Annotated in this window: 264 protein-coding genes, 1 other RNA gene, 5 pseudogenes and 3 riboswitches (1 of these 273 only partly in view); of the genes and pseudogenes, 222 read left to right on the top strand and 48 right to left on the bottom strand. The window is 43.3% G+C overall.

Annotation, left to right across the window (positions count from 1 at the left end; genetic code table 11):
- A protein-coding gene (bfmBAB, locus tag NST56_RS13370) for a 3-methyl-2-oxobutanoate dehydrogenase subunit beta (protein ID WP_286058341.1) crosses the window boundary here: on the top strand, positions 1–735 show its 3' portion. Its footprint begins 249 nt before the window's first position; the window shows 735 of its 984 coding nt (coding positions 250–984); the start codon falls outside the window, past its left edge; it ends in the stop codon at positions 733–735.
- A 21-nt stretch (positions 736–756) separates the two neighbouring features.
- Positions 757–2,022, top strand: coding sequence for a dihydrolipoamide acetyltransferase family protein (locus NST56_RS13365; RefSeq protein WP_339177073.1), 1,266 nt, complete (start codon positions 757–759; stop codon positions 2,020–2,022).
- 61 nt (positions 2,023–2,083) lie between these two features.
- Here NST56_RS13365 and NST56_RS13360 read toward each other — a convergent pair whose 3' ends face one another.
- From NST56_RS13360 to NST56_RS13350, 3 genes are all read right to left on the bottom strand, one after another.
- Positions 2,084–2,920 (bottom strand): MerR family transcriptional regulator, encoded by an 837-nt coding sequence (locus NST56_RS13360; RefSeq protein WP_029441362.1) that lies wholly within the window; start codon positions 2,918–2,920, stop codon positions 2,084–2,086.
- Between the two features lie 69 nt (positions 2,921–2,989).
- Entirely contained in the window at positions 2,990–4,159 is a 1,170-nt protein-coding gene (gene bmr, locus NST56_RS13355) for a multidrug efflux MFS transporter Bmr (RefSeq protein WP_268445936.1), read from the bottom strand.
- Between the two features lie 122 nt (positions 4,160–4,281).
- A complete protein-coding gene (locus NST56_RS13350; protein ID WP_168748191.1) occupies positions 4,282–5,175 on the bottom strand; it encodes a YegS/Rv2252/BmrU family lipid kinase in 894 nt (297 codons plus the stop codon).
- Positions 5,176–5,336: 161 nt separating this feature from the next.
- Here NST56_RS13350 and brxB point away from each other — a divergent pair, with 161 nt between their 5' ends.
- The 6 genes from brxB to NST56_RS13320 all read left to right on the top strand — a co-directional run bounded on the left by brxB (position 5,337) and on the right by NST56_RS13320 (position 9,885).
- On the top strand, positions 5,337–5,774 hold the full coding sequence (gene brxB / locus NST56_RS13345; protein WP_024121978.1) for a bacilliredoxin BrxB: 438 nt from the start codon (positions 5,337–5,339) through the stop codon (positions 5,772–5,774).
- 266 nt (positions 5,775–6,040) lie between these two features.
- Positions 6,041–6,808 carry an arginine ABC transporter substrate-binding protein ArtP gene (gene artP / locus NST56_RS13340; RefSeq protein WP_010334857.1) on the top strand — a complete coding sequence of 256 codons (768 nt, stop codon included), beginning with the start codon at positions 6,041–6,043 and terminating at the stop codon, positions 6,806–6,808.
- Between the two features lie 80 nt (positions 6,809–6,888).
- Positions 6,889–7,548 (top strand): arginine ABC transporter permease ArtQ, encoded by a 660-nt coding sequence (gene artQ, locus NST56_RS13335; RefSeq protein ID WP_010334856.1) that lies wholly within the window; start codon positions 6,889–6,891, stop codon positions 7,546–7,548.
- Positions 7,541–8,263, top strand: coding sequence for an arginine ABC transporter ATP-binding protein ArtR (gene artR, locus NST56_RS13330; protein ID WP_339177070.1), 723 nt, complete (start codon positions 7,541–7,543; stop codon positions 8,261–8,263). The genes artQ and artR overlap by 8 nt, the downstream gene beginning before the upstream one ends.
- Positions 8,264–8,334: 71 nt before the next feature.
- A complete protein-coding gene (locus NST56_RS13325) occupies positions 8,335–9,303 on the top strand; it encodes an aromatic acid exporter family protein (protein WP_010334854.1) in 969 nt (322 codons plus the stop codon).
- A gap of 51 nt (positions 9,304–9,354) precedes the next feature.
- Positions 9,355–9,885: a L,D-transpeptidase gene (locus NST56_RS13320; RefSeq protein ID WP_339177068.1), complete on the top strand. Its 531-nt coding sequence runs from the start codon at positions 9,355–9,357 to the stop codon at positions 9,883–9,885.
- A gap of 19 nt (positions 9,886–9,904) precedes the next feature.
- On the opposite strand, the gene prli42 is transcribed toward NST56_RS13320, so the two are convergent.
- Positions 9,905–9,997 carry a stressosome-associated protein Prli42 gene (gene prli42, locus NST56_RS13315; RefSeq protein ID WP_003226489.1) on the bottom strand — a complete coding sequence of 31 codons (93 nt, stop codon included), beginning with the start codon at positions 9,995–9,997 and terminating at the stop codon, positions 9,905–9,907.
- 89 nt (positions 9,998–10,086) lie between these two features.
- Here prli42 and mce point away from each other — a divergent pair, with 89 nt between their 5' ends.
- The 3 genes from mce to NST56_RS13300 are packed head-to-tail and all read left to right on the top strand — an operon-like array spanning position 10,087 to position 13,158.
- The gene (gene mce, locus NST56_RS13310; RefSeq protein ID WP_339177066.1) at positions 10,087–10,509 is read left to right on the top strand and encodes a methylmalonyl-CoA epimerase; all 423 of its coding nucleotides are present in this window, start codon (positions 10,087–10,089) and stop codon (positions 10,507–10,509) included.
- A complete protein-coding gene (locus NST56_RS13305; RefSeq protein ID WP_339182227.1) occupies positions 10,502–12,025 on the top strand; it encodes an acyl-CoA carboxylase subunit beta in 1,524 nt (507 codons plus the stop codon). Before mce ends, NST56_RS13305 begins: the two co-directional genes overlap by 8 nt.
- A 17-nt stretch (positions 12,026–12,042) precedes the next feature.
- Positions 12,043–13,158: a tripeptidase T gene (locus NST56_RS13300; RefSeq protein WP_339177065.1), complete on the top strand. Its 1,116-nt coding sequence runs from the start codon at positions 12,043–12,045 to the stop codon at positions 13,156–13,158.
- A gap of 49 nt (positions 13,159–13,207) precedes the next feature.
- Here NST56_RS13300 and NST56_RS13295 read toward each other — a convergent pair whose 3' ends face one another.
- The 3 genes from NST56_RS13295 to mifM form a co-directional block, all read right to left on the bottom strand.
- On the bottom strand, positions 13,208–13,936 hold the full coding sequence (locus NST56_RS13295; RefSeq protein ID WP_339177063.1) for a DUF2071 domain-containing protein: 729 nt from the start codon (positions 13,934–13,936) through the stop codon (positions 13,208–13,210).
- A 127-nt stretch (positions 13,937–14,063) separates the two neighbouring features.
- Positions 14,064–14,891 (bottom strand): membrane protein insertase YidC, encoded by an 828-nt coding sequence (locus tag NST56_RS13290; protein ID WP_268449525.1) that lies wholly within the window; start codon positions 14,889–14,891, stop codon positions 14,064–14,066.
- Between the two features lie 29 nt (positions 14,892–14,920).
- The gene (gene mifM, locus NST56_RS13285) at positions 14,921–15,208 is read right to left on the bottom strand and encodes a membrane protein insertion/folding monitor MifM (protein WP_081638334.1); all 288 of its coding nucleotides are present in this window, start codon (positions 15,206–15,208) and stop codon (positions 14,921–14,923) included.
- 72 nt (positions 15,209–15,280) lie between these two features.
- On the opposite strand from mifM, the gene NST56_RS13280 reads away from it, so the two are divergent.
- The 3 genes and pseudogenes from NST56_RS13280 (at position 15,281) to NST56_RS13270 (ending at position 18,788) form a co-directional block, all read left to right on the top strand.
- On the top strand, positions 15,281–16,525 hold the full coding sequence (locus NST56_RS13280; protein ID WP_339177061.1) for a DNA polymerase IV: 1,245 nt from the start codon (positions 15,281–15,283) through the stop codon (positions 16,523–16,525).
- 109 nt (positions 16,526–16,634) lie between these two features.
- Complete coding sequence (gndA, locus tag NST56_RS13275) at positions 16,635–18,044, top strand: NADP-dependent phosphogluconate dehydrogenase (protein WP_010334845.1); 1,410 nt, start codon at positions 16,635–16,637, stop codon at positions 18,042–18,044.
- A gap of 70 nt (positions 18,045–18,114) precedes the next feature.
- Positions 18,115–18,788, top strand: a pseudogene (locus NST56_RS13270) (DUF3885 domain-containing protein).
- A 32-nt stretch (positions 18,789–18,820) separates the two neighbouring features.
- Here NST56_RS13270 and zwf read toward each other — a convergent pair.
- Positions 18,821–20,290 (bottom strand): glucose-6-phosphate dehydrogenase, encoded by a 1,470-nt coding sequence (gene zwf / locus NST56_RS13265; RefSeq protein WP_010334843.1) that lies wholly within the window; start codon positions 20,288–20,290, stop codon positions 18,821–18,823.
- A 223-nt stretch (positions 20,291–20,513) separates the two neighbouring features.
- On the opposite strand from zwf, the gene rnz reads away from it, so the two are divergent.
- Complete coding sequence (gene rnz / locus NST56_RS13260) at positions 20,514–21,437, top strand: ribonuclease Z (RefSeq protein WP_339177058.1); 924 nt, start codon at positions 20,514–20,516, stop codon at positions 21,435–21,437.
- Positions 21,438–21,511: 74 nt separating this feature from the next.
- Positions 21,512–21,661: a 50S ribosomal protein L33 gene (gene rpmG, locus NST56_RS13255; protein ID WP_003226511.1), complete on the top strand. Its 150-nt coding sequence runs from the start codon at positions 21,512–21,514 to the stop codon at positions 21,659–21,661.
- Positions 21,662–21,695: 34 nt separating this feature from the next.
- On the opposite strand, the gene NST56_RS13250 is transcribed toward rpmG, so the two are convergent.
- Positions 21,696–22,466: an alpha/beta hydrolase gene (locus tag NST56_RS13250; protein ID WP_168748181.1), complete on the bottom strand. Its 771-nt coding sequence runs from the start codon at positions 22,464–22,466 to the stop codon at positions 21,696–21,698.
- A 119-nt stretch (positions 22,467–22,585) separates the two neighbouring features.
- Positions 22,586–23,602, bottom strand: a complete 1,017-nt coding sequence (gene namA, locus NST56_RS13245; protein ID WP_339177055.1) for an NADPH dehydrogenase NamA — start codon at positions 23,600–23,602, stop codon at positions 22,586–22,588.
- Between the two features lie 170 nt (positions 23,603–23,772).
- Here namA and NST56_RS13240 point away from each other — a divergent pair, with 170 nt between their 5' ends.
- The gene (locus NST56_RS13240; RefSeq protein ID WP_339182224.1) at positions 23,773–25,404 is read left to right on the top strand and encodes a M20/M25/M40 family metallo-hydrolase; all 1,632 of its coding nucleotides are present in this window, start codon (positions 23,773–23,775) and stop codon (positions 25,402–25,404) included.
- Between the two features lie 46 nt (positions 25,405–25,450).
- Here NST56_RS13240 and proC read toward each other — a convergent pair whose 3' ends face one another.
- Complete coding sequence (gene proC / locus NST56_RS13235) at positions 25,451–26,287, bottom strand: pyrroline-5-carboxylate reductase (RefSeq protein WP_339177053.1); 837 nt, start codon at positions 26,285–26,287, stop codon at positions 25,451–25,453.
- A 400-nt stretch (positions 26,288–26,687) separates the two neighbouring features.
- Between proC and NST56_RS13230 the strand changes: the two genes are divergently transcribed.
- From NST56_RS13230 to NST56_RS13210, 5 genes are all read left to right on the top strand, one after another.
- Positions 26,688–27,647: an MBL fold metallo-hydrolase gene (locus NST56_RS13230; protein ID WP_339177051.1), complete on the top strand. Its 960-nt coding sequence runs from the start codon at positions 26,688–26,690 to the stop codon at positions 27,645–27,647.
- Between the two features lie 5 nt (positions 27,648–27,652).
- Positions 27,653–28,432, top strand: a complete 780-nt coding sequence (locus NST56_RS13225; RefSeq protein ID WP_339177049.1) for an SDR family oxidoreductase — start codon at positions 27,653–27,655, stop codon at positions 28,430–28,432.
- 92 nt (positions 28,433–28,524) lie between these two features.
- Entirely contained in the window at positions 28,525–29,877 is a 1,353-nt protein-coding gene (dsdA, locus tag NST56_RS13220; RefSeq protein WP_339177048.1) for a D-serine ammonia-lyase, read from the top strand.
- An 83-nt stretch (positions 29,878–29,960) separates the two neighbouring features.
- Positions 29,961–30,920, top strand: coding sequence for a type I pantothenate kinase (gene coaA, locus NST56_RS13215; protein ID WP_339177047.1), 960 nt, complete (start codon positions 29,961–29,963; stop codon positions 30,918–30,920).
- Between the two features lie 5 nt (positions 30,921–30,925).
- Complete coding sequence (locus NST56_RS13210) at positions 30,926–31,312, top strand: VOC family protein (protein WP_151175208.1); 387 nt, start codon at positions 30,926–30,928, stop codon at positions 31,310–31,312.
- Here the strand turns inward: NST56_RS13210 and NST56_RS13205 are convergent.
- The 3 genes and pseudogenes from NST56_RS13205 to NST56_RS13195 all read right to left on the bottom strand — a co-directional run bounded on the left by NST56_RS13205 (position 31,309) and on the right by NST56_RS13195 (position 33,475).
- Positions 31,309–31,470, bottom strand: coding sequence for a hypothetical protein (locus NST56_RS13205; RefSeq protein WP_326202928.1), 162 nt, complete (start codon positions 31,468–31,470; stop codon positions 31,309–31,311). The genes NST56_RS13210 and NST56_RS13205 overlap by 4 nt on opposite strands.
- Positions 31,471–31,523: 53 nt before the next feature.
- Positions 31,524–32,753, bottom strand: coding sequence for an MFS transporter (locus tag NST56_RS13200; protein ID WP_326330220.1), 1,230 nt, complete (start codon positions 32,751–32,753; stop codon positions 31,524–31,526).
- Between the two features lie 515 nt (positions 32,754–33,268).
- Positions 33,269–33,475, bottom strand: a pseudogene (locus NST56_RS13195) (YqzH family protein).
- A 167-nt stretch (positions 33,476–33,642) separates the two neighbouring features.
- Between NST56_RS13195 and NST56_RS13190 the strand changes: the two are divergent.
- The 7 genes and pseudogenes from NST56_RS13190 (at position 33,643) to NST56_RS13160 (ending at position 37,823) form a co-directional block, all read left to right on the top strand.
- Positions 33,643–34,881: a DNA polymerase IV gene (locus tag NST56_RS13190; RefSeq protein ID WP_339177043.1), complete on the top strand. Its 1,239-nt coding sequence runs from the start codon at positions 33,643–33,645 to the stop codon at positions 34,879–34,881.
- Positions 34,878–35,216, top strand: a complete 339-nt coding sequence (locus NST56_RS13185) for a YolD-like family protein (RefSeq protein ID WP_029441355.1) — start codon at positions 34,878–34,880, stop codon at positions 35,214–35,216. The genes NST56_RS13190 and NST56_RS13185 overlap by 4 nt, the downstream gene beginning before the upstream one ends.
- 187 nt (positions 35,217–35,403) lie before the next feature.
- On the top strand, positions 35,404–35,874 hold the full coding sequence (locus tag NST56_RS13180) for a GNAT family N-acetyltransferase (RefSeq protein ID WP_010334826.1): 471 nt from the start codon (positions 35,404–35,406) through the stop codon (positions 35,872–35,874).
- 12 nt (positions 35,875–35,886) lie between these two features.
- A pseudogene (locus NST56_RS13175) lies at positions 35,887–36,241 on the top strand (antibiotic biosynthesis monooxygenase).
- Entirely contained in the window at positions 36,219–37,250 is a 1,032-nt protein-coding gene (locus NST56_RS13170) for a bifunctional GNAT family N-acetyltransferase/GrpB family protein (protein ID WP_339177040.1), read from the top strand. Before NST56_RS13175 ends, NST56_RS13170 begins: the two are co-directional and overlap by 23 nt.
- Positions 37,247–37,570, top strand: a complete 324-nt coding sequence (locus NST56_RS13165) for an iron-sulfur cluster biosynthesis family protein (RefSeq protein ID WP_229146980.1) — start codon at positions 37,247–37,249, stop codon at positions 37,568–37,570. Before NST56_RS13170 ends, NST56_RS13165 begins: the two co-directional genes overlap by 4 nt.
- 13 nt (positions 37,571–37,583) lie before the next feature.
- The gene (locus NST56_RS13160; protein WP_010334822.1) at positions 37,584–37,823 is read left to right on the top strand and encodes a YqkC family protein; all 240 of its coding nucleotides are present in this window, start codon (positions 37,584–37,586) and stop codon (positions 37,821–37,823) included.
- 34 nt (positions 37,824–37,857) lie between these two features.
- Here NST56_RS13160 and NST56_RS13155 read toward each other — a convergent pair whose 3' ends face one another.
- A complete protein-coding gene (locus NST56_RS13155; RefSeq protein WP_339177038.1) occupies positions 37,858–38,763 on the bottom strand; it encodes an alpha/beta hydrolase in 906 nt (301 codons plus the stop codon).
- A 172-nt stretch (positions 38,764–38,935) separates the two neighbouring features.
- On the opposite strand from NST56_RS13155, the gene NST56_RS13150 reads away from it, so the two are divergent.
- The gene (locus NST56_RS13150; RefSeq protein WP_339177036.1) at positions 38,936–39,160 is read left to right on the top strand and encodes a YqkE family protein; all 225 of its coding nucleotides are present in this window, start codon (positions 38,936–38,938) and stop codon (positions 39,158–39,160) included.
- Positions 39,161–39,189: 29 nt separating this feature from the next.
- Here NST56_RS13150 and NST56_RS13145 read toward each other — a convergent pair whose 3' ends face one another.
- Complete coding sequence (locus tag NST56_RS13145) at positions 39,190–40,110, bottom strand: aldo/keto reductase (protein ID WP_339177034.1); 921 nt, start codon at positions 40,108–40,110, stop codon at positions 39,190–39,192.
- A gap of 62 nt (positions 40,111–40,172) precedes the next feature.
- The gene (gene mciZ / locus NST56_RS13140) at positions 40,173–40,295 is read right to left on the bottom strand and encodes a Z-ring formation inhibitor MciZ (protein WP_010334819.1); all 123 of its coding nucleotides are present in this window, start codon (positions 40,293–40,295) and stop codon (positions 40,173–40,175) included.
- A 73-nt stretch (positions 40,296–40,368) separates the two neighbouring features.
- On the opposite strand from mciZ, the gene nudF reads away from it, so the two are divergent.
- Both nudF and NST56_RS13130 read left to right on the top strand, forming a co-directional pair.
- Complete coding sequence (gene nudF, locus NST56_RS13135; protein ID WP_010334818.1) at positions 40,369–40,920, top strand: ADP-ribose pyrophosphatase; 552 nt, start codon at positions 40,369–40,371, stop codon at positions 40,918–40,920.
- A 2-nt stretch (positions 40,921–40,922) separates the two neighbouring features.
- Positions 40,923–42,084 (top strand): annotated as a pseudogene (locus NST56_RS13130) (TIGR00375 family protein).
- 7 nt (positions 42,085–42,091) lie between these two features.
- On the opposite strand, the gene NST56_RS13125 reads toward NST56_RS13130, so the two are convergent.
- Positions 42,092–42,436, bottom strand: a complete 345-nt coding sequence (locus tag NST56_RS13125) for a helix-turn-helix transcriptional regulator (protein ID WP_010334816.1) — start codon at positions 42,434–42,436, stop codon at positions 42,092–42,094.
- Between the two features lie 182 nt (positions 42,437–42,618).
- On the opposite strand from NST56_RS13125, the gene ansA reads away from it, so the two are divergent.
- The 23 genes from ansA (at position 42,619) to lysA (ending at position 62,512) form a co-directional block, all read left to right on the top strand.
- A complete protein-coding gene (gene ansA / locus NST56_RS13120) occupies positions 42,619–43,608 on the top strand; it encodes an asparaginase (RefSeq protein WP_010334815.1) in 990 nt (329 codons plus the stop codon).
- Positions 43,609–43,654: 46 nt separating this feature from the next.
- Positions 43,655–45,082, top strand: coding sequence for an aspartate ammonia-lyase (aspA, locus tag NST56_RS13115; RefSeq protein WP_010334814.1), 1,428 nt, complete (start codon positions 43,655–43,657; stop codon positions 45,080–45,082).
- 141 nt (positions 45,083–45,223) lie between these two features.
- On the top strand, positions 45,224–46,630 hold the full coding sequence (gene mleN, locus NST56_RS13110; RefSeq protein WP_268445959.1) for a malate-H+/Na+-lactate antiporter MleN: 1,407 nt from the start codon (positions 45,224–45,226) through the stop codon (positions 46,628–46,630).
- Between the two features lie 15 nt (positions 46,631–46,645).
- Positions 46,646–47,968, top strand: coding sequence for an NAD-dependent malic enzyme (locus NST56_RS13105; protein WP_229146989.1), 1,323 nt, complete (start codon positions 46,646–46,648; stop codon positions 47,966–47,968).
- Positions 47,969–48,080: 112 nt separating this feature from the next.
- Positions 48,081–48,302 (top strand): hypothetical protein, encoded by a 222-nt coding sequence (locus tag NST56_RS13100; protein ID WP_168748162.1) that lies wholly within the window; start codon positions 48,081–48,083, stop codon positions 48,300–48,302.
- A gap of 97 nt (positions 48,303–48,399) precedes the next feature.
- A complete protein-coding gene (gene spoIIM, locus NST56_RS13095; RefSeq protein ID WP_010334810.1) occupies positions 48,400–49,044 on the top strand; it encodes a stage II sporulation protein M in 645 nt (214 codons plus the stop codon).
- Between the two features lie 112 nt (positions 49,045–49,156).
- Entirely contained in the window at positions 49,157–49,606 is a 450-nt protein-coding gene (gene fur / locus NST56_RS13090) for a ferric iron uptake transcriptional regulator (RefSeq protein WP_010334809.1), read from the top strand.
- Between the two features lie 124 nt (positions 49,607–49,730).
- Positions 49,731–49,958: a YqzK family protein gene (locus tag NST56_RS13085; protein ID WP_268449498.1), complete on the top strand. Its 228-nt coding sequence runs from the start codon at positions 49,731–49,733 to the stop codon at positions 49,956–49,958.
- 7 nt (positions 49,959–49,965) lie between these two features.
- Positions 49,966–50,856: a site-specific tyrosine recombinase XerD gene (xerD, locus tag NST56_RS13080; RefSeq protein ID WP_010334807.1), complete on the top strand. Its 891-nt coding sequence runs from the start codon at positions 49,966–49,968 to the stop codon at positions 50,854–50,856.
- Between the two features lie 160 nt (positions 50,857–51,016).
- Positions 51,017–52,201, top strand: coding sequence for a phosphopentomutase (gene deoB, locus NST56_RS13075; RefSeq protein WP_339177027.1), 1,185 nt, complete (start codon positions 51,017–51,019; stop codon positions 52,199–52,201).
- Positions 52,202–52,213: 12 nt separating this feature from the next.
- A complete protein-coding gene (locus NST56_RS13070; RefSeq protein ID WP_029441353.1) occupies positions 52,214–53,029 on the top strand; it encodes a purine nucleoside phosphorylase I, inosine and guanosine-specific in 816 nt (271 codons plus the stop codon).
- Between the two features lie 157 nt (positions 53,030–53,186).
- Positions 53,187–54,356, top strand: coding sequence for a D-alanyl-D-alanine carboxypeptidase family protein (locus NST56_RS13065; RefSeq protein WP_339177024.1), 1,170 nt, complete (start codon positions 53,187–53,189; stop codon positions 54,354–54,356).
- A 95-nt stretch (positions 54,357–54,451) separates the two neighbouring features.
- Positions 54,452–54,805, top strand: a complete 354-nt coding sequence (spoIIAA, locus tag NST56_RS13060; protein ID WP_010334804.1) for an anti-sigma F factor antagonist — start codon at positions 54,452–54,454, stop codon at positions 54,803–54,805.
- A complete protein-coding gene (gene spoIIAB / locus NST56_RS13055) occupies positions 54,802–55,242 on the top strand; it encodes an anti-sigma F factor (protein WP_010334803.1) in 441 nt (146 codons plus the stop codon). The genes spoIIAA and spoIIAB overlap by 4 nt, the downstream gene beginning before the upstream one ends.
- An 11-nt stretch (positions 55,243–55,253) precedes the next feature.
- Positions 55,254–56,021: an RNA polymerase sporulation sigma factor SigF gene (sigF, locus tag NST56_RS13050; protein WP_010334802.1), complete on the top strand. Its 768-nt coding sequence runs from the start codon at positions 55,254–55,256 to the stop codon at positions 56,019–56,021.
- A gap of 127 nt (positions 56,022–56,148) precedes the next feature.
- A complete protein-coding gene (gene spoVAA, locus NST56_RS13045; protein ID WP_106020337.1) occupies positions 56,149–56,769 on the top strand; it encodes a stage V sporulation protein SpoVAA in 621 nt (206 codons plus the stop codon).
- A complete protein-coding gene (gene spoVAB / locus NST56_RS13040; protein ID WP_010334800.1) occupies positions 56,759–57,184 on the top strand; it encodes a stage V sporulation protein SpoVAB in 426 nt (141 codons plus the stop codon). Before spoVAA ends, spoVAB begins: the two co-directional genes overlap by 11 nt.
- A gap of 12 nt (positions 57,185–57,196) precedes the next feature.
- A complete protein-coding gene (spoVAC, locus tag NST56_RS13035) occupies positions 57,197–57,649 on the top strand; it encodes a stage V sporulation protein AC (RefSeq protein WP_010334799.1) in 453 nt (150 codons plus the stop codon).
- Between the two features lie 12 nt (positions 57,650–57,661).
- Positions 57,662–58,678: a stage V sporulation protein AD gene (gene spoVAD / locus NST56_RS13030; protein ID WP_168748157.1), complete on the top strand. Its 1,017-nt coding sequence runs from the start codon at positions 57,662–57,664 to the stop codon at positions 58,676–58,678.
- Positions 58,679–59,029, top strand: coding sequence for a stage V sporulation protein AE (gene spoVAE, locus NST56_RS13025; RefSeq protein WP_003230467.1), 351 nt, complete (start codon positions 58,679–58,681; stop codon positions 59,027–59,029).
- Between the two features lie 7 nt (positions 59,030–59,036).
- A complete protein-coding gene (locus NST56_RS13020) occupies positions 59,037–59,654 on the top strand; it encodes a stage V sporulation protein AE (RefSeq protein ID WP_216394046.1) in 618 nt (205 codons plus the stop codon).
- A complete protein-coding gene (spoVAF, locus tag NST56_RS13015; RefSeq protein WP_339177019.1) occupies positions 59,599–61,086 on the top strand; it encodes a spore germination protein SpoVAF in 1,488 nt (495 codons plus the stop codon). The genes NST56_RS13020 and spoVAF overlap by 56 nt, the downstream gene beginning before the upstream one ends.
- Positions 61,087–61,192: 106 nt before the next feature.
- Positions 61,193–62,512: a diaminopimelate decarboxylase gene (lysA, locus tag NST56_RS13010; protein ID WP_339182215.1), complete on the top strand. Its 1,320-nt coding sequence runs from the start codon at positions 61,193–61,195 to the stop codon at positions 62,510–62,512.
- A 31-nt stretch (positions 62,513–62,543) separates the two neighbouring features.
- On the opposite strand, the gene NST56_RS13005 is transcribed toward lysA, so the two are convergent.
- A complete protein-coding gene (locus tag NST56_RS13005) occupies positions 62,544–63,416 on the bottom strand; it encodes a DUF1002 domain-containing protein (protein WP_059336647.1) in 873 nt (290 codons plus the stop codon).
- 258 nt (positions 63,417–63,674) lie between these two features.
- On the opposite strand from NST56_RS13005, the gene NST56_RS13000 reads away from it, so the two are divergent.
- From NST56_RS13000 to ribT, 9 genes are all read left to right on the top strand, one after another.
- Positions 63,675–64,106, top strand: coding sequence for a peptidylprolyl isomerase (locus tag NST56_RS13000; RefSeq protein ID WP_003223931.1), 432 nt, complete (start codon positions 63,675–63,677; stop codon positions 64,104–64,106).
- Between the two features lie 365 nt (positions 64,107–64,471).
- Positions 64,472–64,678, top strand: coding sequence for a zinc ribbon domain-containing protein (locus NST56_RS12995; protein ID WP_010334793.1), 207 nt, complete (start codon positions 64,472–64,474; stop codon positions 64,676–64,678).
- Positions 64,679–64,833: 155 nt separating this feature from the next.
- Entirely contained in the window at positions 64,834–65,388 is a 555-nt protein-coding gene (lepB, locus tag NST56_RS12990; protein ID WP_339177017.1) for a signal peptidase I, read from the top strand.
- Positions 65,389–65,624: 236 nt separating this feature from the next.
- Complete coding sequence (locus NST56_RS12985) at positions 65,625–65,969, top strand: hypothetical protein (RefSeq protein ID WP_010334791.1); 345 nt, start codon at positions 65,625–65,627, stop codon at positions 65,967–65,969.
- A 111-nt stretch (positions 65,970–66,080) separates the two neighbouring features.
- Positions 66,081–66,226: riboswitch (FMN riboswitch) on the top strand.
- A 129-nt stretch (positions 66,227–66,355) separates the two neighbouring features.
- Positions 66,356–67,441 carry a bifunctional diaminohydroxyphosphoribosylaminopyrimidine deaminase/5-amino-6-(5-phosphoribosylamino)uracil reductase RibD gene (ribD, locus tag NST56_RS12980; RefSeq protein ID WP_339177014.1) on the top strand — a complete coding sequence of 362 codons (1,086 nt, stop codon included), beginning with the start codon at positions 66,356–66,358 and terminating at the stop codon, positions 67,439–67,441.
- Positions 67,442–67,451: 10 nt separating this feature from the next.
- Entirely contained in the window at positions 67,452–68,099 is a 648-nt protein-coding gene (ribE, locus tag NST56_RS12975; protein WP_339177013.1) for a riboflavin synthase subunit alpha, read from the top strand.
- A gap of 14 nt (positions 68,100–68,113) precedes the next feature.
- Complete coding sequence (locus NST56_RS12970) at positions 68,114–69,310, top strand: bifunctional 3,4-dihydroxy-2-butanone-4-phosphate synthase/GTP cyclohydrolase II (RefSeq protein ID WP_339177011.1); 1,197 nt, start codon at positions 68,114–68,116, stop codon at positions 69,308–69,310.
- Between the two features lie 32 nt (positions 69,311–69,342).
- The gene (ribH, locus tag NST56_RS12965; protein WP_003223915.1) at positions 69,343–69,807 is read left to right on the top strand and encodes a 6,7-dimethyl-8-ribityllumazine synthase; all 465 of its coding nucleotides are present in this window, start codon (positions 69,343–69,345) and stop codon (positions 69,805–69,807) included.
- A 110-nt stretch (positions 69,808–69,917) separates the two neighbouring features.
- Complete coding sequence (gene ribT / locus NST56_RS12960) at positions 69,918–70,292, top strand: GNAT family N-acetyltransferase RibT (protein WP_003223910.1); 375 nt, start codon at positions 69,918–69,920, stop codon at positions 70,290–70,292.
- Between the two features lie 13 nt (positions 70,293–70,305).
- Here the strand turns inward: ribT and NST56_RS12955 are convergent, their stop codons facing one another.
- Together NST56_RS12955 and NST56_RS12950 are read right to left on the bottom strand one after the other, a co-directional pair.
- Positions 70,306–70,830 carry a DUF309 domain-containing protein gene (locus NST56_RS12955; protein ID WP_286058363.1) on the bottom strand — a complete coding sequence of 175 codons (525 nt, stop codon included), beginning with the start codon at positions 70,828–70,830 and terminating at the stop codon, positions 70,306–70,308.
- Between the two features lie 87 nt (positions 70,831–70,917).
- The gene (locus NST56_RS12950) at positions 70,918–71,007 is read right to left on the bottom strand and encodes a YjcZ family sporulation protein (protein ID WP_032731254.1); all 90 of its coding nucleotides are present in this window, start codon (positions 71,005–71,007) and stop codon (positions 70,918–70,920) included.
- 216 nt (positions 71,008–71,223) lie between these two features.
- On the opposite strand from NST56_RS12950, the gene scpA reads away from it, so the two are divergent.
- The 15 genes from scpA (at position 71,224) to aroD (ending at position 85,066) form a co-directional block, all read left to right on the top strand.
- Positions 71,224–71,979 carry a segregation/condensation protein A gene (scpA, locus tag NST56_RS12945; RefSeq protein ID WP_010334786.1) on the top strand — a complete coding sequence of 252 codons (756 nt, stop codon included), beginning with the start codon at positions 71,224–71,226 and terminating at the stop codon, positions 71,977–71,979.
- Positions 71,969–72,562, top strand: a complete 594-nt coding sequence (gene scpB / locus NST56_RS12940) for an SMC-Scp complex subunit ScpB (RefSeq protein WP_010334785.1) — start codon at positions 71,969–71,971, stop codon at positions 72,560–72,562. The genes scpA and scpB overlap by 11 nt, the downstream gene beginning before the upstream one ends.
- A 57-nt stretch (positions 72,563–72,619) precedes the next feature.
- The gene (locus tag NST56_RS12935; RefSeq protein ID WP_010334784.1) at positions 72,620–73,159 is read left to right on the top strand and encodes a YpuI family protein; all 540 of its coding nucleotides are present in this window, start codon (positions 72,620–72,622) and stop codon (positions 73,157–73,159) included.
- A 120-nt stretch (positions 73,160–73,279) separates the two neighbouring features.
- Positions 73,280–74,428 carry a D-alanyl-D-alanine carboxypeptidase family protein gene (locus NST56_RS12930; protein ID WP_010334783.1) on the top strand — a complete coding sequence of 383 codons (1,149 nt, stop codon included), beginning with the start codon at positions 73,280–73,282 and terminating at the stop codon, positions 74,426–74,428.
- Complete coding sequence (gene spmA, locus NST56_RS12925; protein ID WP_024121904.1) at positions 74,416–75,006, top strand: spore maturation protein SpmA; 591 nt, start codon at positions 74,416–74,418, stop codon at positions 75,004–75,006. Before NST56_RS12930 ends, spmA begins: the two co-directional genes overlap by 13 nt.
- A gap of 4 nt (positions 75,007–75,010) precedes the next feature.
- The gene (spmB, locus tag NST56_RS12920; protein WP_010334782.1) at positions 75,011–75,547 is read left to right on the top strand and encodes a spore maturation protein SpmB; all 537 of its coding nucleotides are present in this window, start codon (positions 75,011–75,013) and stop codon (positions 75,545–75,547) included.
- 91 nt (positions 75,548–75,638) lie between these two features.
- The gene (gene rluB / locus NST56_RS12915) at positions 75,639–76,373 is read left to right on the top strand and encodes a 23S rRNA pseudouridine(2605) synthase RluB (protein WP_010334781.1); all 735 of its coding nucleotides are present in this window, start codon (positions 75,639–75,641) and stop codon (positions 76,371–76,373) included.
- A gap of 93 nt (positions 76,374–76,466) precedes the next feature.
- Complete coding sequence (locus tag NST56_RS12910) at positions 76,467–77,006, top strand: thiol-disulfide oxidoreductase ResA (RefSeq protein ID WP_339177005.1); 540 nt, start codon at positions 76,467–76,469, stop codon at positions 77,004–77,006.
- Positions 77,003–78,631 carry a cytochrome c biogenesis protein ResB gene (gene resB / locus NST56_RS12905; RefSeq protein ID WP_339177003.1) on the top strand — a complete coding sequence of 543 codons (1,629 nt, stop codon included), beginning with the start codon at positions 77,003–77,005 and terminating at the stop codon, positions 78,629–78,631. Before NST56_RS12910 ends, resB begins: the two co-directional genes overlap by 4 nt.
- A 19-nt stretch (positions 78,632–78,650) precedes the next feature.
- The gene (gene ccsB, locus NST56_RS12900; RefSeq protein ID WP_268445969.1) at positions 78,651–79,826 is read left to right on the top strand and encodes a c-type cytochrome biogenesis protein CcsB; all 1,176 of its coding nucleotides are present in this window, start codon (positions 78,651–78,653) and stop codon (positions 79,824–79,826) included.
- Positions 79,827–79,908: 82 nt separating this feature from the next.
- Positions 79,909–80,631, top strand: a complete 723-nt coding sequence (gene resD, locus NST56_RS12895) for a DNA-binding response regulator ResD (protein WP_010334777.1) — start codon at positions 79,909–79,911, stop codon at positions 80,629–80,631.
- On the top strand, positions 80,628–82,394 hold the full coding sequence (resE, locus tag NST56_RS12890; protein WP_339177000.1) for a sensor histidine kinase ResE: 1,767 nt from the start codon (positions 80,628–80,630) through the stop codon (positions 82,392–82,394). Before resD ends, resE begins: the two co-directional genes overlap by 4 nt.
- A gap of 190 nt (positions 82,395–82,584) precedes the next feature.
- A complete protein-coding gene (gene sigX / locus NST56_RS12885) occupies positions 82,585–83,169 on the top strand; it encodes an RNA polymerase sigma factor SigX (protein ID WP_010334775.1) in 585 nt (194 codons plus the stop codon).
- A complete protein-coding gene (locus NST56_RS12880) occupies positions 83,105–84,202 on the top strand; it encodes a sigma-X negative effector (protein ID WP_326227227.1) in 1,098 nt (365 codons plus the stop codon). The genes sigX and NST56_RS12880 overlap by 65 nt, the downstream gene beginning before the upstream one ends.
- A 102-nt stretch (positions 84,203–84,304) precedes the next feature.
- On the top strand, positions 84,305–85,066 hold the full coding sequence (aroD, locus tag NST56_RS12875; RefSeq protein WP_339176997.1) for a type I 3-dehydroquinate dehydratase: 762 nt from the start codon (positions 84,305–84,307) through the stop codon (positions 85,064–85,066).
- Positions 85,067–85,119: 53 nt separating this feature from the next.
- Here aroD and serA read toward each other — a convergent pair whose 3' ends face one another.
- Entirely contained in the window at positions 85,120–86,697 is a 1,578-nt protein-coding gene (gene serA, locus NST56_RS12870) for a phosphoglycerate dehydrogenase (protein ID WP_010334772.1), read from the bottom strand.
- A gap of 206 nt (positions 86,698–86,903) precedes the next feature.
- A riboswitch (FMN riboswitch) is annotated at positions 86,904–87,039 on the top strand.
- Positions 87,040–87,191: 152 nt separating this feature from the next.
- Between serA and fmnP the strand changes: the two genes are divergently transcribed.
- The gene (fmnP, locus tag NST56_RS12865) at positions 87,192–87,764 is read left to right on the top strand and encodes a riboflavin transporter FmnP (RefSeq protein ID WP_339176995.1); all 573 of its coding nucleotides are present in this window, start codon (positions 87,192–87,194) and stop codon (positions 87,762–87,764) included.
- Between the two features lie 39 nt (positions 87,765–87,803).
- Here the strand turns inward: fmnP and NST56_RS12860 are convergent, their stop codons facing one another.
- Positions 87,804–88,052, bottom strand: coding sequence for a ferredoxin (locus NST56_RS12860; RefSeq protein ID WP_003225461.1), 249 nt, complete (start codon positions 88,050–88,052; stop codon positions 87,804–87,806).
- A 266-nt stretch (positions 88,053–88,318) separates the two neighbouring features.
- Between NST56_RS12860 and NST56_RS12855 the strand changes: the two genes are divergently transcribed.
- The 17 genes from NST56_RS12855 to fni all read left to right on the top strand — a co-directional run bounded on the left by NST56_RS12855 (position 88,319) and on the right by fni (position 104,198).
- Complete coding sequence (locus NST56_RS12855; protein ID WP_326227344.1) at positions 88,319–89,377, top strand: helix-turn-helix domain-containing protein; 1,059 nt, start codon at positions 88,319–88,321, stop codon at positions 89,375–89,377.
- Positions 89,370–90,860: an ATP-dependent DNA helicase RecQ gene (locus NST56_RS12850; protein ID WP_339176993.1), complete on the top strand. Its 1,491-nt coding sequence runs from the start codon at positions 89,370–89,372 to the stop codon at positions 90,858–90,860. The genes NST56_RS12855 and NST56_RS12850 overlap by 8 nt, the downstream gene beginning before the upstream one ends.
- A 14-nt stretch (positions 90,861–90,874) precedes the next feature.
- On the top strand, positions 90,875–91,456 hold the full coding sequence (locus NST56_RS12845; protein WP_339176991.1) for a CPBP family intramembrane glutamic endopeptidase: 582 nt from the start codon (positions 90,875–90,877) through the stop codon (positions 91,454–91,456).
- The gene (locus tag NST56_RS12840) at positions 91,440–92,180 is read left to right on the top strand and encodes a LysM peptidoglycan-binding domain-containing protein (RefSeq protein ID WP_326202872.1); all 741 of its coding nucleotides are present in this window, start codon (positions 91,440–91,442) and stop codon (positions 92,178–92,180) included. Before NST56_RS12845 ends, NST56_RS12840 begins: the two co-directional genes overlap by 17 nt.
- Before the next feature lie 64 nt (positions 92,181–92,244).
- A complete protein-coding gene (locus NST56_RS12835) occupies positions 92,245–92,688 on the top strand; it encodes a YpbF family protein (protein WP_024121889.1) in 444 nt (147 codons plus the stop codon).
- Between the two features lie 85 nt (positions 92,689–92,773).
- Positions 92,774–93,553 (top strand): metallophosphoesterase, encoded by a 780-nt coding sequence (locus NST56_RS12830; RefSeq protein WP_168748143.1) that lies wholly within the window; start codon positions 92,774–92,776, stop codon positions 93,551–93,553.
- A gap of 151 nt (positions 93,554–93,704) precedes the next feature.
- The gene (locus tag NST56_RS12825) at positions 93,705–94,289 is read left to right on the top strand and encodes a genetic competence negative regulator (RefSeq protein ID WP_010334765.1); all 585 of its coding nucleotides are present in this window, start codon (positions 93,705–93,707) and stop codon (positions 94,287–94,289) included.
- A gap of 156 nt (positions 94,290–94,445) precedes the next feature.
- Positions 94,446–95,720: an NAD-specific glutamate dehydrogenase gene (gene gudB / locus NST56_RS12820; protein WP_010334764.1), complete on the top strand. Its 1,275-nt coding sequence runs from the start codon at positions 94,446–94,448 to the stop codon at positions 95,718–95,720.
- A 109-nt stretch (positions 95,721–95,829) separates the two neighbouring features.
- On the top strand, positions 95,830–96,804 hold the full coding sequence (locus tag NST56_RS12815; protein ID WP_339182210.1) for a YpdA family putative bacillithiol disulfide reductase: 975 nt from the start codon (positions 95,830–95,832) through the stop codon (positions 96,802–96,804).
- Between the two features lie 120 nt (positions 96,805–96,924).
- Entirely contained in the window at positions 96,925–97,581 is a 657-nt protein-coding gene (gene prsW, locus NST56_RS12810; protein WP_339176986.1) for a glutamic-type intramembrane protease PrsW, read from the top strand.
- 143 nt (positions 97,582–97,724) lie between these two features.
- On the top strand, positions 97,725–98,636 hold the full coding sequence (gene sleB / locus NST56_RS12805; protein WP_268449440.1) for a spore cortex-lytic enzyme: 912 nt from the start codon (positions 97,725–97,727) through the stop codon (positions 98,634–98,636).
- 36 nt (positions 98,637–98,672) lie between these two features.
- On the top strand, positions 98,673–100,025 hold the full coding sequence (gene ypeB, locus NST56_RS12800; protein WP_339176983.1) for a germination protein YpeB: 1,353 nt from the start codon (positions 98,673–98,675) through the stop codon (positions 100,023–100,025).
- 93 nt (positions 100,026–100,118) lie between these two features.
- Entirely contained in the window at positions 100,119–100,775 is a 657-nt protein-coding gene (locus tag NST56_RS12795) for a flagellar brake domain-containing protein (protein WP_339176980.1), read from the top strand.
- Positions 100,776–100,821: 46 nt separating this feature from the next.
- Entirely contained in the window at positions 100,822–100,998 is a 177-nt protein-coding gene (locus NST56_RS12790) for a YpfB family protein (RefSeq protein ID WP_010334758.1), read from the top strand.
- Positions 100,999–101,076: 78 nt separating this feature from the next.
- Positions 101,077–101,751, top strand: coding sequence for a (d)CMP kinase (gene cmk / locus NST56_RS12785; protein ID WP_010334757.1), 675 nt, complete (start codon positions 101,077–101,079; stop codon positions 101,749–101,751).
- Between the two features lie 236 nt (positions 101,752–101,987).
- Positions 101,988–103,136 (top strand): 30S ribosomal protein S1, encoded by a 1,149-nt coding sequence (gene rpsA, locus NST56_RS12780; protein ID WP_268445977.1) that lies wholly within the window; start codon positions 101,988–101,990, stop codon positions 103,134–103,136.
- 12 nt (positions 103,137–103,148) lie between these two features.
- Positions 103,149–104,198 (top strand): type 2 isopentenyl-diphosphate Delta-isomerase, encoded by a 1,050-nt coding sequence (gene fni, locus NST56_RS12775; RefSeq protein ID WP_339176976.1) that lies wholly within the window; start codon positions 103,149–103,151, stop codon positions 104,196–104,198.
- Between the two features lie 49 nt (positions 104,199–104,247).
- Here the strand turns inward: fni and NST56_RS12770 are convergent, their stop codons facing one another.
- Positions 104,248–104,379: a YpzI family protein gene (locus tag NST56_RS12770; protein ID WP_010334754.1), complete on the bottom strand. Its 132-nt coding sequence runs from the start codon at positions 104,377–104,379 to the stop codon at positions 104,248–104,250.
- 77 nt (positions 104,380–104,456) lie between these two features.
- Here NST56_RS12770 and NST56_RS12765 point away from each other — a divergent pair, with 77 nt between their 5' ends.
- The 36 genes from NST56_RS12765 to ypjB all read left to right on the top strand — a co-directional run bounded on the left by NST56_RS12765 (position 104,457) and on the right by ypjB (position 136,266).
- A complete protein-coding gene (locus NST56_RS12765) occupies positions 104,457–105,059 on the top strand; it encodes a hypothetical protein (protein ID WP_010334753.1) in 603 nt (200 codons plus the stop codon).
- A complete protein-coding gene (locus tag NST56_RS12760; protein ID WP_010334752.1) occupies positions 105,056–105,949 on the top strand; it encodes a YIEGIA family protein in 894 nt (297 codons plus the stop codon). The genes NST56_RS12765 and NST56_RS12760 overlap by 4 nt, the downstream gene beginning before the upstream one ends.
- Positions 105,946–106,140, top strand: a complete 195-nt coding sequence (locus NST56_RS12755) for a hypothetical protein (RefSeq protein ID WP_010334751.1) — start codon at positions 105,946–105,948, stop codon at positions 106,138–106,140. Before NST56_RS12760 ends, NST56_RS12755 begins: the two co-directional genes overlap by 4 nt.
- A 153-nt stretch (positions 106,141–106,293) precedes the next feature.
- On the top strand, positions 106,294–107,604 hold the full coding sequence (engA, locus tag NST56_RS12750) for a ribosome-associated GTPase EngA (protein WP_010334750.1): 1,311 nt from the start codon (positions 106,294–106,296) through the stop codon (positions 107,602–107,604).
- A gap of 16 nt (positions 107,605–107,620) precedes the next feature.
- On the top strand, positions 107,621–108,658 hold the full coding sequence (locus NST56_RS12745) for an NAD(P)H-dependent glycerol-3-phosphate dehydrogenase (RefSeq protein WP_268505045.1): 1,038 nt from the start codon (positions 107,621–107,623) through the stop codon (positions 108,656–108,658).
- A 336-nt stretch (positions 108,659–108,994) separates the two neighbouring features.
- Positions 108,995–109,198: a DUF2768 domain-containing protein gene (locus NST56_RS12740; RefSeq protein WP_010334748.1), complete on the top strand. Its 204-nt coding sequence runs from the start codon at positions 108,995–108,997 to the stop codon at positions 109,196–109,198.
- Between the two features lie 21 nt (positions 109,199–109,219).
- Positions 109,220–109,954, top strand: coding sequence for a hypothetical protein (locus NST56_RS12735; protein ID WP_168748136.1), 735 nt, complete (start codon positions 109,220–109,222; stop codon positions 109,952–109,954).
- 182 nt (positions 109,955–110,136) lie between these two features.
- Complete coding sequence (spoIVA, locus tag NST56_RS12730; RefSeq protein ID WP_010334746.1) at positions 110,137–111,615, top strand: stage IV sporulation protein A; 1,479 nt, start codon at positions 110,137–110,139, stop codon at positions 111,613–111,615.
- Between the two features lie 370 nt (positions 111,616–111,985).
- On the top strand, positions 111,986–112,264 hold the full coding sequence (gene hbs, locus NST56_RS12725; RefSeq protein WP_003153447.1) for a non-specific DNA-binding protein Hbs: 279 nt from the start codon (positions 111,986–111,988) through the stop codon (positions 112,262–112,264).
- Positions 112,265–112,438: 174 nt separating this feature from the next.
- Positions 112,439–113,011, top strand: a complete 573-nt coding sequence (gene folE, locus NST56_RS12720; RefSeq protein ID WP_010334745.1) for a GTP cyclohydrolase I FolE — start codon at positions 112,439–112,441, stop codon at positions 113,009–113,011.
- A gap of 21 nt (positions 113,012–113,032) precedes the next feature.
- Entirely contained in the window at positions 113,033–113,260 is a 228-nt protein-coding gene (mtrB, locus tag NST56_RS12715) for a trp RNA-binding attenuation protein MtrB (RefSeq protein ID WP_024121871.1), read from the top strand.
- Between the two features lie 164 nt (positions 113,261–113,424).
- Positions 113,425–114,180, top strand: a complete 756-nt coding sequence (gene hepS, locus NST56_RS12710; RefSeq protein ID WP_010334743.1) for a heptaprenyl diphosphate synthase component 1 — start codon at positions 113,425–113,427, stop codon at positions 114,178–114,180.
- Positions 114,181–114,185: 5 nt separating this feature from the next.
- Positions 114,186–114,887 carry a demethylmenaquinone methyltransferase gene (gene menG, locus NST56_RS12705; protein ID WP_029441346.1) on the top strand — a complete coding sequence of 234 codons (702 nt, stop codon included), beginning with the start codon at positions 114,186–114,188 and terminating at the stop codon, positions 114,885–114,887.
- 24 nt (positions 114,888–114,911) lie between these two features.
- Complete coding sequence (gene hepT, locus NST56_RS12700; protein WP_024121868.1) at positions 114,912–115,874, top strand: heptaprenyl diphosphate synthase component II; 963 nt, start codon at positions 114,912–114,914, stop codon at positions 115,872–115,874.
- Between the two features lie 115 nt (positions 115,875–115,989).
- Positions 115,990–116,439: a nucleoside-diphosphate kinase gene (gene ndk, locus NST56_RS12695; RefSeq protein ID WP_168748134.1), complete on the top strand. Its 450-nt coding sequence runs from the start codon at positions 115,990–115,992 to the stop codon at positions 116,437–116,439.
- A 226-nt stretch (positions 116,440–116,665) separates the two neighbouring features.
- Positions 116,666–117,436, top strand: coding sequence for a protein-glutamate O-methyltransferase CheR (gene cheR, locus NST56_RS12690; protein WP_168749454.1), 771 nt, complete (start codon positions 116,666–116,668; stop codon positions 117,434–117,436).
- Between the two features lie 74 nt (positions 117,437–117,510).
- Positions 117,511–118,683: a chorismate synthase gene (aroC, locus tag NST56_RS12685; RefSeq protein ID WP_268449433.1), complete on the top strand. Its 1,173-nt coding sequence runs from the start codon at positions 117,511–117,513 to the stop codon at positions 118,681–118,683.
- Positions 118,683–119,771 (top strand): 3-dehydroquinate synthase, encoded by a 1,089-nt coding sequence (aroB, locus tag NST56_RS12680; RefSeq protein WP_010334738.1) that lies wholly within the window; start codon positions 118,683–118,685, stop codon positions 119,769–119,771. Before aroC ends, aroB begins: the two co-directional genes overlap by 1 nt.
- On the top strand, positions 119,768–120,151 hold the full coding sequence (gene aroH / locus NST56_RS12675) for a chorismate mutase (protein WP_029441343.1): 384 nt from the start codon (positions 119,768–119,770) through the stop codon (positions 120,149–120,151). Before aroB ends, aroH begins: the two co-directional genes overlap by 4 nt.
- A 216-nt stretch (positions 120,152–120,367) precedes the next feature.
- Complete coding sequence (trpE, locus tag NST56_RS12670; RefSeq protein WP_339176966.1) at positions 120,368–121,915, top strand: anthranilate synthase component I; 1,548 nt, start codon at positions 120,368–120,370, stop codon at positions 121,913–121,915.
- Positions 121,887–122,903 carry an anthranilate phosphoribosyltransferase gene (trpD, locus tag NST56_RS12665; RefSeq protein ID WP_339176964.1) on the top strand — a complete coding sequence of 339 codons (1,017 nt, stop codon included), beginning with the start codon at positions 121,887–121,889 and terminating at the stop codon, positions 122,901–122,903. Before trpE ends, trpD begins: the two co-directional genes overlap by 29 nt.
- On the top strand, positions 122,896–123,648 hold the full coding sequence (trpC, locus tag NST56_RS12660; protein WP_339176962.1) for an indole-3-glycerol phosphate synthase TrpC: 753 nt from the start codon (positions 122,896–122,898) through the stop codon (positions 123,646–123,648). Before trpD ends, trpC begins: the two co-directional genes overlap by 8 nt.
- A gap of 4 nt (positions 123,649–123,652) precedes the next feature.
- Positions 123,653–124,306 (top strand): phosphoribosylanthranilate isomerase, encoded by a 654-nt coding sequence (locus NST56_RS12655; protein ID WP_339176960.1) that lies wholly within the window; start codon positions 123,653–123,655, stop codon positions 124,304–124,306.
- Positions 124,287–125,489 (top strand): tryptophan synthase subunit beta, encoded by a 1,203-nt coding sequence (trpB, locus tag NST56_RS12650; RefSeq protein WP_339176959.1) that lies wholly within the window; start codon positions 124,287–124,289, stop codon positions 125,487–125,489. The genes NST56_RS12655 and trpB overlap by 20 nt, the downstream gene beginning before the upstream one ends.
- A complete protein-coding gene (trpA, locus tag NST56_RS12645) occupies positions 125,482–126,285 on the top strand; it encodes a tryptophan synthase subunit alpha (protein WP_339176957.1) in 804 nt (267 codons plus the stop codon). The genes trpB and trpA overlap by 8 nt, the downstream gene beginning before the upstream one ends.
- Positions 126,286–126,296: 11 nt before the next feature.
- Entirely contained in the window at positions 126,297–127,379 is a 1,083-nt protein-coding gene (gene hisC, locus NST56_RS12640; protein WP_339176955.1) for a histidinol-phosphate transaminase, read from the top strand.
- A gap of 47 nt (positions 127,380–127,426) precedes the next feature.
- Positions 127,427–128,542 carry a prephenate dehydrogenase gene (locus NST56_RS12635; RefSeq protein ID WP_029441341.1) on the top strand — a complete coding sequence of 372 codons (1,116 nt, stop codon included), beginning with the start codon at positions 127,427–127,429 and terminating at the stop codon, positions 128,540–128,542.
- Positions 128,543–128,553: 11 nt separating this feature from the next.
- Entirely contained in the window at positions 128,554–129,840 is a 1,287-nt protein-coding gene (aroA, locus tag NST56_RS12630) for a 3-phosphoshikimate 1-carboxyvinyltransferase (protein WP_339176953.1), read from the top strand.
- A gap of 352 nt (positions 129,841–130,192) precedes the next feature.
- Positions 130,193–131,464: a tetratricopeptide repeat protein gene (locus NST56_RS12625; RefSeq protein ID WP_229147078.1), complete on the top strand. Its 1,272-nt coding sequence runs from the start codon at positions 130,193–130,195 to the stop codon at positions 131,462–131,464.
- A gap of 69 nt (positions 131,465–131,533) precedes the next feature.
- The gene (locus NST56_RS12620) at positions 131,534–132,073 is read left to right on the top strand and encodes a ReoY family proteolytic degradation factor (protein ID WP_229147080.1); all 540 of its coding nucleotides are present in this window, start codon (positions 131,534–131,536) and stop codon (positions 132,071–132,073) included.
- 58 nt (positions 132,074–132,131) lie between these two features.
- Complete coding sequence (locus tag NST56_RS12615) at positions 132,132–132,578, top strand: YpiF family protein (RefSeq protein WP_229147084.1); 447 nt, start codon at positions 132,132–132,134, stop codon at positions 132,576–132,578.
- Between the two features lie 141 nt (positions 132,579–132,719).
- On the top strand, positions 132,720–133,223 hold the full coding sequence (locus NST56_RS12610) for a ubiquinol-cytochrome c reductase iron-sulfur subunit (RefSeq protein WP_010334725.1): 504 nt from the start codon (positions 132,720–132,722) through the stop codon (positions 133,221–133,223).
- Between the two features lies 1 nt (position 133,224).
- Entirely contained in the window at positions 133,225–133,899 is a 675-nt protein-coding gene (gene qcrB / locus NST56_RS12605; protein ID WP_003225560.1) for a menaquinol-cytochrome c reductase cytochrome b subunit, read from the top strand.
- Between the two features lie 32 nt (positions 133,900–133,931).
- On the top strand, positions 133,932–134,699 hold the full coding sequence (locus NST56_RS12600) for a menaquinol-cytochrome c reductase cytochrome b/c subunit (RefSeq protein WP_010334724.1): 768 nt from the start codon (positions 133,932–133,934) through the stop codon (positions 134,697–134,699).
- A gap of 110 nt (positions 134,700–134,809) precedes the next feature.
- Entirely contained in the window at positions 134,810–135,403 is a 594-nt protein-coding gene (locus NST56_RS12595; RefSeq protein ID WP_339176949.1) for a DUF1405 domain-containing protein, read from the top strand.
- Positions 135,404–135,471: 68 nt separating this feature from the next.
- On the top strand, positions 135,472–136,266 hold the full coding sequence (gene ypjB, locus NST56_RS12590) for a sporulation protein YpjB (protein ID WP_339176947.1): 795 nt from the start codon (positions 135,472–135,474) through the stop codon (positions 136,264–136,266).
- A 43-nt stretch (positions 136,267–136,309) separates the two neighbouring features.
- Here ypjB and NST56_RS12585 read toward each other — a convergent pair whose 3' ends face one another.
- A complete protein-coding gene (locus tag NST56_RS12585; protein WP_010334721.1) occupies positions 136,310–137,182 on the bottom strand; it encodes a YitT family protein in 873 nt (290 codons plus the stop codon).
- Positions 137,183–137,321: 139 nt separating this feature from the next.
- Between NST56_RS12585 and NST56_RS12580 the strand changes: the two genes are divergently transcribed.
- The 18 genes from NST56_RS12580 (at position 137,322) to NST56_RS12495 (ending at position 153,550) form a co-directional block, all read left to right on the top strand.
- Positions 137,322–137,657 carry a nucleotide pyrophosphohydrolase gene (locus tag NST56_RS12580; protein WP_004398044.1) on the top strand — a complete coding sequence of 112 codons (336 nt, stop codon included), beginning with the start codon at positions 137,322–137,324 and terminating at the stop codon, positions 137,655–137,657.
- Between the two features lie 11 nt (positions 137,658–137,668).
- Positions 137,669–138,472 carry a 4-hydroxy-tetrahydrodipicolinate reductase gene (dapB, locus tag NST56_RS12575; protein WP_168748117.1) on the top strand — a complete coding sequence of 268 codons (804 nt, stop codon included), beginning with the start codon at positions 137,669–137,671 and terminating at the stop codon, positions 138,470–138,472.
- Positions 138,473–138,487: 15 nt separating this feature from the next.
- Positions 138,488–138,901 carry a methylglyoxal synthase gene (mgsA, locus tag NST56_RS12570; protein WP_010334719.1) on the top strand — a complete coding sequence of 138 codons (414 nt, stop codon included), beginning with the start codon at positions 138,488–138,490 and terminating at the stop codon, positions 138,899–138,901.
- On the top strand, positions 138,894–139,604 hold the full coding sequence (bshB1, locus tag NST56_RS12565; protein ID WP_339176945.1) for a bacillithiol biosynthesis deacetylase BshB1: 711 nt from the start codon (positions 138,894–138,896) through the stop codon (positions 139,602–139,604). Before mgsA ends, bshB1 begins: the two co-directional genes overlap by 8 nt.
- Positions 139,601–140,734, top strand: a complete 1,134-nt coding sequence (bshA, locus tag NST56_RS12560; RefSeq protein ID WP_286058382.1) for an N-acetyl-alpha-D-glucosaminyl L-malate synthase BshA — start codon at positions 139,601–139,603, stop codon at positions 140,732–140,734. The genes bshB1 and bshA overlap by 4 nt, the downstream gene beginning before the upstream one ends.
- Before the next feature lie 4 nt (positions 140,735–140,738).
- Positions 140,739–141,932, top strand: a complete 1,194-nt coding sequence (locus tag NST56_RS12555; protein ID WP_286058383.1) for a CCA tRNA nucleotidyltransferase — start codon at positions 140,739–140,741, stop codon at positions 141,930–141,932.
- Complete coding sequence (locus NST56_RS12550; protein WP_286058384.1) at positions 141,917–142,900, top strand: biotin--[acetyl-CoA-carboxylase] ligase; 984 nt, start codon at positions 141,917–141,919, stop codon at positions 142,898–142,900. The genes NST56_RS12555 and NST56_RS12550 overlap by 16 nt, the downstream gene beginning before the upstream one ends.
- 240 nt (positions 142,901–143,140) lie before the next feature.
- Entirely contained in the window at positions 143,141–143,974 is an 834-nt protein-coding gene (gene panB, locus NST56_RS12545; protein WP_010334716.1) for a 3-methyl-2-oxobutanoate hydroxymethyltransferase, read from the top strand.
- Between the two features lies 1 nt (position 143,975).
- Positions 143,976–144,836, top strand: a complete 861-nt coding sequence (panC, locus tag NST56_RS12540; protein ID WP_339176941.1) for a pantoate--beta-alanine ligase — start codon at positions 143,976–143,978, stop codon at positions 144,834–144,836.
- Positions 144,837–144,838: 2 nt separating this feature from the next.
- Entirely contained in the window at positions 144,839–145,222 is a 384-nt protein-coding gene (panD, locus tag NST56_RS12535; protein ID WP_168749453.1) for an aspartate 1-decarboxylase, read from the top strand.
- 125 nt (positions 145,223–145,347) lie between these two features.
- The gene (dinG, locus tag NST56_RS12530) at positions 145,348–148,143 is read left to right on the top strand and encodes an ATP-dependent DNA helicase DinG (RefSeq protein WP_339176940.1); all 2,796 of its coding nucleotides are present in this window, start codon (positions 145,348–145,350) and stop codon (positions 148,141–148,143) included.
- A 141-nt stretch (positions 148,144–148,284) separates the two neighbouring features.
- Positions 148,285–148,455, top strand: a complete 171-nt coding sequence (locus NST56_RS12525; protein WP_003225588.1) for a YpmA family protein — start codon at positions 148,285–148,287, stop codon at positions 148,453–148,455.
- Between the two features lie 8 nt (positions 148,456–148,463).
- On the top strand, positions 148,464–148,949 hold the full coding sequence (tseB, locus tag NST56_RS12520) for a cell wall elongation/penicillin-binding protein regulator TseB (RefSeq protein ID WP_010334712.1): 486 nt from the start codon (positions 148,464–148,466) through the stop codon (positions 148,947–148,949).
- 22 nt (positions 148,950–148,971) lie between these two features.
- Positions 148,972–150,153: a pyridoxal phosphate-dependent aminotransferase gene (locus NST56_RS12515; protein ID WP_339176938.1), complete on the top strand. Its 1,182-nt coding sequence runs from the start codon at positions 148,972–148,974 to the stop codon at positions 150,151–150,153.
- 140 nt (positions 150,154–150,293) lie between these two features.
- Entirely contained in the window at positions 150,294–151,586 is a 1,293-nt protein-coding gene (asnS, locus tag NST56_RS12510; protein ID WP_229147101.1) for an asparagine--tRNA ligase, read from the top strand.
- Between the two features lie 96 nt (positions 151,587–151,682).
- Entirely contained in the window at positions 151,683–152,381 is a 699-nt protein-coding gene (gene dnaD / locus NST56_RS12505; protein ID WP_168748110.1) for a DNA replication protein DnaD, read from the top strand.
- Positions 152,382–152,399: 18 nt separating this feature from the next.
- Positions 152,400–153,059, top strand: a complete 660-nt coding sequence (gene nth / locus NST56_RS12500; protein ID WP_010334708.1) for an endonuclease III — start codon at positions 152,400–152,402, stop codon at positions 153,057–153,059.
- The gene (locus NST56_RS12495) at positions 153,056–153,550 is read left to right on the top strand and encodes a YpoC family protein (RefSeq protein WP_339176934.1); all 495 of its coding nucleotides are present in this window, start codon (positions 153,056–153,058) and stop codon (positions 153,548–153,550) included. Before nth ends, NST56_RS12495 begins: the two co-directional genes overlap by 4 nt.
- Positions 153,551–153,623: 73 nt before the next feature.
- Here the strand turns inward: NST56_RS12495 and NST56_RS12490 are convergent, their stop codons facing one another.
- Both NST56_RS12490 and recU read right to left on the bottom strand, forming a co-directional pair.
- Positions 153,624–156,371: a PBP1A family penicillin-binding protein gene (locus tag NST56_RS12490; protein WP_326202805.1), complete on the bottom strand. Its 2,748-nt coding sequence runs from the start codon at positions 156,369–156,371 to the stop codon at positions 153,624–153,626.
- Between the two features lie 21 nt (positions 156,372–156,392).
- Positions 156,393–157,013 carry a Holliday junction resolvase RecU gene (gene recU / locus NST56_RS12485; protein ID WP_010334705.1) on the bottom strand — a complete coding sequence of 207 codons (621 nt, stop codon included), beginning with the start codon at positions 157,011–157,013 and terminating at the stop codon, positions 156,393–156,395.
- A gap of 40 nt (positions 157,014–157,053) precedes the next feature.
- Here recU and NST56_RS12480 point away from each other — a divergent pair, with 40 nt between their 5' ends.
- Positions 157,054–158,016, top strand: coding sequence for a DUF2515 domain-containing protein (locus NST56_RS12480; protein WP_168748107.1), 963 nt, complete (start codon positions 157,054–157,056; stop codon positions 158,014–158,016).
- A 25-nt stretch (positions 158,017–158,041) separates the two neighbouring features.
- Here NST56_RS12480 and sspM read toward each other — a convergent pair whose 3' ends face one another.
- Complete coding sequence (sspM, locus tag NST56_RS12475) at positions 158,042–158,146, bottom strand: acid-soluble spore protein SspM (RefSeq protein WP_010334703.1); 105 nt, start codon at positions 158,144–158,146, stop codon at positions 158,042–158,044.
- A 198-nt stretch (positions 158,147–158,344) separates the two neighbouring features.
- On the opposite strand from sspM, the gene NST56_RS12470 reads away from it, so the two are divergent.
- Both NST56_RS12470 and NST56_RS12465 read left to right on the top strand, forming a co-directional pair.
- On the top strand, positions 158,345–158,590 hold the full coding sequence (locus NST56_RS12470) for a DUF5446 family protein (RefSeq protein WP_168748106.1): 246 nt from the start codon (positions 158,345–158,347) through the stop codon (positions 158,588–158,590).
- A gap of 45 nt (positions 158,591–158,635) precedes the next feature.
- Positions 158,636–159,007, top strand: coding sequence for a YppE family protein (locus NST56_RS12465; RefSeq protein ID WP_026014732.1), 372 nt, complete (start codon positions 158,636–158,638; stop codon positions 159,005–159,007).
- A gap of 35 nt (positions 159,008–159,042) precedes the next feature.
- Here NST56_RS12465 and NST56_RS12460 read toward each other — a convergent pair whose 3' ends face one another.
- Positions 159,043–159,231 (bottom strand): YppF family protein, encoded by a 189-nt coding sequence (locus tag NST56_RS12460; protein ID WP_010334700.1) that lies wholly within the window; start codon positions 159,229–159,231, stop codon positions 159,043–159,045.
- A 187-nt stretch (positions 159,232–159,418) separates the two neighbouring features.
- On the opposite strand from NST56_RS12460, the gene NST56_RS12455 reads away from it, so the two are divergent.
- Positions 159,419–159,793, top strand: a complete 375-nt coding sequence (locus NST56_RS12455) for a YppG family protein (protein ID WP_168748105.1) — start codon at positions 159,419–159,421, stop codon at positions 159,791–159,793.
- 21 nt (positions 159,794–159,814) lie between these two features.
- Here NST56_RS12455 and NST56_RS12450 read toward each other — a convergent pair whose 3' ends face one another.
- On the bottom strand, positions 159,815–160,234 hold the full coding sequence (locus NST56_RS12450) for an Hsp20/alpha crystallin family protein (protein WP_168748104.1): 420 nt from the start codon (positions 160,232–160,234) through the stop codon (positions 159,815–159,817).
- A 136-nt stretch (positions 160,235–160,370) separates the two neighbouring features.
- Here NST56_RS12450 and NST56_RS12445 point away from each other — a divergent pair, with 136 nt between their 5' ends.
- The 9 genes from NST56_RS12445 to NST56_RS12405 all read left to right on the top strand — a co-directional run bounded on the left by NST56_RS12445 (position 160,371) and on the right by NST56_RS12405 (position 167,740).
- Positions 160,371–160,877 (top strand): PTS glucose transporter subunit IIA, encoded by a 507-nt coding sequence (locus NST56_RS12445; RefSeq protein WP_029441333.1) that lies wholly within the window; start codon positions 160,371–160,373, stop codon positions 160,875–160,877.
- Positions 160,878–160,981: 104 nt separating this feature from the next.
- A complete protein-coding gene (gene mrfA / locus NST56_RS12440) occupies positions 160,982–163,231 on the top strand; it encodes an ATP-dependent helicase MrfA (RefSeq protein WP_168748103.1) in 2,250 nt (749 codons plus the stop codon).
- Positions 163,232–163,247: 16 nt separating this feature from the next.
- Positions 163,248–164,489, top strand: coding sequence for a ribonuclease H-like domain-containing protein (locus NST56_RS12435; protein ID WP_168748102.1), 1,242 nt, complete (start codon positions 163,248–163,250; stop codon positions 164,487–164,489).
- Positions 164,490–164,589: 100 nt separating this feature from the next.
- Complete coding sequence (locus NST56_RS12430) at positions 164,590–164,718, top strand: hypothetical protein (RefSeq protein ID WP_003230707.1); 129 nt, start codon at positions 164,590–164,592, stop codon at positions 164,716–164,718.
- 84 nt (positions 164,719–164,802) lie between these two features.
- On the top strand, positions 164,803–165,030 hold the full coding sequence (gene cotD, locus NST56_RS12425) for a spore coat protein CotD (protein WP_010334694.1): 228 nt from the start codon (positions 164,803–164,805) through the stop codon (positions 165,028–165,030).
- 87 nt (positions 165,031–165,117) lie between these two features.
- Complete coding sequence (locus NST56_RS12420) at positions 165,118–165,663, top strand: DUF1273 domain-containing protein (protein ID WP_326330185.1); 546 nt, start codon at positions 165,118–165,120, stop codon at positions 165,661–165,663.
- 78 nt (positions 165,664–165,741) lie between these two features.
- The gene (gpsB, locus tag NST56_RS12415; protein ID WP_010334692.1) at positions 165,742–166,038 is read left to right on the top strand and encodes a cell division regulator GpsB; all 297 of its coding nucleotides are present in this window, start codon (positions 165,742–165,744) and stop codon (positions 166,036–166,038) included.
- Between the two features lie 66 nt (positions 166,039–166,104).
- Positions 166,105–166,486, top strand: an RNA gene (gene rnpB, locus NST56_RS12410) — RNase P RNA component class B.
- A gap of 96 nt (positions 166,487–166,582) precedes the next feature.
- The gene (locus tag NST56_RS12405) at positions 166,583–167,740 is read left to right on the top strand and encodes a class I SAM-dependent RNA methyltransferase (RefSeq protein WP_168748100.1); all 1,158 of its coding nucleotides are present in this window, start codon (positions 166,583–166,585) and stop codon (positions 167,738–167,740) included.
- A 51-nt stretch (positions 167,741–167,791) separates the two neighbouring features.
- On the opposite strand, the gene NST56_RS12400 is transcribed toward NST56_RS12405, so the two are convergent.
- Entirely contained in the window at positions 167,792–167,944 is a 153-nt protein-coding gene (locus tag NST56_RS12400; RefSeq protein WP_003153548.1) for a YpzG family protein, read from the bottom strand.
- A gap of 161 nt (positions 167,945–168,105) precedes the next feature.
- Between NST56_RS12400 and NST56_RS12395 the strand changes: the two genes are divergently transcribed.
- Positions 168,106–168,303 carry a hypothetical protein gene (locus tag NST56_RS12395; RefSeq protein WP_026014731.1) on the top strand — a complete coding sequence of 66 codons (198 nt, stop codon included), beginning with the start codon at positions 168,106–168,108 and terminating at the stop codon, positions 168,301–168,303.
- A gap of 102 nt (positions 168,304–168,405) precedes the next feature.
- Entirely contained in the window at positions 168,406–170,331 is a 1,926-nt protein-coding gene (locus tag NST56_RS12390) for an ATP-dependent DNA helicase (RefSeq protein WP_339176925.1), read from the top strand.
- 45 nt (positions 170,332–170,376) lie between these two features.
- Here NST56_RS12390 and kduD read toward each other — a convergent pair whose 3' ends face one another.
- Positions 170,377–171,141: a 2-dehydro-3-deoxy-D-gluconate 5-dehydrogenase KduD gene (gene kduD / locus NST56_RS12385; protein WP_339176923.1), complete on the bottom strand. Its 765-nt coding sequence runs from the start codon at positions 171,139–171,141 to the stop codon at positions 170,377–170,379.
- A gap of 1 nt (position 171,142) precedes the next feature.
- On the bottom strand, positions 171,143–171,970 hold the full coding sequence (gene kduI, locus NST56_RS12380; protein ID WP_188323080.1) for a 5-dehydro-4-deoxy-D-glucuronate isomerase: 828 nt from the start codon (positions 171,968–171,970) through the stop codon (positions 171,143–171,145).
- A gap of 223 nt (positions 171,971–172,193) precedes the next feature.
- Here kduI and NST56_RS12375 point away from each other — a divergent pair, with 223 nt between their 5' ends.
- From NST56_RS12375 to NST56_RS12310, 14 genes are all read left to right on the top strand, one after another.
- The gene (locus NST56_RS12375; protein ID WP_168748097.1) at positions 172,194–173,213 is read left to right on the top strand and encodes a LacI family DNA-binding transcriptional regulator; all 1,020 of its coding nucleotides are present in this window, start codon (positions 172,194–172,196) and stop codon (positions 173,211–173,213) included.
- A gap of 34 nt (positions 173,214–173,247) precedes the next feature.
- Positions 173,248–174,222 carry a 2-dehydro-3-deoxygluconokinase gene (gene kdgK, locus NST56_RS12370; protein WP_010334682.1) on the top strand — a complete coding sequence of 325 codons (975 nt, stop codon included), beginning with the start codon at positions 173,248–173,250 and terminating at the stop codon, positions 174,220–174,222.
- 2 nt (positions 174,223–174,224) lie between these two features.
- Positions 174,225–174,815, top strand: coding sequence for a bifunctional 4-hydroxy-2-oxoglutarate aldolase/2-dehydro-3-deoxy-phosphogluconate aldolase (gene eda / locus NST56_RS12365; RefSeq protein WP_339176921.1), 591 nt, complete (start codon positions 174,225–174,227; stop codon positions 174,813–174,815).
- Positions 174,816–174,864: 49 nt separating this feature from the next.
- Entirely contained in the window at positions 174,865–175,857 is a 993-nt protein-coding gene (gene kdgT / locus NST56_RS12360; protein WP_010334680.1) for a 2-keto-3-deoxygluconate transporter, read from the top strand.
- Between the two features lie 112 nt (positions 175,858–175,969).
- Positions 175,970–177,475, top strand: coding sequence for a carboxypeptidase (gene ypwA, locus NST56_RS12355; protein WP_339176919.1), 1,506 nt, complete (start codon positions 175,970–175,972; stop codon positions 177,473–177,475).
- Positions 177,476–177,620: 145 nt separating this feature from the next.
- Positions 177,621–177,720: riboswitch (purine riboswitch) on the top strand.
- A 92-nt stretch (positions 177,721–177,812) separates the two neighbouring features.
- Positions 177,813–178,397, top strand: coding sequence for a xanthine phosphoribosyltransferase (xpt, locus tag NST56_RS12350; RefSeq protein WP_010334678.1), 585 nt, complete (start codon positions 177,813–177,815; stop codon positions 178,395–178,397).
- Entirely contained in the window at positions 178,394–179,710 is a 1,317-nt protein-coding gene (gene pbuX / locus NST56_RS12345) for a xanthine permease PbuX (protein ID WP_326331574.1), read from the top strand. The genes xpt and pbuX overlap by 4 nt, the downstream gene beginning before the upstream one ends.
- Before the next feature lie 72 nt (positions 179,711–179,782).
- The gene (locus NST56_RS12340; RefSeq protein WP_268446013.1) at positions 179,783–180,880 is read left to right on the top strand and encodes a type III polyketide synthase; all 1,098 of its coding nucleotides are present in this window, start codon (positions 179,783–179,785) and stop codon (positions 180,878–180,880) included.
- A 3-nt stretch (positions 180,881–180,883) separates the two neighbouring features.
- Positions 180,884–181,390 carry an isoprenylcysteine carboxyl methyltransferase family protein gene (locus NST56_RS12335; protein ID WP_010334675.1) on the top strand — a complete coding sequence of 169 codons (507 nt, stop codon included), beginning with the start codon at positions 180,884–180,886 and terminating at the stop codon, positions 181,388–181,390.
- 70 nt (positions 181,391–181,460) lie between these two features.
- Positions 181,461–181,550, top strand: coding sequence for a Fur-regulated basic protein FbpC (gene fbpC / locus NST56_RS12330; protein ID WP_100069434.1), 90 nt, complete (start codon positions 181,461–181,463; stop codon positions 181,548–181,550).
- A 177-nt stretch (positions 181,551–181,727) separates the two neighbouring features.
- Entirely contained in the window at positions 181,728–185,309 is a 3,582-nt protein-coding gene (locus NST56_RS12325) for a dynamin family protein (protein WP_339176913.1), read from the top strand.
- Positions 185,310–185,373: 64 nt separating this feature from the next.
- Entirely contained in the window at positions 185,374–185,631 is a 258-nt protein-coding gene (locus NST56_RS12320) for a YpbS family protein (protein ID WP_010334673.1), read from the top strand.
- A 74-nt stretch (positions 185,632–185,705) separates the two neighbouring features.
- On the top strand, positions 185,706–185,852 hold the full coding sequence (locus NST56_RS12315) for a hypothetical protein (RefSeq protein ID WP_003230761.1): 147 nt from the start codon (positions 185,706–185,708) through the stop codon (positions 185,850–185,852).
- A gap of 102 nt (positions 185,853–185,954) precedes the next feature.
- The gene (locus NST56_RS12310) at positions 185,955–186,842 is read left to right on the top strand and encodes a 5'-3' exonuclease (protein ID WP_229147141.1); all 888 of its coding nucleotides are present in this window, start codon (positions 185,955–185,957) and stop codon (positions 186,840–186,842) included.
- An 8-nt stretch (positions 186,843–186,850) separates the two neighbouring features.
- Here the strand turns inward: NST56_RS12310 and sspL are convergent, their stop codons facing one another.
- Genes sspL through NST56_RS12295 form a run of 3 tightly spaced genes read right to left on the bottom strand, consistent with a single transcriptional unit; the run spans position 186,851 to position 188,108 of the window.
- Positions 186,851–186,979 (bottom strand): small, acid-soluble spore protein L, encoded by a 129-nt coding sequence (gene sspL / locus NST56_RS12305; protein WP_010334670.1) that lies wholly within the window; start codon positions 186,977–186,979, stop codon positions 186,851–186,853.
- 41 nt (positions 186,980–187,020) lie between these two features.
- Positions 187,021–187,419, bottom strand: a complete 399-nt coding sequence (locus NST56_RS12300; RefSeq protein ID WP_010334669.1) for a reverse transcriptase-like protein — start codon at positions 187,417–187,419, stop codon at positions 187,021–187,023.
- Positions 187,419–188,108, bottom strand: a complete 690-nt coding sequence (locus tag NST56_RS12295; protein ID WP_268446017.1) for a queuosine precursor transporter — start codon at positions 188,106–188,108, stop codon at positions 187,419–187,421. Before NST56_RS12295 ends, NST56_RS12300 begins: the two co-directional genes overlap by 1 nt.
- An 82-nt stretch (positions 188,109–188,190) precedes the next feature.
- On the opposite strand from NST56_RS12295, the gene NST56_RS12290 reads away from it, so the two are divergent.
- Together NST56_RS12290 and NST56_RS12285 are read left to right on the top strand one after the other, a co-directional pair.
- The gene (locus tag NST56_RS12290) at positions 188,191–188,871 is read left to right on the top strand and encodes a ribonuclease H family protein (RefSeq protein WP_339176910.1); all 681 of its coding nucleotides are present in this window, start codon (positions 188,191–188,193) and stop codon (positions 188,869–188,871) included.
- A complete protein-coding gene (locus tag NST56_RS12285; RefSeq protein ID WP_024121802.1) occupies positions 188,864–189,046 on the top strand; it encodes a zinc-finger domain-containing protein in 183 nt (60 codons plus the stop codon). The genes NST56_RS12290 and NST56_RS12285 overlap by 8 nt, the downstream gene beginning before the upstream one ends.
- A 26-nt stretch (positions 189,047–189,072) precedes the next feature.
- Here the strand turns inward: NST56_RS12285 and NST56_RS12280 are convergent, their stop codons facing one another.
- Complete coding sequence (locus NST56_RS12280; RefSeq protein ID WP_010334664.1) at positions 189,073–189,342, bottom strand: DUF2564 family protein; 270 nt, start codon at positions 189,340–189,342, stop codon at positions 189,073–189,075.
- A 157-nt stretch (positions 189,343–189,499) separates the two neighbouring features.
- On the opposite strand from NST56_RS12280, the gene degR reads away from it, so the two are divergent.
- Complete coding sequence (degR, locus tag NST56_RS12275; RefSeq protein WP_010334663.1) at positions 189,500–189,682, top strand: transcriptional regulator DegR; 183 nt, start codon at positions 189,500–189,502, stop codon at positions 189,680–189,682.
- A 43-nt stretch (positions 189,683–189,725) separates the two neighbouring features.
- Here the strand turns inward: degR and cspD are convergent, their stop codons facing one another.
- The 4 genes from cspD to metA all read right to left on the bottom strand — a co-directional run bounded on the left by cspD (position 189,726) and on the right by metA (position 192,457).
- Complete coding sequence (gene cspD, locus NST56_RS12270) at positions 189,726–189,926, bottom strand: cold-shock protein CspD (RefSeq protein WP_003153604.1); 201 nt, start codon at positions 189,924–189,926, stop codon at positions 189,726–189,728.
- A 15-nt stretch (positions 189,927–189,941) separates the two neighbouring features.
- Positions 189,942–190,070 carry a hypothetical protein gene (locus NST56_RS12265; protein ID WP_128568482.1) on the bottom strand — a complete coding sequence of 43 codons (129 nt, stop codon included), beginning with the start codon at positions 190,068–190,070 and terminating at the stop codon, positions 189,942–189,944.
- A 102-nt stretch (positions 190,071–190,172) separates the two neighbouring features.
- Positions 190,173–191,321: a diglucosyl diacylglycerol synthase gene (locus NST56_RS12260; protein WP_101864408.1), complete on the bottom strand. Its 1,149-nt coding sequence runs from the start codon at positions 191,319–191,321 to the stop codon at positions 190,173–190,175.
- Between the two features lie 230 nt (positions 191,322–191,551).
- Complete coding sequence (gene metA / locus NST56_RS12255; protein ID WP_010334661.1) at positions 191,552–192,457, bottom strand: homoserine O-succinyltransferase; 906 nt, start codon at positions 192,455–192,457, stop codon at positions 191,552–191,554.
- A gap of 382 nt (positions 192,458–192,839) precedes the next feature.
- Between metA and NST56_RS12250 the strand changes: the two genes are divergently transcribed.
- From NST56_RS12250 to NST56_RS12200, 11 genes are all read left to right on the top strand, one after another.
- Positions 192,840–193,322: a glutathione peroxidase gene (locus tag NST56_RS12250; RefSeq protein WP_268505063.1), complete on the top strand. Its 483-nt coding sequence runs from the start codon at positions 192,840–192,842 to the stop codon at positions 193,320–193,322.
- A gap of 31 nt (positions 193,323–193,353) precedes the next feature.
- Positions 193,354–193,959, top strand: a complete 606-nt coding sequence (locus NST56_RS12245) for an HD domain-containing protein (RefSeq protein ID WP_339182202.1) — start codon at positions 193,354–193,356, stop codon at positions 193,957–193,959.
- A 59-nt stretch (positions 193,960–194,018) separates the two neighbouring features.
- A complete protein-coding gene (locus tag NST56_RS12240) occupies positions 194,019–195,149 on the top strand; it encodes a conserved virulence factor C family protein (RefSeq protein ID WP_010334657.1) in 1,131 nt (376 codons plus the stop codon).
- A gap of 291 nt (positions 195,150–195,440) precedes the next feature.
- Entirely contained in the window at positions 195,441–197,117 is a 1,677-nt protein-coding gene (ilvD, locus tag NST56_RS12235) for a dihydroxy-acid dehydratase (protein WP_168748090.1), read from the top strand.
- A 105-nt stretch (positions 197,118–197,222) separates the two neighbouring features.
- Positions 197,223–197,657: a bacilliredoxin BrxA gene (gene brxA / locus NST56_RS12230; RefSeq protein ID WP_268446019.1), complete on the top strand. Its 435-nt coding sequence runs from the start codon at positions 197,223–197,225 to the stop codon at positions 197,655–197,657.
- Between the two features lie 39 nt (positions 197,658–197,696).
- On the top strand, positions 197,697–198,482 hold the full coding sequence (locus NST56_RS12225) for a class I SAM-dependent methyltransferase (protein WP_339176902.1): 786 nt from the start codon (positions 197,697–197,699) through the stop codon (positions 198,480–198,482).
- 259 nt (positions 198,483–198,741) lie between these two features.
- Positions 198,742–199,356 (top strand): YpjP family protein, encoded by a 615-nt coding sequence (locus NST56_RS12220; RefSeq protein WP_010334651.1) that lies wholly within the window; start codon positions 198,742–198,744, stop codon positions 199,354–199,356.
- 17 nt (positions 199,357–199,373) lie between these two features.
- On the top strand, positions 199,374–199,907 hold the full coding sequence (locus NST56_RS12215; protein ID WP_339176898.1) for a phosphatidylglycerophosphatase A: 534 nt from the start codon (positions 199,374–199,376) through the stop codon (positions 199,905–199,907).
- 85 nt (positions 199,908–199,992) lie between these two features.
- A complete protein-coding gene (locus tag NST56_RS12210; RefSeq protein WP_010334650.1) occupies positions 199,993–200,787 on the top strand; it encodes a thymidylate synthase in 795 nt (264 codons plus the stop codon).
- Positions 200,784–201,293, top strand: a complete 510-nt coding sequence (dfrA, locus tag NST56_RS12205; protein ID WP_268505067.1) for a dihydrofolate reductase DfrA — start codon at positions 200,784–200,786, stop codon at positions 201,291–201,293. Before NST56_RS12210 ends, dfrA begins: the two co-directional genes overlap by 4 nt.
- On the top strand, positions 201,294–201,914 hold the full coding sequence (locus NST56_RS12200) for a hypothetical protein (RefSeq protein ID WP_010334647.1): 621 nt from the start codon (positions 201,294–201,296) through the stop codon (positions 201,912–201,914).
- A gap of 32 nt (positions 201,915–201,946) precedes the next feature.
- Here the strand turns inward: NST56_RS12200 and NST56_RS12195 are convergent, their stop codons facing one another.
- Both NST56_RS12195 and NST56_RS12190 read right to left on the bottom strand, forming a co-directional pair.
- A complete protein-coding gene (locus tag NST56_RS12195; protein ID WP_010334646.1) occupies positions 201,947–202,588 on the bottom strand; it encodes a hemolysin III family protein in 642 nt (213 codons plus the stop codon).
- A gap of 23 nt (positions 202,589–202,611) precedes the next feature.
- Positions 202,612–203,616 (bottom strand): sigma 54-interacting transcriptional regulator, encoded by a 1,005-nt coding sequence (locus NST56_RS12190; RefSeq protein WP_326332472.1) that lies wholly within the window; start codon positions 203,614–203,616, stop codon positions 202,612–202,614.
- Positions 203,617–203,840: 224 nt separating this feature from the next.
- On the opposite strand from NST56_RS12190, the gene ilvA reads away from it, so the two are divergent.
- From ilvA to NST56_RS12155, 7 genes are all read left to right on the top strand, one after another.
- Positions 203,841–205,109 carry a threonine ammonia-lyase IlvA gene (gene ilvA, locus NST56_RS12185; protein ID WP_010334644.1) on the top strand — a complete coding sequence of 423 codons (1,269 nt, stop codon included), beginning with the start codon at positions 203,841–203,843 and terminating at the stop codon, positions 205,107–205,109.
- Between the two features lie 90 nt (positions 205,110–205,199).
- Positions 205,200–205,451: a DUF2535 family protein gene (locus tag NST56_RS12180; RefSeq protein ID WP_010334643.1), complete on the top strand. Its 252-nt coding sequence runs from the start codon at positions 205,200–205,202 to the stop codon at positions 205,449–205,451.
- A 156-nt stretch (positions 205,452–205,607) separates the two neighbouring features.
- A complete protein-coding gene (locus NST56_RS12175) occupies positions 205,608–206,189 on the top strand; it encodes an SCO family protein (RefSeq protein WP_268446092.1) in 582 nt (193 codons plus the stop codon).
- A gap of 77 nt (positions 206,190–206,266) precedes the next feature.
- Entirely contained in the window at positions 206,267–207,034 is a 768-nt protein-coding gene (locus NST56_RS12170) for an SGNH/GDSL hydrolase family protein (protein WP_010334641.1), read from the top strand.
- A gap of 9 nt (positions 207,035–207,043) precedes the next feature.
- Positions 207,044–207,607: a YpmS family protein gene (locus NST56_RS12165; protein WP_010334640.1), complete on the top strand. Its 564-nt coding sequence runs from the start codon at positions 207,044–207,046 to the stop codon at positions 207,605–207,607.
- 11 nt (positions 207,608–207,618) lie between these two features.
- Complete coding sequence (gene ypmT / locus NST56_RS12160; protein WP_010334639.1) at positions 207,619–207,813, top strand: protein YpmT; 195 nt, start codon at positions 207,619–207,621, stop codon at positions 207,811–207,813.
- A 72-nt stretch (positions 207,814–207,885) separates the two neighbouring features.
- A complete protein-coding gene (locus tag NST56_RS12155) occupies positions 207,886–209,223 on the top strand; it encodes an MATE family efflux transporter (RefSeq protein ID WP_229147169.1) in 1,338 nt (445 codons plus the stop codon).
- Positions 209,224–209,272: 49 nt separating this feature from the next.
- On the opposite strand, the gene NST56_RS12150 is transcribed toward NST56_RS12155, so the two are convergent.
- Entirely contained in the window at positions 209,273–209,698 is a 426-nt protein-coding gene (locus tag NST56_RS12150; RefSeq protein WP_024121778.1) for a MarR family transcriptional regulator, read from the bottom strand.
- 133 nt (positions 209,699–209,831) lie between these two features.
- On the opposite strand from NST56_RS12150, the gene msrA reads away from it, so the two are divergent.
- The 3 genes from msrA to NST56_RS12135 all read left to right on the top strand — a co-directional run bounded on the left by msrA (position 209,832) and on the right by NST56_RS12135 (position 212,539).
- Positions 209,832–210,365, top strand: coding sequence for a peptide-methionine (S)-S-oxide reductase MsrA (gene msrA / locus NST56_RS12145; protein WP_339176891.1), 534 nt, complete (start codon positions 209,832–209,834; stop codon positions 210,363–210,365).
- The gene (msrB, locus tag NST56_RS12140) at positions 210,366–210,800 is read left to right on the top strand and encodes a peptide-methionine (R)-S-oxide reductase MsrB (RefSeq protein ID WP_029441326.1); all 435 of its coding nucleotides are present in this window, start codon (positions 210,366–210,368) and stop codon (positions 210,798–210,800) included.
- A 590-nt stretch (positions 210,801–211,390) separates the two neighbouring features.
- Positions 211,391–212,539, top strand: a complete 1,149-nt coding sequence (locus NST56_RS12135; protein WP_339176888.1) for a phytase — start codon at positions 211,391–211,393, stop codon at positions 212,537–212,539.
- 69 nt (positions 212,540–212,608) lie between these two features.
- Here the strand turns inward: NST56_RS12135 and NST56_RS12130 are convergent, their stop codons facing one another.
- Positions 212,609–213,562 (bottom strand): DUF3880 domain-containing protein, encoded by a 954-nt coding sequence (locus NST56_RS12130; RefSeq protein ID WP_339176886.1) that lies wholly within the window; start codon positions 213,560–213,562, stop codon positions 212,609–212,611.
- A gap of 6 nt (positions 213,563–213,568) precedes the next feature.
- Complete coding sequence (gene cgeA, locus NST56_RS12125; RefSeq protein ID WP_010334631.1) at positions 213,569–213,970, bottom strand: spore crust protein CgeA; 402 nt, start codon at positions 213,968–213,970, stop codon at positions 213,569–213,571.
- Positions 213,971–214,178: 208 nt separating this feature from the next.
- Here cgeA and cgeC point away from each other — a divergent pair.
- From cgeC to NST56_RS12060, 13 genes and pseudogenes are all read left to right on the top strand, one after another.
- A pseudogene (gene cgeC, locus NST56_RS12120) lies at positions 214,179–214,459 on the top strand (spore maturation protein CgeC); the annotation flags it as partial.
- A gap of 72 nt (positions 214,460–214,531) precedes the next feature.
- Positions 214,532–215,812, top strand: a complete 1,281-nt coding sequence (locus NST56_RS12115; RefSeq protein ID WP_339182198.1) for a glycosyltransferase family 2 protein — start codon at positions 214,532–214,534, stop codon at positions 215,810–215,812.
- Between the two features lie 28 nt (positions 215,813–215,840).
- On the top strand, positions 215,841–216,620 hold the full coding sequence (locus tag NST56_RS12110) for a GNAT family N-acetyltransferase (RefSeq protein WP_339176884.1): 780 nt from the start codon (positions 215,841–215,843) through the stop codon (positions 216,618–216,620).
- A gap of 79 nt (positions 216,621–216,699) precedes the next feature.
- Entirely contained in the window at positions 216,700–216,816 is a 117-nt protein-coding gene (locus NST56_RS12105) for a YjcZ family sporulation protein (protein ID WP_010334627.1), read from the top strand.
- Between the two features lie 133 nt (positions 216,817–216,949).
- Entirely contained in the window at positions 216,950–218,272 is a 1,323-nt protein-coding gene (locus tag NST56_RS12100) for an aspartate aminotransferase family protein (RefSeq protein ID WP_339176883.1), read from the top strand.
- 18 nt (positions 218,273–218,290) lie between these two features.
- Positions 218,291–218,980 (top strand): CoA transferase subunit A, encoded by a 690-nt coding sequence (locus tag NST56_RS12095; protein WP_339176881.1) that lies wholly within the window; start codon positions 218,291–218,293, stop codon positions 218,978–218,980.
- Positions 218,965–219,618, top strand: a complete 654-nt coding sequence (locus tag NST56_RS12090; RefSeq protein ID WP_168748074.1) for a 3-oxoacid CoA-transferase subunit B — start codon at positions 218,965–218,967, stop codon at positions 219,616–219,618. Before NST56_RS12095 ends, NST56_RS12090 begins: the two co-directional genes overlap by 16 nt.
- A 9-nt stretch (positions 219,619–219,627) precedes the next feature.
- A complete protein-coding gene (locus tag NST56_RS12085; protein WP_339176879.1) occupies positions 219,628–220,938 on the top strand; it encodes a peptidase in 1,311 nt (436 codons plus the stop codon).
- On the top strand, positions 220,916–221,743 hold the full coding sequence (ablB, locus tag NST56_RS12080; protein ID WP_268505074.1) for a putative beta-lysine N-acetyltransferase: 828 nt from the start codon (positions 220,916–220,918) through the stop codon (positions 221,741–221,743). The genes NST56_RS12085 and ablB overlap by 23 nt, the downstream gene beginning before the upstream one ends.
- A 32-nt stretch (positions 221,744–221,775) precedes the next feature.
- On the top strand, positions 221,776–223,191 hold the full coding sequence (gene ablA / locus NST56_RS12075) for a lysine 2,3-aminomutase (protein WP_010334618.1): 1,416 nt from the start codon (positions 221,776–221,778) through the stop codon (positions 223,189–223,191).
- Positions 223,188–223,466, top strand: coding sequence for a YokU family protein (locus tag NST56_RS12070; RefSeq protein ID WP_268448818.1), 279 nt, complete (start codon positions 223,188–223,190; stop codon positions 223,464–223,466). The genes ablA and NST56_RS12070 overlap by 4 nt, the downstream gene beginning before the upstream one ends.
- An 86-nt stretch (positions 223,467–223,552) precedes the next feature.
- Entirely contained in the window at positions 223,553–223,774 is a 222-nt protein-coding gene (locus NST56_RS12065) for a YozE family protein (protein WP_168748069.1), read from the top strand.
- Between the two features lie 141 nt (positions 223,775–223,915).
- Positions 223,916–224,596, top strand: a complete 681-nt coding sequence (locus tag NST56_RS12060) for a hypothetical protein (RefSeq protein WP_010334614.1) — start codon at positions 223,916–223,918, stop codon at positions 224,594–224,596.
- On the opposite strand, the gene NST56_RS12055 is transcribed toward NST56_RS12060, so the two are convergent.
- Positions 224,593–224,736 (bottom strand): hypothetical protein, encoded by a 144-nt coding sequence (locus tag NST56_RS12055; RefSeq protein ID WP_010334613.1) that lies wholly within the window; start codon positions 224,734–224,736, stop codon positions 224,593–224,595. The two genes, NST56_RS12060 and NST56_RS12055, sit on opposite strands and share 4 nt — an antisense overlap.
- A gap of 120 nt (positions 224,737–224,856) precedes the next feature.
- On the opposite strand from NST56_RS12055, the gene NST56_RS12050 reads away from it, so the two are divergent.
- From NST56_RS12050 to yodL, 3 genes are all read left to right on the top strand, one after another.
- The gene (locus tag NST56_RS12050; protein ID WP_010334612.1) at positions 224,857–225,033 is read left to right on the top strand and encodes a YozD family protein; all 177 of its coding nucleotides are present in this window, start codon (positions 224,857–224,859) and stop codon (positions 225,031–225,033) included.
- Positions 225,034–225,109: 76 nt separating this feature from the next.
- Positions 225,110–225,721, top strand: a complete 612-nt coding sequence (locus NST56_RS12045) for a phosphatase PAP2 family protein (protein WP_339176874.1) — start codon at positions 225,110–225,112, stop codon at positions 225,719–225,721.
- A 59-nt stretch (positions 225,722–225,780) separates the two neighbouring features.
- A complete protein-coding gene (gene yodL, locus NST56_RS12040) occupies positions 225,781–226,095 on the top strand; it encodes a shape determination protein YodL (protein ID WP_010334611.1) in 315 nt (104 codons plus the stop codon).
- Between the two features lie 37 nt (positions 226,096–226,132).
- On the opposite strand, the gene NST56_RS12035 is transcribed toward yodL, so the two are convergent.
- Positions 226,133–226,258 carry a hypothetical protein gene (locus NST56_RS12035; protein ID WP_003241588.1) on the bottom strand — a complete coding sequence of 42 codons (126 nt, stop codon included), beginning with the start codon at positions 226,256–226,258 and terminating at the stop codon, positions 226,133–226,135.
- 202 nt (positions 226,259–226,460) lie between these two features.
- Here NST56_RS12035 and deoD point away from each other — a divergent pair, with 202 nt between their 5' ends.
- Positions 226,461–227,162 (top strand): purine-nucleoside phosphorylase, encoded by a 702-nt coding sequence (gene deoD / locus NST56_RS12030; RefSeq protein ID WP_339176871.1) that lies wholly within the window; start codon positions 226,461–226,463, stop codon positions 227,160–227,162.
- 83 nt (positions 227,163–227,245) lie between these two features.
- Positions 227,246–228,067, top strand: a complete 822-nt coding sequence (locus tag NST56_RS12025; protein ID WP_010334609.1) for a D-alanyl-D-alanine carboxypeptidase family protein — start codon at positions 227,246–227,248, stop codon at positions 228,065–228,067.
- The last annotated feature ends 30 nt before the right edge of the window (positions 228,068–228,097 follow it).

Below are 228,097 nucleotides of genomic sequence, written 5' to 3'. Positions count from 1 at the left end.
GCTGATTTTATTATGCCGGCGGTAAACCAGATTATTTCCGAGGCTGCTAAAATCCGTTACCGCAGCAACAATGACTGGAGCTGCCCGATCGTTGTCAGAGCGCCGTACGGTGGCGGCGTGCACGGAGCACTTTATCATTCTCAATCAGTGGAAGCAATTTTCGCCAATCAGCCCGGACTGAAAATTGTGATGCCTTCAACGCCATATGACGCGAAAGGACTTTTAAAAGCCGCAGTTCGTGATGAAGATCCGGTGCTGTTTTTTGAGCATAAACGCGCGTACCGTCTGATCAAAGGCGAGGTACCGGCAGATGATTATGTACTTCCTATCGGTAAGGCTGATGTAAAAAGGGAAGGCGACGACATCACGGTGATCACATACGGGCTTTGTGTCCACTTTGCTTTACAGGCTGCAGAACGTCTCGAAAAAGACGGCATTTCTGTACATGTGGTGGATTTAAGAACGGTATACCCGCTTGATCAAGAAGCGATCATCGAATCCGCATCCAAAACCGGAAAGGTCCTTTTGGTCACAGAAGATACAAAAGAGGGCAGTATCATGAGTGAGGTGGCTGCCATTATATCCGAGCATTGTCTGTTCGATTTAGACGCGCCGATCAAACGGCTTGCAGGTCCTGATATTCCAGCTATGCCTTATGCGCCGACAATGGAAAAATACTTTATGGTCAATCCTGATAAAGTGGAAGCGGCGATGAGAGAATTAGCGGAGTTTTAAAGACGTAAGGAGGATACGATCATGGCAATAGAACAAATGACGATGCCGCAGCTTGGCGAAAGCGTAACGGAGGGCACGATCAGCAAATGGCTCGTCGCCCCTGGAGATAAAGTGAACAAATACGATCCGATTGCAGAAGTCATGACAGATAAGGTAAATGCAGAGGTTCCGTCCTCTTTTACCGGTACAATAACAGAGCTTGTGGGAGAAGAAGGCCAGACCCTGCAAGTCGGAGAAATTATTTGTAAAATCGAAACAGAAGGCGCAAAGCCGGCTGAACAAAAACAAGATCAGACCGAAGCGCCAACTGCCGGGCAAGCAGCTCCTGAAAACCGCACCGAAGCAGGCAGTCAGGCCAATAAGAAACGTTTGTCTCCAGCCGTACTTCGTTTGGCCGGAGAGCATGGCATTGACCTTGAGCAAGTGACAGGAACGGGAGCCGGCGGAAGGATCACGAGAAAAGATATTCAACGTATCATTGATTCAGGCGGCGTTTCAGCACAGACTGAAGAGCCAAAAGCAGCAGCTCCTGCACCAGTGCAAAAACAGGAGACGAAAGAAGACGTTTCTCATCCTGTTTCAGCAGCCGGAGATAAAGAAATTCCTGTCACAGCTGTTAGAAAAGCGATCGCTTCAAATATGAAACGAAGCAAAACAGAAATTCCTCACGCTTGGACGATGATGGAAGTCGATGTCACAAACATGGTGGCATACCGAAACAGTATAAAAGATTCCTTCAAGAAAACAGAAGGCTTTAATTTAACTTTTTTCGCCTTTTTCGTAAAAGCGGTCGCTCAGGCGTTAAAAGAATTCCCGCAAATGAACAGCATGTGGGCGGGGGACAAAATCATTCAGAAAAAAGATATTAACATTTCAATCGCGGTTGCCACGGAAGATTCTTTATTTGTTCCGGTGATCAAAAACGCTGATGAAAAAACGATCAAAGGCATTGCGAGAGAAATTACCGACCTTGCCAAAAAGGTAAGAGACGGAAAACTGTCAGCAGACGATATGCAGGGAGGAACGTTTACCGTCAACAATACAGGTTCGTTCGGATCTGTTCAGTCGATGGGAATCATCAATTATCCTCAGGCTGCAATTCTTCAAGTGGAATCGATCGTCAAACGCCCGGTTGTCATGGATCATGGCATGATTGCTGTCAGAGATATGGTCAATCTGTGCCTGTCTTTAGATCACAGAGTGCTTGATGGCCTCGTGTGTGGAAGATTTCTGGCACGTGTCAAAGAAATTTTAGAATCGATAGATGAGAAAACATCTGTCTACTAAACAAACAGAAAGAGCATTTTTTGAACGATACCTTCAAAAAATGCTCTTTTTCCATGTACCATTATTCTGCGATTCGGATTTTCATTTCAACCCGATATTCTTCTTGTTTTTTCGGAGAATAATGAATCGGTATGATTAACTCGTAAACATCACTGATAACCGTTAATTGACGGTCCGTGATATACTTGATCAGCTTTTGTAAGTTGAGAAAATAATGCTCTGGCGAGAAATTATAAGCGATACAAACATATTTGCCTTTTGGTATTGTTGTGATTTCCATATCCGGCGTAATCGCAGAAATTTGCTTATTCGTTAAGACAGGCGTGAAAATATGACGGTAAGTCATTTCATCAATGTTGTTGTACGGCTGAAACGAGAAAGTAGCACCGTAGCTATTGTTCGAAAAGCCATCGGCTGATTCGATAAATGTTTTTAGTTTGCTGTATGAGGCGTTGAGCACGTTTTCAGGCCCGATTCCCTCTGCCTCTGTCTGTATAATCCGTGTTTCTTCCTCATCTAGAACAAACACCTCACCGAGCGCAGGATATTCCATCTGCCGTTTCATTCGCTTTTTCACCAGAGAAATGGTCTGCTCCAATGTTGATAAAAAATCTAATTTTTCCCTGATTTGCTTTTCCTGCTCTGTATAAAAAGCAAACAGTTCCTCCATCTCTAATTCCTGTGCCTTTTTCATCTCTTCTAAAGGTGTGCCAATATATTTTAATGATTTGATCAAATCAAGATGATAGAGCTGGGAGTCAGTATAATAGCGGTAGTTCGTATCCGGGTCGACGTAGGCGGGTTTGAATAAATCAATCTTATCGTAGTAACGAAGCGCTTTAATCGACACATTTGCCAGTTTTGAAACTTCTCCAATTGAGTAAAACGAGTCCTTCATGCCATCCCCCCTTATGATCAGTATAATGAAAAAGCGCATCCTTTGCAGTACACAAAGAATGCGCTTTTTTTACATGCTGGCCTTTATATGGGCAGGGGCTTTCCAGGCAATGGTCAGCGCAATGCCTATGGCTAATGCTACTGTTGCAAAATAGAATGGATAGTTTAAGTCAATATCGAATAGCATTCCACCGATGATGGGGCCGAATACATTGCCGATGCTTGTAAACATTGAATTCATTCCGCCGGCAAATCCCTGTTCATTTCCCGCAATTTTTGACAGATAGGTTGTTACCGCCGGGCGCATAAGATCAAATCCGACAAATACGGTGAAGGTAACTAATAAAATCGCAGCATAGGAATTTACGATGGTCAGCAAAAACACAAGACTTGTTGAGAGAATTAAGCTGTAGCGGATTAAACGGATTTCCCCAAACCACCTTGTGAAGCGGTCGAATAAGACGACTTGCGTGATGGCTCCGACAATTGCTCCCCCAGTAATCAAAATGGCAATGTCACTGGCCGTAAATCCGAATTTATGATCAACGAATAACGCAAATAAAGATTCAAACGATGCCAACCCAAAAGACGATATTAAAATGATAAGAAAAGCAATGAAATACATAGGTGCAAAAATCCGTTTGAATCCTGTTTTTTGGCCCTCTATTTTCTCATTCTCAGGATTTCGCTCCGGTTCCCGTAGCGTTAGCATCGATAAAATTGCTGCTATTAACGCAAAGGCTGCCGCAAAGTAGAAAGGCAGACGGGAATGGATTTCCGCTAAAAATCCGCCTATGCCGGGACCGATAATAAAACCTGTCGAAATAGCGGCTGACATATAGCCGAGCGCTTTCGGCCGTGTTTTAACAGTAGTGATATCGGCGATAAAAGCCGTGACTCCGGGCATAATGAAGGCAGCACTGATACCGCCAAGCATACGGGATATAAATAAAATGTCAACTGTTTTTCCGATGCCGAATAAAAACTCCGAAACACTAAAAAACAATAGACCAATCACGATCATAATTTTACGTCCAAAGCGGTCAACCCAGCGTCCGGCGATTGGTGAAACAATAAGCTGTGTCACAGCGAAACATGCAACCATATAGCCGACTGCGGTACCGGATAAATGCAATTCATTCATAATCGCGGGCGTTACCGGAATCACAAGCCCGATCCCTAAAAAAGCAATGAATAAATTGGTTAATAATATAGCTAATGTGATGTTCTGTTTCTTCATGTAACTTCCCCTTTTTACGAAAGTGTATCCTTTATACTGTAAGACCTCCTCTTAGGGGAGAGTCAACGGATTTCTTTCTATGAAGCTGTTCGCTCTTTATAAAGTCCATTACCAGCGGACAGTTATTCATTGCGGGGAATAAGCATGTCAATGTGCTGCGGAAGGACTTGAATCACAGCGGGTGTATGTGTATACACTTCTCCATCTGTATCAGCCTTTTTGATGGTATCCGTTTCAATTTCGACGCGAGAGGCCTGAACATAGGACAGCTCTCCGGTGAGCCGCTCTATTGAACCCTGTTCCATATTCATTAGCTCGCGCAAAGCGGAGAGGTTGGTGCTGCGGCAAATGAGGATATCGAGTAATCCGTCACTTATACTGGCATCCGGCAGGGGAATTCGATTCGTTCCAATGTATTGTCCGTTCATGACAAGCAGCATAACGGCTTCATCTTTTATCTCTTGCCCATCGATTGTCAATGAAATAGGAAAGGACTCAGCGGATGAGACGGTACGTAACGCGCTTGTAAAATAGCTGATTTTTCCTAATAACGCTTTTTCTGTTTCGTTGATTTGATTCGATGTTTCTGCGATCAGGCCGATCCCCCAAAAATTTAAAAAATAACGATCGTTCATCTGGCATACATCAACCTTGGATTTTTTTCCTGAGACGAGTGCTTCGGCTGCCTTTGCAAGATGTTGAGGAATGCCCAGCACTCTTGAAAAGTCATTACACGTTCCGCCGGGCAAAATACCGATAGACGGCTTTCTTTCTAAAGAACTGATGCCATTGATGCATTGATGAACTGTACCGTCGCCGCCGAGAATAAAGACAGTCTCGACAGAATCATCTATCGAACGGCAAAAATGATAAGCATCGTCTTTTTTCTTTGTCTGTTTAATGATGACCTCATCTAACGATTGTGATAAAACTGGCACAACAGCTCCTAATGCTTTTTCTATATTTTTGTTGCCGGCGTTTCCGTTATGAATAAGTAAAGCTTTCCGGTGGCTCATACAAAACTGCTCCTTTATTTATACATCTGATTATATAATTCCCTTATCTTGTAAGGAGTAAACGGAAAGCAAAAAATCCTCCGATATAAGCGGTGGCATTTGCCGATAAGGCGGTTTCCTTGCTATCATAAGAACAGATGATGAAAAAGGAGAGGTCTTCATTGAACATGGACTTTAATTTATTTATGAATGATGTTGTCCGCCAAGCGAGACAAGAAATTACGGCTGCAGGATATACCGAACTGAAAACAGCTGAAGAGGTGGACGAGGCACTTACGAAAAAAGGAACGACGCTTGTCATGGTCAACTCTGTCTGCGGATGCGCGGGCGGGATTGCAAGACCGGCTGCATACCATTCCGTTCATTATGACAAAAGACCTGACCAGCTCGTGACTGTGTTTGCGGGACAGGATAAAGAAGCGACGGCAAGAGCACGCGAATATTTCGAAGGATACCCGCCATCTTCTCCGTCATTTGCTATTCTAAAAGACGGAAAGATCATGAAAATGGTCGAGCGTCATGAAATTGAAGGCCATGAGCCGATGGCAGTTGTCTCAAAACTGCAGGAAGCCTTCGAGGAATATTGCGAAGAAGTATAAGATAAAACCCCGGATGCCCGAGTGGCACGGGGTTTTTTTGTGCATAAAATTCCAAGTCATGATGAATAAATATTAGAGTTTATTCAATGGATGCACTATAAAAGATGTCCTTTTGCCTAGTGATAGGAGAAGATATTGCTGGAAAAATAAGCTTCGAGATAATTTTTAAAAATAGTATTGCATAAAAATAAGAAAGTGTTTAAAATACAAATTAACGAATAAATATTCAAATATGATAAAAGTAATGAATATGGGGGAAATGGATCATGAAAAAATGGCTCTTATTACTGGTAGCTGCGTGCATCACCTTTGCATTATCTGCTTGCGGCTCAAGCAATTCAGGTTCAGAAAGCGGGAAGAAAAAGATAATTATGGGAACTTCGGCGGATTACAAACCGTTTGAATATAAAGATGGCGATAACATTGTCGGTTTTGATGTAGATTTGGCAAAGGCCCTTGCAAAGAAAACCGGCTACGAAATTGAAGTGCAGGATATGGACTTCAACAGCTTAATTACAGCACTGAAATCAAAACAGGTTGATTTGGTTTTGTCAGGAATGACACCGACGCCTGATCGTAAAAAACAAGTTGATTTTTCTGATGTATATTACACAGCGAATCATATGATTGTCAGCAAAAAAGACAGCGGCATTAAGTCTTTAAAAGATCTGAAAGGAAAAACAGTCGGCGTTCAGCTTGGCTCCATTCAAGAAGAGAAGGGGAAAGAGCTTTCACCGGAATATAATTTTAAAACTGAAGACCGCAACAGAATTTCTGATTTGGTGCAGGAAATCAAATCGGACCGTTTTGACGCTGCGATTATCGAAGATATGGTGGCAGAAGGGTATTTCAAATCAAATGATGACCTGCAGGGCTTCGTAATTCCTGATGCGAAAGCGGAGGAAGCCGGTTCAGCGATTGCTTTCAGAAAAGACAGTGAACTGACGGACAAATTCAATAAAGCCCTCAAAGAAATGCAAGATAATGGAGAGCTCGATAAATTGAAGAAAAAGTGGTTCACTGGCGAGAAGTAAAAAAAGCGGCTCAACTTTTTCGTTGAGCCTTTTTATTGAATAGGAAATTTTTTTTCCTGTAAGAAAAGGAGACAAAGGCTATGAATTTGGATTTTTCAGCAACGATCCCCCAAATTCCTTTTATATTAGAAGGCTTAGCAATTACATTAAAAATTGTTGTGGTATCTGCTATTATCGGACTTATATTAGGGATTGTGCTAAGCTTATGCAAGATCAGCACGTTCCGCCCGCTGATCTGGCTTGCTGATTTTTACACATCAGTTTTTCGCGGCACGCCTTTAGTACTGCAGCTTATGATTGTTTATTTTGGGCTCCCGCAGCTGCTCGGCTTTCAAATTGACCAGTTTTGGGCGGCGGTTGTCGCATTGTCACTGAATTCCGCTGCTTATGTATCGGAAATTATCAGAGCGGGAATCAATGCCATTGATAAAGGACAAAAAGAGGCTGCAGTCGCACTGGGTGTTCCCTACGGCAAAATGATGAAGGATCTGCTTTTGCCGCAGGCCTTTAAAAACATATCACCTGCCATTGTAAATGAATTAATTACGTTAACAAAAGAATCGGCGATTGTTACCGTTATTGGCCTTGGCGATGTCATGAGACGCGCGTATCAAGCGGGCGCCGCCACGTACAATTACCTTGAGCCGCTGATTATCGCCGGATTGATTTATTATGTGCTTGTCCTTATTTTAACGTTTATCGGCAAGGCTGTAGAAAGGAAGCTGAAATCCAATGATTAAGGTTGAAAAGCTGTCAAAATCATTTGGGAAACAAGAAGTATTAAAAAACATTTCAACAAACATCGCTGAAGGTGAGGTTGTTGCCGTCATCGGCCCTTCAGGTTCAGGCAAATCCACATTTCTTCGCTGTTTGAATCTTTTGGAGAAGCCTAACGGCGGAACCATCACAATAAAAGATAAAGAGATTACGCAGCCGAAAACCAATACATTAAAGGTGCGGGAAAACATCGGAATGGTATTTCAGCATTTTCATCTTTTTCCGCACAAAACGGTTCTCGAAAATATCATGTACGCGCCTATAAATGTCAAGAAAGAATCAAAGCAGACTGCACAGGAAAAAGCCGAGGAACTGCTGCGTAAAGTCGGGTTGTTTGAAAAGCGAAATGACTATCCAAACCGTTTATCAGGCGGACAAAAGCAGCGTGTTGCCATCGCCCGTGCTTTGGCAATGAATCCGGAAATCATGCTGTTCGACGAGCCGACATCCGCGCTTGACCCTGAAATGGTCAAAGAAGTGCTCCAGGTCATGAAAGAACTGGTTAAAACCGGTATGACTATGGTGATCGTTACTCACGAAATGGGATTTGCAAAAGAAGTGGCCGACCGCGTGTTATTTATGGATGAAGGGATGATTGTCGAGGACGGCAATCCGAAAGAATTTTTTCTTTCGCCAAAATCCAAAAGAGCGCAGGACTTTTTAGAAAAAATATTATAGAATATAGGGAAAAAGAAGAAGGCTTGTGCTTCTTCTTTTTTGTTGAAGAAACAAATAGAATGGAGTCCGACATGTTTAAAATTGGTTATCGCACAATAAAGACCGCACTTGGAACAGCTTTGGCCATTTATATAAGCCAGCTTTTACATCTGCAAAACTTTGCATCAGCAGGAATCATCACCATTTTGTGCATACAAATCACACAAAAACGGTCGCTTCAAGCGTCATGGGCCCGATTTGCAGCATGCTGTCTGGCAATTCTCTTTTCCTATCTCTTTTTCGAACTGATTGGCTATGATCCGTTTGTCATTGGATTGCTTTTGCTGATTTTCATCCCGACAACTGTTGTTTTAAAAATAAACGAAGGGATCGTCACCAGCTCAGTTATTATCCTTCATCTGTATATGTCCGGCGGCATTACGCCCCAATTCATCTGGAATGAAGTCCAGTTAATTACGGTCGGAATCGGCGTTGCTCTTTTAATGAATCTGTATATGCCGAGCCTAGACCGGAAGCTTATCGCCTATCGAAAAAAGATAGAGGACAATTTTGCTGTCATTTTCGCAGAAATCGAACGGTATTTGTTAACTGGTGAGCAAGATTGGACAGGAAAAGAAATTCCGGAAACACACCAGTTAATCACTGAAGCCAAAAACCTGGCGTATCGAGATGTACAAAACCACATTCTGCGCCACGAAAATCAGCACTATCATTATTTTAAAATGAGAGAAAAACAATTTGAAATCATCGAGCGCCTTCTCCCTAAAGTGACATCGATTTCCATTACGGTGGATCAGGGAAAAATGATTGCCGAATTTCTTTGTGATCTGCGGGAAGCAATCCACCCGGGAAATACAGCCTACAAGTTTTTGAAAAGACTTGCTGATATGAGAAAAGAATTCGAGGAGATGCCACTTCCTGCGACGAGAGAAGAATTTGAAGCAAGAGCCGCACTTTTTCATCTTCTGGGGGAAATGGAGCAATATTTGGTAATCAAAAGTTATTTCAAAGGAATCAAAGCAGAAAAATCGCTCGCTTAACTCGCATGAGCTCATCCTACATTGGTCAACCTAATGGAAAAGGAGGAGCTTATGCGTTTTTTCTTATGTTCAATAATGATGATTATTTCTCCGATATGGCCTCTTGGCCAAAATCCGCTTCTAGGTGACCCGTATGTCATCGTCAACAAGAAAACAAATGAGCTTGCTCTCATCATCGACAACAAAATTGAAGGCGTTTATCGTGTGGCAACCGGAAAGTCGGATGATTTGACGCCTGAGGGAGAATTTTCGATTACAGTAAAAGCGGTGAATCCTTATTACAGAAAGAAAAATATTGAAGGCGGAGCTTCTGAGAACCCGCTTGGGGCAAGGTGGATTGGGTTTGATGCGAGAGGGACAGACGGCCGGATCTACGGAATTCATGGGACAAACCGGGAAGAATCTATCGGTCAATTTGTATCTAACGGCTGTATACGTATGCATAACAATGACGTTGTTCATCTGTTTCAAGAGATACCGGTGGGGACGAGAGTGCTGATCACGAAAGACTCCCGGTCTTTTGAGGAGATAGCCATTGAGCATAAAGCCCTGATAAAAAAGCAGGTTGTTCCTGTTCAATAGGCCGCCTGCTTTTTTATCATTATAAAAACATAACGATTCCTGAGAGCACTGTTGAAAGAATAAAAACTCCCAAAATCACGATTAAAACGCTTTTCATCAGTTTTTGAGACATGGTTTCACTCCTTAGACAATCTGATTTTATTTTAACGTGTTTTGTATGGGCGGACAAGCGATATCTATTGCCGGAAAGCAGGGATGAAAATGACCGGACTTGACCATATTGGAATTGCCGTTTATTCCATAAACAAGGCCAGAGCTTTTTATGAAGGTGTATTGGGATTAACGTTTCTTCATCAAGAAACGGTTGAAGAGCAAAAGGTGACCATTGCTCTTTTCCAAGCGGGAGGCGTCTATTTGGAGCTGATTGAGCCGTTAACGCCTGACAGCCCTGTCCGTACATTCTTAGATAAAAAAGGAGAGGGGCTGCACCATGTTGCGTTTCTATGTAGCGGCTTAACAGATCAGCTTCAAGCATTATCAAACCGGAAAATTGATGTAATAGACAGGCAGCCGAGACAGGGCGCAAACGGGAAACAGATCGCGTTTATTTCTCCGCGGGAAACAAATGGCGTGCTTGTCGAGCTCTGTGAACCGAAAGGAGATCAAGACATTGAATATGAATGAGCATATCGGTCATCTATACAACAGGCGCAGGCAGGCGGAAGAAGGCGGGGGACATGCGAAGCAAGCTGAACAGCGGAAAAAGGGAAAGCTCACAGCGCGGGAAAGGATCGCCTATCTCTTGGATGAGGATAGTTTTATCGAATTATATCCCTTCATGGAGAGCCGAAGCTTAACAAGGGAGCAGCGTATATTGGGAGATGGAGTCGTGACGGGCTACGGTACGATTGACGGCCGCTCAGTATATGTGTTTGCGCAGGATTTTACCGTATTCGGCGGGGCGCTTGGCGAAACCCATGCGAAAAAGATTACCTCTCTTATGGATCTTGCAGCAAAAAATAAAGCCCCGATTATCGGGCTGAACGACTCAGGTGGTGCGAGAATTCAAGAGGGTGTGGTATCATTAGATGGATACGGTCACATATTTTACCGAAACGTCTTATATTCCGGAGTCATTCCGCAAATCTCGGTTATATTAGGGCCGTGCGCTGGAGGCGCTGTGTACTCTCCGGCACTTACTGATTTTATTTTTATGGCAGAACAGACGGGCCGAATGTTTATTACCGGTCCAAAGGTCATTGAAAAAGTAACAGGAGAACAGGTTGACGCGGAGAGCTTAGGAGGAGCGGGAATACATAATGCCGTCAGCGGAAATGCCCACTTTTCCGGAAAAACGGAAGAGGAGGTTCTGACAGGAGTGAAAAAGCTGCTGTCTTATTTGCCGCTCGACAAACAGATATCACCGCCTTCATCTGTGGATGAGGCCTCCAGCTCGTTAATAAACCGCCTCGTGCCGGCTGACAGCACAAAGCCATATGATGTTCGGGCGGTGATTCAGGAATTGGCTGATCCACAGTCTTTTTTTGAGATTCAGCCGTATTTTGCGAAAAATATCGTCATCGGATTTGCAAAGCTCGGCAAAAAAACGATCGGAATTGTGGCAAACCAGCCGAAACATTTAGCAGGGAGCCTGACGATTGACGCGGCTGATAAAGCAGCGAGATTTATCCGGTTTTGTGACGCCTTTGAGATCCCGCTGTTAACTGTCGAAGATGTACCGGGGTTTTTGCCCGGCATTCAGCAGGAGCATAACGGCATTATCAGGCACGGAGCCAAATTGCTGTTTGCTTATGCAGAAGCGACGGTTCCCAAAGTAACGCTCATCATCAGAAAAGCGTATGGCGGGTCGTATGTCGCCATGAACAGCAAATCCATCGGAGCGGATCTCGTGTTTGCTTGGCCAAATGCCGAAATCGCAGTGATGGGTGCTGAGGGGGCGGCATCTATTTTGTATGATAAAGATATTGAAGCGTCAGCTGACCCGCAAAAGACAAAACGCGAAAAAACAGCTGAATACAAAAAACAAAACGCCAGCCCTTACAAAGCGGCGGCATGCGGAATGGTCGATGACATCATTTTGCCGGAAGAATCAAGGAAAAGACTCATCCAAGCTTTTCACATGCTTGCACATAAGACAGAAGAGAGACCGAAAAAAAAGCACGGTAACATACCGCTTTAACATGGAGGGACTTACAAATGGTGAATGAAAAACGCCTGCTGGAAGAATTTTTAGAGCTTGTTCAAATCGATTCAGAAACGAAGCACGAAGCTGAAATTTGCAAAGTGCTGAAACAAAAATTTTCTGATTTAGGTGTAGACGTCAAAGAAGACGATACAATGGGTATCACTGGCCACGGAGCAGGAAACCTGATCTGCACATTAAAAGGAACGAAAAAGACAGATACAATTTATTTTACATCTCATATGGACACAGTCGTACCCGGAAACGGCGTAAAACCGGTTGTTGAGGACGGGTATGTTAAAACAGACGGCACAACAATTTTAGGCGCCGATGATAAAGCGGGATTGGCTGCCATGTTTGAAGCAATTAAAGTGCTCAAAGAAGAAAACATTGAGCACGGCACGATTGAATTCATCATCACAGTAGGTGAAGAATCAGGTCTTATCGGGGCAAAGGCGCTTGACTGTTCCATGATAACAGCATCCTACGGTTATGCTCTTGATTCAGACGGAAAAGTCGGCAATATCATTGTTGCGGCACCGACTCAGGCGAAGGTAAGAGCGGCGATTTACGGTAAAACTGCACACGCTGGAGTTGAACCAGAAAAAGGGATATCAGCGATTACAATCGCAAGCAAGGCCATTTCAAAGATGCCTTTGGGCCGCATCGATGAAGAAACAACAGCAAACATCGGGCGATTTGAAGGCGGCACACAAACAAACATTGTGTGCGACGAAGTTCACATTCTCGCTGAAGCCCGTTCTTTAGTTCCAGAAAAAATGGAAGCGCAGGTTCAAAAAATGAAAGCTGCTTTTGAAGAGGCAGCGGCTGATATGGGCGGACGTGCAGAAGTCGAAATCGAAGTCATGTATCCAGGGTTTAAATATCAAGATGGCGACCAAGTCGTTGAAATCGCGAAAAAAGCGGCAGCGAAAATCGGACGCACGAGCGAGCTGCAAACGAGCGGCGGCGGAAGCGACGCAAACGTAATTGCAGGCCACGGCATCCCAACGGTCAATCTTGCTGTCGGGTATGAACAAATTCATACGAAGAACGAAAAAATGCCGATTGAAGAGCTAGTGAAAACAGCAGAAATGGTTGTTGCGATTATTGAAGAAGCAGCAAAATAATGAAGAAAAACCCGAGTGCGGATCTGGCATTCGGGTTTTTTCCTAACAGTCAGCGCCATTGTCGAAGCGGCCAAAATAATACGTCTTGTTTTTTGGCATAATGAAGCAGCGGTTCTGAGTCTGGTAAAGTGATTTCGTGAGCATCAGCCACTGTATTGGTTGAAAACTGGGCCTCGGCTCTTTGAAGAAGCCAAGGGTGATGGTGAATGTCCTCATAATAGAGCTTGTCACGATGAGTGGTGTAAAGTCTGTATCGCTCCGTCAGCCAGTAATCAAGCGAATCCTCTTGCGCTGTAAAAGGCGCAGAGAGTGGCCGGTACGTGGCACCGAATGCTGCTTTTCCAGCGTCTCTCCGTTTGCTTCTATATTCTATAGCATCCCCATTTTTTTCGGATTTCATATCGGCGTAAAAATAAGGCAAATGAAAGAAAGTCCGTGCACCTTGAACTGCCAGCCGATGATCAGCATCTAAGCTAAAGAAATAAATGCCCGGCTTGCCTTTATAGGTGACATAAGTGCGCAGGTTAAGCTCTGGAAAGGACTGGGCTCCGGGAATAGGTGGGAGAAAACGCGCGCGAAGGTTTGTGAGCATAAAGGGAAGCATGCTTACCCAAGCTTGTCCGTGATATGTATCTATGTCCAATATGGACGGAATCTTAGCTCGAAGGGTAGAGTCATCAACAGGCCAATGAGCAAATAAGACATCATTCCATGTTTGTTTCATGATCCAAATTCCCTCAGGCACAGCAATATTTTTTTGTTGAGACTGTTCCGTCACGACACCAGCTCCTTTCATTTGGATGTGAGTAAAGGTATTCCCGATTTTCTTCTTTTTAAACGAATGCAGGTTCTTGAAAGTGATGGAAATAAAAAAAACAACTCCGAACAAAAGTCGGAGTTGTTTTTTATTTCACCGGTTCTGTAAGAGCGGCTGTTTTTTTCTGTTTATGGTGTGTCATCTGAAGTACGACATTTTGCACTGTCAAGAACAGTCCGCTGGTGAACCAGTACAGCGGAAGGGCCGCAGGAACATTAAGCGAGAAAATCGTCATCATCACAGGGAAGATAAACACCATTAGTTTTGCAGATTGCTGCGCTGCAGGATTTTGCGGGACAGCGGAATATTTCGCGCTCAGCTTTTGTGCGACATAGGCTTGGACAAAATACATAATCCCTGCACTAAGGGACACGAGAATATCAGATTGCCCTAAACTGAACCATAGAAACGAGTGTGACGCAATTTCAGGTGTTGAGCGAATCGCGTAATAAAACCCAATCATAATCGGAAACTGAATCAGCATTGGAAGACAGCCCATCGCAAGCGGGTTGATTTTATGCTCCTGATACAGCTTCATCATTTCCATTTGCAGTTCTTTCTGCTTTTCCGGGTCCTTTGTCTTTTTAATTTTGGCTTGAATGCTGTCTACTTGCGGTTTAATGACTGCCATTTTTTCTTGGAACACACGCTGTTTTTTAAACTGATTGACAAACAAAGGAAGTACCACAACGCGCACAATAATGGTTACAAGAATGATAGACAACCCGTATTCTCCGTGAAACAGTCCGGCAACGCCTTTCAGCAGCGAGGAAAACGGCTCGATTAAATAGTCGTGGAAAAAACCGACGTTACCGAGACCTCCCACCTGATTTGTTGCAGCAAAAGCTGCGTTTCCAGAGCATAATACGATCAAAAAGGCCCCTACAGCCAAAAGTTTCTGATATGTTTTTAACAATTTGTTCTCCTCCTTTTTATAAATGCGGTTTATAAAAGAAGGGAACTGACGTCTTCATCATCATTTACAGGTGAATTCATGCGGAAGACTTTACGTATCCAAGTTGTAATGCGATGATATATAATAATAAGAAAGTCTGTTCGGTTTATTCGAAAGACCGTCTGATGTTCATCTGTTCGTTTTGATTTCCACTGCTCGCCGGCACGGCACTCTCGCAAGAGAAAAGCGATCCCGATGGCGGTCAGAGCCGGAAGAATAATTGTGAAAAAATCGACTAAGAATAAAACGTCATTTATCGACTCCACAAACATTGTCATCACATCCATTCAATACCTTCATTTTACTATATGTACAAGCCGTTGTCTAATGAACAGAAAGGAGATATGTTTATGCCGGGGAAGGGCCGAATTATTTTCCATATTGATATGAACAGTTTCTATGCATCGGTGGAAATGGCATATGACCCGGCTCTCCGAGGAAAGCCGGTTGCAGTTGCCGGAAACGTCAAAGAACGAAAAGGCATCGTCGTCACATGCAGCTACGAAGCAAGGGCGCACGGCGTGAAAACAACCATGCCGGTTTGGGAAGCAAAGCGCAACTGTCCTGATCTCATCGTCCTTCCGCCGAACTTTGACCGCTACAGAAGCTCTTCAAGAGCGATGTTTAGCATCCTTCGTGAATATACAAATCTGGTGGAACCTGTATCCATCGACGAAGGCTATATGGATATGACGGATACACCATACAGCCGCAATGCCTATGAGACGGCAAAAGAAATACAAAGCAGACTGCAGAAAGAGCTGCTGCTTCCGTCAAGCATCGGAATTGCCCCGAATAAATTTCTCGCTAAAATGGCATCCGATATGAAAAAACCGCTTGGGATCACCATCCTGAGAAAAAGAGAAGTGCCTGATATCCTTTGGCCTCTCCCAGTTGGAGAAATGCATGGCGTAGGCAAAAAGACGGCGGAAAAACTGAACGGGCTTAGTATTGATACGATTGGAGATTTAGCAGCCGCTGACGAACACTCGCTAAAACGGCTGCTCGGCATCAACGGGCCCCGTCTCAAAAATAAAGCGAACGGCATTCACCATGCCCCTGTTGATCCGGAGCGCATTTATGAATTTAAAAGCGTAGGCAATTCATCCACACTTTCTCATGATTCTGCCGATGAGGATGAGCTGTTAGCTGTTTTTCGAAAACTGTCCGCATCCGTTAGCGACCGTTTGCAGCGTAAGGAAGTAATGGCTTCAAAGCTGTTTATTATGATCAGATACGCGGACTGGAAAACTATTACAAGAAGCATCACACTGAAGAATCCGATAGATCAAAAAAACGAGATATATAATGAAGCAGAACATCTCTTCTTTAAGCATTGGAACAAAAATCCAATCAGGCTGCTCGGCATTACCGGAATGGATTTGGTAGAAAAAGAGCAGGCCTATAAGCAACTCGATTTGTTCAGCTTTACAGAGGATGCGAAGGATGAACCGATTCAGCAGATGATGGAAAAACTGAATGAAAAGTACGGCTCCAAGCTGATCAGAAAAGGTGCAAAGGTTAAAAAAGACGAGAGCAAAACAAGCGGGACAAGCTTTAATAAAGATTTTTTTCAAGATGAAAAGAAAAGCTGAATATCTTGAAATAAGGGGGTGAAGTATGGTAATTTCAATAGTATAAATATCATTTTATTTTAATGTAAATTTTAAAATGGTTAAACGTTTTCAGAAGGGACGTTAGAATATGTCAAAACAACAAATCGGAGTTATCGGACTTGCGGTAATGGGTAAAAATCTGGCTTTAAATATTGAAAGCCGAGGATTTTCTGTTTCTGTTTACAACAGATCAAGCAGCAAAACCGAGGAATTTTTGCAGGAGGCTGAAGGCAAAAACGTTGTCGGCACCTACAGCATTGAAGAATTTGTTCAATCCTTGGAAACACCGCGCAAAATTTTGTTAATGGTTAAAGCGGGAACTGCTACAGATGCGACAATTCAATCTCTTCTTCCTCACTTAGAGAAGGACGATATTTTAATTGACGGCGGAAATACATACTATAAAGATACACAGCGCCGAAACAAAGAGCTTGCTGAAAGCGGCATTCATTTTATCGGCACAGGCGTTTCAGGCGGAGAAGAAGGAGCTCTTAAAGGGCCTTCTATCATGCCTGGCGGACAAAAAGAAGCTCATGAACTTGTGAAGCCGATTCTTGAAGCAATTTCTGCAAAAGTTGATGGTGAAGCGTGTACGACATATATCGGTCCGGACGGTGCCGGCCATTATGTAAAAATGGTGCATAACGGTATTGAATACGGCGATATGCAGCTGATCTCTGAATCTTATTTCATCCTGAAACAGGTACTTGGCCTTTCAGCTGATGAGCTTCATGAAGTATTTGCTGAATGGAATAAAGGCGAGCTTGACAGCTACCTGATCGAGATTACTGCTGATATCTTCACGAAAAAAGATGAAGAAACAGGCAAACCGCTTGTTGACGTGATTCTTGATAAAGCGGGTCAAAAAGGAACAGGAAAATGGACAAGCCAAAGTGCACTTGACTTAGGTGTTCCGCTTCCAATTATCACTGAATCTGTATTCGCACGTTTTATTTCAGCGATGAAGGATGAGCGTGTGAAAGCAAGCAACCTTCTTTCAGGACCTGAAGTGAAGCCTGTTACAGAAAATAGAGAAGAACTGATCGAAGCCGTCAGAAAAGCGTTGTTCATGAGCAAAATCTGTTCTTACGCCCAAGGATTTGCCCAAATGAAAGCTGCTTCTGAAGAATACAACTGGGATCTCAATTACGGTGAAATCGCTATGATCTTCCGCGGCGGCTGTATCATCCGTGCGGCATTCCTGCAGAAAATCAAAGAAGCTTACGACCGTGATCCTGAGCTTGACAACCTGCTGCTTGACAGCCACTTCAAGAACATTGCAGAAAGCTACCAAGGAGCGCTTCGCCAAGTGATTTCACTTGCAGTTGCCCAAGGTGTGCCGGTACCTTCATTCTCAAGCGCACTAGCTTATTATGACAGCTATCGCACAGCCGTGCTGCCTGCAAACTTGATCCAAGCGCAGCGTGACTACTTCGGCGCCCATACTTATGAGCGCACAGACAAAGACGGTGTCTTCCATACGGAATGGATGAAATAATAATGTGAAAAATCCCGCAGCCTGACAACTGCGGGATTTTTTTTTGAAATAGAGTGCGGGGAACGAAAGGATGTATGTTTTGCCTGTAAATGAGTATGTACTTGAAAATTTTCCTGGTTTACGACTTACACCTCCTTTGTTTTATAACTGGCAGATCGGCATCCGGTTTGAAATAGGCGTAGGATATAACGTGAATGATGCTTATCTACACAGCCCTTATATAGATAACGCATATAAGAGAGCTGTCACTTTATTTAAGCTCTACATGCCGATGATGATGATATATTTGTTATAGCTGATGCTGTTGGTTTTGGAGGGGGAAGGAGATATAAGAGCAAATTACATATTTTCTCCCGGTACATTCAAGAAAAAGCTGTGTTGAAAAAACTGCAGCACATTGCTGTCTCTTATACTTGTTCTGATGATGATAAAACGCATAGATTTTTTCTGAGGTGTAAAGCTGGTGATGTAAGATATATTCCAATGCTGAGAGTGATATGTAATCAAGATATGGGGATAAAACCAAGCATTTCTCAAGATATTCACTTTATCAATATAAAAAAGAGAACCATTTTTCATCTTTATGATGATCGAGGCTGCGATATTTTAGCTTCTGCAGCTGAAACAATACGGGATATGTATGAAACATATAACAGTTGGATATTAGATTACAACAGAGAGAAAATCAATGGTCTTTTTGAGCCGCTTAGAAGCAGAGAGTTTGGTACATCAATAAAAGGCTGAAAATGCTTTACAAGCACTTTCAGCCTTTTTCTTTATATATTCCACCAATGCAAGCCGTCTTTCGCCAAAAGATCATCTGATTCTTTTGGACCCATAGAACCTGCTTCGTAGTTTGGCGATAGGGTTTTGTTGGCTGCCCATGTTTCAGAAATGGAATCGACAAAGCTCCAAGAAAGGGCCACTTCATCCCAGTGTGCGAAGTTCGTCGCATCGCCAAGAAGACAGTCGTGAATCAATTTTTCATATGCTTCAGGAGTGTTCAGCTCATCATTGCAATTGCTGCAGTAATCCAGTTTGATTGGCTGCGCGTGTGCTGCTCCTCCGAGTTTTTTAGCGTTTAAGTACAGTGTAATGCCTTCGTCAGGCTGAATATGAATGACGAGTAAGTTCGGATTCATGTTGTTTTCATTGCCGTAGTACAGGTTCATCGGAATGTCCTTAAATTGAACGACAATTTTTGTAGACTTTTCTTTCATTCGTTTTCCGGTACGAATGTAGAATGGAACACCAGCCCATCTGAAGTTGTCGATCAGAAGCTTTCCAGAAACAAAGGTTTCTGTATTTGAGTCAGGAGCGACGTTATCTTCATCTGTATAAGCAGGGACTGGCAGACCGTCAATTTCACCGGCTTGATATTGTCCGCGCACAAAATACTCATCCACTTCGTCTTTTGCAATAGGGCGGAGGGCTCTCAGCACCTTCACTTTCTCGCTGCGAATTTCTTCTGTGTTCAGTTTAATCGGCGGCTCCATTGCGAGAAGCGCAACCATTTGCATAATATGGTTTTGGACCATGTCGCGAAGGGCGCCTGATTTTTCGTAATATCTAGCACGGTCTTCAACACCAAGTGATTCGCTTGATGTGATTTGGATATTTGAGATGTAGCGATTTGTCCATAGCGGTTCGAAAATCGCATTGGCAAATCGAATGACCTCAATATTCTGCACCATTTGTTTTCCTAAATAGTGATCGATTCTGTAAATTTGATCTTCTGTAAATGCTTCACGAATTTCTTGATTTAATGCTTGCGCGCTTGGCAAGTCATGGCCAAACGGCTTTTCAATCACAAGGCGGGACCAGCCTGTAGTTGCTGTTACACCTTCTGATTTTAATGTCTTTGCAATTGTTCCAAAGAATTCTGGAGCCATTGCCAAGTAGAACATTCTGTTGTTCGGGATTTGATATGTATCTTCCAGCTGGTTGAGCAGTACGTTAAGCTCTTGATAAGAACCAGGGTTTGTCACGTCAAACGGGTGATAATAGAAATGAGACGTGAAGTCATCTATATGTTTATCAGCAGCTGAGGAAATAGATGTTTTGACGGTTTGGCGAAGATCCTCATTGGACCAAGGTCTTCTTCCGACTCCTACAACTGCAAACTCTTCTCCGATTTGTCCATTTTTATATAAACGGTGAATGGACGGATAGAGTTTTCGTTTTGCCAAATCTCCCGTTGCACCGAATATGACAATTACTGCTTTTGGTTGTTGGTTTGTTTTCACTAAAAGTACCTCACTTTATTCGAAGCTTTATTTTAGTACCCCGTATATTTCCTTCATTTTAAATCTAAAATTCAACGAAAGCAAACATTTAAGCCCCTTTTTTACAGAATGGCGCAAAAATATTTCTAGAACGAAAGGTTTGCCCGAATCAGAGGCGAGATTCACATTTTACGCCTGATCCTGTATTCTTGTAGGTAACTAGTTCTAGTAGGAGGAAGGAAATGTGGAATTACTTTTTTTAGGGACGGGAGCCGGAATTCCCGCTAAGTCTAGAAACGTGACGTCGATCGCATTAAAGCTGCTTGAAGAAAGGCGATCTGTATGGCTGTTTGACTGCGGGGAAGCCACACAGCATCAAATTTTACATACATCGATTAAACCTCGAAAAATAGAAAAAATCTTCATTACTCACATGCACGGCGATCATGTATACGGTCTTCCGGGGCTTCTTGGCAGCCGTTCTTTTCAGGGCGGTGAGGACGAGCTGACGGTTTACGGACCGAAAGGCATCAAGGCTTTTATTGAAACAAGTCTTGCCGTCACGAAAACTCACCTAACATATCCGCTTGTGATACAAGAGATTGAAGAGGGAGCCGTATTTGAGGACGACCAGTTTATCGTCACAGCTGCATCCGCGATTCATGGTGTAGAGGCCTTCGGGTACCGCGTACAAGAAAAAGATGTGCCTGGCTCTTTAAAGGCGGCGTTATTAAAGGATTTGAGTATTCCGCCTGGACCTGTATATTCGAAAATAAAAAAAGGTGAAATCGTGACGCTTGAAGACGGACGCACCATAAATGGGGAGGATTTTCTGGAGCCTCCTAAAAAGGGGAGAGCTGTCGTGTTTTCAGGGGATACGAGAGTGAGCGATAAGATAAAAGAGCTTGCGCGGGACTGTGATGTGCTTGTGCATGAAGCCACCTTTGCTAAGGATGATGTGAAGCTTGCTTTTGATTATTTTCACAGTACAACAGAACAAGCAGCTGTAACAGCAAAAGAAGCTGGGGCGAAGCAGCTCATCTTAACTCATATCAGCGCAAGATATCAGGGAGAGGCCTCTTTGGAGCTTCAGAAAGAAGCGGCAGCCGTTTTTCCGAACAGCATCACGGCTTATGATTTCTTAGAGGTACAAGTTCCAAGAGGCTGAGAAGGTGTTTGACAATTTGTTATTAAGTTGTATAATAAAACGTAATCATTACGCTTTATAAGGAGATGTTAAACATGAGAGTAAATGTTACTTTGGCTTGCACTGAAACAGGGGACAGAAACTACATCACAACCAAAAATAAACGCACAAATCCTGATCGTTTAGAGCTGAAAAAATACTCACCGCGGTTAAAAAAATATACCCTTCATCGCGAAACAAAATAATAAAAGACCCGGCTGCTTTAGCCGGGTTTTTTGTTTAATTGACTGCCTGGTACAGCGGGGTTGCCTGCTGGCAGGCCGCACACCATACATCATAAATCGCCAGATGGACGATATGAGGTTCATCATGATGAATGTTATGTGAGCTGTTTTTTGCTTGTATCCAGCCGCTTTGATCGGATAGGGACAAAATGCTGCTATGCAGGTTTCTCCAGTCCGCTTCAGCAGAGGCGAATTTCTCAGTGCGTTCACCTGATGACAGGACAATAAGGGGCATGTTTCCTAAATGGACTTGCTGCTGTTTGACTTGCTGCAGGCTTTTCAAAAATTCAGCATATGTCTCCTCGAGCATCATCTGCTTTCTGTATGCTGTATGCATTTCTTCAGGAATAAATGTAAAGCTGCCTGTGCCGTCATCTCCTAAAGCGGGATCAAGGAGCACCATGCCGATAATATCCTCTCGGTTTTTACAGGCCCATAAACTGCTGATAACCGATCCGTATGAATGTGAAACAACCAGATAAGGCGGTCTTATACCTGCTGCCTTAAGCAAGCTTTCTAATTCTCTCACCTTTTGGTCGGCTGTTCGTTCTGCCTTGCTTTGTCCGCTTTTCCCAATGCCCGCTCTATCATATGTGAATATGCCAAATTCGCCATCAATGTCCGCTGTTAATGGTTTCCATGTCTCTGAAGAAGTGCCGTAGCCGGCTTCAAAAACAATGGTTACACCGCTAAATCCTTTTCGGTGTTTTGTATGAAATTCACAATCGTCAACCATATAGGTCCTTTCGATCCATGCTGCATTCAATGGAGTCATCTCCTCTAATTGGTTCTACTAGGGAGACGGAGAACGTCAGCTGATCGTTTCTCCAAAAATAAAAAAAGAGATATCCGGCGGCGGAACCGCGGATATCTCGTATCTCAAGATTACCAGCCTCTTTCGTATTGAACAGGGGCTTGAATATCTGTATTGAGCTGTTTTGCGGCAGTTCTTGTAAAGTAAGGATCGCGTAATAGCTCTCTGCCGATAAAGATGAGGTCTGCACGGTTATTTTGAAGAATTTCTTCAGCCATTGAACCATTTGTAATCATTCCGACAGCACCAGTCGCCATATCAGCCTGTTCGCGGATTTTCTCGGCAAAGCTGACCTGATAGCCAGGGAATACGTTAATGTCTGCATGAACAAGGGCACCTGAGCTGCAGTCAATTAAGTCAACGCCCTGCTCCTTCATCCATTTTGCAAAACCGATATGATCAGCGATGTCTAAGCCTTTGTCTGTATAGTCAGAAGCCGATACACGGACAAATAAAGGACCATCCCACACTTGATTGACTTCATCAATGATTTCTCTTAAGAAACGGTACCGGTTTTCTGGTGAGCCGCCGTATTCATCTGTGCGATGGTTAGAAAGCGGAGATAAAAATTCATGAATTAAGTATCCGTGTGCCGCATGAATCTCAATCACATCAAAGCCTGCTTCTTTTGCACGGGCTGCTGCTTGTTTGAACTCCTGCACGGTCTCTTTCACTTTTTCAGTTGTCATTTCAACCGGTGTGCTGGATTGCTCGTCAAACGCTATCGCAGACGGCGCGAAAATATCGCCTTCAAGCTCTGCTTTACGTCCTGCGTGGGCAAGCTGAATTCCGATTTTTGAGCCTTGCGCTTTTACCTGTTCAGTCAGCTTTGCAAAACCTTCGATATGCTCGTCGCTCCATATCCCTAAATCTTGGTCTGTGATGCGTCCTTGAGGATTAACCGCTGATGCTTCCACAATAATTAACCCAACCTGGCCGACTGCGCGTGTTATGTAGTGAGCCATGTGGAACGGCTGTAACTTTCCGTCCTTTTCGTGAGAAGAGTACATGCACATTGGTGACATCACAATGCGGTTTTTTAACGTTACATCTTTAATCGTCATAGGTGTGAATAATTTTCTGGCCATTTCTTTCGCCTCCCGTAAGGTTTTTAGAGGTTGATTATAACAAGTCATTTCTTTCCCGTCATATAAACTGCTCAAACGATCCGATTTTGTCAAACATTTCTGTATAATAGACAGGGAGTCATGTTATTTTTTAGAATCGAAGCGTTTTTATACATAGGAGGGCGGAAATGATGAAATGGCAGACCAAGGATAATTTGCTTACCCTTTTAACTTCGCTTGTCCAGTACGAAAGTGTCACTGGTTCGAAAGGGGAAGCCGCACTTGCGGAATATCTTTATTATCTTTTAAAGGACAAGCCTTATTTTCAAAATAACCCTGCTCATGTCACACTCCATCCAATGGAAGACGGCAGAACGTTTCTGACGGCGCTTGTCAAAAAGAAAGATGTCAAACAGACAGTGCTATTGCTGAGCCATTTTGATGTCGTGGACATAGAGGACTACGGCGAATTCAAGCATATGGCCTGTAAGCCGGCTGAGCTTTTAAACTCCTTTTTGGAGAAAAAAGAGTTGCTTCCTGAACGCGTGAGAACAGACGCGGAAAGCGGCGACTGGCTGTTTGGAAGAGGCACGATGGATATGAAAGCGGGGCTTACTGTTCAGCTGTCGATGCTTGAGCGGGCAATGAATGGTCATTTTGATGGGAATGTCCTTTTGATTACGGTTCCTGACGAGGAAGTGAATTCAAGAGGAATGATCGAAGCCGTTCCTGCACTGAAAGAAATCAAGCATAAATATCATCTTACATACACTGCTTGTTTGAATAGCGAACCGATGTTTGAAAAATTTCCGGGCGACCAGCGGCAATATGTGTATACAGGCAGCATTGGCAAGGTTCTCGCAGGATTTTTCTGCAAAGGGATAGAAACGCATGTCGGAGAGCCGTTTTCCGGTTTAAATGCAAATTTAATGGTTTCTGAGATCAATCGTCTGCTGGAGCTGAACGTGAATTACTGCGAAATGGCTGACGGGGAAGTCACCCCGCCGCCGGTAAACTTAATGCAAAAGGACTTGAAAGAGGCATATTCCGTCCAAACACCGCATACAGCCGTTACGTTATTTAATGTGCTGACAATGCAGCGCTCCGCGAGTGAGCTGCATGACATGCTAAAAAAAACCGCAGAGCAGGCGGCAGAGGAGATTACAAATCATATTCAGCAGAAAACACGTGACTTCCAGAAGTTTGAGCCATTTCATCCAATTGAACGAACTGTCTCTGTTTTTACGTTTGATGAGCTTCTTGCACGTGCGAAAAGTCGTGTCGGAAGCTCGGAAACAGAACGGGTGCTGAATTTCACCTATGCAAACAGGGGAGACCTTGGAGACAGAGATTTTTCGACTAAAATTGTATCAGAGCTCGCTGCGCTGTGTAAGGAAGATGCACCGCTCATTGTTCTCTTTTATAGCCCTCCGTTTTATCCGGCGGTGTCATCAAAAAACGATCAGGTAATCAAGAATACTGCCGGCAAGCTCATTCAATATGCAGCTGATAGGTACGGCATTGCTTTACGGGAGGTTCAGTATTTCCCAGGGCTCTCGGATTTGAGCTATCTTCAGCTGGAAAAACAGGATGTTGGTGCATACACAAGCAATATGCCGCTCTTTAACAGAGGATACTCACTTCCAAGCAGGGAAGACGAGGCGCTGTATGTTCCGGTATTAAATGTCGGCCCGTCTGGAAAAGACCCGCATAAATGGACGGAACGACTGTATGTGCCTTATTCCTTTGAGGTGCTTCCCGACTTGCTTTCCTTTACAATCTCTGCATTATTAAAACAATCAGAAGCTGCCAGCCAGTCTTAGGATAAAGAAGACAGAAAGCGCATTGTCTTCTGTCTTATGTTTTTCTCTAAAAATGCTTTTCTAAAGCGGCTCCGGCAAATTGCTCTTTGATTTCAGCGCTTCGTTTGGCCGTTTCTTCAATACAATGAATGATTGCTTCTTCAAAGCGGGCCTCCGTTAAAGCGCGAAGGCCTGCCTCTGTTGTTCCCCCAGGGCTCGTAATCTCCTTGCGCAGCTGCGCCGGCTGTTTTCCGCTTTGGCGAAGCATATCTGTCGCGCCTGCCATTGTCTGCAGGATCAGTTTTTTTGCCGTTTCCTCATCTAAACCGACCTTTTGCGCCGCTTTTTCCATCGCTTCAATATAGCGATACAGGTAAGCGGGGCCGCTGCCTGCTATCGCGGTAACGGCATCAAGGTGCTGCTCCTCAACCAATGTGGCGTCACCGATTGTTTCTAGCAATGCTTTAGCCGCTGTGATATCGTCTTGGCTTGCTTCAGCGCTTACGGAAAATCCGGTTGCTGATTTTCTGATGGCAGCTGAAGTATTCGGCATCACCCGTATGACAGCAAGCTTTCTGCCGAAATAATGCTGAATGGTTTCGATGGTAAGGCCTGCAAGCACAGAAATGACAAGCTGATCCTTCATATAAGGACGAATGCTGTCAATGCTCTCTGCCGCATCCTTAGGCTTAAAAGCAAGAACGACGATATCAGTTTGTGTGAAAAACTTGCTCTTATCCCTGCATGGTCGCACGCCGTACATTTCCTTTAATTCATTGAGTCTCTCTTCATTTGACCTGTTTGTGATATAAATATTTTCAGGTTTTGTAATGCCGCTTTGCAAAAAACCGTTGATCATAGCTTCAGCCATGGACCCGGCGCCGACAAATCCTATCTTTTTCATGGATATCCTCCTTCTATTAGAACAACAAAAAACCTTTTCATCACGTAAAGGACGAAAAGGTTCGCGGTACCACCCTCATTAGCACAACTTGTGCTCAGCTCAAATCCCGTAACGCGGGAAACGTTTAGGTTTTCCTAACCGCTCTGAGGGCAGGTTCTACAAACAAGCGGGCCGCGATACCTTTCAGCCTGGGGATATCGCTCTCTCTGACCATTGCCTGTATACTATTCCTCGTCATAGCGTTCCAATGGTTCTCATTTTAGTTGTTGTTCATTATGCAATGGGGGACAAGCTAATGTCAATAGCTTTTTCAAAAAGGGCCGTTCTCATACGGCAATAATGACACAAGACCGAGAAAAAGCTAAAATATGAGTAATGAATGAAGACAAGGAGCAAAAGAATGACAACTGCAGATATCATTCCGATTCGCGTCCCGACACCGTTTGCCGTCGGTGATGTTATCGTTTACTTAGTAAAAGGTGATGCGCTGACACTGATCGATTGTGGACCGAAAACCAAAGAGGCGGCTGCAGCCCTAAAAGAGCAGCTTGCCGCTGTACATATAGAAATGTCAGATATTGAGCAGATCGTGCTGACTCACCATCACGCGGATCATGCAGGGTTGCTTGATGTTTTTTCTGATGACATTAAAGTGATTGGACATCCGTTTAACGAACCATATATCAGCAGAGACAAGGCATTTATGGAGTGGCAAAAACATTTTTTTCAAAAGCTCCTGCCTGAGTTAGGCGTTCCATTTGATGATGTGAAAGCAGAAAGGCTTATCCGGTCGGCGTACGCATTTTCCTGTACAAGATCCTTGACCCAAACGGTGACGGAAGGGATAAAAATTGACGGGATGGATGACTGGACTGTTCTGGAGATGCCCGGACATGCAGAGTCGCATATTGTTCTCTTTCATGAAAAGACCGGAAGAATGCTTGGCGGTGATTTGCTGCTGGCGAACAGCTCGTCTAACCCGATTCTTGAAGCGCCAAAAACGGGAGAAAAAAGAACGGAGCCTTTACTGGATTATCAGCGGTCGCTGCGGAGGCTGTTTGAACTTGCCCCGAACACAGTGTTTCCCGGTCATGGCGATACGATTAGCAATGTACGAGCGCTGATCAAGAAGCGGTTTGACAAGCAGAGCAGCCGGACCAAGGATGTGCGTCACATGCTGTCGGAAAAACCGCTTACCGCTTTTCAGGTTTGTCAGCAGCTCTTTCCTGCTGTTTATGAAAAAGAGTTGTTTTTAACGATGTCAGAAACTGTTGGGCATCTTGATATATTGGCGGCCGAAGCAGGCATCACGTCATATTGGGATGGAAATACCGCATACTTTAGAGCAATAGAGAGGTGAACAGGGTGAAAAATATAGCTGGCAAGCGTATTTGGATTACAGGTGCTTCAGGAGGGCTTGGAGAAAGAATCGCTTATTTATGTGCGGCTGAAGGAGCCCATGTTTTGCTGTCGGCAAGACGTGAGGATCGTTTGAAGGAAATCAAAAGAAAAATGACCGAGGAATGGAGCGGACAGTGTGATATTTTTCCTCTGGATGTCTCCCGTCTTGAAGATATCACCCTCGTCCGTGATCAGATCGGTCCGGTTGATGTGCTGATCAATAATGCTGGCTTTGGTATTTTTGAAACGGTTTTAGATTCGACCCTAGATGAAATGAAATCAATGTTTGATGTCAATGTTTTCGGTCTGATTGCCTGTACAAAAGCTGTTCTTCCGCATATGCTTGAGCAAAAAAGCGGACATATCATTAATATTGCCTCTCAAGCAGGGAAAATTGCTACGCCGAAATCCAGCCTTTATTCAGCGACAAAACATGCTGTGCTCGGCTATTCAAACGCTTTGCGTATGGAACTGGCGGGCACGGGCGTCTATGTGACGACAGTCAATCCAGGGCCGATTCAGACTGACTTTTTTTCTATCGCTGATAAAAGCGGAGGCTATGTCAAAAATGTCGGACGCTGGATGCTTGACCCAGATGATGTGGCAGCACAAATCACGTCTGCCATTATGACGAACAAACGTGAAATCAATCTTCCTCGTTTGATGAATGCCGGAACAAAGCTATATCAGATGTTTCCAGCACTTGTGGAAAAGCTGGCTGGACGGGTGCTCATGAAAAAATAAGCATGGAACTGCCTGTGTGAGACGCCTTTTGGTGTGTTTGCAGGCAGTTTTTTATAAAGAGATATAGTTGTTAAAGGGAGGAGAAATCGCTGATGTCAATAAATCAAGAAACTCTGCGTGACCTGATAAAAGATCCATTTATTCAGAAACTGATTGATGCCCGACCGGTATTCTGGGCTAATCCCGGCAAGAAAGAGGGGGTGGCATTACAAGCGGCTGAGTGGGAATGTGAGATAGACGAGGCGGACAAAAGACTTCGGCGTTTTGCTCCTTATATTGCAGAGGCATTTCCGGAAACAAAAGCCGCCGAAGGGATGATTGAATCGCCGCTTATTGAAATAAGCCATATGAAAAAGAAGCTGGAGGAAGTGTATGGCGAAACGTTTCCGGGGAGATGGCTTTTAAAGTGCGATCATGAGCTTCCGATTTCTGGATCGATTAAAGCCCGTGGCGGTATTTATGAAGTGCTGAAGCATGCGGAGGAGCTGGCGCTTCAAGAAGGAATGCTTAAGGAAACAGACGATTATCGCGTCTTGCACGAAGAGCGGTTCACTTCATTTTTCTCCCGCTATTCCATTGCTGTCGGCTCAACAGGAAACCTTGGTTTAAGCATCGGCATCATTGGCGCCAAACTAGGCTTTCGCGTGACGGTGCATATGTCCTCCGACGCTAAACAGTGGAAGAAGGATTTACTTCGCAAAAAGGGTGTCACTGTCATTGAGTACGAATCAGATTACAGTGAAGCGGTTAAAGAAGGACGGCGGCAGGCGGAACAAGACCCATTCTGTTATTTTATTGATGATGAACATTCCCGTCATCTGTTCCTAGGATATGCGGCAGCGGCCAGTCGTTTAAAAACGCAGCTCAGCTTTATGAATATCGAGCCTGGTCCTGAAACACCGCTGTTTGTGTATTTGCCTTGCGGAGTCGGCGGAGGGCCGGGTGGTGTGGCATTTGGACTGAAGCTCCTGTACGGAAACCATGTCCATGTATTTTTCGGGGAGCCAACCCATTCACCGTCTATGCTCTTAGGTCTATATTCAGGCCTGCATGATTGGATCTCTGTACAGGATATCGGCTTGGATAATGTAACGGCTGCTGACGGGCTTGCCGTTGGGCGCCCGTCAGGATTTGTCGGCAATCTGATAGAACCTTTGCTGAGCGGCTGTTATACTATCGAAGACGAAACGCTGTATGCCTTGCTTCATTTGCTGGCTTTATCTGAAAATAAGCATTTAGAGCCGTCTGCGCTTGCCGGCATGTTCGGACCTGTTCAGCTGTTTCTAGCGGAAACCGGGAAACACTACATGTCTGAAAATGATCTGCGGCACAGCATGAAAAATGCCGTACATGTCGTCTGGGGAACGGGAGGCAGTATGGTTCCGAAAGAAGAAATGGCTGCATATAACCGAATCGGTGCTGACTTGTTAAAAAAGATAAATTGAAAAAATAAGCAGACAGTAGGAATGTTTTCCGTTACAATCTTTGTAAGCGTTTGTTTAAAGCTACAGAGAGTCAGGTGTAAACAGTGAAAAATAAAGAGCTTAATTTACATACTTTATATACACAGCACAGCCGGCAGTCTTGGTCAGGATTTGGAGGCCATTTGTCGATTGCTGTTTCTGAAGAAGAGGCAAAAGCTGTTGAAGGGCTGAATGATCATTTATCCGTAGAAGAAGTGGAGACGGTCTATATTCCGCTTGTTCGTCTGCTTCATTTGCATGTCAAGTCCGCTGCCGAGCGAAATAAGCATGTGAATGTTTTCTTGAAGCACCCTCATTCAGCCAAAATTCCGTTTATCATTGGTATTGCCGGCAGTGTCGCTGTCGGGAAAAGCACGACAGCGCGGATTTTGCAGAAGCTGCTTTCACGTTTGCCGGATCGGCCCAAGGTCAGCCTGATCACGACAGACGGCTTTTTATTTCCTACAGCTGAGCTGAAGAAGAAAAACTTGCTGTCAAGAAAAGGATTTCCTGAAAGCTATGATGTGAAAGCGCTCCTCGAATTTTTGAATGACGTAAAGTCAGGAAAAGAAAGAGTAAAGGCCCCGGTCTATTCTCATTTAACCTATGACCGTGAGGAAGGTGTGTTTGAGGTTGTAGAACAGGCTGATATCGTGATCATCGAAGGAATTAATGTACTTCAATCGCCGACCTTGGAGGATGACCGGGAAAATCCCCGCATCTTTGTTTCCGATTTCTTTGATTTTTCAATTTACGTAGATGCGGACGAAAGCCGGATTCTTACCTGGTATTTAGAGCGTTTCCGCCTTCTCCGGGAAACGGCCTTTCAAAATCCGGACTCGTATTTTCATAAATTTAAAGACCTGTCCGACCAGGAGGCTGACGAGATGGCAACCTCGATTTGGGAGAGTGTCAACCGCCCTAATTTATATGAAAATATTTTGCCGACTAAATTCAGGTCAGATTTAATATTGCGAAAGGGAGACCGGCATAAGGTAGAAGAAGTGTTAGTGAGAAGGGTGTGATCATGATGCACCATATTGAGCTGTATGTCTCCGACTTGGAAGCGTCTAAGCGGTTTTGGGGATGGTTTTTAGCAGAGCTTGGCTATAAAGAGTTTCAAAAATGGAGTTCCGGCATCAGCTGGAAGAAAGATCACTTTTACCTTGTGATTGTTCAGGTAAAAGAAGAATATCTAGAGCCGGAATATCACAGGTGCCGTGTCGGGCTGAACCATCTCGCGTTTCATGCTGAATCCAGGCTTCAAGTCGACCTGATGACTGAAAAATTGATGGCAAAAGGCTATCGTGTGCTGTACCGAGACCGGCATCCTTTTGCCGGGGGAGACGGGCATTATGCAGTCTATTGTGAGGACCCTGACCGGATCAAGGTAGAGCTCGTTGCCCCAAGCGGTTAATCGTTTTGGTCTTCGGACATGCTGTTAAGCTTTTTTTCAATTCGGTCCAGCTGTGCTTTGCGGTTTTTCGCATATTTAGAGCCGATGATAGCCGCCGAGATAACAGCGGCAATCATGAAAAACACGATCAGCTGAAAGATGATATCACCTATATTCATATTTCATCACCTCGTTTTTGCGGGAGAGAGCGATTCTCTCCCGTCTTCTTGTGTTAAAGCGGCTTCCCCAGTCCGGGTTGCTGCTCAGTGATTCCCGCTTTCATCCTCCGATAGGCAAACGCTAAAAACGGCAGGCCAAGCAGGGTGATGCCGCTAAGGACAGAAAAAATGGAACTTGGATGTCCGGCGCCAAATGTATCGATACATAAGCCGCCTGCCCAAGGGCCAATCACATTCCCAAACTGCGAAAAGCCGATCGCTCCGAAATACGTTCCTTTTAATCCGGGTTTTGCAATCTGGTCTACAAACAAATCCATCATACAGAATAAGAGCACTTCTCCAACTGTAAATGCAACCACAATGATAACAAGTGAAGAAACGCCGTGTGACATGGTAAGGATCATCATGCTGGCGCTGATCATGATATTGCCGAGCATCAGGGAGCAAAGCGGCGAAAACCGTTTACCAAGGTAGACGATGGGAAACTGTGTTGCCAAAACAACAATTGCGTTTAATGTCAGCATCCAGCCGTACAATTTTGTCCCATCTTCGATAAAAGGATTTTGCGCCATATATTGCGGGAATGTAGAGCTGAACTGCGAAAAGCCGAAGATGGATAGTGTAATGCCGATAAGAGCAACTGTAAAAAGACGATCCTTTTGCGTTACCATAAACGCTTCCCGAACGTTCATATTTCTGGATTGTTCTAATGTCGCGGGTGGATGCTTTTTAAATTGGATGGCAAGGATCACACCGTACATCCCATAAATCACTGCGGGCACCAAAAAAGGAGCGGTAGATTGTGATGAACCAAAGTACAGACCCAGCACAGGGCCGAAGACAACGCCGATATTAATGGCTGCATACCGCAGATTAAAAACCAGCAATCTTGTTTTTTCTTCTGTCATATCTGACAGCAAAGCTTTTGATGCAGGTTCAAACAGTGATTTACAAAGTCCGTTTAACGCATTTACCACAAAAAATACCCAGAGGTGTGAAGCAGCCGCAAACCCTGCAAACACCAGCATCCAGCCGAAAATGGATACAAGCATCATGTTCTTTCTGCCGAATTTGTCCGAGATATATCCGCCATAAAAGCTTGCAATGATGCCGACTGATGAGCTCGCCGCAATGACAAGCCCCGCATAGGATGCTGATGCGCCTTGGACAGCTGTTAAATAAATCGCTAAAAACGGAATGCTCATCGATGTTGCCATTCTGCCGAAAATGGTTCCGATAATAATTGTCCAGCTGATTGGGTGGATATCTTTCCATGTCTTCATGTTTATTGTTCTCTCCTGTTAGTAAGATCTTTTTCTATCATACATGAAAAAATTTCCTTATCCAACGGAGGATTAAATATTTTTACTTACCGATTTATATGGGTTTGTTATGTGCGCGCAGGATGACCTTTGTTTTTGATGGTTCAAGTTTCACGTTGACGATGGCGTTTAGCCGTTGAAGTGGAGGTTGAAGTACTCGATTTTTTTGTCTGGTGCTTATATCTGACCATGAAAGTGTAATTCTCATTGAGCAGAAATGCCTGTCCAGTTTAAAGGCATGAGGAATGCGGGAGATCAATCGGATTTCGTTTAAAGACGTTGAATCATCAGACTGTAGCTCATATCGGCAGGATTCCTGAAATGCTGAGTGAGACCGGGCATCAGATTAAAGTTTATGCTGATGGGCTTGAGCGTCCGTATATGAGAAGGGCGCTTCCCCTTGATATCAGCCGCGTCCCTTCTGGCCATACTAAAACAAATATACGAAAATTCTCCAACAATGAAGGTGCATGACACTAAGAAAACAGCCCTTGGTTTGTGACGTAGTCATAAATGATATCCTCTATATGCGCATGCAGGTCCTCGTCTGGATCTTCATTTTGTCTTTCCTCTAAGGCAGCTTTCAGGTTTTGTTTTTCTTACGGGCTTAACGGATCAATGGCAACATTTCGGCCGTATTGGCGCAATGCCTGTCCCAACATTTTTTCGACAAATTTCTCCATTTTGATTCTCCTATCTTTATGGTTCGCTTTCATTCTACTAAATGTTTTCCTTCTCTCAAACCCTTGCATCATATTTTCTGTCAGACAAGAATCATTTACCAGTATAAACCGAACGTATTTTCGCATATAATAGCAGAAGCGAACATAAGTTCTTTTTAGAGGTGTGTATGATGAAAGAAAAAGTGATTTTTCTCGTTGACATGCAATCGTTTTATGCATCTGTAGAGAAAGCGGAAAATCCACATTTGAAAAATCAGCCGGTGATTGTTTCGGGTAATCCGGAAAGGAGGGGCGGAGTTGTATTGGCTGCATGCCCGCTGGCGAAACAAAAAGGGGTAGCCAATGCCTCACGTCTGTGGGAAGCGCAGGAAAAATGCCCTGAAGCGATTGTGCTTCGGCCTCGGATGCAGCGGTATATTGATGTATCACTGCAAATCACCGCCATTTTAGAGGAATATACAGATCTTGTGGAGCCCTATTCCATTGACGAGCAATTCATGGATATCACAGGCAGCCAGAAGCTGTTTGGGGCGCCCGAGGAAATTGCCAAAAGCATTCAAGACAGAATTATGCGGGAGGTCGGCATTTATGCCCGGGTCGGAATCGGCCCTAATAAAGCGCTCGCCAAGATCGCGTGTGACAATTTTGCCAAAAAGAATAAGAACGGTATTTTTACGTTAACGAAAGAAAATATGAAAACCGAGATGTGGCCGCTTCCGGTAGGGAGTATGTTTGGCGTTGGCAGCCGGATGAAACATCATTTAAATCGAATGGGCATTAGCACAATCGGCGGGCTTGCGGTTTTTCCACTCGAGCTTTTAAAAAAGAAATGGGGCATTAACGGACACGTGCTATGGATGACGGCGAACGGAATCGACTATTCTCCTGTGTCAACGGCATCGCTGGACGGACAAAAAGCAATTGGCCACGGAATGACACTCCCGAGAGACTATGAACACTTTGACAAAGAAATAAAAGTCGTTCTGCTGGAGCTAAGTGAAGAGGTGTGCAGGCGAAGCCGGAACGCCGGGATGATGGGGCAGACGGTTTCGGTGAGCTGCAGGGGGGCTGACTTTGATTTGCCGACCGGCTTCAACCGGCAAGTGAAGCTGGAAGAACCGACCAATTCTACGCAGGATGTGTACCAGGCCGTATGCAGACTGTTTCTCAAGTTTTGGGACGGGAAGCCTGTCCGCCGCCTCGGGGTCAACCTCTCTCAGCTTTCATCTGATGAAGTATGGCAGCTCAATTTATTTCAGGATTATGCAAAGAAGATGAGCCTCGGCTATGTGATGGACGGGATTAAAAGCCGGTTCGGCGACACGGCGATCATCAGGGCGGCCTCACTGACAGCTGCAGGCCAGGCGTTTGAACGCGCGGCTAAAATAGGAGGGCATTATAAATGAATGAGCATTTACAAAGAGGCAATCTGCTGTGGGAAGGAAGCCGGATGTTTCTGCCTGAACATAAACAAAGCCTGCTTGAGAGAAAACGCCATAAACAGAAGCTGCAAAAGCCGATCCTTGATTCGGATAAGCTGGAGGAGATGAACCAAACGCTTTGCACTGCGATGGAATTTGCTCAGGATATCACTGTCAGCTGCTTTCAGGATGGCGAAATTGTCACCTGCAGCGGGAAAATCTGCCGCTATGAAGAGTTTGAAAAGACAGTGTGGATCAAAGGAGACGCCGGCAAGCTCTGTAAGCTAAGACTTGATCAGGTGCTTGATATTTTTCTATAAATGTTCTCCCTCCCGGCGGCTGGAGGGGGAGAACTAGGTATGAAAAATATCAAACATGTTCCCTCAGCAGTCTGAAAACGTATGATACAGAAAAGAAGGCATTTACAATTCCAGTCAGGCAAAATATAATTTTTATATTGTGAGAAAAAAGAGACATTCGTTTTGCCAGACGGAGGGAGAAATCGTAATGGATATTCGAACAATCACGTCTTCAGATTATGAAATGGTAACGTCTGTGATGAATGAATGGTGGGGCGGCAGGCAGCTGAAAGAAAAACTCCCGCGATTATTTTTTGAACATTTTCAGGACACCAGCTTTATTACACATGAACAAAACAGCATGACTGGATTTTTAATCGGATTTCAATCGCAATCAGATCCTGTAACGGCATACATCCATTTTTCCGGTGTGCATCCGGATTTCAGAAAAATGCAAATTGGAAAACAATTATACGATGTGTTTATTGAAACGGTTAAGCAGAGGGGATGCACCCGGGTAAAGTGCGTCACATCCCCGGTAAATAAGGTGTCAATCGCGTATCATACAAGACTTGGGTTTGAGATTGAAAAAGGCAGCAAAACAGTAAATGGCATCTCAGTATTTGCAAATTACGATGGACCGGGCCAAGACAGGGTTCTTTTTGTGAAAAACATATGAGGAGGAACCGCTATGGATTTTTTGTCAAAAACACCTGAGCCTCCTTATTATGCTGTTATCTTTTCTTCTGTCAAAAGTGAAAATGACGAAGCATATGGAGAAACAGCAGAGCGGATGGTTTCGCTTGCGGCGAGCCAGCCCGGATTTTTAGGTGTGGAAAGCGTTCGCGAAGCGGATGGAACCGGCATCACAGTTTCCTATTGGGAGAGTATGGACGCAATCAATCATTGGAGGCATCACACCGAACACCAAGCAGCGAAAGAAAAAGGAAAAAGCGTGTGGTATGAATCGTATGCGGTCCGCGTCGCCAAAGTCGAAAAGCAGCGGTTTTCAGGAGAAAACAAATGATTGCATTTCTTCAGCATAAGGAAGAGGTTGTATCACGTGAGATTATTGACGTTCAAATGCCAGCTTATGTAAAAGAAGCGGAGCTTATCGGTTTTGACGGAATCCCTGCTTTACACGAAAAAGCTGAGGATATCAGAGCCTCTCAGGAGCGATTTGCAGGATACCGGGAAGACGGGAAACTGCTCGGCGTCATTTCATACGAGAAGTTTATGCATGAGCTGACCATTTGCAGGCTTGTTGTGCATCCCGACGGTTTCAGAAAAGGCATCGGACGAGCACTCGTGCAATTTGTTATTGATCAGAACGAAGACGCTGAGAAAATCGAGGTAGTAACAGCCGAGAAAAACAGCCCGGCCGTGGCGCTGTATACGCAGGCAGGATTTGAAAAGACGAAAACCGTCAAAGCGTCAGAGGGGCTTTTTCTGTCAGTCTTTCATCTCTATCCGAAAAGAAAGGTTGAAGTCGCTTACTACAATGAAGAATGGGCAAGACTGTTCAGTGAGGAAAAAGATCGTCTGAAGCTTGTGCTCGGCCCGGAGATCATTGACGTGTATCATGTCGGAAGCACATCGATACCAAATATGGCGGCAAAGCCGGTCATTGATATCCTGATTGCAGTAAAGGATATCGCGGCCATAAACCAATATGATTCGAAAATGACGGAGCTCGGCTATGCGCCAAAAGGAGAAAACGGCATTATTGGCAGACGCTATTTCCAAAAGGGCGGAAATAAGCGTACCCATCATGTCCATATCTATGAGGGAGGACATCCTGCTATTGAAAGGCATTTGGTGTTCAGAGATTATCTCACAGCTCATCCGGAAACAGCGAAGGAATACGCCGCGCTCAAAAAACAGCTGGCGGCCCAGTATCCGGACAATATCAAGCGGTATATACAGGGAAAAACCGATTGGATCAAGGCTGCAGAAGAAAAAGCGAAGCGGTGGAAAAAAGGCAGAAACAATGCGAACGGACGCGTGGTGTGCTACAATAGCGAAAATGAAAAAAACGGGGGTTTCACCTTATGAACATTCATGTGACAGATGCAGCAGCACAGGCACTGCAGCAAGCGCTTGACGCCAATCCGGGAAAAAAGGCGCAGCTCCGTTATGACGCTGAAGGATGCGGCTGCGCAGTAAGCGGTGTACCGACCATCTGGATGACAGAGGAATTAACGGGACAGTGTGAGCAGCTGGAAACGAACGGCATCCCGCTATATATCCAGTCGTCGCAAAAAGTGTTTTTTGACGATCAAATGACAATCGATTACAATGAGAAAGCCAAAACGCTGGCGCTGAAAAGTCCGGCTCAAATGCTCAGTCCAAGAATGAGCATATTAGTAAAGTAGGGAGACACGAAACGTGGAACAAAAGCTGAAGTCAATTAAGAATACAGCACAGAATAAAACGTGGGTATCCTTTCTGAACAAAAACCATCCCTACACCCTGCTGCACTGGTCAATCGGAGGAGCGGAATCCGTCAAGAAGGATGTTTGGCTTTTGCAGGATGAAATGACATTTGAAGCGCAGGAGTTTACTACGATAGACCTTGCGATTGAATGGATCAGTGAACATATGGATGGCATCACCGACGTTTTATGATGGAAAAGCGAAAGGCTAGGGGGCCTTTCGCTTTTTACGTTATTTTGTCTAAAAAGGCTTGCACGGTTTTTCTATACGTGTCCCGATTTTTTGTATATGACATGGCGTGTTCTCCAGCTTCAGCAATATAGAGTTCCTTTGGACCGGGCTTTTTTTTATAAAGCCGCTCGGTTGCAGAAACAGGAATATAATCATCGTGCCTGCTGTGAATAAAGAGAACCGGCTTTTCGATGGTATTGATGACGGCAAGCGGGGATACATCGCGTGCGCGGTAGCCGTCCCTGAACCGCAAAAAGGAGTCGGCAATGGGGAGGATCGGCCAGGAAGGCAGCCGGTATTCCACTTTTAGACGATACGCAAGCTGTTCCTCAAAGCTTGCAAACGGGCAATCGGCAATATAAAAATCAGCGCCATCGTCAGGATGTGCCCCTGCATACAGCAGGGCAGTCACTGCTCCCATTGATTCACCGTGGATTCCAACCAATCCGAGTTTACCGATTTTGTCTTTGACCCATTTGACGACCTCGTTTAAATCATCCTTTTCATAAAAACCATAGCTTGTAGTCTTTCCGCCGCTTTGTCCGTGCCGGCGATGATCGTAAATCACCACATTCCAGCCGAGATCAAGAAATAAATCCATATATTTGAGAGAGTTCAATATATTCACGGTCACGCCGTGGCAGATGATCATTGTTTTTGAGGTATCGTGTGGTGCAACATAGTAGCCTTTTATGTCATATCCGTATGCCGATGGAATCACAAAAGCCGTTTTCTCCATGCGTTCAAACGATTCAAATACATCATGCCCGTCATCTGTTTCTCTTTTCATAATCTCTTCGTCGGTTTTTTTCTTTATGAACATAATGATATTTGTAAAACAAATACCGATAGCAGCTACAGCTGCCAATACAGCGCCGACAGCTAAAAGGAATCTTTTCAAAAGACACAGCACCTTTCAACTCTATTATGAATAACCTTCTAAAACCATTATACCTAAACACTGCTGAGCCGTCAGAAAAATATGACAGCGTTTTTATGAAGAGAGTCTTCTTGTTCAGCCTGTATCTCCATGATAAACTGGCTTCAAAACAAAAACACGGGGGAAGCGGTGCATGAAAAAACAAAAATCTGCTGACAAACACCAGTTAAAGGACGATCTTCAATCCGAGATAAAAGAAAAGCTGATGCAGATGAAAAGCCAATTGAAGGATGAGGATGAGAAGAGACAGGAAAGAAAGAAAGCGGAACAGATCAGAAAGAAAAAGGAGATCGAAAAAAACAAAAGCTTTGAACAGCTCCTCGATGAAAGCCAGCTCGATTGGCATCAATACAAATAAACCAGCACCCGGTCAGGTGCTGGTTTTCTTTATTGACGGTGTGCTTCGTAAATGTCTTGTTTCGTATAGAATTGGAGCGCTTTGATTTCCTGCTCGCTTAAGCGCCGCGCGTTTGCAGCCTGAACGTTTTCCTTCAGTTGCTCTAACTTGCTGGCACCGGTGATTACTGAGGCCACTGCCGGCTGCGCTAAAAGATACTGCAGCGACATTTCCGTCATGGTGAGGTCTGGAGCAACGCCGGCCATTGACTTACGGGCCTCTGCCAATTCTTCATAGGAATATGATAAGTACCCGTTTTGTTTCATGGTCTCCGAAGCTTGTTCAAGCGGTTTCTCAGTCAGCAGCCCTTTAGCGACCGGCCCCCTTGCCACGACACTGATCTGATGTTCCTCTAAAAGCGGGAGCCATTCCTCCGGCCGTCTGTCAAACAGGCTGAATTGCATCATAATGCTGACGATATTTGATTTTTTCACATATTCTTTAATGACGTTCGGGCGAATAGAAGAAATTCCATAATAACGAATGACACCTTCTTGTTTTAATTCTTCAAATGCCTCAATCGTTTCGTCAATGTTGTCTTCTATTGTGCCACCGTGAAGCTGATACAGATCGATATAATCCGTTTTCAGACGTGCTAAGCTCTTTTTCACTGCCTCTTTTATGTAAGCTTTTGAAGGGTCCCAATACCAGCCGTCATTTTTGTCACTCCACCGGTTTCCGGCTTTTGTGGCCAAAATGATGTCCTGGCGTCTGTTTTGAATTGCTTTGCCGACGATTTCTTCATTGCGGCCGCGATCATACAAATCAGCTGTGTCCAAATAGTTGATGCCAAGCTCAATGGCTTCATCAAGGATCGACAGCACCTTATTTGTTTCGGTTCCAAGGGACATACAGCCAAGTCCAACTTCGCTTATTTCTAAATCAGATGAACCTAGTTTGCGCTTTCTCATGTGCACACTCCTTTTTTAGGCTTTGTAATGACCGTAATATAAAGGAGCGGAGTTTTCAACTTTTACGGCTCGGAAATCCAATCTTTCACATACCGGAATGTGCGACCGTATTCCTTGAGCTTCGCCCGCACCTCCCACGCTTTCCCCACTAAAACGACGCCCTTTTGCATACGGTATACTTTCATAAAGGAGCCCCCTTTTCTCTAGTATGATAAAATGTATGGGGCATGATATAGAGACAGAACGGGAGATGAAGAAATGAAACACTTAGAAGAGAAAACAATTGCTAAAGAACAGATTTTTTCGGGTAAAGTTATTGATCTTTATGTAGAGGACGTCGAGCTCCCTAACGGAAAAACGAGTAAACGCGAAATTGTAAAACACCCTGGTGCGGTAGCGGTGCTGGCTGTCACAGACGAAGGGAAAATCATAATGGTGAAACAATTCCGGAAGCCCCTGGAACGGACGATCGTTGAAATACCGGCCGGAAAGCTGGAAAAAGGAGAAGAGCCGGAGTATACGGCGCTTCGGGAGCTGGAAGAAGAAACAGGATACACAGCGAAAAAGCTGACTAAAATGACAGCATTCTATACATCGCCCGGTTTTGCCGATGAAATTGTCCACGTTTTTCTTGCGGAAGAGCTGGCTGTGCTTGAAGAAAAACGGGAACTAGATGAGGACGAGTTTGTTGAAGTGATGGAGGTGACGCTTGAAGACGCACTAAAGCTGGTTGAGTCGCGCGAGGTTTACGACGCGAAGACAGCCTATGCGATTCAATATCTTCAGCTGAAAGAAGCGCTGCAAGCATAAAAATGAAAAAGATTTACGCGGATTTACACATCCATATCGGTCGGACCTATACAGGAAGGGCTGTCAAAATAACAGGTGCAAAAACGCTGACGCTGGACCGGATTTTGGTTGAGGCCAGTGAATATAAAGGGATCGAACTTCTCGGAATTATTGACTGCCATTCCCCGGAAGTCATAATAGAGCTTGAGGAAGGCATTGCTTCAGGCAGGTATCACGAGCTTGAGGGCGGCGGAGTCCGTTATCGCAGCACAACTCTTTTATTGGGAAGCGAGCTGGAGATTTACGATGAAGCATGCAGCGGGCCAATTCATGTGCTTGCTTTTATGCCGACACTTGCTGATATGACAATTTTCAGCCTGGCTTTCAGAACGGATGAAAAATATTCACTTAAGTTCACAGCGGATATACGAAACAGGCTTGAATCTTCAAAAAAAAGTAAAAGAAATGGGCGGATTGTTTATCCCCGCCCATATTTTCACGCCCCACAAAAGCTTGTACGGAAAAGGCGTTAAGTCAACTTTAACTGAGGTTTTTGATTCTTCTATGATAGATGCTGTCGAGCTTGGTTTAAGCTGTGACACACCTATGGCTTCACGGGTATCTGAATTGAATAAATATTCATTTTTAACAAATTCTGATGCGCATTCCTTAGGGAAGATCGGCAGAGAATATAATGAACTATATGTGGCCTCAGCTGATTTTTCTGAGTTCGCTCTCGCATTAAAGGGACAGGATAACAGGAAAATTACCGCAAATTACGGATTAGATCCGCTGTTGGGAAAGTATTATCAAACGGCTTGTGAAGTATGCGGAGAGCGTACTGAGAGCGGGGCAACGGCGTGCGCGGAATGCGGAAGTGCCAGATTGACAAAGGGTGTCAGCGAAAGGCTGTGCGAACTGAGTGATCAGTCTGGAAAGGGCATAGCGCGTCCTAGGTATGTCCACCAGATTCCGCTGCAATTTGTGCCGGGTGTCGGACCGAAAACCCTGGACAAACTTAAAACGGCCTTTGGTACAGAAATGGCTGTTCTTCATGAGACTTCAGAGGAGGATCTGGCTCGGGTTGTTCCGCCGAAAACCGCCGCTCTTATTGTGAAAGCGAGGTCAGGAAAGCTTGAACTGAAAGCCGGAGGAGGAGGAACCTACGGGAAAGTTAAGTCGTGAGTGAAAATTAACTCAGTTCCTCCTGAACTTTTCTCTTTGTCCGGATAAAGGTGATCAGCTGTATTATTTCGTCTTCAGACAGCGGCTTGCCGTCAACAGCAATGTCAAGGCTGCTCCACGTGGTCAATTCAATGGTCTGAGGAGCAGTCTCCTTTTGCTTTGTGCGGCCTAAGAGATCATCGCAGGTTGTATCAAAAAGGTCTGCCAGCATTGCCAGGGCCTCAAGCGAAGGGCGGCGGTAGCCTGACTCGTATCCCGCGTATGTGCTTTTTGCGATACCCAGGAGGTCAGCCGTATATTGAAGCGACCAATTTTTCTTTTTTCTCAATTCAGTTAAACGATCTAAATTCATGGACTTCCGCTCCTTTTTCAACTTGAGCTGATTATATCATATAGGTATTCGGAAGTGTACGCGAATTGAATAATAATGTCTTGCGTATTTTATTTTCCGTGTCTATAATTGCATTAAAAGTATGCGAAAAGCGAATGCCTTCTCGCAAACCCATCTTTAGATATAGTGAAGAGGTGTATGGTATGAAAAAATTATTGATGTTGACAACTGGGGGAACGATCGCTTCAGTTGAAGGGGAAAACGGACTTGCCCCGGGGGTGAAGGCTGACGAGTTGTTAAGTTACGTATCAAAACTTGATAACGATTACACGATGGAAACCCAATCGCTTATGAATATAGACAGCACCAATATGCAGCCTGAATACTGGGTGGAGATAGCGGAAGCTGTTAAGGAAAATTATGATGCCTATGACGGGTTTGTTATTACTCATGGTACAGATACAATGGCCTATACATCTGCCGCATTATCTTATATGCTGCAGCATGCTAAAAAGCCGATTGTAATTACAGGCTCGCAAATTCCAATTACCTTTCAAAAAACAGACGCCAAAAAAAATATTACAGATGCCATTCGCTTTGCCTGTGAAGGCGTAGGTGGGGTTTACGTTGTGTTTGACGGCAGAGTCATCCAGGGAACACGTGCGATCAAGTTAAGAACGAAAAGCTATGACGCGTTTGAAAGCATCAATTATCCATATATCGCTTTTATTACAGAAGACGGGATTGAATACAACAAACAAGTAACGGAACCTGAGAACGACGCCTTCACAGTTGACACTTCACTATGCACCGATGTTTGTCTGCTCAAGCTGCATCCGGGCTTAAAGCCGGAAATGCTGGACGCTCTGAAAAGCATGTACAAAGGAATTGTCATCGAAAGTTATGGCAGTGGAGGCGTTCCGTTTGAAGGCAGAGACATTCTGTCCAAAGTGAATGAACTGATTGACAGCGGCATTGTTGTCGTCATTACGACTCAATGCTTGGAAGAAGGCGAAGATATGAGCATTTACGAAGTCGGCCGCAGAGTCAATCAGGACTTAATTATCCGCTCTAGAAACATGAATACAGAAGCAATCGTTCCGAAATTAATGTGGGCACTGGGCCAATCCTCAGATTTGCCGATCGTGAAAAGAATTATGGAAACACCGATTGCCGATGACGTTGTCCTGTAAATTTCGCTAAAACCATAACCATTATAGAGAAAGTAGGTTAAAGATTATGTTAAACGGCCAAAAAGAATACCGGGTTGAAAAAGATTTCCTTGGAGAAAAACAAATTGAAGCAGATGTCTATTACGGCATCCAAACGTTGCGTGCTTCAGAAAACTTTCCGATTACGGGATATAAAATCCATGAAGAAATGATTAACGCGCTGGCGATTGTAAAAAAAGCTGCCGCACTTGCAAACATGGATGTAAAACGGCTGTATGAAGGAATTGGCCAAGCTATCGTACAAGCCGCTGACGAGATTCTGGAAGGCAAGTGGCACGACCAGTTTATCGTCGATCCAATACAAGGCGGCGCTGGTACATCCATGAACATGAATGCGAACGAGGTCATCGGAAATCGCGCGCTTGAAATTATGGGTCATAAAAAGGGAGAATACATCCACTTAAGCCCAAACACACACGTTAATATGTCACAATCAACAAACGATGTATTTCCGACAGCCATTCATATTTCCACACTGAATCTGCTGGAAAAACTGCTGAAGACGATGGAAGACATGCATGGTGTGTTTAAACAAAAAGCCCAGGAATTTGATTCTGTTATTAAGATGGGACGGACTCACCTTCAAGATGCTGTTCCGATTCGCCTCGGCCAGGAATTTGAAGCATACAGCCGTGTTCTTGAGCGTGATATTAAACGTATTAAACAATCCCGGCAGCACCTGTATGAAGTCAACATGGGCGCTACTGCAGTCGGCACAGGACTGAACGCCGATCCTGAATATATCAAACAAGTTGTTAAACATCTTGCTGATATTAGCGGACTGCCTCTTGTCGGCGCTGACCATCTTGTCGATGCAACACAAAATACAGACGCTTACACAGAGGTTTCTGCATCATTAAAAGTCTGCATGATGAACATGTCGAAGATCGCAAACGACCTTCGTTTAATGGCATCGGGACCGCGCGCCGGACTTGCGGAAATTTCTCTGCCTGCCCGCCAGCCGGGATCATCCATCATGCCGGGTAAAGTCAATCCGGTTATGGCGGAGCTCATTAACCAAATTGCGTTTCAGGTGATTGGAAACGATAATACCATCTGCCTAGCTTCAGAAGCAGGTCAGCTTGAATTAAACGTTATGGAGCCAGTGCTTGTCTTTAATCTGCTGCAATCGATCAGCATCATGAACAATGGGTTCCGTTCCTTCACTGACTATTGCTTGAAAGGCATTGAAGCTAATGAAAAACGCTTGAAGCAATACGTAGAAAAAAGCGCTGGAGTTATTACCGCTGTGAATCCGCATCTTGGTTATGAAGCGGCTGCCCGAATCGCCAGGGAAGCGATTATGACAGGCCAATCCGTCCGTGATCTTTGCCTTCAGCATGATGTGCTGACAGAAGAAGAATTGGATATCATTTTAAATCCATACGAGATGACAAAGCCAGGAATTGCTGGAAAAGAGCTATTAGAAAAATAAAATTTAAACAAAATGCAGCTTATTCATCTGTGAATAGCCGGGTGAATAAGCTGTTTACAAGCATAGGGATGAGGAAGTATAGTATACGTGTTGCACTATTTATTGAAAGCGTTTTAGCTTTTTTATTAAGGGGGACTTCTTTTGAAGGATGTAAGATTGCCAACACTATTTGAAATTATTATCGTACTAGGAGCATTTTTAGCACTTGTTCTGTCGTTTACAGTCTTTTTAGACTTGCCAATACAGCTAGCGCTTTTTGTTTCTTGGTTTATTGCAATGATTCTCGGAATCAGACTCGGTTATTCATATAAAGATCTGCAAAACGCGATTGTTCATGGAATATCTAATGGTCTCGAAGCCGTTCTGATTCTCGTTTCAGTCGGAGCACTCATCGGAACATGGATCGCCGGAGGCGTCGTGCCGACCTTAATTTATTATGGATTAGAATTTATTCATCCTAGTATCTTTTTACTCGCAACATTAATTATTTGTTCTATTATGTCTGTGGCGACAGGAACGTCATGGGGAACAGTAGGAACAGCCGGCATCGCCATGATCGCAATTGGTGAAGGCCTCGGAATTCCGCTTCCTCTTGTAGCTGGAGCCATTCTTTCCGGAGCTTACTTTGGGGACAAGCTGTCTCCTCTGTCTGACAGTACAGTCCTGGCTTCTTCATTATCAAAAGTGGATGTATTGGCTCACGTCAGAGCGATGCTTTATTTATCAATACCAGCATATGTGATTACAGCTATTCTCTTTACAGCTGTTGGATTTATGTACGGCGGGAAAAATATTGACCTCGACAAAGTTGAATTTTTGAAATCTTCATTGCAGAATACATTTGACATTCATATTTGGATGCTGATTCCGGCTGTTGTTGTAATCGTCTTGTTAGCGATGAAAAAGCCGTCTATGCCGGTTATCGTAATTGGTGCATTGCTCGGGGCTGCTTGGGCTGCTATTTTCCAAGGCATGAATATCGCCGATGCGATTGCAACTGCGTACAACGGCTTCTCTATTAAAACAGATGTTGAGTTTTTAAACGGCCTCTTAAACCGCGGAGGCATCGTCGGTATGCTTGACTCTCTCGTCGTGATTATCTTTGGTCTCGGCTTTGGCGGATTGCTTGAAAAACTTGGTGTATTAAAAGTGATTGTCTCTACTTTTGAAAAGAAATTAACATCAGCAGGCAATGTGACATTATCTACGCTGATTGTAGCATTTTTGGCGAACATCTTCGGGTGTGCCATGTATGTATCTCTTATTTTGACACCGAAGATTATGGAAGACAGCTATGACCGTTTGCATCTGGACAGAAGAGTTCTATCCCGTAATTCAGAGGTCGGAGGAACTTTGACTTCGGGAATGGTACCTTGGTCTGATAACGGCATTTACATGGCCGGGATTTTAGGAGTTTCTACCTTCTCTTATCTGCCGTTTATGTGGCTCAGTTTTGTCGCAATAGGTCTTGCTATTATCTACGGTTATACAGGAAAATGTATATGGTATACGAAAAACGATACAGCTCCAGCTGAAAAACTAGGCTAAGAGGAGGATCACTGAATGATAGCAAAACACATGATTCGGACACTGATGATAGAAACGCCTTCGGTTCCCGGAAATCTCGGAAGAGTGGCAACAGCAATCGGCCTTCTGGGCGGAGACATTGGTGATGTGGAGACGGTTAAAGTCGGACCCAATTACACGATGCGCAATATTACTGTGCAAGTGGAAAACGAAGAACAGCTTCAGGAAGTGATCATGGCTGTTCAGGCTCTTGGCGAAGGGATCAGGCTTCACACGGTATCTGATGAAGTCCTGTCTGCCCATGAAGGCGGAAAAATCCAAATGAAAAGCAAAATGCCAATCCGTTCGCTGGCAGAGCTCGGGCGCGTCTATACTCCTGGGGTAGCAGACGTCTGCAGACTGATCGAGAAAGAACCTGAAAAGGCTGATATCTACACGACAATCAGCAACTCGGTCGCAATTGTAACCGATGGAACAGCGATTCTCGGCCTTGGAAACATCGGCGCTGTGGCGGGAATGCCTGTTATGGAAGGAAAGGCAGCGTTGTTTGATCAGCTGGCAGGGATCAGCGGTATCCCGATTTTGCTGGATACAAGTGATCCTGAAGAAATCATCAATACGGTAAAACATATTTCACCAGGATTTAACGGCATCCTGCTTGAGGATATCGGGTCACCGCATTGCTTCGAAATTGAAGATCGCCTAAAAGAGGAACTCAGTATCCCTGTCATGCACGATGATCAGCATGGAACAGCTGTCGTTACGCTGGCAGCTGCCATTTCGGCATGTAAAAGCGCGGGTGTTGACTTGAAAGAAGCAAAAGTGGGGCAGATCGGCCTCGGCGCAGCGGGCGTAGCCATCTGCCGGATGTTTATGGCTTACGGCGTCAAAGCTGTATGCGGTACAGACAAATCAGAGTCGGCGATGAGTCGTCTTGAGCAATACGGCGGACAGACAGCTGCAAGTATCGAAGAGTTAATGGAAACATGTGATATTGTCATTGCCACAACAGGAGTTCCTGGGTTAATTAAACCTGAATTCGTACGATCTGGCCAGGTCATCTTGGCATTATCCAATCCGAAGCCGGAAATAGAGCCTGAGGCTGCTTTGCAGGCCGGCGCAGCGTATGCAGCTGACGGGCGTTCTGTGAATAATGTGCTTGGCTTCCCGGGTATATTCAGAGGCGCACTGAATGCCAAAAGCAAGGAGATCAATCACGATATGCTTGTGGCGGCAGCAGAGGCCATTGCAGCCTGCACAAAGCCAGGCGATGTGGTTCCGCAGCCGCTGGATTCAAAGGTCCATCACGAAGTGACAGCCGCCGTTGAACGCGCCGCTCTTACAGCGGTCAAACATTAAAATGAAACAGCACCTGGCATGACAGGTGCTGTTTTTACTTACTGGTTCAATACATTTTAATAACAGGTTGCATTTGCTATAATGAATCAAAATGAAATAGGGAGTGATCAACATGGCAAAAAGCCGAGCGAAAAGAAAACGGGAGCATCTGCTTAGAAACAGTGGACGGGACGCCTTATTATCAAGAGGCAGTTCTCCATCCTTCAGCACGCATGAAAGAATGACAAAAAGCAAACAAGACATATTGAATAAAAGAAAGCATAAACACAAAAATCCTTATGATCAAAATGCATTTGATGATAGGGATTTTTTTATGTCCGAAACAGCCGCCTAGCAATCTCTATCGTTTCTTTTTGAAAAAGAGCATGTTTTTCCGTTTCTTTCATACAATCTATTAAATCAAATCAATAGAGCGGGCGGGAGGAAACGATATGCGGAAAATTTCTTATAAGGACATGTTTCTCGGACATGTAAAGGATCATCTCTCACTTTATATATTTGTGTCTGTCCTGTTTTTTATGGGTGTGATTTTTGGCGCTATCATTGTCAACAGCATGACGATCAGCCAGAAAGAAGATTTATATTATTATTTAAGCCAATTTTTTGGACAGCTATCAGACGGAAAACAGGCTAGCTCATCCGATATGTTTTGGCAAAGTATTTTTCATAATGTAAAGTATTTAGGGCTGATGTGGATTTTAGGAATTTCTGTGATTGGCATGCCTATCATTTTCATTATGATTTTTCTAAAAGGAATTGTCGTCGGATTTACTGTTGGGTTTCTCGTCAACCAGATGGGAATCAGCGGTTTTTTCTTATCCTTTGTCTCGGTTTTGCCGCAAAATGTGCTGCTTATTCCGGCTTACCTCATTATGGGCACGTGTGCGATTGCCTTTTCTTTAAAGCTGATCAGGCAGCTGTTCGTCAAACGAAGTCTGCATGATGCGCCGATCCAGTGGTTCGGGCGATATGCCATTGTTCTCCTGATCATTTTATTTTTAGCGCTGATCTCGTCTCTCTTTGAAGCATACATGTCGCCAGTTTTGATGGAAAAGCTGACATCGCGACTTTTTTAAAAACATTATTAAAAGAAAATCATTTTATTTATCAGTTTATAATAATTATAGTTGGAACTCCGCGCTTATTTTGTTATAATGAGTCATGGAATGCGGCGTAGGAGGGAAAGACATGGAAAACCGTATTGATCGAATTAAGAAACAGTTGCACTCATCCAGCTACAAACTTACGCCTCAGCGTGAAGCGACAGTAAGAGTGCTGCTTGAAAACGAAGAAGACCATTTAAGCGCAGAAGATGTATACCTCCTCGTAAAAGAGAAATCTCCTGAGATCGGTCTCGCAACAGTATACCGTACGCTTGAATTACTAACTGAATTAAAAGTCGTTGATAAAATTAACTTTGGAGACGGCGTGTCCCGTTACGATCTTCGTAAGGAGGGTGCAGCTCACTTTCATCACCACTTGGTGTGCATGGAGTGCGGAGCCGTTGATGAAATTGAAGAAGATTTGCTTGAAGACGTAGAAGAAGTCATTGAACGTGATTGGAAATTTAAGATTAAAGATCATAGATTGACGTTTCACGGCATTTGCCACCGCTGCAACGGAAACGATACGGAATAGTCGATGCCGGGCTCGAACCTTTTCTCTTGGGGAAAGGGTTTTTTGCTGTTTCGACGTATAAATCCTTTCTGGTTTGGCATATGGTTTAAATAACAGGAACCATAGAGAAAGGATCGATTGGGACATGGGAAGATTCCTAAAAACGGCTCTTGACACATTGAAGGTTTTTATACTGTTCACAGGTTTTACCGCTCTCTTCTATTATGCTATGATATGGGTAAATCAAGAGTATGAAAACTATCATCGGTACGATAAACCGGAAGGCTCCGCCGTAAAAGTTGTTGAAATGGATGCGGAAGAAAAAGGCGGATGGTTTGACCGGTTAATCTTTTTTTACCAAAACGGGGAGTAGATCTAGAGTGAAAGATCAAATAAAGGATTTCATCCACTACGTCATGGTAGAGAGAGGGCTTTCTCAAAATACGGTCGTATCCTATGAGCGTGACTTGAAAAGCTATTCTCTTTATTTAACAGAAACCCTTCATGTCAACAATTGGAACGATGTGACCCGTATACATATTATCCAATATTTGAAGCACTTGAAGGAGTCGGGGAAATCCGGAAAGACTTCAGCGCGGCATTTGGCATCGATTCGCTCTTTTCATCAATTTTTGCTTAGGGAAAAGGTGACGGACAAAGACCCTTCCGTACATATCGAAACACAAAAAACGGAACGGGTGCTTCCAAAAGTGCTGGCGCTGAACGAGGTTGAACGGCTGTTGGACACGCCTAAGCTTACGAGCCCTTTTGGCTATCGGGATAAAGCGATGCTGGAGCTGCTTTATGCCACAGGTATCCGGGTCAGTGAAATGATCGAATTGAAAACGACGGATGTCCATTTGTCAATGGGATTTGTCCGCTGCTTCGGAAAAGGGAGGAAAGAGCGGATTGTGCCGATCGGTGAAACCGCTGCTTCTGCTATTGAAGAATATATAACGAAAGCCCGCGGGAAATTGCTAAAGAACAAAGTGTCTGACGCTCTCTTTTTAAATCATCACGGAAAGCAGATCAGCCGCCAAGGGTTTTGGAAAAATCTGAAGAAAATCGCGCTCGAAGCCGGAATCAAAAAAGAGCTCACCCCGCATACACTCAGGCATTCCTTTGCAACGCATTTGCTTGAAAACGGGGCTGATTTAAGAGCGGTGCAGGAAATGCTGGGCCATGCGGATATATCTACGACGCAAATCTATACGCATGTGACGAAAACAAGGCTGAAGGATGTGTACAAGCAGTACCATCCGCGCGCCTAGCCGCAGCGGGCTGCGGCTTTTTTCTTTAGGACCGACAGAAAATAATGAAGTTTCTCATTATTTTCAAATGCATTGTCAACGGGAATGAAAACGGTTTATACTTGAGTTGTCAGACCTCTAGGAGATACAATAGACGTATAGAAAAAAGGAGGCTTTTAGGATGCCTGCATACAAATATAATCGTGTGTTTTTAATCGTAATGGATTCAGTCGGAATTGGCGAAGCGCCAGATGCCGCCGACTTTAATGACGTAGGCGCCAATACGCTCGGGCATATTGCTGAGCACATGAACGGACTACATATGCCGAATATGGCAAAACTCGGCCTTGGTCTTATTGGTGATATCAAGGGCGTTGAAAAATCAGAACAGCCGCTCGCGTACTATGGAAAAATGCAAGAAGCGTCAAACGGCAAAGATACAATGACAGGCCATTGGGAGATCATGGGCTTATACATTGATAAACCGTTTAAAGTGTTCCCGGAAGGCTTTCCTGATGAACTGCTTCAGGAGCTGGAAAAAAAATCGGGCCGCAAAATTATCGGAAACAAGCCGGCTTCTGGCACAGCTATTTTGGATGAACTCGGTGAAGAGCATATGGAGACAGGCGCTTTAATTGTGTACACTTCAGCTGACTCTGTACTGCAAATTGCCGCTCACGAAGAAGTCGTTCCGCTTGAAGAACTGTACAGCATTTGTGAAACGGCGAGAGAACTGACGCTTGATCCGAAATATATGGTAGGCCGCATAATCGCACGGCCGTTCGTCGGCGAGCCGGGACATTTCAAACGGACGCCAAACCGCCACGACTATGCGCTTAAGCCGTTTGACCGCACTGTGATGAATGAATTGAAAGACAGCGGCTTAGATGTCATTTCAATCGGAAAAATCTCTGATATTTATGATGGTGAAGGAATTACGTCTTCCCGCAGAACGGTATCCAATATGGACGGAATGGACAAAGTGGTTGACACGCTCGGAGAAGACTTTACGGGTCTGAGCTTTGCAAACCTTGTTGATTTTGACGCCTTATACGGCCATCGCCGTGATCCGGAAGGCTACGGACGCGCACTTGAAGAATTTGATGCTCGTCTTCCGGAAGTATTCGAAAAAATGAAAGATGATGATCTGTTAATCATTACAGCCGACCACGGCAATGATCCGATTCATCATGGAACAGACCATACACGCGAGTATGTGCCGATTCTTGCATACAGCAAAAAACATAAGAAAGCGCAAATGCTGCCGCTTGCAGATACATTTGCTGATATCGGTGCAACCATCGCGGATAATTTTCAAACAAAAAAACCGAAATATGGTAAAAGCTTTTTATCTTTATTACAATAGGGGGACTGTTTCTTGAAAGACAGAATCGAACGCGCAGCCGCTTTTATTAAGCAAAACTTGCCTGAATCACCGAAGATCGGCCTTATTCTAGGCTCAGGTCTCGGTATTTTGGCTGATGAAATCGAAAATCCTGTTAAGTTAAAATATGAGGATATCCCGGAATTCCCGGTATCAACGGTTGAGGGACACGCCGGACAGCTTGTGCTTGGCACACTTGAGGGAGTTAGTGTCATCGCCATGCAGGGCCGCTTTCATTTCTATGAAGGCTATTCAATGGAAAAAGTCACTTTTCCTGTTCGCGTCATGAAAGCGCTTGGTGTCGAGGCTTTGATCGTGACAAATGCGGCAGGGGGCGTAAACACTGAGTTCCGTGCGGGAGACTTAATGATCATTACAGACCACATCAACTTTATGGGGACAAACCCATTAATCGGGCCAAACGAAGCAGATTTCGGCGCCAGATTTCCTGATATGTCGTCAGCCTATGATAAAGATCTTTCCAGCCTGGCTGAAAAAATGGCGAAAGACCTTAACATTCCAATTCAAAAAGGTGTGTATACTGCTGTGACAGGTCCTTCCTACGAAACACCGGCAGAAGTGCGCTTTTTAAGAACGATGGGCTCTGATGCAGTCGGCATGTCTACCGTACCGGAAGTAATTGTGGCAAACCATGCGGGTCTCCGTGTACTCGGCATTTCCTGCATTTCAAACGCAGCAGCCGGAATTTTGGATCAGCCTTTATCTCACGATGAGGTCATGGAAGTGACAGAAAAGGTGAAAGCCGGATTTTTGCAGCTTGTGAAAGCGGTAGTTGCTAAGTACGAATAAAAATGAAATCCAGAAAAGATAAGAAGACAGCTATTTCTAATTGAAACAGCTGTTTTTTTTTATGTCGAAAAAGTCCCGAAACATTTTCCAACAGTGGTGTATAAAACCATTCAGCTTGGAAAAAATAAAAAGGATTATGAAATGGAGGGCTTTTGAGATGAAACGTCTTTTATCCACTTTGTTGATTGGTATGATGCTGCTTACATTTGCACCGTCCGCATTTGCAAAACAAGACGGAAAACATACATCGGAGCTTGCTCATGAAGCCAAGTCTGCGGTGCTGATAGAACGTGATACTGGCAAAGTGCTTTACAACAAGAACAGCCGCGAGAGACTGGCGCCTGCAAGTATGACAAAAATTATGACGATGCTTTTAATCATGGAAGCCTTAGACGAAGGAAAAATCAAAATGAGTGATAAGGTCCGTACGAGCGAACATGCGGCTTCAATGGGCGGATCACAGATTTTTCTTGAACCCGGGGAAGAAATGACCGTTAAAGAAATGCTTAAGGGAATTGCGATCGCATCTGGAAATGACGCATCTGTAGCGATGGCAGAATTTATTTCAGGCTCCGAGGATGAATTTGTGAAAAAAATGAACAAAAAAGCGAAAGAGCTGGAATTAAAAGATACATCCTTTAAAAACCCGACCGGCTTGACCGAGGAAGGACATTACAGCTCGGCTTATGACATGGCAATTATGGCTAAGGAATTATTGAAATATGAATCAATCACCAAGTTTACAGGTACGTATGAGGATTATTTACGTGAAAACACAGATAAAAAGTTTTGGTTAGTGAATACTAATCGGCTTATCAAATTTTATCCTGGTGTAGACGGCGTAAAAACCGGCTATACAGGAGAAGCGAAATACTGCCTGACTGCTTCGGCTAAAAAAGGGAACATGCGGGCGATTGCCGTTGTATTCGGGGCAAGCACGCCTAAGGAAAGAAATGCGCAAGTTACAAAGATGCTTGATTACGCTTTTAGCCAATATGAGACACATCCTTTATATAAGCGAAATGAAACGGTAGCAAAAGCAAAGGTCAAAAAAGGGAAACAAAAAGTGATAGAACTCACCACTTCTGAGCCGATTTCCGTATTGACGAAAAAAGGCGAGGATATGAAACATGTGAAAAAAGAAATTAAAATGAACAACAATGTAAACGCTCCTGTTCAAAAAGGCCAAGAGCTTGGCACGCTGGTGCTGAAAAAGGACGGAAAAGTGCTTGCAGAAAGTCCTGTCGTTGCTAAAGATGATATGGAAAAAGCCGGATACTTAACGTTTTTAAAAAGGGCGATGGGAGATTGGACAAAATTTAAGTAATTATGCCGAATGATCACTAGTTTTGTCACGGTGAAGGAATTCATTCCCCCGAAATCGAAACACTCATTATCCGATCATATCAAGGAGGAATGAGCATGAGCCTTGGAATTGACATGCATGTCAAAGAATCAGTGCTTTGTATTCGATTAACAGGCGAACTCGATCACCATACGGCTGAAACGCTGAAACAAAAAGTAACGGAATCATTGGAAAAGGATGATATTCGTCATATTGTGCTGAATCTGGAGGACCTTTCCTTTATGGACAGTTCGGGGCTTGGCGTTATTTTAGGCAGATACAAACAAATTAAGCAAATTGGCGGGGAAATGGTCGTTTGCGCCATCTCTCCGGCAGTGAAACGGCTGTTTGATATGTCTGGCCTGTTTAAAATTATTCGCTTTGAACAATCTGAGCAGCAGGCACTGCTCACACTGGGGGTGGCATCATGAAAAATGAAATGCACCTTGAATTTTCCGCCCTCAGCCAAAATGAATCGTTTGCGCGTGTGACAGTTGCTTCATTTATTGCACAGCTTGACCCGACCATGGATGAACTCACCGAGATCAAAACTGTGGTGTCAGAAGCGGTGACGAACGCCATCATCCATGGCTATGAAGAAAATGGCGATGGAAAAGTATATATCTCGGTGACGCTGGAAGATCATGTCGTATATATGACCATCCGTGATGAAGGGCTCGGCATTACAGATCTGGAAGAAGCCCGCCAGCCTTTATTCACGACAAAGCCTGAGCTGGAGCGTTCTGGAATGGGCTTTACCATTATGGAAAACTTCATGGATGATGTCAGTATCGATTCATCACCCGAAATGGGGACAACGATTCGCTTAACAAAGCACTTATCAAAAAGCAAAGCGCTTTGTAATTAAGGAGATTTGTTATGGATGTGGAGGTTAAGAAAAACGGTAAGAACGCTCAGCTGAAGGACCATGAAGTAAAAGAATTAATCAAACAGAGCCAAGATGGCGACCAGCAGGCAAGAGACCTCCTCATAGAAAAAAACATGCGTCTTGTTTGGTCTGTCGTACAGCGGTTTTTAAACAGAGGATATGAGCCTGATGACCTCTTTCAGATTGGCTGCATCGGGCTGTTAAAATCTGTTGATAAATTTGATTTAACCTATGATGTGCGGTTCTCGACATATGCAGTGCCGATGATTATCGGCGAAATCCAGCGTTTTATCCGTGATGACGGAACTGTCAAGGTGTCAAGATCATTAAAAGAGCTTGGCAACAAAATCCGCCGAGCGAAAGATGAACTTTCAAAAACACTGGGCAGGGTGCCGACCGTACAGGAAATCGCCGAACATTTGGAAATTGAAGCTGAAGATGTCGTGCTTGCCCAAGAGGCAGTAAGAGCTCCGTCTTCAATTCATGAGACAGTTTATGAAAATGACGGAGATCCAATTACCCTTCTTGACCAAATCGCTGATCACTCAGAAGAGAAATGGTTTGATAAAATTGCGCTGAAAGAGGCCATAAGCGATTTAGAAGAAAGAGAAAAATTAATCGTCTATCTTCGGTATTATAAAGATCAGACGCAGTCAGAAGTTGCTGAGCGGCTGGGGATATCCCAGGTGCAGGTATCCAGGCTTGAAAAGAAAATATTAAAGCAGATCAAGGTTCAAATGGATCATACGGAAAGCTAGTCTGTCACTGCAGGCTGGCTTTTTGTTTTGCGAAAGTGTGGTAATTTATGGTCTTTTCAAGCGGATGAATGAGAACAAAATCGAACCACATACTACATATATAACCACCGAAAGATGGTGATCAATGATGGAACGACGACTATTTATCAGGCTTCGTCACCGAGTTTTGGCACATCCGGGGGATATCATAACGGTCGGGGATGCCGCGCAAATAGAAGGGCAGCACCTGCTGAAAAAGAAACTCTCGGCTATGCCGCTTTATCAGGTGAGCGAAAAAGATAAAAATATCGTAATTCTGGATATCATAAAAGTGCTCAAAGCCATTCATCAGCAGGATCCCACTCTTGATGTTCAAACTGTGGGCGGAGCTGAAACCATTGTTGAAATTCAATATCAGAAACGGCACATATCAACTGTTCTTTTTATTGGTGTCTGGCTGCTGCTGTTTATCGGATCGTGCCTTGCCATCATGAATTTCCATGAGGATGTCAGCATGGGGGATGTTCATATTGCGCTATATGAAATCATAACCGGAGAGCGGAATGACTATCCATATTTACTTCAAATCCCTTACAGCATCGGTTTGGGACTGGGGATGATTGTGTTTTTTAACCACATTTTTAAAAAGCGCCTTAATGAAGAGCCCAGCCCGCTGGAGGTTGAAATGTTTAACTATCAGCTTGATCTCGATCAATATGTGGCCATGCATGAAAATGAAGAAACAATAAAGGATCTGCATGATCGTTAGTGTATTGTTCATCATTTTTGTCGGGCTCGGCGGGGGCATCACGGTCGGGGCTGGTTTCGTGGCTTTTTTAACCGTGATGGGAATCATTCCGCGTCTGATGCAGCTCACCAAAACGATGAGATTTGTTCAAGCTTATGAAGCGGCTGTTATTCTCGGTGCGGTTTGCGGGGGATGGGAAACACTGCATATGCACCATCTCTTTTTATCAAAATGGCTTGCCGTACCGGTCGGGCTGTTGGCCGGAGTATTTGTCGGGATGCTTGCAGCCGCGCTGACAGAAGTGTTAAATGTCCTGCCGATCTTGGCTAAACGAATCGGCCTCAGAAGTAAAATCATTATTCTATTAATGGCCATTGTCATTGGGAAAATCGCGGGATCTTTATTTCATTGGCTGTATTTTATTCATCATCCATAAGGAGGTTTCAATATGACAAACATAAAAGAAAACTACAAATCAAAAGTAAAAACATATCAGCCAAAGCCGCCTTACGTATGGAACTGTGTAAAAGCCTTTCTTGTAGGCGGTTTGATCTGCATGATCGGGCAAGGTCTGCAGAATTTTTATATCCATTTTTTTAATTTTAACGAAAAAACGGCAGGAAACCCTACAGCAGCGACGCTGATTTTATTGTCAGCATTGCTTACCGGCTTAGGTATTTATGACAGAATTGGCCAGTTTGCAGGCGCAGGATCAGCTGTACCTGTCACCGGCTTTGCCAACAGTATGGCAAGCGCGGCTCTTGAGTATAAAAGCGAAGGTTTAGTATTGGGAGTAGCGACAAACATGTTTAAACTGGCGGGAAACGTCATCGTATTTGGTGTTGTGGCTGCTTACATCGTCGGAATGATTCGGTTTGCTTTTGAGAAACTGATGTCATAGGAGGAGAAAGAAATGAAATTAACAGGAAAGCAAACCTGGGTGTTTGAGCATCCCTTATTTGTCAATGCAGCGGGAACAGCAGTAGGGCCTAAGGAAAAAGACGGTCCGCTCGGGTCTTTATATGATAAAACCTATGACGACATGCACTGTAATCAAAAAAGCTGGGAAATGGCTGAAAGGCAGCTAATGGAGGACGCCATTAATACGGCGCTGCAAAAAAACAATTTGAAAAAAGATGATATTGATCTTTTGCTTGCAGGCGATCTGTTGAATCAAAATGTAACAGCCAACTATGTGGCAAGGCATCTGAAAATCCCGTTTCTTTGCATGTTTGGCGCATGCTCAACATCAATGGAAACAGTTGCTGTTGCATCTGCCTTAGTCGACGGCGGATTTGCAAATCGGGCGATTGCTGCTACGAGCAGTCACAATGCCACGGCCGAAAGACAGTTCCGCTATCCGACGGAATACGGCGGGCAAAAACCGGATACTGCGACATCTACTGTAACTGGGAGCGGTGCGGTTGTCATCAGTCAAACACCAAGTGATATTCAAATTACAAGTGCAACTATAGGGAAGGTGGCTGACTTAGGAATTACCGACCCGTTTGATATGGGATCAGCCATGGCTCCTGCTGCTGCTGATACCATTAAACAGCACTTTCAAGACATGAACCGCACAGCAGACGACTACGATCTTATCCTGACGGGAGACCTTTCCGGCGTCGGATCTCCTATTGTGAAAGATATCTTGAAAGAAGAGGGATATCCGGTCGGCACTAAACATGATGATTGCGGGCTTCTAATTTATACACCGGACCAGCAGGTGTTTGCAGGAGGAAGCGGCTGCGCTTGTTCCGCAGTTGTAACCTACTCACATATTTTCAAGCAGCTGCAAGAAGGAAAATTAAACCGTGTTTTCGTAGTAGCAACGGGGGCGCTGTTAAGCCCGACCATGATCCAGCAAAAACAAACCATTCCGACCATCGCACACGGGGTTGTATTTGAACGTGCAGGAGGTGCATCTTAAGTGGACTATCTTTTGGCTTTTGTTTGCGGAGGCGCTATTTGTATTGTCGGGCAGCTGTTGCTGGACATATTTAAATTGACGCCTGCCCATGTTATGACATCCTTTGTCGTCATCGGGGCGATTTTAGATGGTTTTGGCATTTACGATAAATTTATTGAGTTTGCTGGAGGAGGCGCCACGGTTCCGATTGTCAGCTTTGGCCACAGCCTCCTGCACGGTGCCATGCACCAGGCACATATACACGGATTTATCGGAATCGGTATGGGGATATTCGAGCTGACATCTGCCGGTATCTCAGCAGCCATTCTATTCGCCTTTATCGTTGCTGTTATTTTTAAACCGAAAGGATAATGCCGAGATGACGACAAAACGCAAGGTCATTCTGGTAACAGACGGAGATGTGTATGCCGCTAAAACAATTGAATACGCCGCAAGAAGAGTTGGAGGGAGATGTATTTCTCAATCAAAAGGCAATCCCTCCACCCGCAGCGGTGCCGAGCTTGTCAGGCTGATTACATCAGCGCCGTATGACCCTGTATTTGTCATGTTTGACGACTCCGGCCTTCAAGGAGAGGGACCGGGAGAAACCGCTCTGACCTATGTGGCCACCCATCCGGCAATTGAAGTGCTCGGTGTAATTGCGGTAGCGTCTAAAACCCATCAGGCTGAGTGGACCAGGGTTGACGTAAGCATTGACCGCAATGGAGAGATAACAGAATACGGCGTGGATAAAATCGGAGAGAGGGAATTTGATGAACACAGAATGAACGGGGATACGGTTTATTGCCTTGATAAACTTGATCTGCCGCTTATCGTCGGTATCGGGGATATTGGCAAAATGGGCAGGAAGGACGATATCTCGAAAGGGTCGCCAATCACCATGAAAGCGGTCAAGTTTATTTTAGAAAGGAGCGGGTATCATGCCGGACAAACAGGAAGAGAAAATCCGGGTTTATCGGAATCCAGACAAAAATGAAGCTTATTTTAAAAATCGCGTCGGAATGGGTATCAGCTATGATGTAGGTGTACGCAAGCTTACCATTTTAGACAGAGAAGTTCAGTTGTACTATTTGAATGGATTATGTGACACTGCCTTTATCATTCACTTAATGAGAGAGCTTGTTGCGATTAACAACCGGACAGGAAAAGAGGACCCTGAAGAGCTGGTCGATATCGTTGAAAACAGGCTGCTCAACGCTCAGGTCGAAAAAGTAAAAACGCTGGATGAAACCACCGACCAAGTGCTGTCCGGGTTAGTCGCAGTCATTGTCGAAGATGCAGGATTTGCTTTTATCATCGATGTCAGAAGCTATCCCGGAAGAAATCCGGAAGAACCGGATACGGAAAAGGTCGTCAGGGGGGCCAGAGACGGATTTGTTGAAAACATCGTCGTCAATACATCGCTTCTCAGAAGACGGATCAGGGACGAACGCCTTCGTGTCAAAATGACAAAGGTTGGCGAGCGTTCAAAAACGGATCTGAGCATTTGTTATATAGAAGACATTGCAGATCCGGATCTGGTTGATATCGTGGAAAAAGAAATTGCCGCCATTGATGTAGACGGATTAACAATGGCAGACAAAACAGTCGAAGAGTTTATTATCAAACAAAGCTACAACCCGTTTCCGCTCGTCCGTTATACAGAAAGGCCCGATGTGGCGGCCAATCATGTACTTGAAGGCCATGTCGTGATTATAGTAGATACATCGCCGAGTGTGATTATAACGCCGACAACCTTATTCCATCATGTTCAGCATGCTGAAGAATACAGACAGGCTCCTTCTGTGGGAACCTTCTTAAGATGGGTGCGATTTTTCGGCATTCTTGCTTCTACTTTATTTCTTCCCATCTGGTTCCTCTTTGTTCTTCAACCGGATCTGCTGCCAGAGAATCTAAAATTTATCGGGTTGAATAAAGATATGCACATCCCGATCATTCTGCAGATTTTCTTAGCTGATTTAGGAATTGAGTTTCTCAGAATGGCGGCTATTCACACACCGACCGCTTTATCTACCGCAATGGGATTAATTGCCGCGGTTCTAATTGGGCAAATTGCCATTGATGTGGGGCTGTTCTCTCCTGAAGTCATACTGTATGTCTCTCTTGCCGCTATCGGAACCTTTACAACGCCAAGCTATGAATTAAGCCTGGCAAATAAAATGGCCCGTCTTACACTTATGATATTAGTGGCGCTCTTTCATGTAAAAGGGCTCGTTATAGGTTTTACTGTGCTAATTATTGCCATGGCCAGCATAAAATCCCTTCAAACTCCATACTTATGGCCGCTCATTCCGTTTAACGGAAAGGCGCTGTGGCAGGTGCTGATTCGCACGGCGAAACCTGGTGCGAATGTAAGACCAAGCATTGTTCACCCAAGAAATCGCTTAAGGCAGCCTACTAATTCATAATCGCATTGAAACTGACTGAAGAGTATGATAATGTATGTCTTAATTATGAAAGGACAGTCCATAAAACTGTCCTTTTCACCCATAAGCGGAGAAAGAGGGAATGACATTGTTCTTACACGGCACTAGCAGACAAAATCAACATGGGCATTTGGAAATTGGAGGTGTGGACGCTCTCTATTTAGCTGAAACATACGGCACGCCTCTTTACGTGTATGATGTGGCTTTAATACGTGAGCGTGCTAAAAGCTTTAAGCAGGCATTTACAACTGCAGGGCTGACAGCGCAGGTCGCGTATGCGAGCAAGGCATTCTCTTCAGTTGCGATGATTCAGCTTGCTGAGGAAGAAGGGCTTTCCTTAGATGTCGTGTCTGGAGGAGAACTTTACACAGCTGTTGCAGCGGGATTCCCGGCGGAGCGCATCCACTTTCACGGAAATAACAAAAGCAGGGAAGAACTGAGAATGGCACTTGAACACCGTATTGGCTGCATTGTGGTTGATAATTTCTATGAAATCTCCCTTCTTGAAGATTTGTGCAAAGAAACTGGCTACTCAATTGATGTTCTCCTGCGGATCACCCCCGGGGTAGAGGCACATACGCATGACTACATTACAACGGGACAGGAAGATTCAAAGTTTGGTTTTGACCTTCATAACGGACAAACTGAACAGGCGATTGAACAGGTTTTACAGTCAGAACACATTCAGCTGCTGGGGGTTCATTGCCATATCGGTTCACAAATTTTTGATACAGCCGGTTTCGTGCTAGCGGCAGAAAAAATCTTCAAAAAACTTGATGAATGGAGAGAAACTTACTCATTTGTTTCAAAGGTACTGAACCTTGGGGGCGGTTTTGGCATTCGTTACACGGAAGAAGATGAACCGCTTCATGCCACTGAATATGTAGAAAAAATTATCGAAGCTGTCAAAACTAATGCAGCCCGCTATGGATTTGACATACCAGAAATTTGGATCGAACCGGGCCGCTCACTTGTAGGAGACGCAGGGACAACACTTTATACAGTCGGTTCCCAAAAAGAAGTGCCTGGTGTCCGGCAGTATGTGGCTGTTGACGGAGGAATGAACGACAATATCCGTCCGGCTCTTTATCAGGCAAAATATGAAGCCGTTACAGCTAACCGTATCGGAGAAGCGCACGATAAAACGGTATCGATTGCCGGCAAATGCTGTGAAAGCGGAGATATGCTCATTTGGGATATTGACCTGCCGGAAGTAAAAGAAGGAGATCTGCTGGCTGTTTTTTGTACAGGTGCGTATGGCTACAGCATGGCCAATAATTATAATAGAATTCCAAGGCCGGCCGTTGTATTTGTAGAAAACGGAGAGGCACATTTAGTCGTAAAACGAGAAACGTACGAGGATGTTGTGAAACTGGATCTGCCATTTAAAACGAGTGTGAAGCAATAAAAAAAGCGCCGGAAACTCGGCGCTTTTTTTATTATTTGAATATAGAAACAATCGCATTCCAGATGGAAACGAAGAAATCAATGACTTTCTGGATAAAGTTCTTGCCTTCATCCGAGTCTAAAAATTTACTAATCTTATCTTTCGCTTTATCAAGCTGGTCACCGACCTGTCCCCAGTCGATATCAACATTTTTCATTTTATTGAACAAGGATACAAGCTGATCCTTTTGGCTGTCTGTCAGTGTGACGTTTAAATCGGAAGCCGCATCATCTACTTTTTTCTCAATATCGGCTTTATTGTCAGGCACACCGTTTTTAGCAAACTCTTCTTTTATTTTTGCAATCAGCGCAGCCGCATTTTCGTCACCGATCTTGTCACCAAGCTCTGAGGTCGTCACAAGCTCTTGGTTGGCGACTTGCTTAACGTCTTCAGAAATCGCTTCGTCAGAAGAAACTTCATATGCTTTAATCAAGCCTGTCAAAGCCGCAGTACCGGACACTTCAAACGGAGCGGTAACATAAACCTTCGCGTCCTTAACGCCGGCTGTCATCAAGGCATTGAGGTACATTTCATCCGTAATGCCGCTGATATTATGTGTCTCAACGTTCAATCCAGAGCCTTTTTTGGCAATGGTAATAGACGATGACGAAATCGCTCTTGAGCCAATTTGCGCGCTCGGTATATATTTTCCTAAATACTCGTGTTCTTCCTTATTGGTCACGGTTACGGTTGTGGCATTATCAGGGACATTCATTTCATCAAGCACTTTTTGCTTATCTGATTCTGACAAATTTGCGCCAAGTGTCACGATGACATCTCCGACTGCGGCATCCGCGAGACTGACTTTCGGAATCGTCAGCAGCAAAACGGCCGCTGCCAGCATTCCAATCCATATTTTTTTCAAAGCAGTTGACCTCCTTCATTTCACAAGCAGCAGTTAAAGCTGCTTTGCGAGGACCTGAATCATGATGAAAAATACAGTTCCGATAGGTTAGACGGAGATAGAGAGGTTCAGGTTTCATTTTTATTTTGGAGAAAAGCCGGGAGAGTCGTTTTCCCAAAAAAGGTGTGGTATAATAGCCGCGACAAGGAGAGACAAGCCATAATAAATGATACATAAATCTCTCCTTTGAAAATTAAAATAAAGAAAGTGGGCATACAATTGAAAACAGGTTACTTTTTATTAGAAGATGGCAACAAAATTGAATTTGAACTTTATCCGGAAGCAGCACCGGGTACAGTTGCAAACTTTGAAAAGCTTGCAAACGAAGGATTTTACGACGGCCTTACATTCCACCGAGTCATTCCAGGCTTCGTCAGCCAAGGCGGATGCCCGCACGGTACTGGCACAGGCGGTCCCGGATACACAATCAAATGTGAAACAGAAGGAAACCCGCACACACATGAAGCGGGCGCACTCTCTATGGCACACGCAGGAAAAGATACTGGCGGCAGTCAATTTTTCATCGTCCATGAGCCGCAGCCTCATTTAAACGGTGTTCACACTGTATTCGGCAAAGTAACAAGCGGTTTAGAATTCGCGAAAAACATGTCTAACGGTGACGTGATGAAAGAAGTTCGCGTAGAAGGCTAATAGGCAGACAGCAAGCTCCCCGATATGAGGGAGCTTTTTCTTTTCGCTTACAGCCTGATCTGGTTGTGACAGGAAACAAACAGACGTTTTCAAGGATTTCGGGATTACCAGGTAGATATAGAAGGCATTGAGAGATTCGAGTTGAATCCTATAGCTATGTTTCGATTGATTGTAAATCATAACTGTGTTCATCACCAAAACACTGATTTTGATACGCTCAAATAGGCAGAGCATTCCTTGTCGTCAGATACCACCCATGGGAAAAATTTAAACAAATTTTAAAGTTGACATGTTTCATCCCAAAAGGCACTTGTAGTAAAATGAAATAATATCAATGTTATTTTTTTGAAAAGGGGCTACGTTTGATGAACAACAAGGGCTGTATAAAATGCGGAAGCACTGAAGCTGGCCAAAAAGAAATTGCCACAACCGGAACCGGATTGTCAAAGTTGTTTGATGTGCAGCATAACCGTTTTCTCGTCGTCTACTGCAAGAAATGTGGATATTCGGAGTTTTACAATAAAGAAACTTCAACTGCCGGCAATATATTGGATTTGTTCTTTGGAGGCTGATTGATTCTTCTTCCGATTTCATTAGGAAATGGGAACAAATTGATTTTGGCAGGAGAATGAATAGATGTGAAAATTCGCTTCAATGGTCCTAATGGGATTTCTTATCGATTCGTGATAACATAAATTGAAGACCGTTGTTTATTGGAGGAAATCAGTTGAAATCGGAAAACGTTTCTAGGAAAAAATCAATATTTGAATGGGCCAAAGCGATTATTATCGCAGTTGTTCTGGCATTACTCATCCGCAATTTTATTTTTGCGCCGTATGTCGTTGATGGTGAGTCCATGGAGCCTACCCTTCATGACCATGAAAGGGTATTTGTCAATATGACAGTTAAGTACATAGGCGAGTTTAAGAGAGGGGATATCATCGTGCTAAACGGGGATGATGTCCACTATGTCAAGCGGCTGATCGGCCTGCCCGGAGACACAGTCGAAATGAAAAACGACCAGCTTTATATCAATGAGAAAAAAGTGGCTGAGCCTTATTTGAAGGCAAATAAAAAGCAAGCCAAAAATAAAGGTTTTAACCATCTAACTGATGATTTCGGCCCAATCAAAGTGCCTGATAACAAGTATTTTGTTATGGGGGATAACCGCCGAAATTCAATGGACAGCCGAAACGGGCTTGGACTCTTTACGAAAAAACAAATTGCGGGTACGTCAAAGTTTGTTTTCTTCCCATTTAGCGACATTCGTAAAACCAACTAAGTATAAGCAGTTTCCTGAAAAGGAACTGCTTTTTTATTCTTTTTCTCATGCATCCCCTAAAACCAGAACATAAATTCGTATATCTATAGAAAAGAAATTTTTGAAGAAATGTGAAACATATTCCCGTTATGCATCGTTATATTAATAATTTACGAGAATTTACGGTTTTTTATTCATGAAAAAAAGGAATAACTCATATGAATGAATAGATTCATATTGGCTGGAGGTTTTTAAAAATGGGAAGAATAAAAACCAAGATTACCATTCTGTTAGTACTTCTGCTTTTACTTGCAGGGGGTTATATGTACATAAATGGTGTGGAACTGAAGGACGTTCCGACAGCGATTGGACAAACCTTGTCCTCCGAAGAAGAAGAGTATACAATCCAAGAATATAAAGTGACAAAAATTGACGGAACAGAATATCATGGAGAAGCAGATAACGGCACGAAGATCATCTTTAACGGAAAAAAATTAAATCAAGATTTGTCTGATATAAAAGAAGGCGATAAGATCAAGGCGTACTTCAGCAAATCAAAGCGGATCGACGGTTTAATCAAGGTTGCAAAAATAAATGATTAACTAAAAAAAACACGATGGGTGTTTTTTCGATTTCTCAAATTGTAAGTTTATTTCATTGCGTACTTAAGAAAGGACCGCTATAATAGCCATTAAGGACAAATGAATAAAGATTGTATCCTTCGGGGCAGGGTGGAAATCCCGACCGGCGGTAGTAAAGCGACATGCGCTTTAGAGCCCGTGACCCGTGTGCATATGTACACGGTGGATTCAGTTTAAGCTGAAGCCGACAGTGAAAGTCTGGATGGGAGAAGGATGAAGAACCGCTATGCGAAATGTATCAACATGCATAGTGTTATTTCCTATTGCGTAAAATACCTAAAGCCCCGAATTTTTCTTAAATTCGGGGCTTTTTTGACGGTAAATGAATAAAGAAGGGAGGGAAACAGATGGAAGAGTTTTATATGAAACTGGCGTTAGATCTAGCGAAGCAGGGTGAAGGACAGACCGAATCGAATCCGCTCGTGGGCGCTGTTGTGGTGAAAGACGGACAGATTGTCGGGATGGGCGCCCATTTAAAATACGGCGAAGCTCACGCGGAAGTCCATGCTATCCATATGGCAGGCGCACATGCAAAAGGCGCTGATATTTATGTCACCCTTGAACCATGCAGCCATTACGGAAAAACACCGCCTTGTGCCGAACTGATTATCAAGTCCGGGATAAAGAGAGTATTTGTCGCAATGAGAGATCCTAATCCGCTTGTGGCCGGACGGGGAATCAGCATGATAGAAGAAGCCGGCATCGAAGTAAAGGAAGGCATTCTGGCAGATCAGGCGGAACAGCTGAATGAAAAATTTCTGCATTTTATGAGGACAGGCCTCCCTTACGTTACATTAAAAGCTGCCGCAAGCCTAGACGGAAAGACAGCGACCAGTACGGGTGACAGCAAATGGATCACATCAGAAGCTGCAAGACAGGATGCTCAGCAATACAGGAAATCACATCAAAGCATTTTGGTCGGAGCAGGCACTGTGAAAGCTGACAATCCAAGCTTAACCTGCAGGCTGCCGGATGTTTCAAAACAGCCGGTCAGGGTGATACTTGATAACGAACTTTCGATTCCCGATGACGCCAATGTGATTTGCGATCAGGCAGCGCCGACTTGGATTTTCACAACAACACATGCTGATGACGACAAGAAAAAACGGTTTTCCGCTTGTGGAGTGAAAATATTTACTCTGGAAACAGATCGTATACAAATTCCCGATGTGCTGAAAATCCTTGCAGAAGAAGGCATCATGTCGGTGTATGTGGAAGGCGGGTCAGCTGTTCACGGAAGCTTCGTCAAAGCAGGCTGTTTTCAAGAAATCATCTTCTATTTTGCCCCTAAATTAATCGGAGGAACGCTTGCTCCCAGCTTAATCTCCGGTGAAGGTTTTCAATCAATGAAAGATGTCCCCTTATTACAATTCACAGATATAACCCAAATTGGCCGTGATATCAAACTGACGGCAAAACCGAAAAACGAGTAGGATGGTGACCATGTTTACAGGAATTATAGAAGAAACAGGCACAATCGAATCCATGAAAAAAGCAGGCTCTTCTATGGCCTTAACAATTAAATGCTCAAAAATATTAGAGGATGTTCACTTGGGCGACAGCATTGCAGTGAATGGCATTTGTCTGACTGTTACTGATTTCACGAAAAGCCAATTCACAGTTGATGTCATGCCTGAAACAGTCAAAGCAACGTCGCTGAACGATTTATCAAAAGGCAGCAAAGTGAATTTGGAAAGAGCGATGGCGGCAAACGGGCGATTCGGAGGCCATTTTGTTTCAGGACATGTTGACGGTACCGCAGAAATCACACGTATTGAAGAAAAAAGCAACGCAGTTTACTATGATTTGAAAATGGATCCGTCATTAACAAAAACGTTGGTTCTAAAGGGATCTATTACAGTTGACGGCGTGAGCTTAACCATTTTCGGGCTGACAGATGATACGGTGACTATTTCTTTAATACCGCACACCATCAGCGAAACGATTTTTTCCGAAAAAACGATCGGCTCCAAAGTGAATATCGAATGCGATATGATCGGAAAATATATGTATCGATTTTTGCATAAAGCCAATGACAATAAGAACCAACAAACCATAACAAAAGCCTTCTTAAGCGAAAACGGCTTTTAGAGAGGAAGATTAGCATGTTTCATCCGATAGAAGAGGCATTAGACGCTTTAAAAAAAGGCGAAGTCATCATTGTTGTTGATGATGAAGACAGAGAAAATGAAGGAGACTTTGTGGCTCTTGCGGAGCATGCGACTCCTGAAGTGATTAACTTTATGGCGACGCACGGAAGAGGGCTGATTTGCACGCCTCTCAGTGAGGAAATCGCTGACAGGCTCGATCTTCATCCTATGGTTGAGCACAATACAGATTCCCACCACACTGCTTTTACAGTAAGCATTGACCACCGTAAGACAAAAACGGGAATCAGCGCACAGGAAAGATCATTTACTGTCAAAGCTTTGCTGGACAGCAGTTCAGTGCCGGCAGATTTTCAGCGTCCGGGGCACATTTTTCCCCTGATTGCGAAAAAGGGAGGTGTTCTGAAAAGAGCGGGCCATACAGAAGCGGCAGTCGATCTTGCTGAAGCTTGCGGTTCTCAGGGAGCAGGCGTCATTTGCGAAATTATGAATGAAGACGGAACGATGGCAAGAGTACCCGAGCTGATAGAAATTGCGAAAAAGCATCAATTAAAAATGATCACCATTAAAGATTTAATTGAGTACCGCTACAACTTGACAACACTTGTAGAGCGGGAAGTCGATATTACCTTGCCGACTGATTTTGGCACATTTAAAGTGTACGGATACACAAATGAGATCGACGGAAAAGAGCATGTCGCATTTGTGATGGGAGATGTGCCGTTTAGTGAAGAACCAGTATTGGTCCGGGTTCATTCAGAGTGTCTCACAGGTGATGTGTTTGGGTCTCATCGCTGTGACTGCGGCCCGCAGCTTCACGCCGCGCTGACGCAAATTGCCGCAGAAGGCCGGGGAGTGCTTTTGTATCTCCGCCAAGAAGGCCGGGGCATCGGTCTGATCAATAAGTTAAAAGCCTATAAGCTTCAGGAAGAAGGATATGACACTGTAGAAGCTAATGAGGCGCTCGGCTTTTTGCCTGATTTGCGCAATTACGGCATTGGTGCTCAAATTTTACGCGATCTCGGCGTGCGGAATATGAAGCTTTTGACGAATAATCCGCGGAAAATTGCCGGACTTGAAGGCTATGGACTCAGCATTACAGAAAGAGTGCCGCTTCAAATGGAGGCCAAAGAGCATAACAAAAAATATTTGCAAACAAAGATGAACAAACTAGGTCATTTACTTCATTTCTAATAACAAAAATCACAAAAAAGGATGGGAATCATATGAATATCATACAAGGAAATTTAGTTGGTACAGGTCTTAAAATCGGAATCGTCGTAGGTAGATTTAATGATTTTATTACAAGTAAGCTGCTGAGCGGGGCAGAAGATGCATTGCTCAGACACGGCGTGGATACAAACGATATTGATGTGGCTTGGGTTCCGGGCGCATTTGAAATTCCTTTCGCTGCTAAAAAAATGGCGGAAACAAAAAAATATGACGCCATTATTACACTCGGCACTGTCATCAGAGGCGCAACGACTCATTATGATTATGTCTGCAACGAAGCTGCAAAAGGCATCGCGCAAGCAGCGAACACAACAGGCGTACCAGTGATCTTTGGAATTGTCACTACGGAAAACATTGAGCAGGCCATTGAACGGGCTGGAACAAAAGCGGGCAACAAGGGTGTAGATTGTGCTGTTTCTGCCATAGAAATGGCAAATTTAAACCGTTCATTTGAATAATTTGCTGAAAACAGTTTAAAAATATGGCGAAAATGATATAATGTGAGAAAACGGATCACCTATACTTTTCCGTTTGATAGAACTGGACATTAGGATATAGAGGGGTTTTTATGTTAATTCGTTATAAAAAATCGTTTGAAAAGATTGCGATGGGACTTCTTTCATTTATGCCGAATGAAAAAGATCTTAAGCAGCTTCAGCAGACAATTAAGGACTACGAAACGGATACAGACCGCCAGCTCTTTCTGTGGAAAGAGGACGAGGATATCGTCGGAGCAATCGGAGTTGAAAAAAAGGATTCCGAGGTTGAAATCCGGCATATCAGTGTGAATCCTTCTCATCGCCATCAAGGAATCGGAAAACAGATGATGGATGCTTTAAAGCATTTATTCAAAACGCAGGTACTGGTTCCGAATGAATTAACGCAGAGCTTTTTCGAACGCTGTCAAGGTCAGCAGGATCAAGACATTTCATACAATAATTAAGCAGAGGCTGTTATCAGCCTCTGCTTTTTTTTCGTCGCTCAATTTCTTTCTCGCGTTCACGGATGACATCAGTCCGATCCCGCAAACGATGTTTATGAATAAGAAATCTATCGGTGAGTGTGCTGGGCTGCCCCCATCTGTAAGCTTTTCGCTTGCATTCAATGCGGCATGCTTCCTCCAGCCTCTCATCTTTAATTGGCAGCATGATGCTTTTATAGGAAGATCCCAGTTCAATTTGTTCGTAAACCGACTGCATAAGCTCCAGTAAACGGGTATGATCAAGCCCCAAATCTTCCACCGCTTGTTTTTCCGCTTGAAGAATCCGTATGCTGTTTGCCAGCAATTTTTTGGCCCCGGCTGTATTCTGTCTTCTATGATGATACAAAGCAACAGCAAGCTGGATAAAGCCGACCCAATGTATTTTCCGTTTGTTCGGAGGATCTTCCTTCCAATATTCTTCTAGTATTTCATGGCATTCAAAATAATCTCGTGTTGCGTGAAATTCAACGAGATAATCGATATAAGCTTTCGGGTACAAGATGCTTCCTCCTTTTAATCCGCCTTTAGTGTAACACAGGACAGATGAAAGGAAAAAACAGCGCATTGGACCCGCTCTTTTTTAGTTCTAGCAAATCCAAGCAGCACCTACGATAATTAACAGAATAAACAAAACGACAATTAAAGCAAAACTGCCGCTGAAGCACTTTTCTCCCATGAACATTCAGCCTCCTTTGTTATGGTCTACGCGAGCATCCTATGTACACCTGCCCTTTTTGGTGTAGGCGGATATCTTGTTATTTTGAATATTCAGCACAAATTCTCTTGAAATACAGGAAATGAAATAGTATTGGACGAGAGCTTTTTGGTGGCTTATACTAAAGGGTAGCCAGTTTATCCGGCAATGAGAGCGATACTTGAAAATGGTGAGATGATGGAAGAATATCAAGTGAAAATTGATACGTTTGAAGGCCCATTGGACCTGCTGCTTCATTTAATCAATCGTCTTGAAATTGACATATATGATATACCCGTGGCGAAGATTACTGAACAATATTTATTATATGTACATACGATGCGTGTGCTTGAGCTTGATATCGCCAGCGAGTATTTGGTGATGGCTGCAACACTGCTCAGTATTAAAAGCAGAATGCTGCTCCCGAAGCAAGAGGAAGAGCTGTTTGAGGATGAATTTCTTGAGGAAGAAGATCCACGGGAGGAACTGATTGAAAAGCTGATTGAGTATAGAAAATATAAAGACGCGGCGAAGGAATTAAAGGAACGGGAAGAAGAAAGACAAAAATCATTTACGAAACCGCCGAGTGATTTGAGCGAATATGCAAAAGAAGTGAAACAATCGGAGCAAAAGCTGTCAGTCACGGTATACGATATGATTGGCGCTTTTCAAAAAGTGCTGAAGCGAAAAAAAATAACAAGGCCGATGGAAACAACAATTACAAGACAGGAAATACCAATCGAAGACAGAATGAATGAAATCGTCCACAGCCTGAAATCAAAAGGGAAAAGAATTAACTTTATGGATCTTTTTTCATATGAGCAAAAAGAACATTTAGTTGTCACTTTCCTGGCAGTTTTAGAACTGATGAAAAATCAGCTGATTTTGATTGAGCAGGAGCGGAATTTTTCAGATATTTACATTATGGGGAGTGAATCCATTCATGGGGCTTGATATCGTGAATTGGAAAGCTATAGTGGAAGCCCTTCTATATGCGGCAGGCGATGAAGGACTGACCAAAAAACAGCTGTTAACAGTGCTTGAAATAGAAGAGCCTGAACTGAACACCATTATGGCGGATGTGGCAGACGAATACCGACATGATACAAGAGGCATTGAACTTATTGAATATGCAGATACGTACATGCTTTCCACCAAAAAGGACTTTGCGCCGTACTTGAAAAAACTGATCGAAGTACCGTCGAAAGGCCTTTCCCAAGCATCTTTGGAGGTGCTGGCGATTGTTTCATATAAACAGCCGATCACAAGAGCGGAAATTGAAGATATCAGAGGTGTGAAATCAGAAAGAATTTTACACAGCCTTGTCGCCAAGGCGCTGCTGTGTGAAGTCGGGCGCGCTGACGGTCCGGGACGGGCCATTTTATACGGCACGACGCCGACTTTTCTTGAGCAATTCGGCTTAAAAACGCTGGACGAGCTTCCGCCGCTGCCTGAAAATGCGGAAGATGACGTTCTTCAAGAAGAAGCGGATTTATTCTTTGAAAACTTTAACCAAACCTTTGAAGATATAAAATAGAGAAATAATGAATCGCGCTTTTTCATCAACATAAGATATAAGGAAGAAGTAGCTATCATGAAAGAAGCAAAATGTGAGAGACAAAGACATGAGGGGAAGATACCAAACGAAATGGGACATTCGATTGTGCGAGTGCAGACTCAAAAAACAGGCGAATTCTTATCAATGGTTGTCAATACCGTTAATGATTATTTAAATCAAACCACGCTGGCGTCTATGCAGGCTGAATTGCCTGTTGAAGAGGCATACTGCTGTGATGTGCTGAGCACGCTGAGAAGAATGACAGTATTTTGTGAAGGAGGCGCTGAAGCATGCCGCCGCCTCCTTATACAAGAGCCTTTTCAGGAAACCAGAGCGGAAAAAACACTTTACAATGTGTATCATCAATGCATTGAAGAGTTCTTTATGCCAAAGAAAGACACCTGGTGTGAAAACAGCCGGGCGTCATATACCGGAGTCAGCGCAATTGAGTTCTACCATGCTGTTCCGCAGTCTCTGGAGCAATTATTATTGCCGCTGAGCGCAGCGTTTCTGAAGATGAGGGAAGAACTGGCTCATTACGAAGCGTCCGGATCTAGCATGGCATCAATCAGATAACACTTACTCTCCTTTTACGGGAGAGTTTTTTTGTGTTTGCAGGCCTAGACACAATTGTTATTCATAACTGATGGACATGCGCATAAACTTGTACAAACCACCACAAGGACGTGAACAAACATGCGCATTTTTAAAAAAGCTGTATTAATAGTCATTATTTCTTTTCTATTTGCAAATGTAAATGTGAACACAGCCCATGCAGCTATAAATGTCAGTGCGAAGAGCGCGATTGTCATTGACGGCACATCAGGAAGAGTGTTATTTGCCAAGGACGAGCATGAAAAAAGGCGAATCGCCAGTATTACAAAGATCATGACCGCTGTTCTCGCCATTGAATCAGGAAAAATGGAAGAAACCGTGACTGTGTCTGCAAATGCGGTCAGAACAGAGGGCTCGGCCATTTATTTAACCGAAGGGCAAAAAGTAAAATTAAAGGATCTTGTGTATGGCCTGATGCTGAGATCCGGGAACGATGCTGCTGTTGCGATCGCTGAGTATGTCGGGGGAAGCCTCGATGGATTTGTCTATATGATGAACCAAAAAGCAGAGCAAATCGGTATGGAGAATACCCGTTTTCAAAACCCGCACGGATTGGACGACCATGAAAATCACTACTCATCAGCTTATGACATGGCCATTTTAACGAAATACGCCATGAAGCTCAAAGACTATCAAACCATCTCCGGCACAAAAGTATACAAAGCAGAAACAATGGAAAGCGTGTGGAAAAACAAAAATAAATTGCTGACGATGCTGTATCCATACAGTACAGGGGGGAAAACAGGCTATACCAAGCTTGCAAAACGCACACTGGTTTCAACCGCTTCAAAGGACGGCGTTGATCTGATAGCCGTGACCATTAATGACCCTGACGATTGGGATGATCATATGAATATGTTTAACTATGTATTTGAGCATTATCAAACATATTTAATCGCAAAAAAAGGAGACATTCCGAAGCTCAAAGGTACATTTTATGAGTCCAAAGCTTTCATCAAACGAGACATCACCTATTTGCTTACCGAAGAAGAAAAAGAAGATGTCAAAATTAACACTACGCTGCTCAAACCGAAAAAAGCCTGGGAAAAAGATGCTTCAAAAATTCCGGATATTGTAGGACATATGAAAGTCATGTTCAACGATGAAACCATCGCAAAAGTGCCGATCTATTACGAAAACGAACGAAATCAAAAACCGAAAAAAAAGTTTTTTGAAACATTTAAATCAATTTTTCTGAATGCGGCTGGCGGGGCAAAATGGTCAATATAATCTGGGTCAGCTTAACTGTGATCGGGCTCGTATTTGCGATGTGCAATGGAACGCTGCAGGATGTAAATGAGGCGGTGTTTAAAGGAGCCAAAGAAGCTGTCACAATCTCATTTGGACTTATGAGCGTGCTTGTTTTTTGGCTGGGTTTAATGAAAATAGCTGAACAGTCAGGATTGCTGGATATTTTCAGCCGTATGTGCAGACCTTTTATTTCTAAGCTGTTCCCTGACATACCGCCGGATCATCCCGCAATGGGCTACATTTTATCAAATCTCATGGCGAATTTCTTCGGCCTGGGGAATGCGGCCACACCTCTTGGCATTAAAGCAATGGAGCAAATGAAAAAGCTGAATGGAAATCGTTCGGAAGCGAGCCGTTCCATGATCACTTTTTTGGCTGTTAATACTTCCTGCATTACTCTCATCCCGACAACGGTTATCGCCGTGAGAATGGCCTATTCCTCCAAAACGCCGACAGATATCGTCGGACCGAGCATTTTGGCGACACTCATTTCTGGAATCGGCGCCATTATTATTGACCGGTATTTTTATTACCGCCGTAAAAAGAAGGGGAGGTAAGCCGATGGAAATTATCAACTGGCTGTCTTTAGCCATGATCCCTATCATTATTGCCGGCATTCTTCTTTATGGAACAATCAAAAAGGTGCCGACATATGAATCCTTTGTTGAAGGCGGAAAAGAAGGAATTGAGATCGCATTTTCGATTATCCCTTACTTAGTCGGGATGCTTGTTGCAATTACCGTTTTCAGATCATCAGGCGCGCTGGACTTTTTTATGGATCTTTTAAAGCCGGCCTTTTCCGCCATCGGCATACCGGCTGAGGTGGTTCCGCTTGCGCTGATCCGTCCGATCTCCGGGACGGCTGCTCTGGGAATGACGACCGATTTAATTGCAGTTTATGGACCGGACTCCTTTATTGGCAGGCTGGCATCGGTGATGCAGGGGTCAACGGATACAACACTTTATGTGCTGACTGTGTATTTCGGAGCGGTCGGCATAAAAAAAATGGGTGATGCGTTAAAGGTAGGACTTCTTGCTGATTTAATCGGTGTAGTTGCATCTATCATCATCGTTACGTTATTATTTGGGAGCGCCTGAAAATGGCGTTTTTTTAGATAAAGCATGCGAAATCTGAAAAAGCTTGTTTGTTTAGGTTGAAAAAAGTAAGATAATACTTGAGGTGAAAGACATGGAAAGACTGCAAAAAGTAATTGCTCACGCCGGAGTTGCATCGCGCAGAAAGGCAGAAGAGCTGATTAAAGAAGGAAAAGTAAAGGTGAACGGCAAAGTAATAACAGAGCTTGGTGTTAAAGTAACCGGTTCTGATCAGATTGAAGTAAACGGTTTGAAGGTGGAACGTGAAGAGCCTGTTTATTTTCTTCTATATAAACCAAGAGGCGTGATTTCCGCAGCGGAAGATGACAAAGGGCGCAAAGTCGTGACTGACTTTTTAAGAGAAGTGCCGCAGCGCATTTATCCGGTCGGACGTCTGGATTACGATACTAGCGGTCTTTTGCTTTTAACCAATGACGGCGAGTTTGCCAACAAGCTGATGCATCCTAAATATGAAATAAACAAAACATATGTAGCAAAGGTAAAAGGCATACCGTCTAAAGAGTTGATCAGAAAGCTGGAGCGCGGCATTATGCTGGAGGAAGGCAAAACAGCCCCTGCCAAAGCGAAGCTGCTTTCATTGGATAAGAGAAAACAAACAAGCATTATACAGCTGACCATCCATGAGGGACGGAACAGGCAAGTGCGCCGCATGTTTGAAGCGATTGGACATGAAGTAATCAAGCTGAAGCGGGAAGAATACGCATTTTTAAATCTGAGAGGCTTAAATACGGGAGACGCAAGAGAGCTCACGCCGCATGAAGTCAAAAGACTCAGAGCGCTAGCGGAACACGGTAAAAACGCTTTCTAAGTTTCACATAACCTTCAAAAAGTTAGAAATGTGAAATGAATGTGCAATGATATAATTGAATGGATCTGCAATAGGGGAAGGGGGCAGTGGACAATGAAGAAAAAAAGGCGTTTATTCATTCGGACCGGCATCCTTCTCATTTTGATTTGCGCGCTGGCCTATACAATATACAATGCTGTATTTGCCGACAAAGAGAGCATATCTGAAGGGTCCGAGGCACCGAATTTTGTCCTTGAAGATACGAATGAGGAACGTATTGAACTGAGTGACTTAAAAGGAAAAGGTGTTTTTTTGAATTTCTGGGGCACCTGGTGTGAGCCGTGCAAAAAAGAATTTCCTTATATGGCGAACCAATACAAATATTTTCAAGACCAAGGCGTTGAAATTGTCGCGGTAAATGTTGGGGAGTCAAAGATAGCAGTACATAATTTTATGAAATCCTACGGAGTGAATTTTCCGGTTGTCCTGGATACAGATCGTCAGGTGCTTGATGCCTATGGCGTATCCCCGCTTCCGACAACCTTTTTAATCAATCCGGAAGGAAAAGTTGTCAAGGTGGTGACCGGCACTATGACAGAAAGCATGATCCATGACTATATGAATCTGATAAAACCCGGAGCGACCTCGGGATGAAACAGGTAAAATGTGAATGCGGACATATCAACCCGGTCGGAACCGTTTTATGTGAATCATGTGGCAGGGCGCTTCAGGAAACACAGCCCCCGCTTGCCGATATGAGATACGATGGAAGTGCTAGACGCTCACAAACCTATAACAAAACGATCATTGATAAAATATGGAACTTCTTTTCTTCGGTTAAGGTCGGAATATGGCTTATCGTCATAACCCTTGCAGCATCAGCATTCGGGACTATTTTTCCTCAAGAAGCCTATTTGCCCCCCGGCGCTCAGGCTGATACATATTATAAAGAACAATACGGCACGTTCGGCCAGCTTTATTATTTACTCGGTCTCCATCATTTATATGGATCTTGGTGGTATTTGCTGCTGATTGCCTCTATCGGCATTTCTCTTGTCATCTGCAGCCTTGACCGCGTGATTCCCCTGTACAGAGCATTGAAAAATCAGGGTGTCAGGAGAAGCCCTGTTTTCTTAAAAAGGCAAAGGCTGTTCAGTAGAACGGAGACCGAGCTCAACAAGGAAGAAAAAGAAAAGATTGTCACTCTCTTAAAGAAAAAGCGTTATAGAATCAGAGAAAAAGAGGGCAGCATTCTGGCGGAAAAAGGACGTTTTTCCCGCTGGGGTCCGTATGTTAATCACATAGGATTAATCATTTTCCTGATTGGCGCAATGCTGAGATTTGTGCCGGGCATGTACATCGATGAAACGCTCTGGGTCAGAGAAGGCGAAACTGCGGCAATTCCAGGCACAGACGGAAGATATTATTTGAAAAACAATCAATTCAGCGTAGAGACTTATAACAGCGAGACAGAAAAAAAGGTGTTCGCTGATGCCATTGACAGAGTCGGAAGCGGAAAGGTCGCCAAAAACTTTCAAACAGACGCAGTTCTCTATAAACGGGAAGGCAAAATTGTCTATGGAGAGAAGCCGAAGCTGAAAAAAGTAAAAGAAGAAGATATTCGTGTGAATCAGCCGCTGCGCTTTGATTCGTTTTCTGTTTATCAGGTGGATTATAAAGAGAATCAGCTCGATCAGATGGTGTTTCAGCTGATTGACAAAAAATCAAAAAAATCCTTTGGGAGCTTAAAGATCAACCTATTGGATCCAGATTCGGTTTATGATCTTGGCAACGGTTACAAAGTTGAGGTCGCCAGCTACCTTCCTGACTTCTATTTTAATCAGGATGGAGAGCCGAGCACAAAAACAAAAATCCCAAACAATCCGGCTTTTGTTTTTAATATCATAACGCCGGATAAGCCAAAAGGCGAAAAAAGCTTTGTGGCCATTCAAGAAACAATTGAAGGGTCGGGCAGCAATAAGTATAAGTTAAAATTTGACCATGTCGAAACGAAGAACATAACCGGTCTGACAGTCAGAAAAGATCTGACGCTTTGGGTGCTTGCCATCGGCGGAGCCATTTTTATGATTGGCGTCATTCAAGGCATGTACTGGCAGCACCGCAGAATCTGGCTGCATACACAGGATGGTGCAGTCATGGTTGCCGGCCATACCAATAAAAACTGGTACGGACTGAAGCAGGATTTAACATTTGTTTTAGCCGAAACGGGGCTGACTGAACCAGCAGACCAAAAAGAATTAATGAAAACACAGAAATAGGCGAAAAGGGAGTGGTGTCATGGCGGAGCTGAGCGGAAATTTTCTTTATGCAGCCTTTCTCGTGTATTTAATCGCGGTCCCAATTTTCGGCGGGGCCATACGCGGAAGGAAAAATAAAAAAGACAGGGCAAACCGGTGGGCGACGATCGGGATTACCCTTTCGATTATCGGTTTTCTCTGCCACCTGGGCTATTTTATGACAAGGTGGGCTGCCAGCGGCCATGCGCCTGTCAGCAATATGTTTGAATTTACAACGGCCTTTGGCATGATGCTTGTGCTTGCGTTTATTATCCTTTATTTTATCTATCAATTGCCTTCATTAGGTCTGTTTACACTATCGATTGCTTTATTGCTGATTGCTTACGCCAGCATGTTTCCGACGGACATTTCGCCTTTAATTCCGTCATTGCAGAGCAATTGGCTGTATATCCACGTAACTACGGCCGCGCTGGGGCAAGCGATACTCGCCATCAGTTTTGTCGCAGGTGTCATTTTTCTTTTGAAGCATGTTGACCAGACAAAACCAAGTAAAAAAACCTTTTGGCTTGAAGCTATCATGTTTATTATGGTGACGGCAGTTGCCTTTATTGTGATAACATCTGTGTTTCGTTTTGCCGGCTATGAAGCTGAGTTTAACTGGGTGGATAAGAATAAGGAAAAAAGCGTGATGGTCTATGAAATGCCCGCACTTGTAGGTCCGCATGAGGGTGAGCTTATCACCGAGGGGAAAATGCAGCCTATTGCAGAGCTTCCGGCCCTTTTCTCAGGCAGAAAGGTAAACACGGTGATTTGGTCGTTTGGAGCTGGACTCCTTTTGTATGGGGCGCTTCGCCTGATCATCAGAAAAAGAATCAGTGCCTGTTTACATCCTCTGGTGAAAAACGTGAATCTTGATCTGGTGGATGAGGTTGGCTACAGGGCCGTTTCCATCGGTTTTCCGATTTTTACACTCGGCGCACTGATCTTTGCCATGATTTGGGCTCAGCTTGCTTGGACGAGATTTTGGGGCTGGGACCCGAAGGAAGTATGGGCGCTGATCACGTTTTTATTTTACGCCGCATATTTGCATTTAAGGCTGTCAAGAGGATGGCACGGAGAGAAATCAGCATGGCTGGCCGTCATTGGTTTTGCCATCATTATGTTCAATTTAATATTCGTAAATCTTGTGCTAGCCGGACTTCATTCTTATGCATAGTCGATAACAAAGCGATACAGTTCTCAAACTTTCTCACGATTTGATAAAATGAAAGTAACAGAAGGAAAGCAGGGGGAAAACGATGGACCAAACCAATGAAACCAAAATATTAGTAGTTGATGACGAAGCCAGAATTCGCCGCCTTTTAAAAATGTATCTTGAACGTGAAAATTATGTGATTGAAGAAGCGGAAAATGGTGATGAAGCTATTGCCAAAGGCCTCGAAACCAATTATGACTTAATTTTGCTTGACCTTATGATGCCTGGCACAGACGGAATTGAGGTCTGCCGCCAAATTCGCGAAAAAAAAGCTACTCCAATTATTATGCTGACCGCAAAAGGAGAAGAAGCAAACCGGGTGCAGGGGTTTGAATCGGGAACAGATGACTACATTGTCAAACCGTTTAGTCCGAGAGAAGTTGTGCTGCGGGTAAAAGCGCTTCTGAGAAGGGCATCTCAAAATTCTTATTTCAATGCGAATACGCCGACGAAAAACGTATTGGTGTTTTCTCATCTGTCAATCGATCATGATGCCCATCGGGTAACTGCAGACGGAACTGAAGTGAGCTTAACACCGAAAGAGTATGAGCTCCTTTACTTCTTAGCGAAAACGCCTGACAAAGTGTATGATCGGGAAAAACTTCTGAAGGAAGTGTGGCAGTATGAATTTTTTGGCGATCTGCGTACAGTAGACACACACGTCAAACGTCTACGTGAAAAACTCAATAAAGTATCACCGGGAGCTGCCAAAAAAATCGTCACTGTATGGGGCGTCGGTTATAAATTCGAGGTAGGCGCTGAATGAAGTTTTGGAAAAGCGTAGTAGGCAAGCTATGGGCTACGATCCTTTCGCTTGTCCTGATTGTATTATTTATTTTAACGGTTCTTTTACTCGAATTTATCGAAAATTATCATGTGGAAGAAGCCGAAAATGATTTAACCCAGCTTGCAAATAAAGTCGCAGTCATCTTAGAAAAACACGAGGATCAGGCGCTGGCAAGGTCGATCACTTGGGAGCTTGCTGATAACTTAACAAGCATTGCGATTATACAGGATGAGAAAAAGTACTGGTATTCGCCAAACGATAAAAATCGGCTTTCATCTATCACGCTTGAACAAATACAGCGGGACAAGGATTTACATCAGGCTCTGGACAACCATAAAAAAGTCAGTAAGCGAACGGGCCTGAGTGGTGGAGACACGGATAATGAACGCCTGATTGTGGGTGTTCCGTATGAAAAAGACGGAAAAAAAGGCATGGTCTTTTTATCTCAGTCTTTGCTTGCCGTCAAAGATACAACAAAACACACGACCCGTTATATATTTCTTGCCGCAGGCATTGCGATTGTGCTGACCACATTTTTTGCTTTCTTTTTATCAAGCAGGGTCACGTATCCGCTTCGAAAAATGAGAGAGGGCGCACAGGATTTGGCAAAGGGCAAGTTTGACACGAAAATCCCGATTTTAACCCAAGATGAAATCGGTGAGCTGGCAACCGCCTTTAATCAAATGGGCCGGCAGCTTAACTTTCATATCAATGCGCTCAACCAAGAAAAAGAACAGCTTTCAAACATACTAAGCAGTATGGCTGACGGAGTGATTACCATCAATATCGACGGCACGATTCTCGTGACAAACCCGCCGGCTGAACGTTTTCTGCAGGCTTGGTATTATGAGCAGAATATGAATATTAAAGAAGGCGACAATCTTCCGCCAGAAGCAAAAGAACTGTTCCAAAACGCTGTCAGCACTGAAAAAGAACAAATGATTGAAATGACGCTGCAGGGCAGATCATGGGTGCTGCTGATGTCGCCGCTGTATGCGGAATCGCATGTCAGAGGCGCGGTTGCCGTTCTTCGAGATATGACCGAAGAACGCCGCCTTGATAAATTGCGCGAGGACTTTATCGCAAATGTCAGCCATGAATTAAGAACGCCGATCTCCATGCTTCAAGGGTACAGTGAAGCCATTGTCGATGACATTGCGAGCTCCGAAGAAGACCGTAAAGAGATTGCTCAAATTATATATGACGAGTCGCTGCGAATGGGCCGCCTTGTCAACGATTTGCTTGATTTAGCCCGAATGGAATCAGGCCATACTGGATTGCATTATGAACAAATCAATCTTAATGAATTTATAGAAAAGATCATGCGTAAATTTTCCGGCGTTGCCAAAGAAAAAAATATTTCTTTGCATCAGGACATTTCTCTCACTGAAGAGGAATTGATGTTTGATGAAGATAAGATGGAGCAGGTGTTTACTAATTTAATTGATAACGCGCTGCGTCATACTCAATCAGGCGGCAATGTGTACATCTCCGTTCATACCGTTAAGGATGGAGTAAAAATAGACGTTAAAGATTCCGGCTCCGGGATACCGGAAGAGGATCTGCCATTCATTTTTGAGCGATTCTATAAAGCAGATAAAGCACGGACAAGAGGCAGAGCAGGAACCGGACTGGGACTGGCTATTGTAAAAAATATTGTGGAAGCTCACAACGGTACCATTACAGTGCACAGCCGGATGGACAAAGGAACGACGTTTACGTTTTATATTCCGACAAAATGATAAAGTCGAGTCTGAATTTGCCGAAGAATCTTGTTCCATAAGAAACACCCGCTGACCTAAGCGGGTGTTTTCTTAATAAAATTTAAGGATATGTTAATATAAATTCCCTTCCAAATTCCAGTTTCTCGTAATATAGTTGTAATGTAACTTTTAAGCTATTATTACGACTAAAGAAACGGAGGGGTTTCCTATGGAAGAAACCTTTCAAGTGTTATATAAAACATACCATCAAGATTTATACCAATTTTTATTTTATATGGTAAAGGATAAAAGCCAGGCTGAAGACCTTCTTCAAGAGGTTTATATTCGTGTATTAAATTCATATCATACGTTTGAAGGAAGAAGCAGTGAAAAAACATGGCTTTTGTCGATTGCACGCCATGTGGCGATAGACTGGTTCCGTAAGCAACAGACAATCAGACAGCGTGTACTCGGCACATTTGATTGGGATACACAGGATGTCAGAGATCAGCAATTGCTTCCGGACGAACTCGCGGTTCAACATGAAAATGTCCGGGAAATTTATGCTGCGCTTGATCAATGTACGATCGATCAAAGAGCTGTGATTATCTTACGGTTTATACAGGGATATTCAATACAGGAAACAGCCAATGCTCTGCGCTTCTCGGAAAGCAAAGTAAAAACGACCCAACACAGAGGGCTCAAGGTACTTCGGAAACATATGGAGCTTTTGAGGGAGGAGCTAATGGATGATGAAGTCAGATTGGAACGAAGAACAGATAAAGGAGTTGTTAAGTCAACTGCCAGCAGTTAAAGACCATCGTTCTCCGCAAGACATATACAAGCGGCTTTCGATGGTAAAACGGAAGAAAAAGCCCCCTGTAAAATGGATTGGCCCCGTATGTGCAGCAGCTGCTGCAGTTTATATCGCTTTCATTATTTCTCCTCATTTCTTTGATCAGGCAGAGCCTCAAAAAGAAGCGGTTAAAGAAAACGCTATAACGAAAACTGAGACAGCAGACAGTCAAAAAGCAGCACCGTTGCTGGATCAGACTTCGTTTGTTGTTTCTGAAAAGGAACAGAGCAATTATATAACTGTAGCGTTTGCCGATGCCGATACGTCCACAATCGTACCCATCAGCATTAAAAAAACAAATTCAAACCAAAACATACAGGACGTCCTGTTTGCCAGTGACCAATCAGGCTATCTTGATCACGCCGTCACCATTCCATCCTTTATGGATGAAGTGAAAGTAACGGAGAAACAGAAAGAACTAAGAATACAAGTTAACGAGAACATTGATGTTGATTCTCTAAAAGACGCTAAACTATTAAAAAAATTGCTGAAAGAAACAATGAAATGGAGCCCTTATGAGAGAGTCAAGTTTTCAACCGATCAAAACGGGGCTGGTGCAAAAGTTGGCTCCTATGGCACTTTGACTGAAATTCCTGTTCACACACAGACGAACAAAGCTTACTATTTGTATCACAATGAAGACGGACAAGACTTTCTTGTTCCCTCTGAAAAAACGTTTCAAACAATAAAAGAAGCGTTTAAGGAAATGGAAACAAACAGTAAACCGGATACAGAACCTGTTATTCACGCCGGTGATATCAAATCAATAACAGAAAAACATAAACATTTATATATTCACTTCTCAAAAAACTCGGCAGTCGAGGATTCAATCACCGGTATTTTAATGCTTGAGGGACTTCTTTTAACAGCAAAGGAATTTGGATTTACAGAAGTGACTTTTACAGAAACTAGATCAAATAAAATTGGAAAATATGATGTTTCAGATCCCATACCGGTACCCGCTGCCCCCAATCCGATTTCTTTAAACTGAAAAAGCCTTTGGGCTTTTTTGTTTTTTGATATAATAGGAATTTTCACAAAATAAGTGTAAGTGTATAATAGAACAAGTGAGGATTGAAAGGATTTGAGATAAGTGAACACGCTAACAATCAAAGGAGTTTCCATTGGAGAAGGGATGCCAAAAATCATCGTTCCGCTGATGGGTAAAACAGAAAAGCAAATTTTAAAAGAAGCAGAAGCTGTAAAATTACTGGATCCGGATATTGTCGAGTGGCGAGTCGATGGATTTGAAAAAGCAGACGACAGTGAAGCAGTTATAAAGATGATCTCAAAGCTGCGAGAGTCTTTGAGAGACAAGCTGTTTCTATTTACATTCAGATCGCATAAAGAAGGCGGGAGCAAAGAAATGGATGTAAGTTCCTATATCGCTTTGCTTGAAACGGCTATCCGCACAAAAGACATAGACTTTATTGATATTGAACTATTTTCAGGAGAGGCGAACGTGAAAGCGCTAGTATCTTTAGCGGGAGAAAACGGTGTCCATGTGATTATGTCTAATCATGACTTTCAGAAAACACCTGCAAAGGACGAGATCATTTCTCGGCTTCGGAAAATGCAGGAGTTAGGAGCGCATATTCCGAAAATAGCTGTAATGCCGAAGGATACAGGTGATCTTTTAACCTTGCTTGATGCAACATATACCATGAAAACAAAATATGCGGACCGCCCGATGATCACAATGTCTATGGCGGGAACAGGATTGGTTAGCAGGCTGAGCGGTGAAATATTTGGATCAGCTTGCACATTCGGCGCAGGAGAAGAGGCTTCAGCACCTGGGCAAATACCAGTATCCGAGCTGAGAAGCGTGTTAGAAGTACTGCACAAACATACATAAACAGAAAACCGTTAAAAGAAAAAAACTCAAGCTGCAAAGCTTGAGTTTTTTCATTATGGAAGATCAATAAGTTTTACAGACACGATATCAGGAACATCTGTTAGTTCTTTCACAATTTTATCTTCTAAATGTCTGTCAAAAGAAAGCATCATGATGGCTTCTCCGCCTTTTTCTTTACGGCCAACCTGCATGGTTGCAATATTAATATCGTTATCTCCGAGAATACGTCCCACTCGGCCGATGACCCCCGTCGTATCCTGATGCTGGATATAAACCAGGTGGCCTGTTGGATAAAAGTCGATATTAAACCCGTTGATTTCGACAATGCGTTCTCCGAAATGAGGGATATACGTAGCTGTAACTGTAAAGGTGCTACGGTCTCCTGTTACTTTTACGCTAATGCAATTATCGTATCCAGATTCAGAAGTGGAAATCTTTTCACTAAAGCTAATGCCGCGTTCTTTTGCGACACCGCCCGCATTTACTTCGTTAACTGTTGAGTCAACGCGTGGTTTTAAGAAGCCTGACAGAAGGCTTTTTGTAATAAACGATGTTTCAAGTTTAGCAATTGTGCCTTCATATTGAATCGCGACATCCTGTACCGGCTCTTTCATGCATTGTGATACGAGGCTGCCGATTTTCCCTGCAATTTGGTGGTACGGCTTAATTTTAGCGAATTCATCCTTTGTCATGGCAGGCAGGTTAATGGCTGACATAACAGGAAGACCTTTTGCGAACTGCAGCACTTCTTCTGATACTTGCGCTGCAACATTCAGCTGTGCTTCTTTTGTCGATGCCCCTAGGTGAGGAGTGGCAATCACCAACGGGTGGTCAACGAGCTTATTATCAACCGGCGGTTCAACTTCAAAAACGTCAAGCGCCGCACCGGCAACATGGCCGCTTTCTAAAGCTTCAAGAAGAGCTGCCTCATCGATAATGCCGCCTCGTGCACAGTTAATTAAGCGAACACCCTTTTTCGTTTTTGCAATCGTTTCTTTGTTTAATAAGCCTTTTGTTTCTTTTGTTAACGGCGTGTGCACAGTGATGATATCTGCGCTTTCCAAGACTTCTTCGAACGTACGGCTGTTTACACCGATTTTTTTCGCTCTTTCTTCTGTTAAGAAAGGATCAAAAACGTGCACGGTCATACCGAAGGCTCTCGCACGCTGTGCAATTTCGCTTCCGATTCTGCCTAATCCTACAATTCCAAGTGTTTTGCCGTAAAGTTCCGAACCGACATATGCTGTGCGGTTCCATTCTCTGGATTTTACAGAGATATTGGCCTGAGGGATGTGTCTCATTAAAGATGAGATCATCGCAAATGTGTGCTCAGCTGTGGAAATTGTGTTTCCGTTTGGCGCATTAATAACAATAACCCCATGTTTCGTTGCTTCGTCAATATCGATATTATCCACACCGACACCGGCTCTTCCGACGATTTTTAAAGAAGTCATTTTTTGAAAAAGGTCTTCTGTTACTTTTGTCGCGCTTCGCACCAATAGAGCATCAAAGGTATGTAATTCATCCTCTGCATCTGCTACGTTTTTTTGGACGATTTCAATAAAGTCTGATTCAATAAGTGGCTGTAAGCCGTCGTTGCTCATTTTGTCTGAGACCAATACTCGAAACATCGTAAGATTTCCTCCTAAATTGACAAACTAAATATCTGATAATTTAACATATTCTCAATAGAGTGTCAATGTGTATTGACGCAGTAAAGGATAAAAGGAAAGTGAGGAATTGACCAGTTTTAGAGACTTTTAACGTTATATTTAATTTGAAGCAATTATCTATACAACCAATCATTTATCGTTTATAATGGAACCAAATTCATATGATCAATCTTCGGGGCAGGGTGAAATTCCCTACCGGCGGTGATGAGCAACTGGCTCTAAGCCCGCGAGCTGTTTTTGACAGCAGGATTCGGTGTGATTCCGAAGCCGACAGTATAGTCTGGATGGGAGAAGATGGAGGTTCAGCAGCGTTTTGAAAAAAGGTTTTCAAACGTTTCTTTACCAAGCCAAATTTTTGAAACCCCGCTTTGTCATAGAGCGGTTTTTTTATTGGCTGGAAAAAGAACCTTTCCGCTTTTCGAGTAAGATGTGATCGAAAAGGAGAGAGCAACTTGAAAGTAAAAAAATTAGTCGTGATCAGCATGCTGAGCAGCATGGCATTTGTATTGATGCTGTTAAATTTTCCGTTTCCGGGGCTTCCTGATTATTTGAAAATTGATTTCAGTGATGTCCCTGCCATTATTGCGATTCTTATATACGGACCTTTAGCGGGTATTGCCGTTGAAGCGATAAAAAATGTTCTTCAATATATCATTCAGGGGAGCATGGCTGGAGTGCCTGTAGGACAAATTGCAAATTTCATTGCCGGAACACTCTTTATATTGCCGACTGCTTTCTTATTTAAAAAGCTGAATTCAGCAAAAGGCCTGACAGTGAGTCTTCTGATTGGAACTGCAGCTATGACGGTGCTGATGAGCATTCTGAATTATGTTCTGATTCTTCCCGCCTACACATGGTTTTTACACTCCCCGGCATTATCCGACAGTGCGCTGAAAACAGCAGTAGTCGCTGGTATCCTGCCGTTTAACCTCATAAAAGGCATTGTCATTACGATTGTGTTCACACTCATCTTTATCAAGCTTAAACCGTGGATTGAACAGCAAAGAAGCGCGCATATTCATTAAATAAAAAAAGCTCCCGCAGGGGAGCTTTTTCGATTACTTCTATTCAAATTTAAGCGGGTCGCCCTCAAATGGCTCATCCGCCACTTTGATGGAATCAGTAGGGCATCCTTCAAAAGCGTCAATCATATCTTCTTCCAGTACTTCAGGAACTTCGACAACGCCTTTATTTTCGTCAAGCGTTACGAACGCGATGCCTTCATCATCGTAATCGTAAATGTCTGGTGCAGCCGCTCCGCAAGCGCCGCATGCAATGCATGTATCTTTGTCTACGATTGTGTACTTTGCCATGAATAAAACCTCCCAGATTGTTCTTGGTGGAACAAATGGATCAATCTTTTATATTTAATCAATTTAACACCTATTCCTCTTACTTATTGTAATGATGTTGATGCCACATTTCAACAGAAAAATGATTGAGAATGCTTATCACATAAGGGGTTATCTACATAACATCCCCCCTAATGATGACTTTAATCGTCGATTTATGTTTAAAATCTGTTAAAATAAAAAGAGCAAACCAACGATTTTTGTCAGGAAGAATGTGGGTGGATAGGTTGTCATTACATTACTTTGATATTATGGTTCTCGATTGCATTTCTAAAATAAACGGGGAACGGACAGGAAGTGCCGTTTTTCACCTATTTAAAGGAAAAAGATCGTCACAAACCATTCAAGATGCCGGCTTATTTCAGACTGCAAGATATTTTGGAATGGCTCCGCAATGTTCAAGAAGCGACATATCAGGATCACTTCTCAAGCTTGAACAGCAGTCATTTCTGGAACCAATGTCAGAAACAGATACATACAGAGTGACTATAAGAGGCGAAAGCATGTTGAGGCAGGCGCTGAGTGAACGGCCTTGGCCAGCCCATTGCCACGGCGCTTATTTTCAGCAGGCCGCAAGCGTGCTCTGGAAAAGACTTTCCCTTCTCGTACAGGTATTGTCAAATAAGCAGCGCAGCAACAGACAGTATATTCCCGTCACAAAAGATTATAAGACGCTTCACTGGGTCAAGCGATACATGCACATGCAGAAGGATCATGAAAAACTGGCAAGGGGCTTGCAGGAAATGCTGGAGGATCATTTGCAAAGGCTTGACGAGAAAGCAGCTCTTATCTTTGTCTACTCATTAACTTCATATAATAGGATCGGTTATACGAGCAGGCAGCTTGCTGACAATCTGAAAGAAGACGAGTGGTACGTGTATGTCTTGTTTTGGGCTGTGGTACATTATTTTATTCATTCCTTGCCGCAATGTGAAGATTCTATACTAAAGGATCTTCTTTCCGATGTGCATCTGGAGAATGCGCTGACTGAGTCTACGAGAAAAACATGGCAGATGGTCAGACAAGGGATTCCGATTCAGCGAATTGCTGAAATCAGAAAGCTGAAAACTGCCACAATTGAAGACCATATCGTCGAAATTTCTCTTCATGAGCCGGCTTTTGTGATTGATGAATATATTTCGGCTGAGGATCAGCTCCAAATTGCTGAGTTCGCCAAACGCATGCGGACAAACAAGATCAAACAAATTCGAGAAGGCCTAGAGCAGCGGTTCAGCTACTTTCAAATCAGGCTGGCATTGGCAAAGCAGGTGAAACAGTATGACTAAATTACAGCAAGTGTTATATCAGTTTTTTGGTTTTCATTCCTTTAAAAAAGGACAGGAGGACATCATCAGAAGCGTTCTCAGCGGAAAGGATACCATTGCAATGCTTCCGACAGGGGGAGGGAAGTCTCTTTGCTACCAGTTGCCCGGTTACATGCTTGACGGTATGATATTAATCGTTTCTCCTTTGCTTTCTTTGATGGAGGATCAGGTGCAGCAGCTGAAAGCGCGGGGAGAAAAACGGGCTGCCGCTTTGAATAGTATGCTCGGCAGGCAGGAAAGACAATTCGTTTTAGAGCATATCCATCGGTACAAATTTTTGTATCTGTCGCCCGAAGCTTTGCAGTCGTCATATGTTTTGGAAAAATTAAAGAGCGTTTCGATCAGTCTCTTCGTTATTGATGAAGCGCATTGCATATCGGAGTGGGGACATGATTTTAGGCCGGATTATTCAAAGCTTGGACAGCTGAGAAAAACACTTGGGCATCCGCCGGTGCTTGCTCTGACGGCTACGGCGACGAAGGATACGCTGCATGATGTCATGAATTTGCTTGAACTGCATCATGCCGAACGGCATCTTAACTCGGTTAACCGGCCGAATATTGCACTCAAAGTTGAAAATACTGCGGATACTGCCGAAAAAATAGATAGGGTCATTCAGCTGGTTGAAAACCTGCAAGGTCCGGGAATTGTCTATTGTCCGACAAGGAAATGGGCAGAGGAAATAGCGGAGGAAATTAAAAACAAAACAAACAGCAGGGTTGATTATTACCATGGCGGCATGGATTCTGGCGACAGAATGTTAATTCAGCAGCAATTTATCAATAACCAGCTTGATGTCATTTGCTGTACAAATGCGTTTGGAATGGGTGTTGATAAGTCAGATATCAAATATGTCATACATTTTTATCTCCCGCAGACGGCTGAAGCTTTTATGCAGGAAATCGGCAGAGCAGGGCGTGACGGAAAACCGAGTGTCAGCATTTTGCTCAGAGCGCCTGGAGATTTCGAATTGCAAGAGCAGATTATCCAAATGGAGAGTCTTGCGGATGGAGAAATCGCCAATGTTATTCGCGTGCTGGAAGAAACGGAAGAACGGGACGAAAGAAAACTGCGCGAATTATTCATGCAATATGGTATCACAGAGACGCAGTCGCGCATGATCATCCATCTCTTTATGCAGGGGAAAACATCAATTGATCTGATCAAGCGGGAAATCACGTATCGCATGGAGCTGAAACTTGAAAAAATGCGTCACGTGGCAGCTTTGCTTCATCGCGATGGCTGTTTAAGACAATCGTTGTTAGCCTATTTTGATGAAACATACGAGCCCGATAAAGGAGGCATGCCGTGCTGTTCACATTGCGGTTTTGATCTCTCGCTGTATGAACAAAAAGAGGAGCGCGTCCAAATAGCACCATTAGACGGCTGGAGATCGGAATTGCACCGTATATTCAGTCTAGAGACTGTAGGTGAGCCGAACTGAAACAGCAAAGGGATTTGATCCAGCATCTGTCTGACCGTGATATACTGAAGCAGCTATACATGACACAGCTTCTGGTCATCATGGTGTCCGCTGCTGCCGTTTTGTTCTTTTTTCAGGATATAAGTGATTTTTTCAGCCTCTGGCATATTAGAGATACAAGAATCATTTGGTATGGTGTTTCTCTTGCAGTTATTGTCGTTTTAGCCGACATGGCAATCATGAAATGGTGTCCGTCTCATTTATATGATGACGGCGGAATCAATAAAAAATTATTCAGTAAAAGGCCAATCCCTCATATTATATTTTTAACGCTTCTAATTTCTTTCGCTGAAGAAATGTTATTTAGGGGAGTGCTGCAGACCCATATTGGTTTATGGGCGGCCAGTTTTGTTTTTGCTGTTCTTCATTTTCGGTATTTGACAAAATGGCTGCTATTTATCATGGTGACGGCAATCAGCTTTTTGCTTGGACTGATTTATGAATGGACCGGTAATTTATTTGTTCCGGTAACGGCGCATTTTATTATTGATGCCGTGTTTGCCTGTCAGATTCGTTTTGAACATGTTAGGAGGGATACACATGACGAACATGTCTAGAGTTGAGAGAAGAAAAGCTCAGAATCTTTATGAAGACCATAATGCCGCATTGGCGGACGACCTTTTCGAAGAGGATGAAGAAAGCCTTCCGACAAGACAATCTGTAAAAAATCAAAGAGAGAAGAAAAAAAAGCAAGGCAAAACAAGAACGCCGTTATTTACCACTCTCGCGGTACTGTTTGTATTTGTGCCGGTTATCGTCTTTGTCGCCTTATTTTATCTAATGAAAAGCCATCCGGGAAATCCCGATGATTATGAAGATGTATTTATAGACAGCAGCCAGAGTAAATACGAGGTGGTTCAAAAACCAGAGGCCAAAAAAGAAACGCAAGAGACAGTTCTGCGCGAAGAGTCAAAAAAAAAATCTGAAAACAAAAAGACAGAGAAACAAACAGAAGCAACAACTGATAAGAAGCAGCCTGCTGTAGCGGAAAAAGAGGAGACAGCAAACAAACAGGAAGCAAAAAGCGCGGCTGCTTCCCCTTTCCCAGAAAAAACAGTCCAAAAAGAGCAGGAACAAATACCGCAGCAGCCTGAACCAGTTCAAGAAACCGAGGCGGAACATATCGTGAAGCACACCGTTCAAAAGAAAGAAACGCTGTACCGCATTTCCATGAAATATTATAAAAGCAGATCAGGAGAAGAAAAGATCCGTGCCTATAATCATTTGAACGGAAATGACGTTTATACCGGGCAAATTTTGGACATCCCTTTGACTTATTAGCGGGCATCTTTTTGATCGCAGGCTCATATATTGTAGCAATGAAAAGGGACAAGGTGTGAAGCGTATGGAATCCTTATGGAACCAGCTGGACCGATTTACGGACGCGCCGACCAAACAGATGCTACAGGCGTTGGTGAAACGAAAACAAAAATACGAAAACTATGCTGCGCAATGTCGCAGGTGGCGGTGGACCTCACTCATTTGCCTGGGCTTATTATGTCTTTTAATGATGATCAAAAGCCCGGCGCCTCAGCTCATTCTTCAAGAAATGCTAAGCCATACCTTTTATTTATTTTGGATGATGGCAACTGCTTTTGCATACTGCACTTCATATTATTTTAAGAAAAAAGAAGAAAAAGCCGAGGGGGATTTCCATAAACTGAGATGTGAAATTATTCAGAAAAGCACTGATCTCTGGCCGCAGCCTGATAAATGGAAGGCGCGAGAATCTGTTTTTCAATTGATGAAGCACCAATACGATATTAATCTATACTTTGAAAGTAAATAAAATGGGGCGTTTTCTCAAACGATAGAAACGTCTTTTTTTTATTGTCCGTCTTATTGATAAGTTCTAAAAGAATGGAGAGTTTTTTATGAAGCGATCAATGAAAATTGCGGGTGCATTAGCGATTGCGGCAGCGGCAATGACGGCAAAAATGTATTCAGTGGCAAAAGGCAATCATCTAAAAAACCATACATTTACGTTATCAAAAATGAAGGGGAAGCCGCCTCTAACGATTTTTTTTATATCTGATATTCACAAACGTGTTGTTGATCACGGTCTTTTAGAGGAAGCGCAGGGCCATAAGCCGGATCTGGTGATAATTGGCGGTGATTTAGCTGAAGGCGGGGTGTCCTGCTCGAGAATTGAGGAAAATGTCAGAAGGCTTGCGGGTTTGGGAGTCCCTGTCATGTTTGTATGGGGAAACAATGATTATGAGGTCAGTCAGCGTGAACTGTATACTATTTTTAAGGCGTACCGTATTATTACGCTTCGAAATGAATCGGTTCCTTTTACCTATAACGGACATACCATCACCATAGCCGGAGTGGATGACATCAGGATGGAGATGGATGATTATGAAGAAGCAATTAAAGAAATTGACGAGAACCAGTTGAACGTTCTGGTTTGTCATAACCCTGAGATCCATCAGCAAATCAATGAAAATGATGGTATTGATGTGATATTCAGCGGACATACCCATGGCGGGCAGATTCGATTTGGAAAATTCGGCCCTTATGAGCTTGGTACAACCGGTTTTGTTAAAAATGCTGCATACCTCATCAGCAACGGGTACGGCACAACAAAAGTGCCCCTTCGTTTAGGGGCGGAGCCTGAGGCACACATCGTGACACTTGCAGCACCTGAATGACTTCTCTAAAGAGTGTGTCTATAAAAAACTGCATTGTGCTTGTCTTACTAGTGAACTCAGTGTAAACTGATAACAATTAAGAACCTATGACTCATCATCTCATATAATGTGTTATATGATTTGTGTGCAAGTAGAGGCAGGAGGGAACGTTATGCGGCTTGAGCGTCTGAATTACAATAAGATTAAAATCTTTTTGACCCTCGATGATTTGACTGATCGTGGATTAACAAAAGAAGACCTCTGGAAGGACTCATTTAAAGTCCACCAGTTATTTAAAGATATGATGAATGAAGCAAATACAGAGCTCGGCTTTGAAGCGAATGGACCGATTGCAGTGGAAGTGTATTCTCTCCAAGCACAAGGGATGGTTGTGATCGTAACAAAGAACCAAGAAGCGGATTCAGAAGAAGATGAGTATGATGATGATTACATCGAAATGCAAGTCAAGCTTGACGAAAGCGCGGACATCATATATCAATTCCATTCCTTTGAAGATATCATTCAGCTTTCTGAAAGCTTACAGCGGATCGGTATCACGGGAGGGACTGTCTACCACTATGAAGGACAGTACTTTCTAAGCCTAGAAGACTTGGGATCACAGACTGCCGAGGGAGTTGTGGCGGTCCTGGCTGAATACGGCAATCCAACAACATTAACGATTTATCGCTTACAAGAGTATGGTAAGCTCATTATGGACGGAAATGCTGTAGAGACAATCCAAACTCATTTTTCATAAGAATGGAAGAAAAACTGCTGTTTTTTACAGCGGTTTTTTTTGTTAAAAAACATGGAAAAACATAACGTTTATCCTATGCATAGATCATATGAAGGTGTATACTATTCTCTGAAAGGGAGCATGTGAGAAACAGAAGATTCTAGGAGGTTAACTCAAATGGCAGCCGATCGAAACACCGGTCATACAGAAGAGGACAAACTTGATGTTTTAAAATCAACTCAAACCGTAATACATAAGGCTCTGGAAAAATTGGGATATCCTGAAGAAGTATACGAATTGTTAAAAGAGCCGATGAGATTATTAACGGTAAAAATACCAGTTCGTATGGACGACGGTTCAGTCAAGATTTTTACGGGTTATCGTGCCCAGCACAATGACTCCGTCGGTCCGACAAAAGGCGGGATACGTTTTCACCCCAACGTAACTGAAAAAGAGGTGAAGGCACTTTCCATTTGGATGAGTTTAAAATGCGGTATCATTGATCTTCCATATGGCGGTGGTAAAGGCGGAATTGTTTGTGATCCAAGGGATATGTCGTTTAGAGAGCTGGAGCGTCTAAGCAGGGGTTATGTCAGAGCTATCAGCCAAATTGTCGGTCCGACGAAAGACGTGCCGGCACCGGATGTATTTACAAACTCACAAATCATGGCTTGGATGATGGATGAGTATTCAAGAATTGATGAATTTAATTCGCCTGGGTTCATTACAGGCAAACCGCTTGTGCTTGGCGGATCTCACGGGAGAGAATCAGCGACAGCAAAAGGTGTAACCATCTGCATAAAAGAAGCGGCGAAGAAAAAAGGCATCGATATTGAAGGTGCGCGAGTCGTCGTTCAAGGATTCGGAAACGCCGGAAGCTATCTGGCGAAATTTATGCATGATGCAGGGGCAAAGGTTGTCGGCATATCCGATGCATACGGCGGACTGTATGACCCTGAGGGCCTGGATATTGATTACTTACTCGACCGCCGTGACAGTTTTGGCACAGTGACGAAGCTTTTCAACGATACCATTACGAACCAAGAGCTGCTGGAACTGGATTGTGATATTTTAGTTCCTGCCGCGATTGAAAACCAAATTACAGAAGAAAATGCCCATAATATACAGGCGAAAATCGTCGTTGAAGCAGCTAACGGGCCAACTACGCTTGAAGGAACAAAAATTCTTTCAGACCGTGACATTCTGCTTGTTCCTGATGTACTGGCAAGCGCGGGAGGCGTAACGGTTTCTTATTTTGAATGGGTTCAGAATAACCAGGGCTTCTACTGGAGCGAGGAAGAAGTAGAAGAGAAATTAGAAAAAATGATGGTAAAATCATTCAACAATATATATGAAATGGCCAACAACCGAAGAATCGACATGAGACTTGCCGCTTATATGGTAGGCGTGCGTAAAATGGCGGAAGCTTCGCGCTTTAGAGGCTGGATATAAGTTGATGATTTGCATAAAAAATAAAAATCTCCTATGATAAAATAGGAGATTTTTTTATTTGGAAATAGAAAAATGTGAATTGAATGCCCAATCGCAGGAGTTGACGGAAATGATTGAAGAAAAAGCAATAATTATTGGCGGAGGTCCTTGCGGATTATCTGCGGCCATTCACCTAAAACAAATTGGCATTGATGCCCTCGTCATTGAAAAAGGCAATGTCGTTAACAGTATTTACAATTATCCGACGCATCAAACCTTTTTCAGCTCAAGTGAAAAGCTTGAAATTGGTGACGTGGCATTTATTACCGAAAACAGAAAGCCTGTCAGAATTCAGGCTTTGACGTACTATAGGGAAGTCGTGAAGCGGAAAAAGATTCGTGTGAATGCATTTGAAATGGTGCAAAAAGTGACAAAAGCAGAAAACAATACATTTGTTATCGAAACGTCAAAAGAGACGTATTCAACGCCATACTGCATCATTGCCACAGGCTATTATGATCATCCAAACTATATGAACGTACCCGGTGAGGATTTGCCGAAGGTATTCCATTATTTTAAAGAAGGACATCCGTATTTCGATAAAGACGTCGTCGTTATCGGCGGGAAAAATTCAAGTGTAGATGCTGCGCTTGAACTCGTAAAATCAGGAGCGCGTGTCACCGTTTTATATAGGGGCAATGAATACTCTTCAAGCATTAAGCCATGGATTCTGCCAGAATTCGAATCCTTAGTAAGAAACGGTACAATCCGAATGGAATTTGGCGCTTGTGTAGAAAAAATCACTGAAGATGAAGTCGTTTTCCGCTCCGGCCAGCAGGAGCTGATTACCATTAAAAACGACTTCGTATTTGCCATGACGGGTTATCATCCTGATCATCAATTTTTGAAAAAAATCGGTGTGAAAATCGATGAGGAATCAGGGCGTCCGTTTTTTAATGAAGAAACGATGGAAACCAATGTGGAGGGCGTTTTTATTGCCGGGGTCATCGCTGCCGGAAACAACGCAAATGAAATATTCATTGAAAACGGAAGATTTCACGGCGGCCACATCGCAAACGAAATTGCAAAAAGAGAAGATCAGTGAAAAGAGGAGAGCATATGAAGGATTCGTATGCTCTTTTTGTTTTTTTAAAGTCAGACAGATGTAAATTCATACACAACATGGTAGGATAGACATAGGAATATAAAGGAAAGAGGTTGCCTGATGTTTGCAATCATCTCTGCAGGAATTGCTCCCGGCATCGCGCTGTTAAGTTATTTTTATTTAAAAGATCAGTATGATAATGAACCTGTACATATGGTGCTTCGCTCATTTTTTCTTGGGGTTGTTCTTGTATTTCCCACTATGTTTATTCAGTATGTACTTCAAAAAGAGAATGTGGGAGGCGGAAGCTTTTTTGTTTCTTTTTTGTCTTCTGGCTTTTTGGAGGAATCATTGAAATGGTTTATTTTAATGATCAGTGTTTATCCGCACGCCCACTTTGATGAGCATTATGACGGAATTGTATACGGTGCAAGTGTATCGCTCGGTTTTGCGACACTCGAAAATATTCTTTATTTAATCGGTCATGGTGTGGAGCATGCGTTTGTCAGAGCGCTGCTGCCCGTTTCATGCCATGCCTTAATTGGAGTGATTATGGGGTTTTACCTCGGAAAAGCGCGTTTCTCAGCTGATAAAGCACGTATGAAATGGCTTCTCCTTTCGTTGGTCCTGCCCTCACTTTTACATGGGTCGTATGACTTTATCCTGACAGCCCTCAGCAACTGGGTCTACTACATGCTTCCGTTTATGTTATTTTTATGGTGGTTTGGTTTACGGAAAGCAAAAAAAGCCCGTTCTGTCAATATGATGCAGATATAGAAAAGCCGCACAGACATAGTGCGGCTTTTTGATTTGTTGAAATTTTTAAGCTGTGAGGGATAAGAAGGAAAGAGTGTATAAAAATAACCTCGTTACAGAAAATACGTTTACACTCAAAAATTTGCTGTAGGAGGCTTGAAAAGATGAAGTCCAAAGGATCGATTATGGCATGTCTCATCTTATTTTCCTTTATAATTACGACGTTTATCAATACTGAAACAATTTCAGCCTTTTCTAATCAAGTCATTCAAAGAGGGGCAACAGGGGACGATGTGATTGAGCTGCAGGCGCGTCTTCAATATAACGGATATTATAATGGGAAAATTGACGGGGTTTATGGATGGGGGACATACTGGGCAGTACGGAACTTTCAGGATCAATTCGGCTTAAAAGAGATAGACGGTCTGGTCGGAGCCCAAACCAAACAGACCTTGATATCTAAGTCTAAATATTACCGTGAATATGTCATGGAGCAGCTTCAAAAAGGAAATACATTCACACATTACGGAAAAATACCGCTGAAATACCAAACGAAACCGTCAAAAACAGCGACTCAAAAAGCAAGGCAGCAAGCAGAGACGCGGCAGAAACAGCCTGCTGAAAAAATAACACAGCAGCAGCAAGCAAATAAACAGCAAAACAACACGCCTGCAAAAACAAAGAAACAGGATGCGGTTGCAGCTAACATGCCGGGCGGTTTTTCCAATAATGATATTCGGCTGCTTTCTCAAGCGGTTTACGGGGAAGCGCGTGGCGAGCCGTACGAGGGACAGGTTGCGATTGCAGCAGTTATCTTGAACCGTTTAAACAGTCCGTTATTTCCAAATTCAGTAGCGGGTGTTATTTTTGAACCGCTTGCCTTTACAGCGGTGGCTGACGGACAAATTTATATGCAGCCGAACGAAACAGCAAAAGAAGCAGTATTAGACGCCATCAATGGCTGGGACCCGTCCGAGGAAGCGCTGTATTATTTTAATCCGGATACAGCTACCAGCGCGTGGATTTGGGGACGCCCGCAGATTAAGAGAATCGGTAAACACATTTTCTGTGAGTAGCAGGACATAAGAAAGCATAAAAATGAGGTGTGATAAATGATCAGAGGTATTTTAATCGCAGTGCTCGGTATTGCAATTGTCGGTACTAGTTACTGGGGATACAAAGAGCACCAGGAAAAAGACGCTGTCCTTCTTCATGCTGAAAATAACTATCAGCGGGCGTTTCATGAGCTCACCTATCAGGTAGACCAGCTGCATGATAAAATTGGCGCAACGCTTGCCATGAACAGCAAAAAATCACTGTCCCCCGCATTGATAGATGTTTGGAGAATTACATCAGAAGCCCATAACAGTGTCAGTCAGCTGCCGCTTACATTAATGCCGTTTAACAAAACGGAAGAGCTGTTATCCAAGATCGGCGATTTCAGCTACAAAACGTCAATCAGAGATTTGGATCAAAAACCGCTTGATGAAAAAGAATATACTTCGCTAAATAAGCTTTATCAGCAGTCAGAAGATATCCAAAATGAATTGCGCCACGTTCAGCACCTTGTCATGAGCAAGAACTTGCGCTGGATGGATGTAGAGATGGCGCTGGCCTCTGACGAAAAACAGAGTGATAACACGATCATCAACAGCTTTAAAACGGTTGAAAAAAATGTCGGGTCCTTCTCCTCCGGAACAGATCTTGGCCCTAGTTTCACCAGCACCAAAAAAGAAGAGAAAGGTTTTGCCCATCTGAAGGGGAAAGAAATTTCTGCACAGGAAGCCAAACAAATTGCCCAACGCTTTGCACCGGATGACAATTATGCAATCAAAGTGATAAAGAGCGGGAAAAAAACAAACCGTGACGTCTACAGTATCAGTATGAAAGATCCTGATCATAAAGCAGCGATATATATGGATATTACAAAAAAAGGCGGACACCCGGTTTATTTAATCCAGAACAGAGAAGTGAAAGATCAAAAAATCAGCTTGAATGATGGTTCGAATCGAGCCCTTGCTTTTCTAAAGAAAAACGGATATGAAACAAAAGATCTGGAAATCGATGAAAGCGCGCAATACGATAAAATCGGTGTATTCTCATATGTTCCAATAGAAAATAATATCAGGATGTATCCAGAAGCCATCCGTATGAAAGTTGCCTTGGATGACGGCGAGGTTGTCGGTTTTTCAGCACGCGATTTCTTAACATCCCACAGAAAAAGAGACATACCAAAGCCGGTTATTACTGAACAAGATGCAAAAGCAAAATTAAACAAAAATGTAGAAGTGAGAGAAACAAGGCTTGCTGTGATCACAAATGAATTAGGCCAGGAAGTATTGTGCTATGAAATGCTGGGTACGATTGAAAATGATACATTCAGAATGTATATAAATGCTAATGACGGAACGGAAGAGAAGGTCGAAAAACTAAAAAATGCCGAACCTATATATAAAGACCTATAAAAACTAGGAGGAAAGGACTAAAAGTCTTTTCCTTTTTTCCATTACATGATTTAATAAAAAAGTGAATATATTGATTGCGAAAGAGTGAAGTCAATGATAGAAATTGGAGATACTGTACACTTAGAATACATAGAAGAAAATCAATTAAAAATAGCAAAGAGCAAAGCTGTGAGCATTGAAAACGGAGAGCTCCTGATCGCATATCCAGTTGATGTACACACAGGAAGAACCGTGATATTACATCACGATACTGAAGTAACGGTAGAGTTTGTCGGTAAAGACGAAGTGCCTTACCGCTTCTCAAGCCGCATGAAGGGAAAAGTGAAGGACAAGCTTCAAATGATTCGCCTTGAAGTGCCTCCCCGTGAAAAAATGAAACGAATTCAGCGCCGGCAATATGTAAGAATTGACGCGGTATTGGATGTGCTGGTCGAGCCGGCAGATGAAAAAGACAAGTTTCATACACTCTCGTACAATATCAGCGCTGGCGGTATCGCTTTGATTTTGACAGGCGGCTATTCTTTTCAGCACGGGGATACGCTGCGCCTTTTCATCAGCCTTCAGGAAGAGGAGAAAACGCATCAAATAAAGGCTGACGCGGTTGTCAGACGCGTTTTTGATGATTCAAAAACCGGCAAACGTAAAATGACCTTGGAGTATTCGGAGATTTCAGCAGGTGACCAGCAGCTCCTTCTTCAGTATTGCATTCGCCGCCAGTTAAACAAGAGAAGGAAAGCACGGTTGGAATAAACATCGGCAAACACTTCCATACTATATTTGTAATGGAGGTGGGCCGATGAAGACCTTTGAACGGCTGCTGCTCAAATTATTGTTCATTCAGGCAGTGATTTTAGTTGGTATCCAGTTTCTTTTTCACTATCAGCATATTGAACCTTATGTCTCAAAAGTGATTCAATATGAAGGGGTTGATAAAATGGAGGTTAATGATTGGGTAGAAACCATTAAACATTAATTATTCAGGAATTTTTCACCCTTTTTCATAAAGTTCATGATACAATCCATAGAGGAGAAAAGAGCAAGGAGAGGAATTATGGAAAAGAAATTATCGATTGCGATCGACGGCCCGGCTGCTGCGGGGAAAAGCACCGTTGCCAAAATTGTGGCTGAGAAAAAATCGTACATATATATTGATACGGGAGCGATGTATCGGGCCATTACGTATGTGGCTTTACAAGAAAAAGTTGATTTGACAGATGAGGCAAAATTGGCTGAGCTGTTAAAGCAAACAGATATTGAGCTGATCACAACCAAAGAAGGACAAAAGGTGCTTGTCAACGGCACAGATGTGACTGAGGACATCAGAAAAGACGAAGTCAGCAATCAGGTCTCAATTGCTGCCAAGCACAGAAGCGTCAGGGAAGAAATGGTGAAACGCCAGCAGCAGCTCGGCGAAAAAGGCGGCGTTGTCATGGATGGACGTGATATCGGAACTCACGTACTCCCAAATGCCGAAGTGAAAATCTTTCTTTTGGCATCTGTTGAAGAGAGAGCGAAACGCCGTTATGAAGAAAATGTAAAAAAAGGCTACGATGTCAACTATGAAACATTAATTGAGGAAATTGCAAGAAGAGATAAACTCGATTCAGAGCGCGAAGTTTCTCCGCTTCGAAAAGCAGATGACGCGCTTGAAATCGACACGACTTCTCTCTCCATTCAGGAAGTTGCTGAAAAAATTCTTGATGTAGTGGAGCAAAAGTCCCGCTGATACCAGCGGAGGCCACTTTTTTTGAATTTTTCAACAAAGAAAGAATGTTATTGCTTGACAAACCTGTCCTTTTATTAGAAGTTAATACTAATAAAACTTTTTATTGATCATTCAAAATCTTTTTTGGATGATTCTTTAATACATATTCGGCTAAAAGCGAACATGTATGAAACGTGTTCAGCTTTCAAACCGTTTTTAATTAAGCTGTGTAGGTTTGGACCAAGGAGGTTATTCAAATGACAGAGGAAATGAATCAAATTGATGTTCAAGTGCCAGAGGTTGGAGATGTAGTAAAAGGGATTGTGACAAAGGTAGAGGACAAGCATGTCGATGTTGAAATTATCAATGTCAAACAGTCCGGTATTATTCCAATCAGTGAATTATCAAGTCTTCATGTAGAGAAAGCATCGGATGTCGTAAAAGTAGACGATGAGCTTGACCTGAAAGTAACAAAAGTGGAAGACGATGCTTTGATTTTATCTAAACGTGCTGTTGATGCAGACCGCGCTTGGGAAGACCTTGAGAAAAAATTTGAAACAAAAGAAGTGTTTGAAGCTGAAGTAAAAGATGTCGTAAAAGGCGGTCTTGTCGTTGATATCGGCGTTCGAGGCTTTATTCCGGCATCACTTGTAGAAGCGCATTTTGTAGAAGATTTTACCGACTATAAAGGAAAAACACTGTCTCTGCTCGTAGTAGAGCTTGACCGTGATAAAAACCGCGTCATCCTTTCACACCGTGCGGTTGTTGAAAGTGAGCAAGCGAATAAAAAACAAGACCTTCTTCAGTCTCTAGAGATTGGAAGTGTACTTGATGGTAAAGTGCAGCGTCTGACTGACTTCGGCGCGTTTGTTGATATCGGCGGTATTGACGGGCTTGTGCACATTTCACAACTTTCCCACTCCCACGTTGAAAAGCCGTCTGACGTTGTGGAAGAAGGACAGGAAGTAAAAGTGAAAGTATTATCGGTTGACCGGGATAATGAGCGTATTTCTCTATCTATTAAAGAAACGCTGCCTGGGCCTTGGAGCCAAGTTGGGGAGAAAGTCAAACCGGGTGATGTGCTTGAAGGAAAGGTTCAGCGCCTCGTGAGCTTCGGTGCGTTTGTTGAAATTCTTCCTGGCGTGGAAGGTCTCGTTCATATTTCTCAAATTTCTAATAAACACATCGGCACGCCGCATGAAGTTCTTGAAGAAGGACAGACTGTAAAAGTGAAGGTTCTTGATGTGAATGAAAATGAAGAGCGCATTTCATTAAGCATGCGTGAGCTTGAAGAAACGCCGAAAGCCGATCAAGAGGATTACCGCCAATATCAGGCGAAGGAAGAAACAAGCACTGGCTTCCAGCTTGGAGACCTGATCGGAGATAAGCTTAATAAACTAAAATAATTGGTGATAAACGTGACTCGAGCAGAACGGAAAAGAGAACACATCAATCATGCCCTGTCTACCGGCCAAAAGCGGGAGACGGGTCTTGATGATATTACGTTTGTTCATGTCAGTCTGCCCGATCTTGCATTAGAACAAGTAGATATTTCCACAAAAATCGGCGAACTTTCAAGCAGTTCGCCGATTTTTATCAATGCAATGACTGGCGGCGGCGGAGAACTTACATATGAAATTAATAAGGCGCTTGCTAGAGCAGCTGGAATAGCTGGTATCCCTCTCGCTGTCGGCTCGCAAATGTCGGCGTTAAAAGACCCGTCTGAACGCTATTCGTATGAAATCGTCCGAAAGGAAAATCCGAATGGGCTGATTTTTGCCAATCTCGGAAGCGAGGCGACAGCCCGTCAGGCGAAGGAAGCTGTCGAAATGATTGGGGCGGACGCGCTGCAGATTCACCTGAATGTCATTCAGGAAATTGTCATGCCAGAAGGCGACAGAAGCTTTAGCGGAGCTCTTTCCCGTATTGAACAAATCTGCAGCGAAGTCAAAGTGCCTGTCATAATAAAAGAAGTAGGCTTCGGAATGAGCAAAGAATCAGCAAAAAAGCTGTATGAGGCAGGTGCGGCAGCTGTTGATATTGGCGGTTACGGAGGGACAAATTTCTCGAAAATAGAAAACCTCCGAAGACAGCGGCAGATCACCTTTTTCAACTCATGGGGTATTTCAACAGCAGCGAGCCTGGCGGAAATCCGCTCTGAGTTTCCTGATAAACCAATGATTGCGTCTGGCGGCCTTCAAAATGCGCTTGATGCCGCGAAGGCGATAGCTCTTGGGGCTTCCTGTACAGGAATGGCAGGGCACTTCTTAAAGGCGCTGACTGAAAAAGGCGAAGAAGGGCTGCTAGAAGAGATTCAGCTGATCCTAGAGGAATTAAAAATGATTATGACTGTGCTCGGCACCAGAACAATTTCTGATTTGCAAAAGGCTCCTCTTGTCATAAAAGGTGAGACTCATCACTGGCTGACAGAGAGAGGCATTCATACTTCCAATTACAATGTACGTTGATAGTTGGATAAGGAAAGCCCAAAACCGTGTGAGTTTTGGGCTTTTTGTATTATGATTTACGCTTTTTGAATTTACCGTTTTGTTCAAGGCTAGTGGCTCCGTCATAGTGAATCGATTGGTCTCGGTCTGATTCCACTCTGCCAGAAGCTTTGAGTTTTTTCTCCTGTCTGTCTTTTCCCATGATCATTCTCCTTTACGTGAGGCGGTTTGTTTAAAAAAAGTGTTTAGACTCCATACTGGGAGTATGGAGGAAGCGATATGGAACAATTTTATTATTATTGGTCAATGTGGTTTTTGTGGGTACTGACAACCTTTATTCTTGGAAAGACGAAAAGTCGATTTGCCGTCTCATTATTTATTTTGACTAATATCATCTTAAGCATACATCACTTTACTTTATATTTTTCACTGAATGCGGCATACGTGATGTTTTTCGTTTGCGGATGCGTCTATTCCGGATATTTCGGGATGTATAAACGATTTCGCTATATCATGGTGCACCTGACGCTTGTGTCCGGGTATGCGTTTGTTTATCTTTTTGCATTATATGATCCAGTTTGGTTCATCATAAAACCTGAGTGGGCCGCTGTTGTATTATGTGTGCTTTTGACTGCTTCTGTTGAAAGGGATTTTCAGAAGCAGCTTGCCTTATATGTCCTTGGAATGTGCCAAGGGGAACTAGTGTATTCTTTTGTCATTCAACAATTGGCAGGGCATACGGCTGTTGGAGGTTTTCAATGGCTAAACGCATGCTCTGCAGGGATGATATTGCTGTTTGGTATATCAAAATATGAACAGCTTGCCAGTCAAATTGGCCATAGAGGCAAAAGATCAAACAAAGGAGCTACTAAAATGTCATGAGCGATTACATCTATCCGATTATTGCGGGGGTCGTAGCAGGAGTCGCCACAAGGCTGTATATGCTGAAAACAGATTACCGCCAGTATCCAACCTATATTCATGGTAAAGTCATTCATATTGCACTTGGGCTTATTGCAGCAGGGTTAGGGGCAATTATTATGCCTGCGCTATTGCAGGAGGAGTTTACGGCTATCACGTTTTTGACTCTTGCAGCCACTCAATTCAGAGATGTCAGAAATATGGAGCGGAATACGCTGACACAAATGGATTCGTACGAACTTGTTTCAAGAGGAAGCACTTATATTGAAGGAATCGCCATTGCGTTTGAAAGCAGAAATTATATCGTAATCTTTACTGCTCTATTGACAACATCGGCGTACGTATTTTTCTCAATCTGGGTTGCTGTTATAACCGCTGTTGTTTGTTTTTTGTTGGCAATGAAATTTATGTCCGGCAGTGTATTGAAAGATATTGTGGATATCGAGTACATAGAGCCTCACTTTGAAGGGCCGGGTCTTTTTGTTGATAATATTTATATGATGAACATTGGACTTCCAGAGAAACAGGAGCTGATTTTAAAGCATGGCATGGGGTTTATTTTAACACCTAAAAATTTTAATTCAGCTGCAACCATTGCCAACCTGGGTCAGCGTCAGGCCATATTATTTGATGTTTCCAATGTGCTGGGAGTGTATCGGGACTCAGGGGAGCCGTCCCTGACGCCAATTGCGAAACGGGATCTTAATGACGGAAGAGTGGGTGTTTTTGTCCTGCCGCAAATTCATCACCCGGATACAGCTGTTCAGATTATCAGCAATGTTCCGACCTTGGAAAATGCAATCAGAATGCCTACGGAATTTATCAAAAAACAGGATAAGGTGATAGGATGAGTGAATCGCTGACGAAAGTGATTTTGTCTGTCATCACAACAAACCGGAACCGGGCTTCGGGAGGGACACCTATCTTTTTTTGTGATGACCAAAAAGAGATGGAGCTTTTCGCTAAAAACCTTGAGGCGATCCTTGACGGAATTGCCCATAGAATTGGGGAAGATGTTTATTTGATCGTGAAACATTTTTAAGAATAGTTGTGATCCCAGTAAAAACTGATATAATAAATGAGTTAAGCCCTTCCTCTGAAGGGTTTCTTTTCATAAAAGTGAATGAGATGATTTAAATAACCGGTTGAGAATTTATGTAAAAATGAAAGCGGCTGGATCGAAAGGAAGGGTACTATGGGTAAACCTGTCGTAGCCATTGTCGGGAGACCGAATGTAGGAAAATCCACAATCTTTAATCGGATTGCGGGTGAGAGAATTTCAATAGTAGAAGATACCCCTGGTGTGACAAGGGATCGGATATACAGCTCGGCTGAATGGCTGAATTATGATTTTAATTTGATTGATACGGGCGGTATTGATATCGGTGATGAGCCGTTTCTAACACAGATACGCGAGCAGGCCGAAATCGCCATGGATGAAGCGGATGTCATTATTTTTATGGTGAATGGTCGTGAAGGTGTGACAGCTGCTGATGAAGAAGTAGCGAAAATTTTGTACCGCACGAAAAAGCCTGTTGTTTTAGCGGTAAATAAACTGGATAACACAGAAATGAGAGCGAATATTTATGATTTTTATTCGTTGGGCTTTGGTGAACCTTATCCGGTTTCAGGAACACACGGGCTGGGACTCGGTGATTTATTGGATGCCGCAGCAGAGCATTTCAAAAACATCCCTGAAACAAAATACGATGATGAAGTCGTTCAATTTTGCCTAATCGGACGCCCCAATGTAGGGAAGTCTTCTCTGGTAAACGCGATTCTTGGCGAAGATCGTGTCATTGTGAGTAACGTGGCGGGAACGACTAGAGATGCCGTTGATACAACATTTACTTATAACCAGCAAGATTTTGTCATTGTAGACACTGCCGGCATGAGAAAAAAAGGTAAAGTATATGAAACGACTGAAAAGTACAGCGTGCTACGGGCACTGAAAGCCATCGACCGCTCTGAAGTTGTTGCGGTGGTGCTTGACGGTGAGGAAGGCATTATCGAACAGGACAAGCGCATCGCGGGATACGCACATGAAGCAGGCAAGGCTGTCGTAATCGTAGTGAATAAATGGGATGCTGTTGATAAAGATGAGAGCACGATGAAAGAATTTGAACAAAATATCCGCGATCATTTTCAATTCCTTGACTATGCACCGATTCTGTTCATGTCAGCATTAACGACAAAACGGATTCATACGCTAATGCCTGCAATCATTAAAGCGAGTGAAAATCACTCACTTCGTGTCCAGACGAATGTCTTAAATGACATCATTATGGATGCTGTAGCAATGAACCCGACACCAACTCATAACGGGTCGCGCTTGAAAATATATTATGCGACTCAAGTTGCGGTGAAGCCGCCGAGTTTTGTTGTGTTTGTAAACGATCCGGAACTGATGCATTTTTCATACGAACGATTTTTAGAAAACCGAATCAGAGACGCGTTCGGTTTTGAGGGAACACCAATCAAAATATTTGCAAGAGCTAGAAAATAAAAAGGTGTGAATCAAAATGAAAAAAGTAACAATGCTTGGAGCAGGGAGCTGGGGAACCGCGCTGGCTTTAGTTTTAACCGATAACGGTAATGAAGTGTGCGTTTGGGCTCACCGTGCAGAGTTAATACATCAAATCAATGAGCTGCATGAGAATAAAGACTATTTGCCTAATGTTAAGCTGCCTACAACTATGAAAGGGACAACAAATATGAAAGAAGCTGTTACAGACGCAGATTTCATCATAGTTGCTGTTCCAACCAAAGCGATTCGGGAAGTATTGAGACAGGCAGTGCCTTTTATGACGAAAAAAGCAGTCTTTGTTCATGTGAGTAAGGGGATAGAACCGGATTCACTCCTGCGCATTTCTGAAATTATGGAAATTGAGCTCCCGAGTGATGTCAGAAAGGACATTGTTGTGCTCTCCGGGCCGAGCCATGCTGAAGAAGTAGGACTCCGGCATCCGACAACCGTCACTTCCTCTTCAAAGAGCATGCAGGCTGCAGAAGAGGTGCAGGATCTATTTATAAATCACAATTTTCGGGTGTACACAAATCCTGATATTATCGGTGTAGAAATCGGAGGCGCTCTGAAAAATATTATCGCCCTTGCTGCTGGCATCACAGACGGCTTAGGATACGGCGATAATGCCAAGGCTGCTTTGATTACGCGTGGTCTTGCTGAAATTGCGAGACTCGGCACAAAAATGGGCGGGAATCCGCTAACGTTTTCCGGTTTGACAGGTGTCGGCGACCTGATTGTTACGTGCACAAGTGTTCACTCCAGAAACTGGCGTGCCGGCAATTTACTCGGAAAAGGGTACAAGCTTGAGGACGTTCTTGAAGAAATGGGAATGGTCGTTGAGGGAGTGCGCACGACAAAAGCGGCTTACCAGCTTTCAGAAAAATATCAGGTGCAAATGCCGATTACAGAAGCCCTCCATCAAGTCCTATTTAATGGACAAAAGGTAGAAACCGCTGTTGAATCCTTAATGGCGAGAGGGAAAACCCACGAGATGGAGGACTTGGTGAATACATTTGATAACCAAGTAAAATAAAAGTGGCAACGGAATAAAAGTCCGCATATTCTAATTGCACGAAAGCCCGAAACACAGAAGAATACCCAGACCTTGGGATCTCCTGAAACATTTTGCCGATTTAGGCAAGAGAGGATGCATCTGTATGCAACGTCGCATACTATAGCATCGAAGTCCAAGAGAGTGTTTCTTAAACGTAGGTGAATATAGTCAACTTGACTGAAGCAAAGTCCCCCTCTTTGCTTCAGTTTTTTTATTCTATCAAAGGATGGAAAATCTGGTTGATCTTTTCAAGCCCTGTATATTAAAATAAAATATAACGCTTACAAAACAAATGTCGGAGGGGGCGCGGTTTATTTGAGTCTGGCATTGATCAAAATGTGGTTTGCTCTTGGTTCCATGGGGCTGATGTTTCTGGCCGTAGCATGCATCTATTTAAGCCGTTTTAAATGCCGAAACCGTTTTCTGAAGATTACGGTTTCATCGTTTGCTTACATGTGTGTATTGATTTCAGGAATTATTGTTTTTGTGGTGGTATTCAGCGGCCCTGTTAATGAATAAAGCTGTAAAAGGAAGTGCTGTATGGTTAAACTGAAGTGCGCTATGATCTTTGTAGCAGTGATTTTCTTATCAGGATGTTTATATCCACATGAGCGGAAAAGCAGTGTACAAGCCACTCCATATCAGGACCAATTAAAGCTGGTTCAATCTGCCGTTGATGAATTTCAAAAGGCAAACGGAGGACTGCTACCGATTCAAACAAAAGATATGTCAACACCGCTTTATCAAAAATATCCGATAGATTTTAACCGTTTAGCGCCGAGATATATGGCCGAACCTCCAAGCACGGCATATGAAAGCGGCGGAGACTATCAATATGTGCTTGTCGATGTAGAGGACAATCCGACTGTTAAACTGATTGATGTAAAGATGGCAGAAAAAATACGTGATATCAAATTGCGCGTTCAAATGTACCGCCAAGAACATAAATATCCGCCATATCAGGATGTATTAGCACGGGACTTGTTTACACTAGATGGGAAAAAACTAGGGGAGGCTGACTCTCTTTCTGTCACAAGCCCAATCTCAGGAAATTCCCTGCCGCTTATGATTGACGGAGACGGAGAAATTTATGCTGACTATCGGACAGAGCTCGTTTCCTGTCTCAAAAAAAGCAAAAAAACGTTTAAACCCGGAACGGAAATACAGGACATGATATGGGAAGAGACGCCTTTCGTCCCCGCATTTTCAGTGAAATATACCGTTAATGACAAACAAGAACCTGTTTTTTTAGAAAATGATATAAAAAAGGAATGAACCTTTCTCCCTTGCATACAAATAGGGAGAAAGGTTTTCTTATACTTTAATAGATTAAGGATGAAAAATTTTCTAAAGATGTCATATTGAAATAGGACAACGTCATACACATATAGTGTCCTGTGTTTGATTGAAAAAGGGTAATAAAATTGATAAGGATAGGAAGTCCGGGAGGGGATCACTTGGAAAAGGTCGATATTTTCAAGGATATCGCTGAACGAACAGGAGGCGATATATACTTAGGAGTCGTTGGTGCTGTCCGTACAGGGAAATCCACGTTTATTAAGAAATTTATGGAGCTTGTGGTGCTCCCGAATATCAGCAATGAAGCAGACCGGGCACGTGCGCAGGATGAACTGCCGCAAAGCGCAGCCGGAAAAACGATTATGACTACAGAGCCTAAATTTGTTCCGAATCAGGCGATGTCTGTTCATGTATCAGACGGACTCGATGTCAATATAAGATTAGTAGATTGTGTAGGCTACACAGTGCCGGGTGCAAAAGGATACGAGGATGAAAACGGCCCGCGGATGATTAATACGCCTTGGTACGAAGAACCAATCCCGTTCCATGAGGCTGCTGAAATCGGAACGCGGAAGGTGATTCAAGAGCATTCGACCATCGGAGTGGTCATTACGACAGACGGCACGATTGGTGATATCGCCAGAAGTGACTATATAGAGGCAGAAGAAAGAGTCATTGAAGAGCTGAAAGAAGTCGGAAAACCCTTTATTATGGTCATTAACTCAGTAAAACCGTATCACCCGGAAACAGAGGCGATGCGCCAGGATTTAAGCGAGAAATACGATATCCCTGTTTTGGCAATGAGTGTAGAAAGTATGCGGGAAAACGATGTACTCAATGTTCTCAGAGAGGCTCTTTATGAGTTTCCGGTGCTTGAAGTAAATGTAAATCTCCCAAGCTGGGTCATGGTGCTGAAAGAAAACCATTGGCTTCGCGAGAGCTATCAGGAGTCAGTAAAGGAAACTGTTAAGGATATTAAACGGCTCCGTGATGTCGACAGGGTTGTCGGTCAATTCAGCGAGTTTGAGTTTATTGAAAGTGCCGGATTAGCAGGGATTGAGCTCGGCCAAGGGGTTGCAGAAATTGATTTGTATGCGCCGGACCATTTATATGATCAAATCTTAAAAGAAGTGGTAGGCGTTGAAATCAGGGGCAGAGACCACTTGCTAGAGCTGATGCAGGATTTTGCCCATGCGAAAACGGAATATGACCAGGTGTCTGACGCCTTAAAAATGGTCAAACAGACGGGATACGGCATTGCAGCGCCTGCTTTAACTGACATGAGTCTGGATGAGCCGGAAATTATACGGCAAGGCTCCAGGTTTGGCGTGAGATTGAAAGCTGTCGCACCGTCAATCCATATGATCAAAGTGGATGTCGAAAGCGAATTCGCGCCGATTATCGGAACTGAAAAACAAAGCGAGGAACTGGTACGCTACTTAATGCAGGACTTTGAGGATGATCCGCTTTCAATTTGGAACTCTGACATTTTTGGCAGATCACTCAGCTCTATTGTGAGAGAAGGGATTCAGGCAAAGCTGTCACTGATGCCTGAAAACGCACGATATAAATTAAAAGAAACATTAGAAAGAATCATAAACGAAGGATCAGGCGGCTTAATCGCCATTATCCTGTAATGCGGGAAGACCTCTTTATAGAATAGGAGGTCTTTTTTCTTTGCTCTTAATATTGGAAAAGGATCAAGGAATAGGATGAAAAAAGGAAAAAAAGGAATATTTGTTCGGTAAATCACGTTAAATCCTTGACGAGCAAGGGATTGACGCTTTAAAATGCTTGATATGGCTTTTTATATGTGTTACTCTACATACAGAAATTCTTCACTCTGATGGACAAACCTTCCTTGGAGTGCAGTTTTTCTTAAAAGCCGTTTAATTGTCTTTCTCTTGCTTGTCTGATTTTTTTCTCAGGCAGGTTTAGAATCAGACTGAACTGTGAAGAAATGATAATAAACGAACTGAGTATTCCTTTTGGGAGGAGGTGAAAGGCATGAACAAAACAGAACTTATTAATGCGGTTGCGGAAGCAAGCGAATTGTCTAAAAAAGACGCGACAAAAGCAGTTGACTCTGTTTTTGATACGATCTTAGATGCACTTAAAAACGGTGATAAAATCCAACTGATCGGTTTTGGTAACTTCGAGGTGCGTGAACGTTCTGCACGTAAAGGACGCAACCCTCAAACAGGTGAAGAAATCGAAATTCCAGCAAGCAAAGTACCTGCTTTCAAACCAGGTAAAGCGCTTAAAGACGCAGTTGCCGGAAAATAATTGTGAATATAGATCGTGTATGCATCTAGCTTACATACACTATATTTCTTCACAGAAAAGCCCCTTCTTAAGGGGCTTTTCATTTTTTAGGAGCGTGTGCATTCACTTTGCTTTTAGCGGGGCATATGTGCTAGAATCGAAATTAAATGTATTCATTGGTGGAGGACACAGAACATGAAAGAAGTTAATAAAGAACAAATCGAACAAGCTGTTCGTCAAATTTTAGAAGCGATCGGAGAGGACCCAAACAGAGAAGGGCTTCTTGATACTCCGAAACGAGTCGCAAAGATGTATGCCGAAGTATTCTCCGGCTTGAATGAAGATCCTAAAGAACATTTCCAGACTATCTTCGGGGAAGACCATGAAGAGCTTGTTCTTGTAAAAGATATCGCGTTTCATTCTATGTGTGAGCATCACCTTGTTCCTTTTTACGGAAAAGCACATGTTGCATATATACCGCGGGGCGGAAAAGTCACAGGGCTCAGCAAATTGGCGCGTGCCGTTGAGGCAGTTGCAAAGCGCCCGCAGCTTCAGGAGCGCATCACTTCTACAATTGCAGAAAGCATCGTAGAAACGCTTGATCCGCATGGCGTAATGGTTGTTGTTGAAGCGGAACATATGTGCATGACAATGCGGGGCGTAAGAAAGCCGGGCGCCAAAACAGTCACTTCAGCTGTCAGAGGCATTTTCAAAGATGATGCTGCTGCACGTTCAGAAGTATTGGAACATATTAAACGCCAGGACTAATAAAGATAGAGGGTGCTATAAATGAACGAAAAGCATTCAAGCGATTTTGTCGTCATTAAGGCAATTGAGGATGGAGTGAATGTGATCGGCCTGACAAGGGGAACGGACACTAAGTTTCACCATTCCGAAAAACTCGACAAGGGAGAAGTGATCATTGCTCAGTTTACAGAGCATACTTCTGCCATTAAAGTCAGAGGAGAGGCGCTCATTCAAACCGCATACGGAGAAATGAAAAGCGAAAAAAAATAAGCTGGCTGTCCCCGCTGTTCAAAGCAAATGCTCTCAAACAGCGGGTGGATACAGCCAATTTGTTTTTTTTATGCTATAATGATACCTGCGTAATCTTATGACAAAATAAAACTCATACATATGATTTAGAAATAAATGTGAATTTGGGGACAAGGGTGATATTTTTGCAAGACATCTACGGAACTTTAGCCAATCTAAACACGAAAATAAAACAAAAGCTGTCTCATCCCTATTTAGCGAAGCATATTTCTGCGCCTAAGATTGATGAGGATAAGCTTCTTCTTTTTCATGCATTATTTGAGGAAGCCGACATAAAACACAATGACAGAGAAAACTATATTGTAACAGCGATGCTTGTACAAAGCGCCCTTGATACCCATGATGAAGTAACGACAGCCAGAGTCATAAAACGAGACGAAAACAAGAACCGCCAATTGACTGTTCTTGCGGGCGATTATTTCAGCGGACTGTACTATTCATTACTCTCTGAAATGAAGGATATCTATATGATTAGAACGCTCGCTACAGCAATTAAAGAAATCAATGAACATAAAATTCGTCTGTATGATCGATCGATAAAGGACGAACACCATTTTTTCGAAAGTGTCGGCATCGTTGAATCAGCTTTATTCCATCGGGTGTCTGAACATTTCAATCTCCCGCGCTGGAAGAAACTATCGAGTGATTTTTTTGTATATAAGCGGCTTATGAACGGAAATGATACATTTTTAGATGTGCTCGGCAGTGTTATACAGCTGGGGAAAACAAAAGAAGAGATGCTGGAAGAGTGTTTTAAAAAAGCAAAGAACAGCATTGAGTCACTTCTACCTCTAAGCTCACCTATTCAACATATTTTATTAAACCGCCTGAAAACAATCAGCCAAGATCAAACTTATCATCAGAAAGTGGAAGAAGGGTAACCATTATGCAGGACTCAAAAGAACAGCGGGTACACGGAGTATTTGAAAAAATATATAAAAACTACGACCAAATGAACTCTGTCATCAGTTTTCAGCAGCACAAAAAATGGCGTGATAAAACGATGCGCATTATGGGTGTAAAAGAAGGCGCCAAAGCTCTCGATGTTTGCTGCGGAACAGCCGACTGGACGATTGCTCTTGCAAAAGCAGCCGGCAAAACCGGTGAGATAAAGGGCTTGGATTTCAGCGAAAACATGCTGAGCGTCGGCAAACAGAAAGTAAAAGACGGCGGCTTCAGTCAAATCGAACTGCTGCACGGAAATGCAATGGAGCTCCCTTTTGATGATAATACATTTGATTATGTAACAATTGGTTTCGGACTGCGTAATGTACCTGATTATTTGACTGTACTGAAAGAAATGAGACGTGTGGTGAAGCCTGGCGGACAAGTGGTATGCCTGGAAACCTCACAGCCTGAAATGTTTGGATTTAAACAGGCTTATTTTATGTACTTTAAGTATATTATGCCGTTTTTCGGGAAGCTGTTTGCAAAAAGCTATAAAGAATACTCATGGCTCCAAGAGTCAGCCAGAGAATTCCCTGGTATGAAGGAACTGGCAGGCCTGTTTGAAGAGGCGGGTCTGAAAAATGTCAAATATCATTCGTTTACTGGCGGAGTCGCTGCCACGCATATCGGATGGAAATGAAAACACAGATGTTGGGTGAATGATATGAAATTTAAAATGGCCTACTCTTTTTTAAATGACGATATTGATGTAATTGAAAGGGAGCTTGAACAAACCGTTCGCTCCGATTATCCGCTTTTGAGCGAGGCGGGTCTTCATCTATTGCAGGCAGGAGGCAAACGGATTCGGCCTGTCTTCGTTCTGCTTTCCGGCATGTTTGGCGATTACGATATCAATAAGATTAAATATGTGGCTGTCACTCTGGAAATGATTCATATGGCATCGTTGGTTCATGATGATGTTATTGACGATGCGGAGCTTCGCCGAGGAAAGCCGACGATCAAAGCAAAATGGGATAACCGGATTGCGATGTATACAGGCGATTATATGCTTGCCGGGTCTCTTGAAATGATGACGAGAATTAATGAGCCGAAAGCTCACCGGATTTTGTCGCAGACCATTGTTGAAGTGTGTCTCGGAGAGATTGAACAAATCAAAGACAAATACAACATGGAACAGAATCTCAGAACATACCTGCGGCGGATAAAAAGAAAAACTGCGCTTCTTATCGCTGTCAGCTGCCAGCTGGGGGCTATTGCGTCTGGAGCTGAAGAAAAGATTCATAAGGCGCTCTACTGGTTTGGATATTATGTCGGGATGTCTTATCAAATTATTGATGATATTCTTGATTTTACTTCAACTGAAGAAGAACTGGGTAAACCGGTTGGAGGCGATTTGCTTCAAGGAAATGTTACATTGCCTGTCCTATATGCATTAAAAAACCCAGCTTTAAAGAATCAGCTTAAGTTAATTAACAGCGAGACGACACAAGAACAGCTTGCGCCTATTATTGAAGAAATTAAAAAAACAGATGCAATTGAAGCATCGATGGCAGTAAGCGAGATGTATTTGCAAAAAGCTTTCCAAAAGCTTAACACGCTTCCGAGAGGGCGTGCGCGTTCTTCTCTTGCAGCCATCGCAAAATATATCGGCAAAAGAAAATTTTAAATTTTTGTAGATATTAAGAAATTTCTCCGCCCCGGATTGATTAATTATCTGAAAGATGTTACGATTTCGGTGTGCAATGTGAAAGCCTATACATACATATGATGGGGTGGAGAATGTGATGGAAAAGACTTTTATCATGGTGAAACCGGACGGTGTCCAACGGCAGCTGATCGGGGAGATTTTATCTAGATTCGAACGTAAGGGCTTACAATTAGCTGGCGCAAAGCTGATGAGAGTAACCGAACAAATGGCTGAGAAACACTACGCTGAACATCAAGGGAAGCCTTTCTTTGGAGAACTTGTTGAGTTTATTACTTCCGGACCTGTTTTTGCGATGGTGTGGGAAGGCGAAAATGTCGTTGAAGTGACCAGGCAGCTGATTGGAAAAACAAACCCTAAAGAAGCATTGCCAGGCACCATTCGCGGGGATTTCGGCATGTTTGTCGGAAAAAATATTATTCACGGCTCTGATTCTCTTGAAAGCGCTGAGCGTGAGATTCATATTTTCTTTAAGGATGAAGAGTTAGTATCATATCAACAACTCATGACAGGCTGGATCTATTAATCATTGCTGAAAAAGCCGAAACTGGCATATCCATATCGCTGGTTTCGGCTTTTTTGTAAAGGTTTACATTGATTTGAATATATGGGTAAACGGCAGGGGGGCCAACCATGTCTTTACCAATTATCTGAAATCAGCTGAAAAGCTGATTTTTTTATTTGAAACAATACAATTTCCTGATAAAACAAGCTATACTAGGACAAAAGACAGCGAGACTAGGAGAGAAGAGATGGATACATACAGCGTATTTACAACCAAATGGAAGCAATTAACCGGAGTTGATTTAACTTTATACAAAGAAGCGCAAATGAAGAGAAGGCTGACATCCCTTTATGAGAAAAAAGGTTTTCAAAGCTTTAAGGATTTTGCAGCGGCATTAGAAAAGGATCAGGTGCTATTAAATGAAACGTTAGACAGAATGACGATTAATGTTTCAGAATTTTATCGTAATTATAAAAGATGGGAAGTTCTTGAAACGGCTATTTTGCCTTTAATCAAACATTCGAAGCCTTTAAAAATATGGAGCGCGGCATGCTCTACAGGGGAGGAGCCGTATACGCTCGCAATGATTTTAGATCAGCAGAAAGGTCTCCCAGGCTATCAGATTTTGGCCACTGATATAGATGATAAAGCATTGGAAAAAGCGAAAAAAGGCGTGTATCAGGAGCGGTCTTTGCAAGAAGTGCCGTCTTCTGTGAAGGATCGTTATTTTACTCAAAACGCTGATAAGAGCTATGAAGTGAAACATGACATAAAGAAGAACATTAGGTTTCAAAAACATAATTTGCTTGCGGATCGCTACGAGCAAGACTTTGATTTGATTGTGTGCCGCAATGTTTTTATTTATTTTACAGAAAACGCAAAGGAAGAACTGTATTTAAAAATGGCACATAGCTTAAAAAAGAATGGGGTTCTCTTTGTCGGCAGCACAGAGCAGATTTTTAATCCTGAGAAATTCGGCCTTTCTCCCGCGGATACATTCTTTTATCAAAAAAGATAGACTGACTTTTTACCGAAAAATATGTTATAGTAGTTTTACTTAAAAGCGTTAATGCGATGAAGGGAGAAGAAGTCATGAGATATTTAACAGCCGGTGAATCACACGGCCCCCAATTGACAACCATTATTGAAGGTGTGCCTGCGGGGCTTTACATAACTGAGGAAGATATCAACTTTGAGCTTGCCAGACGCCAGAAAGGCCATGGCCGCGGGCGCCGCATGCAGATCGAAAAGGACCAGGCGAAAATTATGAGCGGGGTGCGCCATGCCCGCACACTTGGTTCACCAATTGCTCTTGTGGTAGAAAATAACGATTGGAAACACTGGACTAAAATTATGGGTGCGGCTCCGATTACTGAAGAAGAAGAAAAGGAAATGAAACGCCAAATTTCCAGACCGAGACCGGGACACGCAGATTTAAACGGTGCGATTAAATATAACCACCGTGATATGAGAAATGTGCTTGAGCGCTCTTCAGCACGTGAAACGACCGTAAGAGTGGCGGCAGGCGCTGTCGCTAAAAAGATCCTTTCTGAACTTGGCATTAAGGTAGCGGGCCACGTATTACAGATCGGGGCAGTTAAGGCTGAAAAAACGGATTATACTTCAATTGATGACTTGAAGCGTGTGACTGAAGAGTCTCCTGTCAGATGCTACGATGAAGAAGCAGGCAAAAAAATGATGGATGCCATTGACGAAGCGAAGGCAAACGGAGATTCCATCGGCGGAATTGTGGAAGTGATTGTTGAAGGAATGCCGGTGGGCGTGGGCAGCTATGTTCATTATGACCGTAAACTGGACAGCAAGCTTGCTGCGGCAGTACTATCTATTAATGCATTTAAAGGTGTGGAATTCGGCATCGGTTTTGAAGCGGCCGGGAGAAATGGTAGCGAGGTTCATGACGAGATCATTTGGGACGAAGAAAAAGGATATACTCGTGCTACGAACAGACTTGGCGGTTTGGAAGGCGGCATGACGACAGGAATGCCAATCGTTGTCCGCGGAGTCATGAAGCCGATTCCGACATTATATAAACCGCTGAAAAGTGTGGATATTGAAACGAAAGAACCGTTTTCTGCAAGCATTGAACGTTCAGACAGCTGCGCAGTGCCAGCGGCTAGTGTAGTGGCCGAAGCTGCTGTTGCATGGGAAATTGCCAACGCTGTTGTTGAACAATTCGGCTTAGACCAAATTGACCGCATTAGAGAAAACGTGGAGAATATGAGAAAACTGTCGAGGGAATTTTAATGAGAACACTGCATGTTCAAACCGCTTCCTCTTCGTATCCTGTATTTATCGGACAAGGAATCAGAAAAAAGGCTTGCGAACTATTAACCTCGCTAAACAGGCCATTCACACGCATTATGCTTGTTACCGATGAAGAAGTGGATCGCCTGTACGGTGATGAAATGCTTCACCTGCTGGAAGAAAAATGGCCTGTCAAAAAAGTGACGGTGCCGAGCGGAGAGCAGGCGAAATCAATGGATATGTATACGAAACTGCAGAGTGAAGCGATTCGATTTCATATGGATCGCTCCTCATGCATCATCGCTTTTGGAGGCGGTGTTGTAGGAGATCTTGCTGGATTTGTGGCTGCCACTTTTATGCGCGGCATCGATTTCATTCAAATGCCTACAACGCTTTTGGCGCATGACAGCGCGGTCGGAGGAAAAGTAGCGGTAAACCATCCGCTTGGGAAAAATATGATCGGCGCATTTTATCAGCCAAAAGCCGTGCTCTACGATACGGACTTCCTCCGTTCCCTTCCGGAAAAAGAGCTTCGGTCTGGGATGGCAGAGGTGATTAAACATGCTTTTATTTATGACAGAGCATTCCTGAAAGACCTGCTGGACATTCACTCACTGAACGATATTACCAGCGCGCAGCTGAATGATATGATTTTTAAAGGCATTTCGATTAAAGCGTCTGTCGTTCAGCAGGATGAAAAGGAAGAAGGAATCAGAGCCTTTCTTAACTTTGGGCATACGCTTGGCCACGCAGTTGAGGCGGAGTATGGCTACGGACAGATCACCCATGGTGATGCGGTAGCACTCGGTATGCAGTTTGCTTTATATATAAGTGAACAGGAAGCCGGCTGTGAAATGGACAGAAATCGTTTAGTCAGCTGGTTTAAGAACCTGGGCTATCCAAGCCGCATAAAAAAAGAAACGGCAACTTCCGTGCTTTTAGACCGTATGATGAATGATAAAAAAACCCGCGGCGGTATGATTCAATTTATCGTTCTCAAAGAGTTAGGAAAAGTCGCCGACCATACGTTTTCGAGAGATGAACTTGAGAGCTGGCTGAACAAATGGCGAATGGAGGAGACATCATGATGATTCGTGGAATTCGCGGAGCAACTACAGTAGAACAGGACACTGAAGAAGAAATTTTACAAAAAACCAAACAGCTGTTAGAGAAAATGATAGAAGAAAACAAAACAAAGCCGGAAGATGTTGTTCAAATGCTTCTATCGGCGACGCCTGACCTGCACTCTGTTTTTCCGGCAAAAGCTGTGCGCGAGCTTTCTGGCTGGCAGTATGTACCGGTGACATGCATGCAGGAAATGGATGTTACTGGCGGGCTGAAAAAATGTATAAGAGTCATGATGACTGTTCAGACTGATGTTCCTCAGCATCAAATCAGACATGTCTATTTGGAAAAAGCGGTCGTATTAAGACCCGATTTATCATTGACAAAAAATAATGAATTGTAATACGATAAGAACAGCTTAGAAATACACAAGAGTGTGTATAAAGCTTAGTGAATGAGTTGAGTTAGAGAATAGGGTAGCAGAGAATGAGTCTAGTTGAGCTGAGACATGTATGTTTATTCTACCCAAAAGAAGCCTTTCTTTTGGGTTTATTTGTTATATCTTGATTTTCCCTCTCATGCCTTCTTCTCATTCTCCTTGCCATAAGGAGTGAGAGCAATGAATTTCCAATCAAACATTTCTGCATTTTTAGAGGACAGCATGTCCTACCGCACCATACCGATTGTGGAGACATTCACAGTTGACACACTGACACCTATCCAAATGATCGAGCTGCTGGACAGGAAGATCACTTACCTTCTAGAAAGCAAGGATGACACATCAAATTGGTCCAGATATTCGTTCATCGGCCTTCAGCCATTTCTCACGATCAAAGAACAGCAAAATGATTTTACTGCTCAAGATGAGAATGGCAGATCCCTTTACACTGGAAAAGAATTGAAAGAGGTTCTGGATTGGATGACTGCAGCATACAAAATCAAAACGCCAGAGCTTGCCATTCCCTTTGTCGGCGGAGCTGTCGGGTATTTAAGCTATGATATGATTCCGATGATTGAACCATCTGTTCCTCGCCACAGAAAGGAAACGGAATTTGAAAAGTGTATGCTGTTTGTTTGCAGCACATTAATTGCATATGATCATGAAACAAAAAACGTCCACTTTATTCAGTATGCCAGATTGAATGGACAAGAAACTGAAGCTGAAAAAATTGCTGTGTTCAATAAAAATCACCGAGAGCTCCAAGGCCTCATTGATAAGATGATGGATCAAAAAAACATCCAAGAACTGTTTCTTTCATCTGAGTCATATAAGACACCTAGTTTCGATACAGTATCTTCAAACTACGAAAAATCAGCGTTTATGGCCGATGTAGAAAAGATCAAAGAATATATAAAAGCAGGCGACATCTTTCAAGGTGTTCTGTCACAAAAATTTGAGATTCCGATAACAGTAGATTCCTTCGAATTGTACAGAGTGCTGCGAATCATCAATCCTTCGCCCTATATGTACTATATAAAACTCCCGGACAGAGAGATTGTCGGCAGCTCTCCGGAACGGTTAATCCACGTTCAAGACGGGCATTTGGAAATTCATCCGATTGCCGGGACAAGAAAAAGAGGCGCAGACAAAAAGGAAGATGAAAAACTCAAAATTGAGCTCATGAAAGATGAAAAAGAAAAAGCAGAGCATTATATGCTCGTTGATCTAGCTCGAAACGATATCGGCAGAGTGGCGGAGTATGGATCGGTTGCTGTGCCGGAGTTCACAAAGATTGTTTCATTTTCACATGTCATGCACATCATTTCAGTCGTCACAGGAAGGCTGAAAGAGGGCGTTCACCCTGTCGATGCGCTAATGTCGGCTTTTCCCGCGGGAACTTTAACCGGGGCCCCAAAAATCCGTGCCATGCAGCTTTTAAATGAACTGGAGCCGACACCGAGGGAGACATATGGCGGCTGCATCGCCTACATCGGATTTGACGGGAATATCGACTCCTGTATTACGATCCGCACCATGAGCGTAAAAAACGGTGTGGCATCGATACAGGCTGGAGCAGGTATTGTTGCTGATTCTGTGCCGGAAGCTGAATATGAGGAAAGCTGCAGCAAAGCGGGCGCACTGCTGAAAACAATTCATATTGCTGAAGACATGTTTCGTAGCAAGGGGGATGAAGCGGATGAACCAATTTCTGCAAACGTGCGTTGACGGAAAGACACTTACTGCGGTTGAAGCAGAAGCGCTTATGAATATGATGATGACAGCAGAGATGACTGCTTCTGAAATGGGTGGTATATTGTCAATCCTGGCTCATCGGGGCGAAACTGCAGAGGAGCTGGCGGGCTTTGTGAAGGCCATGCGGACACATGCCCTTACGGTAGACGGACTTCCTGATGTGGTTGACACATGTGGAACAGGCGGTGACGGCATCTCTACCTTTAACATTTCAACGGCATCGGCAATCGTTGCTTCAGCAGCAGGAGCTAAAATTGCTAAGCACGGCAATCGCTCCGTATCTTCTAAAAGTGGAAGCGCCGACGTTCTTGAAGAGCTTGGGATTCCAATCCAAACCACACCTGAAGAAGTCAGAGTCAGCATTGAAACAAATAACATGGGATTTCTCTTTGCACCGCTTTATCATTCGTCCATGAAACATGTAGCGGGCACAAGAAAAGAGCTCGGATTCAGAACGATTTTTAATCTGCTCGGACCGCTCAGCAATCCTTTGCAGGCGAAGCGTCAGGTGATTGGTGTCTATTCTGCTGAAAAAGCGGGATTGATGGCAAGCGCACTGGAAATGTTTCAGCCAAAGCATGTACTATTCGCAGCAAGCCGTGACGGTTTAGATGAGCTTTCGGTTACATCACTGACCGATGTGATTGAGATCAAGGATGGAGAGCGCCGGGAATATACAGTTTCACCCGAGGACTTCGGCTTCAAAAATGGCAGACTTGAAGATATACAGGTGCAGTCACCGACAGAAAGCGCTCATTTGATTCAGAATATTTTTGAAAATAAAAGCAACCGATCAGCTTTATATATTACAGCCTTTAATGCCGGCGCTGCGATATACACGGCGGGTATTGCCGAAACACTGAAGGAAGGAACGGAGCTTGCGTTAGAAACGATTACAAGCGGAGGTGCCGCAGCGCAGCTCGACAGACTGAAACAGAAAGAGGAAGAGATCTATGCTTGAAAACATAATCAATCAAAAAAAAGAAGAAGTCAAAACTCTTATCCTGCCAGAAGAGCAGCCCTTTGAAAAACGGTCTTTTAAAGAGGCGCTGGCTGACGCAAACCGTTTTATCGGATTGATTGCCGAAGTCAAAAAAGCGTCGCCGTCAAAAGGGCTCATTAAAGAAGATTTTGTTCCGGAGCGGATTGCGAAAGACTATGAAGCTGCGCAGGCAGACGCGCTTTCTGTTTTAACTGACTTTCCGTTTTTTCAAGGGGAAAACAGGTATTTATCAGACGTAAAGCGTGCTGTTACGATTCCTGTGCTGAGAAAAGATTTTATTATTGATTCTATTCAAGTGGAGGAATCAAAGAGAATCGGAGCAGATGCCATATTGTTAATCGGCGAGGTGCTTGATCCCGTACAGCTTCACGAGTTGTATCTCGAAGCAAAGGAAAAGGAAATGGACGTGTTAGTTGAGGTTCATGATCAAACGACGCTTGAACAAATAGTAAAGGTATTCACCCCTGATATTCTCGGTATTAATAATCGAAACTTAAAAACATTTGAAACTTCACTCGAACAGACGAAACAGATTGCATCCCTCGTTCCAAAAGAATGCTTGCTTGTCAGTGAAAGCGGCATTGGTACTTTAGAACATTTAACATTTGTTAAGGAACATGGAGCCCGAGCTGTTCTGATCGGTGAATCATTAATGAGACAACATTCACAGCAAAAAGCAATCCATGCTTTGTATGGGGAGTGAAGCAATGAAAAAACCGGCATTAAAGTATTGCGGTATACAGTCACTGCAGGATCTGCGGCTTGCAGCGGATTCACAGGCAGATTATCTGGGCTTTATTTTTGCTGACAGTAAACGAAAAGTAACCACTGCAGATGTGAAAAAGTGGCTGAGGCAAGTTCGCACCGGAAAACAGATTGTCGGCGTTTTTGTGAATGAAACGGTGGGAACGATTGCACGTATAGTGTACGAATTGCAACTAGACGTCATCCAGCTTCACGGTGATGAGACACCGAAGGATGCTGAAGCCCTTCGCCTGCTGACACATTGTGAAATATGGAAGGCGCTCCATCATAACAGCACAGCAATTCAGGATATGGATCGCTTTAACGATTGTGTAGACGGTTTTTTGATTGACTCATCTGTAAAAGGTGCAAGAGGCGGGACTGGAGTGGCTTTTGCTTGGGAGTGTGTGCCGGAATATCAGCAGAAAGCTGAACAAACGGGGAAACGGTGCTTTATCGCAGGCGGTGTGAATCCCGACACAATCGCAGACTTATTGAAATGGAAACCGGGCGGAGTCGATCTTGCCAGCGGAATAGAAAAGAACGGACAAAAAGATGTCAACCTGATTAGGCTCTTAGAAGAAAGGATGAAACAATATGTATCCATATCCAAATGAAATAGGCAGATACGGCGATTTTGGCGGGAAGTTTGTTCCCGAAACTCTCATGCAGCCGTTAGAAGAAATTGAAAAAGCATTTAAGGAAATAAAGGATGATCCCGCTTTTCGGGAAATATATCAGAAGCTGTTAGCGGAATATTCCGGCAGGCCGACCGCATTAACATATGCCGATCGGGTCACAGAGCATTTAGGCGGCGCTAAAATTTATTTGAAAAGAGAAGATTTAAACCATACAGGTTCTCATAAAATCAACAATGCTTTAGGCCAGGCATTGCTTGCACAAAAAATGGGCAAAACGAAAATCATTGCAGAAACAGGTGCCGGGCAGCACGGGGTAGCCGCCGCGACAGTTGCTGCAAAGTTTGGTTTTTCCTGCATTGTATTTATGGGTGAGGAGGATGTCGCCCGCCAGTCTCTGAACGTATTCCGAATGAAGCTTCTTGGAGCGGAGGTTGTGCCGGTTACAAGCGGAAACGGGACACTGAAGGATGCGACAAATGAGGCCATCCGCTATTGGGTTCAGCATTGTGAGGATCATTTTTACATGATCGGATCGGTTGTCGGGCCACACCCTTACCCGCAAATTGTCCGGGAATTTCAAAAAATGATCGGAGAGGAAGCGAAGGATCAGCTGCAAAATATTGAGGGAACGCTGCCTGATAAAGTCGTTGCCTGCGTAGGCGGCGGAAGTAATGCGATAGGCATGTTTCAGGCATTTTTAGACGAAGATGTTGAACTGATCGGTGCTGAAGCGGCAGGGAAAGGAATTGATACCCCCCTTCATGCCGCTACCATTACGAAAGGAACCATAGGCGTGATTCACGGTTCGCTCACTTACCTCATTCAAGACGGGTACGGTCAAATTATTGAGCCTTATTCAATTTCAGCAGGGCTTGACTATCCGGGAATTGGTCCGGAGCACGCCTATTTGCATAAAAGCGGCCGTGTCACATACGATAGCATAACTGATGAAGAAGCAGTAGATGCGTTAAAACTATTGTCAGAAAAAGAAGGAATCTTACCAGCGATCGAATCTGCTCATGCATTAGCGAAGGCATTCAAAATCGCAAAAGAGATGGACCGTGATCAAACTATCCTCGTCTGTTTATCAGGAAGAGGAGATAAGGATGTCAACACATTAATGAACGTATTGGAAGATGAGGTGAAAGCGGATGTTTAACATAGACCAGGACCAGTCGGAAAAGCTGTTTATCCCGTTTATTACAGCCGGTGATCCGTTGCCAGAGGTTTCAATCGAACTGGCTAAGTCTCTCCAAAAAGCGGGAGCCACGGCACTTGAGATTGGTGTAGCATACTCAGATCCGCTGGCAGACGGTCCGGTGATTCAGCGGGCTTCAAAACGGGCGCTTGATAATGGGATGAATATTGTAAAGGCGATTGAATTAGGCGGAAAAATGAAAAAAAATGGCGTCAATATTCCTATTATCCTCTTTACGTATTATAATCCTGTGTTACAATTGAACAAAGAATACTTTTTCGCTTTACTGCGGGAAAATCATATAGACGGCCTGCTTGTTCCGGATCTGCCTTTAGAAGAAAGCGCCAGCCTTCAAGCGGAATGCAAAACCCACGAGGTAACGTATATTTCTTTAGTTGCACCGACAAGCGAAAGCCGTTTGAAGACCATTATTGAACAAGCCGAGGGCTTCGTCTACTGTGTATCTTCGTTAGGTGTGACCGGTGTCCGAAATGAGTTCAATTCATCAGCTTATCCATTTATCCGGACAGTGAAGAATCTCAGCTCTGTGCCGGTTGCTGTAGGGTTTGGTATTTCCAGCCGCGAGCAGGTGGTCAAGATGAATGAAATCTGCGACGGTGTCGTAGTGGGAAGTGCGCTCGTCAAAAAGATAGAAGAATTAAAGGATCGGCTCATCAGCATTGAGACGAGAGATCGTGCAGTGCAGGAGTTTGAAGATTACGCGAAGATGTTTGGCGGTTTGTACAGTTTAAAATGAGGTGACTGGATTTGCGTATCAAAGAACATTTAAAACAACTGAAGCCTTATCAGCCGGGTAAACCAATTGAAGCAGTAAAAGCTGAATATGGTTTGGATAAAGTCGTGAAGCTTGCATCAAACGAAAATCCGTATGGCTGTTCGGAAGCTGCAAAAGAGGCGCTTCATCATGAAATTCAACAGCTTGCGTTATATCCCGATGGGTATAGCGCCGCTTTGCGGACAAGGCTTAGTGAGCACCTCAATGTCAGCGAAACATCACTTATTTTCGGCAATGGTTCAGATGAAATCATTCAAATTTTATGCCGGGCTTTTTTAAACGACAAAACAAACACGATTGCAGCAGCCCCGACTTTTCCGCAATATAAGCATAATGCGGTGATTGAAGGCGCTGAAGTTCGTGAAATTGCCCTTCGTGCTGACGGCTCTCATGATTTAGACGCGATGCTTGAAGCGATTGACGAACAGACTCAAGTTGTTTGGGTTTGCAGCCCGAACAACCCGACTGGCACTTATACAGCTGAAGGAGAATTGATTTCATTTCTGGAGCGTGTTCCTTCTCGTGTCCTCGTTGTTCTTGACGAAGCATATTATGAATATGTAACAGCTGAGGATTACCCGGAAAGCATCCCGCTTTTGAATACGTATCCCAATCTTATGATATTGCGCACGTTTTCAAAGGCTTACGGTCTGGCGGCGCTTAGAGTTGGATATGGCATTGCTGACGAAAAATTGATCCGCCAAATAGAGCCGGCCAGAGAGCCGTTTAACACCAGCCGTCTTGGGCAGGCAGCAGCGATTGCAGCGCTTGACGATCAAGAATTTATCGCCTCTTGCATCGAGAAAAATCAAGCAGGCCTTCAGCAGTATTATGATTTTGCGAAAACCCACGGATTAAAGTGCTATCCTTCACAGACAAACTTTGTTTTAATAGACTTTAACCGCCCGTCTGATGAGTTGTTTCAGGCATTGCTGCAAAAAGGTTATATAGTCCGATCAGGAAATGCATTAGGATTCCCGACTTCACTCCGGATTACGATCGGGACGAAAGAGCAAAACGATGAAATTCTTGCAACTTTAGCTGAAATTTTATAAGAGGTGATCAAGTATCACCTCTTTAGTCTATGAACAGGTGATGACGAATGAATCAAATCAAAGATACAATATTGCTCGCCGGTCTCGGATTGATAGGCGGTTCTATTGCGTTAGCCATCAAAAAAAAACATCCGGAAAAACGCATTATTGGGGTCGACATCTCAGATGAGCAGGTGGTGGCTGCTTTAAAATTAGGTGTGATAGATGAGAGTGCTGATTCGTTTATTGACGGCGCGAAAAAAGCTGCAACCGTTATTATCGCCACACCTGTTGCGCAAACGCTGCTTATGCTTGATGAACTGGCTCATTCAGGAATTAAGCATTCGCTTTTGATTACTGACGTAGGAAGCACAAAGCAAAAAGTGGTTCATTACGCCGATCAAGTGCTGCCTGCCGGCTACCAATTTGTCGGAGGGCATCCAATGGCAGGCTCGCATAAATCAGGAGTTGCTGCCGCAAAGGAATTTTTGTTTGAAAATGCGTTTTATATTTTAACCCCAGGCCATAAAACGGACAGACAAGCCGTTGATCAGTTAAAATATTTGCTGCAAGGGACGAATGCCCAATTTGTAGAAATGTCACCTGAAGAGCATGATGGCGTAACGAGCGTGATCAGCCATTTTCCGCATATTGTTGCAGCCAGTCTTGTGCATCAGACCCATCACTCGGAAGAGCTTTATCCGCTTGTGAAGCGGTTTGCAGCCGGCGGTTTTCGGGATATTACCCGGATTGCATCAAGCAGTCCTGCAATGTGGCGTGATATTCTTTTACATAATAAAGATAAGATTTTAGATCGTTTTGATGAGTGGACTCGTGAAATTGAAACGATCCGGGCATATGTTGAGCATGGGGATGCCGAAAAACTATTCAATTATTTTAAAACGGCAAAGGACTACCGTGACGGACTGCCTCTCCGGCAGAAGGGCGCTATACCGGCATTTTATGATTTATACGTAGACGTGCCGGATCATCCTGGTGTAATTTCAGAGATAACGGCTATACTTGCTGCGGAACGCATTAGTATAACGAATATCCGCATTATTGAAACGAGAGAAGATATTAACGGGATTTTAAGGATCAGTTTTCAATCCGATGATGACCGCAAACGGGCCGAACAGTGCATAGAAGCCCGGGCGGAATATGAAACTTTTTATGCTGATTGAGGTGGAAAACAATGAAAAGAGAAAAGGTGCAGGCGTTAAACGGAGAAATACATATACCCGGTGATAAATCCATTTCTCACCGCTCTGTTATGTTTGGTGCGCTTGCGAAAGGCACAACAACTGTTAAAAATTTTCTGCCGGGAGCGGACTGTCTGAGCACCATCGATTGCTTTAGGAAGATGGGTGTTCAAATTGAGCGTAACGGCAGTGATGTAGTCATTCACGGGAAAGGGATTGATTCCCTGCGTGAGCCAGAAAGCCTGTTAGACGTCGGTAATTCAGGAACAACGATTCGTCTGATGCTCGGGATCCTTGCGGGTCGTCCTTTTTACAGCGCGGTAGCTGGGGATGAAAGCATTGCGAAGCGTCCAATGAAACGTGTAACAGAGCCCCTGAAACAAATGGGCGCTAAAATTGACGGCAGAGCCGGCGGAGAATTCACACCGCTATCAGTAAGCGGCGGTACATTAAAAGGCATTGACTATGTATCACCTGTGGCAAGCGCGCAAATTAAATCGGCTGTTTTGCTTGCCGGGTTGCAGGCTGAGGGGACTACCACCGTCACCGAGCCTCATAAATCCAGAGACCATACTGAACGGATGCTGTCTGCTTTCGGAGTGAAACTGGCAGAGGACAAGACAAGTGTTTCCATAAAAGGCGGCCAGCAGCTTACGGCTGCAGATATTTTTGTTCCCGGAGATATTTCTTCAGCGGCGTTTTTCCTTGCAGCTGGCGCAATGATTCCAAACAGCAGAATTGTACTGAAAAACGTTGGGTTAAATCCGACTCGGACCGGTATCATCGACGTGCTTCAAAACATGGGGGCAAAGCTTGAAATTATACCGTCTGTTGAGGAAAGCGCAGAGCCCTATGGAGATTTGATCATTGAAACGTCATCTCTTAAAGCGGTTGAAATTGGCGGAGATATTATTCCGCGCTTGATTGATGAGATACCTATCATTGCGCTCCTAGCGACTCAGGCGCAAGGAACAACAGTTATTAAGGATGCCGCAGAGCTTAAAGTGAAAGAAACGAACCGTATCGACACGGTTGTTTCAGAGCTTCGAAAGCTCGGTGCTGAGATTGAACCGACCGAAGATGGAATGAAGGTATACGGCAAACAAACTCTGAAAGGCGGCGCGAAAGTATCCAGTCATGGAGATCATCGGATCGGCATGATGCTGGGTATAGCTTCCTGTTTAACAGAAGAGCCAATTGAGATCGGACAGACCGACGCCATACATGTGTCATATCCAAACTTCTTTGATCATTTAAATAAGCTTTCAAACAAATCCTGAAGTTTATGCTTCAGGATTTGTTGTGCGAGTTGTTTATCAGTCATAAACTGAAGGAAAAAAACATAGCCTGTCTTATAGAGGAATATAAAAATTCAAAAGAGGGAGGGGGCTTTACTTACAAGTCGGCAGGTCAAAGGCTGCTTTACTGTAATAGAGGGCTATCTTCCTTTTTTTATTTTGCTATCGCAGGATCTTTTGATAAACTAATAAGACTCAGAAATTCCTTAACGTACAGTGTAAGCATCTTATTTGCCGAGGGCTTTTCACCTGAATTATGATAGGATTAACCCCTGAACAAATAAGACTTTTATGTATGGTTGATGTTGTTAGGAAAAGAAAGGACCGGTCCGATTTGAATACATTAATTCAAGAAGCCATAAAATTAGTTGAAGCAGGAGAAACAGAAAAGGGACTCAACACCCTCTCGAAGGCCGAAAAACAGCTTCATGATGAAGATAAAGCCATCGCAGCACAGCTTTATTACGAGTGGGGAAATGTAGAGAAAGCGATCTCACTGATCAGTGATTTGCATGATCTATACCCGAATGAAACAGAACTGACGAATTTTTATGCTGAACTTTTAATAGATATTGACGAAGAAGAAAAAGCGCTGGCTGTGCTGGAAACGATCCCGGAATCAGACCCATCATATCCGGAAAGCCTGCTGCTCATGGCTGATCTTTATCAGATGCAGGGGCTGTTCGAAGTAAGTGAGCAAAAGCTTTTACAGGCAAAGTCTATTCTTGAAAATGAACCAATCATTGATTTTGCGTTAGGCGAGCTTTACTTTACGCAAGGAGCCTATGCAAAAGCTGTTCAATATTTTAAAAGAACGGCTGGGGAGCAGAGTGAGATCGGTGGCGTTAATGTCCACCAAAGGCTGGCAGAATCGCTAAGTGCATCAGGAGATTTTGAGGAGGCCATTCCGTGGTATGAGAAAGCTGTAGATGAGAATCCTGACCCTAATACAATTTTCGGCTATGGATTTACAGCCTCACAGGCCGGACTGATCAAAACGGCTATTAAACAGCTGTCCGATTTAAAAGAGCTTGATCCATCCTATTCATCACTTTATATGCCGCTTTCAAAAAGCTATGAGGCTGAAGGGATGTATGAAGAGGCATTAAATACGGCAAAAGAGGGTATCAGATATGATGAATACAACAAAGAGCTTTTCCTCTATGCCGCAAAGATGGCGTTAAAAATCGGGAAATCAGAAGACGGGAAACAACTTCTTCAGGAAGCGCTTGCTCTTGATCCTGGCTTCGTCGAAGCACTTCATACTCTCCTTGCTGTGTATCATAAGGAAGAGGATTATGAGCAAATTATTGATCTGATACAAGAGGTGCGCGGCTACGGGGAAGAAGATCCGAAATACAATTGGTATCTGGCCAGCGCTTACACCGAATTAGAGCAGTACGAAGAAGCAAAACAATCCTTTGAAGCTGCTTTTCTTCACTATCGTGAGGACAGAGATTTCTTATACGAATATGCAACCTTTTTATTAGAAGAAGGCCTTCAACAAGAAGCGCTGCCGCTATTGAAAAAGGTACTCGAAATAGACGGAGCAAATGAAGAGCTGGAAGAAATAATCTTGCGGATCGAGGATGAATTTTCGAGATAAGCAGGAATTTTAACCGCTTATGTGGAACATATAAGTATAGATTATACGATCGATAGAGGAGGGAATTACATGCAGACCCCTGTTTCTGTCAATGAGAAAAAGGATTTTATCCGTTGGTTTTTAAACCATTATCAGCTAAAACGCAGAGAGTGCGTATGGATCTTGAACTACTTAATGAGCCACGATTCTTTAATGGAAAAGGTTCATTTTGTGGAACAGGCAGAATTTTGCCCGAGAGGCATTATAATGTCAACACATTGTGTTGAAGAAGTTCCGTTTCGGTTTTATAAAGAGAATGTCATGACAACCGACGCGGAAAAATCTTTTCATGATATTAGATTAAATAAACAGCAGGATTTGTTTATCCAGCTTAATTTCCGTTCAGCCTACAGTTCTCCTGAGTATGCGGCGGTGCTGGAGTCCAACCCTCACATTCCGAAAGATCTGTTTGAAAACAAAAAAGATCAGGGGCTGGCTGAACAAATCCTGGAGCACGCCATTTCTACATTCCAAAGAGAAAAATTATTAAAAGACATTGACGATGCGCTTGATCGTCATGATAAAGTAGCATTTGAACAATTATCGCGCCAATTGAATCAGCTCACATAACATGACCAGCCTTGCAGCGTAATGCAAGGCTTGTTGTCGTAAAAAGGGGAGAACGTTGATGAGGTGGAAAATGCCTGATGCCAAGGACTACTTACAATCTAAAGATTACATTGATACCGCTGTCATACCATTAATTAACATAAAAATGGGGAGCCAAATAAAAATAGCGGCAGAGAGAGGCGAATTTACGCAGCTTCTTGCGGAAGAATTGGAAAGGCAGTTAAAAGGACGGGTATATTTATTGCCTGCTTATACATATGTTGATAGAAATGAAAATACTGTTCAAGGGCTGAAAGATTTACAGGAGGAGGTCAAGTCAGATTTTCAGCATGTTCTACTGCTGACAGCTGATGATCATTGGAGAAGCGAAGAGTCATTAGGGAAAATTATTGTTGCGCCTTCTGTACCGTTAGAGCACTTAAATGACTCCCTAAAAAGAAAAATATTAGATGAACGCACAGCTGAAATTTTGAACGTTTTGTTACAGTTATGGAGCGCTTCGTAAAAACACTTACATTTCCTCATAAACAATATTTTGGCTATATTGACCTTGCTGAGAGATTCATATATTATGAGGGTGTCTAGAGTTATGAAATATTTTCTATTTTAGTCAGTTTGCAGGGTTGACCTTGAGGGGGGAGAAGAGATGGGCGGAAGACATGATATATCGAGACGTCAATTTTTAAATTATACGCTAACAGGCGTAGGGGGGTTTATGGCGGCTAGTATGCTCATGCCTATGGTTCGCTTTGCACTCGACCCGGTATTAAAATCGACGGGAAAGCAGGACATGGTTCAGGTTGTCAGCGTAGATGAGCTGACGAAAGAGCCGCAGCGCTTTGATTTCAAAATTAATCAAGTCGATGCCTGGTATGAGTCGGAAGAATCGAGATCAGCTTGGGTTTTCAAAAATGGGGATGAGATTGTAGCACTTTCACCAATTTGCAAGCATTTGGGGTGTACGGTGAACTGGAACAGCGATCCTAAAAACCCGAATAAATTTTTCTGTCCTTGCCACTACGGACTCTATGAAAAAGACGGCACCAATGTCCCTGGCACGCCGCCGCTTGCGCCTCTTGATCATTACGAGCAAGAAGTTAAAGACGGCTTCCTGTATCTTGGAAAAGCAAAGCCTAAGGGGGAAGGGTGACATGCTGAACAAAATTTATGACTGGGTAGATGAACGGCTTGATATTACACCGATGTGGAGGGATATTGCCGATCACGAAGTGCCGGAACATGTGAATCCCGCCCATCATTTCTCTGCGTTTGTGTACTGCTTTGGGGGACTGACGTTTTTTGTAACCGTTATCCAAGTGTTGTCCGGGATGTTTTTAACGATGTATTATGTGCCTGATATTAAAAATGCTTGGGAATCGGTATATTATTTGCAAAATGAAGTCGCATTCGGCCAGATTGTCAGGGGGATGCACCATTGGGGCGCCAGCTTGGTCATTGTGATGATGTTTTTACATACGCTAAGGGTCTTTTTCCAAGGGGCGTATAAAAAGCCGCGGGAACTGAACTGGATAGTCGGTGTGTTAATCTTTTTTGTTATGCTCGGGCTTGGGTTTACAGGCTACTTGCTTCCTTGGGATATGAAGGCTCTGTTTGCCACAAAAGTTGGACTGCAGATCGCTGAAGCCACTCCTTTAATCGGGACGCAAGTCAAAACACTCCTGGCAGGGCATCCGGATATTGTAGGCGCCCAAACGCTGACTAGGTTTTTTGCGATCCATGTATTCTTTCTTCCTGCCGCATTGTTTGGATTGATGGCCGCACACTTTATTATGATCCGCAAGCAGGGAATTTCAGGACCGCTTTAAACTTGATCTGCGAATAAAAGGGAGGGGATGACATGCACCGGGGCAAAGGGATGAAATTTGTAGGAGACTCAAGGATACCGGCTGAGAAAAAGCCGAATATACCGAAGGATTACTCAGAGTATCCCGGTAAAACAGAAGCCTTCTGGCCAAATTTCTTATTAAAGGAATGGATGGTCGGAGCTGTCTTTCTGATCGGTTTTCTTGTTTTGACGATTGTACACCAGCCGCCTTTGGAGAGGATGGCGGACCCGACTGATACAGGTTATATTCCGCTGCCGGACTGGTATTTTCTTTTCTTATATCAGCTTTTGAAATATGAATACGCCGCAGGGAGCTTTACGGTGGTCGGCGCTATGATTATGCCGGGGATCGCCTTTGGTGCTCTGCTTTTGGCGCCATTTCTCGACAGGGGAACGGAAAGAAGGCCTTGGAAGCGTCCTGTGGCTGTGGGGATGATGCTCTTAGCTATTTCCGCGGCTGTATTTTTGACTTGGCAGTCTGTAGCCACTCACGATTGGGCAAAGGCGGAGGAGCAGGGGAAAATCACAAAAGAAGCGGATATCGATACCAGTGCCGAGGGATATAAAATTTTTCAGGAGCAGGGCTGTATTTCATGTCACGGGGATAATCTTCAAGGCGGAGCGGCTGGGCCTTCATTGGTAGACACCGGACTGAAGCCGGAAGAAATCAAAAAGATCGCCGTTGAAGGAAAAGGCCAAATGCCGGCAGGTGTGTTCAAAGGAAATGATAAGCAGCTTGAAGAACTTGCGAAATTTATTTCCGAAACAACCGCAAAATAACGTATTGTGAATTGCGAAATGGAAGGATATACTTTTATTATCAAAAGCTGACCAGGCGTCAGCTTTTTTATATGGACATATTATTTTTACAGACTGAGAGTTGATTTGATGTGAAATGGTTTCAATATGTATTAGGACAGCGAACGATGCTTATTCTTGTCTTAGCCATCAATTTTCTGGGGACGGTTTACGGCTACTATTGGTACTTGCCTCAGCTTTTGGAGACGCCGGCCCGTTTCCTCGTCTTTGTTCCGGACAGTCCGACAGCAACGTTTTTCTTCTTGTTTGTGCTGCTGGCCTTTCTCATGAAGCGGAATGCTCCGCTTTTTGAAGCGCTTGCGTTAGTCACGCTCGTGAAATATGGCTTGTGGGCGGTCGTCATGAATATTCTCGTGCTGGCTGTCACGGGGGATTTGCCATGGGAAGGCTATATGCTGATTGCCTCGCATTTTGCAATGGCTGTCCAAGGAGTGCTGTACAGCCCGTATTTTCGGTTTTCATTATGGCATCTTGTTATAGCTGCGGTCTGGATGCTTCATAATGATGTCATTGATTACCTGTTTGGGATGATGCCTCAATACTCCATGCTTTCTGAATATATGACTGACATAGGATATGGAACGTTTTGGCTGAGTATCTTTTCAATCGGGCTTGCCTTCTATCTTGTCATATCGAAAAAGCAAACAAAGCTTCAACTGACGTAAAGACAATCTTGGTCTATCCTTGTCCTTTCCTTCATATTCTGTAAGGAGAGAGAGTGGGAGGGACCTGCATGAAACGAAAGCTGACGATCTGTTTGTTGATAGCTCTTATTTTTTATAATGGGAATGCCAAGGCTGAAGAGCGGGGAAGCCTCAAGGAATTGAATGATTTATCCGATACGGTTTTTCAAATGACCCGCCAATTGAAATATGAAGAGGCGCTACAAGTCTTATCGTATTTTGAAAAAACATTAAAATCCGCTGAAAAGCAGAAGCAAGACAGCATGTTAACCGGAGCCCAAATTCGCCAAATTACTTTGGGCTATAACGATATGGTACGGAGTTTGAAACAGGCTGATGCATCAGACACACAAAAGCTCAGAGCAGCCGCACAGTTCAGAATGCTGATGGATGCTGTTGACAATCAGTCTGATCCCCTTTGGGGGTCACTGGAGAAGCCGATTATGGAGGTCTTTGCCGCACTTAAGCAGGATGTCCAAAAAAATGAAAGTACGAGCTTTCATGAAAAGTGGAATGAATTTATCAGCTTGTATGATTTGATTTATCCAAGTCTTACAATCGATATATCAGAAGATCAGCTTGATACAGTCGGAAAACATATTGCAGTGATCGAGCAAGAGGGATTTCAGCAAATGACCGAGAGTACGAAGCTTGAACGGCTATCCCTACTCCAGAACGACCTGAAGAGTGTATTTGACAGGGTGGAAGAGGATGATGCAGATCCGTCTTTGTTATGGGTGATGATCACTACAGGAGGTATCATCATTACTGCACTTACTTATGTCGGTTACAGAAAATACAGAGCGGAAAAAAAGAAACTGAAAAAACGGGATTACCCAAAATGAGTAAGAGGGGCGGCGGCAGCCGCCTTTTGTCATCCAAAAAACATTAGCGCGGGAGCGGATTTTTATTTTCATCAAGTGTAAATCCTTCTCCAAGCACATCGTGTACATCGCTGACCGCGACAAAGGCATGAGGATCAATGGAGTTAATCACACTTTTTAGCATGACCAGTTCGTTTTTCGGCACTACACAATACAGTACGTCTAGATCCTCTTTCGTGTAGGATCCCTGTCCTTTCAAAATGGTAACGCCCCGTTCCATTTCCTCAAGAATCTTCTTCTGAATCTGATCGTTTTTCGCAGAGATGATTGTTGCACCTTTAGCTGCATACCCGCCTTCCTGAGTAAAATCAATCAGTCGTGCCGCCACAAATACGGCAACCAATGTGTACATGGCTTCTTTGTAAGAGAGGTAGGTAAGCAATGATAAAATGATCACGCAAGCATCAAAAGCAAACATCGTTCTGCCCATTGGTATCCCAAAATACTTATTGATCAAACGGGCAATGATATCAACCCCGCCCGTCGTCCCGCCGTACTTAAAAATAATGCCTAAGCCGGCTCCAATGAATACGCCGGCAAATAAAGCGGCAAGCGCAAGATCATGCTGAAGGGGCATATGTATTTCATATCGCTGAAAAATGCTGAGGAATAAAGACAGTGCTACAGTACCGACTAGTGTGTATACAAACATCGTCCTGCCCAGCAAACGCCAGCCGATAAAAAAGATCGGGATATTCAAAACCAGGTTTGAAATAGAAGGACTAATATGGAAAAGGGCATAAAGCAATAGTGTAATTCCCGTGAATCCACCCTCTGCCAGATTGTTTTGCATATTAAAATGAACCAGGCCAAATGAAAAAATTGCTGCACCGATTAAAATAAAAATTATGTTTTTTAATCTAATTTCTCCAAGCATCACACAAAACCCCTTTTCCTTCCATTAGATAGCGTTTATATTATAGTGGATGCAAAAGAAAACAGCAAACGTGCTTAAACATTTGTCAAACGTATCCGAATTAGCTAACATGTAAGAGGATGATAGGAGGTTTCGTGCAGTGAGTGATAAAACAATGAAAGATATACAGGCTGAGGTGGACCGCTATATCGGCCAATTTAAAGAAGGGTATTTCAGCCCGCTTGCCATGATGGCAAGATTAACCGAAGAACTGGGCGAGCTAGCAAGAGAAGTCAATCATCGTTATGGAGAAAAACCAAAAAAAGCGACTGAAGATGATAAAAGCATGGAAGAGGAAATGGGCGATGTGCTGTTTGTATTGGTTTGTTTAGCCAATTCTCTTGATATTTCATTGGAGGAAGCCCACGACCGAGTCATGCATAAATTTAATACTAGAGATAAAGACCGCTGGACAAGAAAAGAAGAAGGAAAGTAGAGGAGATCAAGATGTCAAACGAAACAATTAAAGTAGTCATTGCAGGACCGCGGGGAAGAATGGGGCAAGAAGCTGTTAAATTGGCTGAAAAAACACCTCATTTTGACCTGGTCGGAGCAGTAGACCATACATACGATCAGCGCAAATTATCTGATGTGATGGCTGTGGAGTCTGATGCTCTTATTTACACAGATATCCATGCCTGCTTTACAGAAACAACACCAGATGTATTAATTGATTTAACAACACCCGAAATCGGCAAAGTACATACAAAAGTTGCATTAGAACACGGTGTCCGTCCTGTAGTGGGCACTACCGGTTTCTCTGAAGCTGATTTGAAAGAACTTACAACTCTGACAGAAGAAAAAGGGATCGGGGCTATCATCGCTCCAAACTTTGCATTGGGTGCGGTACTCATGATGAAATTCTCAAAAATGGCTGCCAACTACTTCGATGATGTTGAGATTATTGAGCTGCACCATGATCAGAAGCTTGACGCGCCAAGCGGAACGGCTCTCAAAACAGCGGAAATGATTTCTGAAGTTCGAAAAGAAAAACAGCAAGGGCATCCAGATGAAAAAGAAATCCTCCCAGGAGCAAGAGGTGCGGAACTAAACGGAATCCGTCTGCACAGTGTTCGTCTTCCAGGGTTGATCGCCCATCAGGAAGTGATGTTCGGCATGGACGGCCAAACGCTGCAGATCCGTCACGATTCTTATAACCGTGCTTCCTTCATGTCCGGTGTAAAACTGTCTGTAGAACAAGTCATGAAGATTGATCAGCTTGTGTACGGATTGGAAAATATCATTGATTAGACAGGGGGATAAATGATGAAAATTGCTTTGATCGCGCATGACAAGAAAAAACAGGATATGATCCAATTTACAACCGCTTATCAAGAGATTTTGAGTCATCATGATCTATATGCAACGGGAACAACGGGATTGAAAATTCAAGAGGCGACCGGCCTTAAAATTCAGCGTTTTCAATCCGGCCCTTTAGGTGGAGACCAGCAAATCGGCGCGTTAATTGCCGCTAACGCACTTGACCTGGTTATCTTTTTGCGCGACCCGCTGACCGCACAGCCGCATGAACCGGATGTCTCGGCATTAATCCGTTTATGTGATGTTTATTCGATTCCGCTTGCCACCAATATGGGAACTGCAGAAATTCTTGTTCGCACACTAAATGAAGGCGTTTTTGAATTCCGCAATCTTCTTCGGGGAGAAGAACCTCATGTATAATGCTGACGTTCTTGCTTTTGGCGCTCATAGTGATGATGTCGAGATCGGTATGGGCGGTACAATAGCAAAGTTTGTCAAACAGGGAAAAAAAGCTGTGATATGCGATTTGACTGAAGCTGAGTTATCTTCGAACGGAACAGTCAGTTTGCGAAAAGAAGAAGCGGCCGAAGCAGCCCGTATATTAGGTGTGGACAAAAGAATTCAGTTGACGCTCCCTGACCGCGGGCTGATGAAGAGTGATGATGCGATTCGGGCGATTGTCACAATCATTAGAACCTGCCGGCCGAAAGCGGTGTTTATGCCATATAAAAAGGATCGTCATCCGGATCACGGCAATGCTGCCACACTGGTTGAAGAAGCGATCTTTTCAGCAGGAATTCATAAATATAAGGATGAAAACAGCCTGCCTGCGCATAAAGTAAGTAAGGTCTACTATTATATGATAAATGGTTTTCACCAGCCTGATTTTGTTATTGATATCTCGGATACAATTGAGGATAAAAAGAAAAGCCTCAATGCCTACAAAAGCCAGTTTGTACCGTCACAAAATTCTGTTTCAACACCATTGACGAATGGTTATATCGAGATCGTTGAAGCAAGAGAAAAGCTGTTCGGCAAAGAAGCGGGTGTAGGGTACGCTGAGGGATTCTTTTCCAATCGAATGCTGATGCTGGATCATGATGTGCTTGGGGGCGAACAATGAAAAAACTAAAAATAGGCATTACATGCTATCCGAGCGTCGGCGGCTCAGGTATCATTGCGACAGAACTCGGGAAACAGCTTGCTGAAAAGGGACATGAAATCCATTTTATAACATCAAGCATCCCGTTTAGATTAAATACATACCATCCTAATATTCACTTTCATGAAGTTGAAGTAAACCAATATGCCGTATTTAAATATCCGCCGTATGATTTAACATTGGCAAGCAAGATCGCTGAGGTTGCAGAACGGGAGAATTTAGACATCATCCACGCGCACTACGCTCTGCCGCATGCAGTTTGCGCTTATCTCGCAAAGCAAATGCTGAAACGGAATATCGGCATCGTGACAACTTTGCATGGAACGGATATTACAGTATTAGGCTACGACCCCTCTTTAAAAGATCTTATCCGTTTTGCGATAGAGGCTTCAGACAGGGTGACAGCGGTCTCATCAGCCCTTGCTGCTGAAACGTACGATTTAATTAAGCCGGAGAAAAAAATAGAAACGATTTATAATTTCATAGATGAACGCGTCTATCTTAAGAAAAACACAGCGGCCATTAAAGAGAAACATGGCATACTGCCTGATGAAAAAGTCGTGATCCATGTGTCCAACTTCAGAAAGGTCAAACGTGTGCAGGATGTCATTCAGGTGTTTCGCAATATAGCCGGCAAAACAAAAGCAAAACTGCTCTTAGTCGGAGACGGCCCTGAAAAATCAGTCGCCTGTGAGCTTGTCAGAAAATATGGGCTGGAAAAACAAGTGCTGATGCTTGGAAATCAAGACCGTGTAGAGGAGCTTTATTCAATCAGTGATTTGAAGCTGCTGCTGTCTGAAAAAGAGAGTTTCGGCCTTGTCCTGCTTGAAGCGATGGCATGCGGAGTACCTTGCATCGGAACGAATATTGGCGGTATCCCTGAAGTGATAAAAAACAATGTGAGCGGGTTTTTGGTGGATGTCGGAGATGTCGAAGCCGCTTCAGCCAAAGCGGTTCGCATCATAGAAGACGAACAGCTGAGCAAGCGGTTTACCGAAGCGGCCATGGAAATGCTCAATAATGAATTTTCGTCACAAAAGATTGTCAGCCAGTATGAACAGATATATGCCGATTTAGCAGAACCGGAGTGATAACATGGAACAAGATTTTATCAAAGCACTTCCCGTGCTCCGCACATTAATTGAAGCAGGCCACCAAGCTTACTTTGTCGGAGGCGCAGTTCGTGACAGCTATATGAAACGAACAATTGGAGATGTCGATATTGCGACAGATGCGGCACCGGACCAAGTAGAACGGCTTTTTAAGCGGACGGTTGATGTCGGCAAAGAGCACGGGACAATTATCGTGCTCTGGGAAGATGATACCTATGAAGTCACTACATTCCGGACTGAATCAGATTATGAAGATTACAGAAGGCCGTCAGAAGTACACTTTATTACATCATTAGAAGAGGATTTGAAACGCAGGGATTTAACGATTAATGCGATGGCTATGACAGCCGACGGCCAAGTTCTTGATTATTTTGGCGGAAAGAAAGACATAGATCAGCAGCTGATTCGAACGGTTGGAAAACCGGAGGACCGGTTTCAGGAGGATGCGCTTCGCATGCTGAGAGCGGTGCGATTTATGAGCCAGCTCGGATTTACGCTTTCGAAAGAAACAGAAGAAGCGATCATAAAAGAGAAAACACTTCTGTCACATGTATCAGTCGAACGAAAAACAATAGAGTTCGAGAAGCTTTTACTGGGAAAAGCGTCCCGAGAGGCCATTCAAATGCTTGTACATACGGGGCTTTATAAAGAACTGCCCGGTTTTTATCACAAACGAGAGAACCTGCTTACGGCGAGCGAGTTTCCGTTTTCTTTTCTCACTTCTCGTGAGGAACTGTGGGCAGCGCTTTTAATTGATCTTCAGATAGAATTGAAAGATGCGATGCTTTTCCTGAAAGCCTGGAAGCTGCCTGGAAAAGTGATGAAGGAAGCCGCTCACATTGCCGACACGTTTGGCCAGAGCCTTGACGCTATGTCTATGTACAAGGCTGGTGAAAAAGCGCTTTTATCCGCGGTCAAAATATCAATGCTCCGGCAAACCAAGCAGCTGAACGGTGAGAGACTGAAGGAAGTCCGAGAAGCTTATCAAAGCCTGCCCATCAAAAGCTTGAAGGATCTTGCTATCACAGGGCGGGATTTACTTGCACTGCGAAACCAGCCCGCTGGAAAATGGGTGTCTGAAGAATTACAGCGGATAGAGCAGGCTGTTGTAACGGGAAAGCTCTCCAATCAGAAGAAACACATAGAGGAGTGGCTGAAGACATGCGATCAACCTTAAGAAACGATCTTATTGAATTATTTTCTCAGGCCGGAAGCGAGTTTATTTCCGGCCAAAAAATCAGTGATGCTCTCGGATGTTCGAGAACAGCTGTATGGAAGCATATTGAGGAGCTTCGCAAAGAAGGCTATGAAGTGGAAGCTGTCAGAAGAAAAGGGTATCGGCTCATCAAAAAGCCTGGAAAACTCAGTGAAAGTGAAATTCGGTTTGGGCTGAAAACAGAAGTGATGGGGCAGCATCTTCTTTATCATGACGTCCTTTCATCCACTCAAAAAAAGGCTCATGAGCTTGCTAATGATAACGCGCCGGAGGGCACTCTCGTTGTCGCGGATAAACAAACAGCCGGCAGAGGGAGGATGTCAAGGGTGTGGCATTCTCAAGAAGGAACAGGCATCTGGATGAGTCTGATTTTGCGTCCAGACATTCCGCTTCAAAAAACACCGCAGCTTACGCTTCTTGCTGCGGTAGCTGTTGTGCAAGGAATAGAGGAGGCAACAGGCCTTCAAACGGATATTAAATGGCCTAATGATATATTAATTCACGGAAAAAAAGCAGTTGGCATTTTAACTGAAATGCAGGCGGAAGAAGACCGTGTCCGTTCAGTCATTATCGGTACAGGCATAAACGTTAATCAAGAGGCCGGCGATTTTCCCGAGGAGCTTAAGGAAATCGCGACGAGCCTTAGCTTGGCAGCCGGGGAAAAAATAGATCGGGCGAGCGTTATGCAGCATATTTTGCTTTCTTTTGAAAAACGGTACCGCGATTATTTGACGCATGGTTTCACGCCAATTAAGCTTCTGTGGGAAAGCTATGCGCTTGGAATCGGCAGTGAATTAAGAGCAAGAACGCTAAACGGAACATTTTATGGGAAAGCCTTAGGAATAGACGAAGAGGGTGTTCTTCTTTTAGAAACGAAGGAAGGCATAAAAAAAATCTATTCGGCAGATATCGAAATGAGATCATTGTAGTTGGTACAACCCTGTTGATTTTGATATACTTCCATTGGGCAGTATCGCCTGCGAACTGCACCTATTCATAAAAAATAGATAGACATTGCAGCAGTCTGCCTTGATCCAAAAAGGACTGGGACAGAGGGATGAAACTCGCCGAACTTTAGAAAGTGAAGAATCCTTCTCGTGTAGCGGAAGGTTTTTTGGCTTGGATAAGAAACGGCAGCTCATCTCCTCTAAAAATGAGGAGGAGAAAAAGTGAAAACAAAACTTGATTTCTTAAAAATGAAAGAGAATGAAGAACCGATTGTCATGCTGACGGCTTACGATTATCCGGCAGCCAAGCTTGCTGAACAAGCGGGAGTGGATATGATTTTAGTCGGCGATTCATTAGGAATGGTCGTGCTAGGCCTTGATTCAACTGTCGGCGTGACAGTTGCGGATATGATCCATCATACGAAAGCGGTCAAAAGAGGTGCGCCAAATACATTTATCGTAACCGACATGCCGTTTATGTCCTACCACTTGTCTAAAGAGGATACGCTGAAAAATGCCGCAGCTATCGTTCAGGAAAGCGGAGCTGACGCGCTGAAGCTGGAGGGCGGTGAAGGGGTGTTTGAATCCATCCGCGCCTTGACGCTCGGTGGCATTCCTGTTGTGAGTCATTTAGGGCTGACACCGCAATCAGTCGGTGTATTAGGCGGATATAAAGTCCAGGGCAAAGATGAACAAAGCGCAAAGAAATTAATAGAAGACAGTATAAAATGTGAGGAAGCGGGAGCCATGATGCTTGTGCTTGAATGTGTGCCTGCAGAACTCACGGCAAAAATCGCAGAGACATTAACCATCCCTGTCATTGGAATCGGAGCTGGTGTAAAAGCGGACGGACAGGTTCTTGTTTATCATGATATTATCGGTCATGGTGTTGTTAGAACACCTAAATTTGTGAAACAATATACGCAAATTGACGGCACTATAGAAACAGCAATCAGTGGATATGTCCATGATGTAAGACGTCGTGCTTTCCCTGAACAAAAGCATTCCTTTCAGATGAATCAGTCAGTCCTGGAAGGCTTGTACGGAGGAAAATAAGATGAAGCAGATTACAGATATCTCACAGCTGAAAGAAATCATTACACAATATCAGTCAGAAGGCAAAACAATCGGATTTGTTCCGACGATGGGATTTCTTCATGAAGGGCATTTAACCTTGGCAGACAAAGCCAGACAAGAAAATGACGCCGTCGTGATGAGTATTTTTGTAAATCCGACGCAATTCGGTCCCGGTGAGGATTTTGAAGCGTATCCGCGCGATCTGGAACGTGATGCCGCCCATGCGGAAAACATCGGCGTGGATATTCTTTTTACCCCTGATGCCAGTGACATGTATCCCGGTGAAAAAAATGTAACGATACATGTTGAGAGACGTACAGATGTTTTATGCGGGCGTTCAAGAGAAGGACATTTTGACGGAGTTGCCATCGTGCTGACGAAGCTGTTCAACCTTGTTAAACCGACACGCGCTTATTTTGGTTTAAAGGATGCACAGCAGGTGGCAGTTGTTGATGGTTTAATCAGTGATTTCTTCATGGATATTGAACTGGTTGCTGTAGATACGGTCAGAGAGAAAGACGGGTTAGCTAAAAGCTCCCGGAATGTGTATTTAACGGCTGAGGAAAGAAGAGAAGCACCTAAGCTTTACCAAGCCCTTCAGACGAGTGCCGAGCTGATCAGAGCAGGTGAGAGAAATCCTGAAGCGGTCATCAAAGCTGCAAAAGACATCATTGAAACGACAAGCGGCAACATTGATTATGTTGAGCTTTATTCCTATCCGGAGCTTGAGCCTGTGAACAAGGTGGAAGGAAAGATTATTCTGGCTGTAGCAGTTGCATTTACAAAAGCGCGTTTAATAGACAATATCATTATTGATATTCGAGAAATGGAGAGCATATAATGATGTATCGCACGATGATGAGCGGAAAGCTTCATAGGGCAACGGTTACAGAAGCAAATCTTAACTATGTGGGCAGCATTACAATTGATGAAGATCTTATTGATGCGGTAGGAATGCTTCCTAATGAAAAAGTGCAAATTGTGAATAATAACAATGGAGCACGCCTGGAAACATACATTATTCCCGGTCAGCGCGGGAGCGGAGTCATCTGTTTAAACGGAGCTGCTGCACGCCTTGTACAGAAAGGCGATAAGGTGATTATTATTTCCTACAAAATGATGTCTGATCAAGAAGCGGCAAAACATCAGCCGAAAGTTGCCGTTTTGAATGACCAAAACAAAATTGAACAAATGCTTGGACAAGAACCTGCCAGCACCATTTTGTAGATATACCGCCCCCTTTACCGGGGGTTTTCTTTTAAGATTTTCAGCGTAAAACGGTTTTGCCGCTCCATTTCCGTACAAAACGTGTTACACTTTTGTCGTATGCAAGAATTGAGGTGTCCATTTTAATGAAAAAGCAACGGTTCGTTGTTATAGATGTAGAAACAACAGGGAATTCGCCAAAAAAGGGCGATAAAATCATTCAAATTGCAGCGGTTGTAATTGAAAATGGACAAATTACTGAGCGGTTTTCAAAATATATTAATCCAAATAAATCCATTCCGGTTTTTATTGAACAGCTTACGGGAATCACAAATCAAATGGTAGAGGATCAGCCGCCGTTTGAAGCAGTGGCTGAAGAAGTGTTTCATTTGCTTGACGGCGCTTACTTTGTCGCACACAATATCCATTTTGACCTCGGGTTTGTGAAGCATGAGTTGCATAAAGCGGGTTTCCAGCTTCCAGATTGTGAAGTGCTGGATACTGTCGAGCTCTCCCGTATCGCATTTCCGGGATTTGAGGGATATAAGCTGACTGAATTAAGCGAAGAGCTTCAGCTGCGGCATGATCAGCCGCATCGAGCTGACAGCGACGCTGAAGTCACAGGACTTATTTTTTTGGAAATTCTTGAAAAGCTTAGGCGGCTTCCTTATCCGACATTAAAGCAGTTAAGAAGGCTGTCACAGCATTTTATCAGTGATCTGACGCATTTGTTAGATATGTTCATTTATGAAAACAGACATACAGATATGCCAGGCTATACACGTTTTTCCTCTTTTTCTGTCAGAGAACCTGAACCAGAGATTGAACGTCTCAAGGAAGATAAAGCATTTCTATTTGAGATTGAAAATTGGACAGCGGGAAATGAAAAAGCACTCTCTGAGTTCATGCCCCATTACGAAAAAAGGGAAGGCCAGATGCTGATGATGAAAGAAGTGGCTGAGGCCTTTGCCAATCGTGAACATGCACTGATTGAAGCTGCTCCGGGCATCGGAAAAACAATCGGCTACCTGATTCCGGCTGCACTTTTTGCTAAGAAGTCAAAAAAGCCAGTCGTCATCAGCACGTATTCAACTCTTCTTCAGCAGCAGATTTTGACGAAGGATTTGCCGATCATCAAAGATATGTTCCCTTTTTCGGTGACTGCGGCTATTTTAAAAGGGCAATCGCATTATTTGTGCCTTTATAAGTTTGAGCAGGTGCTTCATGAAGAAGACGATAACTATGATGCGGTTTTGACAAAAGCCCAGCTTCTTGTTTGGCTGACAGAGACAAACACGGGAGATGTAGCAGAACTGAATTTGCCGTCAGGCGGTAAGCTGCTGTGGGACAGATTGGCATACGATGATCAATCTTATAAACGAAATCAGAGGGATCAAGTGATCGGTTTTTATGAACGGGCCAAACAAAGTGCCATGCGGTCTGATCTGGTGATTACGAATCATTCTCTTCTGCTTACCGATGAGGCAAGCAGAAAAAAAAGACTCCCGGATAGCGGGACTTTTGTTATTGATGAAGCACACCATTTTGAACGTGCCGCAAGCGAACATTTAGGAAAAAGAGCAACTTACATAGAACTGCATACAAAATTGAGCAGAATCGGAACGCTGAAAGAGCAGGGACTGCTGAAAAAAATGAGACAGCTTTTTCAGCGTCACAGCCTGCCGGTGGATTCATTTTTTGAAATGGAGGAGTGGCTCCAGCATATTCAGGCGGAAAGTGATGCTTTCTTCAGCGCTGTGCATTCTTTTGTCAAACGACGAAAACCTAAAGAAGACTTAAACCGTCTTGTCTTTAACGTGAACAAAAAAACTCACGATAAAGGATGGCCCGTATTAACAGACGGAGCGGAAAGGCTCTGCTCTATGCTGGCGCATTTGCAGCAGCTTTTTGAGGCCCAAACGGTGCTGATGGAAGAACATCTGACGGCCATGAAAAGCAAAAATACTTTCTTGGCCGATGAATATAATAGAAGCATGAATGATTTGGGGGAGTACGCACAGACTCTCAATCAGCTGTTCTTTGGCTCAGATGACCATGAAGCGGTTTGGATTGAAATAGATGCTAAAGGTGCGAAAAATGCCGTAGCTATATATGCACAGCCGCTGGAACCGGGCGAGCTTCTTGCTGATCAGTTTTTTGCCCGGAAAAACAGTGTTGTTCTTACATCTGCAACTCTAACGATAGAAAATTCGTTCCAATTTATCATTGAGCGTTTGGGGTTAAGCGACTTTTTTCCCCGCACAATGAGGATCGCGTCTCCTTTTTCTTACGATGAGCGGATGCAGGTAATGATTCCAAAAGAAATAAAATCGATTCAAGATACGGGCCAGATTGAATTTATACAGGATACCGCACGCTATATCGAACTGATGGCAAAAGAACAACAGCCGAAAATCCTGGTGCTGTTTACGTCTCATGACATGCTGAAAAAAGTGCATCAGGAACTAAAGCCCGCCATGAGTGTTTCCGGCATTCAGCTTCTGGCTCAGGGCTTAACCGGCGGCAGTCCGGGAAAACTGATGAAAACGTTCAAAACAGCAAATCAGGCCATCTTGCTTGGAACGAATCATTTTTGGGAAGGCGTTGATTTCCCTGGCGATGAGCTGACGACAGTGATCATCGTAAGACTTCCTTTCCGGGCTCCGGATCATCCGCTGCACGCTGCAAAATGTGAGCTGGCGAGAAAAAAAGGGCGCAATCCGTTTCAAACGGTCTCACTGCCGGAAGCGGTGCTGACGTTCAGACAAGGAGTTGGACGCTTGCTCCGGACAGCTGGAGACAAAGGAACGATTGTCATATTAGACAGACGGGTCAAAACCGCTGGTTACGGGCGCCTGTTTCTTGATGCTCTGCCGACATCCGCAATATCTGAAGTGACTGACAGTGAGATTGAAGCTTATGTTGCCGGGAAAAGTGAATAAAAGCCGCATAAAGCGGCTTTCCGGTGTGGGAGTAGGACGTGTTTTATTTGTTAAAGCGGTTTTCCGCTCTGTGGTACTAGTATGGCGCGTCCTGAAAAGGAGTATGACTAACAATATTTGTTCAATTTGGAGGATGAAAAAATGGAAAGCAAAATCGAAATTCTTTCAACAATTAATGTAGAGCATTCGGATGACCTTTATAAAATTGTAGACACGCTGAATCGGACACTGAAAAGAGATAATCTGATGTTCGGTCTTGCACTTGATGAAGAAAACAAAAACCAAGCCGTTTTTACCATTTATCGTACGTAGGTGAGAAGATGAGAAAAAAAGCATTAATATTTACCGCCATATTTGGTATTATTTTTTTAGCAGTACTTCTTGTCTCGGCAAGCATTTATAAATCAGCCATGGCACAAAAGGAAAAGGGGCATGAAGCAGCAGCTGCTGAAGCGAAAAAAGAAACCGACCTCACCAGCGTTGATCAAGTCGAAACATTTGTCGGAAAAGAAAAATATTATATCGTAAAGGGAACCGACAAAAAAGGCATCAAATTATATGTGTGGGTTCCTGCTGATAAAAAAGCAAAAATTCTCTCAAAAGAAGCAAAAGAGGGGATCACCGAGGACAAAGCGGCGAAAATCATACAAGATGAAGGCCTGGTTTCAAAGCAAAAAGAGGTTCACCTGGCAAGAGAAGGGAACGTCCTGCTTTGGGAAGTAACGTACTTAGACAAAGAAGGACAATACAGTTTAAGTTATGTGGACTTTACAACTGGAAAGATTCTCAAAAATATCACGCCTTAAGACGAATTAGGGGGAGTTCAAGTTGAAACTGGCAAAAAGAGTATCCGCATTAACACCGTCTACAACACTGGCAATTACAGCGAAAGCGAAAGAATTGAAAGCGGCAGGCCATGATGTCATCGGCCTCGGAGCGGGTGAACCCGACTTCAATACACCGCAGCACATTATTGATGCAGCTGTACGCTCAATGAACGAAGGACATACGAAATATACGCCTTCAGGCGGCTTGGCTGAATTAAAGAACAGCATTGCAGAGAAATTTAAACGTGACCAGAATATTGAATACAAACCGTCTGAACTGATTGTCTGTACTGGTGCCAAACATGCACTGTATACCCTTTTCCAAGTGATTTTGGATGAAGGAGACGAAGTGATTATTCCAACGCCGTACTGGGTAAGCTATCCGGAACAGGTGAAACTTGCTGGCGGTCAGCCTGTTTATGTAGAAGGACTTGAGGAAAATCACTTTAAGATTTCTCCTGAGCAGCTGAAAAAAGCGATCACAGAAAAAACAAAAGCAATCGTTATTAATTCACCAAGCAATCCGACTGGCGTTATGTATACGGAAGAAGAGCTGGCTGCGCTTGGCGAAGTGTGCCTTGATCATGAAATCCTGATCGTATCTGACGAAATTTATGAAAAACTTACATACGGCGGCAAGAAACACGTTTCCATCGCCCAGCTGTCTGACAGATTGAAAGAGCAAACGATCGTCATCAACGGCGTATCAAAATCACACAGCATGACAGGCTGGAGAATCGGTTATGCGGCTGGAGCAGAAGAAATCATCAAAGCGATGACAAACCTTGCAAGCCACAGCACGTCAAATCCGACATCTGTCGCACAATACGGAGCGATTGCCGCATACAACGGACCTTCTGAGCCAATGGAAGAGATGAGAAAAGCATTTGAGCATAGGTTAAATACGATTTATGATCAGCTCGTTGAAATCCCGGGCTTCAGCTGCGTGAAGCCGGAAGGTGCTTTTTACTTATTTCCGAATGCAAAAAAAGCAGCTCAAACATGCGGTTTCAAAGATGTAGATGAATTTGTCAAAGCGCTTCTTGAAGAAGAAAAAGTCGCGATTGTTCCAGGCTCCGGATTCGGCTCTCCTGATAATGTCCGGTTGTCCTACGCAACATCTTTAGACCTTCTTGAAAAAGCGGTGGAACGAATCAAACGTTTTATAGAAAAACATAGCTAACAGATCAGAAAGCGGCTGACAAAAAGCCGCTTTTTATCTGCATTGACCCGGTCAGTTAAGACCGGGTATAATAAAGTGATGATAAAAGAGTTCGCGGGGCAAAAGCTTCCGAATGTCTTCTTGTTTTGGAGGGAAATATTTTGAAAACAACAATCAACCAAGTGTACAAGCACGTAGGTGAGGAAGTAACGATCGGAGCTTGGGTCGCTAATAAGCGCTCAAGCGGGAAAATCGCGTTTTTACAGCTGAGAGACGGTACTGGTTTTATTCAAGGTGTCGTTGTAAAAGCGGAGGTTGAAGAAAGCATTTTCCAAACGGCTAAATCTGTGACGCAGGAAACGTCACTCTATATAAAAGGAATTGTCAAAGAGGACGAGCGTTCTCCGCTTGGTTATGAATTAGCTGTGACAGATATTGAAGTCATTCACGAAGCGACTGATTATCCAATTACGCCTAAGGAACACGGTACGGAATTTTTGATGGATCACAGACATTTATGGCTTCGTTCAAAGCGCCAGCATGCGATCATGAAAATCCGCAATGAAATCATTCGTGCGACTTATGAATTCTTTAATAACGAAGGCTTCGTAAAAGTAGATCCGCCGATTTTGACTGGGAGCGCGCCTGAAGGAACAACTGAGCTCTTTGCGACAAAATACTTCGATGAAGATGCTTACCTGTCTCAAAGCGGACAGCTGTACATGGAAGCTGCGGCGATGGCATTAGGAAAAGTATTCTCCTTCGGACCGACGTTCAGAGCAGAAAAATCGAAAACAAAACGTCACTTAATCGAATTCTGGATGATCGAACCGGAAATGGCGTTTGTAGAATTTGAAGAAAACCTTCAAGTACAGGAAAATTACGTTTCATTCATCGTGCAATCAGTTCTTAAGAATTGCAAAATTGAATTAAACACGCTAGGAAGAGACACGTCAAAACTTGAGCAAATCAAAGCGCCGTTCCCAAGAATCACGTATGACGAAGCGATTGACTTTCTGAAAGAAAAAGGCTTTGACGATATCGAGTGGGGAGACGATTTTGGAGCGCCTCATGAAACAGCGATTGCAGAGCACTATGACAAGCCTGTTTTCATTACTCGCTATCCGACGTCCTTAAAACCGTTCTATATGCAGCCGGCGTCTGACCGTGAAGATGTAGTGCTTTGCGCAGATCTGATCGCGCCTGAAGGCTACGGAGAAATCATCGGCGGTTCTGAACGGATTCACGATATGGAACTTTTGGAAGCGCGTCTTAAAGAACATGGACTGGATTCTGACGCATATAAATGGTATGCTGAACTTAGAAAATATGGATCAGTTCCACATTCCGGATTCGGCCTTGGATTAGAGCGTACAGTCGCTTGGATCAGCGGAGCGCCTCACGTGCGTGAAACAATTCCGTTCCCAAGACTGTTGAACCGTCTGTATCCGTAATACATGTAAATGAAACAAGAAAAAAGAGTCTCCTGCAAGGGAGACTTTTTACAGTAAAGGGGAAAAACACTAACCTTTACAGTAAGAGGTGTAACGATGAAAAAACAGCAATTTATTGATATGCAGGAGATGGGGATGTCGACGATCCCCAATCTTCTGCTGACCCATTATAAACAGCTTGGACTTAATGAAACAGAACTGATTCTGCTGTTGAAAATCAAAATGCATTTAGAAAAGGGATCTTATTTTCCTACACCGCATGAACTGCAGGAAGGCATGACGATTTCTGTTGAAGAATGCACAAACAGATTGCGTATGTTTATTCAAAAGGGATTTCTGTTTATTGAGGAAGGCGAAGACCAAAACGGAATCAAGTTTGAGAAATATTCACTCCAGCCTTTATGGGGCAAGCTCTATGAGTATATAGAGCTTGCCCAGAATCAAACACAAGAAAGAAGAGCAGAAGGGGAACAAAAAAGCCTTTATACGATTTTTGAAGAAGAGTTTGCTAGACCATTATCTCCTTTAGAGTGTGAAACACTGGCCATTTGGCAGGATCAGGATCAGCATGATGCACAGCTGATTAAGCACGCTTTAAAAGAGGCTGTATTATCAGGAAAACTCAGCTTTCGCTACATTGACCGGATTTTATTTGAATGGAAGAAAAACGGACTGAAAACAGTGGAGCAGGCCAAAATCCACAGCCAAAAATTCCGGCGTGTTCAAACAAAACAGAATGAGCCGCAAAAAGAGTATAAGAGGCAGGTTCCTTTTTACAATTGGCTTGAACAATAAAGTGAAAAGGTGACAATCGTGTTAAATCTAAAACAAATTGAATTCTGTTTAGAGAAGATAGGCGACATGTTTCCCCACGCGGAGTGTGAACTTGTTCATTCCAATCCTTTTGAATTAGTGGTGGCAGTCGCATTATCTGCGCAATGTACAGACGCACTTGTAAACAGGGTGACCAAAACATTATTTCAAAAATATAAACGGCCGGAAGACTATTTATCTGTTTCTCTGGAAGAGCTCCAGCAGGATATCAAATCAATCGGTTTGTACCGTAATAAAGCAAAAAATATTCAAAAGCTGAGCAAAATGATTATTGAAGATTATGGCGGAGAAGTACCGAAGGACCGTGATGAGCTAGTGAAACTCCCAGGAGTTGGCCGGAAGACTGCCAATGTTGTCGTATCTGTTGCCTTTGGCGTACCAGCCATTGCAGTGGATACCCACGTCGAGAGGGTCAGCAAGCGTCTGGGCATCTGCCGGTGGAAGGATTCTGTGCTGGAAGTCGAAAAGACGCTGATGCGCAAGGTACCTAAAGAAGATTGGTCCGTTACTCATCATCGGCTCATATTCTTCGGAAGATATCATTGTAAGGCACAATCGCCGCGCTGTGCGGAATGTCCATTGCTTTCTCTGTGCAGAGAAGGACAGAAGAGAGATAAAAAAGGGCTGGTGAAACGATGACGGCAGCGAATGAATTGTTAGCTTCTTATGAGCAATATTTGCGCAGTCTAGGCCACATTGACTTCACCGATATCAAGGAAGCATTAAGGGTCAATCCTTTGTGTTTTGACTTCTCTGAGACCACGCAAGACATATTGCCGTGGGAAAACAGCGCCAAGTACGTTCCGTATCTATTTCAAGTGTGGGAAGAAACAAAAGAATCACTTCTCCCTGTATTTCAAACAAGAAAGTCCAGATGCGATCAAAACGACATGCTTAAAGGGATTGTATGTTTACTTGTTTCATTTCACTGGACAGCGGGTGAGCGGGTGATGTCGCTGAATTGGTCAGAACTGACAAAAAAATCATTTCCGGCTAAGCCGATTAATTGGGCTGAACGAGTGGAGTTTATTCTGCTGAAGCCGACCCAATATCATTGCTTTATCCAGCTAGATGAACTTTTTACAGAAATGAAAAAGCATTTTTATAAGTATCACGCGATGAAACGATAAAGCCTCCCCTAAAAAGGGAGGCTTTATTGTGCAGAAAAAAGCCATCACCTTTAAAAGGGTGATGGCTTTGTCTTTAATTCGTTTTTTCAGTTGATGATGAATTCGTTTGTGTATTGCCAGATGTATTTGTTTTGTTTTTATCTGTATCCGTTCCTGTTGAATCGTCTGTTGAGTCACCATCTGACGCATCTTCTTCTTTGCGGCCATTGTTATTGCTGCTGTTATCGTTAGATGGGTCTTGGTTGCTGTTGTCAGACGGGTTGGTGTTCGTGTTGTCTTGTTTTTTGTCTTGATCGTTTGTTGAATCATCTGTCTGATCTTGATCTTTCTGACTGTCATCTGTTTGAGAATCATCAGTTTGTGTGTCATCCTGAGTCTTCTCATCATCTTGATTTTCATCATCCGTTTGCTGCTGGTCTTTTTTATCTTCATCCTCTTCGGCTTTTGGCACTTCATAGGATGTCGACGCTGAACTTTTGCCATCATCACTGACGGCTGTCACTTCGAATTTGTATACAGAGCCTGGCTGCACGCCCGAAATGACTGCCTCTTTTGCAGAGCTGTTTTGAATTTCAGAGTAGCTGCCGCCATCAACAGATTGCTTAACAGCAAAGGTCGCATCTCCGTCGTAATTCCAGCTTAATGTCAATGATTGATTGTCTTTATCATATTTCACACTTAAACCAGACAGTTTTGCTGTTTCTTCTTTTTCTTCTTTCTCATATGTTTTAGAAACAGTAGTAGGAGTCGTACCTTTTACAAAATACTCTGTGAGCTTTTTAGCGCTTGGCGTATTCGGCCCTGCCAGTTTTGCCGGGTTAGAGCCTTTTTCTACAGTGGCTTCCACTACGCTGTCAGGCTTCTCAAATGATCCGCTTCCGTCATCGACTTGGGCGATGAGCTGTGCAAATAGACGTTTTGCAACTTGTTGTTCTGTATGATTTAAAGATTTTTTCCCTAACTTGTTTTTTGAATCTACACCTGTCCATACAGCAGCAGTGTACTGAGGTGTATACCCGACAAACCAGGAATCAGGCACACCGCCAGAGGCGATATTGTACTTTTGTATAGTATCTTCATCAAAGTTTGTTGTTCCAGTTTTACCGGCTACCTCGACTCCAGGTACTTGTGCAAGCTGTCCAGTACCTGTCTTAACAGCTGTTTTCAGCATATCTGTAATCATAAAGGCTGTATAATCGCTCATTGCTGACTTTGATTTCGGTGTTAAGTCAAGCTTTGTTCCATCGTTAAATTCAATAGACTTCACAAAATGCGGTTCATTATACGTTCCGTTATTTCCAAATGCGCTGTATGCTCCTGCCATCGTCAGTGAAGAGACACCCGGGTTGTCATCTCCGAATCCTCCAATAGAATAGGATTCATACACTTTTTCCTTATTTAAACCGAGTCCCAATCCATTAGCAAAATCCACTGCAGTGTCTTTTCCGACTGCTTGGAATGCTTTTAAAGCTGGGATATTACGGGATTGTGCCAGTGCTTCCCGCATGGACATAGGCCCTTTATATCGTCGGTCAAAGTCACGGATAGGTGTTCCATCTGAATACGTGTAAGCTGAGTCATCAATTTGCTCGTAAGTTGACCATTTTTTATTTTCAATAACTGGTCCGTAGTCGAGAATTGGTTTTATCGTAGAACCAGGCTGAGTTTTTCCTTGTGTGGCATAGTTGAAGCCCCCAACCGTTGAATTTCTTCCGGAACCGATTGCCCGGACTTCACCGGTTTTTGTGTCAAGAAGCGACACGCCGCCTTGCATGCCTTCAGTAAATCCGACAGTGTCCCCATCCATTAATTCATCTAAAGTGTCTTGTGCTTTTGTATCTAGTGTTGTATAGATCTTTAATCCGTCAGCAGATGGATCGACATCAGATTTTTCATCTATTTCTTTCATGACTTCATCGACAAACGCACTGTATTTGTTTGAATTTGTTTTTTCATATTCCTTCTGTGAAACAACGCCTTCGTCTTTCATCGCCACTTTTTTGGCTTTAGTATATTCAGAATCAGAAATAAATCCTTGCTTTTTCATCAGGCTGAGTACAATGTTCCGTCTTTTTTCCGCTTTATCAGGGTTTTTAACCGGATTGTACGCTGTCGGACTCTGCGGCATACCCGCAAGTGTCGCAGCCTGTTCCACTGTCAATTTGCTTAAATCAGTGACGCCGAAAAATTCTTCCGCCGCTTTTCCGATTCCGTAGGCTCTAGGAGAAAAATAAATTCGGTTTAAATACATTTCTAAAATTTCATCTTTAGAATAATTACGTTCCAGCTGTATAGAAAGCCAGACTTCCTGCACCTTCCGTTTTAGCGTTTTCTGATGTGACAGAAGGGAGTTCTTGACGACCTGCTGGGTGATGGTACTTCCGCCTTCAGCTCCGAAGCCGTCTTTAAAGTTGGCGACTAAGGCGCCTCCGATACGGACAGGGTCAATCCCGTGGTGTTCGTAAAAACGTGCGTCCTCTGTCGCGATAAAGGCTTCTTTTACGACATCAGGTATTTCATCTATCGAGACGTAGGTACGCTTTTCGGCACCGACTTCTGCGACTTCTTTTCCGTTTTTATCATAAATTGTCGATGAATAAGGCGTCTTCAATTTGTTTTCGTCCAGTGATGGCGCATCAGAAACCATGACGGCAAATGTTACAGCACCGCCGACTACGCCTAAAACAAACAGAATGAGTAAAGTGAATAGCGTCTTTTTAAATAATCCGCCTTTTTTTCGTTTCTTGCCTTTTTTCGGTGAAGGGCTCGACTTGCTGTTCGCTTTACGCCGAGCTTCACGGCTCGTAAATTGATCTGACATAACATCTCAACCTTTCGTTAATCAACCTTTCGCACTTGATGATGGCGAAAAATAAAGCTGCTCAATAATACTAATATAATCAATTCTTGGCGCGTATCCAAGAGAAATCGGATAAGCTGCTTCCTCTAACTCATCTTTTCGAATGGATTTTCTGCCATTTTTTTCTTTTCTTTCCCAGAAATAAAACAGCCTATCAGCTTCTAAAAAATAAACCTGGCCGAAAGCGGATATAATAACAAAACAAATACCGTCTTGAGCCGTTACCTGCTTCATATGCTCAATTTGATGGTCATGAAAATTCTGCAGGGGGAAAGAGGTTGTGTTTTTTGTCTCTTTCGCCTCAAAGTCAATGTACCGCCCTTTATAAATTCCGTTATAATCTGTTGTCGATGATTGCTTAAAATAGGCTTCTTTTATGACTGCAGCGCTTCTTTTTGGATAATGGACATTTACAATTTGAACAGGTGTTGGCTTTTTGTGTATCACGGCAATTTGGTTTGTCAGATAATACTTATTCGTTTCGTTTAAGTCATCTTCGAGGGTCATTCCGCGATTACTGTAAGATGGCGCTCTTTTATGACTGCTTTGGGATGAAACCGGATGTTTCGGCTGAAACGTTTTTCCGTTAGGATACCGAATCACTTTCTCATCCTCCTTATTAAACTATTAGTGACGGAAGTGAATGAACGTGCAAGAACAACAGGCCATCAGAAAACTTCTTCGCCGGATTGAGCGGCAGACGGCAGTCAAAAACGCCGATAATATTTCAAGAACAAATGCTTATAAGACATTCTATGACCGTCATCCGGAAATTAAATGGTCGCTCTTAGCTTCCTTCGTATCACGCAATGCCGGCTGGTCAATGACTGATTTAAAGGGCAGTCTGTTTCAGCTTGGTCTGCGTGAGTCACAGCAAAGGTGGTTCTTTTTGGCCTATGAGAGAGCGAATTGGCTCATCTTTTCAGATGCCTATCCGCAGCTTCTTTTGTACCACTGGTCTGTAAAAATCAGGAAGCCCCTGTTCAGCTATCTGCAATTGCTTGGCGTATCACAATTTATGACAGAAGAGTGGACCCGTTTTTGGCATGAACGAAACACGGAGCGGCTCATGTATGCTCTCATTATAAATGAACAAAACACTATCCAAACACCTATTATACAAAATCCTTCGTTCAAAAAGAACGTTTTTGGCACGATTCCTTTTTATTTAAGTGACTGGTTTCATTTTAACACCGTTATTTTTCCATCTTCAGACGGCATTCTTTACGGTGTTTCGGCCAAACGTTTTTCTAACACCGAAGAGAGGATTAAGCTCGGTAAACAGCTGTCACAATTGCTTTTCAGCCCGGAACTGTTTTCTTCTTTTTATGACTTTTTGCACACAGTGCCGCATACGGGCTCCCGTTTTGATATGGAAAAAATGATCGGAATCACAAAAAGAACATCTCCTATGCTAAGGACATGCTACCCTGAATTAACTCACTCATTAGACGGAAAGAAAACAGATTGGTTTCATGGAAAGATAAAGAAAGGCTTCTTTGCGCGTGAGGCATTGCCGCAGCAGATAGAATTGACTGACTGGTATGTAAACAAAAAACGTCAGCTGCATGCGCTTTTTGCAGTGGAGCATTGGCTGAAGAAATAAAAGAAGCAAGGAATTTCCTTGCTTCTTACGTAGAAGGACGGTTCGGGCCGCCTAGTTTTTTATCTAAAGAATCAACTGCTTTTGATTCAGTCTTTTTTTGCTGGCCGGCTTTTTTCGGTCTGGATTTCATACGGCACCTCCTCACAAGTATCGTGTGCATTAAGCATGAGGATCATACAATTTTTGCGTGTCTTTTTGTCGAAAACTTCAGCTTTTCGTGGAATACCTGTTTGTTTGGCGATTTGCTTCTAGTTTTGTCATGCCGGAAGGATTGCGCCGTACGAGCAAAGAATTTAACCGGGAGAGAAGAGTAAAGGGAGGAACACAAATGTCCGGTTACGTAAGCAAGACAGATATTCTCCGAATGCTTTCTGATATAGAAACTGAATTAAACTGTGCTGAACAGAGCCTTAGCCGTTCTATAGATATATTCGAGGCTGAAATGCGTGAAACGGAGGACGAACGTTTGAGTGTTCTGGAAGAAGAAATCATGGATCTTCATATATGCATAAACGAGCTGTACCGATCTCCTCAAGAGAGGTATGCTGTGGACAAGGTATATCGCATCGGCTGAATTTATGAGAAAAATTTGGTACGATAAGCTTTGAGGTGAAGGATGTTGCAACCACAAACACTGCTGAAACTTACCGAACAGATGATTGAAGCCGCTGAGAAAGGTGCTGCACGTTATCAGGAAGGGAAAGAAAATAACCATTCGTACGATTTTTATGAAACGATTAAGCCTGCTGTCGAGGAAAATGATTCTCTGGCAGCTCACTGGGCGGAAGGGGCGCTTGAATTTATAAAAGCACGCCGTCCGAAATACGTGCATGCTGAGCAAATAGAGACTGCAAAGGATAATTTCCTGGAATTGATTCTTCAGTCATATGTTCATCATATTCATAAAAAGCGATTCAAAGACATCACTGAATCAGTCGTTTACACATTGCAGACAGTGAAGGATGAAATTGCAAGTGAAGACAGCCAATAAAGGCTGTCTTCATTTTTATTATAGGGGGCCGGACGTTAATTCAGCTCATATGCCGGGCTTTCTGCTCCATTTGCTTCCAGAACCTTCATACTGTTACGAAAATCAGTTGCATTGAGGTGTCCTTGAATATAGAGGAACTTGGCAAAGTCCATCAGTTTATTCACACAGTCTGTTTCATATTTCTTCATTTCTGCAAAACGTTTGCTTAAGTATGATACGTTCATTATGGTGCATCCCCTCTCATCTGTATTGAAAATATGGTATCATAATGATTCGACTTTTTTCTGTTTTTAAAAAATTTAAACTTTCGACACAATTTGACAAACACGCTTAATGGCATCAGACACAAACAAAAGAAATGATTCATACATATAGAAGAGAGAAATATGTTGAGTCTAGGGGGAATTCGCAATGAAAAGAAGACCTCAAAACAATCCTCGGCAATTGGGTTATTATTATCCTCAGCAAATGCAGGGATATTATCACCAGAATGCGCCTGTTCATTCTGAACCATACGTTCCGCAGCATTACGGACAACAGGAGTTTTATCAGCCGTATATTCCGCCTCAGTCTATGCCTATGCAGCCGCCTGTATTTCTTAATCCTTATCCTATCGCAAGACCGAATCAGCAGCAGCCTTCACAGGTTCAAAGTATTATGTCACAATTCAAAAAAGCGAACGGGCAGTTTGACTTTAATAAAATGATGGATACAACAGGCCAAGTTATGAGTGCCATGAATCAAGTTGGCTCATTAATAAAGGGGTTTACCAGCTTTTTTAAATAAGAGAAGCATGAATGAATCAAATCATTCATGCTTATTTTTTGGGAAGAAAAGCGTCATTGTCTGCTCACTCCATGACGTTTCCATTTGTTCCTGATGCACTTCGTAAGGCAGCTGTACGGTTCTTGTCATGCTTGTTAATGTGGAGGCGTTTTGCTCCTTCTGTTTTTCCTGAAGCGTTACATGGAAGTACCGGGACTTAATGTCGATGAGAATCTCGCCGTCTCGAAACGTTGCTGGAATTGTGATATCGACATACAGACCCTCATCACTTTCTCTGACGTCTATCGTTGTCTGTACATCTTTGAAACTAGAGTCGATCAGGTTTTGAAAACCATGTAAAAGATTTCCTGATGCAGAAGATTGAAACAGATGGTCCATTGCTTGATTGATGATTTCTTCTTTCTTAGACAATTCATTCTTTTCGTCATCTTTAAAATCCAAATGAGCCACCGCCTTTTTTAATCAGACTATGCGTTTGTGCCAGATGTTGTTATAAATTGAAGCCAAATTGAAAGTGTGGTTAAATAGGTGGTGAATGAAGGGATAACGGTTGATGAATTGGAAGGGAGATAACACATTGCTGAAAAAATTATTCGGAATGGGAAAATCAGAGGAAAAAAGTACGGAAGAGGTCATCTATTCTCCGGCAGATGGGACGGTAATGGATCTCACAGATGTGCCGGACCCTGTTTTTTCACAAAAAATGATGGGCGAAGGAATTGCAGTTGAACCCTCTAATGGTGAAATTGTTTCACCTGTTGAAGGTGAAGTGATTCAGCTGTTTCATACAAAACACGCTGTGGGCATCCGGGCACGTTCGGGAATCGAGCTGTTAATTCACGTCGGTTTAGAAACCGTAAATATGAACGGAGAAGGATTTACCGCTCATATTAAAGAAGGTGACAAAGTAAAGGTCGGCGACCCGCTCATCACGTGTGATTTGGAGTTAATAAAAGAGAAAGCGAGCAGCGCAGTCATCCCTATCGTTATTATGAATGGGGAAGCTGTGGAAACAATAGAGCCTGCAGGTGAAAAGGCTGCACATAAAGGCGAAACAAAGCTGCTCACAATAAAAGCGAAATAAGCAGGGCGGATGCCTTGCTTTTTTGTTGTCCGATTGTATAAAATTTGCACCTAGCCATGCAAACAAATATTCGGTAAACTGTACTTGACAAAGAGGTGTAAAGAATGAAAAAGAAATCACTGACTGAACTCATTTCTGAATTGAAAGGAAATGAAAACGTTGTGAACTGGCATGAAATTGAGCCTCGTGAAGCAAGGACAACACCGATGCCTGAACGTATAGATGAGAGAATCAAGACAGCCCTTGCTAAAAGGGGAATTGATGCCTTATATACCCACCAATATTCCGCTTTTCAATTTGTACAAAAAGGTGAAAGTATTGTAACTGTAACGCCTACGGCATCCGGAAAAACATTATGCTACAACCTGCCTGTCCTGCAATCTATCGCCGAGGACGATACAAATCGGGCATTATATTTATTTCCTACTAAAGCGCTGGCCCAGGATCAAAAAAGTGAGCTCAATGAAATCATTGATGAGATGGGCATTGATATTAAAAGTTTTACATATGACGGAGACACATCTCCAGCGATCAGACAAAAAGTCAGAAAAGCAGGGCACATTGTGATTACAAACCCTGATATGCTCCACTCGGCCATTCTTCCGCATCATACAAAATGGGTGAGTCTGTTTGAAAACCTTAAATATATTGTGATAGACGAGCTACACACGTATCGCGGTGTATTCGGAAGCCATGTCGCAAATGTAATCCGTCGGCTGAAACGGATCTGCCGGTTTTATGGTAGTGATCCGATCTTTATTTGTACCTCGGCGACGATCGCGAATCCGAAGGAATTGGGAGAGCAGCTGACCGGAAACTCAATGAGGCTGGTCGATGACAACGGAGCGCCAAGCGGACGGAAGCACTTTGTATTTTATAATCCGCCAATTGTTAATCAGCCGCTTAACATCAGAAAAAGCGCAACTGTAGAAGTAAACGAGCTGGCGAAAGAGTTCCTGAAGAACAAAGTGCAGACCATTGTATTTGCCAGAAGCAGAGTGCGGGTGGAGATTATTTTAAGCCATATTCAGGAACTGGTGAAAAAAAAGATCGGGGCAAAGTCAATCAGAGGCTATCGGGGAGGATATCTTCCAAAAGAACGAAGAGAAATCGAAAGAGGGCTGCGAGAAGGTGAAATTCTTGGGGTAGTCAGCACAAATGCGCTGGAGCTCGGGGTTGATATCGGTCAGTTGCAGGTCTGTATCATGACCGGTTATCCCGGAAGTGTGGCAAGTGCGTGGCAGCAGGCGGGTAGAGCCGGCAGAAGACACGGTGAGTCCTTGATTGTTATGGTGGCTAATTCAACGCCGATTGACCAGTATATTGTGCGCCATCCTGAATACTTTTTTGACCGTTCGCCGGAATCGGCAAGAATCAACCCGGAGAATCTAATTATTTTAGTTGATCATTTAAAATGCGCTTCTTATGAGCTTCCTTTCAAAGCTGATGAAGAGTTCGGGCCGCTGGATGTCAGTGATATTCTCGAGTACCTTCAGGAAGAAGGTGTTCTGCACCGCAATGGGGAACGTTATCACTGGGCAAACGAATCGTTTCCTGCTTCAAATATCAGTCTGCGTTCGGCTTCACAAGAAAATGTGGTCATTGTCGATCAGACGGATATTGCGAATGTGAGAATCATCGGTGAAATGGACCGGTTTAGTGCGATGACACTTCTTCATGATGAAGCGATCTATTTGCATGAAGGCGTGCAATTCCAAGTGGAAAAGCTTGATTGGGATCATAAAAAAGCTTATGTCAGAAGAGTTGATGTGGAGTATTACACAGATGCCAATCTGGCAGTCCAGCTGAAGGTGCTGGAAATTGACAAAACAAAAGAGAGGGGCCGTACATCTTTACATTACGGCGATGTTACGGTAAATGCTTTACCGACTATTTTTAAAAAGATTAAGATGACTACTTTTGAAAATATCGGTTCAGGCCCTATTCATTTACCGGAAGAAGAACTGCACACGAGTGCGGCTTGGCTTGAAATCAAAACCATTGATGAAGACATTGGAGAAAAGACACTCGAACAGCTGCTTCTCGGCATATCAAATGTTTTGCAGCATATTGTCCCTGTGTATATTATGTGTGACCGAAATGATGTCCATGTCGTTTCGCAAATCAAAGCTGCCCATACCGGTTTGCCAACGGTATTTTTGTATGACCATTATCCGGGCGGAATCGGCTTGGCAGAGGAAGTCTTTAAACGGTTTGCTGACATTAATGAAGCGGCTAAGCGGCTGATAAAACAATGTCCTTGTCATGATGGCTGTCCGTCTTGTATAGGTACTGAAATAGAAGGAATAAAAGCCAAGGAACGAATTTTGCAGCTGTTGGATCAAATATCATAAGGAAAGGAGGTTAGGCATGTCGTTAAAAGGAAAACTCCAGCGTATGAAAAAGCATATGGTGCTGGAGGAAGCAGAACACAAGATAGAAGAGAATGGGACTTCAGACATTCGCTCTGATATACCGTTTCTTAAAGAGTGGGAGGCTTATGGTGTGAAGCCTTTCTTCTTTGAGGATGAATACTGTCTGATCAGGGAAGTGGAATATCCGCTCTCCCATCGGCACGGACATTACTGTTTTTCCGAGCTGGATGAAGTCATCGCGCTATGGAACAAAAGCAGCCTCTCGCATACATTATCTGCAAAAGGATATGAAAACAATAGCCTCTTTTTCTTTGATACAGAAACAACAGGTCTTGGCGGGGGAGCCGGCAATACGATTTTTTTGCTCGGCCATGCAAGGGTATATAAAGATCGAGTGGCGGTCAAACAGCATCTTCTGCCGAAACCGGGGAATGAAGTCGCCTTGTATCAGAGCTTTTTAAGCGAGGTTGATATTACGTCACTTGTAACCTACAACGGAAAAGCTTTTGATTGGCCGCAGGTAAAAACAAGGCATACGTTGATTCGTGACAGGCTCCCGAAGCTTCCGGAATTCGGGCATTTTGACCTCTTGCATGGGGCAAGGCGTTTGTGGAAGCACAAAATGGAACGCGTGTCGCTTGGCTCAGTTGAAAAAGAAGAACTCGGCGTAAGCAGAAAAGAAGACACCCCGGGCTATTTGGCGCCGATGCTGTACTTTCATTTTATTAAGGCACAGGAACCGGATCTTTTAAAGGGTGTGCTGCACCATAATGAAATGGATGTGCTGTCATTAATTTCACTGTACATTCATATGTCAAAGAAAATTCTTTCCGCTTCTGATGCGCCAAAAGAGCATGATGAAGCTTACGCAATGGCCAAATGGTTTATGGCCCATAAGGAAACAGACCAAGCAGTCAATCAGCTTGAGAGACTTAAAGAAAAGTCATTTGAAAATAAAGACAGAGCCCTTTTGGACTTATCATTGCTGTACAAAAAACAAAACCGCCTAGAAGACGCAGTACTGCTTTGGGAGAAACTATCCCATTCTCAGCACCAAAAATGCAGGTACACTTCAGCGATAGAGCTTGCGAAATATTTTGAGCATAAGAAAAAGGAATTCGGGAAAGCTTTACATACAGCTGAACAATTACTTGCCGATGAGGCGTTCTTATCAGAAAAAGAAACGGAAAATCTGCGTGTGAGAATTGCCCGTCTGAAGAGGAAATATTCCTCTTAAATATTCCCCGGGAAAGCGCAAAAGACGACTTCTTTCGCCATGAAATTTTTTTGCTGGATTCACAACGATTTTGTTGTAGAATACCGGCGAATCCTGTAAAATGACGTTAGTTATTTTTAAAGGGAGAGTTGGTATGTATAAGGGAGTTTTTTATTTGTTCTTCGTCGTTGTTTTTTTGATTGCTTTCGTATTTTCAAACTTTAAAGACAGCTTAATCGCACACTTTTAAAATAGGTCTTTGCATCAGAACATGTACCCCCTATTTTTCATAGCTTAGTATTGTAATAAAGTTTATGGAAAGGGGATTAAAATTATGCATCACTGCAGACCGCACATGATGGCGCCGATTGTCCATCCTACTCATTGCTGTGAACACCATACGTTTTCAAATACAATCGTGCCGCACATTCACCCACAGCACACAACAAACGTAAATCACCAGCATTTCCAGCATGTTCACTACTTTCCACACACTTTCTCAAATGTTGATCCGGCTACGCATCAGCATTTTCAAGCAGGAAAACCTTGCTGCGACTACTAGTATGAAAACGTGCAGCTTGATGGTGTAACAACGCAGCACATCAAATGGGGCCCAATGGGAGCCCCATTTTTTAAAGCAGGTGAAATGATGAAGGTATTAGCAATAACAGGATATAAACCGTTTGAACTGGGGATATTTAAACAGGATGACAAGGCGCTGTATTACATAAAAAAAGCCATTAAGAACCGGCTGATTGCCTTTTTGGATGAAGGATTAGAATGGATTTTAATTTCAGGGCAGCTTGGAACGGAACTCTGGTCGGCCGAAGCTGCATATGATTTGCAGGAAGAATATCCTGACTTAAAGGTTGCTGTTATCACACCATTTTACGAGCAGGAAAAGAACTGGAAAGAGCCGAATAAGGAACTGTATGAAGCTGTTCTGGCCCAGGCGGACTACGAGGCAAGCCTGACTCACCGTCCTTATGAAAGCCCGCTCCAATTTAAACAAAAAAATCAGTTCTTCATTGATAAGTCTGACGCGCTTATGCTTTTATATGACCCGGAAATGGATGGTTCCCCAAAGTATATGCTTGAGACAGCTGAAAAAAGACGCGAACAGGATGGCTATCCGATCTACTTTATCACCATGGATGATCTGAGAGTGACAGTAGAGGAAGACAGCTATTCATAACAAAGAAAGAGAAATTTGACAATCGTACAGATTTCTGAAAAAATATAAGATGATGATTCACGATACGAGGTGAAAAAGATGCTTGCTGATAAAGTAAAGCTTTCTGCGAAAGACATTTTAGAAAAAGAATTTAAAACAGGCGTTAGAGGTTACAAACAAGAAGACGTTGACAAATTTTTAGATATGATCATTAAGGATTATGAAACCTTCCATCAAGAAATTGAAGAACTGCAACAGGAAAATCTGCAGCTGAAAAAACAGCTTGAAGAAGCCAGCAAAAAACAGCCAGTGCAATCAAACACAACGAACTTTGATATCTTAAAACGGCTGTCTAACTTAGAAAAGCATGTTTTTGGCAGCAAGCTTTATGATTGATCTGCGCTAGTAATAAATGGCGCTTGTAAATCCCAATCAGTTGTTATATAATAATTCATGTTCTTAACGTTCGGGTAATCGCTGCAGATCTTGAATCTGTAGAGGAAAGTCCATGCTCGCACGGTGCTGAGATGCCCGTAGTGTTCGTGCCTAGCGAAGTCATAAGCTAGGGCAGCCTTGATAGGCTGACGGCAGGAAAAAAGCCTACGTCCTTTGGATATGGCTGAGTATCCTTGAAAGTGCCACAGTGACGAAGTCTCACTAGAAATGGTGAGAGTGGAACGCGGTAAACCCCTCGAGCGAGAAACCCAAATTTTGGTAGGGGAACCTTCTTGACGGAATTCAACGGAGAGAAGGACAGAATGCTTTCTGTAGATAGATGATTGCCGCCTGAGTACGAGGTGATGAGCCGATTGCAGTACGACGGAACAAAACATGGCTTACAGAACGTTAGATCACTTAAATTAAATGATGAAATCAAGCTCTCCCGTCTAAGGAGAGCTTTTATCTTGATGAGAAAAGTTTTAAAAGACAGGGTGATACGATGAAGAAGTATACACTAATTGCAACAGCGCCGATGGGAATTGAAGCTGTAGTTGCAAAAGAAGTTCGTGACTTAGGATATGAATGCAAGGTTGATAACGGAAAAATTATCTTTGAAGGTGATGCGCTTGCGATTTGCCGTGCGAATCTTTGGCTGAGAACGGCAGACCGCGTAAAGGTTCAAGTTGCTACATTTAAAGCGAAAACATTTGATGAGCTGTTTGAAAAAACGAAAGCGGTTAATTGGCGCTCATTTATACCGGAGAACGGGAAATTCCCTGTCATCGGTAAATCCGTTAAATCAACACTTGCAAGCGTTCCCGACTGTCAGCGGATTGTCAAAAAAGCGATTGTTGAAAAGCTCAAGCTGCAGTCCGGCAAAGCCAATGACTGGATCGAAGAAACAGGCGCCGAATATAAAGTGGAAATTTCTTTATTGAAGGATCAGGCGGTTATTACACTTGATACGTCAGGGACAGGCCTCCACAAACGAGGATACCGCGTGGATCAGGGAGGCGCGCCCATTAAAGAAACGCTTGCTGCCGCTTTGGTGCAATTAACAAATTGGACTCCGGACCGTCCATTTGTCGATCCTTTTTGCGGTTCCGGAACGATCGCGATTGAAGCGGCATTAATCGGCCAAAATATTGCCCCAGGATTTAACCGCGATTTTGTCTCAGAGGATTGGGAGTGGATCGGTAAAGATCTGTGGGACAAAGCACGGCTTGAAGTCGAAGAAAAGGCAAACTATGATCAGCCGCTTACGATTTTCGCCAGTGACGTAGATCATCGCATGGTGCAAATTGCAAAAGAAAATGCGGAGGAAGCGGGACTGAGCGAATTAATCGAATTTAAACAATTGCAGGTAAAGGACTTCACTACAAAACTTGAGTTTGGCGTGATTGTCGGAAACCCGCCGTACGGAGAGCGTCTCGGAGAGAAAAAAGCTGTGGAGCAGATGTACAAAGAAATGGGACAGGCGTTCGAACCGCTTGATACGTGGTCTGTGTATATGCTGACTTCAAATGAAAATTTTGAGGAAGCATATGGAAGAAAAGCGACGAAGAAACGAAAGCTCTTTAATGGATTTATTAAAACGGATTACTATCAGTATTGGTCTAAAGTGAGACCTCAGCGTAAAAAAACGGAACACGCATAAAAAGAAGACGCTCTGAAGCGTCTTCTTTCATCTTTCAGCCATATTCTATCGTTACCAACGGTGCGCTTTCGCGTTACTTCTTAATATAATGTTGGTTTGGGACATTTCGGTGTGACCGTTTACTTGAGACTTAGAACGTTTTGGCCGCGTCCAATTGTGATGAAACAGTTCAGAATGCTGATCTAATCGGTCTTTATAACTCATGTCAACATCACTCCCTGATAGAATATTGTTGATAAGACGGATAGTCCATGACGGAGTATCAGTTGTAGTTTGTGCACATTTCAGTGATAACATGCGGAAAGCATGTATATAAAACGAAAAGTTCGCATACAATGATGATTATTTCAATTAGAGGTGATCTCATGCTGAACAGCGAACATTTTAATCTCATTCAAAGGGCGCTTGACGCAACCGCAAACGAGCTGAAGGAGCTCAGCAGAGCTGATGATGCGTCTCCGTCTGTGATTTCACATGCGCAAAATAATTTAGAAAAAGCGGTAGAACATATTCATTCAACAGACCATCCTTTTTTATCCTCGCATGTGATCAACCGAAAGTAATTCACAAAAAGCTTGGCACTGCCAAGTTTTTTTATTGTATTCAGCAGCGGGAAATGATAATATTGATGGTCTGAATGCCGAATAGTTGGGGGTTGGAACTGGGTGACAACATCACGTTTGCCTTTTTCTTTAACGAAAACAAAGAATTTTTATGAAGAATTGAACAATTGGATTGGTGACGTGTTTTACGATATTCTTCCCGAAAAAGGGTTTGATCTTCGAGATGAGCAGGTGTTCATGGCTTTTCAGCTGGAACGGGCGTTTAAAGAGAAAAAAGTCATGTTTGCCGAAGCCGGAGTTGGAACGGGGAAAACACTTGTTTACCTTCTTTTTGCGATCAGCTATGCAAGATATGTCGGAAAACCGGCCATTATTGCTTGTGCTGATGAAACGTTAATCGAACAGCTCGTGAAAAAAGAGGGAGACATTTCGAAACTGGCTGAACATTTGGATCTAAAGATTGATACAAGGCTATCGAAATCACATGAGCAGTATCTATGCTTGAAAAAGCTTGAAAAAACAATGCAGCGATCTGATGATGAAAAGTGGCTTGATCTTTATGAAGCTTTACCGTCATTTGTCCATGAGTCACAGGCCATGCAGCGGTTCTATCCGTATGGCGACCGAAAGCAATACGCGAACCTTTCAAATGAAGAATGGTCGCAAGTAAGCTACGACTCGTTTCAAGATTGCCTGACATGTGATATGAGACATAGATGCGGCTTGACGCTATCAAGAGATTATTATCGCAAGTCAACAGACTTGATCATTTGTTCACATGATTTCTATATGGAACATGTATGGACGGAAGAATCGCGCAAGCGGGAGGGACAGCTGCCGCTGCTGCCTGATCATAGTGCGGTTGTATTTGATGAAGGGCATCTGTTAGAGTTTGCCGCGCAAAAAGCGTTAACCTACAGAGTCAAGCAATCAACTCTCGAATTATTTTTAGAACGTTTGCTTCAAAATGACATTAGAGAAGAATTTGCTGAATTGATAGAAGATGCACTTGCTGCAAACGACGAGTTTTTCTATGTTCTTTCTGAAGAATCAAGAGAAGTGGTCGGGTCGCACCGTTTGGAAATAAAGAATGATCAGCGTGTCAAAAAAGCGGCGGACGAGCTGTGCCGTTTGCTTGATAAAATTGGTGAAGCACTCGTATTTGAGTCAGAAATGTACACCATTGATCAATACGAGCTGTCAGTCGTTGAGGAATATGTAGAGCAAATGGCGTATTCACTATCTTTATATCAAAAGGATGCGATCAGCTGGCTGGAGCAAAAGGAAGCGGAATCCACTTTTGTCGTGATGCCGAGAACAGTAGCAGAAGTGCTTGGCGAGAAAGTGTTTTCAAAGAAAATTCCGTATATCTTTTCTTCTGCAACGCTGTCAGAAGGCGGTTCGTTTGACTACATTGCGGACAGTCTGGGAATTCACGATTACTTATCGTTAACGGTTGATTCTCCTTATGATTATGACGAACAAATGACTGTTACCCTTTATGGGAAAACAGAAATGAGCGCTGAACAAAAAACAGCTCAAACAATAGAGACAATTAAGCACTATAAAGGCAGAACGCTAGTGCTCTTCCCGTCTTTTGAGGAATTAAACGAGTTTAAAGAGCTCGCAGCTGCTTGGGAATTGCCGTATCCGATTTACTTTGAAGGCGACGAGGAAATCAGCAGCTTAGTAGAAAAATTCCAAGGAGAAGAGGAAACGGTTTTATGTTCAGTTCACCTATGGGAAGGGCTTGATATTCCTGGTGACGCACTGAAGAATGTCACGATCTGGTCATTGCCGTTTCCGCCTCATGACCCTGTATTTACGGCAAAACGCAATAGCGCGAGAAAAGACCCATTTGAAGAGGTTGACCTTCCGTATATGCTGTTGCGCGTGCGACAGGGGATTGGCCGTCTGATTCGCTCAAATCAAGACAGCGGCTCGATTCATATTTATGCGGGCGGAGAAAATGAACGCATCATTGATGAGGTGAAAAAGGTTTTACCTGTTGAACCGAATATGATGTAATCGCGAAAAAGCTGATGATCTATGATCATCAGCTTTTTCTTTTGGTCAGCGGGCAAGCCAGCCGCCGTCTACTGCTAAAATATGTCCATTGATATAATCAGATGCGCGAGACGCCAGAAAAACAGCCGTCCCGCCGATATCATCAGCTTTGCCCCAGCGGCCGGCTGGAATCCTTTTTAAAATGTCTTCATTTCGCTTTTCATCATCCCGGATAGGCTGTGTATTGGCAGTGGATATATAGCCAGGCGCTATCGCGTTAACTTGTACGCCGGATGCGGCCCATTCATTTGCAAACGATTTTGTTAAACCAGCAACGGCATGCTTGCTTGCTGTATAGGCCGGAACAAGAATACCGCCTTGAAAAGAGAGGAGAGAGGCAATATTGATAACCTTCCCATGGCCTCTTTTCAGCATGTGTTTGCCGGCAAGCTGTGTCAGGATAAACAAGCTGTTTAGGTTCACATTCAGCACGTTATGCCAATTCTCTTCAGCGAAAGTGTCCGCTTTTTCCCGGTGGATAATGCCGGCGTTATTGACAAGGATGTCGATTTGCTGTGTTTCAAACAGTTCAGCCGCTGTATCCTTTATTACATCAGGCTTGCTCATATCCAATGTAAAGGAAGTGAATGTGCGGCCTTCTTGTTCTACAAGCTGCTGTGTTTCTGAGAGGCTGCTTTTATGTGATGTGCCGATAATATCAGCACCGGCGCCTGCCAGCGCTTTGGCGATTCCTTGGCCGATTCCCGTACCCGGTCCTGTTACCAGTGCCGTTTTTCCTTCTAATGAAAATGCCTCTTGCAGATAACTCATCTTATTTCAGCCCATCCATCGGCACAAGATCCATGTCCGTAAATGTGTAGTTTTCACCAGCCATTGCCCACACAAAACTGTAGTTAGATGTTCCTGCGCCAGAATGAATGGACCAGGCAGGAGAAAGGACAGCCTGGTCATTTCCGACAACAAGGTGGCGTGTTTCATCCGGCTGACCCATGAAGTGAAAAACCTTTGAATCCTTCTCAAGATCAAGATAGAGATAAGCCTCCATCCGGCGATCATGAACGTGTGCCGGCATGGTGTTCCAGTTATTGTTTTCGTCTAGCATTGTGATTCCCATCATCAGCTGACAGCTTTGAATGCCATCTTGATGGATGACTTTGTACAGGCTTCTTACATTTGATGCTGCTGCGTCGCCGAGCCGGTCCGGGGTCAGTTCAGAAAGAGCGGCTTTTTGCGTCGGATAGCTTTGATGCGCGCCCGAGGAGACGAAGTAAAACTTTGCTGTTTCTCCGTTCAGGCTTTTAAATGCTACATCCCGATTGCCCATCCCGATATATAGAAAATCCTTTGTTTGAAGCACATATTCATCATCGCCGACTTTCACCGCACCAGGCTGGCCGACGTTAATAATACCGATTTCTCGCCGTTCCAGAAAAAAGTCAGTTTTAAGAAAGTCTCCGGCATCAAGCTTCAGTTCGCTCTGTCCGGGTGCTGCACCGCCAATCACAACGCGGTCTTCATGGGAGTAATACATGGTCAGCTTATTTTCCGTAAATAACGTGTCCATTAAAAAATGACTGCGAAGCTCCTCGGTTGTAAAGCGTTTTACTTGTTCAGGGTGTACAGAATAACGATTTTCCATTGGATTTCCCCCTTGGTTAGGATTTCAGCATCACTTGAATGAAAATATTTTGGTAACGGTTTCAAAGAAAATTTTAGGATAAATAGAGAAAAGAGTCAACGTAAATTTTATGAATAAGCACATTATTAAAAAAATACTTTTCAATTTTTTAAAATATGGTATTCTTGTGTTGTAACGGTTTTGAAATCGGTTTCAAATTATAAGACGATACAGGAGCACTTGAATGAAAAAGAAAACAACAGGCCATATCACCATCAAAGACGTAGCTGAATTTGCAGGAGTATCAAAATCAACCGTTTCTCGTTATATCAACGGGAAAATCGACGCGATTTCTCCTGAAAAGGTAAAAAACATAAAAAAAGCAATCGCTGAATTGAATTATCGGCCGAGTAAGATGGCACAAGGTTTGAAAATAAAAAAAAGCAAATTAATCGGATTTGTTGTAGCCGACATTACAAATCCCTTTTCAGTCGCAGCATTTAGGGGAGTTGAAGAGGTTTGTGATCAATATGGCTACAGCATCATGGTGTGCAACACTGATAACAGTCCTGAAAAAGAACGGGAAATGCTGCTAAAGCTCGAAGCGCATTCTGTAGAAGGGCTGATTTTAAATGCAACGGGGGAAAACAAGGATATTTTATATTCCTTTGCCGAACATCAGGTTCCGACAGTATTAATTGACCGCAAATTGCCGGATCTAAAATTGGATACCGTAACGACTGACAACAGAAGGATAACTGAAGAGATCCTCCAGCAGATTTACAGCAAAGGGTACACAGATGTCGCGCTGTTTACCGAACCGATTGCATCCATCAGCCCCCGGGCGGAGAGAGCAGCTGTTTATCAGGAGATTGCCGCGGTGCGAAATGTGGATGGAATCAAGCGAATGTATGAAATTGATGTCAAAGACAAGAAGCAGCTTGAGAAGGCGCTACGCTCTTTTATCAACGAGATGCCTGAGCAAAGAAAAGCGATTCTTGCTTTAAATGGCTTGATTATGCTAAAGATTATCAGCTGTATGGAAGAAATAGGGCTGCGCATTCCCCAAGATACAGGGATTGCCGGATTCGATGATACGGAATGGTATAAACTCATCGGCCCGGGCATTACAACGATCGCCCAGCCGTCACATGATATGGGCAAGACGGCGATGGAACGCGTATTAAAAAGGATTGAAGGTGACGAGGGAGCGCCTCAAACCATCGAATTAGAGGCAAAAGTCATCATGAGAAAGTCACTTTAATCCAAGGTGCCCTCAACGAAGGGGAGGTTGGGAAATGAAGCTTGATGCAGTTACTTTCGGCGAATCGATGGCCATGTTTTATGCAAATGAGTATGGAGGCCTTCATGAAGCTTCCACATTCTCAAAAGGGCTGGCCGGGGCAGAAAGCAATGTGGCTTGCGGTCTGGCCAGACTTGGCTTCCAAATGGGCTGGATGAGCAAAGTCGGCAATGATCAGCTCGGAACATTTATTCTTCAGGAGCTGAAAAAAGAGGGAGTGGATGTGTCTCGCGTGATCCGGTCTCAGGATGGAAATCCAACGGGGCTGCTGCTGAAGTCCAAAGTGAAAGAAGGCGATCCTGAGGTAACGTATTACAGGAAAAACTCAGCTGCAAGCACTTTAACAGCTGGTGAATACCCAAGAGACTATTTTCAAAGCGCTGGCCATCTGCATGTTACGGGTATACCCCCGGCTTTGTCTGCCGATATGAAAGACTTCACCTATTATGTAATGAAAGACATGAAACAGGCTGGAAAAACCATCTCATTAGATCCTAACCTAAGACCTGCTCTTTGGCCTGATCAAGCAACAATGGCACATACGATTAATGATTTGGCGGGGCTTTCGGATTGGTTCCTCCCTGGAATCGCAGAGGGAGAGCTATTGACTGGCGAAAAAACGCCTGAAGGCATTGCGGATTTTTATCTTGAAAAAGGTGTAAGCTTTGTCGCTGTTAAACTTGGAAAAGAAGGCGCTTACTTTAGATCAAAGGAAAGTGAAGGATATACAGAGGGGTGCCGGGTTGATCAGGTCGTTGACACAGTCGGTGCCGGAGACGGATTTGCTGTCGGCGTCATCAGTGGAATTCTTGATGGCTTGCCGTACAAGGATGCAGTGCAAAGGGGGAATGCGATCGGCGCATTGCAAGTTCAGGCACCGGGGGACATGGACGGTTTGCCGACAAGGGAAAAACTAGCCGCATTTTTATCTGCTCAAAGAACGGTTCACCATAAGAAAGGGGATTGTTAAATATGGAGTCCAATGGAGTAGAAAACCGTCTGAAAGAAGCCAGGCTGATTGCAGTCATTCGTTCAAAGGATAAACAGCAGGCCTGTCAGCAGATTGAGAGTTTAATAAATAAAGGGATTCGAGCAATTGAAGTCACTTATACGACACCTGGAGCTTCTGCTATTATTGAGTCCTACAGAAATCGGGAGGATGTCTTAATCGGAGCGGGCACGGTCATCACTGCGCAGCAGGCGGGAGAAGCTGCGAAAGCAGGAGCACAATTTATTGTCAGTCCGGGTTTTTCAACAGATCTTGCTGAACACCTATCGTTTGTGAAGACGCATTATATCCCTGGCGTACTGACACCGAGCGAAATTATGGAAGCGCTGACATGCGGATTTACTACATTAAAGCTGTTTCCAAGCGGTGTATTCGGCATCCCTTTCATGAAAAATTTAGCGGGCCCTTTTCCTCAGGTTACTTTTATACCGACTGGCGGAATCCATCCGTCTGAGGTTCCGGAATGGCTCAAGGCAGGAGCTGGTGCCGTCGGAGTCGGAAGCCAGCTGGAAAGCTGTTCAAAAGAGGATTTACAGGCTGTTTTCCAAGTGTAGCCACATAAGGGGTATTGTTTTTCCATAACCGGAGGATGGGAGAATATAAATGAAAATCAAAGCGACAATTGAACGGGTACCTGGCGGAATGATGATTATTCCGCTGTTTCTGGGAGCAGCGCTCAATACGTTTGCGCCTGGAACAGCAGAGTTCTTTGGAGGGTTTACCGGCGCGCTTATTACAGGAACCCTTCCTATACTAGGCGTTTTTATCTTTTGCGTTGGAGCGACGATTGATTTCCGTTCCTCAGGCTATATTGCAAGAAAAGGGATTACCTTATTATTGGGAAAGATTGGGTTTGCGGCACTGCTTGGTGTGATTGCGGCTCAATTTATACCCGATGAAGGCATACAATCCGGGTTTTTTGCAGGTCTTTCTGTTCTAGCCATTGTTGCAGTGATGAATGAAACCAACGGCGGCCTCTATTTGGCGCTCATGAATCATATGGGCAGAAAAGAAGATGCCGGCGCATTCGCGTTTATCAGTACAGAATCTGGGCCTTTTATGACCATGGTTACGTTCGGTGTCACCGGACTGGCTGCTTTTCCTTGGGAAACGCTGGCAGCAACAGTCATTCCGTTTTTGCTCGGCTGCATTCTTGGAAATCTTGATCATGATCTCAGAGATTTATTCAGCAAGGTTGTGCCGGCAATCATTCCGTTTTTTGCATTTTCACTTGGCAACACTTTAAATTTTGGAATGCTGATTCAGTCAGGGCTATTAGGCATTTTGATCGGTGTATCTGTTGTCATCTTATCCGGCGGTTCCTTGTTTTTGCTTGATCGTTTCATTGCCCGGGGAGACGGTGTCGCGGGAGTGGCAGCTTCATCAACAGCGGGAGCGGCTGTCGCTGTGCCATACGCATTAGCGGAAGCGAATTCTGCGTTTGCCCCTGTAGCTGAATCTGCAACTGCAATCATTGCGACAAGCGTCATTGTCACCTCTTTGTTAACACCTCTGGCTACAGTTTGGGTGGATAAAAAAATCAATGCGAAAAAACGAAAAACACCGCCGCCCAAAAATCAAATGACAATAAATTGAGTGATGAAGGCTGCCGTCAACTAGACCGGCAGCCTTTTATACAAACAATTTGACTTTCAAACACCCTTCCAGTAGCCTGTAATGGAACGGCTAGAATAGGGAGGGAATGGATATGGAGATACATACATACGAAAAGGAATTTTTTGATCTTTTAAAGAGAATCTCACATTATAGTGAAGCGGTTGCCTTAATGCATTGGGACTCCAGAACAGGCGCCCCGAAAAATGGCTCAGAGGACCGTGCTGAAAGCATCGGTCAGCTTTCAACAGATATATTCAATATTCAGACATCAGATCGAATGAAGGAGCTTATTGATGTGCTTTATGAATGGTTTGATGATTTGTCTGAAGATACGAAAAAGGCTGTAGAGCTGGCGAAAAAAGAGTATGAAGAAAACAAAAAAATCCCTGAAGCAGAATATAGGGAATATGTTATTCTTTGTTCTAAGGCTGAGACGGCGTGGGAGGAAGCGAAAGGAAAATCTGATTTCAGCTTGTTTGCCCCTTATTTGGAGGAACTGATCGAATACAATAAACGATTTATTGAATATTGGGGTTATGAAGAGCATCCTTATAATGCATTGCTTGATTTGTTTGAACCGGGTGTGACGGTCAAGGTGCTTGATCAGCTGTTTTCTGAACTGAAAGAAGCGATCATACCTCTTATTAAACAAGTGTCAGCCTCAGGGAATAAGCCGGATACAAGCTTTATCAATGAAGTGTTCCCTAAGGAAAAACAAAAAGAACTCAGCCTTTATTTCCTGCAAGAGCTCGGCTACGATTTTGACGGCGGAAGGCTCGATGAAACCGTTCATCCATTTGCGACGACAATGAACCGCGGGGATGTTCGGGTGACGACGAGATACGATGAAAAAGATTTCCGGACGGCTATTTTTGGAACAATTCATGAATGCGGTCACGCGATCTACGAGCAAAATATTGACGAAGCGCTGAGCGGGACGAATTTATCAGATGGTGCTTCAATGGGAATTCATGAATCTCAATCACTATTTTACGAGAATTTTATTGGACGCAACAAGCATTTCTGGACACCATACTATCAGAAAATACAAGAAGCGTCTCCTGAACAGTTCCGCAACATATCGCTTGATGATTTTGTTAGGGCTGTCAACGAATCAAAACCTTCATTTATTAGAGTTGAAGCGGATGAATTGACGTATCCTTTGCATATTATTATTCGTTATGAAATAGAAAAAGCGATTTTCAGCAATGAAGTATCTGTGGAAGAACTGCCTACCCTTTGGAATCAAAAATATCAGGATTATTTAGGTATTACTCCTTCTGAGGATGCAGAGGGAATCCTGCAGGATGTTCACTGGGCGGGTGGAGATTTTGGCTACTTCCCATCGTATGCACTTGGTTATATGTATGCAGCGCAGCTGAAACATAAAATGCTCGATGATCTGCCTGAATTTGATACTCTCTTGGAAAGAGGGGAGTTTCATCCGATTAAACAATGGCTGACGGAAAAAGTGCACATTCACGGAAAACGGAAAAAGCCATTAGACATTATTAAAGAAGCAACAGGTGAAGAGCTGAATGTACGTTACCTGATTGATTATTTGCAAAATAAATACTCAAATCTGTATTTATCTTAATGAAAAAGCCTGGCGTTTCAAACGTCAGGCTAATTTATTATCGAAATATTCAATAAAAAACGAATGATCTTTTCGAAAAAAGAATTAAAGTTCGGGAATTTTTATTTTTCATCTATGCAAGAGGTTAGAATCTTGATATAATTTGTAACAATATGATAGGAACACTCATATAATCGCGTGGATATGGCACGCAAGTTTCTACCGGGCACCGTAAATGTCCGACTATGAGTGAGCAATGAGACCGGACGTATACGGTTTTTTGTTATTTCAGCATTGCTTGCTCTTTGTTTTGAGCGGGTAATGTTTTTTTTTATTATTTGAACGGAGGTATGACAGGATGGAAGCACTGAAACGAAAAATAGAAGAAGAGGGCGTCGTTTTATCAGATCAGGTATTGAAAGTGGATGCTTTTTTAAATCATCAAATTGATCCGCTGCTCATGAAGAAAATCGGTGACGAGTTTGCCGCCAGATTTGAGAAAGACGGAGTAACAAAAATTGTTACAATTGAATCATCCGGAATTGCTCCAGCCGTAATGGCTGGTTTACAAATGGGTGTGCCAGTCGTATTCGCGAGAAAACATAAGTCTTTAACGCTCACTGACAATTTGCTGACATCGTCTGTATATTCCTTTACGAAGCAAACAGAAAGCCAAATCGCAGTATCGGGAAATCATCTGTCAGATCAGGATCACGTGTTGATTATCGATGACTTTTTGGCAAATGGACAAGCAGCACTTGGACTGGCATCGATCGTAAAGCAAGCTGGAGCTTCTGTCGCGGGACTTGGCATTGTCATTGAAAAATCCTTTCAGCCGGGAAGAGAAGAGCTTGTGAAGCTTGGCTATCGGGTGGAATCTTTGGCGAGAATTGAATCTTTAGCAGAAGGAAAAGTATCTTTTGTACAGGAGGTTCGTTCATGAAAAACGGATTCGGCAAAACGCTGTCACTAGGGATCCAGCATGTGCTCGCCATGTACGCAGGCGCCATTGTCGTTCCCCTGATTGTGGGGAAGGCGATGGGGCTGACGGCGGAGCAGCTGACCTACTTGGTGTCGATTGATATTTTTATGTGCGGTGTGGCTACACTTCTTCAAGTTTGGAGCAATCGGTTTTTCGGCATCGGGCTTCCAGTTGTGCTTGGCTGCACATTTACCGCTGTGTCACCAATGATTGCCATAGGCTCCGAATACGGGGTTTCCGCTGTTTATGGAAGTATTATCGCCTCAGGTATTCTTGTGATTCTCATTTCGTTTTTCTTTGGAAAGCTCGTCTCGTTTTTCCCGCCTGTTGTTACAGGTTCTGTCGTTACCATCATTGGTATTACACTTATGCCGGTGGCCATGAATAATATAGCCGGCGGGGAAGGCAGTCCGGACTTCGGTGATCTTTCTAATCTTGCTCTCGCTTTGATCGTTTTAAGCATCATCGTGCTTCTATACCGTTTTACAACAGGATTTATCAAGTCCATCTCCATTTTGATCGGTATTTTGATTGGGACATTTATCGCGTATTTTATGGGGAAAGTTCAATTTGATAATGTCTCAGACGCAGCCTTTGTTCAAATGATTCAGCCGTTTTATTTCGGCGCACCGTCTTTTCATGCGGCCCCTATCATTACAATGTCCATCGTCGCCATCGTCAGCCTTGTAGAGTCAACAGGCGTTTACTTTGCTTTAGGCGATCTGACCAACCGCCGTCTGTCAGAAAAGGACTTATCCAGAGGGTATCGTGCAGAAGGACTGGCTGTTTTACTGGGCGGCATATTTAACGCATTTCCTTACACTGCATTTTCTCAAAATGTCGGACTTGTCCAGCTGACAGGAATCAAGAAAAATGCAGTGATTGTGGTGACAGGCGTGCTTCTCATGGCTTTTGGCCTGTTTCCCAAAATCGCTGCTTTTACGACAATCATTCCATCTGCCGTGTTAGGCGGAGCGATGGTGGCCATGTTTGGAATGGTCATTGCTTATGGCATCAAAATGCTCAGCCGAATTGATTTTGCAAAGCAGGAAAACCTGCTGATCGTTGCCTGCTCAGTTGGGCTAGGTCTCGGTGTGACAGTTGTGCCGGACATTTTTAAACAGCTTCCAAGTGCCTTAACGCTTCTTACAACAAACGGCATTGTTGCCGGCAGCTTTACGGCTGTTGTCTTGAATATGATATATAATATGTTTTCGAAAGCTGAAAAAACAGAACAGAAAGCTGATGTCAATCAGCAAAAAACAGCAGTGTAAACTCCGCTACGGCGGAGTTTTTTGCATATAAAAAAGAAAGTTGCGGCACAATGTATGCTAAGAGGTGATCATATGGCATTTGTTTTGTCGATCGGAACAAGTCTTCCTGAGAATGATGTGGATCAAGAAAAGGCGGCGGAGTTTGCCAGATATATGTTTCAGCATTCCTTTAAAGATATAGAACGGCTGTTAACCTCCTTTAAAAACGGGCAAATTGAATCGAGACAATTTGTGAGACCCATTGAATGGTATAAAGAAGGGCACAACTTTGAAGAAAAAAATCAAATTTATATAGAGGAAACACTCAAGCATAGCGTCAGGGCTGTTCAAACGTGTCTCGCAAATGCAGCCTATCTTCAAGAACCCATTCCTTATGAAAAAGTGGATGCTGTTTTTTTCGTCTCCAGCACGGGCCTCTCCACACCAAGCATCGAGGCGCGGCTGATGAATGAACTCCCGTTTTCTCCTTATACGAAGCGAATTCCGCTTTGGGGACTCGGCTGTGCAGGAGGGGCGAGCGGACTTGCGCGCGCTGCTGAGTACTGTAAAGCATATCCGGAGGCTTTTGTTCTTGTCATTGCCGCTGAGCTGTGCAGTCTGACATTTCAGCCAGAAGATAAAACGAAAAGCAATTTGATCGGCACATCACTTTTTGGCGACGGAATTGCAGCGGCATTATTATGCGGGGAGAAGGCAGACCGCCGGCTGACAAAGTTGCAGCTTTTGCCGAATATATCGGATTCGCAATCTGTATTGATGAAACAATCTGAAGATGTTATGGGCTGGGACTTTACCGACCATGGTTTCAAAGTCATTTTTTCAAGAGATATTCCGACTTTGGTTGAAAAATGGCTGAAAACAAATGTCCAGAATTTTTTGAATGGACATCAGCTTTCATTCAGCGATATTACGGTCTTTCTGGCTCATCCTGGCGGAAAAAAAGTCATTGATGCATACATTAACTGTCTTGAACTGTCACCTGAGCAGCTTGCGTCTTCGCAAACCATCTTGAAAAAACACGGAAATATGTCATCGGCCACCATTTTGTATGTGATCGACCACCATCTGCAGAACGGAAGTAAAAACGAAGCAGAACGGGGGCTGATCGGTGCATTGGGGCCGGGATTTTCGTCAGAATTGCTGCTGTTCAGCTGGGAAAAGGGGGCATAACTCATGTTTTGGATGTTGATTACTGTGCTCACTGCTCAAAGGGCAGCGGAAATGGCTGTGGCGAGACGAAACGAACAAAAGGTGAAAAAACAAGGAGCGATAGAATGCGGAGAGGGGCATTATCCGTATATCATCACCATGCACATTCTTTTTTTTCTGTCTTTAATTACGGAAGTATTGCTGCTGCACAAACAGCCTTCAAGCTGGTGGTCAGGCATAGCAGCGGCTATATTGGCAGTACAAGCGATTCGATATTGGGCGCTTTGTTCATTGGGAGCATACTGGAACACAAAAATTCTTGTCGTTCCGGGTGCTGAACTTGTCAAAAAAGGGCCTTACAAATGGCTGAAGCACCCAAACTATACGGTTGTCGTATTAGAAATCATCCTGATTCCGCTCTTGTATCAAGCGTACTTTACCATGTGTCTGTTTTCACTTTTAAATGCCGTTATGCTGTCTGTCAGAATACGTGCAGAGGAGCAAGCATTACGCGAATATACAGCAAAATAGAGATTGAATATCATTCTCATCCATGTTAGAATGAAGATGAAAAAGATTCTCAATCAGGATGGTGAAGCAAATGACAATGCTGTTTTTGCTTGGGGCGGTTTGTACATATAGTGTATTAATTGGTTTTGTATTGAAAGGAATCTCTAATAAATCTGTTTGAACAATCTGGAACTTGTAAAAAGTTGCAGATTTTCTTTTATAGAAGCTGCCGTCTTCGGCAGCTTTTTTCTGTTCTCTTAAAGAAATTTGGGTCATTCTTGTGTAAAATGGAAGTGAGATGTATTCAGATCTTTCAAAAGAGATTCATAATTGAAACGGCACAAAGGGGTTCAGACTTATGACAGAACGCAGCAGGCAAGAACTTTTGTACAAAACTGGGGTACTTTATGAACAAATGGTTGAGAACCAGGATGAAAAAAGAGCGGCAAAACTGGCTTCAGTTGTTGAGAAGGCCGCAGACGATGAAATTTATATCGCGTTTACAGGGCATTATTCAGCAGGGAAATCATCACTGTTAAATTTCTTGTTAATGGAAAATATTCTGCCGACAAGTCCTATTCCGACCAGCGCTAATCTTGTTGTGATCAGAAATGGAGAAAAGCGTGTTCGTCTTCATACAACAGACGGAGCGTGTGCGGAGCTGGAGGGTGCCTATCATAAAGACAAGGTGCAGCAATATTGCAAGGATGGGGAGCAGATTGAAACTGTAGAAATTTTTGACCGGTATACTGAAGTCGAGCCAGGAGTTGCATATATTGATACCCCCGGGATTGACTCAACAGATGAGGCTCATTTTTTATCGGCGGCATCTATTCTTCACCAAGCAGATGCGCTGTTCTACGTGGTTCACTATAACCATGTCCATTCAGAGGAAAATGTACTGTTTCTGAGGTCAATCAAAGACAGCATTCCGAATATATATTTTATCGTTAATCAAATTGACAGACATGATGAGACCGAGACACGCTTTGAAGATTACAAGGCGCAAGTGGAGGCGATGCTTTGTCAAGAAGGAATTCCAGAGGATGCACTCTTTTTCACGTCGGTGACGGAACCGAATCACCCATTCAATCAAATCGGTATCCTGCGAAAAAAGTTAAAAAGAATCGAACAGCAGTCAAAAAGAAATTTGCATTCCATTACCGAACAAAAAGTACAGAATTTATTGAGAGAGCACACAGAGATGCTCATGAAAGAGGATACGGAAAATCCAAGTTCTGGAGAAAAGCTTGAAAAGCAAGCACGACTGGTCGATTCCCTGCAGTTTCAATCAGCCGAAGCAGCAAATAAACCGATTGAGGCAGAAAGCACGATGCAGAAGGAAGTCAATCGAATTTTAAAAAACGCTAACTTGACGCCTTTTGAAATGCGTGAATTGGCAGCAGCTTACTTAGAATCACGTGAACCCTCTTTTAAGACTGGGTTTTTCTTTTCAAAAGCAAAGACTGCACAGGAAAGAGAAAAAAGGAGAAATGAGTTTTTCTCTGATATAAAAAAAAGAACGGAAGCGGAAGCGGATTGGCATATCATAGATATCTTACATAAGCTCGCCAAGGGATTTGGTATTCAATCAGCTGAAAGTGAAAAGCTGATCCAGGCTTATCGCACGCCGCTTCATGTTGATATCATTGAACGCGCAGTCAAACAAGGCGCAGCCTATTCTTCTGAATATGTCTTGCAATATACAAAAGATTTGGCAGAGCTGATCCGTAAAGAGGCGAAAGTTGAAGCATCAGACATCATCAAGACACTTACCGATACGGTAAAACAGAGCGCATCCATAGAACAGGAAACGATCAATAGCCGTCTCACACAGGAATCGGAAAAGCTGGCTTGTCTTCAAAAACAGGCCAGTCACGAACAATATGCCCGTGAGAAAGCCGGCCGCATGTGGGCGATCTGGGAAGAGGCGTCTGCAAGCCCAATAAACATAGATCTGGACTGGTTTAGAAAGAAGAAAAAAAAGGTTAAAGCTCCAGAACAGAAACAAAGCCAAGCACAGTATATGCAGCAGCAGACCCAAAAAATAGAAATAAAAAGCGGGAAAGAGCTGCCGCTTCAAGATCAGATAAAACGCTTTTACACACTGTCGGATCTATTGGGCGAATATCGTATGCTGTCAAAACAAATCTCAGCTTTTCGTGAAAGGATTAAAAGGCTGGAAGGCCGAAAATTCACACTTGCTCTATTTGGAGGATTCAGTTCGGGAAAATCCTCATTTGCCAATGCGCTGGTTGGTGAAAGGGTGCTGCCGTCATCACCGACACCGACAACAGCAACGATTAACAAAATAACGAAACCGGTAAACGGCAAATCCCACAAAACAGCGGATGTCATTTTTAAGACGGAGGATGACATTACGGCTGAAATCATGCAGCTCACAGGAATGCAAGAGGAACCACAAGGATGGTCATTTGCGGAAAAATGGAAAAAGGCAATAAAAAAAGAGCGTCTGCAAGAAGAACAAATCAATATGATTAGTCATTTCCTGCTTGCCTATGAAAAATATCAGCAATACATTCAAGCCCAAAAGATATTAACGATTCCGCTCTCCGAGTTAAAACCGTATGTAGCCGAGGAGACAACGGCTTGTGCTGTTAAGGAAGTGACCGTTTATTTTAAATGCCCGCTGACTGAAAAAGGAATTACGATCGTTGATACACCTGGGGCTAGCAGTCTGAATAAACGGCATACAGAACTTGCATTTCAATATATCAAGGATGCCGATGCGTTTTTTTACATGACCTATTACCAGCATTCGTTCTCGAAAGGAGACCGCTCATTTTTACGTAAGCTGGGACTCGTGAAAGAATCGCTCAGCATGGATAAAATGTTTTTTGTCATTAATGCTGCTGATCTAGCGAAAGATAAAGCAGAACTCGAAACAGTCACGGATTATGTCAGATCAGAGCTTTTAAAAGAAGGAATTCATGATCCGCAGCTCTTTTATGTGTCAAGTAAAGAAGAGCTCTTAGGAAAATCGAAAACGAATCATAATCAGTTCTCAAAAGTAAGAGAACAGTTAGACCAGTTTATTGAGGTCGATGTAAAGAAAGCAGCTGCGGCACAGCTTAGCTCAGAAGCAGACAAACTATGTGAAACGGTCGTACAGCTTCATCAATCTCAGCATCAGTCCAAAGAAGAAAAGGAAGCGCAAAAAAAGCGTCTTCTATTATCGTTTGAGCGGGCAGCTGCTGCTATCAAGGAACGCCGCAATTCAGAAATCATTATTGAGAAAGTAAAAAAGGATACAAGGGAGCAGCTATATCACATTACACAGCGTTTGTCCTTTTTTGCGAATGATTTGTTAAAATCATCATTTCATCCAGGTCTTCAAAATGGAGACTGGAAAAAGAATATCGGTGCGGTGATGAAAACCGTATTACATGAATATCAATTTGAGTATATTCAGGAGATCAAAACGCTCGATATTCGAATGAGCGGTTTCATCGAACGGCATATCACTGAAGAGTGGCTTGAAAGCTGTCAAAACACATTGAAGGAAGACGGTTATTTCTCCATTTATGCGGATGATCAGCTTTCTAACAGCATACAGCTGAAAGAAGTTGAACCTGAAATCGATGAACGTGCATTTGAACAGGAACAAAAACAAATCAAATCTCCGAAGCAGTTTTTTGAACAGAAAGGAAAAGCAGGCTTCATTGAAGCGGTGCGGATGAAGCTTATGAAAATAACGGAGCTCTGGATCAAAAATGAAGAAGAAAGCCTTATATCTCATTATGCTGAATATGTCAGACGCCTGCAGTATGAAATGGCGGAAAAAGCATTGGCGCAAATAGAGGGCCAAAGAGATACGTATGTAGAAGGATACGCAGAAGGGGAACGTATGAAAGAGGTTGAAGAAGCATATCAAGCATGTATAACTTGGCAGAGATCAGGTGATACAATCAAAATGTAAAAATTCAGTTGGCTTGCATTTCAAGTCATGATAGACTAAATAGAAAAAGCGAGATGAACGATTGATGTCTGAGGTACATAAAGCAATTTCTGCACATTCTGCAAAACAGCACGAGCATATTAAAACATTTATGCAGCTTGAACACCTTCGTGAAATGGCGATTGAAGAAGCTGTTGCGAAATGCAAAAACGATGAGCCATTTTCCACAGATGCCATTAATGAAGTGACAGAAAAGATGAATCAGCTGGCCAAGAAAGGCATCGTACCGACTAGACGTCTGGTATCAAAAGAAATGGTCAAAGAATACGTCAGCCGCACATAAGCTGGATGATCCTGCCTCGAGTGCAGATCCCCCGTTACGCGCATACTATATGTATCCGACGTAAGGGGGGATTTATGTTGGGCAGAACAAAGCTGGGTAACAGAAATGCACAGGCCAATAACAATGCCAAAAAGAAAAACGGGTTTCAAACCCATTTCGACTCTTACGCAGGACGTGAAGCTGAAAAGCTGATTGCCAGCAATAAAAGACATAACGATTGATTGAACCATCCAAAACAGTATCTCTATACAAGAGATGCTGTTTTTTTATTTTCGCGTCACTTATGGTAAAATAGATCGACTGATAGAAAAAGGAGTTATCATATGAAAAATAAATTATTGCTTGTTGACGGCATGGCTCTTTTATTCAGGGCATTTTTCGCCACAGCCGTGCATCGCAACTTTATGATAAATGACAGCGGGGTTCCGACAAACGGCGTCAACGGATTTTTGAAGCATTTAATCACAGCCGTGGAAACATTTCAGCCTACACATGTTGTATGCTGCTGGGATATGGGCAGCAAAACGTACCGGAATGATCTGTTCCAGAATTATAAGGCAAACCGAAGCCAGCCGCCGGTTGAACTGATCCCTCAATTTGATCTGGCAAAGGAAGCGGCCGCTGAACTTGGCATCATGAATATTGGCCTTGCCGGATACGAAGCGGATGATTGCATTGGAACACTTGCAGCTATGTTTTCTGAAGAAGCCGATATTACGATCGTAACAGGCGACAGGGATTTACTTCAGCTGTTAACGGACAAAGTAAGCGTTGCGCTGCTTCAAAAAGGAATCGGCAATTATAAAGTGTATACAAAAGATGTATTTTACGAAGAAACAGGTGTCCTGCCCAAGGCTTTAATTGACATCAAAGGGCTGATGGGCGATTCCAGTGATAATTATCCCGGAGTAAAAGGCATTGGAGAAAAAACCGCGTATAAACTGATTCGTGAATACGAAACAATCGACCGCTTGCTGGAGAATCTGTCGCTTCTTCCAAAGGGACAGCAGGGGAAAATTCAGCAAGGTATAAGCGACCTGGAAATATCGAGAAAGCTTGCTGAAATTAACTGCTCGGTTCCGTTAGTCTGTACGCTGACAGAAGCTGTTTTTACATTGCAAATGGAGCAGGCGGCTGTCATGCTTCGCCGCCATCAAATCAAAGGAATTGAGCGTATGCTTGAAAAACTGAACGCTAGAGAGATCGTGTAAGATCACCTCTAGCGTTTTGTATTGCTTTTTTTAGCTCTTTCCTCAAGCTCTGTTTTGGGGTCATTATGTGTATTTCCTTCTAAATCGCCTTGCGGGGAAACACCGCCGGTCAGCCGGCCCTTATCTTTCTTTTTCATATTTGTTCACCTCATCAATAGGATAAACCATACTGCTTAATTTAATTCCTGTCATTCATCCGAATCGCTTCTTTTGCCAGCTGATCGGCTTTTTGGTTTTGCTTTCCCGGAATCCATTTGATGAAAAAAAGAGGGAAGGCTGATTTTAATCGGATGATTTCTTCCAAAAACGGCTGAAACGCTTTGTTTTTCACGATTTCTATATCGGCTGCGCGTTCCACGATATCTGAATCAGTTCGAAAGGAGACCGATTGATACCCGCGCGTTGCACACAGTTTCATGCCTTCAATTAACGCCAGAAATTCTGCTTCCTGATTGGTATGCATTCCGATTGGAATCGAGAAAGATTCTGCTTTTCCTTCATGTTTGATAAAAATGCCGATGCCAGAAGGCCCTGGATTACCGGCGCTCGCTCCGTCAACATATATTTCTGTAGGCATCATGTACTCCTTTCGTCACTCGGAATTATTTTTTTCGCCGCATAAGCATATGGCAGCGAAATCAGAGAAACCGCAAACTTAATCAAATATGTAGAAATAAAAATATGAAGCCAAACATCTGCCGGATATGTGCCAAAAAAAGCGACTCCGGTAAAAATGAATGTATCAAACAGCTGGCTGACTGCTGTACTGCCGCCGTTTCTCAGCCATAGAAGCCGATCGGAAGGAAATATTCTTCTAATTGCCGAATATACATAAACATCCAGTGTTTGGCTGAAGATAAAGGCAAGCAGACTTCCCAAAGCAACTCTCGGGAGAAAACCGAAAATCGTTTCCAGCGCTGTTTGTGAAATATCGCTCGAAGCGGGTTCGAAAAGCAAAACGCCCTGCATAACAAATGTCAGTGTCAGGAGAGTCGAAAACCCGAGCCATACAGCTTTTCTCGCTTCAGCTGGCCCGTATTTTTCATTCAGCACATCTGTAGCAAAAAAGATTGTGCCGTACATCACATTCCCGAGCGTTGCTGTTAAGCCAAACAGTTCAACCGTTTTGACGACTTGAAGGTTGGCACAGACTGTTGCAAAGCCGATCCACACAAATAAACCCATTTTGCCAAATCCTTTATAAAATAAAAGAACAATGATAAAATGAATGATCGCAAAAAAGATCCAAAAAGAGTTATTAAACAAAATGAAGAAGCTTCCTTTCCGGGTTAATAATGGTTTGATTATAGCACAAGCCCGGCAACTAATGAATGGTAAGGTGATTATATTGAATCTCAGACCGCACATGAAAATAGAAGCAAAAGGGACAGGGCCTGTCTCGTTTTTGGGCGAAAACTGGCTGACTGTTCAGGAAGCGCGTATGCTTGCGAGGGAACTCGGCCGTTTTCCTTATATGAAGGAACTTGAATTCGAAGATGAGAAGGGCGGCACCTGGACGCTGAAGGAATTAGAAAAGCTGACTGAGGAGCTTGCGCATGAACCCGATGACATTACCGTTTATTTTGACGGCAGTTTCGATAAGGAAAGCCAGCTGGCCGGGCTCGGAATCGTCATTTATTATACAGTGGGAGGGACGCGCCACCGTTTAAGAAAAAATAAAAGCTTCCGTCTGAAAACCAATAACGAAGCTGAATATGCCGCTCTTTATGAAGCAATAAGAGAAGTAAGAGAGCTCGGAGCTAGCAGAAATTCAATCACGATCAGAGGGGACTCTCTTGTTGTGCTGAACCAGCTTGACGGCAGCTGGCCTTGCTATGATCCCTCCCATAATGAATGGCTGGATAAAATAGAAGCGCTTCTTGAGTCACTAAAGCTGAGTCCGACATACGAAACGATCCAGCGAAAAGAAAATCAGGAAGCTGATGGCCTCGCAAAAAAAATCCTATCTCATCAATTCGTAGAAAGCCACATGAAATTAGACTGTAACGGAGATGACAATATTGGATAAGAAAGCTATATATAAGGAACTGACAGAACTGCAAGATGAATATTGCAAGGACTGTTTTATTAAGAAGCAGTTTCGCAAGGAATTTGGCAAAACATATGCACATTCATTTTGTATCAATAAATGTACAGTGGGTGAAAAGCTTAAGTCATATGGAGATGTCTTAACTAAGCACTAAAAAATAAAACCGCAGAAGCTGCGGTTTTATTTTTGGAATTCATCCAGCTGATGTTGACAGGCATCTAACAGCTGCTGTTGCTGCTGTACAAATTCAGGATCATCAAGAGCTGCCAGTTCTTGAGACAGTGATAGCTCTCTGGCGTCCTCGATGGCTTGGTATGCTGAATTGAGTACTGTTGAGCTTCGGCCTCTTGTAGCGGCGCCGGTCGTTTTCTGCGCTGTTTCCACCGCTAGCTCCAGCTGCCGTTTATCGGTAAATCCAGTCTGATCCTCATCATGAAATTCTGAGTTCACAAAAAAACACCTCCGCAACTATTTTGCAGAGTTTTTTTATAATTTATGTGCCAAAATAGAAAATAAAATAAAAAATAAGCCGATATAACTATTGAACCTGAATGAGTAGGTCTGTTTTACTATTTGAGGTATCTTGGTAGAGAAGGGGAACACAGCTATGGATGATAAAGACTTAAAATCAATCCTTCACAAAACATTTATAGAAATATACAATGATTTAGAAGAACTTGCGGATATTGCGAAAAAAGGAAAGCCATCAATGGAAAAGCATATTGAAGAGATTGAGCAGAGGTGCAAACAAAATATTTTAGCGATCGAAATTCAAATGAAAATCAAATAGGAGAGGCATTTGCCTCTCCTCTATTTGTCAACTTGTATTGAGTTTAGAGTTTTACAACATTAGAAGCTTGAGGTCCACGATTACCTTCGACAATTTCAAATGAAACTTCTTGTCCTTCTTCTAATGATTTGTATCCTTCTCCTTCGATTGCTGTGAAGTGAACAAATACATCGTCTCCGCCTTCTACTTCAATGAAGCCGAATCCTTTTTCGTTGTTGAACCATTTTACTTTACCGTTTTGCATATTGCTTAATTCCTCCTAGTACTGTAGCACCCATGTGCTAAAAAAAATTTTGTCATCATTTAACTTCGTTGCGTTGTTAAATGATGGTTCAACTATACACCATCTGGCAGCACGCGTCAAGTTGCGAAACTGCTTATTTTTCAAAAAAAGGGCACATTTCTCAAAAAAATGTAACCGCTTTTACGAAAATGTGGATGTGAATAAAAAGAGCACACGAAAAATCGTGTGCTCCTGAAAGAACATCAGTTAAGAAAGCGCCTTGGCTTTTTGTTTGGTCGTCATCATTTCTGATTCCTTCAAAATATCCTCCAAAATCACTTCAGAGGAGTGTGCCAAATGAAGACTCTTAATGTTCTTCTTCATTCGCTGTAAGGTATCCTCATCTGAAAGAAGGGAGGTGACAGCCTCGAGAATTTCTTCATGCCGATTCACGACAATGGCAGCCCCGCGGTCCTCAAAGAAAATTGCATTTTCTTTTTCTTGTCCAGGAACTGGTTTGTACAGAATAACAGGAACACCGATAGCAGTTGCTTCTGTCAACGTAATGCCGCCTGGTTTTGTAATCATGCAATCTGTGACCCGAAAGAGCTCGTCAATTCGCTCAACATAGCCGAGAACCTTTAATTTATCGCCGTTTTCTGCTTCAAGTACGCTCAGAGATTCTTTTAAATCCGTATTTTTTCCGCATACGACAACCACTTGCACCTGATCATCCATGACAAGGTTTTCGCATAGCTCTTTTACGTTCTTTAATACACCGTGTGCGCCAGCCATGATGAGCAGCACTTTTTTGTCAGGCGAAAGATCGTATTTTTTATAAATCGGCTCAACCGGCAGAGATTCTTCAAATTGAGGCCTGATCGGGATACCCGTAATCTTTACGTTGCTGGGATGTGTGCCGATCTCAATCAGTTTTTCCTTCACATAATCTGTCGCTACATAATATTTATCCACATTTTCGTGAACCCAAATTTTATGAAGGCAAAAATCAGTCATGACGTTGAAGGTAGGTATAACCCTACCTGTTCTCCGTCTGTATTCGGGTACGACGATCATCGGAAATGTATTAATAATGATATCGGGCTGATGTTCTTCCACAAGTTCGCCCAATCGTTTATTTCCCATTTTAAAGTAAATATTGAATTTGCGTTTATTATAGATTTTGTCAACTCCGTAATAAAACAAACGATAAAACTGTTTTCCGATTGAGAAGCTTTTTAAATAAAGGTACTGAGTTACCTCTGAAACAATCGGATTTGACTCTTGGTACAAATTAGAAACTGTTACATGCTGAAAGCCGAGACGTACACATTGTTCATAAAGCGTTTTGGCTACCTGTACATGTCCATTTCCGTAATTTGCAGTCAAAATTAATACTCTTTTATTGGTATTCAAGTAAATTCACCTCAATGTAATCAACAACAAGCAAGCTTCATGCATCGTAAGGAGTTATTGTCTATACATAAACATAACACAAATACATAATTGAATTATTAATGCAGTGAAAAAATTAAGCTAATTTTAAAAGATTCGGATTCCATTATTTTAAATTTTTGTTATACGCATACTGAATCAGATGTATTTTATCATATTTTTTGCTCAGCGTATCACTTAAAAAAGAAAAATTAGTCCCATTCATAAGGAGTTTCTTGGTAAACATAATAATTAAGCCAGTTCATAAACAATAATGTCGCATGTGCTTTCCAGCGATTGACAGGCTCTTTGCTGTCTTCTGCGAAATAATGTTTCGGCGCCTCGACAGTCGAAAGATTTCGTTCCAGATCTCTTTCATACTCTTGAAGAAGCGTATTTGTATCATATTCAGGGTGTCCTGTTAAAAAGACTTGTTTTTCGTCTTTTGACACAATTAAGCAAACCCCTGCTTCCTTTGATGCAGTAAGAATGTTTAACTCGGGCACTGCTTGCAGTTGTTCCATATTTATATCTGTATGCCGGGAATGCGGCACGTAGTATAGCTCGTCAAAACCTCTTACCAATCTTTCGTGCTTGGAAAGAACAGTATGTTCAAACACACCAAAGATTTTTTTTGGCATTTCAATTTTTTCCACGCCGTAATGATAGTACAAACCTGCCTGAGCACCCCAGCAAATATGCAAGGTTGACGTGACATTCGTTTTGCTCCATTCCATAATCTCCTTGAGCTCTTCCCAATAAGAAACATCTTCAAACGCCAAATGCTCAATCGGCGCACCGGTGATGATCATGCCGTCAAATTTCTTATGACGGATATTGGAGAATGTCGTGTAAAACTCATCAAGGTGTTCCCTTGCTGTATTTTTCGGTGTATGTGTGCTTGGAATTAAAAATGTAAAATGGACCTGTAAAGGCGAATTCCCAAGCAGTCTGAGTAGCTGAGTTTCCGTTTGAATTTTTTTCGGCATTAAATTTAAAATAATGATTTTCTGCGGCCGGATATCCTGATGGAATGCTCTGCTTTCATCCATTACAAAGATATGTTCACTCTCAAGCACCTGTTTTGCCGGCAGGTGTGTAGGTATATTAATAGGCAACGTGCCACCTCCATCATTTCCCCGTTAATTTTCTTCATTATAGGAATTTTCTCGCCAATTTTCAATCTATCTAAAAGGGTTTGGAGGGGAACAGCAGAAAACACTACATAATAAACGCAAACATATGACTTTTGGTTTCACTGTAATGAGTTTTTTCAGGTGTCATGTGATACATACAATAATAGTTTCCTCTTATTGGAAGATGTTTCTATTCATAATCAAATGATCCTAAGAGGGAAGGACATCCGTTGAGCACGATGTCTATACAAATGAACAGCTGGCCAATTCATAAAACTATATGTATATAAGCTTCCGTTTTGTTTTGAAACAGGAAAAAAGGTAAAATAATCACAGCACTCAGGTCCAGTAGGAGGGAATTTCAATGTCTATATATAATATGAGGGTACGGACCATTACAGGTAAAGACATGACACTTCAGCCATTTGCCGGAAAGGTGTTGATCATTGTAAATACAGCCAGTAAATGCGGCTTTACACCTCAATTTAAGCAGCTTCAGGAGCTGTATGATACATACCAGCCGGAGGGCCTGGAGATTTTAGGGTTCCCCTGCAATCAATTTATGAATCAGGAGCCTGACGATGAGGAAGGCATACAGGAATTTTGCAAAACAAATTACGGTGTTACGTTTCCCATGTTTTCAAAAGTGGAGGTGAACGGAAAAAACGCCCACCCGCTTTTTGTGTATTTGACAGAACATGCGAAAGGCATGCTCGGAACAAAGGCAATCAAATGGAATTTCACTAAATTTGTAGTGGACAGAAACGGAAAAATAGCCGGCCGCTATTCGCCAAACACAAATCCGAAAGAGCTGGAAGACGTTATTGCGAAGTTATTAGGACATTAAAGAGGGTGTTTTGGTGCAGGATCGAAAACGGATGCAGACAGAGCAAATCAGGACATGGGTCAAATCTGTTCTGAACGGGGAAAGCTCGGGTCATGACTGGCTTCATGTATCAAGAGTTGCAAAGCTTGCTTTATATATTGGGAAAAAGGAAAATGCGGATTTGTTCATCGTTGAAGCGGCAGCCTTGGTTCATGATTTGATTGATGTGAAGGTGCCTGACGCAACCAGGCTTTCAGTCAGCGAGGTGTATGAACGGCTTGTTTCTTTAGGAGCCGGAAAAGAAGAGGCTGAAAGAATTATTCACATTATTACAAGAATGTCCTTTCGGGACAGGGAAAAGTACGGAAAAGAACCGCTTTCACTTGAGGGGAAAATTGTACAGGATGCTGACAGGCTGGATGCGGTCGGGGCAGTAGGGATAGCAAGAGCGTTTATGTTTGCTGGAGCAAAGGGACATCGCCTTTATGGAAATGATAAGAGTGCCTATGCCCACTTTTTCGGCAAGCTGCTGCTCCTCAAAGATATGATGAATACAGATACCGCAAGAGTAATCGCTGACGAGAGGCATAAATTTATGCTTCATTTCGTCAGTCAATTAGAAAAAGAAATTCCCGGAATTGATATTGAAACATCGTAATAGAAGGCGCGGGGCGACTATGTTAGAATAAGTCACAGATAGGCTATAGGAGGACAATCATGAAGATAAAATCAATTGAACCGACGCCAAGCCCGAACACAATGAAGGTCATCTTAACGGAAGAGCTTCCGGCGGGCAAAAGCAATAATTATAAACCGGATCAGGCAGAAGGCGCCCCGCCTGTTGTCGTGGAAATCCTAAATATTGAAGGAGTTAAAGGGGTATATCATGTTGCCGACTTTCTTGCGGTTGAACGGAACGCCAGATATGACTGGAAAGACATTTTACCGCAAGTCCGGACGGCATTTGGAATGGAAAGCGCTGAGAGTGCAGAAAACCGCTCGGAACAAGAGTCATTTGGAGAGGTGAAAGTTTTTGTACAGATGTTCAGCGGAATTCCTATGCAAGTCAAATTAACAGATGGCGAGCGTGAAGAACGCTTCGGGCTTCCTGACCGTTTTCAGCAGGCGATCTTAAAACTCAGAGCTGAAGCGTCAAATGTTGTATTTGAACGAGCCTGGAAAGAACAAGGCGTCAGATTCGGCGATTTTACTGAAATCGGCCATGACGTGACAGAAGAGCTTCAGGCCGCATACAGTGATGAAAGGCTGAAACGGCTGACGGATGCAGCGGCTCAAGGGAAAGGCGAAACGAAACAAACGGTACAACGCAAAGCCTATAAAGTCACGCTCGACATGCTGGATGATGAGGATTGGAAACAGCGTTACGCACACTTGGAGCAGATGGATCCAAAAGAAGAGGACATCCCCGTTTTGCAAAAAGCATTGGATGATCCAAAGGTATCCATTAGAAGGCAGGCTGTTGTGTATTTAGGAATGATTGAATCACCTGATGTTCTTCCTCTATTGTATAAGGCGCTTGAGGATAAGTCTGTATCGGTGAGAAGGACGGCTGGAGACTGCCTGTCTGATATCGGCGACCCCCAAGCCATCCCTGCGATGATAAAATCGTTAAGCGACTCAAGCAAGCTAGTCCGGTGGCGCGCCGCTATGTTCCTTTACGAAGTCGGTGATGAAAGCGCAATTGAAGCTTTGCGGGCTGCTGAAGATGATCCAGAATTTGAAGTGAGCCTTCAAGTGAAAATGGCGCTGGAACGAATTGAACATGGTGAAGAGGCAAAAGGTTCAGTCTGGAAGCAAATGACAGAAAGCAGAAGAAAAGGCGAATAAAAAAGAAGGAAAGGTGCAGATCATGCACCTTTTTAATTTGAATTCACTTTTTATAAAAATTATTTCGAATATTGTTGAAAAATTGTTGAAAACTATATATAGTAAGTAACAATATTAAATAGTTGGAGGGTTCACATCGACAGAAAGCTATATAAATATAAAAACATGAATCAACAACCGAGGATAGGGCGGCCTGACATCATGCAATTTAGCAAAAACAGCCCACAAATAAACTGAAAATTGTTAAAATAATATTCAATTTAACAATTGAGACTATTTAGGAGGATCACCATGGCAGAATTACGCAGTAACATGATCACACAAGGAATCGATAGAGCACCGCACCGCAGTTTGCTTCGTGCAGCAGGTGTAAAAGAAGAGGATTTTGGCAAACCGTTTATTGCGGTTTGTAACTCATATATTGATATCGTTCCCGGTCATGTTCACTTGCAGGAGTTTGGGAAAATCGTAAAAGAAGCAATCAGAGAAGCCGGAGGCGTACCGTTTGAATTTAATACAATTGGTGTAGATGACGGAATTGCGATGGGGCATATCGGAATGCGATATTCGCTCCCAAGCCGAGAGATCATCGCTGACTCAGTGGAAACTGTCGTATCAGCGCACTGGTTTGACGGAATGGTCTGTATTCCGAACTGTGATAAAATCACGCCGGGAATGCTTATGGCGGCTGTGCGCATCAACATTCCGACCATTTTTGTCAGCGGGGGACCAATGGCTGCAGGAAGAACAAGCGACGGGCGCAAAATTTCTCTATCTTCAGTATTTGAGGGAGTCGGTGCTTATCAAGCCGGAAAAATCGGGGAAAGCGAACTTCAAGAATTAGAACAGTTCGGCTGCCCGACATGTGGATCTTGCTCCGGAATGTTTACAGCAAACTCAATGAACTGTCTGTCAGAAGCACTTGGATTGGCTTTGCCTGGTAATGGAACCATTCTCGCGACATCCCCGGATCGAAAAGAGTTTGTCAGAAAATCAGCTAAGCAATTAATGGAAACCATTCGCAAAGACATCAAACCGAGAGATATCGTCACGGTAAAAGCGATTGACAATGCGTTTGCGCTTGACATGGCGCTCGGCGGTTCAACAAATACTGTACTTCATACGCTTGCCCTGGCAAATGAAGCTGGCGTTGAATACTCTTTGGAACGCATCAATGAAGTTGCAGAGCGCGTGCCGCATTTGTCCAAGCTGGCACCTGCATCTGATGTATTTATTGAAGATCTTCATGAAGCGGGCGGTGTGTCTGCAGCATTGAATGAGCTTTCCAAAAAAGAAGGAGCACTTCATTTAGACGCGCTGACAGTTACAGGTCAAACACTCGGAGAAACCGTTGCCGGTCATGAAGTGAAGGATTATAACGTCATTCATCCATTAGATCAGCCATTCACTGAAAAGGGAGGCCTTGCCGTATTATTCGGAAATTTGGCTCCGGACGGCGCTATCATCAAAACTGGCGGCGTACAGAACGGTATTACGAGACATGAAGGGCCAGCTGTCGTATTCGACTCTCAGGATGAGGCGCTAGACGGCATTATCAACCGGAAAGTAAAAGAAGGCGATGTCGTCATCATTCGTTACGAAGGGCCAAAGGGCGGGCCGGGTATGCCTGAAATGCTTGCACCTACATCACAGATTGTCGGAATGGGGCTTGGTCCGAAAGTAGCGTTGATTACAGACGGACGTTTTTCCGGGGCATCCCGAGGCCTTTCAATCGGACACGTATCACCAGAGGCAGCAGAAGGCGGACCGCTTGCCTTTGTTGAGAACGGCGATCATATCATCGTTGATATCGAAAAACGCATTCTGGACGTTCAAGTACCGGAAGAAGAATGGGAAAAACGGAAAGCGAATTGGAAAGGCTTTGAGCCAAAAGTGAAAACCGGCTATTTGGCCCGTTATTCTAAACTTGTGACAAGTGCCAATACGGGCGGTATCATGAAAATCTAGACATCGGGATCACATTCTCTTGTTTTAAGATGTGAACATTTGAAATCCGGCTCTCTCTATAGTATCCTTTACTTCAGATGAAGGATATTTAGAGGGGGCTTTTTTATGTCAATGGCTTATGAAGAATATATGCGCCAGCTTGTCGTTCCGATGCGCCGCGAGCTGACTGGGGCCGGTTTTGAAGAATTAACAACAGCAGAAGAAGTAGAAAATTTCATGGGGAAAGCAGAGGGCACAACTCTCGTAGTCGTTAACTCTGTTTGCGGCTGTGCGGCAGGTCTTGCGCGTCCTGCGGCAACGCAGGCAGTCCTGCAGAACGACAAAACACCTGACAATACGGTGACAGTATTTGCGGGCCAGGATAAAGAAGCCACTGCAAAAATGCGTGAGTATTTAACAGGCCAGGAGCCTTCTTCACCGTCAATGGCTCTTTTGAAAGGCAAAGAAGTCGTGCATTTTATTCCGCGCCATGAGATTGAAGGGCACGAAATGGAAGAAATCATGAAAAACTTGACTGATGCCTTTGATGCACACTGCTAAATGCCCGTTTACCGGGCATTTTCTTTTGGAGTATAGATCATGATTACAACAAGCTATAGACCGTCAGACCACACGATAAAGATCGCAAAAATGCTTTCGAAAGAGCTGGATATACAATATTGCAGCCGAAATAAACAAACGGTTGAAAATATGCTGAAGGCAGCTGAGCGTGATTTGCTCGTGGTTGGAAAAGAGCGGTTCGAACTTTATACAAAACAAGGCGGTAAATTCTTTTTCCATCCGAATACAGCGATGTTCAGAGCTAAACGGTTGATTCGCGGCGAGCAAGAGCCAATGCTTCGGGCAGCTGGCTTAACGGCCGGAGATTCTTTTTTGGATTGCACGCTCGGGCTGGCTTCCGACGCCATTATCGCAAGTATGGCGGTTGGCGAAACCGGTTCGGTGATCGGGCTGGAAAAAAACAAGCTTATGTCCGTTCTGGTGAATACGGGACTCCATTCGTGGGAAACCGGTATAGAACAGCTTCAAGCTGCCATGAGAAGAATACAAGTGAATCATGCGGATTGCTTTGACTATCTAAAGCAGCTGCCTGACAAATCAGTAGATGTCATTTATTTTGATCCGATGTTTCATGAGCCTGTAGAGTCATCTGATGGCATCGCGCCATTACGAGAGCTGGCTGAGGATTCTGCATTGGCGGATGGCTGCATCAAAGAAGCGGTACGGGCAGCCAGAAAAAGCGTCGTACTCAAAGACCATTGGAAAAGCCCGCGCTTTGAACAATTTGGTTTTAACGTGTTGAAAAGAAAAACAGCGCTTTTTCACTACGGTGTTATTCAAATCGCAAGCGAAACAAGCCCGTGAAGAACCTCACGGGCTTGTTTCTAATCGGTGACTTCCATGACGACAAAATATAATAATGTTAAAAGTGAAACCGTTGCAAACAAAGCGTCAATCATGTGGAAGGCCTCCTTTCACATTATATTGTAAGCGTTTTTACACACGCAGCAAAGCAACAAATCTCCTAAATTGAGCTAGAGCTTCATATAGTGCATGACTTGTATGTTCGACCTATGATAAAATAAGAGAAACATGACAATAAAAGAGAGAGGAATAAGCAGTCATGAACTTGTGGATGAGAAAGACCCTTGTGGTTTTATTTACCATCGTAACGTTTGGGCTCGTATCTCCTCCGGCTGCTCTCATGGCAGACAAGCCTTCAGGACAGCCGAGCAGTCTTGAGCAGAATGATTACACCGCTTTTTATGATGAGCATGATTTGTACGATGATTATGAATCGGAAGACAGGCGAGACCCCGAATTACTTTTTCAATCGTACAAGGAACAGCTCCTTGACAGCGCTGAAAATCAGTCTTTTTTGAAATTTGGCAGCAAAATTGCTCCGGTCATTGAAGATGACTATCGGAAAGAGATTCTGCCGAAAATCGAAAATGTCATATGTGATTTCTTAGCGACATTGCAAGACGATGAAGCGTATCAAGATGTTGTGATTTCAAGCAAGCCTTCAGCGGGGAAAACGGAGAAAATCTTTCACGTTTACAATCGGTCAACCGGAGAAGACCTTCTCAGGTTCCATGTGCGCAGAGACCACCCTCCGCATGACGGCTACTGGTTTAATTTTCATTATCATACAGCAGAAGATGGATTTCAATCACACCATGAGCTTGGGAGCATTTATTGGGACCGCAACACACCTCCCAACTGGATGAGTGCCTAAAGGAGATGCCACTAGATATGAAAAAGTACACAATGAATGAAATGGTCGATATAACAAAGGATATGCTGAACAAACGGGGCGTTATGATAGAAGACATTGCGCGTATCGTTCAAAAAATTCAGGAAAAATACAATCCAAATCTCCCGCTTAGTGTATGTATGGAGAATGTAGAAAAAGTACTGAACAAGCGTGAAATTATCCATGCTGTATTAACAGGGCTGGCGCTTGATCAGCTTGCAGAGCAGAAACTTCTTCCTGAACCGCTGCAGCATCTTGTTGAAACAGATGAACCGCTCTACGGCATAGATGAAATTATCCCTCTTTCAATCGTTAATGTGTACGGCTCGATCGGCTTGACCAACTTTGGTTATTTGGATAAAGAGAAGATCGGAATTATTAAGGAGCTTGATGAAAGCCCTGACGGCATCCATACGTTTTTGGATGATATTGTCGCAGCACTTGCAGCTGCAGCAGCGAGCAGAATTGCCCATACACATCAGGATCTGCAAGATGAAGAAAAAGAACAGGACGAAAAGCCTGTTGTCAGCTAATCTATAAAAAAAATCATTTCTGGGTTCAGAAATGATTTTTTTTTGTGTTACACTACTATAAGACTACTTTTAAAGGATGAATGAAATGAAACAGTATAAAGAATTATGCCGGCATGTTTTAGATCATGGTGAAAAAAAGGGAGACCGTACAGGAACCGGAACAATCAGCACCTTCGGCTATCAAATGAGATTTAATTTGCAGGAAGGCTTCCCGATGCTGACCACAAAAAAACTTCACTTTAAATCAATTGCGCATGAGCTGCTTTGGTTTTTAAAGGGGGATACCAATGTACGCTATCTGCAGGAAAACGGAGTGCGTATTTGGAATGAGTGGGCCGATGAAAACGGCGAACTCGGACCTGTATATGGTTCACAATGGCGCTCATGGCGGGGAGCTGACGGAGAAACCATTGATCAAATTTCACGTCTTGTTGAAGATATTAAAACAAATCCGAACTCCAGACGTTTAATCGTCAGTGCCTGGAATGTTGGTGAAATCGATAAAATGGCCTTGCCTCCGTGCCACTGCCTGTTCCAATTTTATGTGTCTGACGGCAAGCTGTCCTGCCAGCTTTATCAGCGCTCAGCCGATGTTTTCCTCGGTGTGCCGTTTAATATAGCTTCTTATGCGTTGCTTACAATGATGATCGCTCATGTAACAGGGCTTGAGCCGGGCGAGTTTATTCATACATTCGGAGATGTTCATATTTATCAAAATCACATTGAACAGGTTAACTTGCAGCTGACCAGAGATGTCCGCCCGCTGCCGAAGCTTCGTTTTGCCAGAGAGGTTGATTCAATTTTCGGCTTTACGTTTGATGACTTTATCATTGAAGATTACAATCCTCATCCGCATATTAAAGGAGCGGTCAGCGTATGATTTCATTCATCTTCGCGATGGATGCCAATCGGCTTATCGGGAAGGACAATGATTTGCCGTGGCATTTGCCGAATGACCTTGCATACTTTAAAAAAGTAACCTCAGGACATTCAATCATCATGGGGCGAAAAACATATGAATCAATTGGACGACCGCTTCCAAATCGGAAAAATATTGTTGTGACATCTGCACACGATGCAGAATTTCCAGGGTGTACCGTTGTCAGTTCAATAGAGGACGTACTTCAGATTGCTTCAGATACTGAGGAATGCTTCGTGATCGGAGGCGCACAGCTTTATACGGCGCTGTTTCCTTATGCGGACAGGCTGTATATGACAAAAATTCATCACCAGTTTGATGGAGACCGCTACTTTCCTGAATTTGATGAGAGCAAATGGAAGCTTGTTTCTTCTGAGCAAGGGACGAAGGACGAAAAAAATCCGTATGACTATGAATTTTTAGTGTATGAAAAAAAGAATGCATCATCTGAAGCGGGAGGATTATAATTGATTCGCTACAGCTGCCTAGTGATTTACATTGTGTATATGCTGTTAAAAAATATAAAACAATTGTTTAATCAAAGAATGCTGGATCCGCGTCTGTCATACAAAAAACAGATGAAACTCGTTTACGAGCAGCCAAAGGCGTTTTTGGAAGGCTGTATCGGTATTTCAGGATCTGTCATCACCATCCATCAGCCAGAGCCGATACCGAGCGGTCCTGTTTTGTATGTGCATTCTCGTTTGCGATTAGCTGAACTTGCTTTAATTGCTGGGTATATTGAGAAGCCTGCCGGTTTTATCGCAAACCCCAAAGTGTTTCGCTTACCGATTATCGGACAATGGCTTGAACGGATGAATGTCATACAAGAGAGCAGTTCAGAAAAGGTATATGAAGATACTTTGACCCAATTAGAAAAAGGCCAAAGCATGATTCTTTCTTTAGATGGGTGCATCGATCCATTGGAACTTGCCGCCCGCTGCAGCCTTCCGGTTGTAATAGTGGAAACGACAGGAACAGATGAAGTGCTGAAGGGGTCGCTTTTTAAACGCTTAAAACCAGCAGATATAGAATTGTCATTTTCTAAAGCTTATATTCCGGCAAGTGAGAAGCAATTACGGGCCTAAAAAAGCGCAGTCACTGAGACTGCGCTTTTTCATTAGGATAAAAACGGCACTTTCACACAATAGAACAGCACGCAGAAAAACATCGCTGCGCTTCCGCCTAAAACAAAGCTGTGCCAAATGGCGTGATGGAAGGGAATCTTTCTCCAAATATAAAAGATCGTTCCGGCGGAATACAGCAGACCGCCAAGTAAAAGAAGGCTGAATCCAGCTCCTGTCAGTGAGGCATATAGAGGTTTAACCGCGATGATCATCAGCCATCCCATTAATAAATACATCAAGGTAGATAAAATGATAAACCGTTTTACAAAGAAAATTTTAAACACGATTCCGCAAAGGGCAAGCGACCAAACGATGATCAGCAGGGTGAAGCCGAGTGTGCCCTTTAACGGTCCAAGCAGAAAAGGGGTGTAGGTTCCGGCAATCAACACGTAAATAGCACTGTGGTCAATAATCTCCAAAATATCTTTCGTCTTTTTGTGCTGAATGCTGTGAAGCAGGGTGGAGCTCAAATAAAGCAGCAGCATGGATACACCAAATATGGTAAAGCTGACGATATCCCATGCGGACCCGTAATTAGCCGCAAATATGATCAGGAACACTAATGCTGGTATGGATAAGAACACACCGATGCCGTGGGTGATGGCGTTGGCAATCTCTTCTTTTATTGTATACACGTACATTCTCCTCGCTTTCGCTGCTACATCATTTGTTGTTGCAGCGTTTCTAAAAAATTCAGCCCTTCTAACGTAATTTTTGTGCCCGCACGTCCGCGGCTTTTTGTCACATACTCTTTTTTCTCCAAATAATCCAGACGGCTTCTGACCTGCTGCGGCGTTAGTGAGGTTTGGCTGTTTTTGCTGCGTTCAGAAATGATCCGTCTGCTTGCCGGTTCGCCTTTTTCATTTAACACTTTTATGGTTTCCAAAATAAACAGAAATTCTGCTTTTTCCATTAAAGTCAGAAGCTTCGCTTTTTTCTTCGTCGTTTTTTCATTTAGTCCGCCCCGTATATAGGGCGGAACGTCATACGGATGAATGGTTCCTCCGCTGGATACTGCCGCCATATAATCTGTTGCGTTTTTTAATTCTCTTACATTCCCTTCAAATGGATGCTGTTTAAGCAGCGGAAAGACTGAAGGCTCAATTAATAAAGGCTGCCCGGATTCTGAAAGGAAATACTGGGTCAAAAGGGGGATATCGCTTTTTCGCTCGGTCAGCACCGGCAATGTGAGCGTTAAAATATTCAGCCTGTAAAATAAGTCTTGCCTGAATGTATTTTTGGCAACCTCTGTTATCGGGATGACAGAAGCACAGATGATTCTCGGTTTTTCCCCATCAGAGTCAAGTGCTTCTAAAAGCTTAGCTTGTACAGAAACCGGCATATTCCATATGTCATTAAGAAGAAGTGTGCCTCGGGCGGCTTTTTGAAACGCACCGGAGACTCCGTCAGAGCCAAAAAGCTCGTATGCAAGTCTTTCTTCTGAATGGGTGCTGCAATTGATACTGATCAATGGTTCCCCATTTCTTGAAGAGCCTTGGTGTATGGCTTGTGCAAAATGATCCTTGCCTGTTCCGACTTTTCCTGTGATCAGGACAGGAAGCTCTGATAAGGCAAACTGCATGGCGACTCGTTTTGTTTCGAGAAAGAGTTGATGCTCTCCAATTAGATTATGAAAAGTGCAAGGTTGAGGTGCGGTAATCATTTATTGGCTCCTTTTGGTTCTAATTGGTTCCCATTATAACATGCCTTTCAGCTAAAAACATCTTTTATCCTTTAGAACTTTGTTCTTATGCCTACTGGATGCGGCGAATTTAGAATGCGATTGATTTTTTTATTTACTAAATAAAAATAATTGTCTTATTATTTGAATATTCGTGTTATAATGGCATATTAAATAGGGATTTAAAACAAGAAAGGAATCTGTACATGAAACCGTTGCTTAAAGAAAACTCTCTCATCCAAGTGAAAGACATTTTAAAGGCTCATCAAAACGTGAAGGACGTTGTGACTCACACACCGCTGCAAAGGAATGACAGACTTTCTGAGAGATACGAATGTAATATTTATTTGAAGCGAGAAGACTTGCAGGTAGTCAGATCTTTTAAACTCAGAGGGGCTTATAACAAAATGAAGCAGCTCTCTGACGAGCAGACTAAAAACGGGGTCGTGTGCGCAAGTGCCGGAAACCACGCACAAGGTGTAGCGTTTTCGTGTAAACACCTGGGCATTCATGGGAAAATTTTCATGCCTTCCACAACACCAAGACAAAAAGTGTCACAAGTGGAACTGTTCGGAAAAGGATTTATCGATATTATTTTGACAGGTGATACTTTTGATGATGCGTATAAAAATGCAGTTGAATGCTGTGAGCAGGAACACCGAACCTTTATTCATCCGTTTGATGATCCGGATGTAATGGCCGGCCAGGGAACTCTGGCAGTCGAAATTTTAAATGACATTGATACAGAACCGCATTTTCTATTTGCAAGTGTCGGGGGAGGCGGGCTTCTTGCAGGGGTCGGCACGTATATGAAAAACGTGTCTCCTGAGACAAAAGTGATCGCGGTTGAACCGGCGGGCGCTGCGTCTTATTTTGAATCTAACAAAGCTGGACATGTCGTCACGTTAGATAAAATTGATAAATTTGTGGACGGAGCGGCAGTAAAAAAAATCGGCGATGAAACCTTTCAAGCGCTAGAAACCGTAGTTGATGACATCCTTCTCGTGCCTGAAGGGAAGGTATGCACAGCCATTCTTGAATTATATAATCAATGTGCGATTGTCGCTGAACCAGCGGGTGCTCTTTCTGTTGCGGCACTGGATTTATATAAGGAAGAAATTAAAGGGAAAAACGTAGTATGTGTTGTCAGCGGCGGCAATAACGATATTGGAAGAATGCAGGAAATGAAGGAGCGGTCTATGATTTTTGAAGGACTTCAGCATTATTTTATCGTCAATTTTCCGCAAAGAGCTGGTGCACTCCGTGAATTTCTTGACGAAGTTCTTGGGCCGAATGATGACATTACACGATTTGAGTATACGAAGAAAAACAATAAGAGCAACGGACCGGCTCTTGTCGGCATTGAGCTTCAAAACAAAGCTGACTATGGACCGCTGATTGAACGGATGAATAAAAAAGCGTTTCATTATTTAGAGGTAAATAAGGATCAAGATTTATTCCATCTGCTGATTTGATTTTTTCGGCACAACCGCGCAAAATGACAGACAGCCCGGCCGGCATTGTATATAATAGAAGAAAACAATCAAAAAATGAGGATTGATAGCTTGTTACTCAAAAGCCTAGAGTTCAAACGAAGCGACGGGATTCAGGTGAAAGTGACAGAAATACCTGTGTTAAAGGAAGATGAACATTATTTCTTTATGTTGAATCAGCATTTGCAGATTTACTTAAAAGAGGTGTTTTCATCAAATAGCAGGGCAAAAGTGTATTCTTTCCGACAATATATGAAGCGCCGGATGAAATGGACTGATTATCAGGCTGTTTTTCATCAAGAGGTGTTAAAACACAACGCGTGATACGCCGTTTATTCCTGTGTGTCCCCTTTGCTATGCCGCGCGCAGGCGTACGAAGGGGCATGCAGGAATTTTTTTTGCGGGTATAGAATGAAACAAGGATGTAGGAAGGTGAGCACGGCATTTAGTAAGCGCTTTAAGCTGGAAAGGGTGAACGGCATGAAGATGATCAAAGGGTTGGCGGCAGGACTGATTTTTTTGCTTTTGTGTGCCTGCGGAGGACATCAGATTAAGGATCCGCTTAATTACCAGGTGGAGCCTTTTACTTTTAAAAACCAAGATGGCAAAAATGTTTCTTTAGACAGTTTAAAAGGAGAGGTTTGGCTCGCAGACTTTATTTTTACCAATTGTGAGACCGTATGTCCCCCGATGACAGCTCATATGACAGATCTTCAAAAGAAATTAAAGGCTGAGGATATAAATGTGCGTATTGTATCCTTCAGTGTTGATCCAGAGAATGATAACCCGGAGCAGCTGAAAAAATTTGCGGCAAATTATCCTTTATCTTTTGATAACTGGGATTTTCTAACGGGATACAGTCAAAGTGACATCGAGACGTTTGCGTTTGAGAGCTTTAAAGCGATCGTGAAGAAACCTGAAGGCCAGGACCAGGTCATTCATCAATCTTCTTTTTATTTAGTAGGCCCTAACGGTAAAGTGCTGAAAGATTACAATGGAGTAGAAAATACACCATACGATGACATCATCGCTGATGTGAAAACAGCCAGCAAACTCAAGTAATCTCGAAGACAAGGCATTTTCAAATCTCCTAAAACATGATACACTTTCCACTAGTAGAATGGGGAGGAGCAACAAGATTGAAACTGCGCATTTTTGCACTCATGGCCAGTTTGATTTTGCTTCTTACTGCGTGTACTAGCTTACGTACAGCATCTGAGGGAAAACAAAAAGCCCATGAACTGAAAACGAAAGAGCACATTGTCATTGCCGCTGTCGGAGATTCGCTTACAGAAGGTGTCGGAGATCCCGAGGGCAAGGGATATGTTGGCAAGGTGGCGGACTCTATCCGGTCAAATGAGCAAGTCAAAAAGGTAGACGTTAAAAATTATGCCGTCAAAGGGAATCGTACGGAAGATTTGTTAGAGAAACTAAAAGATAAAAACGTTCAAAAAGGCATAAAAGATGCAGATTATGTCTTTTTAACAATTGGCGGTAATGATCTGATGAAGGTCCTTCGCCAAAATTTCCTGCAATTAACTGTCGAACCGTTCCAGGAAGAGGAAAAGCCGTACGAAAAGCGTTTTAAAAAAATCATTTCAGAGATCCGGGCGCTGAATAATCACGCAGAACTGATTTATGTCAGCATGTATAATCCGTTTACGTTTACTCTATCTGAATTACAGGAAATTAACGGGGTAGTCACAGATTGGAACAACATTGCTAAAAAAGAGCTGAAAAAAGATAAACATGCAAAAATCATTAATATAGAAGACTTGTTCAATCAAAAAAGTGACAGTAAACGAATTTCTGAGGAAGATGATTTTCATCCTAATGGAACGGGTTATTCCTTAATAGCAAAACGGGTCTATCAAGCAATTGAAAAAGAAGGATTACCGAAAGAGTAGGGTGAAATCATGAATAACTGGAAACGACTGTTTTTTATATTGCTTGCAATCAATATTGTATTAGCAGTAGGGTTTGTGACGCTGCTCATGCTGCCGGGCAAGCAAGCTCAGGTAGAGGATACCTCTAAAAGCGAGTACGGATTTCAAGTGACCAGCACAAAAGAATCTTTAGCTGCTTTTGTCAACTCATATTTAAACGAGAAAGCGTCAAACAAGCTTGATTACAAAGTGGATATTGGTGACGATGTCCATGTAGCGGGGAAAATCAAAGCATTTTCCACGTCAATTGACGCGTTTATCGCATTTGAGCCGACCGTGAAAAAGAATGGCGATGTCGAGCTGAATGTAACGAAATTTTCCTTAGGGAAATTGAGTATTCCTATTAGCTTTGTGTTAAATTATATGGACAGCTTCTATGAACTTCCATCCTTTGTGCATGTTCATCCCGGCGATAAAAGCATTGAGGTCCGTCTGTCTGAAATGCCATTAACGAACGGTATGTATGTTAAAGCAAATAAAATTAATTTAGAACAAGATGAAATTGAATTTTCCTATTACCATCCTAAACAATAGAGGTGACTGAAATGAAGCGGATTTACCAGTATTTCAGTTTGTTATCATTTACGTTTTCCCTTTACTTCGGCTGGCTTGCTTATCATCATCTGGCCGCTGAAGATATGGATCAAATGTACTTGAACATTTCGTACTGCGCATTGTTTCTGAGTGTGATGGTGTTTACATTTGGCATGAAAGACCGAAAAAAAGCCGATAAATCGTGAAAAAAAGAGACATGCTGCATCGTCTCTTTTTTCATGCGGCTGGACGAAAATATAAGAGAACAAGGAGAAGAAATGAAAGCATACGATTTTACGAAGGGAAACGTACTGAGGCAGCTCATCCTATTTTCGGTGCCTATTATGCTGGGAAATGCTCTGCAGGTTTCTTTTCAATTCATAGACAGTTTATGGGTCGGCAATTTGCTGGGGGCAAAAGCGCTTGGCGCGGCCGCGGTATCAAGCACGATTGTATTAACCGTGCTGTCTTTTATTTTGGGACTTAATAATGCGACCTTAACCATTTTGTCTCAGCAAAAAGGAAAAGATGATGAGAAAGGAATGGCGTCGTACATCAATGCCTTTGTCGTTTTATTGACAGGCTTAAGCATCGGGTTCGGCGCAGCCGGTTTTTTCTTGTCAGAACCATTGCTGCGTCTTCTGCAAACGCCGGAATCCATGATTCCGCTTGCCGAGATCTATTTGCAGATTCAATTTATCGGTATACTGTTTTTGTTTGGTTATAACTTTATCAGTACGGTTCTTCGGGCGCTTGGTGACAGCAAAACACCGCTAAGGTTCATCGCTTTTGCCGTTGTGCTGAATGCTGTGCTGGCACCGCTCTTTATTTCTGTTTTCCGCATGGGGATTGCGGGAGCAGCTTATTCAACTGTTTTGTCACAGGGGATTGCGTTTCTATATGGTTTGTTTTATGTCATCAAACATCAGCTAGTTCCGTTTTCTATGCCAAGAGCTCCTAAGTGGGAAGAGACTGCATTGATTCTGAAACTCGGTATTCCCGCCGGTCTGCAGATGATGGTAATTACAGGCGGAATGATGGCGATCATGAGTGTCGTCAACTCATATGGAGAACATGTGGTCTCTGGATTTGGCGCGGTGCAGCGGCTGGACAGCATCATCACACTTCCGGCTATGGCGGCCGGTACGGCGGTCAACAGCATGGCTGGGCAGAATATCGGACTCGGAAACTATAAAAGAGTGGAATCGATTGCGAAGCTTGGTGTGATAGCTGTCTTTTCTTGCATGCTTGTCATTGCTATTATCATTTGGATATTTGGAAAATGTTTAATGAGGTTATTTATTAGTGAGCCTGACGCGGTAGCGTTTGGTGAACAATATTTGCGGTGGATTGCGTTTTTCTATCCCTTTATCGGTATTAATTTTGTGCTGAACGGAATTGTCAGAGCCGCTGGGGCCATGTTGCAGGTCTTGATTTTAAATTTAATATCTTTCTGGGTTTTGAGATATCCTTTCACGGCTCTGTTTTCAGCTTGGCTTGGACAGAAAGGGATCGGTCTCGGAATCGGTATGAGTTTCTTATTCAGCAGCTGTGTGGCGTTTTTGTACTACAGATACGGCCGCTGGAAAACGATGAAATTGTTTACTGATAGATAAGAAAGGCGCTTCGAAAAGCACATACCCTGATAGAGGGTATGTGCTTTTTTTACCGTTTTTTATCAAGTTTGCTGAAAAGCTCGATTAATGTGGCAAGTTCAGTATCAGTATAACAATCAAAGCGTTTAAAGAAATATTCAGTTTTTTTCTCATTGAAATGCTGAACGATTTTTTCACCTGCTTCAGTGATGTGGATGCGGATGATCCGCCGATCTTCCTTCGATCTGATTCTCGTGATCCATTCCTTTTCTACCAGCGCGTCAGTCACTGCTGTAATGTGGCTTGCTGATACTTCCAAAATGGGCGCAAATTCAGTCACTTTCTTAGGTCCCTGTTCACTTAAAATGCGCAAAATGGTAAATTCATTCCGCGACAGCTCTTTATCTAGAATGTCATTGATTTCATTGCGTATTTGTTTAAAAACTTTACGGAGTAAAGTTTCCATATCATACATCATTTGTGTTCTTACTTTCAAATTTGTGAACCCCCATTACATAATTGCTAATACTCAAAACCTATAGAATTTTATTGAAAAGCAGAATCATTTTCATTCTATTTTTACATGCTATAATATAATAATACCACGTATTAACAAAGGAGGCACCAGTATGTCTGAAAAAAAAGAACTCGCCACATTTGCAGGCGGCTGTTTTTGGTGTATGGTCAAACCTTTTGACGAACAGCCGGGAATCGAAAAAGTGGTGTCCGGGTATACAGGCGGCCATACTGAAAACCCTACCTATGAAGAAGTATGCAGCGAAACAACAGGGCATCGTGAAGCCGTACAAATCACGTTTGAGCCTGATGTATTCCCTTATGAAAAGCTATTAGAGCTGTTCTGGCAGCAAATAGATCCGACAGATGCAGGCGGCCAGTTCGCTGATCGCGGCAGCTCTTACCGTGCAGCGATTTTTTATCATACTGAAAAACAAAAGGAGCTTGCCGAAGCATCAAAACAGCGGCTGTCGGAAAGCGGCATTTTTAAAGATCCTATCGTGACAGACATTTTAAAGGCTGAACCATTCTATGAAGCGGAAGATTACCATCAGCATTTTTATAAAAAGAATTCAGGGCATTATCAGCGTTACCGGACAGGCTCCGGAAGAGCTGGATTTATCAGTGAGCATTGGGGGGCGAAATAAATGACGCTAAATAAAGAAGAAAGAATAAAATCATTAAACCGTATGCAATACGAGGTCACACAAAATAACGGAACGGAGCCGCCGTTTCAAAATGAGTATTGGGATCATAAGGAAGAAGGGCTTTATGTTGACATAGTGTCAGGAAAGCCTTTGTTTACTTCCAAGGATAAATTTGATTCCCATTGCGGCTGGCCAAGCTTTACTAAGCCGATTGAGGAAGAAGAAGTGGAAGAAAAACAGGATACGAGCCACGGAATGATTCGAACAGAAGTCAGAAGCCGAACAGCCGATTCCCATCTGGGACATGTATTTAATGACGGACCTGGGCCAAGCGGACTTCGTTACTGCATCAATTCTGCGGCGCTGCGGTTTATTCCTAAGGATAAGCTCAAAGAAGAGGGATATGAAAACTATCAGCACCTATTTGACAAATAAAATGCAAGCAAAAACAAGCCTGTCTAATCGATAGACAGGCTTGTTTTATGCCTTTTTTCTATATGCAGATCTTTAATAATTTGGGCAGCTCTGTCTTTTGTAATAACATCTCCCAGTACAATTGAAAGCCGCCGATCCTCCGCATACTTTTGGCTCCTTACCATACTGTTTACAGTCGTCTTTGCTGAATATAAGGTATAAGCAGCAAAAGATGTTTGACAATTTGACTTCCGATTGATCCCGCTTCGCCAGTGACTAAAACTTCTGGTTTATATTCTTATCTCTACCATGCATCATAGTTTCAACTTTTTATTCGAGTTAATGAAAGCAATCAATAAGACAAAATGCAGGAATTTTTAAGAGAAATTGTAGAGATGGGCTTAATATAAACTAAACAAACAGTGTACTAAATATTCTTATTCTCTATTTTCGCGCCTTATAAGCAGGTCCCATTTCATCTTCTCACGCCGATATAAAAAAGCGTTCTTTTGAGTCAGAAACATTACGTAAAAAAGGTTCAATTGTCTCACTATTCACTAACTTCGTATATTTTACAATAAGAAAGAAGGTTTAAATAAGGGGGCTGAAAAATGAAGTATCCAAAAACCATTCTGTTTAGTGCTGCTGCATGTTTATTGCTTAGCCTATCTGCAAATTCGGTATCGGCTCATCATGCTGGTGAATTGAATCATTTCAAAGTGACGGCAAAGGGAGAGACTGAGCCGGTTGCTTCCGGAGATGACGCTGCAGATGATCCGTCCATTTGGGTTGATGCAAAGCATCCGGAAAAAAGCAAATTGATAACGACAAACAAGAAGTCCGGGTTAGTCGTGTATGATTTGGATGGCAAACAGATCAATTCTTACGAGTTTGGCAAGCTGAATAATGTCGATCTGCGCTATGATTTTCCCCTCAACGGCAAACAGATTGACATTGTCGCTGCTTCAAACCGGACAGAAGGAAAAAATTCGATTGAAGTTTACGCCATTGATGGGGAAAAAGGTGAATTGAAAAGCATCACAGATCCGAAACATCCCATTTCCACTGATATGTCTGAGGTTTACGGTTTCAGCCTGTATCACAGCCAAAAAACAGGGGCATTTTATGCGTTGGTGTCGGGAAAACAAGGAGAGTTCGAGCAATATGAAATGGCCGACAATGGAAAGGGATATGTAACAGGGAAAAAAGTGCGGCAATTCAAATTAAATTCTCAAACTGAAGGTCTCGTCGCAGATGATGAGTACGGAAATCTCTATATAGCGGAGGAAGACACAGCAATTTGGAAATTTAATGCTGAACCATCTGGAGGATCCCAGGGCAAAGTCATTGATCGTGCTGATGGAAAGCATTTGACAGCTGATATTGAGGGACTGACCATCTATTATGCGCCGGACGGAAAAGGTTATCTCATCGCCTCAAGTCAAGGCAATAACAGCTATGCGATGTATGAAAGGCAGAGAGGCAATCGGTATATTGCCAATTTTGAAATTAAGGATGGCGAGAAAATAGACGGGACGAGTGATACTGACGGTATTGATGTTCTTGGTTTCGGGCTGGGGCCAAAATATCCGTATGGCATTTTTGTAGCGCAGGACGGAGAAAATATAGAAAATGGACAAGCTGTCAATCAGAATTTCAAAATTGTATCATGGGAACAGATTTCTCAGCATCTTGGCGGAAAACCTGACTTGAATAAACAGGTGAATCCAAGACAGCTGAAGGACAGATCTGATGATTAAAGAAGCAGCCTATATTCGGCTACTTTTTTATGTTCACGAAAAAATCGTTCATATGAAATGAACGATTTTTCAAGAAAGCGCCAGATGAATGGCTTTCAGTTTTTCGGGAAGCTCATCAAATGTATGAGCAGGAACCGTCTCTTTATAATTTAGCGCCGCAGCTTTGTCTCGTTCCTCAGGATGATTGATATAGAAAGCGGCTTTTTCCTTAAAGTCGTTTATGCTGTGATAAGAAATAAAGGATGAAAAAGGATGTGCCGCGGGGAGATCCACTAGTTGAAATGCTCCGCATGCAGCGATATCAAAGGTGCGGTTATTAAAGCTTGCATTTTTAATGCGGCTTTTATTTTTGTTGAACGTAAAATGATACGGCCGATGTGGATTGATCACGATGTCTGCCCCGTTATAATAATGAACCGCCTGTTCAGGCGGAACCCATGTGCTGACTACATCTATATGCGGCTGTTTGAGTACTTTTTTAGGCAGGTATTTTCTCCATTCCTTTCCGATGACCCGAATGGTGTACGGGAGATATGCCGCTTCTTTCACAAGCTGAACCCGATTAGGGTAAGGATAGCCGATGATAAGCAATTGTGAATGAAAGGAATGTTCGGTGTCCATTTTTTTAAACAGCCGATGATTAACAGGAATCGGAACATAATAGATATGCTGATAACCAAGCTCCTGATAACAGAGAGCAGCATTTTGATCAATTGTTAGCACCGCGTCAGCGTATTTTATCACCTGAAGACTGATATCAATATAAAATGGGTCTTCTGTCAGCCAAACATATACGGGGATACCCTTACCCTTTAACCAGGTCAGCCAGTCGTGAGGAACGTGATCTCCAACCATCATGAGTGCGAAGTCCGGCTGAAACGTTTCAATGCTTGACAGCGCTTCTGTGTCTGTTGTATTTGCAGACATGAATTCTGTCTGAGCGCGCCGAAAGCAATCTTCAGCCCAGCGGTCAAAATAACTGTATATTCCTCCATATCCCGACTGGATATATAAAACTTTCATCAGAGGTTATGAGAAGAATGTAACGCTTTCTACTTTATCTACATCAATCAATGTTGTCGCTTGACCTGGCGGAGTTACAGAGCTTTCCTGTGTGACAAATACGATGCCGTGAACTTGATCAAAAGCAACAAAGACAACCGGACCGATCATGTCACCGGAATCTGTCACAATGCTGATGGTAGTGCCAGGTGTAATTCTGGCAAAAATCCATCTTGCAGGCAGGGAAGGATCTAAAACAGATTCGGCAGTAACCGTTTCGCTTTCGTCCACTTTATTATCTATAGCGGCTTCAAGTAATTCTTTAAGGTTATTATCCACGTTTTCTCCTCCTTCTGTTGCATTTGTAAATAAAGGGCTTAAAAGGCTTTTAATAATATCCTTTTTTAACTGCGCATTTTCACTGCTCAACACACACACCTCCTATAAATTATTGAACTCACGTTTAATCATATTCTTTTGATTGGCAATTGGTATGAGTCGAATGCCGTAGCTGAGCTATTTTTCATATATTTAAGGAAAATGCTGATTTTTTTCTATGGATGGACAATGCCTATACCGCAATTGACAGCATGTTCATATTGTGAAATAGAGCATAAGGATAAATGAGAGGGATTGTTTGGAGTTAGAAAACAAAGCGAACCGAGAAGAAAATGACGACGAATCGCATTTGATTCTGCTTATACGTCAAACAGCTTCAGACGGAAATCCATCTGATCTCAGACGCCAGCTCGTATTTGCTAAAGAGCTTGGTGTGCCGGTTTCAAGAGTTAATCTGATCAATGGAGATACGCTTCAAAATGTTATCGTTAAAGAAGTCATGGGTATTTGGTTATTTTTCAGAACCATCAAACGAGATCAAATGTTGCCCTCTCAAGTATTGTAAGCTGGGGTTCTTTCTTTTTAAATGATGACAGAGGCTCTGCTTGCTGCGGAGCCGTTTTCATGTGTGACAATAGGAGGCTTGGAGAGATGGGGGACAAAGTTTCCATTATTTTAACGAGTTATAACAAACCTGATTATCTGCAAAAGGCGATTGAAAGTGTCATCAATCAAACTCATAGCAATTGGGAGCTTTTTGTCATGGATGACCATTCAAATGAGGAAACGACTGCGGTGATTCACAAGTACCTTCATGACCACCGCATTCACTATAAAAACAGCTTCGTCCATCCTCAACATCGATTAAAAACAACCCGTTATGCCACACTAATTAATGACGCACTACCGTATGCAACCGGCGACTATATTTCTTATCTCACCGATGATACCGTTTATCATCCAAATCGGCTGAGCCGTATGGTGCAGACATTTTTGTGTCATCCTGAAGCACAGGCAGTCTATTCCAAACAAAAAGTTGTTCATGTAAACGAAAGAGGAGAGGAAATGTCCCATTTTTACAGAAATGCCAATACGGTGCTTGATCAGGCCGCTTTTCAAGTCGACCATTGCTCTGTTATGCATCGCCGATTGCTGCTTGATCGAATCAAAGATAAATATGGCAGCTATTGGGACGATGATATGAAGCATTGGAATCACGGCGACTCAATTTTTTGGCTAAGAGTAAACACATTTGTCCCGTTCCTGCCGATAAATGAAGTATTAGATACAACGTATAAGACCCCGAATTCCTTTCAAAACGCTTATCAGTTTCTGCCCGCCGATTTGATTGACGGCACGTTTGTAAAAGGATCTGATCAACATGTGTATTTTCTTGATCAAGGTGTACGGCATCCTGTGGGAGAGAGATGGCGTTCAGTGTATCTAGATCGGACTGTTATTATCCCAGATCCGTATTTATTTCAATATCATATGGGAAAATGTTTAAACATTCCGAATTATGTTTTGGTAAAAGAAGCTGACCGGCCTGCAGTATTTTACATTGACGCCGGAAAAAAAAGACGGATAGAAAGTCAGCATGCTTTTCAATTTTATCAATTTAAAAGAAAAGATATTTTGACGATTGACAAAGAAGTGCTCGAGAGTCTGCCGGAAGGGCCGCCTATCACGCGGGAGAGATCTGGGGTGATCGCCAATCCGCCTGGACGAAGGCTGTTTTTTATAGAACGAGAGCGGTTTCTATTTCTACATGGTGTTTTTCATCCAATCAGCGAGCAAGTGGTGAGGAAATTCTTTTTACAGCAGAAACCAATACCCGCTTCTTTCCGGAACATTCAACAATTTCCAATTGGAAAGCCGTTTTATCCGGTGTACGATGAGATTATAAAGAATTTAAATATTGCAATCGAGTAAATGTATAGGTCATAAAAAGGAGATATTCATGACAGGATATTTTTCAAAAACGGAGCATCAATATCTATCGTTAACGTCTGAATCGAAGTTGTTTGATCATTACAGTGTATATAAAGATCCCAATCTGCCGCAAATTTTTTCTCATAATTTTGTACAGCTTCATGATACGTTTCCATTGGAGCGTATACCGGACTTTTTGCCGTTCATACCGAAGCTGCTTGATGCGAATTATATCCATTTAAAAGCGTCTCCTCAGCATGTTTTTCCGCTCGTTTTGAAGCAGTCGCTTGTGAAAAACGGTTTTGTGGTTGAAGATGAGCTGTTATACAGCATGAAGCTTGGAGACTGGAAGAGAAAGACGGGACATCCTTTCACGGCATGGGGGACGGCAAAGAGTCTTAGTGACGGTTCTTCTATCATGAAAATTTATGACTCGCTTTATATAGGAGAGGCAATTGCAGAACAAAAATTAGTGAGAAAATATCCTTTTTACAAAGCGGGTACGATATTGCTTGTTGTTTGTTACAGCGATTCATCACAGAACATTCCGATTGGCTGCGGGGAACTTTTTATTGATTCGCAAGAGAAAACGGCTAAAATTGAAGAGGTGGCGATTTTGGATCAGTTTCAAAGAAGGGGCTACGGCAGTATTCTTGTGGGTGAGATGCTGTCCATTGCCAAATCTTTAGGAATGGACGATGCTTATTTAGTGGCCTCAAATTCTGAAGGCGTCACTCATTTTTATGAAAAGCTCAAGTTTCAAAAATATGAGCGGGTGCACACTGTTTTTCATTATTTCCTTACATAGATGGGCATTTGCACAGACCGTTTGGGACTTGGCCCGCATACAATGCCGTATATCGTGATAAGAAAGGATGAAAAACAATATGCATGGATATCAGGGGTACGGTTACGGAGGATTTGGCTGCGGGACAAATACATTTGTATTGATTGTTGTCTTGTTCATTTTATTAATTATTGTCGGAGCCGCTTTTATTTGCTAGAAGATGACATATCATAAGGGCCTTTCGGAATTCGGAAGGGCTCTTTTTTTTGTGCGAAAAAGTTTTATAGGGAACGTCATGCCGCTATTTAAACACTCATACAATATAGAAAAGGTGTTTTTGAGGTGGAAGCATGAGCAGTTATTTAATTAAGCCAGAGCTTAGTGCGGAATATCCGGTTGTCAGTCATGCAAAGGGCACATATATGTATGATCAGAACGGAAAAAAATATCTTGACGGCTCATCTGGTGCGGTGACATGCAATATCGGCCACGGGGTAGATGAAGTAACTGAGCAGCTGAAAGAACAGCTTGATAAGGTATCTTTTGCTTATCGCTCGCAGTTTACGAGTGAGCCGGCCGAGCAATTAGCTGCTTTACTGTCCGAGCAGCTGCCGGGAGAATTGAATTGGTCTTTTTTTGTCAATAGCGGATCAGAAGCCATAGAAACGGCAATGAAAATCGCCATTCAATATTGGCAGGAAAAAAAGCAGACACAGAAATCCATCTTTCTCTCAAGATGGAGCAGTTACCACGGAATAACTTTGGGAGCGCTTTCATTATCGGGATTTTATGAACGAAGGTACCGGTTCACACATTTGCTTGAGCGTTATCCCGCTCTCTCAGCCCCGAATATATATCGGCTGAATCAAGAGGCAAAAAAAGATTTTGTTCAAACGGCCGCGGAGGAGCTGGAAACCGCTATAAAAAGAATCGGAAGTCAGTTTATTGCGGGCTTTGTGGCAGAACCTATTATTGGAGCCGCGGGAGCAGCGATTACTCCTCCTTCTGGATATTATGAGAGATTGAAAGAGGTGTGCCGCTCACACGGTGTGCTGTTTATTGCGGATGAAGTGATGACAGGACTCGGGAGAACTGGAAGGATGCTTGCGACAGAGCATTGGCATACCGTTCCTGATATCGCTGTGCTTGGAAAGGGACTCGGTGCCGGGTACGCGCCTATTGCAGCTGCAGTTGTGTCTGATACGATCCTCCGAACGATAAAACAAGGATCGGGTGTTATTATGAGCGGTCACACCTACAGTGCTCATCCCTATTCAGCCAAAGCCGCTCTTGAGGTTTTGCGTTATGTTATCAGACACGGCTTGATCAAACAGTCTGAAGAAAAGGGCTTCAAGCTGAAAAAGAAACTTGAAGAGGTGATGCATCGGAGCGGCATCATTGGGGATGTACGCGGCAAAGGACTGCTTTTAGGCGTTGAATTTGTGGCTGATAAAAAGACAAAGCGAGTGTTTCCGCAAGAACGGTCGATGACCCAGCGTATCATCAGCGAAGCAAAAAAACGCGGGCTCATTATCTATCCTGCCAAGGCTGGAATCGACAGCGGGGAAGGAGATGCCGTAATCATCGCTCCTCCATTCACAATATCAGACGAAGAGATGGAAGAGCTTATATCAACTTTTTCGGAAACAGTTGCAGAAGTTGAAAAAAACTGAAAAGGGATTGAAATCAATATGTCACCATTTCAAAAAACAATCAGCATTGAATCGGCAATTGCAGATGTGTGTGATGGGTCGGTCCTTATGTTTGGCGGCTTCGGTGGAGTCGGTTCTCCGCCTTCTTTGATTGAAGCGATATTGGACAGCGGTGTAAAAGAATTAACTGTCATTTGCAATGATGCCGGATTCCCGGGAATTGGGATTGGACCGCTTATTCTCAATAAGAGAGTCAAGACGCTGATTGCATCGCATATCGGTTCAAATCCTGTAGCCGGAAAACAGATGACAGACGGCACATTAGAGGTTCGATTTTCGCCTCAGGGCACGCTCGCAGAACGGATTCGCGCCGGTGGATCCGGTCTTGGCGGCATTTTGACCGATATCGGCATTGATAATCAAATGGTTTATGAGAAAAAAGAGATTGTGTCTGTAGCGGGGAAGCAATACTTGGTTGAAGAAGCGCTGACGGCTGATTTTGCCTTCATCAATGCCTGCATTGCAGATGAATTCGGCAACTTAACGTATGACAAAACAGCGCGCAACATGAATCCGCTTATGGCAATGGCCGCCAAAAGAACTTTTGCCGAGGCTGAAACGATTGTGCCGATGGGAAATATGGCAGAAGAAATGATTGTAACGCCCGGGGTTTTTGTTGAGGGGGTTGTGAGAAGTGAAGGGGTGAGGTGGAAATGGGCTTGGGAGTAACAGAAAGAGAGCAGATCGCCAGACGGGCTGCTTCTGAAATCAAGCCGGGCATGATCGTGAATCTTGGTATCGGCATCCCTTCCTTGGTGCCGAACTTTTTGCCGACTGATATGCAGGTTATGCTGCAGGCGGAAAACGGTGTACTCGGAATTGGAGAAAGTCCCGAAAAAGGGAATGAGGATGAAAATTTATGCAACGCTGCGGGATTCCCTGTCCGTGCTGTAAAGGGAGCATCTTACTTTGATACAACAATGTCCTTTGCCATGATCAGAAGAGGCATGATTGACATTACGATTTTAGGCGCCCTGCAGGTAAGCCAGTCGGGAGACCTTGCGAATTGGCTTGTACCCGGAAAAAAGGTGCCGGGCATGGGCGGTGCGATGGAGCTCGCCCAGAAAGCGAAAAAAGTGGTTGTCGTCATGAGCCATACTGACCAAAAAGGGAGGCCCAAATTAACAGAAGCCTGCACCCTTCCGTTAACAGCAGCAGGCTGTGTAGATATGATCATTACTGAAAAAGCAGTTCTTACAGTTGGCCGGGATCATTTTGTTTTAAAAGAACTGATGAATGGCTCAACAATTGACGAGGTGATCGGGTTGACCGACGCTGAAATAATAGTGGATATGCCTTTTTCTTAATAAGGGGGAGTGATGATGCAGGACATTGAAAGAAAAGTAATTGAATGGCTAGATCAGAATTCAGCCAAAGCCATTCGTCTTTTGAAAAGGCTGGTTGGAGAAAAAAGCACACTCGGCAAGGAATTTAACGCACAGGCAGTGGTCCTTGAAAAGCTCCGGCAATTTCATATGGACATTGATGTGTGGGAGCCGAGCCTAAAGCAATTAAAACAGCATCCCTATTTTATATCAGACCGGACGGACTTTCATGAGAGCCCGAACATTGTTGCTAAAAAAACGGGAGAGGGCGGGGGACGATCTCTGATATTAAACGGGCATATCGATGTTGTGCCAGAAGGAAATTTGAAGGAGTGGAAGTATGAACCGTTTCAAGCTGCTGAAGTAAATGGTAAAATTTACGGCCGCGGCTCCACTGATATGAAGGGAGGCAATACAGCCCTTCTATTTGCATTAGAAGCTCTGCACGCCTGCGATGTCAAACTGAAAGGCGATGTATTGTTTCAGAGTGTTATAGATGAAGAGTGCGGCGGCGCCGGAACACTTTCTGCCATTATGAGAGGCTATCGTGCGGATGGGGCGTTAATTCCGGAACCGACCAATATGAAGCTTTTTATTAAACAGCAGGGCTCGATGTGGTTTCGGATCACGGTTAAAGGATTAGCGGCACACGGAGGCACACGCTATGAAGGTGTCAGTGCCATTGAAAAAAGCATGCATGTCATTACAGCCATTCAAGAGCTTGAAAAAGTCCGGAACGCAAAAATCTCTGACCCGCTGTATGATCATATTCCAATCCCGGTTCCAATCAATATTGGCACCATCTCAGGCGGAACATGGCCGTCCTCGGTAGCAGACCGCGTCGTCATAGAAGGAAGATGCGGAATTGCTCCTCATGAAAAGCCTGAAGCCGTAAAAATTGAATTGGAAAACTGGCTGAAAGATTTACAATACCATGATGAATGGTTTAAACGTCATCCAATTCAAGTGGAATGGTTCGGGGCTCAATGGCTGCCGAATGATTTGCCTGATGACCATCCTTTACTATCAGTCTTGCAATCAGCCTATCAAAAAATGAAACAAACAGAGCCGATCATCGAAGCGTCGCCTTGGGGAACAGACGGCGGCCTTTTGTATCATGCGGGAGATACTCCTGTTATCGTTTTTGGACCGGGAGAGACGAAAACGGCACATCAGGCAAACGAGTATATCGAGGTTGAAGCCATGTTAGAATCAGCTAAAATTATAGCTCTTTTTGTGATGGATTGGTGCGGGCTTCATACAGACGGGGAGGATGCTGATGATCAAAACGGTAAAGAATAGCGGTGTCACGGCTGTCATAGACAATGACCGCTTTAATAAACGAATTAGAGTCATTCGTTATGAAGGCTTTATTCAAGAAGCCTTGACTGATATTATGACAGCGGCCGAAGAGGAGGGTGCCGAAAAAATCATCGTGTACACCAAGCAGCATGACGAGGCGGAGCTGGCTAAACAATTGTTTACGCCAGAGGGCTTTCTCGAAGGCTACTATCTCGGCCATCGCGCTTCCGTCATGGTCCGTTATCTCACAGAAAAACGAAGACAAACAGATACCTATTTAGCCGAACAGGAAATGATAGAGCTATTATATAAAACAAAGCCTCAGCCACAAATCGAAATCAAGTCTCCTTTTACAATGAGAAAAGCAGAAACAAACGATATGTATCAGTTATCTATGCTGTATAAAAAAGTATTCCGCACGTATCCGGCTCCTGTGTTTGATCCCGCCTATATTGAAAAGACAATGAATGAGCATACGCTTTATTATGTCATGCTTGAAGATGACCGTCTGATCGGCGCGGCAAGCGCAGATATCAATCCTGAGCTGGGTCATGCCGAAATGACAGACTGCGCCGTGCTTCCGGATTATCGGGGCCGTTCGCTGACTAGTATTTTAATAGATGTATTAGAAAAAGAAATGATAAAGCAAGATATCTTTCAAGTATTTTCACTCGCCCGCGCTGCATCTTTCGGAATGAATGCTGTCCTGTATCATTCCGGGTATCAGTATGGCGGAAGGCTGATCAATAATTGTTATATAGGAGAAGGGCTCGAAAATATGAATATCTGGTGCAAACGCCTGTAAGTCAAAAAGAAATGTACGAGGAGGAATTTCATTTGACAAACAAATGGTATAAACCGAAACGGCATTGGAAGGAGATAGAGCTATGGAAGGATGTTCCGGAAGAAAAATGGAATGATTGGCTGTGGCAGCTGACCCATACTGTAAGAACCTTAGAAGACTTGAAAAAAGTGATTAACCTGACCGAAGAAGAAGAAGAAGGCGTCAGAATTTCTACCAAAACGATTCCCTTGAATATCACACCCTACTATGCTTCCTTAATGGATCCCGACAACCCGAGATGCCCGATACGAATGCAGTCTGTGCCGCTCTCTGAAGAGATGCACAAAACAAAATACGACCAGGAAGACCCGCTTCATGAGGATGAAGACTCTCCGGTACCCGGCCTGACACACCGTTATCCCGACCGAGTCCTGTTCCTTGTCACGAACCAATGCTCTATGTATTGCCGCTACTGCACAAGGAGGCGTTTTTCCGGTCAAATCGGAATGGGTGTCCCTAAAAAGCAGCTTGATGCCGCGATCGCCTACATTCGGGAGACACCTGAGATCCGGGACTGCCTGATTTCAGGCGGGGACGGGTTGCTGATCAATGATCAAATTTTAGAATACATTTTAAAAGAGCTGCGCAGTATTCCGCATCTGGAAATTATCAGAATCGGTACAAGAGCGCCTGTCGTTTTTCCTCAGCGAATCACCGATCAACTGTGCGATATCTTAAAGAAATATCATCCGGTCTGGCTGAACACCCATTTCAACACAAGCATCGAAATGACGGAGGAATCCGTTGAGGCTTGCGAAAAGCTGGTGAACGCAGGGGTGCCGGTCGGAAATCAGGCCGTCGTGTTAGCAGGCATTAATGATTCGGTAACCATTATGAAAAAGCTTATGCATGACTTGGTGAAAATCAGAGTCCGTCCCTATTATATATATCAATGTGATCTGTCAGAAGGCATCGGACATTTCAGAGCTCCAGTTTCAAAAGGGCTGGAGATTATTGAAGGGCTGCGAGGCCATACTTCAGGTTACGCGGTTCCTACCTTTGTCGTTGACGCACCAGGCGGCGGGGGGAAGATCGCCCTGCAGCCAAACTATGTTTTGTCGCAAAGCCCTGACAAAATCATCTTGAGAAATTTTGAAGGAGTCATTACCTCTTATCCGGAACCTGAAAATTATATCCCTAACCAGGCTGACGCCTATTTTGAGTCTGTTTTTCCTGAAACCGCTGACAAAAAAGAACCAATTGGACTGAGTGCCATTTTTGCTGACAAAGAGATTTCTTTTACACCGGATAACGTGGTCAGAATCAAAAGGAGAGAAGCATATACAGCGAATCCGGGGCATGAAACATTAAAGGACCGGCGGGAGAAAAGAGACCAGTTAAAGAAAAAGAAATTTTTAGCCCAGCAGAAAAAAGAAAAAGAGGTAGAAAGCGGAGGAGATTCTTCATGAAGTCATGCGAATGGTGCGGCGAGCCTGAGGCGCTGCCTGGCACGAATACAGTTTATTGGGAGCTTCCTGACGGCACGAGAGCCATAGAGCTGACAAACACCCCCGCGATGATTTGTTCTTCCTGCGGAATGGCCTACCAAGAGGATTCGACGATAAAGGATATTGAGGATCAGCTGTTTTTAATCAACACAAAAAAACTCCCTGAAAGTCTGACGTATCAACAGCTCATGGAAACCGAAAGGATATTAAAACGCAACTATTTTGATTTCTCCTGAATGATGTTTCGTTATTCTTTTGTTGTAATTTCACACTTGCACTGTATAATAGAACAACAAAAGACAGACACCAGGAGGGGAAACCCATGAAATCCTTTTATCACTATTTATTGAAATACAGACATCCCAAGCCGCAGGACAGCATCAGCGAGTTTGCCAATCAGGCGTATGAGGATCACAGCTTCCCAAAAACATCAACCGATTATCACGAAATCAGTTCCTATTTGGAGCTGAATGTTGATTATCTGGACACGATGGCGACGTTTGATGAAGCTTGGGAAAAATACGAGGCCGAGGTGCACGTTTGAATCCGCAGAGCCACTGCGGATTTTTTTCTGCACATACATATACCATAATTGGATATTTCCTATGGTTTTCATGCCCATGCGAATTGGTGAAACCCAGCATACGATAGCGTATCAGAAATGTTGCGGCGAGGGGGAGACACCATGAAGCAAAATAAACCGAAATTCCAAGTAGGGGATATCGTAGTCGTCATTATGTATGGGACAGTCGGCACAATCACAAAAGTACACCAAATCGATAAGCACTACCTTTATGAAGTAAACCACAATGAAGTCTTATATTTTGAATCATCCATTCAATTATATAAAGATTATGAAGGCGTCATTGTCGATATGGAAAAACTTGATATTGAATATGAATTCCTCATTGGAGATGTCGTTTATGTAAAAGATTATGGAAAAGAACTCTTTCGCATTATCGGCCACAGAACCGAAATTTGGAGGTATTTGGAAGATGGCTGGGAAGATATTATTTATGAGCTAACTCGTTTAAAGGATGGAGAGTGGCTTGAAACGGAGGAAGAGGATCTCACGCTGGTTCTCAGAAAGTATGAAATGGACCAGTTTGTGCATCAGCTTTTGTTTGTCCACTATGTCGGAGAAACTGCCCATGAGATCGGTGAAGATATTGTACCGTCTGCTCTTCTTCAGTTTGAAGGCGAAGATGAAGATCAAGATACCCTGCGCATCCTGGCTGTATCAATTGTTGATGAGCTTTTGGATATTTACAACGACTACAAAATTCTGTACGAAATGTTTAAAGATGAAGAATATAAAGATATGATGATGTTTGTGCTGGAAAGCTTAAAAGAACATTTCAGTTAGTTTGTGAACAAGCGGATGATGACATATAAAAAATAAGGCAGACAGCCCCACATCATGACATGCGTCATACCTCTGAGCGTTTTTTCCATCACCATATCGAATCTTTCTCCGTCCAGTGCTTCCATCATTTTAGCGATCATAAGTCAGCCTCCTATGGCTTGTTTTTTTATTCAATGTATATGAATAAAAGAATTGTTTAGAACACCGGGTATAATTCATCCCGTTTTTTCATAAAACATAAAAAAGGAGGCGGTACGGTTATGAAAGAAATAGATCTTGTGATTGACACGGAAGAAATCGCTGAATTTTTTTACAGAGAGCTTGCAAGACGGGGCTACATACCGAGTGAAGATGAGCTGTTTGAAATCGCCGATATTACCTTTGATTATCTGATAGAAAAATGTATGATAGATGAAGAGCTGGATGAAGATTGTTAAGGCTTGAAACCGGAGCGGCCAGCTCCGGTTTTTTATTCGGCTGATAGGAATGTTAAGAACTAAAGGAGGGAAAATCTTGTACAAGCCAGTCAGTCTGTTTCTTCTCTTTCTTTTTTTAGCCGCGGTTATTCATACAAATGCTGTTCAATCAGCAGATGAAATGATCAGTAAGGCAGCCGCAGCTATCCGTCAGCCTTGGCTGAATGATGTGATGATTTGGATGACTCATCTTGGGGCTACTTCCTTTTTACTGCCTCTTATCGTAGTCATTGGGGCAGGGCTGTTTTTTTACAAAAGAACCTGGGCCGGTCTTTTGATGCTTTTCATATTCGGTGCTGATCGTCTATTAAACAAAATATTAAAAGAGTGGATCGAACGGGCAAGGCCCGATTTTGAACCTCTCGTTCATGAGTCGTCCTTCAGCTTTCCGAGCGGCCACTCCATGAACGCTGCTTGTGTTTATCCTGTAATCGCCTACTTTTTAGTGAAACACCTCCCGTTTGTGTCAAAGCATAAAAAAGCGGTATACATAATCGCCGGTACTGTGGTTATTTTGGTCGGTGCCAGCAGAGTCTACCTCGGCGTGCATTTTTTAACTGACGTTTTAGGAGGCTTCAGTCTCGGCCTGCTGCTGTTTTTCCTCATGAAAGGTTTTGACGAAAAGTTTCATTCGTTTCGACAAAAGTAGAGAGAGGAAAAAGAGGGCGAAACGCCAATATGTTATAGAAATAAAAGGGAGGGATCTTGATGATGTTATCCGTGTTTAAAAAGAAGTCTTGTTCTTACGATGTGACAATATTTCAAACACCCCGGTTTGGTGAAAAAAAAGGCTACAGAGCCGTCTATCGAACTGAACTGAACGGGAGCAATCATCAAGACGTGCTAAAAAGAGCATTCTCTCTGTTTAATGTATTCGATACGGTTCCAAGTGATTATGATGCGAGATTTATGGCCACAGGGGATGTGATTTTGATTGATGAAGGCAGAAAAGGGAAAACATATTATAAACTGCTTCCCGCCGGATGGAGGAAAATCAATCGTCTGATTGTGCAAACAACATAACGAAAGAAAACTGCGGACATCCGCAGTTTTCTGTTTTTTAAGGTTTTCGTTTGGCCGCGGAATACTCTTTTTCGTGCGCCTCTTCAGCCGCGATAACGTCTTTAGCAGGTATGTGGTTGTTCTTTTTTTGTCCGGTAATTCGGTTGCGCTGTTTTTTACCCATGTTTCATCCCTCCTTTTGCCGTTAGGTTCTCATATCAGCAGCGCAATTATCCCGATTTTCTCTAAGGCGCCTAAAAATACCCCGGATCGTTTTCTTTTTTCGGAACATTCCTTTATAATCAATGCTGAAGTTTGTCTCATCATGACATCCGTTGTAAAATGAACGGACTGCTTGTTAATTTTGGTTTATAGGAGGATATGAGATGAGTGTACATATCGGTGCGGAAAAAGGACAAATTGCAGATACGGTGCTTTTGCCGGGAGACCCTCTCAGAGCAAAATTTATCGCTGAAACGTATCTTGAAAATGTGGAATGCTATAATGAAGTCAGAGGCATGTATGGATTTACAGGTACATATAAAGGCAAAAAAATCTCTGTGCAGGGCACGGGCATGGGTGTTCCGTCCATTTCAATTTACGTCAATGAATTAATCCAAAGCTATGATGTGCAAAATTTAATAAGAGTAGGCTCTTGCGGCGCCATCCGTAAAGATGTCAAAGTGCGCGACGTCATTTTGGCTATGACTTCTTCCACTGATTCACAAATGAACAGAGTCGCTTTTGGAAGTATCGATTTCGCGCCTAACGCAGATTTCGAGCTTTTGAAAAATGCCTATGACGCAGCTAAGGATAAAGGCGTACCGGTGACGGTAGGCAGTATATTTACTGCTGACCAGTTCTACAATGACGATTCTCAAATTGAAAAGCTTGCCAACTACGGTGTGCTCGGCGTAGAGATGGAAACAACCGCTCTATATACATTGGCAGCGAAGCATGGAAGAAAAGCGCTGTCGATCCTGACGGTGAGCGATCACGTATTAACAGGAGAAGAAACAACGGCGGAAGAGCGTCAAACCACTTTTCATGATATGATAGAAGTAGCTTTACATTCTGTATCACAATAAAATAAATCAAGAGGCGTGCTGGGTGCCGGCAGCCTCTTCTTTATGGATACGGAAACGATTGATAAAAGGAAGGTAATGTGATGATGAAAAAGCCCGGTAAATGGTTTTCACTGGCTGCCGCTTTGAGTGTGACGGCAATTGTTGGAGCCGGCTGCAGCATGTCAAACGGAGATGCTGAAAAGGATACGAAAACCACCGCAGAATCAAAACAGACAGAAGAAAAAACAGCTGACAGCAAAAAAACAAATACGCAGGACAGTGAGTTCTTATTGGAAAGCAAGTTTTTCAATAACATTAAAAAAGTGGACGGTTTGGAAACCATTCAAAATCCAAAAAATATCCTCGCCCTTGTCAATAAGCAATACGCACTGCCAGGAGACTATGAACCTAGCGATCTAGTTATCCCTGATGTCGAGTTTTCTTTTGAAGAAAAAATTCAAAAGCGATACATCAGAAAAGAAGCAGCAGACGCATTAAAAACGATGTTTGACGCCGCGAAAAAGGATGGCTATGAGCTGGCAGCCGTGTCAGGATACCGCTCGTATGACAGACAGCAGGCTATCTTTAAAAATGAAGTTAGCCTAAAAGGGGAAAAGAAAGCAAGAGAAGCAGTCGCATATCCTGGTGAAAGCGAGCATCAAACAGGGCTTGCAATGGATATTTCCAGCCGAAGCAATGGTTTTGAGCTAAATGAAGCGTTCGGCAGCACCGAAGACGGAAAATGGGTGCAGAACAATGCATATAAATACGGTTTTATCATTCGCTACCCTAAAAACAAAGAAGACATCACAAAGTACGAATACGAACCATGGCACTTGCGTTATGTAGGCAAAAAGGCTGCAAAGGTCATCCACGATCATGACTTAACATTAGAAGAATACTTTGAAAAAGTGAAGAAGATATAAAATAAAAAACCCGCTTATCATTGGATAAGC

The sequence above is a fragment of the Bacillus sp. FSL R5-0560 genome (assembly GCF_037966305.1).
Classification (GTDB): domain Bacteria; phylum Bacillota; class Bacilli; order Bacillales; family Bacillaceae; genus Bacillus; species Bacillus mojavensis.
This window is presented reverse-complemented; position numbering and strand designations above follow the sequence as displayed.

Bases quoted from the DNA above. Each gene is read 5' to 3' on its own strand.
- deoB (WP_339177027.1), top strand. From the start codon at position 51,017: ATGCCTGCATACAAATATAATCGTGTGTTTTTAATCGTAATGGATTCA.
- ypjB (WP_339176947.1), top strand. From the start codon at position 135,472: ATGAAACGAAAGCTGACGATCTGTTTGTTGATAGCTCTTATTTTTTAT.
- NST56_RS12970 (WP_339177011.1), top strand. From the start codon at position 68,114: ATGTTTCATCCGATAGAAGAGGCATTAGACGCTTTAAAAAAAGGCGAA.
- aroA (WP_339176953.1), top strand. From the start codon at position 128,554: ATGAAAAGAGAAAAGGTGCAGGCGTTAAACGGAGAAATACATATACCC.
- spoIIM (WP_010334810.1), top strand. From the start codon at position 48,400: ATGCGGAAAATTTCTTATAAGGACATGTTTCTCGGACATGTAAAGGAT.
- aroH (WP_029441343.1), top strand. From the start codon at position 119,768: ATGATGATTCGTGGAATTCGCGGAGCAACTACAGTAGAACAGGACACT.
- NST56_RS13210 (WP_151175208.1), top strand. From the start codon at position 30,926: ATGCACCATATTGAGCTGTATGTCTCCGACTTGGAAGCGTCTAAGCGG.
- NST56_RS12250 (WP_268505063.1), top strand. From the start codon at position 192,840: ATGTCTATATATAATATGAGGGTACGGACCATTACAGGTAAAGACATG.
- NST56_RS13150 (WP_339177036.1), top strand. From the start codon at position 38,936: ATGAAAAAACAAAAATCTGCTGACAAACACCAGTTAAAGGACGATCTT.
- engA (WP_010334750.1), top strand. From the start codon at position 106,294: ATGGGTAAACCTGTCGTAGCCATTGTCGGGAGACCGAATGTAGGAAAA.
- spoVAF (WP_339177019.1), top strand. From the start codon at position 59,599: ATGCCGGACAAACAGGAAGAGAAAATCCGGGTTTATCGGAATCCAGAC.
- panC (WP_339176941.1), top strand. From the start codon at position 143,976: ATGAAGCAGATTACAGATATCTCACAGCTGAAAGAAATCATTACACAA.
- NST56_RS13125 (WP_010334816.1), bottom strand. From the start codon at position 42,436: ATGAATTTAGATCGTTTAACTGAATTGAGAAAAAAGAAAAATTGGTCG.
- resE (WP_339177000.1), top strand. From the start codon at position 80,628: ATGAAGTTTTGGAAAAGCGTAGTAGGCAAGCTATGGGCTACGATCCTT.
- ccsB (WP_268445969.1), top strand. From the start codon at position 78,651: ATGGCGGAGCTGAGCGGAAATTTTCTTTATGCAGCCTTTCTCGTGTAT.
- ribD (WP_339177014.1), top strand. From the start codon at position 66,356: ATGGAAGAGTTTTATATGAAACTGGCGTTAGATCTAGCGAAGCAGGGT.
- NST56_RS13305 (WP_339182227.1), top strand. From the start codon at position 10,502: ATGAATGAGCATATCGGTCATCTATACAACAGGCGCAGGCAGGCGGAA.
- ypeB (WP_339176983.1), top strand. From the start codon at position 98,673: ATGATCAGAGGTATTTTAATCGCAGTGCTCGGTATTGCAATTGTCGGT.
- NST56_RS13085 (WP_268449498.1), top strand. From the start codon at position 49,731: ATGGGAAGATTCCTAAAAACGGCTCTTGACACATTGAAGGTTTTTATA.
- NST56_RS12435 (WP_168748102.1), top strand. From the start codon at position 163,248: ATGTCGTTAAAAGGAAAACTCCAGCGTATGAAAAAGCATATGGTGCTG.
- bshA (WP_286058382.1), top strand. From the start codon at position 139,601: ATGAAAAAACTAAAAATAGGCATTACATGCTATCCGAGCGTCGGCGGC.
- NST56_RS13185 (WP_029441355.1), top strand. From the start codon at position 34,878: ATGAATGAGCATTTACAAAGAGGCAATCTGCTGTGGGAAGGAAGCCGG.
- NST56_RS12130 (WP_339176886.1), bottom strand. From the start codon at position 213,562: ATGAAAGTTTTATATATCCAGTCGGGATATGGAGGAATATACAGTTAT.
- trpE (WP_339176966.1), top strand. From the start codon at position 120,368: ATGAATTTCCAATCAAACATTTCTGCATTTTTAGAGGACAGCATGTCC.
- NST56_RS12400 (WP_003153548.1), bottom strand. From the start codon at position 167,944: ATGAGTTATAAAGACCGATTAGATCAGCATTCTGAACTGTTTCATCAC.
- NST56_RS12470 (WP_168748106.1), top strand. From the start codon at position 158,345: ATGTCCGGTTACGTAAGCAAGACAGATATTCTCCGAATGCTTTCTGAT.
- NST56_RS12055 (WP_010334613.1), bottom strand. From the start codon at position 224,736: ATGATCGCTAAAATGATGGAAGCACTGGACGGAGAAAGATTCGATATG.
- NST56_RS13020 (WP_216394046.1), top strand. From the start codon at position 59,037: ATGACGACAAAACGCAAGGTCATTCTGGTAACAGACGGAGATGTGTAT.
- ilvA (WP_010334644.1), top strand. From the start codon at position 203,841: ATGAAACCGTTGCTTAAAGAAAACTCTCTCATCCAAGTGAAAGACATT.
- menG (WP_029441346.1), top strand. From the start codon at position 114,186: ATGCAGGACTCAAAAGAACAGCGGGTACACGGAGTATTTGAAAAAATA.
- dnaD (WP_168748110.1), top strand. From the start codon at position 151,683: ATGAAAAAACAGCAATTTATTGATATGCAGGAGATGGGGATGTCGACG.
- NST56_RS12910 (WP_339177005.1), top strand. From the start codon at position 76,467: ATGAAGAAAAAAAGGCGTTTATTCATTCGGACCGGCATCCTTCTCATT.
- xpt (WP_010334678.1), top strand. From the start codon at position 177,813: ATGGAAGCACTGAAACGAAAAATAGAAGAAGAGGGCGTCGTTTTATCA.
- NST56_RS12995 (WP_010334793.1), top strand. From the start codon at position 64,472: ATGAACAACAAGGGCTGTATAAAATGCGGAAGCACTGAAGCTGGCCAA.
- aroB (WP_010334738.1), top strand. From the start codon at position 118,683: ATGAGAACACTGCATGTTCAAACCGCTTCCTCTTCGTATCCTGTATTT.
- NST56_RS12620 (WP_229147080.1), top strand. From the start codon at position 131,534: ATGCAGACCCCTGTTTCTGTCAATGAGAAAAAGGATTTTATCCGTTGG.
- ansA (WP_010334815.1), top strand. From the start codon at position 42,619: ATGAAAAAATTATTGATGTTGACAACTGGGGGAACGATCGCTTCAGTT.
- prsW (WP_339176986.1), top strand. From the start codon at position 96,925: ATGTTTGCAATCATCTCTGCAGGAATTGCTCCCGGCATCGCGCTGTTA.
- kduI (WP_188323080.1), bottom strand. From the start codon at position 171,970: ATGGAAAATCGTTATTCTGTACACCCTGAACAAGTAAAACGCTTTACA.
- NST56_RS12935 (WP_010334784.1), top strand. From the start codon at position 72,620: ATGAAAGAAGCAAAATGTGAGAGACAAAGACATGAGGGGAAGATACCA.
- NST56_RS13360 (WP_029441362.1), bottom strand. From the start codon at position 2,920: ATGAAGGACTCGTTTTACTCAATTGGAGAAGTTTCAAAACTGGCAAAT.
- prli42 (WP_003226489.1), bottom strand. From the start codon at position 9,997: ATGTCTCAAAAACTGATGAAAAGCGTTTTAATCGTGATTTTGGGAGTT.
- ypwA (WP_339176919.1), top strand. From the start codon at position 175,970: ATGGAGATACATACATACGAAAAGGAATTTTTTGATCTTTTAAAGAGA.
- NST56_RS12100 (WP_339176883.1), top strand. From the start codon at position 216,950: ATGAGCAGTTATTTAATTAAGCCAGAGCTTAGTGCGGAATATCCGGTT.
- pbuX (WP_326331574.1), top strand. From the start codon at position 178,394: ATGAAAAACGGATTCGGCAAAACGCTGTCACTAGGGATCCAGCATGTG.
- NST56_RS12790 (WP_010334758.1), top strand. From the start codon at position 100,822: ATGAAGACCTTTGAACGGCTGCTGCTCAAATTATTGTTCATTCAGGCA.
- namA (WP_339177055.1), bottom strand. From the start codon at position 23,602: ATGGCCAGAAAATTATTCACACCTATGACGATTAAAGATGTAACGTTA.
- NST56_RS12745 (WP_268505045.1), top strand. From the start codon at position 107,621: ATGAAAAAAGTAACAATGCTTGGAGCAGGGAGCTGGGGAACCGCGCTG.
- NST56_RS12035 (WP_003241588.1), bottom strand. From the start codon at position 226,258: ATGGGTAAAAAACAGCGCAACCGAATTACCGGACAAAAAAAGAACAAC.
- NST56_RS12930 (WP_010334783.1), top strand. From the start codon at position 73,280: ATGCGCATTTTTAAAAAAGCTGTATTAATAGTCATTATTTCTTTTCTA.
- NST56_RS13350 (WP_168748191.1), bottom strand. From the start codon at position 5,175: ATGAGCCACCGGAAAGCTTTACTTATTCATAACGGAAACGCCGGCAAC.
- dinG (WP_339176940.1), top strand. From the start codon at position 145,348: ATGAAAAAGCAACGGTTCGTTGTTATAGATGTAGAAACAACAGGGAAT.
- NST56_RS12190 (WP_326332472.1), bottom strand. From the start codon at position 203,616: ATGATTACCGCACCTCAACCTTGCACTTTTCATAATCTAATTGGAGAG.
- eda (WP_339176921.1), top strand. From the start codon at position 174,225: ATGGAGTCCAATGGAGTAGAAAACCGTCTGAAAGAAGCCAGGCTGATT.
- dsdA (WP_339177048.1), top strand. From the start codon at position 28,525: ATGTCAATAAATCAAGAAACTCTGCGTGACCTGATAAAAGATCCATTT.
- spoIIAB (WP_010334803.1), top strand. From the start codon at position 54,802: ATGAAAAATGAAATGCACCTTGAATTTTCCGCCCTCAGCCAAAATGAA.
- sigF (WP_010334802.1), top strand. From the start codon at position 55,254: ATGGATGTGGAGGTTAAGAAAAACGGTAAGAACGCTCAGCTGAAGGAC.
- mrfA (WP_168748103.1), top strand. From the start codon at position 160,982: ATGAAAAAGAAATCACTGACTGAACTCATTTCTGAATTGAAAGGAAAT.
- NST56_RS12840 (WP_326202872.1), top strand. From the start codon at position 91,440: ATGACGAACATGTCTAGAGTTGAGAGAAGAAAAGCTCAGAATCTTTAT.
- rpmG (WP_003226511.1), top strand. From the start codon at position 21,512: ATGAGAGTAAATGTTACTTTGGCTTGCACTGAAACAGGGGACAGAAAC.
- aroC (WP_268449433.1), top strand. From the start codon at position 117,511: ATGAGATATTTAACAGCCGGTGAATCACACGGCCCCCAATTGACAACC.
- deoD (WP_339176871.1), top strand. From the start codon at position 226,461: ATGAGTGTACATATCGGTGCGGAAAAAGGACAAATTGCAGATACGGTG.
- msrA (WP_339176891.1), top strand. From the start codon at position 209,832: ATGTCTGAAAAAAAAGAACTCGCCACATTTGCAGGCGGCTGTTTTTGG.
- gpsB (WP_010334692.1), top strand. From the start codon at position 165,742: ATGCTTGCTGATAAAGTAAAGCTTTCTGCGAAAGACATTTTAGAAAAA.
- msrB (WP_029441326.1), top strand. From the start codon at position 210,366: ATGACGCTAAATAAAGAAGAAAGAATAAAATCATTAAACCGTATGCAA.
- resB (WP_339177003.1), top strand. From the start codon at position 77,003: ATGAAACAGGTAAAATGTGAATGCGGACATATCAACCCGGTCGGAACC.
- NST56_RS12860 (WP_003225461.1), bottom strand. From the start codon at position 88,052: ATGGCAAAGTACACAATCGTAGACAAAGATACATGCATTGCATGCGGC.
- NST56_RS12240 (WP_010334657.1), top strand. From the start codon at position 194,019: ATGAAGATAAAATCAATTGAACCGACGCCAAGCCCGAACACAATGAAG.
- NST56_RS12095 (WP_339176881.1), top strand. From the start codon at position 218,291: ATGTCACCATTTCAAAAAACAATCAGCATTGAATCGGCAATTGCAGAT.
- artQ (WP_010334856.1), top strand. From the start codon at position 6,889: ATGAATTTGGATTTTTCAGCAACGATCCCCCAAATTCCTTTTATATTA.
- artP (WP_010334857.1), top strand. From the start codon at position 6,041: ATGAAAAAATGGCTCTTATTACTGGTAGCTGCGTGCATCACCTTTGCA.
- trpB (WP_339176959.1), top strand. From the start codon at position 124,287: ATGTATCCATATCCAAATGAAATAGGCAGATACGGCGATTTTGGCGGG.
- kdgK (WP_010334682.1), top strand. From the start codon at position 173,248: ATGAAGCTTGATGCAGTTACTTTCGGCGAATCGATGGCCATGTTTTAT.
- fbpC (WP_100069434.1), top strand. From the start codon at position 181,461: ATGACAATGCTGTTTTTGCTTGGGGCGGTTTGTACATATAGTGTATTA.
- proC (WP_339177053.1), bottom strand. From the start codon at position 26,287: ATGAAAAAGATAGGATTTGTCGGCGCCGGGTCCATGGCTGAAGCTATG.
- NST56_RS12050 (WP_010334612.1), top strand. From the start codon at position 224,857: ATGAAAGAAATAGATCTTGTGATTGACACGGAAGAAATCGCTGAATTT.
- qcrB (WP_003225560.1), top strand. From the start codon at position 133,225: ATGCTGAACAAAATTTATGACTGGGTAGATGAACGGCTTGATATTACA.
- spoVAA (WP_106020337.1), top strand. From the start codon at position 56,149: ATGGAACGACGACTATTTATCAGGCTTCGTCACCGAGTTTTGGCACAT.
- NST56_RS13100 (WP_168748162.1), top strand. From the start codon at position 48,081: ATGGCAAAAAGCCGAGCGAAAAGAAAACGGGAGCATCTGCTTAGAAAC.
- NST56_RS12070 (WP_268448818.1), top strand. From the start codon at position 223,188: ATGAAGTCATGCGAATGGTGCGGCGAGCCTGAGGCGCTGCCTGGCACG.
- NST56_RS12300 (WP_010334669.1), bottom strand. From the start codon at position 187,419: ATGCCTACAGAAATATATGTTGACGGAGCGAGCGCCGGTAATCCAGGG.
- NST56_RS12610 (WP_010334725.1), top strand. From the start codon at position 132,720: ATGGGCGGAAGACATGATATATCGAGACGTCAATTTTTAAATTATACG.
- spoVAB (WP_010334800.1), top strand. From the start codon at position 56,759: ATGATCGTTAGTGTATTGTTCATCATTTTTGTCGGGCTCGGCGGGGGC.
- NST56_RS12210 (WP_010334650.1), top strand. From the start codon at position 199,993: ATGAAACAGTATAAAGAATTATGCCGGCATGTTTTAGATCATGGTGAA.
- mgsA (WP_010334719.1), top strand. From the start codon at position 138,488: ATGAAAATTGCTTTGATCGCGCATGACAAGAAAAAACAGGATATGATC.
- NST56_RS12585 (WP_010334721.1), bottom strand. From the start codon at position 137,182: ATGCTTGGAGAAATTAGATTAAAAAACATAATTTTTATTTTAATCGGT.
- NST56_RS12555 (WP_286058383.1), top strand. From the start codon at position 140,739: ATGGAACAAGATTTTATCAAAGCACTTCCCGTGCTCCGCACATTAATT.
- NST56_RS13145 (WP_339177034.1), bottom strand. From the start codon at position 40,110: ATGAGAAAGCGCAAACTAGGTTCATCTGATTTAGAAATAAGCGAAGTT.
- NST56_RS13320 (WP_339177068.1), top strand. From the start codon at position 9,355: ATGCGTTTTTTCTTATGTTCAATAATGATGATTATTTCTCCGATATGG.
- folE (WP_010334745.1), top strand. From the start codon at position 112,439: ATGAAAGAAGTTAATAAAGAACAAATCGAACAAGCTGTTCGTCAAATT.
- artR (WP_339177070.1), top strand. From the start codon at position 7,541: ATGATTAAGGTTGAAAAGCTGTCAAAATCATTTGGGAAACAAGAAGTA.
- spoVAC (WP_010334799.1), top strand. From the start codon at position 57,197: ATGACAAACATAAAAGAAAACTACAAATCAAAAGTAAAAACATATCAG.
- brxA (WP_268446019.1), top strand. From the start codon at position 197,223: ATGTCAATGGCTTATGAAGAATATATGCGCCAGCTTGTCGTTCCGATG.
- NST56_RS12825 (WP_010334765.1), top strand. From the start codon at position 93,705: ATGCGGCTTGAGCGTCTGAATTACAATAAGATTAAAATCTTTTTGACC.
- dfrA (WP_268505067.1), top strand. From the start codon at position 200,784: ATGATTTCATTCATCTTCGCGATGGATGCCAATCGGCTTATCGGGAAG.
- NST56_RS12105 (WP_010334627.1), top strand. From the start codon at position 216,700: ATGCATGGATATCAGGGGTACGGTTACGGAGGATTTGGCTGCGGGACA.
- NST56_RS12155 (WP_229147169.1), top strand. From the start codon at position 207,886: ATGAAAGCATACGATTTTACGAAGGGAAACGTACTGAGGCAGCTCATC.
- NST56_RS12110 (WP_339176884.1), top strand. From the start codon at position 215,841: ATGACAGGATATTTTTCAAAAACGGAGCATCAATATCTATCGTTAACG.
- NST56_RS12490 (WP_326202805.1), bottom strand. From the start codon at position 156,371: ATGTCAGATCAATTTACGAGCCGTGAAGCTCGGCGTAAAGCGAACAGC.
- NST56_RS12495 (WP_339176934.1), top strand. From the start codon at position 153,056: ATGACGGCAGCGAATGAATTGTTAGCTTCTTATGAGCAATATTTGCGC.
- ribE (WP_339177013.1), top strand. From the start codon at position 67,452: ATGTTTACAGGAATTATAGAAGAAACAGGCACAATCGAATCCATGAAA.
- NST56_RS12165 (WP_010334640.1), top strand. From the start codon at position 207,044: ATGAATAACTGGAAACGACTGTTTTTTATATTGCTTGCAATCAATATT.
- yodL (WP_010334611.1), top strand. From the start codon at position 225,781: ATGATGTTATCCGTGTTTAAAAAGAAGTCTTGTTCTTACGATGTGACA.
- NST56_RS12765 (WP_010334753.1), top strand. From the start codon at position 104,457: ATGGAACAATTTTATTATTATTGGTCAATGTGGTTTTTGTGGGTACTG.
- NST56_RS12090 (WP_168748074.1), top strand. From the start codon at position 218,965: ATGGGCTTGGGAGTAACAGAAAGAGAGCAGATCGCCAGACGGGCTGCT.
- kduD (WP_339176923.1), bottom strand. From the start codon at position 171,141: ATGAGTTATCTGCAAGAGGCATTTTCATTAGAAGGAAAAACGGCACTG.
- NST56_RS13300 (WP_339177065.1), top strand. From the start codon at position 12,043: ATGGTGAATGAAAAACGCCTGCTGGAAGAATTTTTAGAGCTTGTTCAA.
- mce (WP_339177066.1), top strand. From the start codon at position 10,087: ATGACCGGACTTGACCATATTGGAATTGCCGTTTATTCCATAAACAAG.
- NST56_RS12060 (WP_010334614.1), top strand. From the start codon at position 223,916: ATGAAGCAAAATAAACCGAAATTCCAAGTAGGGGATATCGTAGTCGTC.
- aspA (WP_010334814.1), top strand. From the start codon at position 43,655: ATGTTAAACGGCCAAAAAGAATACCGGGTTGAAAAAGATTTCCTTGGA.
- NST56_RS12550 (WP_286058384.1), top strand. From the start codon at position 141,917: ATGCGATCAACCTTAAGAAACGATCTTATTGAATTATTTTCTCAGGCC.
- ribH (WP_003223915.1), top strand. From the start codon at position 69,343: ATGAATATCATACAAGGAAATTTAGTTGGTACAGGTCTTAAAATCGGA.
- cmk (WP_010334757.1), top strand. From the start codon at position 101,077: ATGGAAAAGAAATTATCGATTGCGATCGACGGCCCGGCTGCTGCGGGG.
- ribT (WP_003223910.1), top strand. From the start codon at position 69,918: ATGTTAATTCGTTATAAAAAATCGTTTGAAAAGATTGCGATGGGACTT.
- trpD (WP_339176964.1), top strand. From the start codon at position 121,887: ATGAACCAATTTCTGCAAACGTGCGTTGACGGAAAGACACTTACTGCG.
- NST56_RS12760 (WP_010334752.1), top strand. From the start codon at position 105,056: ATGAGCGATTACATCTATCCGATTATTGCGGGGGTCGTAGCAGGAGTC.
- hepT (WP_024121868.1), top strand. From the start codon at position 114,912: ATGAAATTTAAAATGGCCTACTCTTTTTTAAATGACGATATTGATGTA.
- NST56_RS13230 (WP_339177051.1), top strand. From the start codon at position 26,688: ATGACAACTGCAGATATCATTCCGATTCGCGTCCCGACACCGTTTGCC.
- NST56_RS12770 (WP_010334754.1), bottom strand. From the start codon at position 104,379: ATGGGAAAAGACAGACAGGAGAAAAAACTCAAAGCTTCTGGCAGAGTG.
- NST56_RS12615 (WP_229147084.1), top strand. From the start codon at position 132,132: ATGAGGTGGAAAATGCCTGATGCCAAGGACTACTTACAATCTAAAGAT.
- spmA (WP_024121904.1), top strand. From the start codon at position 74,416: ATGGTCAATATAATCTGGGTCAGCTTAACTGTGATCGGGCTCGTATTT.
- NST56_RS13165 (WP_229146980.1), top strand. From the start codon at position 37,247: ATGAACATTCATGTGACAGATGCAGCAGCACAGGCACTGCAGCAAGCG.
- spoIIAA (WP_010334804.1), top strand. From the start codon at position 54,452: ATGAGCCTTGGAATTGACATGCATGTCAAAGAATCAGTGCTTTGTATT.
- NST56_RS12215 (WP_339176898.1), top strand. From the start codon at position 199,374: ATGAAAAAGTACACAATGAATGAAATGGTCGATATAACAAAGGATATG.
- ilvD (WP_168748090.1), top strand. From the start codon at position 195,441: ATGGCAGAATTACGCAGTAACATGATCACACAAGGAATCGATAGAGCA.
- NST56_RS12420 (WP_326330185.1), top strand. From the start codon at position 165,118: ATGAAGGTATTAGCAATAACAGGATATAAACCGTTTGAACTGGGGATA.
- NST56_RS12880 (WP_326227227.1), top strand. From the start codon at position 83,105: ATGATGAAGTCAGATTGGAACGAAGAACAGATAAAGGAGTTGTTAAGT.
- mifM (WP_081638334.1), bottom strand. From the start codon at position 15,208: ATGACAATGTTTGTGGAGTCGATAAATGACGTTTTATTCTTAGTCGAT.
- cspD (WP_003153604.1), bottom strand. From the start codon at position 189,926: ATGCAAAACGGTAAAGTAAAATGGTTCAACAACGAAAAAGGATTCGGC.
- serA (WP_010334772.1), bottom strand. From the start codon at position 86,697: ATGTTTCGAGTATTGGTCTCAGACAAAATGAGCAACGACGGCTTACAG.
- scpA (WP_010334786.1), top strand. From the start codon at position 71,224: ATGGAAGAATATCAAGTGAAAATTGATACGTTTGAAGGCCCATTGGAC.
- resD (WP_010334777.1), top strand. From the start codon at position 79,909: ATGGACCAAACCAATGAAACCAAAATATTAGTAGTTGATGACGAAGCC.
- trpA (WP_339176957.1), top strand. From the start codon at position 125,482: ATGTTTAACATAGACCAGGACCAGTCGGAAAAGCTGTTTATCCCGTTT.
- NST56_RS12480 (WP_168748107.1), top strand. From the start codon at position 157,054: ATGAACGTGCAAGAACAACAGGCCATCAGAAAACTTCTTCGCCGGATT.
- NST56_RS13365 (WP_339177073.1), top strand. From the start codon at position 757: ATGGCAATAGAACAAATGACGATGCCGCAGCTTGGCGAAAGCGTAACG.
- gndA (WP_010334845.1), top strand. From the start codon at position 16,635: ATGTCAAAACAACAAATCGGAGTTATCGGACTTGCGGTAATGGGTAAA.
- NST56_RS12525 (WP_003225588.1), top strand. From the start codon at position 148,285: ATGGAAAGCAAAATCGAAATTCTTTCAACAATTAATGTAGAGCATTCG.
- mciZ (WP_010334819.1), bottom strand. From the start codon at position 40,295: ATGAAAGTATACCGTATGCAAAAGGGCGTCGTTTTAGTGGGGAAAGCG.
- NST56_RS12635 (WP_029441341.1), top strand. From the start codon at position 127,427: ATGAATCAAATCAAAGATACAATATTGCTCGCCGGTCTCGGATTGATA.
- NST56_RS12335 (WP_010334675.1), top strand. From the start codon at position 180,884: ATGTTTTGGATGTTGATTACTGTGCTCACTGCTCAAAGGGCAGCGGAA.
- NST56_RS13190 (WP_339177043.1), top strand. From the start codon at position 33,643: ATGATGAAAGAAAAAGTGATTTTTCTCGTTGACATGCAATCGTTTTAT.
- NST56_RS12830 (WP_168748143.1), top strand. From the start codon at position 92,774: ATGAAGCGATCAATGAAAATTGCGGGTGCATTAGCGATTGCGGCAGCG.
- tseB (WP_010334712.1), top strand. From the start codon at position 148,464: ATGAGAAAAAAAGCATTAATATTTACCGCCATATTTGGTATTATTTTT.
- NST56_RS12600 (WP_010334724.1), top strand. From the start codon at position 133,932: ATGCACCGGGGCAAAGGGATGAAATTTGTAGGAGACTCAAGGATACCG.
- NST56_RS13240 (WP_339182224.1), top strand. From the start codon at position 23,773: ATGAAATGGCAGACCAAGGATAATTTGCTTACCCTTTTAACTTCGCTT.
- NST56_RS13170 (WP_339177040.1), top strand. From the start codon at position 36,219: ATGATTGCATTTCTTCAGCATAAGGAAGAGGTTGTATCACGTGAGATT.
- NST56_RS13200 (WP_326330220.1), bottom strand. From the start codon at position 32,753: ATGAAGACATGGAAAGATATCCACCCAATCAGCTGGACAATTATTATC.
- sleB (WP_268449440.1), top strand. From the start codon at position 97,725: ATGAAGTCCAAAGGATCGATTATGGCATGTCTCATCTTATTTTCCTTT.
- cheR (WP_168749454.1), top strand. From the start codon at position 116,666: ATGGATACATACAGCGTATTTACAACCAAATGGAAGCAATTAACCGGA.
- dapB (WP_168748117.1), top strand. From the start codon at position 137,669: ATGTCAAACGAAACAATTAAAGTAGTCATTGCAGGACCGCGGGGAAGA.
- NST56_RS12065 (WP_168748069.1), top strand. From the start codon at position 223,553: ATGAAATCCTTTTATCACTATTTATTGAAATACAGACATCCCAAGCCG.
- NST56_RS12245 (WP_339182202.1), top strand. From the start codon at position 193,354: ATGCAGACAGAGCAAATCAGGACATGGGTCAAATCTGTTCTGAACGGG.
- NST56_RS12850 (WP_339176993.1), top strand. From the start codon at position 89,370: ATGACTAAATTACAGCAAGTGTTATATCAGTTTTTTGGTTTTCATTCC.
- NST56_RS12310 (WP_229147141.1), top strand. From the start codon at position 185,955: ATGAAAAATAAATTATTGCTTGTTGACGGCATGGCTCTTTTATTCAGG.
- NST56_RS13105 (WP_229146989.1), top strand. From the start codon at position 46,646: ATGATAGCAAAACACATGATTCGGACACTGATGATAGAAACGCCTTCG.
- NST56_RS12025 (WP_010334609.1), top strand. From the start codon at position 227,246: ATGAAAAAGCCCGGTAAATGGTTTTCACTGGCTGCCGCTTTGAGTGTG.
- bmr (WP_268445936.1), bottom strand. From the start codon at position 4,159: ATGAAGAAACAGAACATCACATTAGCTATATTATTAACCAATTTATTC.
- nudF (WP_010334818.1), top strand. From the start codon at position 40,369: ATGAAACACTTAGAAGAGAAAACAATTGCTAAAGAACAGATTTTTTCG.
- NST56_RS13065 (WP_339177024.1), top strand. From the start codon at position 53,187: ATGAAACGTCTTTTATCCACTTTGTTGATTGGTATGATGCTGCTTACA.
- NST56_RS13205 (WP_326202928.1), bottom strand. From the start codon at position 31,470: ATGAATATAGGTGATATCATCTTTCAGCTGATCGTGTTTTTCATGATT.
- panD (WP_168749453.1), top strand. From the start codon at position 144,839: ATGTATCGCACGATGATGAGCGGAAAGCTTCATAGGGCAACGGTTACA.
- NST56_RS12430 (WP_003230707.1), top strand. From the start codon at position 164,590: ATGACGTTAGTTATTTTTAAAGGGAGAGTTGGTATGTATAAGGGAGTT.
- gudB (WP_010334764.1), top strand. From the start codon at position 94,446: ATGGCAGCCGATCGAAACACCGGTCATACAGAAGAGGACAAACTTGAT.
- spoVAD (WP_168748157.1), top strand. From the start codon at position 57,662: ATGAAATTAACAGGAAAGCAAACCTGGGTGTTTGAGCATCCCTTATTT.
- NST56_RS12655 (WP_339176960.1), top strand. From the start codon at position 123,653: ATGAAAAAACCGGCATTAAAGTATTGCGGTATACAGTCACTGCAGGAT.
- cotD (WP_010334694.1), top strand. From the start codon at position 164,803: ATGCATCACTGCAGACCGCACATGATGGCGCCGATTGTCCATCCTACT.
- degR (WP_010334663.1), top strand. From the start codon at position 189,500: ATGGATGATAAAGACTTAAAATCAATCCTTCACAAAACATTTATAGAA.
- scpB (WP_010334785.1), top strand. From the start codon at position 71,969: ATGGGGCTTGATATCGTGAATTGGAAAGCTATAGTGGAAGCCCTTCTA.
- NST56_RS13280 (WP_339177061.1), top strand. From the start codon at position 15,281: ATGCCGGGGAAGGGCCGAATTATTTTCCATATTGATATGAACAGTTTC.
- NST56_RS12135 (WP_339176888.1), top strand. From the start codon at position 211,391: ATGAAGTATCCAAAAACCATTCTGTTTAGTGCTGCTGCATGTTTATTG.
- trpC (WP_339176962.1), top strand. From the start codon at position 122,896: ATGCTTGAAAACATAATCAATCAAAAAAAAGAAGAAGTCAAAACTCTT.
- NST56_RS12835 (WP_024121889.1), top strand. From the start codon at position 92,245: ATGGAATCCTTATGGAACCAGCTGGACCGATTTACGGACGCGCCGACC.
- spmB (WP_010334782.1), top strand. From the start codon at position 75,011: ATGGAAATTATCAACTGGCTGTCTTTAGCCATGATCCCTATCATTATT.
- ypmT (WP_010334639.1), top strand. From the start codon at position 207,619: ATGAAGCGGATTTACCAGTATTTCAGTTTGTTATCATTTACGTTTTCC.
- NST56_RS12315 (WP_003230761.1), top strand. From the start codon at position 185,706: ATGTTGGGCAGAACAAAGCTGGGTAACAGAAATGCACAGGCCAATAAC.
- NST56_RS12455 (WP_168748105.1), top strand. From the start codon at position 159,419: ATGAAAAGAAGACCTCAAAACAATCCTCGGCAATTGGGTTATTATTAT.
- NST56_RS13180 (WP_010334826.1), top strand. From the start codon at position 35,404: ATGGATATTCGAACAATCACGTCTTCAGATTATGAAATGGTAACGTCT.
- hbs (WP_003153447.1), top strand. From the start codon at position 111,986: ATGAACAAAACAGAACTTATTAATGCGGTTGCGGAAGCAAGCGAATTG.
- NST56_RS12175 (WP_268446092.1), top strand. From the start codon at position 205,608: ATGAAGATGATCAAAGGGTTGGCGGCAGGACTGATTTTTTTGCTTTTG.
- NST56_RS12795 (WP_339176980.1), top strand. From the start codon at position 100,119: ATGATAGAAATTGGAGATACTGTACACTTAGAATACATAGAAGAAAAT.
- NST56_RS12735 (WP_168748136.1), top strand. From the start codon at position 109,220: ATGGTTAAACTGAAGTGCGCTATGATCTTTGTAGCAGTGATTTTCTTA.
- NST56_RS12950 (WP_032731254.1), bottom strand. From the start codon at position 71,007: ATGGGAGAAAAGTGCTTCAGCGGCAGTTTTGCTTTAATTGTCGTTTTG.
- NST56_RS12405 (WP_168748100.1), top strand. From the start codon at position 166,583: ATGAAGAAGTATACACTAATTGCAACAGCGCCGATGGGAATTGAAGCT.
- sspL (WP_010334670.1), bottom strand. From the start codon at position 186,979: ATGAAAAAGAAAGATAAGGGCCGGCTGACCGGCGGTGTTTCCCCGCAA.
- NST56_RS12985 (WP_010334791.1), top strand. From the start codon at position 65,625: ATGGGAAGAATAAAAACCAAGATTACCATTCTGTTAGTACTTCTGCTT.
- fur (WP_010334809.1), top strand. From the start codon at position 49,157: ATGGAAAACCGTATTGATCGAATTAAGAAACAGTTGCACTCATCCAGC.
- kdgT (WP_010334680.1), top strand. From the start codon at position 174,865: ATGAAAATCAAAGCGACAATTGAACGGGTACCTGGCGGAATGATGATT.
- sspM (WP_010334703.1), bottom strand. From the start codon at position 158,146: ATGAAATCCAGACCGAAAAAAGCCGGCCAGCAAAAAAAGACTGAATCA.
- NST56_RS12815 (WP_339182210.1), top strand. From the start codon at position 95,830: ATGATTGAAGAAAAAGCAATAATTATTGGCGGAGGTCCTTGCGGATTA.
- NST56_RS12115 (WP_339182198.1), top strand. From the start codon at position 214,532: ATGGGGGACAAAGTTTCCATTATTTTAACGAGTTATAACAAACCTGAT.
- NST56_RS12225 (WP_339176902.1), top strand. From the start codon at position 197,697: ATGATTACAACAAGCTATAGACCGTCAGACCACACGATAAAGATCGCA.
- NST56_RS13325 (WP_010334854.1), top strand. From the start codon at position 8,335: ATGTTTAAAATTGGTTATCGCACAATAAAGACCGCACTTGGAACAGCT.
- NST56_RS12755 (WP_010334751.1), top strand. From the start codon at position 105,946: ATGAGTGAATCGCTGACGAAAGTGATTTTGTCTGTCATCACAACAAAC.
- NST56_RS12395 (WP_026014731.1), top strand. From the start codon at position 168,106: ATGCTGAACAGCGAACATTTTAATCTCATTCAAAGGGCGCTTGACGCA.
- sigX (WP_010334775.1), top strand. From the start codon at position 82,585: ATGGAAGAAACCTTTCAAGTGTTATATAAAACATACCATCAAGATTTA.
- NST56_RS12460 (WP_010334700.1), bottom strand. From the start codon at position 159,231: ATGAACGTATCATACTTAAGCAAACGTTTTGCAGAAATGAAGAAATAT.
- NST56_RS12340 (WP_268446013.1), top strand. From the start codon at position 179,783: ATGGCATTTGTTTTGTCGATCGGAACAAGTCTTCCTGAGAATGATGTG.
- ablB (WP_268505074.1), top strand. From the start codon at position 220,916: ATGATCAAAACGGTAAAGAATAGCGGTGTCACGGCTGTCATAGACAAT.
- rluB (WP_010334781.1), top strand. From the start codon at position 75,639: ATGGAAAGACTGCAAAAAGTAATTGCTCACGCCGGAGTTGCATCGCGC.
- mtrB (WP_024121871.1), top strand. From the start codon at position 113,033: ATGAACGAAAAGCATTCAAGCGATTTTGTCGTCATTAAGGCAATTGAG.
- NST56_RS12375 (WP_168748097.1), top strand. From the start codon at position 172,194: ATGAAAAAGAAAACAACAGGCCATATCACCATCAAAGACGTAGCTGAA.
- bshB1 (WP_339176945.1), top strand. From the start codon at position 138,894: ATGTATAATGCTGACGTTCTTGCTTTTGGCGCTCATAGTGATGATGTC.
- NST56_RS12325 (WP_339176913.1), top strand. From the start codon at position 181,728: ATGACAGAACGCAGCAGGCAAGAACTTTTGTACAAAACTGGGGTACTT.
- NST56_RS12320 (WP_010334673.1), top strand. From the start codon at position 185,374: ATGTCTGAGGTACATAAAGCAATTTCTGCACATTCTGCAAAACAGCAC.
- rpsA (WP_268445977.1), top strand. From the start codon at position 101,988: ATGACAGAGGAAATGAATCAAATTGATGTTCAAGTGCCAGAGGTTGGA.
- NST56_RS12220 (WP_010334651.1), top strand. From the start codon at position 198,742: ATGAACTTGTGGATGAGAAAGACCCTTGTGGTTTTATTTACCATCGTA.